Origin of the sequence: Runella defluvii (assembly GCF_014195535.1) — a bacterium.
Lineage (GTDB): Bacteria > Bacteroidota > Bacteroidia > Cytophagales > Spirosomataceae > Runella > Runella defluvii.
On sequence record NZ_JACIBY010000004.1, the window covers coordinates 401,287 to 568,250 of the forward strand.

At 45.1% G+C, this 166,964-nt stretch carries 141 protein-coding genes and 1 pseudogene (1 of these 142 running past the window's edge); 103 read left to right on the forward strand and 39 right to left on the reverse strand.

Features of this window, described 5'->3' with window-relative positions; genetic code table 11:
* Nucleotides 1-8,585 carry the 3' portion of an HYR-like domain-containing protein gene (locus tag FHS57_RS11690; RefSeq protein ID WP_183973768.1) on the forward strand. Its footprint begins 1,498 nt before the window's first position, so 8,585 of the gene's 10,083 nt are visible here — the last part of the coding sequence; the start codon falls outside the window, past its left edge; its stop codon occupies nt 8,583-8,585.
* Between the two features lie 90 nt (nt 8,586-8,675).
* Here FHS57_RS11690 and radC read toward each other — a convergent pair whose 3' ends face one another.
* Complete coding sequence (gene radC, locus FHS57_RS11695; protein ID WP_183973770.1) at nt 8,676-9,386, reverse strand: RadC family protein; 711 nt, start codon at nt 9,384-9,386, stop codon at nt 8,676-8,678.
* 64 nt (nt 9,387-9,450) lie between these two features.
* Between radC and FHS57_RS11700 the strand changes: the two genes are divergently transcribed.
* Nucleotides 9,451-10,461, forward strand: coding sequence for a glycosyltransferase family 2 protein (locus FHS57_RS11700; protein WP_183973772.1), 1,011 nt, complete (start codon nt 9,451-9,453; stop codon nt 10,459-10,461).
* Nucleotides 10,462-10,525: 64 nt separating this feature from the next.
* Here the strand turns inward: FHS57_RS11700 and porN are convergent, their stop codons facing one another.
* From porN to sucD, 8 genes are all read right to left on the reverse strand, one after another.
* Entirely contained in the window at nt 10,526-11,599 is a 1,074-nt protein-coding gene (gene porN, locus FHS57_RS11705; RefSeq protein WP_183973774.1) for a type IX secretion system ring subunit PorN/GldN, read from the reverse strand.
* A 76-nt stretch (nt 11,600-11,675) separates the two neighbouring features.
* Nucleotides 11,676-13,271, reverse strand: a complete 1,596-nt coding sequence (gene porM, locus FHS57_RS11710; protein ID WP_183973776.1) for a type IX secretion system motor protein PorM/GldM — start codon at nt 13,269-13,271, stop codon at nt 11,676-11,678.
* A 71-nt stretch (nt 13,272-13,342) separates the two neighbouring features.
* Nucleotides 13,343-14,149: a type IX secretion system motor protein PorL/GldL gene (gene porL / locus FHS57_RS11715; RefSeq protein WP_183973778.1), complete on the reverse strand. Its 807-nt coding sequence runs from the start codon at nt 14,147-14,149 to the stop codon at nt 13,343-13,345.
* A gap of 122 nt (nt 14,150-14,271) precedes the next feature.
* Nucleotides 14,272-15,387 (reverse strand): T9SS ring complex lipoprotein PorK/GldK, encoded by a 1,116-nt coding sequence (gene porK / locus FHS57_RS11720; protein WP_028525221.1) that lies wholly within the window; start codon nt 15,385-15,387, stop codon nt 14,272-14,274.
* Between the two features lie 276 nt (nt 15,388-15,663).
* Complete coding sequence (locus FHS57_RS11725) at nt 15,664-16,623, reverse strand: PorP/SprF family type IX secretion system membrane protein (protein WP_183973781.1); 960 nt, start codon at nt 16,621-16,623, stop codon at nt 15,664-15,666.
* A 162-nt stretch (nt 16,624-16,785) separates the two neighbouring features.
* Nucleotides 16,786-17,568, reverse strand: coding sequence for a uroporphyrinogen-III synthase (locus tag FHS57_RS11730; RefSeq protein WP_183973783.1), 783 nt, complete (start codon nt 17,566-17,568; stop codon nt 16,786-16,788).
* A gap of 11 nt (nt 17,569-17,579) precedes the next feature.
* Nucleotides 17,580-18,812 (reverse strand): DUF4271 domain-containing protein, encoded by a 1,233-nt coding sequence (locus FHS57_RS11735; protein WP_221225610.1) that lies wholly within the window; start codon nt 18,810-18,812, stop codon nt 17,580-17,582.
* Nucleotides 18,813-18,916: 104 nt separating this feature from the next.
* Complete coding sequence (gene sucD, locus FHS57_RS11740; RefSeq protein ID WP_028525217.1) at nt 18,917-19,792, reverse strand: succinate--CoA ligase subunit alpha; 876 nt, start codon at nt 19,790-19,792, stop codon at nt 18,917-18,919.
* Nucleotides 19,793-20,072: 280 nt separating this feature from the next.
* Here sucD and FHS57_RS11745 point away from each other — a divergent pair, with 280 nt between their 5' ends.
* Entirely contained in the window at nt 20,073-20,645 is a 573-nt protein-coding gene (locus FHS57_RS11745) for a DUF6962 family protein (RefSeq protein ID WP_028525216.1), read from the forward strand.
* Here FHS57_RS11745 and FHS57_RS11750 read toward each other — a convergent pair.
* A complete protein-coding gene (locus tag FHS57_RS11750) occupies nt 20,642-21,964 on the reverse strand; it encodes a spinster family MFS transporter (protein ID WP_183973786.1) in 1,323 nt (440 codons plus the stop codon). The two genes, FHS57_RS11745 and FHS57_RS11750, sit on opposite strands and share 4 nt — an antisense overlap.
* Nucleotides 21,965-22,054: 90 nt before the next feature.
* Here FHS57_RS11750 and FHS57_RS11755 point away from each other — a divergent pair, with 90 nt between their 5' ends.
* The 20 genes from FHS57_RS11755 to FHS57_RS11850 all read left to right on the forward strand — a co-directional run bounded on the left by FHS57_RS11755 (nt 22,055) and on the right by FHS57_RS11850 (nt 45,004).
* The gene (locus FHS57_RS11755) at nt 22,055-23,161 is read left to right on the forward strand and encodes a serine hydrolase domain-containing protein (protein ID WP_183973788.1); all 1,107 of its coding nucleotides are present in this window, start codon (nt 22,055-22,057) and stop codon (nt 23,159-23,161) included.
* 104 nt (nt 23,162-23,265) lie between these two features.
* A complete protein-coding gene (locus FHS57_RS11760; protein ID WP_183973790.1) occupies nt 23,266-23,475 on the forward strand; it encodes a hypothetical protein in 210 nt (69 codons plus the stop codon).
* 114 nt (nt 23,476-23,589) lie between these two features.
* Nucleotides 23,590-24,654, forward strand: coding sequence for a sensor histidine kinase (locus tag FHS57_RS11765; protein WP_183973792.1), 1,065 nt, complete (start codon nt 23,590-23,592; stop codon nt 24,652-24,654).
* A gap of 12 nt (nt 24,655-24,666) precedes the next feature.
* Nucleotides 24,667-25,446: a LytR/AlgR family response regulator transcription factor gene (locus FHS57_RS11770; protein WP_183973794.1), complete on the forward strand. Its 780-nt coding sequence runs from the start codon at nt 24,667-24,669 to the stop codon at nt 25,444-25,446.
* 96 nt (nt 25,447-25,542) lie between these two features.
* On the forward strand, nt 25,543-26,772 hold the full coding sequence (locus FHS57_RS11775; protein ID WP_183973796.1) for a hypothetical protein: 1,230 nt from the start codon (nt 25,543-25,545) through the stop codon (nt 26,770-26,772).
* 19 nt (nt 26,773-26,791) lie between these two features.
* Nucleotides 26,792-28,456 carry a DUF8832 domain-containing protein gene (locus FHS57_RS11780; protein ID WP_229601321.1) on the forward strand — a complete coding sequence of 555 codons (1,665 nt, stop codon included), beginning with the start codon at nt 26,792-26,794 and terminating at the stop codon, nt 28,454-28,456.
* Between the two features lie 264 nt (nt 28,457-28,720).
* Nucleotides 28,721-29,356 carry a Crp/Fnr family transcriptional regulator gene (locus FHS57_RS11785; protein WP_183973798.1) on the forward strand — a complete coding sequence of 212 codons (636 nt, stop codon included), beginning with the start codon at nt 28,721-28,723 and terminating at the stop codon, nt 29,354-29,356.
* A gap of 86 nt (nt 29,357-29,442) precedes the next feature.
* On the forward strand, nt 29,443-30,249 hold the full coding sequence (locus FHS57_RS11790; RefSeq protein WP_183973800.1) for a sulfite exporter TauE/SafE family protein: 807 nt from the start codon (nt 29,443-29,445) through the stop codon (nt 30,247-30,249).
* 87 nt (nt 30,250-30,336) lie between these two features.
* Nucleotides 30,337-31,755, forward strand: a complete 1,419-nt coding sequence (locus tag FHS57_RS11795; RefSeq protein WP_183973802.1) for an MBL fold metallo-hydrolase — start codon at nt 30,337-30,339, stop codon at nt 31,753-31,755.
* Nucleotides 31,756-31,764: 9 nt separating this feature from the next.
* Entirely contained in the window at nt 31,765-31,983 is a 219-nt protein-coding gene (locus tag FHS57_RS11800) for a hypothetical protein (RefSeq protein WP_183973804.1), read from the forward strand.
* Between the two features lie 467 nt (nt 31,984-32,450).
* Entirely contained in the window at nt 32,451-35,411 is a 2,961-nt protein-coding gene (locus tag FHS57_RS11805) for a SusC/RagA family TonB-linked outer membrane protein (protein ID WP_229601334.1), read from the forward strand.
* A gap of 4 nt (nt 35,412-35,415) precedes the next feature.
* Nucleotides 35,416-37,095 carry a RagB/SusD family nutrient uptake outer membrane protein gene (locus FHS57_RS11810; RefSeq protein ID WP_183973808.1) on the forward strand — a complete coding sequence of 560 codons (1,680 nt, stop codon included), beginning with the start codon at nt 35,416-35,418 and terminating at the stop codon, nt 37,093-37,095.
* A 141-nt stretch (nt 37,096-37,236) separates the two neighbouring features.
* Nucleotides 37,237-38,283 (forward strand): c-type cytochrome, encoded by a 1,047-nt coding sequence (locus FHS57_RS11815; protein ID WP_183973810.1) that lies wholly within the window; start codon nt 37,237-37,239, stop codon nt 38,281-38,283.
* 19 nt (nt 38,284-38,302) lie between these two features.
* Nucleotides 38,303-38,725 (forward strand): DsrE family protein, encoded by a 423-nt coding sequence (locus tag FHS57_RS11820; RefSeq protein WP_183973812.1) that lies wholly within the window; start codon nt 38,303-38,305, stop codon nt 38,723-38,725.
* Between the two features lie 85 nt (nt 38,726-38,810).
* Nucleotides 38,811-40,472 (forward strand): bifunctional metallophosphatase/5'-nucleotidase, encoded by a 1,662-nt coding sequence (locus FHS57_RS11825; protein WP_183973814.1) that lies wholly within the window; start codon nt 38,811-38,813, stop codon nt 40,470-40,472.
* Nucleotides 40,473-40,541: 69 nt separating this feature from the next.
* Nucleotides 40,542-41,957: an OprD family outer membrane porin gene (locus FHS57_RS11830; RefSeq protein WP_229601322.1), complete on the forward strand. Its 1,416-nt coding sequence runs from the start codon at nt 40,542-40,544 to the stop codon at nt 41,955-41,957.
* 38 nt (nt 41,958-41,995) lie between these two features.
* Entirely contained in the window at nt 41,996-42,568 is a 573-nt protein-coding gene (locus FHS57_RS11835; RefSeq protein WP_183973816.1) for a YeeE/YedE family protein, read from the forward strand.
* Nucleotides 42,569-42,587: 19 nt separating this feature from the next.
* Nucleotides 42,588-43,091, forward strand: coding sequence for a DUF6691 family protein (locus tag FHS57_RS11840; protein ID WP_183973818.1), 504 nt, complete (start codon nt 42,588-42,590; stop codon nt 43,089-43,091).
* Between the two features lie 24 nt (nt 43,092-43,115).
* The gene (locus tag FHS57_RS11845; protein WP_183973820.1) at nt 43,116-43,505 is read left to right on the forward strand and encodes a DUF983 domain-containing protein; all 390 of its coding nucleotides are present in this window, start codon (nt 43,116-43,118) and stop codon (nt 43,503-43,505) included.
* A 290-nt stretch (nt 43,506-43,795) separates the two neighbouring features.
* A complete protein-coding gene (locus tag FHS57_RS11850; protein WP_183973822.1) occupies nt 43,796-45,004 on the forward strand; it encodes an NAD(P)/FAD-dependent oxidoreductase in 1,209 nt (402 codons plus the stop codon).
* Between the two features lie 78 nt (nt 45,005-45,082).
* Here the strand turns inward: FHS57_RS11850 and mnmC2 are convergent, their stop codons facing one another.
* Together mnmC2 and moeB are read right to left on the reverse strand one after the other, a co-directional pair.
* The gene (mnmC2, locus tag FHS57_RS11855; RefSeq protein WP_183973824.1) at nt 45,083-45,754 is read right to left on the reverse strand and encodes a tRNA (5-methylaminomethyl-2-thiouridine)(34)-methyltransferase MnmC2; all 672 of its coding nucleotides are present in this window, start codon (nt 45,752-45,754) and stop codon (nt 45,083-45,085) included.
* A gap of 32 nt (nt 45,755-45,786) precedes the next feature.
* Nucleotides 45,787-46,866 (reverse strand): molybdopterin-synthase adenylyltransferase MoeB, encoded by a 1,080-nt coding sequence (moeB, locus tag FHS57_RS11860; protein ID WP_183973826.1) that lies wholly within the window; start codon nt 46,864-46,866, stop codon nt 45,787-45,789.
* A 130-nt stretch (nt 46,867-46,996) separates the two neighbouring features.
* Here moeB and FHS57_RS11865 point away from each other — a divergent pair, with 130 nt between their 5' ends.
* The 3 genes from FHS57_RS11865 to FHS57_RS11875 all read left to right on the forward strand — a co-directional run bounded on the left by FHS57_RS11865 (nt 46,997) and on the right by FHS57_RS11875 (nt 50,430).
* On the forward strand, nt 46,997-47,875 hold the full coding sequence (locus FHS57_RS11865; RefSeq protein WP_183973828.1) for a hypothetical protein: 879 nt from the start codon (nt 46,997-46,999) through the stop codon (nt 47,873-47,875).
* 156 nt (nt 47,876-48,031) lie between these two features.
* Nucleotides 48,032-48,481, forward strand: coding sequence for a DUF5606 family protein (locus FHS57_RS11870; RefSeq protein WP_183973830.1), 450 nt, complete (start codon nt 48,032-48,034; stop codon nt 48,479-48,481).
* A gap of 65 nt (nt 48,482-48,546) precedes the next feature.
* Nucleotides 48,547-50,430, forward strand: a complete 1,884-nt coding sequence (locus FHS57_RS11875) for a heparinase II/III family protein (protein ID WP_183973832.1) — start codon at nt 48,547-48,549, stop codon at nt 50,428-50,430.
* Between the two features lie 119 nt (nt 50,431-50,549).
* On the opposite strand, the gene porV is transcribed toward FHS57_RS11875, so the two are convergent.
* The 3 genes from porV to FHS57_RS11890 form a co-directional block, all read right to left on the reverse strand.
* A complete protein-coding gene (gene porV / locus FHS57_RS11880; RefSeq protein WP_183973834.1) occupies nt 50,550-51,761 on the reverse strand; it encodes a type IX secretion system outer membrane channel protein PorV in 1,212 nt (403 codons plus the stop codon).
* Nucleotides 51,762-51,845: 84 nt separating this feature from the next.
* A complete protein-coding gene (gene porU / locus FHS57_RS11885) occupies nt 51,846-55,220 on the reverse strand; it encodes a type IX secretion system sortase PorU (protein ID WP_183973836.1) in 3,375 nt (1,124 codons plus the stop codon).
* A 40-nt stretch (nt 55,221-55,260) separates the two neighbouring features.
* Nucleotides 55,261-55,872: a sprT domain-containing protein gene (locus tag FHS57_RS11890; RefSeq protein WP_310586990.1), complete on the reverse strand. Its 612-nt coding sequence runs from the start codon at nt 55,870-55,872 to the stop codon at nt 55,261-55,263.
* Between the two features lie 122 nt (nt 55,873-55,994).
* On the opposite strand from FHS57_RS11890, the gene FHS57_RS11895 reads away from it, so the two are divergent.
* From FHS57_RS11895 to FHS57_RS11905, 3 genes are all read left to right on the forward strand, one after another.
* The gene (locus FHS57_RS11895) at nt 55,995-56,669 is read left to right on the forward strand and encodes a ClpP family protease (RefSeq protein WP_229601323.1); all 675 of its coding nucleotides are present in this window, start codon (nt 55,995-55,997) and stop codon (nt 56,667-56,669) included.
* 111 nt (nt 56,670-56,780) lie between these two features.
* Nucleotides 56,781-57,611, forward strand: coding sequence for a DUF3800 domain-containing protein (locus tag FHS57_RS11900; RefSeq protein WP_183973838.1), 831 nt, complete (start codon nt 56,781-56,783; stop codon nt 57,609-57,611).
* Nucleotides 57,612-57,762: 151 nt separating this feature from the next.
* Nucleotides 57,763-59,340 carry an NFACT RNA binding domain-containing protein gene (locus tag FHS57_RS11905; protein WP_183973840.1) on the forward strand — a complete coding sequence of 526 codons (1,578 nt, stop codon included), beginning with the start codon at nt 57,763-57,765 and terminating at the stop codon, nt 59,338-59,340.
* Here FHS57_RS11905 and FHS57_RS11910 read toward each other — a convergent pair.
* Entirely contained in the window at nt 59,335-60,486 is a 1,152-nt protein-coding gene (locus FHS57_RS11910; RefSeq protein ID WP_183973842.1) for a LacI family DNA-binding transcriptional regulator, read from the reverse strand. The genes FHS57_RS11905 and FHS57_RS11910 overlap by 6 nt on opposite strands.
* Before the next feature lie 339 nt (nt 60,487-60,825).
* On the opposite strand from FHS57_RS11910, the gene FHS57_RS11915 reads away from it, so the two are divergent.
* From FHS57_RS11915 to FHS57_RS11960, 10 genes are all read left to right on the forward strand, one after another.
* Complete coding sequence (locus FHS57_RS11915; RefSeq protein ID WP_183973844.1) at nt 60,826-62,232, forward strand: Gfo/Idh/MocA family protein; 1,407 nt, start codon at nt 60,826-60,828, stop codon at nt 62,230-62,232.
* Nucleotides 62,233-62,383: 151 nt separating this feature from the next.
* Nucleotides 62,384-63,550, forward strand: a complete 1,167-nt coding sequence (locus FHS57_RS11920; protein ID WP_183973846.1) for a Gfo/Idh/MocA family protein — start codon at nt 62,384-62,386, stop codon at nt 63,548-63,550.
* A gap of 49 nt (nt 63,551-63,599) precedes the next feature.
* Nucleotides 63,600-64,499 carry a DUF6807 domain-containing protein gene (locus FHS57_RS11925; protein ID WP_229601324.1) on the forward strand — a complete coding sequence of 300 codons (900 nt, stop codon included), beginning with the start codon at nt 63,600-63,602 and terminating at the stop codon, nt 64,497-64,499.
* A 228-nt stretch (nt 64,500-64,727) separates the two neighbouring features.
* The gene (gene uxuA / locus FHS57_RS11930) at nt 64,728-65,954 is read left to right on the forward strand and encodes a mannonate dehydratase (protein ID WP_183973850.1); all 1,227 of its coding nucleotides are present in this window, start codon (nt 64,728-64,730) and stop codon (nt 65,952-65,954) included.
* Nucleotides 65,955-66,108: 154 nt separating this feature from the next.
* A complete protein-coding gene (locus tag FHS57_RS11935; protein WP_183973852.1) occupies nt 66,109-68,208 on the forward strand; it encodes an alpha-glucuronidase family glycosyl hydrolase in 2,100 nt (699 codons plus the stop codon).
* A 64-nt stretch (nt 68,209-68,272) separates the two neighbouring features.
* Nucleotides 68,273-69,031, forward strand: a complete 759-nt coding sequence (locus tag FHS57_RS11940) for an SDR family NAD(P)-dependent oxidoreductase (RefSeq protein ID WP_183973854.1) — start codon at nt 68,273-68,275, stop codon at nt 69,029-69,031.
* A 184-nt stretch (nt 69,032-69,215) separates the two neighbouring features.
* Nucleotides 69,216-70,493 carry a TlpA family protein disulfide reductase gene (locus tag FHS57_RS11945; RefSeq protein WP_183973856.1) on the forward strand — a complete coding sequence of 426 codons (1,278 nt, stop codon included), beginning with the start codon at nt 69,216-69,218 and terminating at the stop codon, nt 70,491-70,493.
* Between the two features lie 17 nt (nt 70,494-70,510).
* Nucleotides 70,511-71,545, forward strand: a complete 1,035-nt coding sequence (locus FHS57_RS11950; RefSeq protein WP_183973858.1) for a glycoside hydrolase family 43 protein — start codon at nt 70,511-70,513, stop codon at nt 71,543-71,545.
* Between the two features lie 82 nt (nt 71,546-71,627).
* Entirely contained in the window at nt 71,628-73,568 is a 1,941-nt protein-coding gene (locus FHS57_RS11955; protein WP_183973860.1) for a sialate O-acetylesterase, read from the forward strand.
* Between the two features lie 128 nt (nt 73,569-73,696).
* A complete protein-coding gene (locus FHS57_RS11960) occupies nt 73,697-74,479 on the forward strand; it encodes a polysaccharide deacetylase family protein (RefSeq protein ID WP_183973862.1) in 783 nt (260 codons plus the stop codon).
* Nucleotides 74,480-74,714: 235 nt separating this feature from the next.
* On the opposite strand, the gene FHS57_RS11965 is transcribed toward FHS57_RS11960, so the two are convergent.
* Complete coding sequence (locus FHS57_RS11965; RefSeq protein WP_183973864.1) at nt 74,715-75,500, reverse strand: cupin domain-containing protein; 786 nt, start codon at nt 75,498-75,500, stop codon at nt 74,715-74,717.
* 273 nt (nt 75,501-75,773) lie between these two features.
* Between FHS57_RS11965 and FHS57_RS11970 the strand changes: the two genes are divergently transcribed.
* Both FHS57_RS11970 and FHS57_RS11975 read left to right on the forward strand, forming a co-directional pair.
* A complete protein-coding gene (locus FHS57_RS11970) occupies nt 75,774-76,148 on the forward strand; it encodes a hypothetical protein (protein ID WP_183973866.1) in 375 nt (124 codons plus the stop codon).
* A gap of 452 nt (nt 76,149-76,600) precedes the next feature.
* Entirely contained in the window at nt 76,601-76,924 is a 324-nt protein-coding gene (locus FHS57_RS11975) for a helix-turn-helix domain-containing protein (RefSeq protein ID WP_183973869.1), read from the forward strand.
* A 14-nt stretch (nt 76,925-76,938) separates the two neighbouring features.
* Here FHS57_RS11975 and FHS57_RS11980 read toward each other — a convergent pair whose 3' ends face one another.
* A complete protein-coding gene (locus FHS57_RS11980; protein WP_183973871.1) occupies nt 76,939-77,283 on the reverse strand; it encodes a cupin domain-containing protein in 345 nt (114 codons plus the stop codon).
* Between the two features lie 276 nt (nt 77,284-77,559).
* Between FHS57_RS11980 and FHS57_RS11985 the strand changes: the two genes are divergently transcribed.
* The 4 genes from FHS57_RS11985 to FHS57_RS12000 all read left to right on the forward strand — a co-directional run bounded on the left by FHS57_RS11985 (nt 77,560) and on the right by FHS57_RS12000 (nt 82,983).
* On the forward strand, nt 77,560-78,192 hold the full coding sequence (locus FHS57_RS11985) for a gluconate 2-dehydrogenase subunit 3 family protein (RefSeq protein ID WP_310586991.1): 633 nt from the start codon (nt 77,560-77,562) through the stop codon (nt 78,190-78,192).
* Nucleotides 78,193-78,227: 35 nt separating this feature from the next.
* A complete protein-coding gene (locus FHS57_RS11990; RefSeq protein WP_183973873.1) occupies nt 78,228-79,943 on the forward strand; it encodes a GMC oxidoreductase in 1,716 nt (571 codons plus the stop codon).
* A 376-nt stretch (nt 79,944-80,319) separates the two neighbouring features.
* Nucleotides 80,320-81,567 carry a porin gene (locus FHS57_RS11995; RefSeq protein ID WP_229601325.1) on the forward strand — a complete coding sequence of 416 codons (1,248 nt, stop codon included), beginning with the start codon at nt 80,320-80,322 and terminating at the stop codon, nt 81,565-81,567.
* Nucleotides 81,568-81,660: 93 nt separating this feature from the next.
* A complete protein-coding gene (locus tag FHS57_RS12000; RefSeq protein WP_028522737.1) occupies nt 81,661-82,983 on the forward strand; it encodes an ammonium transporter in 1,323 nt (440 codons plus the stop codon).
* Between the two features lie 180 nt (nt 82,984-83,163).
* On the opposite strand, the gene FHS57_RS12005 is transcribed toward FHS57_RS12000, so the two are convergent.
* Genes FHS57_RS12005 through FHS57_RS12015 form a run of 3 tightly spaced genes read right to left on the reverse strand, consistent with a single transcriptional unit; the run spans nt 83,164 to nt 85,500 of the window.
* Nucleotides 83,164-84,102, reverse strand: a complete 939-nt coding sequence (locus FHS57_RS12005) for a ketopantoate reductase family protein (RefSeq protein WP_183973877.1) — start codon at nt 84,100-84,102, stop codon at nt 83,164-83,166.
* Between the two features lie 37 nt (nt 84,103-84,139).
* Nucleotides 84,140-84,838, reverse strand: coding sequence for an aspartate/glutamate racemase family protein (locus FHS57_RS12010; RefSeq protein WP_183973879.1), 699 nt, complete (start codon nt 84,836-84,838; stop codon nt 84,140-84,142).
* Nucleotides 84,839-84,897: 59 nt separating this feature from the next.
* Nucleotides 84,898-85,500, reverse strand: a complete 603-nt coding sequence (locus FHS57_RS12015) for a TetR/AcrR family transcriptional regulator (RefSeq protein ID WP_183973881.1) — start codon at nt 85,498-85,500, stop codon at nt 84,898-84,900.
* A 202-nt stretch (nt 85,501-85,702) separates the two neighbouring features.
* On the opposite strand from FHS57_RS12015, the gene FHS57_RS12020 reads away from it, so the two are divergent.
* The 10 genes from FHS57_RS12020 (at nt 85,703) to FHS57_RS12065 (ending at nt 97,122) form a co-directional block, all read left to right on the forward strand.
* Entirely contained in the window at nt 85,703-86,869 is a 1,167-nt protein-coding gene (locus FHS57_RS12020) for a serine hydrolase domain-containing protein (protein ID WP_183973883.1), read from the forward strand.
* Between the two features lie 36 nt (nt 86,870-86,905).
* Nucleotides 86,906-88,738, forward strand: coding sequence for a sensor histidine kinase (locus tag FHS57_RS12025; protein WP_183973885.1), 1,833 nt, complete (start codon nt 86,906-86,908; stop codon nt 88,736-88,738).
* Nucleotides 88,728-89,375, forward strand: a complete 648-nt coding sequence (locus FHS57_RS12030; protein ID WP_183973887.1) for a response regulator — start codon at nt 88,728-88,730, stop codon at nt 89,373-89,375. Before FHS57_RS12025 ends, FHS57_RS12030 begins: the two co-directional genes overlap by 11 nt.
* Nucleotides 89,376-89,464: 89 nt before the next feature.
* Nucleotides 89,465-90,811, forward strand: coding sequence for a hypothetical protein (locus tag FHS57_RS12035; protein ID WP_183973889.1), 1,347 nt, complete (start codon nt 89,465-89,467; stop codon nt 90,809-90,811).
* A 9-nt stretch (nt 90,812-90,820) separates the two neighbouring features.
* Nucleotides 90,821-91,831, forward strand: a complete 1,011-nt coding sequence (locus FHS57_RS12040; protein ID WP_183973891.1) for a S41 family peptidase — start codon at nt 90,821-90,823, stop codon at nt 91,829-91,831.
* A gap of 46 nt (nt 91,832-91,877) precedes the next feature.
* Nucleotides 91,878-92,708: a carboxypeptidase-like regulatory domain-containing protein gene (locus FHS57_RS12045; protein ID WP_221225611.1), complete on the forward strand. Its 831-nt coding sequence runs from the start codon at nt 91,878-91,880 to the stop codon at nt 92,706-92,708.
* Nucleotides 92,709-92,913: 205 nt separating this feature from the next.
* A complete protein-coding gene (locus tag FHS57_RS12050) occupies nt 92,914-94,002 on the forward strand; it encodes a helix-turn-helix domain-containing protein (RefSeq protein ID WP_183973895.1) in 1,089 nt (362 codons plus the stop codon).
* Nucleotides 94,003-94,121: 119 nt separating this feature from the next.
* A complete protein-coding gene (locus tag FHS57_RS12055) occupies nt 94,122-95,105 on the forward strand; it encodes a helix-turn-helix domain-containing protein (protein ID WP_183973898.1) in 984 nt (327 codons plus the stop codon).
* Nucleotides 95,106-95,174: 69 nt separating this feature from the next.
* Complete coding sequence (locus FHS57_RS12060) at nt 95,175-95,630, forward strand: transposase family protein (RefSeq protein WP_084332128.1); 456 nt, start codon at nt 95,175-95,177, stop codon at nt 95,628-95,630.
* Nucleotides 95,631-95,739: 109 nt separating this feature from the next.
* Entirely contained in the window at nt 95,740-97,122 is a 1,383-nt protein-coding gene (locus FHS57_RS12065; protein ID WP_183973900.1) for an L-serine ammonia-lyase, read from the forward strand.
* A 216-nt stretch (nt 97,123-97,338) separates the two neighbouring features.
* On the opposite strand, the gene FHS57_RS12070 is transcribed toward FHS57_RS12065, so the two are convergent.
* Nucleotides 97,339-98,769 (reverse strand): hypothetical protein, encoded by a 1,431-nt coding sequence (locus FHS57_RS12070; RefSeq protein ID WP_183973902.1) that lies wholly within the window; start codon nt 98,767-98,769, stop codon nt 97,339-97,341.
* Nucleotides 98,770-98,860: 91 nt separating this feature from the next.
* Nucleotides 98,861-100,387 carry a glutamine-hydrolyzing GMP synthase gene (gene guaA, locus FHS57_RS12075; RefSeq protein WP_183973904.1) on the reverse strand — a complete coding sequence of 509 codons (1,527 nt, stop codon included), beginning with the start codon at nt 100,385-100,387 and terminating at the stop codon, nt 98,861-98,863.
* A 156-nt stretch (nt 100,388-100,543) separates the two neighbouring features.
* Between guaA and FHS57_RS12080 the strand changes: the two genes are divergently transcribed.
* Entirely contained in the window at nt 100,544-100,750 is a 207-nt protein-coding gene (locus FHS57_RS12080) for a hypothetical protein (protein ID WP_183973906.1), read from the forward strand.
* 63 nt (nt 100,751-100,813) lie between these two features.
* On the opposite strand, the gene FHS57_RS12085 is transcribed toward FHS57_RS12080, so the two are convergent.
* The 3 genes from FHS57_RS12085 to FHS57_RS12095 form a co-directional block, all read right to left on the reverse strand.
* Complete coding sequence (locus FHS57_RS12085; protein ID WP_183973908.1) at nt 100,814-101,569, reverse strand: LytR/AlgR family response regulator transcription factor; 756 nt, start codon at nt 101,567-101,569, stop codon at nt 100,814-100,816.
* Nucleotides 101,566-102,897, reverse strand: a complete 1,332-nt coding sequence (locus FHS57_RS12090) for an ATP-binding protein (RefSeq protein WP_183973910.1) — start codon at nt 102,895-102,897, stop codon at nt 101,566-101,568. Before FHS57_RS12090 ends, FHS57_RS12085 begins: the two co-directional genes overlap by 4 nt.
* A gap of 294 nt (nt 102,898-103,191) precedes the next feature.
* Complete coding sequence (locus tag FHS57_RS12095; protein ID WP_183973912.1) at nt 103,192-105,159, reverse strand: histidine kinase; 1,968 nt, start codon at nt 105,157-105,159, stop codon at nt 103,192-103,194.
* A 253-nt stretch (nt 105,160-105,412) separates the two neighbouring features.
* Between FHS57_RS12095 and FHS57_RS12100 the strand changes: the two genes are divergently transcribed.
* The 9 genes from FHS57_RS12100 to FHS57_RS12140 all read left to right on the forward strand — a co-directional run bounded on the left by FHS57_RS12100 (nt 105,413) and on the right by FHS57_RS12140 (nt 113,943).
* A complete protein-coding gene (locus FHS57_RS12100) occupies nt 105,413-106,819 on the forward strand; it encodes an OmpA family protein (protein WP_183973914.1) in 1,407 nt (468 codons plus the stop codon).
* Between the two features lie 12 nt (nt 106,820-106,831).
* Nucleotides 106,832-107,521, forward strand: a complete 690-nt coding sequence (locus FHS57_RS12105; protein ID WP_183973916.1) for a hypothetical protein — start codon at nt 106,832-106,834, stop codon at nt 107,519-107,521.
* Nucleotides 107,522-107,535: 14 nt separating this feature from the next.
* Nucleotides 107,536-108,477, forward strand: coding sequence for a hypothetical protein (locus tag FHS57_RS12110; protein ID WP_183973918.1), 942 nt, complete (start codon nt 107,536-107,538; stop codon nt 108,475-108,477).
* A gap of 32 nt (nt 108,478-108,509) precedes the next feature.
* On the forward strand, nt 108,510-108,773 hold the full coding sequence (locus tag FHS57_RS12115; protein WP_183973920.1) for a hypothetical protein: 264 nt from the start codon (nt 108,510-108,512) through the stop codon (nt 108,771-108,773).
* A gap of 3 nt (nt 108,774-108,776) precedes the next feature.
* Complete coding sequence (locus FHS57_RS12120; RefSeq protein WP_183973922.1) at nt 108,777-109,529, forward strand: hypothetical protein; 753 nt, start codon at nt 108,777-108,779, stop codon at nt 109,527-109,529.
* Between the two features lie 31 nt (nt 109,530-109,560).
* Nucleotides 109,561-110,043, forward strand: a complete 483-nt coding sequence (locus FHS57_RS12125; RefSeq protein ID WP_183973923.1) for a hypothetical protein — start codon at nt 109,561-109,563, stop codon at nt 110,041-110,043.
* A gap of 31 nt (nt 110,044-110,074) precedes the next feature.
* The gene (locus tag FHS57_RS12130; protein WP_183973924.1) at nt 110,075-112,777 is read left to right on the forward strand and encodes a M4 family metallopeptidase; all 2,703 of its coding nucleotides are present in this window, start codon (nt 110,075-110,077) and stop codon (nt 112,775-112,777) included.
* Nucleotides 112,777-113,439: a hypothetical protein gene (locus FHS57_RS12135; RefSeq protein WP_183973925.1), complete on the forward strand. Its 663-nt coding sequence runs from the start codon at nt 112,777-112,779 to the stop codon at nt 113,437-113,439. Before FHS57_RS12130 ends, FHS57_RS12135 begins: the two co-directional genes overlap by 1 nt.
* Before the next feature lie 87 nt (nt 113,440-113,526).
* Nucleotides 113,527-113,943: a hypothetical protein gene (locus FHS57_RS12140; RefSeq protein ID WP_183973926.1), complete on the forward strand. Its 417-nt coding sequence runs from the start codon at nt 113,527-113,529 to the stop codon at nt 113,941-113,943.
* Nucleotides 113,944-113,979: 36 nt separating this feature from the next.
* Here FHS57_RS12140 and FHS57_RS12145 read toward each other — a convergent pair whose 3' ends face one another.
* Nucleotides 113,980-115,128 carry a glycosyltransferase gene (locus FHS57_RS12145; RefSeq protein WP_183973927.1) on the reverse strand — a complete coding sequence of 383 codons (1,149 nt, stop codon included), beginning with the start codon at nt 115,126-115,128 and terminating at the stop codon, nt 113,980-113,982.
* Nucleotides 115,129-115,214: 86 nt separating this feature from the next.
* Between FHS57_RS12145 and FHS57_RS12150 the strand changes: the two genes are divergently transcribed.
* The 21 genes from FHS57_RS12150 to FHS57_RS12250 all read left to right on the forward strand — a co-directional run bounded on the left by FHS57_RS12150 (nt 115,215) and on the right by FHS57_RS12250 (nt 137,397).
* The gene (locus tag FHS57_RS12150; RefSeq protein ID WP_183973928.1) at nt 115,215-115,979 is read left to right on the forward strand and encodes a DUF2490 domain-containing protein; all 765 of its coding nucleotides are present in this window, start codon (nt 115,215-115,217) and stop codon (nt 115,977-115,979) included.
* 83 nt (nt 115,980-116,062) lie between these two features.
* Entirely contained in the window at nt 116,063-116,611 is a 549-nt protein-coding gene (locus tag FHS57_RS12155) for a hypothetical protein (RefSeq protein ID WP_183973929.1), read from the forward strand.
* 95 nt (nt 116,612-116,706) lie between these two features.
* Nucleotides 116,707-116,931: a hypothetical protein gene (locus tag FHS57_RS12160; RefSeq protein ID WP_183973930.1), complete on the forward strand. Its 225-nt coding sequence runs from the start codon at nt 116,707-116,709 to the stop codon at nt 116,929-116,931.
* Between the two features lie 160 nt (nt 116,932-117,091).
* Nucleotides 117,092-118,195: a hypothetical protein gene (locus tag FHS57_RS12165; protein ID WP_183973931.1), complete on the forward strand. Its 1,104-nt coding sequence runs from the start codon at nt 117,092-117,094 to the stop codon at nt 118,193-118,195.
* Nucleotides 118,196-118,255: 60 nt separating this feature from the next.
* The gene (locus FHS57_RS12170; RefSeq protein ID WP_183973932.1) at nt 118,256-119,149 is read left to right on the forward strand and encodes a hypothetical protein; all 894 of its coding nucleotides are present in this window, start codon (nt 118,256-118,258) and stop codon (nt 119,147-119,149) included.
* 8 nt (nt 119,150-119,157) lie between these two features.
* Nucleotides 119,158-120,705, forward strand: coding sequence for a vanadium-dependent haloperoxidase (locus FHS57_RS12175; RefSeq protein ID WP_183973933.1), 1,548 nt, complete (start codon nt 119,158-119,160; stop codon nt 120,703-120,705).
* Nucleotides 120,706-120,788: 83 nt separating this feature from the next.
* Nucleotides 120,789-121,232: an SgcJ/EcaC family oxidoreductase gene (locus FHS57_RS12180; protein ID WP_183973937.1), complete on the forward strand. Its 444-nt coding sequence runs from the start codon at nt 120,789-120,791 to the stop codon at nt 121,230-121,232.
* Between the two features lie 22 nt (nt 121,233-121,254).
* Entirely contained in the window at nt 121,255-121,803 is a 549-nt protein-coding gene (locus tag FHS57_RS12185) for a hypothetical protein (RefSeq protein WP_183973939.1), read from the forward strand.
* 96 nt (nt 121,804-121,899) lie between these two features.
* Nucleotides 121,900-122,457: a carboxymuconolactone decarboxylase family protein gene (locus FHS57_RS12190; RefSeq protein WP_183973941.1), complete on the forward strand. Its 558-nt coding sequence runs from the start codon at nt 121,900-121,902 to the stop codon at nt 122,455-122,457.
* A 31-nt stretch (nt 122,458-122,488) separates the two neighbouring features.
* Nucleotides 122,489-125,263: a TonB-dependent receptor gene (locus FHS57_RS12195; RefSeq protein ID WP_183973943.1), complete on the forward strand. Its 2,775-nt coding sequence runs from the start codon at nt 122,489-122,491 to the stop codon at nt 125,261-125,263.
* Nucleotides 125,264-125,268: 5 nt separating this feature from the next.
* Nucleotides 125,269-126,492, forward strand: coding sequence for an MFS transporter (locus FHS57_RS12200; protein WP_183973945.1), 1,224 nt, complete (start codon nt 125,269-125,271; stop codon nt 126,490-126,492).
* Nucleotides 126,493-126,565: 73 nt separating this feature from the next.
* Nucleotides 126,566-127,930 (forward strand): vanadium-dependent haloperoxidase, encoded by a 1,365-nt coding sequence (locus FHS57_RS12205; RefSeq protein ID WP_183973947.1) that lies wholly within the window; start codon nt 126,566-126,568, stop codon nt 127,928-127,930.
* A 109-nt stretch (nt 127,931-128,039) separates the two neighbouring features.
* Nucleotides 128,040-129,494: a vanadium-dependent haloperoxidase gene (locus FHS57_RS12210; protein WP_183973949.1), complete on the forward strand. Its 1,455-nt coding sequence runs from the start codon at nt 128,040-128,042 to the stop codon at nt 129,492-129,494.
* Between the two features lie 49 nt (nt 129,495-129,543).
* Complete coding sequence (locus FHS57_RS12215; RefSeq protein WP_183973951.1) at nt 129,544-130,092, forward strand: carboxymuconolactone decarboxylase family protein; 549 nt, start codon at nt 129,544-129,546, stop codon at nt 130,090-130,092.
* 74 nt (nt 130,093-130,166) lie between these two features.
* Nucleotides 130,167-130,736, forward strand: a complete 570-nt coding sequence (locus FHS57_RS12220; RefSeq protein ID WP_183973953.1) for a carboxymuconolactone decarboxylase family protein — start codon at nt 130,167-130,169, stop codon at nt 130,734-130,736.
* A gap of 79 nt (nt 130,737-130,815) precedes the next feature.
* Nucleotides 130,816-131,973: a DUF3179 domain-containing (seleno)protein gene (locus FHS57_RS12225; RefSeq protein ID WP_183973955.1), complete on the forward strand. Its 1,158-nt coding sequence runs from the start codon at nt 130,816-130,818 to the stop codon at nt 131,971-131,973.
* A gap of 43 nt (nt 131,974-132,016) precedes the next feature.
* Nucleotides 132,017-132,586: a hypothetical protein gene (locus tag FHS57_RS12230; RefSeq protein ID WP_221225612.1), complete on the forward strand. Its 570-nt coding sequence runs from the start codon at nt 132,017-132,019 to the stop codon at nt 132,584-132,586.
* Nucleotides 132,587-132,734: 148 nt separating this feature from the next.
* The gene (locus tag FHS57_RS12235) at nt 132,735-134,831 is read left to right on the forward strand and encodes a TonB-dependent receptor family protein (RefSeq protein ID WP_229601326.1); all 2,097 of its coding nucleotides are present in this window, start codon (nt 132,735-132,737) and stop codon (nt 134,829-134,831) included.
* Between the two features lie 124 nt (nt 134,832-134,955).
* Entirely contained in the window at nt 134,956-136,314 is a 1,359-nt protein-coding gene (locus tag FHS57_RS12240; RefSeq protein ID WP_183973961.1) for a vanadium-dependent haloperoxidase, read from the forward strand.
* A gap of 19 nt (nt 136,315-136,333) precedes the next feature.
* Nucleotides 136,334-136,723 carry a hypothetical protein gene (locus FHS57_RS12245; RefSeq protein WP_183973963.1) on the forward strand — a complete coding sequence of 130 codons (390 nt, stop codon included), beginning with the start codon at nt 136,334-136,336 and terminating at the stop codon, nt 136,721-136,723.
* 62 nt (nt 136,724-136,785) lie between these two features.
* Nucleotides 136,786-137,397: a hypothetical protein gene (locus FHS57_RS12250; protein WP_122931589.1), complete on the forward strand. Its 612-nt coding sequence runs from the start codon at nt 136,786-136,788 to the stop codon at nt 137,395-137,397.
* 127 nt (nt 137,398-137,524) lie between these two features.
* On the opposite strand, the gene FHS57_RS12255 is transcribed toward FHS57_RS12250, so the two are convergent.
* A complete protein-coding gene (locus FHS57_RS12255; protein WP_183973965.1) occupies nt 137,525-138,517 on the reverse strand; it encodes a phosphotransferase in 993 nt (330 codons plus the stop codon).
* Between the two features lie 65 nt (nt 138,518-138,582).
* Here FHS57_RS12255 and gloA2 point away from each other — a divergent pair, with 65 nt between their 5' ends.
* Genes gloA2 through FHS57_RS12275 form a run of 4 tightly spaced genes read left to right on the forward strand, consistent with a single transcriptional unit; the run spans nt 138,583 to nt 142,310 of the window.
* Nucleotides 138,583-138,972: an SMU1112c/YaeR family gloxylase I-like metalloprotein gene (gene gloA2 / locus FHS57_RS12260; RefSeq protein ID WP_183973967.1), complete on the forward strand. Its 390-nt coding sequence runs from the start codon at nt 138,583-138,585 to the stop codon at nt 138,970-138,972.
* Between the two features lie 57 nt (nt 138,973-139,029).
* Nucleotides 139,030-139,629: a ribosome biogenesis GTP-binding protein YihA/YsxC gene (yihA, locus tag FHS57_RS12265; protein WP_028522953.1), complete on the forward strand. Its 600-nt coding sequence runs from the start codon at nt 139,030-139,032 to the stop codon at nt 139,627-139,629.
* Between the two features lie 33 nt (nt 139,630-139,662).
* Complete coding sequence (locus tag FHS57_RS12270) at nt 139,663-140,595, forward strand: 1-phosphofructokinase family hexose kinase (RefSeq protein ID WP_183973969.1); 933 nt, start codon at nt 139,663-139,665, stop codon at nt 140,593-140,595.
* 11 nt (nt 140,596-140,606) lie between these two features.
* Complete coding sequence (locus FHS57_RS12275; protein ID WP_221225613.1) at nt 140,607-142,310, forward strand: 4Fe-4S dicluster domain-containing protein; 1,704 nt, start codon at nt 140,607-140,609, stop codon at nt 142,308-142,310.
* A gap of 224 nt (nt 142,311-142,534) precedes the next feature.
* Here the strand turns inward: FHS57_RS12275 and FHS57_RS12280 are convergent, their stop codons facing one another.
* From FHS57_RS12280 to FHS57_RS12290, 3 genes are all read right to left on the reverse strand, one after another.
* Nucleotides 142,535-142,981: a hypothetical protein gene (locus FHS57_RS12280; RefSeq protein ID WP_183973971.1), complete on the reverse strand. Its 447-nt coding sequence runs from the start codon at nt 142,979-142,981 to the stop codon at nt 142,535-142,537.
* 79 nt (nt 142,982-143,060) lie between these two features.
* Complete coding sequence (locus tag FHS57_RS12285; protein WP_183973973.1) at nt 143,061-143,558, reverse strand: hypothetical protein; 498 nt, start codon at nt 143,556-143,558, stop codon at nt 143,061-143,063.
* A gap of 30 nt (nt 143,559-143,588) precedes the next feature.
* Nucleotides 143,589-144,128 carry an RNA methyltransferase gene (locus tag FHS57_RS12290; RefSeq protein WP_183973974.1) on the reverse strand — a complete coding sequence of 180 codons (540 nt, stop codon included), beginning with the start codon at nt 144,126-144,128 and terminating at the stop codon, nt 143,589-143,591.
* Nucleotides 144,129-144,306: 178 nt separating this feature from the next.
* Here FHS57_RS12290 and FHS57_RS12295 point away from each other — a divergent pair, with 178 nt between their 5' ends.
* From FHS57_RS12295 to FHS57_RS12325, 7 genes are all read left to right on the forward strand, one after another.
* Nucleotides 144,307-145,551, forward strand: a complete 1,245-nt coding sequence (locus FHS57_RS12295; RefSeq protein WP_183973976.1) for a M16 family metallopeptidase — start codon at nt 144,307-144,309, stop codon at nt 145,549-145,551.
* Between the two features lie 171 nt (nt 145,552-145,722).
* A complete protein-coding gene (locus FHS57_RS12300; protein WP_028522959.1) occupies nt 145,723-146,364 on the forward strand; it encodes an O-methyltransferase in 642 nt (213 codons plus the stop codon).
* Nucleotides 146,365-146,387: 23 nt separating this feature from the next.
* A complete protein-coding gene (locus FHS57_RS12305; protein WP_183973978.1) occupies nt 146,388-148,637 on the forward strand; it encodes a LysM peptidoglycan-binding domain-containing protein in 2,250 nt (749 codons plus the stop codon).
* Entirely contained in the window at nt 148,634-149,197 is a 564-nt protein-coding gene (locus FHS57_RS12310; RefSeq protein ID WP_183973980.1) for a DUF3109 family protein, read from the forward strand. Before FHS57_RS12305 ends, FHS57_RS12310 begins: the two co-directional genes overlap by 4 nt.
* A 77-nt stretch (nt 149,198-149,274) precedes the next feature.
* Nucleotides 149,275-149,604 carry an MGMT family protein gene (locus FHS57_RS12315; RefSeq protein WP_028522962.1) on the forward strand — a complete coding sequence of 110 codons (330 nt, stop codon included), beginning with the start codon at nt 149,275-149,277 and terminating at the stop codon, nt 149,602-149,604.
* A gap of 42 nt (nt 149,605-149,646) precedes the next feature.
* Nucleotides 149,647-151,653, forward strand: a complete 2,007-nt coding sequence (locus FHS57_RS12320; RefSeq protein WP_183973982.1) for an OmpA family protein — start codon at nt 149,647-149,649, stop codon at nt 151,651-151,653.
* Between the two features lie 389 nt (nt 151,654-152,042).
* The gene (locus tag FHS57_RS12325; protein WP_183973984.1) at nt 152,043-152,420 is read left to right on the forward strand and encodes a hypothetical protein; all 378 of its coding nucleotides are present in this window, start codon (nt 152,043-152,045) and stop codon (nt 152,418-152,420) included.
* A gap of 88 nt (nt 152,421-152,508) precedes the next feature.
* Here the strand turns inward: FHS57_RS12325 and FHS57_RS12330 are convergent, their stop codons facing one another.
* The 5 genes from FHS57_RS12330 to FHS57_RS12350 form a co-directional block, all read right to left on the reverse strand.
* Nucleotides 152,509-153,300, reverse strand: coding sequence for a PhzF family protein (locus FHS57_RS12330; protein ID WP_183973986.1), 792 nt, complete (start codon nt 153,298-153,300; stop codon nt 152,509-152,511).
* A 30-nt stretch (nt 153,301-153,330) separates the two neighbouring features.
* A complete protein-coding gene (locus tag FHS57_RS12335) occupies nt 153,331-153,855 on the reverse strand; it encodes a thioredoxin family protein (protein ID WP_122931575.1) in 525 nt (174 codons plus the stop codon).
* 84 nt (nt 153,856-153,939) lie between these two features.
* Nucleotides 153,940-155,397 (reverse strand): gluconokinase, encoded by a 1,458-nt coding sequence (locus FHS57_RS12340; RefSeq protein WP_183973988.1) that lies wholly within the window; start codon nt 155,395-155,397, stop codon nt 153,940-153,942.
* A gap of 187 nt (nt 155,398-155,584) precedes the next feature.
* Complete coding sequence (locus FHS57_RS12345; RefSeq protein ID WP_183973990.1) at nt 155,585-156,046, reverse strand: Lrp/AsnC family transcriptional regulator; 462 nt, start codon at nt 156,044-156,046, stop codon at nt 155,585-155,587.
* Between the two features lie 78 nt (nt 156,047-156,124).
* Nucleotides 156,125-158,701 (reverse strand): zinc-dependent metalloprotease, encoded by a 2,577-nt coding sequence (locus tag FHS57_RS12350; protein WP_183973992.1) that lies wholly within the window; start codon nt 158,699-158,701, stop codon nt 156,125-156,127.
* Nucleotides 158,702-158,863: 162 nt separating this feature from the next.
* On the opposite strand from FHS57_RS12350, the gene rocD reads away from it, so the two are divergent.
* Entirely contained in the window at nt 158,864-160,111 is a 1,248-nt protein-coding gene (gene rocD, locus FHS57_RS12355) for an ornithine--oxo-acid transaminase (protein WP_183973994.1), read from the forward strand.
* A gap of 236 nt (nt 160,112-160,347) precedes the next feature.
* On the opposite strand, the gene FHS57_RS12360 is transcribed toward rocD, so the two are convergent.
* Nucleotides 160,348-161,748 (reverse strand): TlpA family protein disulfide reductase, encoded by a 1,401-nt coding sequence (locus FHS57_RS12360; RefSeq protein ID WP_183973996.1) that lies wholly within the window; start codon nt 161,746-161,748, stop codon nt 160,348-160,350.
* 610 nt (nt 161,749-162,358) lie between these two features.
* On the opposite strand from FHS57_RS12360, the gene FHS57_RS12365 reads away from it, so the two are divergent.
* The 3 genes and pseudogenes from FHS57_RS12365 to FHS57_RS12375 form a co-directional block, all read left to right on the forward strand.
* Complete coding sequence (locus FHS57_RS12365) at nt 162,359-162,598, forward strand: hypothetical protein (protein WP_183973998.1); 240 nt, start codon at nt 162,359-162,361, stop codon at nt 162,596-162,598.
* Entirely contained in the window at nt 162,595-163,008 is a 414-nt protein-coding gene (locus tag FHS57_RS12370) for a PIN domain-containing protein (RefSeq protein ID WP_183974002.1), read from the forward strand. The genes FHS57_RS12365 and FHS57_RS12370 overlap by 4 nt, the downstream gene beginning before the upstream one ends.
* Before the next feature lie 116 nt (nt 163,009-163,124).
* Nucleotides 163,125-163,523, forward strand: a pseudogene (locus FHS57_RS12375) (aminotransferase class III-fold pyridoxal phosphate-dependent enzyme); the annotation flags it as partial.
* 90 nt (nt 163,524-163,613) lie between these two features.
* Here FHS57_RS12375 and FHS57_RS12380 read toward each other — a convergent pair.
* Nucleotides 163,614-164,135, reverse strand: coding sequence for a hypothetical protein (locus tag FHS57_RS12380; protein ID WP_183974004.1), 522 nt, complete (start codon nt 164,133-164,135; stop codon nt 163,614-163,616).
* Between the two features lie 89 nt (nt 164,136-164,224).
* Between FHS57_RS12380 and FHS57_RS12385 the strand changes: the two genes are divergently transcribed.
* Entirely contained in the window at nt 164,225-165,250 is a 1,026-nt protein-coding gene (locus tag FHS57_RS12385; protein ID WP_183974006.1) for a LuxE/PaaK family acyltransferase, read from the forward strand.
* 721 nt (nt 165,251-165,971) lie between these two features.
* On the opposite strand, the gene FHS57_RS12390 is transcribed toward FHS57_RS12385, so the two are convergent.
* Nucleotides 165,972-166,562: an REP-associated tyrosine transposase gene (locus FHS57_RS12390; RefSeq protein ID WP_183974014.1), complete on the reverse strand. Its 591-nt coding sequence runs from the start codon at nt 166,560-166,562 to the stop codon at nt 165,972-165,974.
* A 198-nt stretch (nt 166,563-166,760) separates the two neighbouring features.
* Between FHS57_RS12390 and FHS57_RS31665 the strand changes: the two genes are divergently transcribed.
* Nucleotides 166,761-166,964, forward strand: a 204-nt coding sequence (locus tag FHS57_RS31665) for a hypothetical protein (protein WP_221225614.1), incomplete at its 3' end; no start/stop codon positions are given.

Consider the following 166,964-nt stretch of genomic DNA (forward strand, 5'->3'; position numbering starts at 1 on the left):
GCAGTGGTAATGGCAATGGAGGAGGGATGTGCAATATCAACGTTTCTCCCAGTATCAACAATTGTAAATTCTTATCAAATGTGGCCCATTATGGTGGAGGGATGTATAATCAAAACGCATCTCCAAGCCTCTTAAATTGCAGCTTTTCAAACAATACAGGTTATGACTATGGCGGTGGTATGTATAACATTAACTCCAATCCTGCCTTGACGAATGTAACTTTCTTAAACAATCGGGGCAGTATTGTAGCAGGGGGGGGAGTGTATAATCAAAATTCGTCACCTACTTTGGCAAATTGTACTTTCTCGGGCAATTATTCCCCCAAAGGAGGTGGTATGTATAACAGAGACAATTCTAACCCTGACCTGAGAGGTGTATCTTTTAAAGGAAATCGGGCTGAATATGGTGGCGGGATGGATAATGAATCTTCTTCGTCTCCTAAGTTGACAAATTGTATATTCTCTGGTAACTATGGAGATAATTTTGGAGGTGGAATGCGTAATACGAATTCTTCTCCCATTCTAACGAATGTTACTTTTTCAGGTAACTGGGCGGTTATTAACTATGGCGGGATAGCTAATTATAGCTCCAATCCTGTCTTCAAAAACTGCATCTTGTGGGGGAATAGTAGTGGTGTTTATAACGATGCGAGTAGTACTTCTTCTTATACACATTGTTTGATACAAGGGCTAAATCCCTCGGGGACTGGTAACTTAGATGGTACTTTGACCACAAATAATCCATTGTTTGTAAGTCAGCCCGACTTTACAGCTGCCCCTACTACTACTGGTGATTTGCGTTTGTGGCAATGCTCCCCCGCCATTGATGCGGGTACTGCTACTGATGCCCCCACTACCGACCTCGACGGCAACAACCGCGTGGATGCTAACCCAGGTGGTGGAATAGTGGACCTGGGAGCATACGAATACCAATCAGTGGGCACTTCGGGAGGTATCGTGTACGTCAATGCTTCAGCTTCGGGCAGTAACAATGGTAGTTCTTGGGCAAATGCCTATACGGATTTACAATCGGCACTTAGCCTGGCTCGTGCCAATCCTTCGTGCGTTTCCCAAATCTGGGTAGCGGCGGGAACGTATAAACCTACTTCGGGTATTGACCGTGGCATTTCTTTCTCGATGGTCAATGGCGTGGCTATTTATGGAGGCTTCCCTAATGATGGTTCTGGTACGATGGCCAACCGCAACTGGACTACTAACCCTACTGTTCTTAGCGGAGATTTAGGGTCACCTGGAGTTAACGAAGATAATTCTCGCTATGTCATCCGTAACGATAATAATGGATTAACCAGCAGTGCTATCCTCGACGGATTTGTTGTTACCGAAGGAAATGCCAATACTGGATTTGGCCCAGAACAGATAGGTGCTGGGATGCACAACACTAATGCTTCTCCTACTATTTCAAATTGTATTTTTAGGGGTAATTCAGCGGGCTTTAACGGAGGCGCCATGTACAACAATTTTTCATCACCTGTAGTCATCAATTGTAGCTTTTACGGAAATGCGGCTACCTATAATGGCGGAGCCGTATCTAACGAACAAGCCACTCCCAGCTTTAAAAATTGCAGTTTTACAGGCAATGTATCCCAAAGTAACGGTGGTGTAGTAGCAAGTAACAGAGCTGGGGTGACTCTGACCAATTGTATTTTGTGGGGTAACAGCAGCGGAATTTCAAACACCAATGGCGGTTCCACCACTGTGACTTACAGTATCGTGGAGGGTGGCTATTCGGGCGTCGGTAATAAAAATATAAATCCCCTCTTTGTGAGCCAACCAGCTATTGGCTTAGGCACTACAGGTAATTTACGCTTACAGCAATGTTCGCCCGCAATAGATGCGGGTACCTCTACGGGTGCCCCTACCACCGATTTAGATGGTAAAAATCGGGTGGATGCGATTGCAGGTGGTGGCGTAGTGGATATGGGCGCGTATGAGTACCAAGCTACCTACGATGTGTGTAGTAGTTGTATTGGGAGTAATGGCATTGTTTACGTCAATGCGTCGGCCTCTGGTAACAACAGCGGTCGTTCGTGGGCGAACGCTTATACGGATTTACAATCGGCACTTAACGTGGCTCGCACGTATCCTTCGTGTGTGTCTCAAATCTGGGTAGCGGCGGGAACGTATAAACCTACATCGGGTATTGACCGTGGCATATCTTTCTCGATGGTCAATGGCGTGGCTATTTATGGAGGCTTTCCGAACTCGGGTAATCCTGTGATGTCGGATAGAAACTGGACACTTAACCCTACTATTTTGAGTGGGGATATTGGTGATTCAGGCCATGAGGATGATAACAGTTTTCGCGTGATTTTCAATGATGGGGGTGGCCTAAACAATACCGCCATTTTGGATGGGGTGATTATACAGGATGCTTATAATTCTGGTACAGGGAATGGAAGCGAAGGAGGGGGGATAAGGAATGTCAATGCTTCTCCATTGTTCCGTAATTGTATCATTCGAAACAATTTTTCTAATCAAAATGGAGGAGGTGTGTATGCTGAGTCTTCCTCGCCATCTTTTGTGAATTGTGCATTCATTCGCAACCAAGCAAGGTATATCGGCGGTGCAGCCTTTTTACAGATTGGTACTTATACATTTACAAATTGCATCATTTATGAGAACTCCGCTACTGAGCCAGAACCGTTTTTTGGGCTTATTGAAGGAGGAGGGCTTTATAGTAACGATTCTCAAACATCGGTATTTGTAACTAACTCTATTGCCTGGGGGAACTTTCAGGGTAATAAATCCTCCTCATCGTCAAAGCAAATAAGTTATTTTAATATAGCACCAGTGGTTAGTTATTCCATTGTGCAGGGCGGTTATACTGGTACGGGGAACCTGTCTGCTGATCCTCTTTTTGTCAACGCCGCGAACGGCGATTTTCGCCTTCAACAATGCTCACCCGCCATCAATGCAGGTGACCCTGCTACCACGTCAGCTACGGTAGGGAGTTTAGATTTGGGAGGAAATCCACGGTTTTACAATAGTGGCAGGGTAGATATGGGCGCGTACGAATATCAGGGTACGTTTGACGCAGTAGCACCAATAGCCCAAGTGACTAACAGCACTTGTACAACAGTAGGGGGCACACCCTCAGGTGGCGTTATCAGCGCACCAAGTGGCAGTTGTCCCGCAGGTTCGAGCTTATACTATTCGACCGATAACGGCGGTAACTGGAGCACAACGGTACCGACTTACGCTCAATCAGGCCCTGCGCAGACAATCTTGACTCGTTGTACATGTGATGCTAATCCCGCAAGTTTTGGCCCAACGAGCACGGTAACGACCGTCCCAGGCACGTGCCCAGCTTGTCCCGATTTGACAGCAGTAGCCCCATCGGTGCAAGTAACGAACAGTGTTTGTACAACGTTTAATGGAACGGCATCGGGTGGTAGTATCAGCGCGCCAAGTGGCAGCTGCCCCGCAGGTTCGATTTTACAATATTCGACCGATAACGGTGGGAATTGGAGCACGACTTTGCCCACGTATGCGCAAACAGGGCCTGCACAAACGATTTTAACGCGTTGCAACTGTGGAGCTAACTCAAGTCCAACGAGCACGGTAACGACTGTCCCAGGCACGTGTCCAGCTTGTCCCGTGTTGACGGCAGCAGCGCCAGCGGTACAAGTGACGAACAGCGTTTGTACAACTTATGGGGGAATGGCTTCGGGGGGCGTTATCAGCGCGCCAAGTGGCAGTTGTCCCGCAGGTTCTACCTTACAATATTCAACGGATAACGGTGGTAACTGGAGTGTAAACCTGCCGACGTACGCGCAAACAGGCCCCGCGCAGACGATTTTAACGCGTTGCAACTGTGGAGCTAACTCAAGCCCAATGAGCACCGTGACAACCGTACCAGGCACGTGCCCAACTTGTCCCGATTTGACGGCAGCAGCGCCAGCGGTACAAGTGACGAACAGTGTTTGTACGACTTATGGGGGAACGGCCTCGGGTGGTAGTATCATTGCACCAAGTGGCAGCTGTCCCACAGGTTCGACCTTACAATATTCGACCGACAACGGTGGAAATTGGAGTATGACTTTGCCGACTTATGCGCAAACAGGCCCTGCGCAGACGATAGTAACGCGTTGCAACTGTGGAGCTAACTCAAGCCCAACGAGCACGGTAACGACGGTTCCAGGTACGTGCCCAGTTTGTCCTGATTTGACGGCAGCAGCGCCCGCGGTACAAGTGACCAACAGTGTTTGTATGACTTATGGCGGAACGGCATCGGGAGGTGTTATCAGCGCGCCAAGTGGCAGTTGTCCCGCAGGTTCGACCTTACAATATTCGACTGACAACGGTGGAAATTGGAGCACGACTTTGCCGACGTACGCGCAAACGGGACCCGCGCAGACGATAGTAACGCGTTGCAACTGTGGAGCTAACTCAAGCCCAACGAGTACTGTGACAACCGTACCAGGCACGTGCCCGGTTTGTCCTGATTTGACGGCAGCAGCGCCCGCGGTACAAGTGACGAACAGTGTTTGCACAACTTATGGGGGAACGGCCTCGGGAGGTGTTATCAGCGTACCAAGTGGCAGTTGCCCCGTAGGTTCGACCTTACAATATTCAACCGACGGCGGTAATTGGAGTACAACTTTGCCTACTTACGCGCAAACAGGCCCTGCGCAGACGATAATAACGCGTTGCAACTGTACTGCTGACGTGACTAAATCAAGTCCAATGAGCACCGTAACAACCGTGCCAGGTACGTGCCCAGCTTGTCCCGATTTGACAGCAGCGGCCCCAGCGGTACAAGTGACGAACAGTGTTTGCACAACGTTTAATGGAACGGCATCGGGTGGTAGTATCAGCGCACCAAGTGGCAGTTGCCCCACAGGTTCGACCTTACAATATTCAACCGATAACGGTGGAAATTGGAGTACTACTTTACCTACTTACGCGCAAACAGGCCCTGCGCAGACGATAATAACGCGTTGCAACTGTACTGCTGACGTGACTAAATCAAGCCCGACGAGCACGGTAACGACCGTTCCAGGCACGTGTCCAGCTTGTCCTGATTTGACGGTAGCAGCCCCAGCGGTACAAGTGACGAACAGTGTTTGTACAACGTTTAATGGAACGGCATCGGGTGGTAGTATCAGCGCACCAAGTGGCAGCTGCCCCGCAGGTTCGACTCTACAATATTCGACCGACAACGGTGGAAATTGGAGCATGACTTTGCCTACTTACGCGCAAACAGGCCCCGCGCAGACGATAATAACGCGTTGTAATTGTACTGCCGACGTGACTAAATCAAGTCCAACGAGCACGGTAACGACCGTTCCAGGCACGTGCCCAACTTGTCCCGATTTGACAGCAGCAGCGCCCGCGGTACAAGTGACCAACAGTGTTTGTATGACTTATGGCGGAACGGCATCGGGTGGTAGTATCAGCGCACCAAGTGGTAGTTGTCCCGTAGGTTCGACCTTACAATACTCAACCGATAACGGCGGAAATTGGAGCATGACTTTGCCTACTTACGCGCAAACAGGCCCCGCGCAGACGATAGTAACGCGTTGTAACTGTACTGCCGACGCGACTAAATCAAGCCCGACGAGCACGGTAACGACCGTACCAGGCACGTGTCCAGCTTGTCCCGTGTTGACAGCAGCAGCTCCCGCGGTGCAAGTGACCAACAGTGTTTGTCAGGCAGGTTGTACGATAGGTGGTGGCAGTATTTCCGCCCCAAGTGGCAGTTGCCCCGTCGGTTCGACCTTACAATACCAGCTCAATGTCGGCGGTTGGAGTACAACGCTACCGACCTATGCACAGACGGGACCCGCCCAAACCATCAAAACGCGTTGTGTGTGCAATTCTGATGCGAATCAAATGAGTCCAGAGTCATCGGTGACGACGATTCCAGGGACGGTGCCAGCGTTGGTGGTTCCTGTCAATGGCTCGGCCGTGGTGTCTTGCCCTGCTTTGGCCATTGCTCCAAGCCTTCCTGTGGTCAATGACTGCAACGGCAATCCGATTACACCATCCGCCCCTGTAATTACCAACAACCCCGACCCATTGACGTGCGAAGGGACGCGTACTTACACGTATAGCTACGTATGTGGAAGCGCTACGGCGACGTGGAGTTTTGTCTATACCATTGAACGGGAGCCGTTTACGATTTCGACAGCGAATGGTTCGGCGACGGTGTATGACCCAGCGTTAGCGGTAGCGCCAACGCCACCGACGGTGATGAGTGCTTGCGGGGAGGTATTAACTCCGAGTGCGCCCGTGATAACCAACAGCCCAAATCCGCTGTTGTGCGAAGGGACTAGAACCTATACCTACACCTATACGGATTGTGAAGGGAATACGGCAGTCTGGAGCTTTGTCTATACGGTGCTTGACAACATAGCGCCCACGATTTCTTGTCCAGCCAACGTGGTTGGATGTGCAGGTCAGTTGATTACGTTTACCCCTCCCGTGGGAATGGATAATTGTTTGGGAGCAGTGACGACACAAATCGCGGGCTTACCCACGGGCAGTGTTTTTCCCGTTGGAATAACGACCAATACGTTCAAAGTGACGGCGGCGAATGGTCAGACAGCGGAGTGTTCGTTTACGGTAACAGTGATAAGCAAACCTACGATTACGTTGACTACTTTACAACAAACGCTTAACGAAGGCAACAGCCAAACCTTCTGCGACACGGATGCGAATCCTGTTAACGGTTTGCAGTTTAATGTTTCGGGTTCTTGCGTAGTGGGCAATCCCGTTTGGCGGGTACAAGTGGGCAGTGGTGCGTGGAGCGAGTGGATGACCAATCCACCAGTTTCCCAATTGTCCAATAACCAACCCCATCGCTACCAAGCAGCTTGCGATGCGAGTTGTGCTGTGACGTACACGAATCCGATTGAGTTGACGATTAATTATCGTTCAACTGTTCCACAAAATGTGTCTCTGCTAGTGGACGGTGTGAGTGTAGCTGTGGGCGAGACCAAAGAAGTGTGTAGTTTGGTGAATATACCTCTTAGTTTTAATGCCAATTGTGGGGCAAATGAAGTGACGATTTATTCGGTGGACGGTGGCGAATACAGCGCGGGTTTGCCCGTTGGTTTGGTGGATAATCAGTACCACAATTACCGAGTACGTTGTCGCCAATCGGGAGGAGTTGCATCTTGTGTAGAAAGTGAATCTGGAGTGATGCGGTTAAAATTGGTAGTAATTCCATCGGCACCAACGGTTTCATTGTCCTCGACGGGAAGTTGCAACAGCGGCTCAAGTTTCAGTGGCCAATCGTCCTGCGGAAGTCTGCGGACAGTTTGGTACAATGCCAGCACCAACGTTGCTTTGCCAAGTCTTCCATCGACTGTACCTAGCCAAACGACGTCGTACTACGCTCGTTGTCAGACGGAGAATGGTTGTGTAAGTGAAAAGAGCAATGTGGTGACATTCACTTTAACACCAACCCAAGTAGCGCCAATCATTACGGTGTCTCAAGAGATAGTCTGTACAGGCACGACAGTGAAAATTTCAGCCAACTGTCCCGCAGGTAGCCAAACTTTCTGGAACACGGGCGTAACTACTTCAAGTTTTGAAGTGTCGTTCAGCAACGTGACGAAGCAGAGTTACTGGGCAAAGTGCCTTTTTGAGGGCGGTTGTCAGAGCGCCGAAAGCGTTCGCAAGGAGGTGTACTGGAATGCGTTTGTGGTGACGTTGATCAACATTGGTGAATCTAAATCGGCAGTAAAGGTAAATGACCGTTCGGCGTGGAGTAGTCAATTCATCACGCGCGACGGTGGCCCTGAATTGGAACAAAGCACGCAAGTAAATCCGACTTTGTATTACGTAGAAAATGCCAATAAAATGGCACCTCGTTACTGGACCATCAACGTAGAAGCGTGTGGATTAAATACCGAAGGTTCGCTGACGTTTGACATGTTAGCGACGCCAGAAATGGGCATAATTCGTTCTTTCAACACGCACGAAAATAATGCGCCGTATTTCATGTACGCCAACCGTGAAGGCTGGACGGAATTGTACGCTCAAAACCATCCCGCCTACGGCTTTTACCAAGACAACGGCGCAGGAGGAAATTCGTACGATGCAGGTTTGCCGAAAGGGTTGTACAAGTTAGGCATTCGTTACTGGGATCAAAAAGGCTGGGGCAGCATTTACCCCTCGACCCGTAAACCTCAAGGGAACGTGTTAGCCTATCAAGAATATTGGTTCCGAATCCAGTCGAAAGACGGGGTAGGTGTGGGAGCAGCGAGAGAAGGGGTAAATGGCAAGGAGCAAGAGGCAAAAAGCAAAGGGCAAGGAGCAAATGGGCAAGGGTCGGATAACGGAAAACAGATAACTGATAACGGAGCATTCGCCAATGTAATGCCCAACCCCGTCACCAACACCCTCCGCCTTCAAATCCAAAATAGCAAGGGGCAAGTGGTGCAAGCGGCATTGAGCGATGCCGCAGGCCGTGAAGTTTTGAGCCGCCAATTTGTGCCTGAGACCAACACCCACCAAGAGGAGTTTGGGGTGAGTGCGTTACCGACGGGGATGTATTTCTTGAAGGTTGCGACGGCTGAGCAGCAAGCGACGCTGAAGGTGGTGAAAGTGGAGTAAGGTTAAGAGCACAAAATCCATAAAAACCTCCGTAGGCGTGATACGTTTTGCACCTACGGAGGTTTTTTATAGAGACAATTCGACATTTGGTTACAACAGCCCTTCATCGGCAAAACTTAGGTAGCCAAGTTCAGAGATAATCAAATGATCTAAAATCGGAATGTCAAGCAATTTGCCTGAAGTTACCAGCCGACGGGTAAGCTCTTTGTCTGCCTCACTTGGTTTTAGGTTGCCAGAAGGATGATTATGCACCAAAATCATCGAACTCGCAAGGTGTTCTAACGCTGATTTAAAAATGATTTTGGGGTCGGCAATGGTACCCGAAATGCCTCCTTGACTAATTTGAACGGGGCGTATGACTTCATTGGAACGGGTGAGGAGTAAAACCCAAAATTCTTCATGGGGCAAATCCATCAAGTACGACCTGATTTGTTCATAAGCATCTTTAGAGGAAGTTATCTTAGGGCGGCGCACTACGTCGCTGTCTTTTCTGCGCCTTCCTAATTCCAAGGCTGCGGCAATTGAAATGGCTTTTGCTTCGCCAATTCCTTTGATTTTCATCAAATCCTTCAGGCTAAGTTTGGCCAACTCATTGAGGTTGTTGCTCGCTTTTTGAAGGATAATTTTTGACAAATCAACCGCTGATAATTCTCGCGTGCCCGAGCCAATTAAAATGGCAATGAGCTCAGCATCAGATAGTGCCCCTTTCCCTTTTAACAATAGCTTTTCGCGGGGACGGTCTTCTTCTGCCCAACTTAAAATTCGCCGTGAGGTGTTGTACGCTGTTTCTTCAAAAGTCATGTTCAAAGGGAGTTGGTCAATCTTGCTGAAAATTATAGTAACTTGCCGTGGTAAATCATGCGATATGCGCAACTATAGTATTATCATTCCCGTTTATAATCGCCCCGATGAATTAGGCGAGTTATTGGAGTGCCTTGCCCAACAAACCTTCAAAAATTTTGAGGTTGTGGTGGTGGAAGATGGCTCCAAAATCAAATGTAAAGACGTTGTTGATTCCTTTAAGTCACACTTGCAAATTGCTTACTATTACAAAGAAAACGGCGGGCAAGGGTTTGCGAGAAACTATGGTTTTGAACGGGCCAAAGGCGATTATTTTATTCTTTTAGATTCGGATGCCCTCTTAGAACCCAATTACTTAGCCATCGTTGACAATCGCTTAAATACTGATTATGTGGACTTGTATGGTGGCCCTGATACCGACCATCCGAGTTTTACACCCATTCAAAAAGCGATTAGCTACTCAATGACCTCCGTTTTTACGACGGGCGGGATTCGGGGAAAGAAAAGCAATTTAGGCGGTACGTTTCACCCGCGAAGTTTTAATATGGGATTGTCGAGAAAAGTGTGGGAAAAAACGGGCGGTTTTCAAATCAGCCGAATGGGGGAGGATATTATTTTCAGTATTTCGGCATTACGATTCGGTTTCAAATCAGCGCTTATTCCCGAAGCTTTTATATACCATAAGCGAAGGACAGGCTTTGCGGCTTTTTTTCGGCAATTGCGCTTTTTTGGGCGTGCTCGCATCAATATTGGACGGTTTTATCCTACTGAGCTAAAATTGGTACACACCTTTCCGTTGTTGTTTACGTTGGGTTGCCTGAGTATTCCTTTTTTAGGATTAATTCATCCGTGGTTGTTTTATTTTGGGGCTGGCTTCTTGTGTCTTTATGTTGTGCTCCTTTTTATGGATGCTATCCGTCAATCCAAAAGTGTAAAAGTTGGTTTTTTGAGTGTCATCGCGGCTTTTGTTCAGTTGTTTGGCTACGGTTTTGGGTTTATTCAAGAAGGTTGGAAACGCTTATTTGAAAGTAAAACGCACCGCGAAACAGGTGCTCATATTGAATATCCTTCTTAGAAAATAAAAAGTTGGAAAATAAAAAAGGCGACCCTCGGGCCGCCTTTTTTGTAGTTTCGTTGGATTAGTATTCCCACAAACCGTGCTCTAGTTCCATCAATTCGTTTTCAACTTGAATTGATTTCCAAAGCGCTGATTTTTCGCTACCATAGATACTGATAAGGTCGCGATCCATTGGGTTTGAAAGTTTAGTAATACGACCGTTAAACAAACGTAAGTCGAATGCATCGGCTAAGTTTTTGTGTTGTGCGGTGTTGTATTCGTTAAACCAAATGAATTTTTTCGGGTCACTACGGAAAAGCTTGTCCAAATCTTTATACTTAATCGTAGCTACAGGCATTTCAAGACCAGCTGGGTGTACATCGGCAGGAATGTAAATCGTCACTGTCTGAATGTCATAGTATTGACGAGAACGTTTGCGGTCAAACACCCAGTCTTCTTTTATTTCTAAGACAGAAAGTTGATCAGGGAAGTACATGTTCTCAGCAAGCGCAGTAGCTTCAGCGGCGGCTTTTGCAGCAGCTTCTTCGGCCATCTTCTTCTTGATTTCTGTAGAATCCACTTTAGGAGGTTGAACTTTCGCTACAACAGCTCCTTTTTTGCCTTTAGTGGTTTTCTTTTTAGTCGGAGTACCCCAACCATCGTCAACGGGCTGCGTTTCTTTTTTAGGAGTACTACCCCAGCCATCATCAGCAGGTTTGGCAGCTGTTTTTTTGTCATCCTTTTTGGTGTCGCCCCAGCCGTCTGTACCTGTAGTAGCGTTGTCAAGCCCAAAGCCCGCTTTCCTTTCTTCGTCCGTTAGTACTTGACCTTGATTAGGGATTTGGAGTTTTTTGACAAAATCATCCATCGTCATTTTCTTGGTCATATCTTGGTCAACGTAAGCATCCAAAAGGCCCGCTTTCACGGCATCCATGATGTACTTGGTGATTTCGTTACCTTTTGAAAACATGGGCTGGTTTTGCTTTTCCTTCAAATCCAACCGACGCCACAGTGTACGTTTCATCATGATGTCTGCATCATTAAATTCACGTACTGAGAGCGGATTAACCCCACGGTTATCTTTCTCCTGCGCCAACGCTCCTAAGCTCACAGTAGCTAATGCTACGCATCCCAATAAGGTTTTGACTCTGTTCATTTTATTTTGTATTTAATTCGCTAGGGTATTAACGAACAATTTGTTGCAAACGATATGCTTGTTTCCTGCAAAAATATTAGTTCAAAGGAATGTTTCTCAACTGGGTAGGTAACCCAGCATCATTTACGCTTCCTTTAAAGTTTTTACGTTGAACGCCCGAAACCTCAATGAAAAGACGGTCACCAGCCTGCGCTTGTGATGCCAATGGGGCAATAGAACCACTAGGGCCACTAATAACCACAGGCTGACCAACAGGGCGGTTGTTACGTACAAGTCGAATGGTCATTTCTGAAACGCGGAAACTTGCGTCTTCAGGCGAGAAAGCTTTAAAGCTAGGGTCAGCAACGGCATCCACGCGGATGTTACGTGCCATACTTGCCTGAACACCTTTACGCTCATCTGCCAAAGCTCCATTGATGTAATACTCAAGACTTGGGCGAGGAACTGGTGTAACGCGGAATGGCTCATTACCCATTACATTTCCTTGGTTTGAAATGCTGAGGGTTACGTTTCTGCTGTTTGGTACGATGATTACTTTTCCTTTACCGTTGTTGATAAATTCGGCACCATCGCCACCAAATGATGGATTCCACAAGGCACCAAGTGCGGCACTTTGTACGCTCAACACGTTTTTACAACCAAGGTAAAGCGGAGGCAATGTTCCTGTTTCAATTTGGTACGTTGGACGAGCTACTTTGTACTCATATTTCATTGAAATAGAAGTGTCACGTCCGCTTGGGGTTGGGAATGAAATAACCCCTTGCAATACTTTCGTAGCCAAACCATCTTTGTCGTATGCACCACCTTGGGCCGTAAACTCAATGATTCCTTTTCCGTCTTGAACGCGTACTGGAGAACCCCCCAAGCTCATGCGTGGGGTAAGGGCACTAGAAGAAGCGGCAATAAACATTTCGCCTTTAAACTTCGTCCCAGCTACTACTACTTTAGACTCGGCGCTAATCATGGCCAAAATTTTATCAAACTTGATGTCTTTTGCCCCTACTTTTGCGGCGAGTGCATCCAACACCTCGGCTTCCAAACGGCGGATTTCCGATTGACGCTGGCTCAATACCGCCAACGCTGCTGGAACTGGCGTTTGTTCAAAGTTGATAGCTGCAAAATCTTTGTTGCGCTGATCAACATCACGTTTAGCGAGAGGATCGTCTTTGCCGTCGAGAGCCAACGGAGCAAAGTTCGTACCAGCAAGCTTGTTCATTTGGTCAACAAAACCGTTCAACTTGCTTTTAAGCTCATACGCTTTTCCATTTTTACCAGGACCAATCATGTAGATAGCCACCTTATCTTCTTCGTTGGGGTTTTTCACTTTGCCCGTTTCAGGGTCAATTCCACCGCCCGCTTCGTCGATAAGTTTTGTTTTGATGGCATCTATCTCTGATACAATCCCGCTGGCGATTTTGCGCACATCTTCGGCTTGTTTTACGATAGCGACTTCAAACGCACGATTTCCAGACTTTTCCACTTTGTCGCGGATGCTTTCAACCGTTCTTTGATTTATTTTATTGGCAGCATTTGCCGAACCTTCCATACTTGTGTTCAACAATTGGAATTTTTCCAATAACGCCGAACTCACTTGCAAGGCCAACATCGCTGTTAGTACTAGATACATCATCCCGATCATCTTCTGCCGGGGTGACTCTTTTCCTCCTGCCATTTTTGTAGATTACAGTTTTAGTTTACGGTATTACAGATACTTGCTCTTGGTACGACACCTAAGAACACGTTTTAGCCACGCATGGCAGCAAGCATGTTACCATACACATTGTTAAGCGACGTGATGTTGGTAGTCAACTTAGACATTTCGGCTTTGAACTGCTGTGATTCTTTCGTCGCATCAGCCATGTTTGACATTGCAGTCGTCAAATTACCGTAGAAAGCGTTCATTGCTTTCAAATGCTTCGTAGTATCTTGCAATTCTAGTTCGTAAACTGCATTAAGGGCGCCCATGTTTTTAGTAATGAGCTGAAACTGCTCACGGTATTGTTGTGCGTCTTTGGTCGCATCCGCCATTGATGACATGGCGTTGATAGCTACTCCGTACGATTTATTCATCTCGTTGATTGCGCCAGATGCTGTTTTTACATTTTTAGCGTAATCGTTTGTCGCCACGGTTGCGTCGGTCAAATCGCCGATTTTTGAAACATTATCCGTCAAGCTCTTAAAGCTTTTACCCAAATTTTGGAAAATCTCAGGAGTGATGTTTGCTTCAGCAAGCATTTTGTCCATGTTGGCAGTTAAGCCAGTACCTTTTTTCTCTTCTTTGCGAGGAGCGGCTACGGGAGCCGAATCATCTAATAATTCAGGATATACTTTTTCCCAAGCGTATTCGTCGGCAGTAGGGTACAGAAAACTTTGAACTGCGTACAAAATAAAAATAACGGCCTCTGTCAAAAGACCTGCGGTTAATAGGGTAGTTGCACCTTCGATGTGCGTAATTTTTGCCCAAGCACCTACAATAACGACGGCTGCTCCGAGCGCATAAGCAGTAGGAACGATTTTACTCCAGAAAACACCTTGCTTTTGTGCTGCCATGATTCAATTAAAAATTGGTTATGAGATCAGTTAGAAATTATTTGTTTTAATATAGAAGGGGACAAAAATTGGGGTGCCGCTTTATGGGCAGCACCCCAATTCAGTAAAATCATTTTGATGGATTATCTTTTACGTCCTCCGCGGGCAGTAGCTGCACGGCCTGCTAGGTTTTCAACGACGCAACGGAAACCGATGAAAGCACGTTTGTTGTCTTCATATTCCCAGCTACGTGTTCCTGTTTCGAGGAAATAAGCGACGTCTTTCCATGAACCCCCACGGATAATTTTACGTGGTTCGTCAGGGTTATCGTTCATCGGGTTCATATCCCAGTTAACAACTGTGGCATTATCAGCAAAAGCATCTAGTGTCCATTCGGCTACGTTACCTGCCATGTTATAGAGGCCATAGTCGTTGGCGTTGTAGGCATTGGCAGGAGCGGTGTAAGGATACCCGTCGGCGTCGTAGTTACCACGTTGTGGTTTGAAGTTCGCAAGGAAACAACCTTTGCCGTTGGCTACGTAAGGGTTACCCCAAGGGTATTTGGCCGAAGCACGACCACCACGCGCTGCCCATTCCCATTCTGCTTCGGTCGGAAGACGGAACTTAGGCGAGCTGTATTTTCCTTCTTTTGAACGGTAATCGTTGTAAAGATTAGAGCGCCAAGTTGAGAAATAGCGAGCGGCTTTCCAGCTAACACCTACAACAGGGTACGTGTCGAAGGCTGGGTGAGAAAAATAGTATTCGGTCATTGGGTCACCATTGTGGTAGGTGAAGTCTTTCCGCCATACTGTTGTGTCTGGGTGATACTTTGCCATGATTTCTTCTTCACCTAGCACAGAAAGTGAGTCGGTCATCAAAGCAGTGACGAATTGACGGTACTCGTGGTTGGTGATTTCAGTATCGTCCATGTAGAAAGAAGTAATTGTCACGCGGCGGTTGAAGTTCACCTGCGTTGCTGCTACGTCTTCATCAGCTTGTCCCATCATGAACGAGCCCGAAGGAATCAAGACCATACCATAGGGCGTATCTTGCTTGTAATCTTTACGACCAGCTGCAATGACTTCCCCATTCCGAACACCGACCTCTTGTTTGGCTCCTTTTTTGCCACCTTTACTTCCTCCTTTGCTGTTTTTACCGCCAAATTTATCTTTGACAAAACCGCAGCTTTGTAGCATAACTGCTACCATCACAATCCAAGCTCCTTTGGTGGCATAGCCGAAAAATCCCCTTTTGTTCATGGTTATTCCCGTTAGATTCAAAATTTCAGTATAGAAACGAAGTTCTATGAGTTTATTGTGTGCTTGTTTTTAAATTTCTGTTGTTTATTATCGCAATTGGTTCGCTACTGAGCCCTAAAAATTCTAAAAACAGCCCAAAATTACGAAAAAAGCGATAACTTTTTATCAAACGTGTACTGGTGGTCTAACAATAATTCTGCCAAATGGCTTGTCGTAGTAAAAAAGTTTCAGCAAATAGTAGAATACAGTTGATAAATAGGGTAATTATGATTGTTTCTAATATCTAAATCGTGGTGTACGAACGGGCATTGCTTTGCGCTTAACAAATGGTGGTAAGGCATACGATAACATCATTTCAAACGATGCAGGAGCTTTGGTTGCTCTACCAAAACCTGTTAAATCGAACGCACCACCCAACCGAAATGATTGCCAATTGACTCCCGCAAGCAAATTAACCGATTCTTGTAAGCGGTAGGTAATGCCTCCAAAAACCCGGTCATTCCAAGTCGCCATGGCACCTCCTTCGATAGAAAGGGTTTTGGTACTGAAATTAACGGGCGTTTTGACAAGAACCATCGGTTGAACAATCAGACCATAAATGGGTTCAAAACGATAACCGGCGGTTAGATAGGCGTTGGGTTCCAAGGCATTTTGAGCATCTCCACTCAAACTAAACTTCGGACGGTTGAGGTGATTGATACTCGCACCCACGTAAAAGGTGGTAGCATCGTAAAAAGCCCCTAAGGCAATATCGGGCTGGCTTTGTCCCAGTCGTCCAGTTGGAATCAGTGGGTCTCCTGGGTCACGCGAGATTAATTTATTAAAATCAATGTAACGGTTCTGAAAGCCAACGCGAGCGCCAAGCGCTAAGGTATTATCGTTGATGTTCATCTTGTAAGCATACGACAACTGCACTTCTTGGCTGCCCATGGCGCCAAGTCGGTCGTTTACATAATTGACCCCAATGGCGCTTTTAATAAAATTAAGTGGTACGCTTCCTGTAAACATCAGGGTATTGGGTGCACCACCTTCGCCGCTGGAGGTTTGATAACCTTGCCATTGCATACGGTTGATAAGCTGAAAACGCGTCGTGCCGTCTTCCCCTGCCGTAGCTGGGTTAAAATAAAGCTGGCTGAAAGGAAAAAGCGTAAACTGTGCGTCTTGCTGGGCGTGCGAGATGGCAGAATGTCCTAACCAACTTATAATACTCAATAGAAGTAGCCGTGGGTATTTCATATAGAAAAAGGGGGTATTTTCAATACAAACGACAATTAGGGAAAAAAATTTGATATAAAAAAAGGGTTGAATCTTCAACCCTTATCATTAACGCATAAAATGATTCTAATGTTGCAACTACCCCCAAGAGTTCATTGGATTGGTGTTTGGTTGCTTTTACTTTTAAAGGTTATTGGCCTTTTTGATGTAAATTTCGAGTGCCCCTGTCATGGAAGGAGCGTTGGGCATTGGTGCTTCAATGTCCAAAATCAAACCTGCATCCGTTACAGCTTTGGCGGTTGTTGGGCCAAAGGCAGCAATACGGGTTTTATTTTGCTCAAAATCAGGGAAGTTACGGAACAAAGACGTAATTCCTGATGGACTGAAAAAGCACAAAATGTCGTAATACACATCGGTCAAGTCGGATAAATCGGCTGACACGGTTTCGTACATGACTGCTTCCGTCAGGTGTAATTCATGGTTGCCCATAAACTCAGGAATATCATTGCGACGCTTATCAGAGCACGGGAATAAAAACTTTTCGTTTTTGTGCTTTTTGATAAGGTCAAGCAAATCGGCTGCTGTTTTTTGACCCGCAAAAATTTTGCGTTTCCGAATCTGAATATATTTCTGCAAATAGTTGGCGGTTTGCTCGGTCACGCAAAAATATTTCATTTCTGCGGGCATTTCGAGCTTGGCCTCCTTACAGATTCGGAAGAAGTGGTCAACAGCGTTACGGCTCGTAAAGATGATAGCCGTATGGTCCATAATGTTGATTTTCTGTTTACGAAAATCTTTGTATGATATCCCTTGTATTTCTATAAACGGACGGAAGTCAACCTTGAGGTTGTACCGGCGCGCTAACTCGAAGTAAGGGGATTTTTCGTCACTCGGACGAGCTTGTGAGACAAGAATACTCTCTACTTTATTCAATCGGTCTTGTTGCATCAAAATCGTTTCACTCATATCACAACTTCCTACAGGGCATACCTTACCCCGATGATGAGGGGGATTAATTCGACGATGCAAAGGTACGAAATTAAATATAAACTTTTAACAGTTGTGCTCCTGCTAATTGTAAAGAAGATGAGAATTATCCTCAAAACGTAGAAAATTACGCCTGGTATAAGCAGCATAGAACGTACCAAAACAGTCCAATCAACGATATAAAACGACGTTAAGGCCGCCAAAAGAAGCAGACTGCTGTAAAATAGTAGGGAAGATTGGAGGATTTTGAAAAAGTGGATGTTTGCTACGCCTTCTAGGTTATATAAAGTGCCAAGAATGTACAGTCCCGCGTATTTTGCAAACAGTAAGCCCAAACAAATAAAGACGACCTTGACGTAATCAACCCAAGTATCAAAAAGCGATTGGCCAGAGAGAATGAGTTCTTTGGACGAGAATAAATTATATTGCTTGTCTTGGGTAAAAATGTATAAATAGCCGAGTTCAAAACACAAGAGTAACACAAACAACAAGTTGACCCGACTAAAGGGCTTGTTGATTAAAAACGATTCGTCACGGACATCTACCTGAAACAAATCGGGGAGGCTGTAGAGCCGTTCGAAGGCGCGCGGATAACCGTTGAAAAGAAAGGCCGCAAAGGAGAGTAAAAACAACATTCCAAGAATGAAAAAATTGGAAATGCGGGCATCTTCTTTGGGAAGAAGATTTAAGAACGATTCTTCTTCGATGGTGATGAGCTTTTCGATGGCGGCTTTTTTATGGCCAATCAGTATCGTCTTGCCAACTTGCCCTGGGGTGCCGTAAAGTGTAAGCATTAGCTGCGGACGGCGATACGCTTTGTACAAACTATCAATGCTCATTACATACCACTGTCCCCCTTTCAGGTTTTGTCTCAAGGAGCTATTCAAAAACAAATAATTGTTTTTATCGACATAGATTAATAATTCATAATGCCGATTGCTTTCAATGTCAACAATGGTATTGATGGAAAGTTGGGTATTGTGCTGCTCGGCCACGTAGGGAACGTATTCTTTTTCGCGTTGGTCATACACTAGCCAATCTTGGGTCAAATCTTTGACCAAAAAGTACTGCTTGTTGGGGCCTACCTCGGCTTTGGCAGCCAATGAAAAAAGAATAAAAAACAGGAAAAAGCAGCGTTTTGGGTAAAAAACACGCGATTTGACCAAGGAAGACAACGTTCCTAAGCTAGAATAGTTGGAAGTACTATGTGTTAAAAAAATCAACGTGTTTGGGCGGCTTTTGTCGATGATATAATCAGACAATAAAAAAACAGGCAACTATCGTTTGCGATAATTGCCTGCAAAATTATACATTTTGACGGTATTTATTAGGCTTTGCCCAATGCTTTCAACATCGTTTCGCCAAGAAGTGCAGGAGATTCTACCACGTGGATACCACACTCACGCATGATACGCATTTTTGCTTCGGCAGTGTCGTCTGCGCCACCGATGATGGCACCCGCGTGACCCATACGGCGACCTTTTGGCGCTGTTTGGCCTGCGATGAAACCAACGACAGGTTTTGTTCCGTTTTCTTTGATCCAATGAGCAGCGTCAGCTTCCATGCTTCCACCGATTTCACCAATCATGACGATACCTTCTGTTTCAGGGTCATTCATTAATAATTCAACCGCTTCTTTGGTGGTTGTACCAATGATTGGGTCCCCACCGATACCGATGGCAGTAGTTTGGCCAAGACCTACACGGCTCAACTGGTCAACGGCTTCGTAGGTCAACGTACCTGACTTAGACACAATACCAATCGTTCCTTTTTTGAAGATAAAGCCAGGCATGATACCTACTTTACATTCGTCGGCAGTCATAACACCTGGGCAGTTAGGGCCGATGAGGCGGCACTCTTTGGTACTGATGTACTCTTTGGCCATCATCATGTCTTTGGTAGGAATACCTTCGGTAATACAAACAATCACCTTGATACCCGCATCAGCCGCTTCCATGATAGCGTCGCCTGCAAATGCAGGTGGAACGAAAATAATTGAGACATCAGCGCCGGTTGTTGCAACAGCATCAGCGACTGTGTTGAACACAGGACGCTCAAGGTGAGATTGTCCTCCTTTACCTGGAGTAACGCCTCCGACAACATTCGTACCGTACTCAATCATTTGTTGAGCATGGAAGGTTCCTTCCGAACCTGTAAATCCCTGTACAATTATCTTGGAATTTTTATTGACTAATACGCTCATTGGTGGTTAGTGTAAAATTGCGTGATTCAAGATGTTAACTTTATTTTATTCAAGACAGGAGTCTAAAATTTTCCAGTAAAAGTAGGTTTAAATGAAGAAAGTACAAAAGTTATTCGTCAAGAAAAATTTTAAATTCAAAAAAAAACGCCCCAATTAGCGACGAAAATGGAGAATATCCCCTACCTTGTTAAAGCCCTTGAGACAGGGATTTTGGGTAGTTTTTTTACGTCAGAGCCTTGTATTAAACGGTTTTTGAACCTAGCCTAAACTTACTTTTTTCATGCTACATCTTTCCAATGCCATTTCCGACGCCGTTTTAGCGCTTGTGTGTATTGTTGCTTTTTTTCGCTTTTTTGCTCGGCAACCTTTTTATAATCGAATTTTGTGGGGCATTTTTTTGGTCACGACGGCACTGGCAGCGGCGGCTGGTGTTTTTAGGTATTTGGGCGTCAAAGATTTGACGGCTACGCATCGTTCGCTTTCTACCTTGGCAGGAAGTGTGGGGTTGGTGGCAGTGGTGGTGGCTATTTGGGCGTTGGTGATGCGCCAAAGCATGTCGAAGTGGGTGGTGGTAAGCTCGGTAGGAGTAGGGTTGTTGATTTTTGTGACGTTGCTCGACCCCGCTTACGAAGTGTTTGGTTCGGTGATACAAGCATTTTCTATGCTTTTGGTCATGCTCATCGCTGTTTTTGGGCTAATGAAAAAATACCAAAAAGCGGTTTGGATTGTGGTAGGGGTGATGATTATTGGGTTAGCAACAAAAGTAGCTAACAATCACCTCCCCTTCAATCCCACGGATGTCTATCACTATGCGTTGGCGGCCATGGTTGTCTGTTTTGGTAAAGCCGTTTAGCTTTCGGCTTTGGCATTTTCGATACTTTGAACAAAAGGTTTTAGCCCTGTATATAAAAGGAAGCACGAAAATCCTGTTGCCATTACCAACGTGATGGCGAAAGACAAATGCACTTGATTGGGGTCGTGAAAGAGCTTATCGTTGAGAAGCCCGACCATGAGCGGACCACCGCCCAAGCCAAGTAAATTGACCACAAACAGAAACAAAGCGGAGAAAGTAGCCCGCATAGGCGCAGGTATCATTTCCTGAACCGCTGCCGTAGCTGCGCCATAGGGCATGGAGGTGGCAAAACAGCAAAGTGCCAATAACACCACAAAACCTTGAATGGGGGCAGGCGTAAGGGTGAAAAAAACAAGGACAATCAAGGCTAAAAATAGCCCAATGGACATCCCGATGAAACCTACCCGCATTTTGGCGTCGGCTTTGCCTTGTTGGGTAAGTCGGTCGCTGTAACGACCACCTACAATAACGCCTCCCGTGGAAAAGACGGTAACGATGCTGCCAAGTAACAACCCCGCTTGGGCTTCAGTGAGGCCGTAGTGGCGAACGAGCAACGTAGGTGTCCATGAGGTGGTAGCGTACGAGCCAAAAGCCATAAAGGCAATGCCGAAAAACAAACACAAAATAGCCTGACGGTTGGCCGCAAAATACCGTTTAACTTCTTGGGTTGAAACGGCGGCTTTGGAAGCGTTTTGGCGTTCGGGCTCTTTGATGGTGAAGGCAATAAGCGCAACAATGAGTAACCCTGGAATTCCGACAATAAAAAATACGCTTTGCCACGGATAAATATCCCCAAAGAAAGGGATGCTCCAAGTCCCTTCGACGCTCACGAGTTTCAGGATGAGGGCTACCAATAAAATGGACAAACCTGAGCCTAAGTAAACACCAATGTTATAGATACCGAGGGCTGTACCCAGTTTTTGGCGCGGAAATAAGTCGGTAATGAGCGAATAAGCAGCGGGCGACAGGGCAGCTTCGCCGATGCCTACACCCACACGTGCAATAAAGAGCTGATTGTAACTGCCCGTGACCCCGCAAAGGGCAGTCATGATGCTCCAGATAGTAATACCCCAAACGATAATGCGTTTGCGGTTTTTTCGGTCGGCCATGCGGCCAATGGGAATGCCGAGAAAGGTGTAAAAAATGGCAAAGCTAAAGCCAATGAGTAGGCCCACTTGGGTGTCGGTAACATTAAAATCTCGTTTGAGGGGTTTGACAAGCAAGGTGAGTACTTGGCGGTCGATAAACGACGAAATGTAGGCAAGCATGAGCACCGCTACTACGTACCATGCGTAGCGGAGGTTGGGAGTTGAATTCATGAAGTCGGAAAGGTTTAGGAGATGAGTATGCGTCGGCTTACTTTTGTACTTTCACAATATACTAATAGGAAGCTATTAAAGGCCACAGAAATGCGAAAAATCCTCTTTTTTTTATTGTTATTCGTAGATAATCTACTTTTTGCCCAAATGAACCTCGAAAAAGACCTTGACCAACTCCTGCACCAGCGGTTTGACAAGAATCAAGCGGGCATAGCCGTCATGGTGGTTAAGGAAGGAAAAGTGATTTATAAAAAAGGAGTAGGAATGGCCAATGCGGATACCAAAGAACCGCTCAGTTCACAGTCTAACTTTCGGATGGCGTCGGTGTCTAAGCAGTTTACGGCCATGTGCATCATGTTGTTGGCCAAGCAAGGGCGTCTTTCTTATGACGATAATTTGCTTCGATTTTTCCCTGATTTTGAGGCAACTGTTGGAAAAAAAATCAAAGTACGGCATTTGCTAACGCATTCGTCGGGGATATGGGATTATGAAAATAGCCTGCCCGAGGAGCGTACTACCCAAATTTTGGATGCCGAGGTAGTGGCAATGTTGAGCAAAGAAACCCGAACGTATTTTGAGCCTGGGACAACCTTTCGTTACAGCAATTCGGGTTTTTGCGTGTTGGAACAAATGGTCGAAAAAGCGTCAGGGATGCCGTATGTAGATTTTATAACAAAACACATTTTTAAACCGCTTGGTATGTCCTCCACCCGAATTTATGAAGCGGGGAAGGATATTCCGCACCGAGCCATGGGCTATGCCAAAAATAAACAAGGAGCCCTCATTGCTTCTGACCAAAGTATTACCAGCGCGACCAAAGGAGATGGCTGTGTTTATACCTCGCTCGAAGATTATTATAAATGGTATAATGGATTGATAAATAACAAGTTGATTTCTTTGGAGGTAGAATTGAAAAAAGTAGCAATTCAGCTACCAAGCCCATCGCAAGGCCAATATGGTTTGGGCTGGTTTTTTCAGAAAAATGAAACCGAACCGTTGGCGCTGTACCATACAGGAAGTACGTGTGGTTTTAGCAATGGCGTGCTAGTCGTTCCTAGTCGAAAGTATTTGTTTTTATATTTTTCTAATATTGCCGATAATCATGGTATTGAGAAAGAGTTGATTTCGCTTGTCAAAAAATACAACGTCTATGATACTTCGTTTGATTTTTTAAAGATGGTGAATTTAACCAACTAATTCATTCTGCCGAAGAATAGTGAAATAATTGCGACAATCGCGTACTTTTGTGCGTAAAGCGTACGTTCATATATAAGATTCTTACAACCCAAAACGATACGTCCATGGCTCAAAAACTACCTTGGAAAAAAAGTTGGCTATTCATCGGCGTACTTTTTATTAGTAGCTGTAGTATTAGTTCCGAATCGGTTTCGCTCAAAGAAATCTTGCATCAGTCGGCCATCAAATCGTCAACGTCTAAATGCAAAGAAGGGGACTTGGTTTGTTGTAAAAAGACGCCCGAACGTTGTCCCCGTACTCGACCCATCATCTAACCATTGGTTTAGTATTTACGACGGTTCAGTTTCTAAATTAGCACTTTCGTACGCAAATAACGAGACTTGCGAACGCACGTGTTTATTTTTGTTAATGACCGTTGATTCACACGCATGAGAACCCGCTTAAACGATAGAAAACTCTTATTTCTCGGCCCCTTGGTATTGTGGGCAGTGGCGACGGTTTTTTTTAATTTACCTACCCTTTGTAAAGACAATTGGACGGCTGCCAAGTTTTTGATGGCGAGCCTTGCTTCGGTTTATTTTTCGTGGTTTATGGGTCGCTGGCTCATTGTGGCGGTACGGCACCGAAATCCAGGGCTAGAAAAAGTCAAACAACGCCTGATTGCGCTGGGTTTTTTGTGCATTCCTGCGGTGGTAATATTGGTGATTCAGCGTTTGCTTTTCTTCGATTATTTTGTTTATAGCAATTATCCCAAATTCGATTGGTTGCATCCCGAAACCCTCTTTATGGTTGGGCTTAATCTGTTTTATTTGGCCATTATTTTTGCCGTTTATGAAAGCCGTTATTTCTTCAGTGAGTGGCTGATTAGCAAGCGAGAAACCGAAGAATTGAGCCGCGCCAACTTAGAAATGCAGCTCGATTCGCTCAAAAACCAAGTGCAGCCTCATTTTTTGTTCAATAGCCTCAATACGCTTCAAGCGTTGGTGAAGTCCAACGAAAACAAAACGGCGGTTAAGTTTATCGGAGACTTGTCGCAGGTGTATCGGTATTTGTTACAAAGCAATGAACAACAGTTGATTTCGCTCGAAAAAGAACTGGAATTTACCCACGCGTATTTTGGGCTGTTAAAAACTCGTTTTGAAGATGGTATTTCGCTTGAGGTTAATATTGACCCTGCTTTTCGCTACGCGCACATTCCACCTTTGACGTTGCAACTTTTGGTTGAAAATGCCGTAAAACACAACATTGTGTCTGTTTCTAAGCCATTGCATATCAAGATATTTACAAATAAAATAGGGGAGTTGGTGGTGCAAAATAACTTGCAGTGCAAACCCAATAATTCGATGCCATCGAGCCAAAAAGGGTTGGTAAATATTACTTCTAAATACAGTCTCCTGCGCCAACCTCAGGTTCAAATCTACAAGAAAGAAGATATGTTTGAAGTGAAACTCCCCCTCATCGACGTAGCTGTGCCAGCGGGGGCAGTGTATTGAGCGTAACCGACTATGAAAGTAATCATCATTGAAGACGAAGCCTTGGCGGCACGACAACTGAAAGCCATGGTACAAGAATGCGACGAAAGTATTGAGGTCGTGACCATGCTCGACAGCGTGGAGGCGTCGGTGGCGTGGTTGCAGGCCAACGAAAGTCCCGATTTGTTGTTGATGGACATTGAGCTGGTGGACGGGCAAAGTTTTGAGATTTTCAACCAAATAGAGGTGAAAAGTCCCGTCATTTTTACGACAGCCTACAACGAATACGCGATTCAGGCATTTCGGGTCAATAGCATTGATTATCTGCTCAAACCCATTGATGAAAAAGCCCTTCAACGCAGTTTGCAGAAATTTAAGGAACTGAAAAAACTCTACGGAACTACGTCAGATAATTCGTTGAGCATCAATGAGCTGGTGAATGCAATTAAACAAACGAAGCTTCCACAAACCGATTATCGCGAACGTTTTTTGTTGAAACAAGGCTCTCGTTTGGTTCCTATTGCGGTCGAAGATATTGCCTATTTCTACAGCCAAGAACGTCTGACATTTGTTAAAACTTGGGACGAACGTTCGTACGTGATTGATTATACTTTGGATGAATTAGAGTGTATCCTCAATCCTAGTTGTTTTTTTCGGGCCAACCGCCAGATTATTCTTTGTGCCAAAGCCGTAGATAAAGTACACCTACATTTTAATAGCCGCCTAAAACTCGACTTAAAACCCGCTACTGTCGAAGAAGTGTTTATCAGCCGAGATAAATCGGGAGAATTTCGGCTTTGGATGGGGGAATAACCGTACAGAGTTGTCGTAGGTTTTTCGTAGTTTCATGGCCTAATTCTGTTTTGAGCCAGTATTCATCAATAAAACCTAACAACAACCCTTGCAGTTATGGACAGTACTTTATCGCCTGCCGCAGGCGAATCTTCTCGCTATGAATCCGCTGTTTCGAGCCGAGATTTTTTTCTTAACATTCCACCTTATTTATACGCCGTAGTGTTTTCGTCGCTCTGTGTGATTACGGGCTTGATTTGGGACATTTGTTGGCACATGAGCATTGGTCGCGATGGACTGCTATCGCCTCCGCACGTGGTGATTTACGTGGGAGCGGTTGTGTCTGGGCTATTTTCGGGCTACCAAGTGTTATATACTACTTTCAAAGGCAGTGCGACCGAAAAAGCCAAAAGCGTTAAGATTTGGGGCTTTTTCTACAGCTCATTGGGGGCGCTGTTTTGCATTTGGGGGGCGATGATGATGCTTACATCGGCTCCTTTCGATGATTGGTGGCACAATACTTATGGGCTCGACGTGACGATTCTCTCTCCACCGCATACCGTACTGGCTTTGGGAATTATTGGGGTGCAATTTGGAGCAATTGTGAGTGTGATGTCGGTTAAAAACCAGATGAAAACCGCGCAAATAGACACGGATTTTTCACAACGTCGGCTCAAACGCCTCAACCTGATGTTTGCGCTTTCGGGTGGTTTTTTGATGACGATGTGGTACACCTTGTTGTCGGAAGAACTTGGGAGCTGGGAAATGCACAACGCGAGTTTTTATAAATTGTCGGCCATGGCGTTTCCTATCTTTTTGTTGGCAATGGGGCGAGGCAATGGCGGACGTTGGGCGATGACTTCTGTGACGGCCGTTTACACTGCTTTGATGTGTTTGACGCTCTGGATCATTCCGTTGTTTCCTGCTGAACCTAAATTAGGCCCCATTTGGAATCACTTTGACCATTACCAAGGATTTGCTTTCCCGATTTTGTTGTTACTGCCTGCATTGGCGATGGACTGGCTAATGCACCGCTTTGCGTACCTAAACGATTGGAAGTTGGCCGCCCTTATGAGCCTGGCCTTTGTACTTGTTTTGTTGTTGGTACAGTGGCCTTTTGGGAGCTTTTTACGCGAATCTCCTTATTCTCGCAACTGGATTTTTGGAACACACTATTATTATTTTGGCAACGACCCCAATTGGGAATACCGCTATAAATTTGCCCCTTGGACGTTGCAAACTACTTCACAGTTTGCGCTGGGAATGGTATATGCGTTGGGCTTCGGCTACGTGTCGTCTCGGATTGGCTTGGCGTGGGGAAAATGGATGCGAACTATTCAACGATAAAAGAGGGGAGAAGATACGTATGAAAAGGATAGAAATTAGAAAAGTTGCTGCTTTTGTCGGCTTTATCACCCTGTTTTTAGTCATGCAAGTGCAGGCGCACGTTGGTAGTTCGGGGGTGTTGTACCAAGGACAAGCAGGTGGGTATCGGGTGCTGGTAAGCTTGATGCCACCCGATGTGATTCCAGGAACGGCGAATGTGACGGTGTATGTCGAAGAAGGAAATGCCAAAAAAGTAATGGCGCGCCCGATTTATTTCCGAACGGGAGATGAAGGCGCTCCGTCGGCCGACGAACTTGCGGCGGTTGTTGGCCAAGTTGGTCAATTTCAGGGTGTTGTGTGGTTGATGGCGGGAGGGGCGTCAAGTGCCCAAATCACCATCGAAGGCGATAAAGGGAAAAGTGAGTTGGTGGTGCCGATTGCGGCTATTTCTACGGCTCAACGCGAAATGCCTGCGGGTTTGGGGGTGTTGTTGAGCGTGTTGGGATTGTTGTTGGTGGTATTGTTAGTAACCACCATCGGAGCCAGTGCGAGCGATGGGTTATTGAAAGCAGGAGAATCGTTGACGACCAAGCAAAAACGCGCTCGGTTAGTGAATATGGGCGTTGCGGTCGTGGCCTGTACGCTCATATTGTACGGAGGTAGTAGCTGGTGGAGTAGCTGGGCTGATGACTATAAACAGCATTTATACAAACCCTTAGAAGGAAAAGCAGCGGTCGTTGACCAAAGCGGGGAGCGACTTTTCCAGCTCAAAATTGATACGACGCATTTGCTCAAAACAAGGCAGCGAACTACGCTGAGTTTTTTGATACCCGATCACGGGAAATTGATGCACTTATTTTTGGTACGTCAACACACGTTAGACGCCTTCGCCCATCTTCATCCCGAGCGACGAGATACTGCTACGTTTGAGGCGTATTTGCCAAAACTTCCCGCAGGTAAGTACCTCGTCTATGCCGACATTGTGCAACGCTCGGGATTTACGGAAACCATCACCGATACAGTCGAAATTCCTGCCATACAAGGAAACATTTTTCCTAAAACTGATCCCGAAGATACCTATGTGGTGTCAGACCCGCTGAACAACCCCAAGCGGATTCCTGTGGATGAAAACGTGGTAATATGCGGCAAACCTGGCACAAGCACCAAGCTAAAAGATGGCTCTACGGTCGTTTGGGAGGGGAAATCGAACGTCGCGTTTGAAGCGGGGAAACCCTATCAACTGGCATTTGAAGTGTTTGACCCTAGCGGCAAACCTGCGATTTTGGAGCCGTATTTGGGCATGAATGGCCACGCGGCTATCGTGAAATCGGACGGGAAGGTGTATATCCATTTGCATCCTGTGGGGACGTATTCGATGGCCGCCCAACAAAGTATGCAGAGCCGAATTGCGGATACAACCAAAATTTATCGCCTTACGACTTCTCCCAAGATTTTTCGAGATAGCATCGACCGCTACGTGGCAAGCCTCAAGGCAATGACACCTTCGGAGCGTGACCAATTGTTGATGCAAACCATGACGGGCATGAACGCGCACGAAATGGGCGGCATGAAACACGAAAATCGAATTGTGTTTCCGTATGCCTTTCCCAAGGAAGGGCAATACCGTATTTTCTTGCAAATCAAGCGAAACGGACAGGTTTTGACGGGCATTTTTGATGCCATTGTGAAAGCTCCTGCGATGTAGTGAGTGGGGTGGTCTGACTATCGTCTCGGGGCGGTCTGACTATCGTCTGACCACCGTCTCGGTCAGACGACAGTCAGACCGCATGAGTAGTTTCTTGCAAATCGGGGTGGCCTGACTATCGTTTGACCCCGTCTCAGTCAGACCGCATGAGTAGTTGAGAAAGAAAATCAGCCTCAACAGGGCTATTTTTGGAACTCAAATCAAAAAAAGTTAATTATTTTGCGAACGGCGTTATTGATAAAAAACACCCCAATCGCAAACTTCATGCAACTAGACATAGAATTTCTTCACTCCCGTTTTAACGGTTTGTTTGAGCTAAACTTGCTCAAAGAATTAGGGCAAGTAGGCACCTACATGGAAATTGAAGAAGGGCACGTACTGATGCGCCCAGGGGCTTATATTCGTAGTGTACCCATTATTTTGAGCGGCTCTATCAAAATCTTGCGCTCCGATACCGACGGTCGAGAGGCATTACTATATTATTTAGGAGGGATGGATTCGTGTGCTATGTCATTGACGTGCTGCCTGAACCGCCGTAAAAGTGAAATCACCGCCGTAGCGGAAGAAAAAACAAAACTAATTTCTGTTCCCGTCGAAAAAGTCGAAGAATGGGTGTCGAAATACTCTTCGTGGAAACAATTTGTGTTTGCCACTTACCAAAAACGATTCGACGATTTGTTGGGTGCCATCGACCAAATTGCCTTCCGAAAACTTGATGAACGTCTTTTGAGCTTGTTGCAACGCAAATCAAAACAATGCGGATGCAGCGTATTTACGGTAACGCACGAAGAAATTGCGGGCGAATTGGCCACATCGCGCGAAGTAATTTCACGTTTGCTCAAACAACTCGAAAAACTCGGTCGCGTCAAGCTCTCACGAAATAAAATTGAATTAATGTAAAAAAAAGAGGCTCTGTGATAATTATCACTTACTGCCCGTAAGCGTAGCTCTACTTTTGCAGCATCATTCAATCCTTCTGCAAGCGTATGAGCACGTTAGAAATTTTCGGTTTTGGAGCCTCTATTTTGATTGGCGTTAGCCTTGGCCTCATTGGTGGCGGTGGTAGTATTCTTACCCTGCCTGTTTTAGTGTATCTTCTTCATCTTAACCCAGTTACCTCAACGGCCTATTCGCTTTTTATTGTGGGTTCTACGTCGTTGGTTGGTTCGTTTACCTACATGCGTAAGGAGTTGGTTAACTACCAAGCGGCGATTGTTTTTGCGATTCCGTCGTTTGTTGCGGTCTATCTTACGCGGAAGTATTTGGTGCCTTCGATTCCAAGCTCATTGTTTACGGTAGGCGGCTTTGAATTTACCAAAAATGTCGCCATCATGGTCTTTTTTGCGCTTGTGATGTTGGCTGCTTCTTATTCTATGATTAAAGATAAAAAAGAAGCCAAAGGAAATGATTCAGAGGAGTTGAAATTCAATTACCCCTTGATTGCCCTTGAAGGCGGTGTGGTAGGGATTTTGACGGGAATTGTCGGAGCGGGTGGTGGTTTCTTAATTATCCCTGCTTTGGTGTTATTGGCACGCTTACCGATGAAAATGGCCGTGGGGACGTCGTTGCTCATCATTGCGGCAAAATCACTTATTGGTTTTGTTGGAGATATGTCCAACATGCAAGTGGATTGGCCGTTTTTGCTCGAATTTACCGCTTTGTCGGTGGTGGGTATCTTTGTCGGGACCTACATGTCAAAATACATTCCTGGCGAGAAACTTAAAAAGTCCTTTGGTTGGTTTGTATTGGTAATGGGTGTGTATATCATTGCTAAAGAACTCATGTTCAGTTAAAAAAAAGACTTGTGTGACCAATGTCACGGTACAAGACGAATAAAAGTTGGAATTTTACATCACAAACAATAACATTCTCAAAAGCGCATGAAAATCGAACAAATTTATACGGGTTGTTTAGCCCAAGGAGCTTATTACATTGAAAGTGAAGGCGAAGTAGCCGTGATTGACCCACTTCGTGAAGTGACGCCGTACATTGAGCGTGCAGCCAAAGACGGTGCAACCATTAAATACGTTTTTGAAACGCACTTTCACGCCGATTTTGTGTCTGGCCACTTGGACTTGTCTCAAAAAACGGGAGCGCCAATCGTCTATGGCCCCAATGCCAAAACAGGTTTTGAAGCACACATTGCTACCGATGGCGAAGAGTTTCCACTAGGAAAAGTGAAGTTTAAAGTGTTGCATACGCCAGGCCACACCATGGAGTCAACGTGTTATTTGTTGATAGATGAAAACGGTCAAGAAAAAGCGTTGTTCAGCGGAGATACCCTTTTCATTGGAGATGTAGGTCGTCCTGACTTGGCACAAAAATCAGATTTGACCATTAATGACTTAGCAGGTCATTTGTACGAGTCACTTCGCAACAAAGTAATGACCTTACCCGACGACGTCGTGGTTTATCCCGCGCACGGTGCAGGCTCAGCTTGTGGTAAAAACATGAGTAAGGAAACAACCGACTTGCTAGGAAACCAGAAGAAGTTCAATTACGCACTTCGGGCAAATATGACGAAAGAGGAGTTTATTGAAGAAGTAACCAACGGTTTGGCAAAACCACCTCAATACTTCCCTCAAAACGTGAAGATGAACAAAGAAGGGTACGAAAGTATCGATGTCGTGATGGAGCGTGGTGCGCAGGCATTGAGCGCCGCGGCGTTTGAAGCTGCCGCCAACGAAACGGGCGCGGTGATTCTCGACACACGCGGTGCCCAAGTGTTCAACAAAGGGTTTATTCCAAATTCTATCAATATTGGTCTTAAAGGTGATTTTGCTCCGTGGGTAGGTGCATTGGTACCTGACGTGAAGCAAGAAATTTTGCTAGTGACCGAAATAGGCCAAGAAGAAGAAGCCATTTTGCGTTTGGCGCGCGTTGGCTACGATAACGTGATTGGTTATCTTGAAGGAGGTATCGAAACGTGGGGGGCAGCTGGACAAGAAGTGGACACGATAACGTCGATTACGCCCGATGAACTTGCGGACAAAATGGCGGAGGAAAAAGTGATGGTCATTGATGTTCGTCGCCCAAGCGAGTTTTCGGCGGAGCACATTGACGGTGCTAAAAGCTTACCCTTGGACTACATCAGTGAGTTAATGGCGGAATTTCCAAAAGATCAAACCATGTACATTCACTGTGCGGGTGGGTATCGTTCGATGATTGCCTCGTCTATTCTGAAGTCGCGCGGGTACGACAACCTTATTGACATTGCTGGCGGTTTCGCTGCGATTTCAAAATCGGGTCGCTTTACGTTGACCGACTATGTGTGTCCAAGTACGTTGAAGAAGTCGTAAAAAAATAGGATGAAAAAAACGCTCGATAATTGGCAGCTTTGGCTTATGGCAAGTCTAACCTTGGGACTAGCGCCGTTTCTTCCTGAGCCCCACATTGTGGGCAAGATTCGTTGGATTCTGGGAGGGGCTGTGGGAATGAAAGCAATAGACTGGTTTGATTTTGTATTGCATGGAACGCCTTGGCTGCTTTTTATCCGAGCATTGGTGATAAAAATAGCTAGAAAGTAAGGTTTTAGGGAACAATTAGTTTTTCCCCAGTATTACTAGCCGCATAGGCAGTAGTACTGGGGTTTTGTGTTTTGAGGGATATGCCAATTTGCCAAAGAATAAAAATTGCAAACGTTTGCATCTTGCGATAGGGCGATGTTGCTTTTCGTATAAAAAATATTATTATATCATTGTGCCTGATTTAACCAAAGACGACCCTGTGAATACCTACTTTGAACGCACTTCGCCATGCCCGTGTTGGCATGGGTTGACATTGAGCCAGTTGTCATCCATAAACCATAATTTAAAGATTTCATAACATCTCAAGGGTAGTCTCAGTGGGCAATATTACCCACTTTTGCGGCCTCAAATGGGCGAAGTTTTTATTATTATCTTATTCAACACTTCAAACAACCCTTTTTTTTATGCAACACTTTTTCGATTCTCCTCCTTTTAAGCTTCTATTCAGCATCCTTATGTTAGGATGTATGGGGCTTTTTTCTACTCATGTGCAGGCCAACATGCCCGTAGCAGCACCGCGCTCCGTGGCAGACATTACTGTCAAAGGCCGTGTGACGGATGCGGACACCAAAGAGCCGCTTGTGGGATGTAACGTGGTGGTAAAAGGTACTCAAAAAGGAACCAATACCGACGCAAACGGAAATTTTAGCATTGTGGTCTCGGACGAGAAAGCAGTGCTTGTCATTGGATTTATTGGCTATGAAAAACAAGAAATTGTCGTAGGAAGCCGCACCAACGTAGAGGTAGCCCTCAAATCGTCGGCGTCGGAACTTTCGCAAGTGGTGGTAATTGGGTACGGAACTACCACCAAAAAAGACGCAACGGGGGCGCTCAAAACCCTCAAAAGCACTGACTTCAACCGTGGTATTGTCAACTCTCCTGAGCAACTTCTCCAAGGCCGTGTGGCAGGGGTAAACGTTACTTCGGCAAGTGGAGAACCAGGTGGTCGTCAGTCGATTACCATCCGTGGGCCTGGTGGGGTTCGTACGGGAAGTACGCCGTTGTTTGTATTGGATGGTATCCCGCTCGACAACTCAAGCACGGGTGGAGCCACCAATCCCATGAACTTCCTTAACCCGCAAGACATCGAAGCCATTGACGTATTGAAAGATGCGTCAGCAACGGCCATCTATGGTGCGCGTGGTGCCAACGGGGTGGTGTTGATTACTACCAAAAAAGGAAAATCAGGAACCGCCAACATTTCGGTTTCGTCAAACATCGGTGTTTCCAACGTCGCAAGAGCTTTGCCTTTGTTTACTGCCGATGAATTCCGCAAGCAAGTAGTGGCTGTGGGTGGTACGCTCGATGACCTCAAGGCAAACACTGATTGGCAAAAAGAAATTACGCGTCAGGCCATTACCCAAGACCACAACTTGTCGTTTGGTGGAGGTACGGACAAACTCACTTACTATGGCTCTGTGGGAGCTCAAAACCAAGAAGGGGTGATGAAAAACAGCTCACTCAAGCGTTATACAGGCCGTTTTAATGCTTCACAGAAAATGATGGACGGACGCTTGGTGGTGGACATGAACTTGACCGCAAGCCAGACCATCAACAACCGTCCGCCAGTGGAAGGGGTACTTGGTTCGGCGCTTTCGGCCAATCCAACCTATCCTGTACGGGATGCTAACGGTCAATTGGCACGTTATCAGGCATTCACCAACCCTGTGTTGGCACTTGATTTGAACAAAGACATTACGACCATCAACCGTATCGTAGGAAGCATTTCACCTTCGTTCAAAATCTTGAAAAATTTGACGTACAAACTGAACCTTGGGGTGGACAACTCAAGCTCTACGCGTGACGTACAGGTGTTCCCAAGCACAGTGCCGCAGCAAGATGGTCGTTTGGAAGCAACTTACTTGGACAACCGCAACGTGTTGGTCGAGAACTATTTTACATTTACTGAAAGCTTCGGCGACCACAGCATCAATGCTTTGGCGGGTCACTCTTACCAGAAATTTTCGTTGGCGGGACGCAACTGGAGCATTAACAAATTTGCAGTTTCTCCGATTGAACCAGCCAATAACCCAAGCTTAGGTCAAGAATTGACGTTGGCGACCAACCGCCCAGGTGGTTTTGCGGTCATCAATGAGTTGCAGTCGTTTTTCTCTCGTTTGAATTATACCTTCAAAGACCGCTACTTATTTACTGCGACCGTGCGTGCCGATGGGTCAAGTAAATTTGGAGCCAATAACAAATACGGGATATTCCCGTCGTTCTCAGCAGGATGGCGCTTGTCAGAAGAGTCGTTTATGCAGTCAGGGCCTTTCACCGATTTGAAACTTCGTGCAGGTTGGGGACAAACGGGTAACCAAGAGATTCCGTCGAAAATTACTCAAGCGCTCTTTACTTCAAGTGCTTCGGCTACAACAAGTTATCCGTTGGATGCCTCGACAAGCTATCCCGCAGGAACAACTTTCGTTCGCCTAGCCAATCCAGACATTCAGTGGGAATTATCTTCTCAAATGGACTTAGGGCTTGATTTTGGTTTGTTCAAAGGTGCATTGACGGGTTCAGTTGACTATTTCCGTAAGGTATCGAGCAAAATTTTGTTGGAAGTTATCCCTGCTGACCCTATTCAGCCTGCTTCGACTTACTGGACAAACGTTCCTGACATGACCATCACCAACCAAGGAGTTGAGCTAGATATGAACTATCGCCACATTGCCCAAAGTGGTCTGCGTTTCGACATTGGTGGTAACATTACCTTTATCAAAAACGTAGTAAACAACTCTCCTTATACCGTGATTACTTCAGGCTCGGCAACAGGGCCAGGGTTGACATCTGCTACCGTGAACGGTTATGTAAATGGACAGCCGATTGGTACGTTCTACTTGCGTCAGTACATCGGAATTGATGATAAAGGCGTGAGCAAATACGCTGATATCGACGGTGATGGTACAGGTGGTACCGACAAAGACCGTATCGCAGCAGGTAGCGCACTGCCAACGCGTCAGTTTAACATCAACGCCAGTATCGCTTACAAAGGCTTTGATTTAGGCGCGAACTTTAACGGGGTGTCAGGGAATAAAATCTACGACAACACGGCAAACGCGTATTTTTACAAAGCACGTTTGGTTAAAAACTTGAACGGTATTGCAGAATCGGCAGGCGAACCCAACGAATCTATCAACAACGCCGCGCCAGTTTCGACGCGATTCTTGAAAGATGGTTCGTTTTTCCGTCTTAACAACCTGACGTTGGGCTATAACCTCGACACCAAGAAAATCGGAATCAACAACTGGATTTCGGCGGCGAGATTCTCAATTACTGGTCAGAACTTGTGGCTCATTACGAAATACAATGGCTACGATCCAGAAGTAAATACCGATCGTACGGTGAATGGTATTTCGTCGTTTGGTATTGACTATTTGAGCTATCCAAAAGCCCGTTCGTTTATTTTTAGCCTGAATTTAACTTTCTAAGAACATGAAAAAAATACTCATCATATCCTTCATTTCTTGTGCGCTTTTAACCCTCAACAGTTGTACTGATTTGGTTGAAAAAGTACTGGATGAATCATCGGCATCGGGCTTGACCGACAAGCAAGCGGCCGACGGTAGCCTTGCCCCTGTGTACGCACAATTGCCCAATATTTTCTTGCATACCAACTACTTCGCCATCCAAGAAATTTCTTCGGACGAGGCCATTTTACCTTACCGAGGTGGTACCGACTGGGGTGATAATGGAATTTATTTGGCCATGCACCAACACACATATACCAGCACCGACCCCAACATAAGAAACACTTGGTTGCTACTTACGCAGGGGATTTCGCGCGCGGTGACGGCCATGAGTGCGTTGCCAAATATCAACGACACCAACGCCAAGACCTACATCGCCGAAGCCCGTGGGATGCGTGCTTACTACAATTTGTTGTTGTTGGATTTGTTTGGATTGGTTTTCTCAAAAGAAGATCCTAATGGCCTTTCGGTGATTTTGCGCGGAGAGCAAGCGGTTGAGTACTTGAAAGCCGAATTTTTGGCCGTTGAACCGAGTTTGTTGACAACCGTTGGGCCTGGTCGCCTTACCAAAGGGGCTGTATGGGGGTTGTTGGCACGTTTGCACCTCAACGCCGCCGTCTATCGTGATCGCTATGCTAACAGCTTCCAGTTTAAACCTGAGGACATGGACAAAGTGGTGGAATACACCGATAAAATCATCAACTCAGGTCAGTATAGTTTGTCGGCCGATTATTTCTCAATGTTTAACTCCGATAACAATAGTAACAAAGAGTTGATTTTTGTTGGAGAACAACGTGCTGAACTCAACGGCCACAACCGTATGGCGTATTTCTCGTTGTCGGGTGACCAGTTCCCGTTGCCTGCTTTTCCTGCGGCAAACGGAACCGACGGCCCTGCCATCACTCCAGATTTTTATCAATCGTGGGTTCAAGCAAACGACGGAAAAGATCCTGCGGGTATTGACCCTCGTTTCTTTAAACAAAACTGGACGATGCCTGCTGACTCGTGTATTGCAGCTGATAAGTTTGAAATGAACCGTGGAATTTTGCGCGGAACGCAGTACGGTTTAATCCGTGTCAATGGTGCTTTTGTACGTTGTGGAAACAACTATAAAGTAGGAAAACTTTTCAACGTAACGCGTAACCGCCCAACCTTGGCCGTGAACTTTACGGAACAAGTAAACTTTACCGTGGTGGGTAGCGATTACAACACAGGTTATCGCGTGTTGAAGTATGAATTTAGCAAAAAATCATCATCTGGTCGTAACCTCGGCGATGCTGACCTCGTGATTTTTCGCTTGGCAGATGCGTATTTGATGCGTGCTGAAGCCAAACTTCGCAAGAGCAACGATGCCGCTGGGGCTTTGGCAGATGTGAATACGGTACGCGCTGCGCGCAAAGCAGTAGGTACGCCTGCACCAGCTTTGACCAGCATGACCCTCGACTTGCTTTTCCGTGAACGTGGGTTTGAGTTTTATTGGGAAGCCCAACGCCGTACGGACATGATTCGTTTCGGTAAATACGAAGGAACTTGGACTGAGAAGACCAACAATGATCCGAAAAAACGTATTTTCCCGATTCCTCAAACGGCCATCGACGGAGCGTCGAACCTAGTAGGTTATCTTAAACAAAACGATAGCTACTAATAAATAACAAGCAAATCACTATTTTAGAAGGTGGTCTCTCTAGCAGAGGCCACCTTTTTTTGTTGACTGTGACAAATGTTACATTTCAATGAAAAAATTATATAGAATTTAGCGTCCTCGATTACAACCTCATTCGCCCGTATGAAATTACTTAACGTTGTGCGCGTTCTTACCGTGCTAATTATCGCTGTCGCTTTGTATGCGGTAGGTCTTATTGGCTCGTACATTTTGGGCGCGTCAGATTGGCTAAAAAATTATACGGCCTCCTCCGCAACGGCAGATACCACCGCCGTTGTTCCTTATGATACCAACTTCCACGCGCTTTGGACACAGCCTGCCGATTGGCGTTTGGCAAAACTCGCACCCGAGCAGCGTCTCAAAATCGACTACGGCCGTGAGTTGATTGCGCACACCGCCGAATACCTTGGGCCTAAAGGAAAAGTAAAAGCAAACTCCAACGGAATGAATTGCCAAAACTGCCACCTCAACGCGGGTACTCAGCCTTGGGGCAATAATTACTTTGCGGTACAAGCCAATTATCCCAAATTCCGTGAACGCTCAGGGACGGTAGAAAACCAAATAAAACGAGTAAACGATTGCTTTGAACGTAGCCTTAACGGAAAAGCCCTCGATTCGACTAGCCGCGAAATGCAGGCAATTTTGGCCTATATCAAATGGATTGGAGGCGATGTCCCTAAAAAATATACCCCGCGTGGTTCGGGTATTTACAAACTCAAACTAATGAAACGTGCCGCCGACCCCGATAAAGGAAGAGTTGTTTATGAACAAAAATGCCAAAGCTGCCACCAAGCTAATGGTGAGGGGGTGATGGCCGAAGGCGGGCGTACCTACACTTACCCGCCGCTGTGGGGCGAGCGCAGCTACAACAACGGCGCAGGTTTGTTTCGCCTTTCCAATTTGGCGGGCTATGTAAAATACAATATGCCTTTTGGCGCAACCTACGAACGCCCTCAATTATCGGACGAAGAGTCGTGGGACGTGGCGGCTTTTGTCAATTCGATGCCGCGCCCTAGCAAAGATTTGAGCAAAGATTGGCCCAACATCGCTGGCAAACCTTTTGACCATCCTTTTGGTCCTTATGCTGACCCATTTTCGGAACAGCAACACAAATACGGCCCCTTCAAACCCATCAAAGAATGGAAGGAAAAACACAAGAAAAAATCGTAAACACTTAACATAGTTCTCAATGAAAAAGAACCTAATTGCCTTATTATTAGTTGTTTTTGCTTTTGTTAACCAAGGGTTTGCCCAACAAACCGATAAAGTTCACAAAATCGTATTTCACTTAGCTACCAGCGATACGTTGGCGCATAAAGCATTGGCCAAACAAGTGGCTAATGTGTTGGATTATTGGAAAAATGCCCAAATCGAAGTGGTCGTTCATAATAATGGCATTGGATTTATGAAAAAAAATGAGGCCAAAACTGCCAAAGAAATTGAGGCATTAAAAGCCCGAGGCGTGACGTTCGCAGTCTGTGAAAATACCTTGAAACAACGTAAAATCGACAAATCGGAGATTTTGCCTGAGGCTGTTTTTGTGCCCGTTGGTATTGCTGAGTTAGTCCTAAAACAAGAGGATGGCTGGGCGTATATCAAAGCGGGGTTTTAGGAGTGTAGGCGATTAATAGCAAACAAAAAATACCAAGAAATCCCATTAATCGGTGTCTAATCCATTCAATCCGTGTTCAATAATTATGCACTCAAGAAGAAAATTCATTCAAGCAAGCCTATTGGCTGGATTAGTGACAGAAAGCTCGGAGGTATTGGCCGAGGAAAAGAGCGAAATGAAACCAATTTTGACCCAAAATGGAACCATTACGTTGCTCCAGACCACCGATGTGCATTGTCAGCTTCATGCACACGATGAGCTTTTTTGGGAAAATAACCAGCTTGCTTTTCGCAAAGCAGGTGGTTACGCCCATTTAGCGACGGCCATCGACCAACTCCGAAAACAAAACCCTGACAATACCTTCGTGATGGATACGGGAGATATGTTTCAAGGAAGTATGCTGTCGGTAAAAACGTCGGGACAAGCATTTGTGCCTTTGCTCAATGCCATTGGCTATGATTTGTATTTGCCTGGCAACTGGGAAGTGGTGTATTACAAACAAAATATGCAAAAACTGATGGGAGGCTTGATGGCGCCTAAAGTTTGCGCCAACATGTACCACGATGTAGGCGAGGGGAAAAAGGGAGAACTGGTTTTTCAGCCGTATCATATTATTCATAAACTGGGCGTTAAAATTGGCTTTTTGGGCTACACCGACCACCTCGTGCCTATCCGCCAGTCGCCGTATTACAGCAAGGGCATTGTTTATACCAAACCTGAAGACAACATCAAGTACTGGGTAGAGGTATTGAAGCAGCAAGAACAGTGCGATTTTGTGATTGTTCTGGCTCACATTGGGTTGTCGCAGCAAATTGCATTGGCCAACAACCCCGATGCCAAAGGAGTGGATTATGTTTTTGGGGCCGATACCCACGAGCGGGTTAGAAAACCAATCCAGTGTGAGTACGCTAAAGTCGTAGAACCTGGGGCATTTGGGTCATTTGTGGGGCGTCTTGATTTGCAAGTCACCGATGGGAAAATTGTGGGGGAAAAGTACGAACTCATTGAAGTAAACCCCAAAAAATACCCTGCCAAACCCGAGATTAAAAAATTGGTAGAGGAAATCGAAAAGCCGTATCATGCCCAAATCAATCAAGTGATTGGCTACAGTACCGAGCCGTTGTACCGAAACATGGTGGTCGAAAATACGATTGATACCCTCATCGTGGATGCGCTCAAATGGAAAGTTAATACCGAAGTGGTGCTTTCTAATGGCTTTCGGTTTTGTCCACCGTGCGTGCCCGATGCTTCGGGGAAAGTGGCCATTACGGAAGGCTATCTTTTTGATATGTTGCCCGTCGATGCGACCGTGCGCGTGGGGAAAGCCACGGGGCAGCAGCTGGTCGATTGGCTCGAAAAAGAACTTCAAAATGTATTTGCCCAAGATGCTACCAAGCGTTTTGGTGGCTGGGTGGTGCGTTTCAAAGGCATGGAAGTAGAGTTTAAAGCCTTTGAACGCGTGGGGCAACGGGTGAAAAAAGTCATGATTGGCGACAAACCACTTGAATTAGAAAAAACCTATACGATTGCCGCCTGTGAGCGCGATGGAGACCCTGCGGATATGCTTTGCCGCATGAAAGGCGTGAAAGAAGCTTCGAATACCTCTTATACCCTTCATAGTGTGATGAAAGAATATTTAAAAGAGTTTTCGCCCGTGAGTCCTAAGATGCGACAAGCAGCGAAGGTCTTGGATGCTCCCCAAACACTCTTATCGCAGGTTCATGGGGTCGATTATCAATTTTTGTAGGAGTGTAACAATTGTCACGGACTAGGGGCTTGGGCGGCGGTACTTTTGTATAAAATTCTCGCAAATTGTATGAAAGTGCCGTTTTTACTTCCGTTGATGGGTATTTGGTGGAGTGTTAGTAGTGCAGTGGCGCAGGTACACAGCGACCAGCAGTATAAACACAAAGCAACCCCCGCCGACTCTATCCAAGACCTGAGTCATTTTTTTGCCAAAGGTCATTTTCACGGACATGCCCGTTCGTATTGGATGGGAACTGACAACGCAAGTGGCTTGAGCAATTTCTACGCTTGGGGGGTGGGAGCGGGTATTGGCTACGAAACGCCGCGTATTTTAAACCGTTTTCAAGTAGGACTAAGCGGTTTTTTTATGTTCAACTTGATGTCTTCTGATTTATCAAAACCTGATGCTAAAACGGGGCAAATCAACCGCTACGAAGTGGGATTGTTTGATATTCGCCGCCCCAACGACCACGAAGATTTAGACCGTTTGGAAGAACTATACCTTCGCTATCATTTTGGGAAAAAATCAAAAGTTACCGTTGGCCGTCAAGTACCCAAAACGCCTTTTATCAATCCTCAAGACGGACGAATGCGCCCAACACTGACAGAAGCGGCAGTTGTAGAGCTTAATGAATGGAAAAACACCAAAATTCAACTAGAATACGTGTTCCGAATTTCGCCCCGTTCGACCGTTGAATGGTTTAGGGTGGGAGAAAGTATGGGAATCTACCCCGTTGGAGTGGGGTTGGATGGAAAACCTTCTACCTATGCCAATAACGTAGAGTCAAAGGGGGTACTGATTGGTGGAATCACCCAAACCATTGGCCCCGTGACGGTTCAGGCGTGGGATACTTACGTCGAAAATGTCTTCAACACTGCTTTTGTGCAAGTTGATTGGAAGTCAAAATTTAAAAATAAACACGCTTGGGTGGCAGGCTTTCAAGCCGTTCGCCAGCAATCGGTCGGAAACGGAGGAAATCATGACGTAACCAAAGCCTATATGGCACCCGATAGCCGTTCGGCGGTTTTTTCGGGTAGGGTGGGGTATCGTTCTCCCAAATACGATGTCAACATAAACGCGACGCGCATTACAGCCGAAGGACGCTATTTGATGCCGCGAGAATGGGGAAGAGAACCGTTCTATACATTTATGCCACGCGAACGAAACGAAGGGATGGGTGACGTCAATGCGTTTTCGGTCAATGCGTTTTATAAACCTCGAACTCAGCTGAAATGGGAAGTAAGTTGGGGCTACTATAAACTTTCTGATGTAAAAAATGTGTTTTTAAATAAGTACGGAATGCCAGCTTATACGCAGCTAAATGCAGGCATGAGTTACCAATTTAAAGGCTTTTTTGAAGGACTAGATGCCCAACTTTTGGTTGTTCGGAAAGATAACATCGGAGCAACGTACGAAAACGACCGCTACGTGTTCAATAAAGTAAACATGTCTCATTTTAATTTTATCCTCAATTATCATTACTAATCATCATTTTTGCACATACGTAACTCATTCTCTGACTTATGGAATTAATCGAACTCATCAAAAAACCGTGGCCGTGGTACGTAGCAGGGCCATTGATTGGCCTGACAGTGCCAACATTGTTGCTCATTGGCAATAAATCATTCGGGATTTCGTCGTCGTTGCGCCACATCTGTGCGGCGTGTTTTCCTGCTAACATTTCCTTTTTCAAATACGATTGGAAAAAAGAAATCTGGAATTTGTTCTTCGTAGTGGGAGTATTGGTTGGGGGCTTTTTAGCAACTCAATTTCTCGAAAATCCTGATGATTTTGTGATTTCTGAAAAGACAATAGCTGCCCTCAGAGAGCTTGGAATTCAGGATTTTAAAGGCTTGATGCCTGCGGATTTGTTTGCTCTTGAAAATATTTTGTCGCTCAAAGGCTTCATTTTCTTTGTTTTTGGTGGTTTTTTGGTAGGTTTTGGTACGCGTTGGGCAGGTGGCTGTACGTCAGGGCACGCGATTATGGGGCTTTCAACCCTGCAACTCCCGTCGTTGATTGCGACTTGTTGTTTCATGATTGGCGGCTTTGTGATGGTACAAGTACTTCTTCCTTTCATTTTCAAACTTTTCTAACCTTCAATCAACGAATCTCATGGCAACGAATCAAACAAATACAAATACGGTATCTTTTCCAGAACACTTAGTATGCGATGCGCCCAACGACATGGTGAAGCGTGAAAGCACCCTTGGCAACCTCAAGTATTTGGTGGTTGGGGTGATGTTTGGCATTGTGTTCGTCAAAGCCGAAATCATTTCGTGGTTTCGTATTCAAGAAATGTTCCGTCTTCATAGCTTTCACATGTACGGTGTTATTGGCTCGGCGGTAGTAGTGGGGATGATTTCGGTTTTTCTGATTAAAAAATTCAACATCAAAACCCTAGCTGGCGAAACGGTGCAGTTTCACCCGAAGAAATTTATGCGGGGACAAATCTACGGCGGCTTACTCTTTGGCTTAGGCTGGGGAATCACAGGGGCTTGTCCAGGGCCTTTGTTTGCCCAAATTGGAAGTGGTTATGTGGCAGTGATTGTAACGCTCCTCAGTGCGATTGCAGGAACTTGGACATACGGGCTTTTAAAAGACAGATTGCCAAACTAAACGTGTAAACGTGCTGACATTGACATGCTAAAAGGAACCAAACTATACAGTATTCTCTTCAACAAGTGCCCACGCTGCCACGAAGGAGACTTTTTTGTTACAAAAACGGCTTACGACCTCAAAAATTTTGACAAAATGCACAAACGTTGCTCTCACTGCGACGAAGATTTTGAGCGGGAGCCAGGTTTTTATTTTGGAGCTATGTACACCAGCTACGGGCTTTATGTAGCGACCATCGTGACGTCATTTTTGGGCTATGTTATTTTTCTTGGAGGAGATGAGCTGCGGCTCCTGGCCTTTTTGATTCCAGGGCTTATTTTGTTGATGCCGCTGTATTTTCGGATAGGGCGGCGCATTTGGATAAATATTTTTGTGAAGTACAAATCAAAAAAAGCAGAAGAAAGTATCAATTAACCAACCTCTCGAAAGTTCAAAACTTTCGAGAGGTTTTTTGTCGTGCTGAGGGTTGCTCGCCATACCGTGTTGAGGGTTGCTATATCGTGTTGAGGGTTGCTATATCGTGTTGAGGGTTGCTCACAACCCGAATAGAGTCGATACTCAAACTTCTCGAAAGTTATAAAACTTTCGAGAAGTTCTTTTTCTTGAAAAATGAATTAAATTTCTTGCTTGTGTGATATTTGTTACAAAGTAAGGCATGGGAAAAGGTGATTTTTGAGCTCAATAACAACCTTCCTCTTTTTCCCATGACTACTACACACTTCCAAACTCTTATCGTTGGTGGCGGCAATGCAGGATTATCCGCAGCTTCTCAGTTGTTAATCAAAAACCCGTCGCTGCACATTGGTATCATTGAACCTTCCGAAAAACATTACTATCAACCCGCGTGGACACTTGTAGGGGCGGGCGAATTTGATATTAAAGATACCGAAAAAGACGAAGTCGATTTTATCCCCAAAGGAACTACCTGGCTCAAAGACGCCGTGGCAACGTTTCAACCCGAACAAAATCAGGTTACTTGCCGAAGTGGGGCAAAATATACCTACGATACCCTGATTGTAGCGCCAGGGATTCAGGTGGATTGGGGAAAAATAAAAGGGTTAAAAGACACCCTCGGGAAGAACAGCGTTTCGTGTAACTACTCGTTTGATGCGGCTCCCTATACTTGGGAGTTAATCAAAAACTTTGAGGGAGGAACGGCCGTTTTTACCAACCCTTCTAGCCCCATCAAATGTGGAGGTGCTCCTCACAAAATTATGTACTTAGCCTGTGATTATTGGCGTAAAAAAGGAATTTTGGACAAATGCGACGTCCATTATATCTCGGGCGTAGGGGCTATTTTTGCCGTAAAAGAATACGCCGCAACCCTGACGGGCATCGTAAATCGTAATAATATTAAACCTCATTTTTTGAGTAATACGGTGGAGGTTGACGGAGAAAATCAAACGCTATATTATGAAACAAAAAATGAGCAAGGCGAAACGGTTCGCAAGGAAATAAAGTTTGATTTGTGTCACACCGTACCGCCACAATCGGCCCCCGATTTTATCAAGAATAGTCCACTTGCCGACCCCAACAATCCGTTTGGCTACGTAGAGATTAATAAAAATACGATGCAGCACAGTCGCTTTCCCAACATCTTTGCGTGTGGCGACTGTACCAATGCACCTTGTAGTAAAACGGGCGCGGCGATTCGTAAGCAAGTTCCTGTGGTGGTGAGCAATTTGCTTTCGTACCTCAAACAGCAAAGCCTCAAAGAACAATACGATGGCTACAGCGCCTGTCCGATTCCGACGCAATATGGCAAACTGATGCTGGCGGAATTTGATTACAGCAACACACCCAAAATGACCTTCCCTTTTGACCAAACAGTACCGAGATGGAGTATGTGGGTGCTGAAAAAATACGTGTTACCGTGGTTGTATTGGAATCGAATCCTGACGGGTAAAGCGTAGTAGGAACCAACTTCCCGAAAGCTTTAAGCTTTCGGGAAGTTTTTTTGTTCTAAAACTTTCGGGAGGTTTTGTGTTGAGCTATTTCACAGCCCGAATCACTTCACGTTTGTATTTTGGGCCAGGGTGTTTTTCAATGACTAAACCAGCGGATTTTAGGTTGTTTTGGACGTAACTTTTTGAGCAATAGGTGGTTAAATTTCCGCCAACTTTGAGCAACCCTGCCAACTTTTGAAAAATCCCTTCTGTCCAAAGTTCGGGCTGCGCTCTGGGTGCGAACGCATCGTAATAGATGACGTCAAATTGGTGTGACGTTTCAAAATCTTGGAGGGGAATATGGTGTTTTTCTAGCCGAAAATAAGGTGAAAGCTCGGTTGTTTTGCCCCAAGGGGCATGGTGTAATTGAGAGAGTTGCTGGGTGTTTAGTAAGCCATCATAATTGAGCAGAAGAGCCTGTTCGGGTGCTATGGGAAAGGCGTCAATCGTTACATAATGCACGGGAAGTAAGTTTCTTTCGGCTTCGAGCCACGTAAGCGAAGCGTTAAGCCCAGTTCCAAACCCCATTTCAAAAAGGTAAATAGGAGCTTCTGAATTGGTTTCGCGCCGTTGGCGAATAGCTTCTTTAAGTCCTAAATTGATAAAGATATGAAGAGACTCTTGCAGCGCACCGTTGATAGAGTGGTAATAAACATGCAAGGCTTCGTTGTGGAGGGTATGCGAGCCATCGCGTGTAAGGACAAGTTGAGTCGTCATTTTCTTACAGAAATCAAATACATTAAAATCAATTACAATTTTCGATAGGCCACGATTCCTCCAACTAGGTTGGAAAGCTGCGAGAAGCCGAATTTGTCTTTTAATTGGGCGATTGCTTTTTGGCTTCGCATGCCACTTTGACAATGCACAACGACCCGCTTGTTGCGCTGAATCAATGGCACAAATTCTTCCAATCGGGAAAGTGGCATAAGCTCACCGCCGAGGTTGTCCAGTTCATATTCGTGGGGTTCACGGACATCAATCAATTGAAAATCAATGCCTTTGTTAATCAATTCCTGGAGTTCTTCGGGCGAAATATCGCTTTCTATATCGTTTGTGATACCACAAAAAGCTTCGTAATCAATCAGTTGAGTGACAGTTGGTCGTTCGGGAAGTTTAGGAATCCGAATCGTGCGACTAATCATCGTGAGGGCGTCCATGATAAATAATTTCCCCGAAAGAACGTCTCCAATTCCCGTGATTAGTTTTAGGGCTTCGTTGGCTTGGAGGCAGCCGATAATGCCAGGCAATACGCCCAAAACCCCTGCTTCGGCGCAGTTGGGGGCGAGTTCGGGTGGGGGAGGAGTCGGGAATAAATCGCGGTAATTGGGGCCATTCTGGTAATTAAAAACGGCTACTTGTCCCTCAAAACGGTAAATAGCACCGTAAATCAAGGGTTTGTGGAGGAGCAAACAGGCATCGTTGACCAGATACCGCGTAGGGAAATTATCAGAACCATCCACCACAAAATCGTACGACTCAATGATGGAAAGTGCATTTTGAGAGGTCAGATTTTCAAAGTACGGATTCACCTGCACAAACGAATTGAGCGATTGTAACCGCCTTTGGGTTTCTTCCACTTTGGGTTTTCCTACCGACTCGCTGCCGTACATAATTTGGCGCTGCAGGTTGCTATCATCCACTCGGTCGCCGTCCACAATTCCAATTGTACCTACGCCTGCCGCCGCCAAGTACAGCAAAATAGGGCTTCCTAGCCCACCGCACCCAATGACCAAAACGCGGGCCGCTTTTAGCTTTTGTTGGCCTTCTATTCCGATGTCAGGAATGAGCAAATGTCGGCTGTAACGTTTCAGTTCTTCGGGCGTAAGCATGTTTTGTTAAATTTTGTTAACGAGGCGATTAAACCTTTGGTATGATAAAAATTCTAAGTGTTTGTGAACCCTGACAAAGGTGAACACAACCAGTCAAAAAACAAATGTTAAACCCCAAAACAAAAGTTCCATGAAAACCAATTTGAATTGGCAAAAGCTTGCCACTATCTGTTTACTTATCGTTACTATGGGTGCTTGTAATCAGGATAATACATCAGTTAATCCTGATATAGACAACGTGACCGCCGAAGATAATCAGGCAATTGTGGATGAAACTGAAGCAGTTTTTACCTACAACGAGGATTTGTTTGGTGGTTTTTCGGGAGCACGCGAGGCTGCCACTACGGGAGCTGATAGCACTGGTGTAGGAATGCGCCCGCTTAAAAAAGATAACTGCGCGACGATTACTCGAACCCAAGCCAATGGGGTCATAACGGTCGTTGTAGATTATGGAGCTTCTAAAGAATGTGATGGAAGAAAGGTAGGTGGAAAAATGACCATTCAGATGCCTCTTCGACCTGCCGCCAATACTTCGGGCTTGTTGACACAAACCATTACTTACGAAAACTTTCAACGTGGCCCAAGAACGATTACGGGAAAACATTCGGTGAATTTGGTGGTAGAAAATGGCAAATTAGTAACCAAAGAGAGTTTTACTGAAACATCAATCACGACCGAAAACGGTAAAACAATCTTATTTAACAGCACTAAAACCAGAAAAACAGACACCAAAGGCACGCCTTTGAATGTAAGTGATGACGAAATTGTGATTACAGGATTTACGACTGCCACTGGCAGCGATGGCAAAACATTTTCTTCAACGATTACAAAATCAATTATCGTAAAAGTAGCATGTAAATCCACCAGTGGGGGCTTCCCTGTGGCGGGAACCATCGAAATTGTGCGCCCAGATAAACCAAAATCAATAGTAGATTATGGAGATGGTGCCTGCGACCGTACTTACACCGTGACTACCAACGGAGTAACCGAAACAAAAACACGAAAATAACCGTCTCATACAGCCATTTTTAGTGAAGTTTGGTTTCCAAAAGAAAAAGTCGTTAGTTGTTTTCAAGCAGCCGACGACTTTCGTGTTTTTCAAGAAAAAGCATTACTTTTGTGCCCTAATTCTGAAAAATAACTACGCAAAAATCATTTGTAAGATATGGAATTGTTGAAAGAGATTGCCAACTTCTCGGGTAAGTCGGGCTTGTATCGCATCCTAAAACCAGGACGCGGAGGAGTAATCGTAGAAAGTTTGGACGCAAAGCGTGAAAAATCAATGATTGGAGCTTCGGCACGCGTTTCTGTGTTGAAAGATATTTCCATCTTTATGGCAGATACAGACCAAGCGACGCCCCTTGCTACTGTTTTTGAAAATATTCACAGCAAATACCAAGGCGAAACCCTTGACGCTAAAGCCATGTCAGATTACCAATTGGTGGATTTTATGACGTCGGTATTGCCAGGGTATGACACTGAGCGCGTGTATTTGTCGGATGTTCGTAAAATTATTTCTTGGTACAACATTCTTTTGGTTCAATTACCTCAAGTGTTTGAGCAAGCAGCCGAAGAACAACCAGCCGCCGAAGCAGCCGAAGAAGAAGCTAAGTAAGCGACTTTAGAAAAAACGTAGAAGCCGTGACATCCAATCACGGCTTTTTCTTTTGAGGAATTTTTATGAAAAAAGTACTCAATATAGTAACCAACATGGGGCCGCGATACGTGGCCTTTCGCCTGTGGTACGAAGTCCGCCGCCGAACGGGCTTACTCAAAGCTGCTTTTCCTACGCAGCCCCCGTCGGAAGCCTATTCATCATTAGCTGCGTGGAAAAAATTGCACGTGCGGTTTCTTTTTGAGGCGAAAGAAAGCTTAGCGGAGGGCATGAAGCTTTCGGAGGAGGAACGACAGAAATTGGTTGATCAACTTAACGAATACCGACAAGGTCGCCTTTTGATGTTTAGTGCCACGTATTACGAAGTGACTGATTGGCTCACGAACCCTTCTAACGGCTACCGCTACGACGCCAACAAGCACTGGACAGACATTCCTGATTTGTCGCCCATAGCGGGAGATATTAAATACGTTTGGGAAAAATCACGATTTGCGTTTTTGTATCCGTTGATTCGCGGTGATTTTCATTTGGGAGAAAACAATGCTGAAACGGTTTTTCAAGAAATAGAAAACTGGATAGATGCTAATCCAATCAACTGCGGCCCTAACTGGCGTTGTAGCCAAGAGATTTCGTTGCGGGTGTTGAACTGGACTTTTGCATTACATTATTATAAAAATTCATCGGCGCTGACGGAAGCTCGTTTTGAGAAAATAATGCACGTGTTGTACTGGCAAATGCGGCACGTAGAAGAGAATATCCATTTTTCACGCATTGCCGTACGTAATAACCACGCCATTACCGAAACGTTGGCTTTGTACCTTGTGGGGCTTTTGTACCCGTTTTTTCCCGAGGCACCGCGTTGGAAACAACGTGGAAAAAAATGGTTTGAAGATGAAATAGCTTACCAAATCTACGAAGACGGTACATTCCTACAGTTTTCGATGAATTACCATCGCGTTGTGATTCAGTTGCTTACGTGGGCAATTCGTTTGAGTGAACTCAATGGCGAATTTTTTTCAGAACGGGTGTACCACCGTGCCAAAGCGTCGTTGCAGTTTCTACGAGCGTGCCAAGATACCCAAACGGGTTGGTTGCCTAATTATGGCAACAACGATGGCGCGTTGTTTTTTCCTCTCAATGCGGCGCACTACCGCGACTACCGCCCGCAATTGTCGGCGTTGGAAGCAGCATTGGGCGTTCCATCTCAAATGACGGAAGACTGCTTTTGGTTTGGAACAACTACGATTTTACCACCCACTCAAAAACCGTTTACAGGTACTTTTTCCTTTGAAAAAGGAGGTTACTACGTCGTACGCGATGTGGATGAGAGTGTGACGTTTATTCGATGTGGAGCGTACAAAGACCGCCCTTTTCAGGCAGATAACCTGCATTTAGATATGTGGGTCAACGGTCAAAATCTATTGCGTGATGCAGGCTCGTACTTGTACAATACCGACGAAAAATGGGTGCGTTATTTTGCTGGAACGGCTTCGCATAATACCGTGATGCTCGGAACCTACGACCAAATGCTAAAAGGCCCTCGCTTTGTATGGTATAACTGGGTGAAAAAAGCCGCAGCTTCATGGGAACAACGAGATGAAACATGGATTTTTGAGGGACAAATAGAAGCTTTTGCGCAGGTTGGGAAAGGCATTATCCACCGTAGAAAAGTTCAGAAAAAACAAGGGGAGTTGGTTTGGGTAATCGAAGATTGGCTAGAAAATGCACCTGCCGACCTACCCATGTATCAAATTTGGCATCCGTCGGAGGTAGCTGAAAACAGCGTTGAGTTGACGGCTTTTGATAAACAGGGAAATCCATTGGTCATTTTGCAGGAAGAGGGGTGGTACTCAGGTTTTTACGGTAAAAAAGAAGCGTGTAAACGCTGGGCAATAAGTCATTCGGAGCATTACATCAGGACAGAAGTTTTCGTCGAGAGCGGGTTGTGAGCAACCGTGCTGAGGGTTGCTCACAACCCGAATTCTATGCCGAAGGTTGCTCATAGCCTGAAAAAAAGAAGCCGCTTACGAAATCTCGCAAGCGGCTTCTTTTTGGAAAACGAGGACGATTAATTCTCGCTTTCGTTGTTATCAATCACCATGTCGGCGGCTTTTTTAAACATATCTACGATGAGCGACACGCGGAAGGTATTGGCCAATGGGCTACCTTGTGTTTGTGGCATCAAGTAAGCGAAGTCGATACCATAGCGTTGTTGAATACGTGCGCCAAAACCAACAGTGAAATACTTGCGATTTCCTTTGGTTCTAGCTTCATTGAAATAACCCGCCCGTACGGCAAAAACTTCATTGTACCAGTACTCAGCTCCTGCCGAAATCATGAACTCACGAAGTTCTTCGCTTGCACCACCTGGAGCATCCGAAAACGAGCTGAACATAGCGGCAATACTACTACGGTTGGGGTCTTTGCCACTCGTGATTTTACCCGACGCATCACGAATTGGAGGCGTTGGAATCATCAACTTGTTCAAATCCATCGTAAACGTAACCTTGTTGTATGGGTCGATGTGGCGAGTTGCTGCTCCACCAAACTTAAATGTGGTAGGAATAAAGCCACTGTCAGTACCGCCATAGTTTACTTTACCCCCAATGTTCTGAAGCATCAAGCCAAACGAATATCCCCAGCCAGCACCAGTACCTTCGTCGATATTTTCAGTTTGGTAAAAGGCGCTCAAGTCACCCGCAGCAGTTGTACCAGGCTTGAGGGCAGAGTTACCCATTACCTGAACTCCTCCTCCGAGGTTGGAGTTGATATATTTAAGGTTCAACCCCATCGAAAACTTATCAGTAAGCTTGCGTGAGTAAGCTACCGAAGCAAAAAATTCGTTGGAATAATAATTGCCAAGCAAGGTGCCAAAGCTGTTACGCGCTTGAAACATGCCATGGTCAAAATACATAAGGCTGACACCCACAGCCTGATTTTTGCCAATTTTTTTGAAGCCAGACAGATACGCAAAATACATATCTTCAGTTACGTTGCGAAGCCATGGCGTATATGAAAAAGAGACTCCGTAGTTTTTGGTTGCTTGAGCCAATTTAGCCGCACCCCAGTACATAGCATTTGCATCTGGACTAAGTGCCGCACCTGCATCTCCCAACGCGGCGCTACGAGCATCAGGGGTAAAAGCAGCGAAGGGAACCGACGAAATTACTGGATTGATACCAGAACTGTCTTGGCCTGCGGTTGTTGTACCTTGAGCTGATGAAATGAAAGAAATACAGAGACCCACCAAAGTGACGACGGGAGAGGTTTTTCTTAGCATAAGGAAATGGAAGAAATGTGACTGTGTCAAGAGACGTACATTTATTTTAAAACACGCAAAGATAGTAATTCCTATTTTCAAAATCTATTTTGGTTTTATTAACTTACCACCCACGGTTTGAGTCTGTTGGCGAGTAAGAGATTTCACAACGATTCGATACACATATACGCCAGCAGGTACAGGTTGGCGGTGTTGCGTAGCGGCGTTCCAAGTCATGGTGGTTAGGATAGCATCCGAATTGTAAATGGTCTGTGTTTCGCTCCGTACCAAATTCCCACTGACGTCGAAAATCGTTGTTGTTACTTCGACATCTTCTCCTTCATTGACCAACTCTATTTGTAGGGTGGCTTGTTCTACAAATGGATTTGGGTAGGCGATGACACTTTTTACAATGGCCGATTCTTTGCCTACCTTAAACCTTAACGTACCCTCACTCCAATTATTATATATATCCGCAACTTTTAAGCGAAGTACATAGTCGCCCGCAGGGAGTTTTTTGAGTAAATAATTAATCCTGCCACTTTGATAACTGTCTTGATTTGCCGTAAAATAGTCGTTTACGAGTAGGATTAATGTATCATTGAGGGTCAAACTGATGGGTTGAAGTAGATTAATGCCGCTGTCGTCCGTCAGCTGGGCAATGAGCAATGGACTATCATCTAGTTGGCTGCCTTCCACAAAATTTTGGTCGTTGAGGTAAAGCTGAACCACGGGCGGCTTGGTATCGGGGTTAGAAAGTGCAGTGCCGCCAACCCACACTTGGTTGGTACCTCCCATGGCATCGGCGCTCGTGTCGGCTTTGATGGCATAGACTTGTATTAGCCCATTCCCAAGTTTTGTGTCAATGTTTTTGGGTACGACAAAATCGACGACAAACAAGCCATTTTTAACACTTACTTTCCCTTCAAAAATTTTGCTTTTAAACTGCTTATAAGGCATCTTGGCGTTTTCGATACCGAGTGTCATTAGCTGATTTTCTTTGTCATAGACACTGATGCTTGCCACTCCATTGAAATCGTTCACAAGGACATTCCCCAGTTTGATTTGACCACTAATGCGCGCCTTCCCGCCCGCTTTTAGGGTATCTTGCGTTGTTATTTCTACGTCATAGTCGGGGTAATTGAGGCGTAAAGAAGGGTCGCCTAGGAGTGTAAAGTTTCGGTTAAAAACGCCGCTAAAGCTTTTATTTTTGGTCATTCGCATCAAATCTCCCAAGCGTGGCACGTCCCCGCTGGTATGTTCGAGCGCACTTTCGTAAAAAGCCTCATTGAGTAAAAAATTGGTACTGGCATACACTGGTCGTGCGGTGGTCAGCATGGCAATGGCGCCGCCTCTTGGACTCAAAACGGCCAATTCAGCGCCCGAAACTTCGCCTGGGTTGTCATACCGTCCAAATTCACAAGTGGCTGTAATCATCAACGGTAGATTGTCAAGGTTGCGCCAATTGAGGATATTTTGAAGTGTAACAATCTGTTCGTCAGCCCAAATGGAAATGCCGCCGTGACCCGTGTAATTCATAATTAAAACGCCTTCGTCAATCAATCGGTCGATGGTTTTGCTTGCTTCAGGGGCGTGAATGGGCGTGCCAATTTGGGGAAACGCATCGACATAGACTTTTTGAAGTTCGTAAGAGGCCGTCTTCGAGGCAATTTGCGTCGATAAGTTTTCGGCATCTTGTTGGTGCAAGTTGGCATCGCCGTCGTCGGCTACAAAGGCGATTTTTTGCCGCCATTTTCCACGCCCGCGTTTGGCTACATAACGGATCAATTTATCCACCGCCGTTTCGGCTTCGGCAGTAGTTTTGACGGGCAACCGACCCACGCCAATGTCGAGTAAATGATTTCCGCTAAAATCCTCAATCCATTCTCCATCGGTAGGTTTAAGAAACCCAAAATAATCGTCGGACGTAAAACTCAGCACAGGATGCCCCGACTCGCGGCTTTCGTAGGATGGTACAAAATAGGTCATCTCAAGCGGAGAAAACGCTTTGAGGTTGTTTTTATAATCATACGTTGCATCACCAAAAAGCAACAAATACTTGAGGGTATTGGGCTGGCGGTTGTTCAAAAACTTGGCATAATCACGAATGGCGGTCGGGTCAGCTTGTCCCGAAGCAAACTCGTTATAGACTTGATTAGTGGTAACGACGATGACCTCCAAACCATCGTTTTGACGGCGAAAAGTAGCAAGCCGTTGTGCTTGTTTAAGCCAGATGGGTGACGTGATGATGAGTAAGTTAGGAGTTGAAAGAGCGCGAAGATTCTGGTTGGAAACAGCTTGTGCAGAAATTGGAGTCAACAATTGTGTTTCCGAAAAAGCCACAAACCGACGAAATATTTTTCCTGAAGTACCAAAAATAGCCTCTGTTCCCGATAAGCGAAACGATTGAGCGGCAGGTCGTTGTGGGTTGGTGACATCCCAAAGTTGCATTTGAGCGCTGGCCTGACCAATCTGATAGCGAACCGAATCTTGGGTTAACGAAGCAAGAGACTGAAAAATAGTAGGTTGGGTGTATAAACGAAGGCTACGCTGAATTTGCAATCCAAAAAAATCTAAATACCCTTCGGCATTGGCTTGACCTGCTTTGTCGAAGGTCAGGGAAGTAGTGACTCGCGTGGTTGCGTTGGAAAGTTGACCGTCATAGGTTTTTTGGGTTCGCAAACCTTTGGAATCGTAGCGGTAGTTCGTAACCGTTCCCATGGTTTGTTCGCCTAAGGTTTGCCCATTGACCCCCACCACAAATTTGGTCGTGACTTGTGCGGCGGCTACGCTGGCGACCGTTACTTTAACGGGGCTGTTGGGAAGTAAACCTTCTAAATCGGCCGAAAAATCTTGGCGTGTTTGATTGCCAAAATACTCACCCCACCATTCTCTTCCCGACTGAACACGGTTGTAGATTTCACTTTCTCGAAAAACGTAATCGTCAAAAGCCGTTTGTATCGTCCCCGAATTTCCAGAAGGGTAAGTTGGAAGGCGAAGTCCCGCTTGCGTAGCGTCTAGTTGTAAGAAGTAAAAGGTCGTGTCGCTATACAGGTTGAGTTGGTGTTCAAGGCGTTTTTCGGCTGTGTTGTAGCGAATTTCGTGCGGACTTTGCCCCCAAAACCAAAGGGCGTCACCTTCGTCAAATTTGCCATCGTTTTCCCCTTTGACATAAACCGCATTTTCGGTTAATTCATTGGCCCTATTTTGGGCGTTTGATTGAGGAAGCATATAGCCGCCGTTTCCAAATAGGCGAAGGTTTTTTGGGTTAATATCGCTAGTGGCAATCCCCAGTTTTTTGAGAAACGGCGCATCAATTCGATACACGCCTGTTTGCGTTACCCCAATTTTGAACCACTTTCCAGTAGCAAGTACCGAACTCTGATTTTGCCCCCAACTTGTCGTAGTGAATAAGAGTAAGAATAGGAGGAACGCGCTTAGCACCTTTCCAATAAAGCGATATGTGAGTAAAAGTTTCACGAATAAGATGCTGCTTTTGTATATCGTTTCTCAAAGACAACTACAGCCGCTCCACCCAAGCGTGGGCTGCGACCAAGTATTTTTTTTGCGAGGTTTTCTCTATACAAACGATGCGAGTGCGGCGCTGCGTGCCTCGGATAAAGACTTTTTGCTGTAATCGAAACGCCTGCCCTTCTGACAACTCACTTACCATGACCAAATCCGAATGCGGGGCATCCACGTTTTTAATGGCCTGCATAAGGGGTAAGAATGTCCCCGTAGAGGCGGTTGGATTATGGGAATATAGCGTAAGCGGGGACAAAATCGACGTGGGAAACGTTTGTTCGTTCAGGGTAGGCAGCAATAAAGCGCGAAAATGTGTTTTCCACGCTTTTCCGTGCGGAGGTTGGCGGCGTTTGTACGAACGATACACTTCAAGGTGGGCGATTTCGTGAAGGTAAGTGATGAGGAAATTGTAAGGGTTGAGGTTGTTATTGACCGTAATTCGCTCACGTTGATTGGGTTTTGCCGTAAAATCGCCCAAACGGGTATGTCGAGGGCGAGTCACCACAAAATCAAACTGATAACGTTCCCATAGGTCGTAGCAATAAGCTACAGAAGGGGCTGGAACATGACGTTCCAGGATGTTCCACATCGCTAATCTCGCTTCCACCGATAATTTGTTGGTTAAACCGACTACAATCAAACGCTAAATTCTGCATTTTTGCCTGCCGAACCAAGCGTTTGCGTTTTATGTTCTGTAAACACAAAATAAACATATAAAGTTAAGTTACCATGAATCACGGACAAGAATTTAGAAAGTACGCAGTAAAACACCTCGGCATGAATGGCCTTACGGTAGATGGATACATGAACCATACCGTTGAAAATATGACCCGCGCTATCATCGAAGAGCGCCCCATGAACTTCCGTGAAGTAGATGTATTTTCGCGTTTGATGGCAGACCGTATCATTTTCTTTGGTATGCCTGTCGATGACCAAATTGCGAACATCGTAGTAGCGCAATTGTTGTTTTTGGAATCGGCTGATCCTAAGAAAGATATTTTGATGTATATCAACAGCCCAGGTGGTTCGGTATATGCAGGTTTGGGTATTTATGACACGATGCAGTACGTTCGTCCCGACGTAGCCACGGTATGTACAAGCCTCGCGGCGTCGATGGGAGCGGTACTGTTGGCGGGTGGTGCAGCTGGCAAGCGTGCGGCACTTCCACACGCTCGTATCATGATTCACCAGCCGTCGGGTGGTGCGCAAGGCCAATCGGTTGACATTGAAATCACAGCCCGCGAAATTGTGAAATTACGTGGTGAGTTGTACGAAATTTTGGCCAACCACACAGGACAAACAATCGAAACCATCGAAAGAGACTCTGATCGCGACAAGTGGATGCGTGCCGAAGAAGCAAAAGCGTACGGTCTTATCGACGAAGTTTTGGTAAGAGATAAATAAGCTATCGGCTTTGTAATGAGCGCCAGTGGGTTATGAACCTACTGGCGTTTTTTTGTTTTTAAGGGTTAGTATTACTTACTTTGGTTACCTTCTGGTTTTAAGAGCAAGTAAATGTCAAAGAAAAATAAAAAAATTAGGACAAATCATCGCTTTTTAGATGAGGCGGGAGATACCACTTTTTATGCAAAAGGGCGCCGTTCAATTATCGGAACAGAAGGCGTGTCCAATTGTTTTATTTTGGGAATGGTCAAATTTTACGAACCTCTTGAAAAAATTAGAGAGCAAGTTGCAGAACTTCAGAAACAAGTGTCAGATAATCCCTTTTTTGAACTACCTAGCATCATCAAAAAGAAGAACTCTGAAGGAGGCTATTATTTCCATGCAACAGATGATGTGCCAGAAGTGAGATTTGAGTTTTTTAAATTTATAAACAGCATTGGTTGTTCATTTGAAGCCGTCGTTGGCCGAAAAAATATTGAACGGTATGAAACAAAACACAAAGGCAAGGAAGAGTATTTCTACGCGGATCTACTTTCACATTTATTGAAAAATAAACTGTCGAAAGGCGAGAAAATGGTGCTTCACATTTCTGAGAGAGGAAAAAGTACGAAAAATGCCAACTTGGATTTGTCCCTAAAAAAAGCAATTCAAAGGTACCACAAGGCCAAGGGCGAAACGAAAGAAATTACTACAGAAGTATTATTTAACGTAAATTATCCCACAAAAGACCCGCTTCTCAATATTGCAGACTACTTTTGCTGGGCTATTCAGAGAGTTTTTGAGCGAGGGGAAATGCGTTATTATAACTTTTTAAAGGAAAAAATATCCCTAGTGATTGATGTGTACGACAGTAGTGCTTATAACTCAGGGAAATGGGAGAATTACTATACGCCAAAAAATCCTTTAACAATCAAAAATAAAATAAGCCCACCTTTGCACTAATCTTGAAAAGTTTCAAGAAACGACATGGAGTCGGCGTTCATGCAAGGCAGACCTACAGTACAAAGGTAAATAAAAATAGTTTTTTGTCAAAAGTTTCACGTTTTTATTGTGTTTGAAATCAATGAATTAACACCGTGAAACACAAATTGAGATGTATCAGAATTATCATTTTTTACGGCAGTTGAGCCAAGCGTTGCGGCCGTTGGTGGTTGGGTTGAAGTTCATGGAATGTTTCAGCCAAGAGAAAGACGAGTTAGTGATTGTCTTGGCGCACGCCCGAGGCAAAAACAACTATTATCGCCCGTTTTTTCTTCGTGCTACCCTGCGTCCCGACTTTGCCTGCCTGCATTTTCCCGAAGATTTTAGCCGCGCTCGCCACAACAGCGTCGATTTGTTTGAGACATTGTATGATTTGGAAGTAGTTGATGTTCGGCAGTTTAAAAACGAACGAGCCTTTGGGTTGGTGCTGGAAAATAATTACACCTTGGTGTTTAAACTTTTCGGAAATCGTTCCAATGCGGTGTTGTTTCAAGAAGAGGCCGTGATTGATGTGTTTCATAACAAACTCGTGTCAGATAATAACTTGCAACTAGCAAAACTCGACCGCGAACTCGACCAATCTTGGGAGGCATTTGAAGCGGCAGGGCACGACCATCGGAAGCTATTTCCGACTTTTGGAAAGGAAGTAAATGCGTATTTAGAGCAGCAGTCAGCACTCAGTAGCCAGCCGTCAGTTGGCTTAGAAAAGTGGACATTGATTCAAGGCGTGCTTCAGAAGCTAGAGCAGCCAACGTATTACATTTCTACGTGGCAGTACCAAATTACGTTTTCGTTGGTGCCGCTGGGCGAGGTCATTCGCAGTCATACCGACCCGATTGAGGCCCTCAACGATTTTTATACTACTTACAATCGGATTGGGGTTATTTCCAAAGAAAAATCGGAAGCGGTTCGGGTGCTTCAAAAGCGCATTCAACGCACCGAAAATTATTTGGAAGAAGCCTTTCAAAAACTGGTAACGGTGGATGGTGATGTGAAAAATGAGGAAATTGGGCATATTTTGATGGCCAATCTTCACCAAATTCCCGAGCGTGCCGAACGAGTTACCTTATTTGATTTTTACCGAGATAGAGACATTGACATCAAACTCAAGTCTGACCTTTCGCCCCAACGCAATGCCGAAACGTATTACCGAAAGGCAAAAAACGAACGGATTGAAATTGATAAACTGCAAGAAAACATTGCGTTGCGTGAGGGTGAATTGGAAGACTTAAAGAGTCATTTACAAGAAATAGAGGCATTTGAATCGTTGAAGTTGCTGCGTAAGTATTTGAAAAACAATAGTCTGCTGACCGACGCTCCCATCCTTTCGCCCACCCAGTTATTCAAACATACTGAGTTTGAAGGCTACGTGATTTTGATTGGAAAAAATGCCAAGAACAACGATTTGTTGACCAAAAAATACGCTTACAAAGAAGATTTGTGGTTGCACGCCCGCGACGTATCGGGCTCGCACGTGGTCATCAAGTACAAGGCGGGGCGAAAAATCCCGAACAGTGTCATCGAACGCGCGGCGCAGTTGGCGGCTTGGTATTCAAAGCGGCGAACGGAAACGCTCTGTCCTGTGATAGTTACTCCCAAAAAGTTTGTGCGTAAGCCCAAGGGATTGCCAGAAGGCGAAGTCGTGCTGGACAAAGAAGAAGTCGTGATGGTGGAGCCGCGTGGGTTATAACCGCATCGACGATTTTCTAATCCGTAATTCCCCTCGCATTTTTTTGATGATTAGGCTAAAGGTATCGCGGTGAATGATGTTGTCAATCAACAATGACGCCGCTGTTTCGCCCATTTCAAACGGAAAAAGGTGAAAGACCGTCAATGAAGGCTCAATCAGTTCGGCAATGAGTTCATCCCCAAAACCTACCACGGCGATTTCGGTGGGAATTTGAATTTTACGACGTTTGAGTTCGACCAAAAGTTCAATGGCATTGCCGTAATGAATGGCAAAAATCCCGTCGGGAGGTTCTGGAAGTGAAAGCCAATGGTTAAGCGCTGTCAACGACTCGCTTTGCTTAAATTCAGTGTGATAAATCAGGGTGTCATCCAGAGGAAGCCCGTAGTGGCACAGTGCGGCTTTGTAGCCTTCCAAACGCGTTTGGCTGATTAATAATTGGGGTGGTCCTGCACAAACGGCAATTCTCCGACAACCCTGCTGGATGAGGTGCTCGACCAGCGCAAAACTTCCTTCAAAGTCTTCTTGAACCACTTTGGCCGTTTCCACTTCGTTGCAAACGCGGTCGAAGTGGACAATCGGAAGTCCTTTTTTGAGCTGCAAACGAATGTGTTCAAACGACGTTGTTTCTTTGGAATGACTGATTAATAGACCATCCACCCGACTGGCAATTAACGCCTGAACGTTGAGGGTTTCGGTCGAATGCGATTCGTTTGATTGACAAATCATGACGCGATAGCCAGCTTCCGTCGCCACGTTTTGAATCCCTGCCAACACCCCCGCAAAAAAAGGTCGTTCGATGTTGGGAATCACCACCCCAATCGTGTGTGTTTCGCCACGGTGAAGGCTCTGAGCCAGTAGATTAGGTCGGTAATCCATTTCATTGGCAACCCGCAAAATCTCTTGTCGCGTCAACGAATTGATGTCGGTGCTGCCATTTAAGGCCCGCGATACGGTAGAAGGAGCTACGCCGAGCGACTTTGCAATGTCGATAATGGTGGTTTGGCGAGCGGCTTTCTGAGGGGAAGCTGCGGGTAATTCTACCGTAAAATGCACTTGGCACGTTTTACAATAAAACCGTTGACGTCCTCTTAAAAAACCAGCTTTCACTACTTCCGATACCGATTGGCATTGTCTGCACTCCACCATATAATTGTCTTTTTTTTAGTTAGCCGCAAAATGGGTCTAGCGATTACGTTATAGCTGACGTTGTGGTTAAATACTTTAATTGCACAAAAATATATAAATTTAGTAATAAAAAATACCTATCGGTGGCGTTTTCGGAAACGTTTTCGATAGGTATTTTATGCTTTTTTTCAAAACAAGACAGTAAATAAGTTGGTGAAATGGGCTTGTTGTAGTAACATTAGCTTAGAATCAAACGAGCGCAATTTGCAACAAGCGTTTCTTTCTCAGTGCTTTTCTGTATGGAATTGTACTTTTTTAGGAAATAGATTTAGAAAATACCTTTATATCCCAAGCCTTTTTATGTCAACCACATCTCAATCCTCTGTTTCGAGAAGAAAATTTCTTGAACTGACTGCCAAAGGAGCGGCAGCATCAACGGTCATTGGCGTGCCAACGATTGTACCCGCTTCGGTTTTTGGTAAAAATGCCCCGAGTAACAAAATCAACATTGGCCAAATTGGTTGTGGGCGTATCGGCCGTGACCACGACATGGTCGGCACGATGCAGCACGATGCAGCACGGATGATTGCGGTGTGCGATTTGGATAAAAACCGTTTGGTGGATGGTAAAAAATTGGTTGAAAGCTACTATGCCAAAAAAACGGGCAATGCCAACTATGTGGACGCCAAAATGTACGACGATTACCGTGAAATGTTGCTCAATAAAGACATTGATGCGGTGATTATCAGTACGCCCGACCACTGGCACTCGCAACCTGCGATTGAGGCGGCTTTGGCAGGAAAAGATGTGTATTTGCAAAAACCAACCTCGTTGACCATTGCGGAAGGACGAATGTTGAGCGATATTATTCAGAAGAAAGGTACGGTGCTTCAGGTGGGTACGCAACAACGTTCGTCACCACAGTTTCGGATTGCGGCGGAGTTGGTTCGGAATGGTCGTATCGGAAAACTTCACACCGTAAAAGTGGGACTTCCAGGCGATCCATCAGGACCCGCAGCACCTGCGATGCCTGTGCCTGCAGGCTTCAATTATGATATGTGGCTAGGCTCAACTCCTGAAGTTCCTTATACTGAGATAGGGGTGCATCCTCAAAAAGGCTACGGACGCCCAGGATGGTTGCGCCTTGAGCAGTATGGCGCGGGGATGATTACGGGTTGGGGACAACACCACTTCGATTCGGCAGCGTGGGGAATGGATACCGAACTGACAGGCCCCATTTCGGTACAGGCCGTGGCGGAGTTTCCAAAATCAGGTTTGTGGAACGTTCACGGTGACTTTATGGTGAAGGCCGAATACGCGAACGGTATCACGATGTACACCAGCGGAGGCTTCCCGAACGGCATTCGTTACGAAGGAACCGAAGGCTGGATTTGGGTGTCACGCGGTGACTATGTGGCTTCGGCGAGCGACCCAGTATCGAGAGAAAAAAGTAGCAAAGCCCTTGATGCCAGCGATCCTAAGATTCTTACTTCGGTGATTAGCGAAAACGAAATTCACCTTTATAAAAGCGATGAGCAACACGGCAACTGGCTCGAATGTATCAAAACGCGCAAAGCACCGATTTCGCCCGTAGAAATTGGACACCGCGCTTGTTCGGTGTGTCTCATTAGCCACATTGCGATGAAATTGCCACGCAAATTGCAGTGGGATCCTAAAACCGAACGTTTTGTGAACGATAAAGAAGCCAACGCGATGTTGAGCCGTTCTCAGCGTAAGCCTTACGGAACTACAAACATCAAAATGTAACGTGCGTTGGGTTTCTCAAAACCCAATGTTTAAGCACCCAAAACATTGTAATGTGTGTCAGGTTTCTCAAAACCTGACTTTTTAAGCATAAAAAACATCATGTAATGTGCGTTGGGTTTCTCAAAACCCAACTGTTCAATCATAAAAAAATATGAAAAAGAAAACGAATCAACGCCGTACCTTTTTGAAAGAATCCATTGCTTCGGCCGCAGGAATGATGGCTTTACCGATGCTTCCTTCCATGGCTTACGGAAATATAATCACCGAGACGGTTGCCCCCATCGTTGTTCCTCAATACGATACACCGCGTATCAAATTTTCGGTCATTGGAATGAACCACGGCCATATTTATGGTCAGGTAGAGGCGGTAGTTCGTGGAGGCGGAGAACTGGTTTCGTTTTATGCCAAAGAACCTGATTTGGTAGCGGCTTTTGCGAAACGTTTCCCAAAGGCAAAACTGGCTTCAAGCGAAAAAGAAATCCTAGACGATAAATCTATTCAGTTGGTACTGAGTTCCATCATTGCCAACGAGCGCGCTCCGTTGGGGATTCGGGTGATGAAAAGCGGAAAGGATTATATGTCGGATAAACCTGGGATAACGACGCTTGAGCAACTGGCCGAAGTGCGCAAAGTGCAGAAACAAACGGGGCGTATTTATTCCATCATGTACAGCGAACGCCTCGAAAATAGAGCAACCGTAAAAGCGGGAGAACTGGTAAAAGCAGGAGCAATCGGTAAAGTCATTCAGACCATTGGAATGGGGCCACACCGCATGAATCCCAAAACGCGCCCTGAGTGGTTCTTTAACAAAGAACAGTTTGGCGGTATTATTTGCGACATTGCGTCTCACCAGTTTGACCAATTTTTATTTTTTACGGGTTCTACCCAGGGTGAAATCGTGGCTTCGCAAATTGGAAACACAAACCACCCTCAATACCCTAATTTTGAGGATTTTGGTGATGTTATGTTACGTGGAAACGGCGGGATGGGCTACATCCGCGTGGACTGGTTTACCCCCGACGGACTGAATACGTGGGGCGATGGCCGCTTGACGATTTTAGGAACGGAAGGCTTCATTGAAATTCGTAAGAATACAGACATTGGCGGTCGTTCGGGTGGGAATCACTTGTTTTTGGTGGATCAAAAAGAGACTCGCTACATTGATTGTACGCAGCAAGATTTGCCTTATGGTCGCTTATTAGTGGACGACGTTTTGAACCGTACTGAAACGGCTATGTCGCAAGCTCATTGTCTTTTGGCAATGGAGTTGGCCATCAAAGCGCAGAAAAATGCCCAAAAAATTACCTTAACAAAGTAAAACCCAAACCTGTAAGGTTTCAAAAACCTTACAGGTTTACGCGATGAAAATGAAAAGTCCCCATTTCTACCAGTTTATAGCAGCATTTGCGTTGGTGAGTAGCGTAGCGATTTCCCAAACAAAAATCACTGCGATGAAGTACAATTCGAAGATTGATATTACGATTAATAATAACTTTTTCACAAGCTACATTTTTTCTCAGGACGAAAAATACCCCTTTTTCTTCCCCGTCAATGGCCCTTCAAATGCCAGTGTGACGTCGATGCGAAATGGGAATTATCCGCACCATAGCTCCTTGTTTTTTGGGTGCGACCGAGTCAACGATGGTAATTATTGGCAAGAAGGTTTAGAAAAAGGACAGATCATCGCCCTTCGCACCGACATCGTGCAGTCGGGGGGAGAAAAAGTAGTGATTGAAAATGAATGTATTTGGCGCCGTCCCAACGCCAATGCGCCCGTAAAAGACTTTAGAACCATCACCATTACCGCTCCCTCGAAAGATTTGTACCAAATTGATTTCGACGTGACGATGGAAATGCTCATGGACGTAACAATCTTGAAAACCAATCACTCGCTTTTTAGCGGACGAATGGATCCCGATTTGGCTGTCATCAACGGCGGAACGATGGTGAATGCCGAAGGGAATACAGGAGAAAAGGGCACATTTGGCGTGAAATCATCGTGGATTGACTGTTCGGGAAAACGCGGTGACAAAGTAGAAGGCATGACCATTATGCAGCATCCTTCAAACCCTTGGTATCCGTCGCCTTGGTTTACGCGTGACTACGGTTTCTTTTCTCCAACGCCCATGTATTGGCCGCAAGACGACAAAGCTACGGTCTTGAAAAAAGGCGATAAGTTAGCGTTGCGTTACCGCGTTTTGGTACATGCTGGCGACCACAAAGCGGCCAACGTCGCTCAGTTATTTGAAAAATATAAAAGTGAATAAACTTTGGTCAGACGACAGTCAGACCACAACAAAGTAATCTTTCGGGTCTGACTATCGTCTGACCCGAGCAAAACAGGTGGTCAGACGGCAGTCAGACCACAACAAAGTAATCTTTCGGGTCTGACTATCGTCTGACCCGAGCAAAACAGGTGGTCAGACGGCAGTCAGACCACAACAAAGTAATCTTTCGGGTCTGACTGTCGTCTGACCCGAGCAAATACAATAGTTATGGCATTTATTCAAACTATGCGTTGGTTTGGCCCCAACGATCCCGTTTCGTTGATGGATATTCGTCAGGCAGGGTGTACGGGTGTGGTATCAGCGCTTCACCAAATCCCCGTCGGAGAAGTGTGGAGTGTGGAAGAAATCAAGCAACGCATTCAACTCATTGAAGCAGATAATCATCGCTATACCCGCCTTACGTGGGACGTAGTAGAAAGTTTACCTGTTCACGAAGACATCAAAAAAGGACTTCCCAGCCGAGAAAAGTACATCGAAAACTACAAAATCTCGCTGCGCAATTTGGCCGCTTGTGGCATCAAAACCGTCTGTTACAACTTCATGCCCGTGCTCGATTGGTCGCGAACCAATTTGAATTATCAAATGCCTGATGGCTCATTGGCGTTGCGTTTTGTGTGGGAAGATTTTGCCGCTTTTGATTTATGTATTCTAAAACGGCCCAACGCCGAAGCCGATTATTCAGAGGAAATTCAGGCCAAAGCCCGCGCTAAATTTGCGCAAATGAGTCCCGAGGAAGTCGCTACGTTGCAAAATACGGTGTTGCTGGGCTTGCCAGGCTCGAATGAAGCCTTTGAATTAGCCACGTTTCAAGGGTTGTTAAATAATTATAAACAAATAGGTGACAAAGAGTTACGTCAAAATCTTTACTATTTTATTCAGCAAGTTGCCCCTTTAGCGGAGGAAATAGGAGTCAATCTTTGTATTCACCCCGATGACCCACCGATGCCGCTGCTGGGCTTACCGCGTGTGGTGAGTATCGAAAGTGATTTGGAACAATTGATGGCCGCCTGCGATGTACGGGCCAATGGAATTACGTTTTGCACAGGCTCGTTGGGAGTGCGTGCCGACAATGACCTAGCAGGAATCGCCGAGCGTTTTGGAAACCGAATTCATTTTGTGCATTTGCGGGCAACAAAGCGAGAGAAATCGCCTGATAATCAATTGATTTTTCACGAAGCCGACCACCTTACGGGTGATGTGGACATGTACGCGGTAGTGAAAGCGTTTGTGTTGGAAAGTAAAAAAAGGAACAAAGCGGGCTTGGAAGATGTCCAAATCCCGATGCGCCCCGATCATGGGCATCAAATGTTGGACGATTTGAATAAAACAGGTAAAAATAAGTCTTATCCTGGGTATTCGGCGATTGGCCGACTGAAGGGATTAGCAGAATTGCGAGGCTTGGAAATGGCTATTGAAAAAGGGCTTATGCTTTAAATTACTTTCAGGTTTAGTGTATTGTTAACTACTACCCGCTGATTTCCGCCGATTGAAAGCCGCAGAGAAACGCTGATTTTGTTTTAATCTGCGCACATCAGCGTTTTTTTAATCTGCGATTTTCTGCGGGTAAAAACTAGGTAACTGTTTACTTATGAAAAAATATTTGTTTCTATATCTTCTGCTATCTTCGGTATGTGCCTTTGCCGACGATGGCTCTCGCCTCTGGCTTAAATACGATCTTTTGGCCGACGTCCAGCAGCGTGATACGTACTTAAAATCGACACAGTTTGTGGCAGCCAATTCTTCGCACCCCACCATCAAAGTAGCGGTACAGGAGTTGGAAATGGGCTTAAAAGGTTTGTTGGGAAAAGCACCTGTCCTCGTTCAAACCGCTACCAAATCGGGGGGGATTATCCTGAACGTTGCCCCCAATTCCCCTTCCACGTTGCCCCAAGATGGCTTTGAGTTGTTTTCGGAAAAAGGGAATATCGTCATTTCGTCCAAATCAGAAGCAGGTGTGTTATACGGTGCGTTTGAGCTACTTCGCTACCTTCAAACGGGGAAATCGTTGACAAATCTTTCAGTGAAAAGCAGCCCTAAAATCAAATTACGGATGCTCAATCACTGGGACAATGCCAACGGAACCGTCGAACGGGGCTACGCAGGTTCGTCGATGTGGAAGTGGACTGAACTTCCGTTTCGGATTGACCCTCGTTACATTACCTACGCTCGCGCCAATGCTTCGTTGGGGATTAATGCGACATCCATCAACAACGTCAATGCCAGTTCACGTTTTTTGACCGAAGAATACCTCGAAAAAATCAAAGCCGTGGCCGATGTACTTCGTCCCTATGGCATCAAAGTATTTATTTCGGTCAACTTCCGTTCGCCTCGTACCTTGGGAGGGCTTAAAACTTCTGACCCCCTCGACCCCGAAGTGCGCAAATGGTGGAACGAGAAAACCAAAGAAATTCACCGCTATATCCCTGATTTTGGGGGGTATTTGGTCAAAGCCAACTCCGAAGGAGAGCCTGGCCCGCAGGACTACGGGCGTACCCATGCCGACGGGGCCAATATGCTGGCCGAAGCCATGCGACCGTTTAGCGGCATCGTTATTTGGCGGGCGTTTGTTTACAATGCCGACCCCAAAGGCGACCGTTTCAAGGAAGGTTATGCCCAATTTAAGCCGTTGGATGGGATATTTGACCCCAAAGTGATTGTCCAAGTCAAAAACGGCCCGATTGACTTTATGCCGCGTGAGCCGTTTCATCCGATGTTTGGGGCTTTTCCAAAAACAACCTTGGGCATGGAGTTTCAGATTACGCAAGAATATTTGGGGCAGTCAACGCACTTGACCTACCTTGCTCCCATGTTTAAAGAGTGTTTGGATACGGATACTTACGTGAAAGGAAAAGGAACGACTGTGGCTAAAATTGTGGATGGAAGCGCTGAAAACCACCCACTTTCGCTCATGGCTGGGGTGGCTAATACGGGTTCGGACGCCAACTGGTGCGGCCATCCGTTTAACCAAAGCAACTGGTACGCTTTTGGTCGATTGGCGTGGGATTACACACTGTCGTCGGAACAAATTGCGACAGAATGGACGCGCATGACGTTGACCCAAAAGCCGCAGTCGGTGCAGAAAATTACGGACATCATGCTCAATTCACACCCGATATACGTGAGTTATACCTATCCGTTGGGGACGTCGCACATGATGGGAGAGGGGCATCACTACGGGCCTGAGCCGTGGCTTACCAAAGCCGCCCGCCCCGACTGGACGTCCATTTATTACCATCGGGCCGATTCGATTGGGTTGGGCTTTGACCGTACTGGAAAAGTGAGCAATGCGCTTCAGCTATACAGCCCTGAAGTTCAACAACTTTGGGGAAACGCTGAAAAATGTCCACTCGACTATCTGCTTTGGTTTCATCACGTACCTTGGACCCAAAAATTAAGTACGGGTCGTAGCCTTTGGGACGAACTTTGTCACCGTTATTATGATGGGGTTGGGCAAGTCGGGAAGCTGCAATCAGCTTGGGAAAGTGTGAAGTCAGATGTTGATAAAGAGACGTTTGAGGACGTGAAAGGGCGTTTGAAAATTCAAGAAAAAGAGGCGTTGTGGTGGCGAGATGCCTGCGTGTTATATTTCGGTGAATTTTCAAAACTACCGATTCCAAAGCCGCTTGTGCCCCCTACCCGAACTTTAGATGATGTCAAAAAGCTGACGGAGATTTATCATTTACGATAAAGTTTTTGTTCGTAAAATTTTTAGCGCACCGATGTAAAACCGAATCCAAAAAATTACTAAATAAATGAATCCGATTTTTTCGTTAGAGGGCAAAATCGCCCTCATTACTGGCGGTGGTAGCGGCATTGGCAACGCCATCGCAAAATGTATGATTGCCGCAGGAGGAACGGTCGTAATAACTGGTCGCCGCGAAACCCCGCTTCAAGAAGCTGTGACTGAACTGGGCGAGAAAGCGCATTATGTGGTAAACGATGTGACTGATTTGTCGCAATTAGAGGCGTTAGTAGAACAGATTGAAACCACGATTGGCCCCATTGATGTGTTGGTCAACAACGCGGGTATCAACATGAAAAAACCAGCACTGGAGGTTTCAGACGAAGATTTCCAGCGAATCATTCATACTAATTTAAGTGCCGTATTTTCCCTCACTCGGGCTTGTGCAAAACGCATGGTGGCGCGTCAAAGTGGGTCTATTTTGATGATTTCATCCATGGCGGCCTATTACGGCATCGACCGCGTGGTGGCGTATGGAGCTTCCAAATCGGGGGTGGAGGGAATGGTACAAGTGCTTACTTCTGAATTTTCGAAGTTCAACGTTCGCGTCAATGCCATTGCTCCTGGCTTTATCGAAACCGCCATGATGAAAACCGCCATGAGCAGCGATCCCGACCGCATGAACAAGGCCCTCGACCGTACCCCAATGGGTTATTTTGGCAAACCCGAAGACATTGGCTGGGCGGCAGTGTATTTGTCGTCCGAGGCAGCCAAGTACGTGACGGGCGTCTCATTGCCCGTGGATGGAGGCAATTCGATTGGTTTTTAGGCGTTTGCTCGCTGTTAACTGTTATTTGGTAATGGTGTAACTGTGATGGGCAAAGCCAGAAAAAAGTATGCTGAACACATAATGGATAACAAATAACAGTTAACGGATAACCCAAACTCCGCACTTCTGGTACGAAAAATGCGTTTAGGTGGGTAAAGTCACTTTTACAACCATTGACCATCTCATGAGAATTGGATTATTACTATCGGTTTTTCTACTATGGGCACAAACGCTTTTGGCGCAGGCCACGGTAGCCGTTGCGGCCAAAGATTCGCTGGATATTTTTAAAGAAGGAGCGCCTGCGTCGGTCTTGGAGGCGTACAACGCGCTCTGGAATGATGCCGCTCACAAGTCGTTTTGGAACGAGTTTCAACAGAAATTTGCGGCAGATTTTGATGCCAAAAAACAGGGAGAATTGCTGTTTTCTCAAAACATTGACATTCGAGAAATTGACCTTTTCAACCAGCGCCGTAAGCAGCAGGAGTTCCTAAAAAACCACCCCGATGCGGCCAAGCTTTCGGAGCCGTTCAAACGCTATGTTGAAAATACGATTCGTTGGAACTACTGGTATTGGGTGCTTAACCACGCCGTGGCACGGAGCAATGCTGATACCAAAAACTTGAAAATGTCGTCGTTGCCCGCCGTCATGACGGAAGCGCTTGACCCTAAAAAAATTGCGAACGAAGAAGCCTTTCTAACGGCTTCGTACCGTGATTTTTTGGTGGTTTTTGTGACCTATTTCAACTCTCGCGACCATGCCTTTAATAAATACGCCGACATGGGAGCGGCTATGAACGATAAAGCAGCTTTTGCCAAAAAACACCTTGCGGGTTCGCAGGCATTGCCCTATTATTTGTGCCGACTCATGCGCGAAACCTGCGTCAATACGCCCAAAGATGCCGTAGTGAGTACGTTGGATTTGTTGAAAATTACGCCCCAAGCGGAAAAATACGCCCGTTTGGCGACCGAGAAATGCAACGAAGTCCTCACGCGCAAAGAGGAAAAGAAACCCGCCGAGGTAGCTTCAAAGGCTGGTAAGGAAGACGAACTTATCCTACAAAATGCCGAGGGAAAAACGTTTCGGTTGTCGGATTTCAAAGGGAAGGTTGTTTATCTTGATTTTTGGGCGAGTTGGTGCGGGCCGTGTCGTGCCGAATTTCCTCATTCTAAAGCCATGCAAGAGAAGTTGACCGACAAGCAAAAAAAGAAAATCGTATTTCTTTATGCCTCCATTGATGAAAAAGAAGAGGCTTGGAAAAAAGCGTTGGAACAACTTCAGTTACAGGGTGAAAATGGCCACGTAAAACCCGCTGACAACGCCGCAATGTTGCGTAAACTGATGGTGACGAGCATTCCTCGCTACGTGATTATTGATAAAAATGGTAAAATCATTGCCCCCGATGCACCACGTCCAAGCTCACCTGACACGCTGAATGAATTGTTGAAACTGATTGACAACTAACCCTTTTACTATAAATAATGCAACTCAAGTACGTTGGAATTTCACTGCTTTTGGCAGCAGCTTTGACAGGACAAGCGCAGAAAAAAACGCCAATTTCGCAACCGTTGGTGTCTCATTTGTTTACGGCCGACCCATCTGCTCACGTTTTTAACGGTAAAATTTACATTTACCCGTCGCACGATATTGAATCTGACACCAAACGTGACGACGACGGTGGGCATTTTGACATGAAAGACTACCACGTTTTTTCCATGGGTGCCATCGACGGAAAAGTAACAGACCACGGCGTGGCGCTTGATATAAAAGACGTTCCGTGGGTGAGTCGTCAGCTTTGGGCGCCTGATGCAGAGTTTAAAAACGGGACGTATTACCTTTATTTTCCTGCCAAAGACAAAGAAGATATTTTTCGTATCGGTGTAGCGACGAGCAAAAAACCAGAAGGGCCTTTCGTGGCTGAAAAAGAACCAATCAAGGGCAGTTATAGTATCGACCCGTCGGTTTTTAAGGATACAAACGGCAGTTATTACCTCTATTTTGGTGGAATTTGGGGTGGACAACTGCAACGTTGGAAAGGGAATACGTATTTGGGAAAAACAGATTATCCCAAAAAAGGTGAGACGGCCTTGCTACCACGGGTAGCGAAATTGTCGGCCGACATGAAGAGTTTTGCTGAAGAAGTAAAAGAGGTGAAAATTTTGGACGAAAATGGCAAACTGCTCATGGAAGACGATAAAGATAAACGTTTTTTTGAGGCAGCATGGGTACACAAGTACAACGGTAAATACTATTTCTCGTATTCAACGGGCGACACGCACAACATAGCTTATGCCGTCGGGGATACGCCTTATGGCCCTTTTACGTACAAAGGAATTGTCTTAAAACCCGTGCAAGGCTGGACAAATCACCATTCGATTGTGGAATTTAAAGGAAAGTGGTACTTGTTTTATCACGACGTACAACTTACAGGAAAAACGCACCTGCGCAACATCAAAGTCACTGAATTAAAGCACAACTCTGACGGTTCTATTCAGACAATTGAGCCTTATAAATAACCTTGCTTTCGTTTCTTTAACCTATCGTTAACGGCCTTTGGAAAGTTATCCACTTGAGGGAGGCTATTGTACTATTCAAACCATGAGGATTCTAAAAATCGTCCTTGGAATTTTGTTGTTGAGCCATGCCCTGTGTGTGGCTCAACTTCGTTTGCCGCGCCTCATTAGCGACGGCATGGTGCTTCAGCGTGATCAATCGCTGCGGCTGTGGGGGTGGGCATCTCCCCAAGAAAAAGTGAGCCTTTTGTTTAAAAACAAACAGTACAAAACCCAAGCCGATGCCACGGGCAAATGGGAAATTAAGCTGCCAGCTCAACCCGCAGGAGGTCCTTTTGACTTGTTCTTTCGGGGAAAAAATGAAGTGAAGGTCAGCAATGTACTTTTTGGTGATGTTTGGATTTGTGCGGGGCAGTCGAACATGGTGATACCGATGGAACGCGTAAAGGAAAAATACCCCGAAGACATTGCGTCGGCCAATTACCCCGAAATTCGATTGTTTTTTGTGGCTACTTTGACTGATTTGCAACAAAAACGAGACGATTTTCCGTCGGGAAGTTGGAAAGTCGCCAATCCCAAAGATGTGCTTCAATTTTCGGCGATTGCGTATTTTTTTGCAAGAAATCTGTACGAAAAATACCACGTTCCCATTGGTTTGATAAACTCCAGCGTAGGCGGAACGCCCATCGAAGCGTGGATTGGTGAGGAGGGATTGACGAAGTTTCCAGAGTTGACAGCCACATTACAGAAAAATAAAGATAGCCTTTACGTAAAGTCGTTGCTGAAACAAATGGCAGCGGCCAATACCCCCCGAAAATCGCAAGACAAAGGCATGAGCGAAACAATTCCTTGGTATTCAGTAGACTACGTTCCGAAAGGGTGGCGGCGAATGAACGTGCCTGGCTACTGGGAAGACCAAGGCATCAAAGACCTTAATGGGGTAGTGTGGTACCGCAAAGAAATCGACGTCCCTGCCTCCATGACGGGAGTTTCGGCTAAATTGTTTTTGGGACGAATTGTGGATGCTGATATTGCCTACGTCAACGGCAAACAGGTGGGAAACATTACCTACCAATACCCGCCCCGCCGTTACGAAATTCCTGCGGGAGTACTGAAAGAAGGCAAAAATACCCTCGTCGTGCGGGTGGTCAACCAAGCGGGTAAAGGAGGATTTGTTCCTGACAAAAACTATTCATTGGTAGCCAACGGGCAAGTGGTTGACATTAAGGGAGATTGGTGGTGTAAAGTGGGCGAAGCTTTTCCTCCTGCGAAAGACAATGGAGTGAATTTTTCGGCTCAAAACCAACCTTCCGCCTTATTTAATGCCATGATTGCGCCGCTGGTATCGACCGCCGCCAAGGGTTTTTTGTGGTATCAAGGGGAGTCTAATACTGGAAATCCCGAGCCTTACCGTGCCTTACTTCCTACCTTGGTTCAGGATTGGCGCAGCCGCTGGGGGCAGGGTGATTTGCCTTTCTTTGGGGTACAATTGGCCAATTTTATGGAGGTCGATTATTTGCCGTCCGAAAGCCAATGGGCGGTGTTGCGCGAAGGGCAGTTGAACCTATTATCCGTTCCCAATACCGCTTTGGCCGTCACGATTGACCTCGGCGAGTGGAATGACATTCACCCGTTGAACAAGAAAGACATTGGGTATCGCTTATCATTAGCCGCCCAAAAACTAGCCTACGGCGACCAAAATGTAGTGCATTCTGGGCCGCTTTTGACCTCAGCCACGTCCGAAAATGGTAAAATTCGACTACGTTTTGACCAAACAGGCAGTGGCATTGTTTCCAAAGACGACGACGAACTGCGCTGGTTTGCCGTAGCGGGAGCTGATAAAAAGTTTGTGTGGGCGCAAGCACGCATTGAAGGAAAAAATGAAATTGTTGTTTGGAACGACACTGTTTCTGCACCTTTGTACGTGCGTTATGCGTGGGCAGATAACCCCGAAAATGTCAATTTTTACAACAAAGAAGGATTGCCAGCGTCGCCCTTCCGAACGGACGAACCTGCAAAGCGCTAATGTGGGCGAGATAGACTTAGTAAGTTTTGGAAACTTACTAAGTCTTCACGATGCGACGAAGCGGGTTTTGAGAAACCCTTTGCACAGTCTCCTCATCACTTAAATCTCATAACTCATCACTAACAATCATGAATTCAATCCGCTTACTTTGTCTTTTTTTAGGCGTATCACTTGCGAGTTTTGCTCAACAACCTTGGAACGGGAAAAAATGCGCCGTCGTACTTACCTACGACGATGCCCTGAATGTTCACCTCAACAATGCCATTCCCGCTTTAGATTCGGCGGGGTTTAAAGGAACGTTTTACATTTCAGGCTCTTTTCCAGGCTTTACCCAGCGCTTGCAAGATTGGCGAAAGGCGGCCCAACGCGGCCACGAGCTTGGGAATCACACCCTATTTCATCCTTGCGATGCGTCCTTGCCTGGGCGTCAGTGGGTTAATCCTGAAAATGATTTGAGTAAATACACCCTCAAACGCATCACCGAAGAAATCAAAGTGACCAATGTACTTTTAGAAGCCATTGACGGTAAAAAAAGTCGGACGTTTGCCTATACCTGCGGCGATGCCAAAGTGGGAACGCAGTTTTTTATGGATGGCCTCAAGGGGGAATTGATGGCGGCGCGTGGCGTACGGGGCGAAATGCACCCAGTAGATCAGATTGATTTATACTACACCGATGGGTATATTGTCAACAACGACTCAGGGGAGAAAATGACCTCTTTGGTAAAAAAGGCAATGCAAACCAATACGCTCTTAGTTTTTGTGTTTCACGGCGTAGGAGGGGAGCATTCGCTGGATGTTTCGTTGGCGGCGCACCGCGAATTGGTACATTTCCTCAAACAACACGAAAAAGACATTTGGGTAGCACCTTTGGTGGATGTTGCCGATTTTCTTAAACAGCAGAAGCGTTAAATCAATTTCGTTTGTAATGTTTTCCCGCAGATAAACGCAGATTAAATCCACGCAGATGTGCGCAGACAGGGAGCACAAACCGCCGATTTTCTGCGAAAGTCTGCGTTTTTTTTAAATCTGCGTGTTCTGCGGGGAGAAAATGCCATCCACGCAGACGGGAAGCGCAAAGCGCCGATTTTCTGCGAAAGTCAGCGTTTTTAAATCTGCGTGTTCTGCGGGGAAAAAATGCCATTCATTACTCAAATTGAAAAGCAAAGTAAGTGCAGCTGCCTTTACTGGTATTTCGTAGGGCGTGGGGGACGTTTGATTGTAAGAAAATAATGTCACCTACGTCCGAACTCAACCACTTCCCATCAATACTTTCTTCGGCTTGTTGGTGAGTGAGCAATAAAATCTCAGCAGCTTTGTGGGTATGGGGCGGATGACTCATCAAGCCCTCGTTGAGCGTCGTTACGTGCATTTCAAAACGCTTGGCGTGTGCGGTAGCTCGATCAAAAAAATTACGACGCCCTCCTTTATCATGTGGTTTGAATTCTACTTGGTTCCAGTGCACCACAAACGAACCTCCAGCCTTTTTGCCACGCTCCAAATCGACTCCTTCTACGGCCTCGTAGCGCATGATATAATAGGTGACAGGAGCATTGGTTTTGTTTTCAAATCCGTGCTCGTCGCCAGGCATAATGAGCGCGATGCTACCCGCTTCGAGCGTCTCGGTTTTTCCTTCAATCATCACCGTCAGTTCTCCTTCTTTTACAATGACAAGTTCTTCGTCGCTGTGTTTGTGGCTAGGGTGGGGTGCTTGGTGAGGTTTCAGGGTTGTTGCATGCACTTTGAGGTGTTTGAAAGCGGGCGTCGTTCCTTCTAAAATTTGCCGTTGTTCTACTGAAGCCTTTTTTGACACAGGCAGGTCTTTCCATACATATACCCCCGAGGCTATGGGCTGGTGCTGGGCGGAGAGGGAAAAGCTCAAAGCCAAGCCAACAATTAGTTTGAAAGCGAATGAAAAAGGTTGGAAAGCCATACAACAAAAGATAAAATGGATGAAAGAGCTTCAATAGGAGAAAACTTTGAGCATACCAACAAAAGAAAAAAGAGCATTGGTTTTAATGTTTTAGGGGGCGTATAATTAAATTAGATAAATTTCTTACACTAGAAGTGCTTATTTTTTCAATATACGCTATGAAAAATTGATTGAAGAAATTTTATACAAATTATTGTCAATTTAATTTGTATAATTAGATATATTTACGATTCATTATTCACCAAATAATCCATCAGTAAATAAAAATTATTTATGAAAGGTAAAAGACTGAAACAGCTTATTCAGGCGCTGGGCTTAAAACCCGCCAATTTTGAAAAAAAGTGTCTTGGAGAATCAAGAGCTAAAAATATATACAACTGGATTAATGATGAATTTGGAATGAAAGAGGCGGTACTAGAAAAAATTATAGAATCTGTCAAAAAGATTCGGCCTGATTTCAATGGAGATTGGTTACGTTATGGAACTGGCGAAATGTTTTTTGGAAGTGATTCTGAAGCCGTAAAATTACCAGTTGAGTATGAATTACAGATGCTAAAGCATGAGGTTGAGGCATTAAGAAGGGAAAATGGTATTCTTAAAATATTTTTAGCCGAAAAAGGGGTTGACTTGAGGAATCTAGGAGGATAAGTGCTTTTGCTCCTAAAATTTCGATTTAGAATGTATAGGTGGGTAATAAGGGGGGGACTTGGAAGTTATACTACGATGTTCCTAATCCAGTAGTGTATATTGTCTATTGATGGATAGGCATCAAAACGCGGTTAAAAAACTGAAACAATTAGGAGTTTCGGTATAAATTTTTGTATTAATCGTGGTCTATATATTTAACAAGAGAAAATAAGTATTTTGAATATAATTTGTATTTTTCATTATTGCATAGAGCCATTAAATAGAATTGTATTTATGGTGTTCTTTTAATTAATGTACTGATATACAATGGTTTTGTTTTTGGTTTTGATTTTTTTAAATAAAATTACCTTTTGTAGATAAAAATTTTTATGTTTAAAGAAGCGTTTTTATAATCTCAAATTTGAAGCTTCTAGTTTTGAAGTTACTTCTTTAGCTTTATATTACAATTTATTATGAACAAGACTTTGGACGAAAGAGTACTACGAATACTCACATTTATTGAAAGCAAGGGAGGAGCTGCTGTTGTTTCTCGTACAATTGGAAAACATCCACAGGCGATCTATAACATTGAACAAGGTAAAGGAAAGCCAAATTTTGAAACACTAAGCTTACTGAAAGAAGCCTACTATGATTTAGATTTAAACTGGGTTTTTACTGGTGAGAAATCTTTACAAGCAAAAAGTGCAACAAATGAGAGAGATATTGAATATTTGAAGCAAGAAAATAAACTTTTGAGAATTTTTTTGAGAGAAAAAGGGGTAGATTTAGATATTTAAAAGCGGGGAAAGGCTTAGTTCAATTTACAACGTGTTGGTGACTTTTTTATCTTGAATCCCTCAATCGTCACCGTCAGTTCTCCTTCTTTTACAATGACAAGTTCTTCGTCGCTGTGTTTGTGGCTAGGGTGGGGTGCTTGGTGAGGTTTCAGGGTTGTTGCATGCACTTTGAGGTGTTTGAAAGCAGGCGTCGTTCCTTCTAAAATTTGTCGTTGTTCTACTGAAGCCTTTTTTGATACAGGCAGGCCTTTCCATACATATACCCCCGAGGCTATGGGCTGGTGCTGGGCGGAGAGGGAAAAGCTCAAAGCCAAGCCAACAAGTAGTTTGAAAGCGAAAGAAAAAGGTTGGAAAGCCATACAACAAAAGATAAAATGGATGAAAGGAAAATCGCCCGAAGGATTAGAGGGTGCATGTCGCGTATTACCAAAAGAAAAAAAAGGATTTTTTTAACTGCATTAAAAAGCCGTAGATAGCAGCAAATCAAGCAAATGCGCTCAAATTCAAAACTTTAATACCGTAGATGTATATGGGTTTGGAGAAAAAACCGTTTGTTATGCGTAAAAATTGTACATTTCATATGTAATTTTACACCTGCCCAATAATTAAACGTGTAACAACTAACCTTAAAAACTATGATGAATCGCAGAGACGCAATCGCGCGGGTGGCCCTTCTCATGGGAGGAACTCTTTCGGCGCCTTCGTTGATGGCTTTTGGCGAAGGAACCCCCGCAAAACAGGCGGTAGGCGCTGCTTTTAGCCTAACGAGTGCGCAGAAAACCCTCGTTGCTGAGATCGCAGAGCACATTATTCCTAAAACCAGTACTCCAGGTGCCAAGGAAGCGGGCGTAGGGCCGTTTATTGAAATGATGTTGGCGGATTGTTACAAACCGCAAGAGCAACAAAACTTTTTGGACGGCTTGGCAGACCTCGACGAAAGAGCAACCACAGCCCACAGCAAGAAATTTTTGGAAACCTCGTCGGCTGAGCAAGTCGCTATTTTGAAGCAAGTCGAAAAAGATACGATTGAATTGATGAAGAGCGCCAATGTACAGCAAGTAAAAGTAGGCGACAACGTGGACAAAGAAGTGGTAAGTTCTAAAAAGCTCAAAGGAACACCGTTCTGGCGTTTGTTGAAAGAATTGACGCTATTTGGCTACTTTACATCCGAACAAGGTGCGACTCAAGCCCTTGAATATGTGCCTATTCCTGGGCGTTATGATGCGTGTATTCCGCTCAAACCAGGCCAAAAAGCCTACGCGCTTTAATTTTCACATTCTCCAAATTTCAATTCAAGAGTCCAATGTATTTGAATATAGATGCACAAAAAGAAATGACGTACGATGCTATCGTCGTAGGGTCAGGAATAAGTGGCGGCTGGGCTGCCAAAGAATTAACTGAGCGTGGCTTGCGCGTGCTTTGTATTGAGCGTGGTCGCGACATCAAGCACGTTGAAGGGTACGAAACAGCCATGAAAGCGCCGTGGGAGTTTGCTCACCGTGGTCGCCCCGACAACATGGCTGCCGAAGAATATTGGGCAGGGATGCGCACGGGCTATACAGCCAATGAAGAACACCGCTACTTGTTTGAAAACGATAGCAAAAACCCGTACCTCGAAACCCGTCCGTTTGACTGGATTCGTGCCTACCACACGGGAGGCCGTTCGTTGTTGTGGGGACGTCAAAGCTACCGTTTCAACGAAGAAGATTTCATGGCTAACGGCAAAGAAGGTGTTGGGGTGGATTGGCCAGTACGTTACAACGAAATTGCGCCTTGGTATGACTACGCCGAGCGTTTTGCAGGAATCAGTGGGTCGAAAGATGGTTTGTCGGTACTTCCTGATGGGCAATTTTTGCCAGCCATGGAGCTAAACTGCCTCGAAAAACACGTGAAGTCGGAAGTAATGAAAAAGATGGGCCGTACGATTACCATCGGTCGGGTTGCTCACCTTTCAAAACCACAAAGCTGGCATACTGCCCTCGGACGCGCTGCTTGCCAGTACCGCAACATGTGTATGCGTGGCTGTCCGTTTGGAGCTTATTTCAGTACGCAGTCGGCGACGTTGCCAGCGGCGATGAAAACCAAGCGCTTGACATTGGTCAATAATAAGATTGTATCGGAAGTAATTTATGACGAGAAAAAAGGCCGTGCTACGGGCGTTCGGACCATCGACCAAAATACCCTCGAAGTAAAAGAATACTACGCAAAAATTATCTTCTTGAACGCTTCGGCGATTCCGTCGGCGTCTATTTTACTTAATTCAAAATCGAGCCGTTTCCCCAACGGATTGGGCAACGACAGCGATCAAGTAGGCCGCAACATCATGGATCACCACCTTGGGGTAGGTGCTTCGGGCGAGTTTGATGGTTTCCAAGACCAATACTACTTCGGACGTCGTCCAAACGGAGTTTATATCCCTCGCTACCGCAACTGGGGCAACGACAAGCGCGATTACTTGCGCGGGTTCGGTTACCAAGGTGGTGCAAGCCGCAGCGGTTGGGGACGTGGTGTAGGTATGGAAGGCTTCGGTGCTTCGTTCAAAGACGATTTGAGCAAAGTCGGTGGCTGGTCGATGGGTATTGGTGGTTTTGGTGAAGTATTGCCAAACGAAAACAACCGCTTTACGTTACACCCAACCAAAAAAGACAAATGGGGAATGCCAATTGTGGTATTTGATGCTGCTTACGGCGAAAACGAACGCAAGATGCGTAAAGACATGGCCAACGACGCCGCCGAAATGCTCGAAGCGGCAGGTCTTAAAAACGTTCGTTCGTACGATGATACCAGCAAAAACCTCGGTATCGGTATCCACGAAATGGGAACGGCACGTATGGGTAAAGATCCTAAGACGTCGGTGTTGAATAAAAATAACCAGTTGCACGATTGCAAAAACGTCTTCATGACCGACGGTGCCTTTATGACTTCTGCGTCTTGTGTGAACCCTTCGTTGACCTACATGGCATTTACGGCACGCGCTTCTAAGTTTGCGGTAGATGAGTTGAAGAAGAAAAACCTCTAGTTTTCGAGCGTTTTATCGCCTTTGGAGGCCCAGTTACTTCGGTAGCTGGGCTTTTTTGTGTTTTGGTATATCTATCTCTTATGTGTTTAGTATGGTTAAAATATAACTATTTGAATGTTTTGTTGATTTTATGGTTGTGGTATTGAGAAAGAAAATTTTGATAAAGTGATTAAAAACAGAATAAAATAAAAAATATAATAATTTTGATATATTCTTAAATATTTCAACGTAAATAAACTTAAAAATCGAAAATTTGCAGTTTTTTACTAATAAATACTCAAAAATTATACTAAAAATTTGGATGTTTACAAAAATAGCTCCATGTTTGTATCGGAAAACAAAACCACGTATTGCCCACCTTAAACAAAATAATATTATGCAAAAGCTACAATTACTTGTTTTATGTTTGTTTTCGACGTTTTTGGCTTTTCCTAAGGGGATTGAGGAGAAAAAGTCAGACGCCAAAACAGAAACTAAGACCGAAGCTAAAGTAGAAGCTAAGACCGAAGCTAAAACGGAAGGAGAAGAAGAGAAGAAAGGGTCGTTTACATTTTCGGGATATATCGATTCTTACTATAGTGCCAATTTCAACAAACCAGCTTCACGTTCTAACTTGGGTGCATATTATGCTCGCGTATTTGACCAGAGATCAGGACAAATTTCGTTGGGTTTGGTACAAACTAAAATGCAATACAGCAACGAAAAGTCAGATGTAGTGATTGATTTGGCTTTCGGTCCAAACGCTGACCTTGGTAACTACGGAAACTTGCTCGGGCCACTTGGTTCAGGAGGTACATCATTGGCTATCAAACAAGCGTACTTTAACTGGAAAGCATCTAGCAAATTGACGTTCACGGCGGGTCAGTTTGGTACCCACATCGGTTATGAAGTAATTGATGCTCCAGTAAACTTCAACTATTCATTGTCAAACCTTTTCAACAACGGTCCATTCTATCACGTTGGGGTGAAAGGTACGTACGCTTTCTCTGACAAAGTGTCTTTGATGCTTGGTTTGGTCAACAACGTAGATAACTTGAACGATAACAACCGCAAAAAAGGCTTTGTATCTCAGTTGTTTGTGAATCCTGCTAAAGGCTGGAATGTATATCTTAACTTTATCAACAGCAACGAAGCAAGCACTGACGACCAAGGAAATACCCCAGATGCACACTACCGCGTTCTTGATTTTGTAACAACGCTTCAAGCGACTGACAAGCTTTTGATTGGCGCAAACGCAGCATTTGGTTCACAAAAAGGCTCTTACCAAGGCGGCGCTGTTTTGACAGAGTCAACACCTTGGGGTGGTGCAGCAGGTTATTTGAGCTACGCAGCTTCTGATTTGTTCAGCATTGGTGCGCGTTACGAATACTTCGACAACACGGCAGGTGCTCGTGCGCTTCTTAACCGTCTTGGAAATGGAACATCGGTAAATTCATTGACCCTTACTGGAAACTTTACCGTAGCAGATGGTCACTTGTTGATCAAGCCTGAGTTCCGCATGGATTCATACAAAAAATTGACAGGCGCTGGCGAAAGCGGACAACAACAATTTGAAGATTCAAAAGGTGCTTTCACTAAAAACGCACAGTCAACGCTTGGTCTAGCACTCATTTACAAGTTCTAATAATTGATTCCTATTTTAAGTGGAGCCTTCAACGCCTCCACTTAAAATCCTTGATAACTATTAAAGTACAACCAAAACCAGTCAAGTAAATCTATGAAAAATTTAATCCCACTCGTGATTTTGCTGGTAGTTAGCCTCTTAGGAGTCTTAATGCCAGCTATCCCAACCCAAATTGTAACCGAAGGGTTAAATTCAGGCGATATGGCCTGGATGCTTGTTGCTACGGCGTTCGTATTGTTGATGACACCTGGCTTGGCCTACTTCTACGGAGGAATGGTAAACCACAAAAACGTTATCTCAACAATGCTTCAGAGCTTTATTGCAATGGGCGTAATCAGTATCGTTTGGGTTGTCGTTGGTTTTAGTTTGGCTTTCGGTGATTCAATCGGTGGCTGGGTAGGAAATCCTATGACATTCTTCATGTTCAATGGTGTATTAGACGGAAAGCCTTGGTCATTGGCTCCTACTATTCCATTGGCATTGTTTGCATTCTTCCAATTGAAATTTGCGGTAATCACGCCTGCGCTTGTGACAGGTTCGTTGGCAGAGCGTATCAAATTCCGTTCGTATATTTTGTTCATGGTGTTGTTCAGCATTTTCGTATATGCTCCTTTGGCACACTGGACATGGCACCCAGAAGGTTTCTTATTTAAGCTTGGTGTACTTGACTTTGCTGGTGGTACTGTAGTACACATGTCGGCAGGTTGGGCAGCGTTGGCGGGTGCGTTGTACTTGAAGCGTCGTCGTTCACACGAAGAAGCAAACTTTTTGCCACCAGCCAATATCCCCTACGTATTGTTAGGAACAGGTTTGTTGTGGTTCGGATGGTTTGGATTTAACGCAGGTTCGGCCGTAGGTGCAGGTCCATTGGCAGTTTCAGCATTGGCTGCTACCAACACCGCAGCTGCCGCAGCAGGTTTGGCGTGGGTATTGTTCGATACAGCAAAAGGCAAAAAGCCATCAGCCCTTGGGTTCTCAATCGGAGCCGTTGTAGGTTTGGTTGCGATTACACCAGCCTGCGGATTCGTTACGATTCCTCAGTCGATTTTCATCGGTACTATCTCATCAATGGTATCAAATTACTTGGCACACCTTCGTACCAAAACTACGTTGGACGATACGCTTGACGTATTCCCTTGCCACGGTGTAGGTGGTATGATGGGTATGATCATGACGGGTATCTTTGCTTCAAAAGGCGTAAACGGAGCGGTGGTTGACGAAGGGTTGGCTTACGGTACATTTACCCTTTTCAAAAACCACATGATTGCTCTTGTGTTGGTGTCAGTATTCGCTTTTGTAATGTCGTACGTTATTTTAATGATTACAGACTTCATCGAGCCACTTCGTGTATCAGAAGAAGACGAAAAAGTTGGGTTGGATATTAGCCAACACGATGAATTCTTGGTAGAAGCTTAAAAACCAAATAGAAAAGTTACAACGAGACCACAGAGGGCATGCCCTATTGACTGTGGTTTTGTTGTACTCGTTGAAGCTACTGGCATTGCTGGTAGCTTCATTTTTTTTGTAGCATCGAATACGGTGAAGCCAACAAGATAGTCTGCCGTTTAGAGGGCTATATTGTTTTTTGCGTGCAGTTTAAGAAGACAGAGAAGACAACGCTATTTGAGACTTAATTTGTATCAATTCGCCCAAAAGGCTTGTTTCCTTGGCCAGTCTCTTTTCTTGTAAGTTATCGGCAATAGTAGCAATGGCGACGTTTAATGTGTCAATCTCCGTTTTCCGTTTGTTAATGATGTCTTGGTAAGTAGAAATCAACTGGCCGTCAGAATGTTGACTGATTAGCAAGAGGCTATTTATGACCTCTTCGGAACTCAATAAGATGCCTTGGGTGGCTGCCACCGCAATACACTCGTTTATTACTGTCTTAGCGATACTTAATGCCTCTGAGTTACGATAGAAAATCCCATTGTCAATTTCCAATAGTGGGCAAACGGAATTAAAGACACAATTAACAATGGTTTTTGACCATATCTTAGCGTATATATTCGGCTCCGTTTTAAACTTGAAATGCTGCGTATTTATTTCATTAACTATGCTAAGTAACCCCTCGTTGGTTCCAGAAATAATGCCCACCGAAGAATCTGAAACTGGCATGAACTGTAATTTATTTTCTGACAGAAGCTGGGATGTTGCAAAAAGAACACAGCGGTAGATTTGTGGAAATTTATGTTCGATAAATGGTTTTTCCACATTTAGCCCATTCTGTAAAATTATGATTGGAGTAGCATTGATTTTTGCCTTCAGCCTTTGAGCAATAGCCGCATTTCCGTACGACTTATTGGTTAAAACCACAAGGCCATTCAGTTCTGAGTAATTGCTTATCGTGCTTATGGGGACTTCTGCTTTTATCACTTCGCTGTTTTTTAATACAACTTCAATTTGCTCAGTGTAAGCCGAATGGTCGTCGAGATGTCCGCGCAGTAAAACAACTTCTTTGCCCTCACTTTTTAAAAAAGCGGCCAGTGCTTTCCCAATGGCGCCAGCTCCAACGATGAAAATAGCCTTGCTGTTCATAGATTACTTAGGCTTTGTTTTTAGAAGATAAACCAAGCTAGGTGGTTGTTAAAGCAAACTCAACGGCTGCCTGTGCATGAATCAGGGTAGAGTTGAAAACAGGGACAGAAATGTCTTCTTGAGAAATGAGTAAGGGAATTTCGGTACAACCTAATATGATACCTTCTGCGCCTTGTTCAATAAGCCTGTTTATGATGGAGATGTATTCTTGTTTTGTACGTTGAAGAAGAATACCCTTGCCCAATTCGTGCAGAAGGGTTTCTTCAATGAAATCTATTTCTGCTTTGGTAGCAGGTATGATTATTTCCAATCCTTCCTCGGAAAGTTTCTTTTTGTAGAAATCCAATTCCATGGTGTAAACCGTACCCAGCAAACCGACTTTCTTTAACTGTCTTTTATGAATGGCATTGGCAGTGGCTACTCGGATGTCGATAAGAGGTAAGCCCACTTTTTGGGCAACTCGTTCGGCAACAATATGGGCAGTATTTGCACCCAGTACGATCACTTCAGCACCCGCGTCTTTTAATCTTGATGCAGCGTTTGACAATAACTGGAATGTACCCTCCCAGTTATAATCAGCATTGTATGTGCTGAAATTTTCGAAATTGACCGAGTAAATAATACATTCAGCAAAATTTAGATGGCCTAATCTTTTATTGGTTTCTTCATTGATAAATCGGTAATAATCCAGCGTTGAAGTCCAACTGATACCGCCTACAAGTCCTATTTTTTTCATCTTTTTGGTCAGAAAGTGTTATGATAAATCCAGTGAGGCTACTCGTTTGGCTAAAAAAATTAATCTTTCAAACTCACTATTATTTTTTCTAAAAAATTCATCGCAATCTTAAGTTCTGTTAAACTATCAGTTACTTTCGCTTGCATAAATGCCCCTTCAATCAATGATATAAGAATAACCGCAATTTCTGTAGGGTCGGTGTCTGGTTTTATTTCACCTCGGTTTATTCCTCGCTTAACCTGATTTTCTACCGATACTTTCCAAAAAGAAAGGGCATTGGTAACTTTTTCTTTCAAAAGGGGATGAGTGTCGTCTGCTTCAGTGGCGGTATTCAAAATAGGACAACCAGCCCGTAAAAAAGGTATTTTTAAATAATTACGGTATATAGCTGGATAAACAAGTAATCGTTCAATGGAATTTTCGGTTGCCATCAATTTTTCTTTGATGTAGTCATTGACTTTCGTATGGTTATAATCAAAAACAGCCAGTGCAACCTCATCTTTATTTTCAAAATTTCCATAAATGCTACCCTTCGTTAGTCCTGTCGCTTGGATAAGGTCATTGATGGATGTCCCAGCGTACCCTTTTTCATTGAAAATAGGGGCCGTTTTTTCAATAATAAATTGTCTAGTCCTTTCTGCTTTGGATAGTGTCTCATTCATGATGATGCAAATATAATGGACAAAAAATACCGAACGGTATTTTTTGTGTAAAAATTTATTTTGAGCACAGATTTAAAGTAAAACCAGTAGCGGCAGTCAGCTATTTGGGCAATATTACCTATGAAATTGACTATTTCTGCCTATGTTTTAGGGTTTTGCCATCAAGTAATTTTGCGTTCATAATTTTTACAGCAATACAAATATGAAACGCTATTTGATGATTATCCTACCAGTTTTGATTTTTACTGGTTGCAAAAACAACAATGTAGATCCTAATCCGACTACGACATGTCTGGCGGAAAATGCGATTAATGAGGGAATCATTCCTGCTTCGGAGGTGAAAGCCATTATTGATTCTTATACGTCTGACAAACTCCCAGGGATTACATTTCTGGCACGCAAGGGAGATAACTATTGGCAGTACAACAGTGGAGTACTCAACAAAGATTCAAAGAAGTCAATGAGACCGTGTCTAGTATGGCCTGGCTACAGCATCACTAAAATGTACACCGCCACCGCTATTTTAAAGCTCGCTGAACTTGGGAAAATCTCGCTTGATCAAAAAATCAATACTTGCTTACCAGCCAATTTGCTCTCCAAAATTCCTGATGCTAACAAAATAACCATCCGAATGCTGCTGAATCACAGCTCTGGTATTGAAGACTATTGGCATAATTCTGAGTATGTTGAGGGGTACGTCGAAAACCCCGCCCGTACCTACGAGGTGAGCGATTACTTGGAGGCAGCTAAGAGACGATTTTTTGAGCCAGGGACAGATGTCTATTATTCCAACACCAATTACCTTATTTTGTCGCTCATTATCGACCACATTACCAATCAGAGGCACGAAATATCTTTTCTTAAATACATTTATAATCCACTCGAACTTTCGGATACTTTCTATAAAGAATTGCCTACTAACCTGCTCATAGATACACCACGTTTGTATGCCGATGTCGAAGGGGCGGGTAGGCTAATTGACTTTACGGATTTGTCATACGTACAATTTCGCAACGAATCAGGTAGCAATAGCATCTTTGCAAAACCAAAAGATTTTGTGGATTTTATTCATGGTCTTTCGCATGGTAAGTTACTCAACGCCCACTATTTTTCAGAGATGAGAAAGGAATATACTGGAAACGCCAGTCCAGATGTATATGGCTTAGGATTAGAGTTTTATGAAAAAAATGGCGCCAAAATGTACGGTTATGCTGGTAGCAGTTTTGGGGGAAGAACGCTCTTACTCTATAATCCTAAAACCGACGTAAGCTTTTTTATAGGTGTCAATGCGGGTGCGGAACTCGGAGGGCCTGTGTTGGAAAACATTGCGGAGATGATGGAAGAAATTGCGACTAAGCTGGCAAATTAATCGCTCTCAGGTACAATACTTGTTATATTTGAAACCATGAGAGTATCCGCTTTATTTATATTGTTTCTGGTAAGTAGCCTGCGCCTTGTTGCGCAGGTGATTACGTTATCGGATACCATTCAAAAATATGCCATCTCGTATCCTTCTTACCTCGAAGATACTCATGCTTCTTTTACGCTTGGACAGGTTGAAAAAGAAGCATTTGTGAAGTCCAATGACAAAGTCCCCGATTTTCTCGGGAATTTTTCAAAAGCCATTTGGTACCGATTTGATGTAATAAATAAAAGCAAGACCGACGATTGGTACCTTGAAATCAAGGGAGGGTTTATGCACCATCTGACCGTCTATCAGCAACATGAAACGGGTGCTTTTCAGGCACTAAAGCTAAGCGGGGATGGCGATTTTCGGTCGAGGCCCGTGTTTTCAAATAACCTCGTTTTCCCGATTCCCGTGGCTTCTGGCGAAAAATTGAAAATCTACGTTCGGGCCACCAGTAAAACGCTGATTCGGACCTCCATGAGTTTGAATACAATGCAGAAGTTGTACGAAGACAATATCCGCATTTCTTACGGAGATGGCTTTTTTACGGCGGTAGCAGTTGCCTTGTTGTTGTACAATTTGTTTGTTTATTTTTCTTTGCGAGAAAAAGTCTATCTCTACTACATTGGGTATATATCCACGGCTATTTTACATACCAACTTAGTGGCGGGCCATGTACAATTGTTTTTACCTTGGCTCGATGTGTTGAATACCACGACGATACTTCCCATTGTTTCCTTTTTTAGCATTTTGTTTACCAACTCATTTTTACAAACCCAAACGTACGCCCCTTTCATTTACAAAATCCGATGGCCGATGATTGCTATCTGCCTGCTACCGCTGGTATTTTATGCCGTTGGGAGCTACAAAGTGGCAATCCTGTTGGTTGCTATTTTTGTTTTTACCCTCTTTATCTACTGGCTTGTTGCGGGTATTTGGGTGTATAGAAAGGGCTTTGCGCCCGCCATTTTCTACATCATTGGATTTGGCGCGTTGGCACTGATGAGTGTGGTTTTTGAATTAAAAATGAAAGGTTGGCTGGAGGAAAGCTACTGGACGGACTCTTCCCTCTTTATAGGCGCAGCCATAGAGGCGGTTATTCTTTCTTTTGCGCTTGCCGACAAATTCAATTTTTACAAAAAAGAAAAGGAGCGCTTGCAGGAAGATGCCTATCGCCAAACGACCCGTTTTGCTCGGGAACTGATAAGTATGCAGGAAGCTGAACGCAAACGAATCGCTTCTGAACTGCACGATGGACTGGGGCAAAAACTGATTCTGATTAAGAATAAAATACTACGAGCAGCGCAGCCTGGGGCAGCAGCTTCTATTCACCTGTCGGGCGAGGCATTGTCGCAGAATGTCGCGGAGGCAATACAGGAAGTGAGGGATATTTCATACGGATTGCGACCTTACCAGCTTGATTTGCTGGGGCTTAGTAGTTCTATAAAAAGCCTGGTTGAAGAGACGCTTGACGCTGCGCAAATAGACTATGAAATTTATTTAGACAATGTGGATCAGCTTTTTGATAACAATGCGCAGATTAACATCTACAGAATTATTCAGGAATGTGTCAACAACATTGTGAAACATGCGGCTGCCTCTCAGGTAAGTATTCACATAAAACACCAAAGCGACCAAGTAAAAATCACGATTAGTGATGATGGGGTTGGTTTTAATCATCATCTCAATCACGCAGGTTTTGGATTAAAAGGGATGAAAGAACGCTTACAAATTTTAGAAGGAAAAATGACCGTGACTACCAAGCAGCCGAAAGGCACGCTGTTTGAATTTGTCATTCCACTGCTAACTGATACTTCTTATGGACAATGAAAAAATCAAAATTCTGATAGCTGACGATCACCCGATTTTTCTGAAAGGGTTGCAGGAAGTAATCGAAGACAAACCACACTTGGAGGTAGTTTGTAAAGCAGACAATGGCACAGAGGCTATTCGTTTGGCACTGATTTATGATATTGACATGGCTATTTTAGATATAGATATGCCTGGGGCTAATGGATTGCAAGTAGCTGAGCAGATTCTGGCCAAGAAACCTGGGGTAGCTATTATTTTGCTTACCATGCACAAAGCAAGGGACGGTTTTTTGAAGGCATTGGAAATAGGAGTGTCGGGCTATGTGTTGAAAGAAAACGCAGTGGTGGACATCATCAATGCCATTGCTGCCGTCAACCGTTATCAGTCGTACATCAGTCCAGAAATGTCGTCTTTTTTGTTGAAACACAAAAACCGAAACCGAAACGATGTTTCTTTCCGACTCGAATCACTCACGCCTTCCGAAATGAATATCTTGGAAAAAGTGGCTCAGTATAAGTCCACCAAAGAAATAGCCGAAGAGTTGTTTATCAGTGAAAAGACAGTTTCCAACCACCGAATGAATATTGCCAAAAAATTGGATCTCAGCGGCAAAAATAGCCTACTTCGCTTTGCCATTGAGCACATAAGTGCCTAATTATAAGCATTACTACCTATGAATTTGAGGGGATATGCCCATTGCTGCTGAGTGGCAATGGGCATAATTTTGTACAAAAAAAAATAGGTATGAAATCCAAGAAAACAACCCCCCGAAAGCCCAGTTTATGGCGCGCTTTCTCCCTTTCGTTCAGTGCATTATGTGTACTGTTGATTTGTTTTTCGTGCGAGAGAAACAATATCAATTCCCAAAACCCAGACACGCCTAGCCCTCCTTTGAGGTTGCCACATGGTCAACCTATCGGTGAAATTGCCACGGCACAGATAGGTAAAGAGGGTGGCATACTGACCAGCAAAGATGGAACCATAACGATGGAGATCCCCGCTGGTGCTGTCGATGCCGCCACGACTTTTAGCGTACAAGAAGTTGAAAATGTCCTAAAATCGAGAAGCAAGTCTTTTAGGCTGCTGCCCGAGAATGTGGACTTCAAAAAACCTGTTACCCTCATCTATCATTACGATAAAATCTCGATGGAGGGCACCAATCCTGATATGTTATTTTTGGCTTACCAAGATAAGGGTGGGAATTTTTATTGGGCCAATAAAACCAAAGGCAACCGCCAAAATAAAACGTTGACGGTACAAACGTCTCACTTCAGCGATTGGACTTTTTATTCGCAATATGATTTGTACTCAGAAAACAAACTCCTGAACGGCGAAATAAGCCTTGTGCAGGGAGAGGAAATCGCCATCGAATTGAAAGCAACTCCTCAAGATAACTTTGAAGGGGAATACAGTCAGATACAGCTTCCAGAGGTAAATTATGGCAACGTAATCAAGAAAACAGTCTGGGATTATAGTCCCAAAATAGGCAAATTGATTGTTAATGCAGGGGAGGGCTCTATTGTTTATGAGGCTCCCGCAAAAGTAGATAAGGTGGAACGGGTTTATATCAACGTCACTATCAATGGCAATCTTGGGAAAGATAACCTCGGAAATGTCGTGCAGCAAATGCAGATAAGACAGCCCGTGGTTATTAATCCAGAGGGGTATTTTATAATAAGTGAAAACGGGAGTGAAATGTCAGCGCTTGATTTTTCGGGCGAATTTATACAGCTAGTTGGCTCTCAGCTTGTCGCTCACTTTCCTAATGGTTATATTCTTTCTTTATATACCTATGACGGAAGCGTGGGAGGGTTTAAATACAATCTTCACGGTACGCCAGGGGCTGCGGTCATTGAGTTGACACAAAGTGAGGGAAAAGGTGGCATGATAGTAATGCGCCCCAAAGACTGTAGCGGTAAAGACCCAGAACTCTATTTTTCACCTGGAGCTCTAAACATGAAAGCGGTTCCGAACAGAAAAGGAGAGTATTTTGAGGGGGAGTTTACGGTCACACTGTTTAGTTTTGGGTATTGCCAAAAACCTTCAAGTAAAAATCTTTCTGGCAAATTTAGATTTAAAAATACCATTTAATCAGCTGGTATGCGAAGCAAATATAACTGCTTGACGACGGTAGTATTGCTGATTGTCCTTGCCTACCAAGGAAAAGCCCAGATGCCTGACTCAGTCCAAACGTACCTTGATACCTGCCTGATTGTATTGAAAAACAACGCCTTGTATGCCAATCGTGTCAATTGGAAGGAAAAAGAAGCAGAAGTACGAGAAAAAGCCAAAACAAAGGCAGAAACCTTTGAAGCGCTGAAAGTAGTTTTTACATCACTCGGTGACATGCACGCGGCTTTCTACCATGAGGATAACTCGTTTAGGCTAGATAATACAGCACTGGTTGAAAGGTATTCGGATTCGCTCAAAGCAGCATGGAAGCGCGGCCCGCAGATTGCCCCCCGAATGATTGATGGGTTTGCCTATTTTGTAGTACCCTATATGGGGGCAAAAGGACAAAAACAGATTGACTGGTACGCCAACTGGCTGTATAATGAAGTGGTCAAACTTCACAAACAACACCCCAAAGGATGGATAATAGACCTACGTCTGAATAGCGGCGGGAATATTCGACCTATGTTGGCAGGCTTGGCTCCGTTTTTTAGCGAGGGGGGCGTCAGTTATTATATCGGCCAAAATGGGGAAGCGAGTGACGAAGCATCATTTAAAAATGGTGATTTTGTGATAGATGGTCAAGTGCAGGCGACTATAAACGACAAAATTGCCCAATTTCCAGCTGCCAAAGTAGCCGTGTTGATAGGGCCAGGCACTGCCAGTTCTGGTGAGATAACTGCTGCCGTTTTCAGCAAACGCAGCAACACCGTACTCATTGGAGCACCTACAGCGGGCTTAGCGAATGCCACCAATGGATTTGTTTTTAATGATAACAAGACCTATTTCCTTTTTTCTACCGCCCGTATTGCAGATGCGTCGAAGGTTTGTTTCCCAGAGACCATCCAACCCAATATACCCATCCATGGTCAAGAGTCTTTTCAGGAATTGATGCAGGATGAAATAGTTAAAGCAGCCATCAATTGGTTGAGACACTGAATAATCGCTCAACCGTATTTACAAAATTTTAAAACATTAATGTACGATGACAACGTCAAGATTAACAGCATTCTTTTTTTTATTAGCAGGTTTATTGGTAATGTCCTGCGAGGTTACCCCCATGAATCCCAACAATGCACAACCTTACACCATTAGCGGTACGGTGAAGGATGCCGCTGGCAACCCACTAAGAGGAGCGAGGATTAGAGTCGAAAACCCAAACGGAAACAATATACATTATACAGCCACTACCAACGAGGCGGGCAAGTATAGTGTGACAGTGAGCGCTATTGGAGGGTACAAGATATACGCTTGGAAAGAATCAGTGTTTGAAGACCAACTCTACCAAATCAGGTTAGGGATGGAAAAAGAAAGCGATTACGACGCGTTTAATGTGCCAGCAAGCGGTACAACGAAAGATTTTGTTTGGAAATTGAGCGGACGAATTCCTGACAGGGTCGCAAGCAAAGAAAACGGTACAGGATATTTTGGTGGTACCATAAAATTCATCAATTACAATGCCTTTACCGACGAGATGCCCGCAGGAACTGAAGTTTCGGTCTTATTTACCCCCGTCGCAGAAGCTAAATACCTTGACGGAACATCGGCTGTTGGTAAAACGATTGAACGCAAATTTACGATTGCTTCAGGGGTTGGTCAGGCGTATTATCTAAATGATATTCCCGCCACAAAATATAAAATCACGGTTTCAAGCCTTAAAAACGGGGTAAAAAAAGCAGTACACGTCGCGAGTGGTAGTTCGGATGAGTTTTTGGCCAATGCAGAGTATTACTTTAAGCCTGAAGGTGGGTCGGGTTCTTATGAAAACGGCTTAATCTCCCCCAATGAATATTATTATTACCTGATGAGTAAATAATGCTTCTTGAAGATAGGGAAAGTAGGAATAGAACCTTCTGAAAAGGGGGTTCTATTTTTATTGAAAAGATATGAAGATGAATAGTCTAAGAGGGTAAAAAATGAAATTAAAACATGAAAATTTAATTAAAATGTGTTTATTTTGGAATACAAATGTCGAAAAACTGAGTTATTTTTATATCCAAAATAGCTGATGCTACACAGAAATGGAAGCAAACATCATCAATATCGGACTGTGCTTGTGGGCGAGCGTGCTTTGCTTTCGCTTTAAAAAAGAAAGCTACCCTTACTATTTAGGGGCTATTTTTGTGATTTTAGGCATTCACCAAGCGTTTTCGTTGCTCCCAATCGGTATGATGAAAGGCTTCATGCGCTGGATTCCCGAAACGTTGTTATTATTGATTCCCGTAGCCCTTGTACAGTCGGTTCGGACTGCTTTGGGGCACACAGAGGCGTTTTCGGCCAAGTGGCTGCTGGTGCCAGCGGGTTTGTATGTGAAGGCATTTTCTTACATGTATGCTGCTGGAATGGTTCAACATGATAATTTTTACCAAAGCACGTTTTTCTTTACGGCACTCGGAGGCGCTTTCCTGTTTAATGTCGGTACGGCCATATACCTTGAAACTTTGGTATTTAAACATTACGAAATAGCTACCAAAGATAAACTTTTCTATAGTATTCAGGGATTGATAGGTGGTATATTGACATGTATTTTAATGATGGGAGTTGAGGTATTTTTCGTTGTACCCCAATATGTCTCTTTAACGGTAGTAGGTTTGATCAGCGCACTGACTATTTTGGCCGTGACAATGGAATGGTTTCAAGCGGGTGTTCCTGCCGTTTCGCTTCCTATTAAAGTCAAAGACGAGCGTTTACAAGCCGTTCGCATCGCAAGTGCGACCAATACCCTTAGTCCGAAAAAAGAATTAGCGCCAGAGTTGCGAGAAGAATACGTACAACGCGTAAAAGAAGCCCTTGAAACCAAAGAATTATATCTAAATGTTAAGTTGTCCCTTAGCGAGTTTGCCAAAGAAATTGGCATGAATCCGCACCACTTATCCTACATCATTAACCGCGAATGGGAGCTTAATTTTAATGAACTTCTCAATGTATATCGCATCAACCGTGCCAAGCAGTTGTTGCTGGAACCTGGCAACGAAACAGCCACTATGTTTGCCATTGCGATTGACTCAGGCTTTAATTCGGAGTCGTCGTTCTACACAGTTTTCAAAAGAAACACGGGTCTTTCTCCCAAAAAATTCAAAGATTCCATAAAATCTACTTCAGAATTATAATTTTAGAGTGTTTGTTGCGCATTTGTATGTTCATTTGTACTACATGCTTTACCCGAACTTTGGTCGAAAATTTATGCCCTAAAGCACATTTGTTTCACACGCCATAAGTATGTACTAAAATGAAAATCAATTTTAATATCCAACCATCTGAAAAATGGCTGGATGATCTTGCGAGGCAGTTAGGTACAACTCCCGAAACTGCGACAACATTTACAATGCGTTATGAAGACTCTTTTTTGAGGGTCAACACGGTGCCTTATAACAAAAACTTCATTCCATTTGTTGGAAAATTGGTGACTCAGCAACCATTGGGTTTTTGTAAGGAGAATTTTGGGACAAATGAGTATTGGACGCTCCAATTAATCAAGTCGTCTCGAAAACACAAGTTGGAATTAAGAAACGACTCAGGAGATGTAAGATTATTTGAATCATATACCTCTGGCGTGTTTTTTAGTTCAAGTATGATAGTCGATTTGGAGTTAGAAGCTAACCAAGAAACTACTGTACTGTCGGTAAACTTACACAGAGATTGGCTGTGCGAGCAACTAGGCATTAACGAGTCGGGTGACCCTGATGAAGTTAAGTTACGGGAGTTATTGATGTCAGAATCGGCGAGTTTTTTGTGCATCAGTACTTACCCCGACTGGATTGACGATTTGGTTGAACACGTAGAGGCATTCAACTGGAAATTGATGTTGCAGGCAAAGTGTTTGCAGTTAATTGCGGATTTAAGCTCGCAGTTGAAAGGAAAAAAGTCGGTTGCCTGCCAGTTGAATGGGCAGGATTTACAGAAAATTGAGGCTATTGAAGCCCAATTTTTTGGAATAAACATGATTTTGCCGTCCATTGATTTCTTGGCAAAAGAGGCGGGTATGAGTGTCTCAAAATTCAAGAAATGTTTCAAAGTTCGTTTTGGTACTTCCCCGTATGAGTACTACTTGAACCTGAAACTAGACGAAGCAAAAAATCAATTGTTGGAAAAAAAGTGGACAATTTCAGAAATAGCGTCGCAGTTGGGCTATACCAGTACGGCCAATTTTGACAAGGCTTTCAAAAAAAGGTTTATGGTCAACCCGTCAACGATGTTACGAAACGCAAGCTAACCTATATTTCATAATCAACCCATTTTCAAAAGTTAATTAAACACACCCATTCTCAATTTTTATATCATCATGACAATGAACTTTATGCCAGTAAGGCGCTACAACGAGCTTGAGGCCGACGAACAAGGTCTTAGGAGACTAACAGGGCTTAAAAACGAAGAGTTTTTGGCTTTGTACTATGCTTTTCGCGAAGAATGGCAATTGTATTTCTACTTTTTCACATTTACGGGGCAGCAGCGCCAAAGAAAGCAAATTTCTGTCCGTAAAAACAGTATTTTCAGTGATTCGAGAGATGCACTTTTGTTCGTGTTGACGTACCTCAAAGGAGGTGTTTTGCAAGAGGAATTGGCCGAAACCTTTGGGATGGACCAACCAAAAGTGAGCCGATATTTGACAATTACGCAAAAATTATTGTTGCAAGTGATTTTCAAAAACCCGAACATTATTCCTAAATGGAAGCAAAAGAAACTAAGAGATGCTATATTTTCACGCACAAGTACCTACGAAGAAGGAATGGAAGAGTAGAAAAATAGGGCATCTAATACTTTAAAACGCGAACGAATCTAGCTGATTTGTTCGCGTTTTTTCTTGTATTTTTGGCAACAATCTCGCACTTCATTTTACAAACTACTATATGTCTTCCAAAAATACCATCACCACCTCGCTGTTCGATTTATTTAAAGTGGGCCCTGGGCCATCGAGCTCACACACCATTGGCCCAATGAAAGCGGCGTATCGTTTTTTACAAGACCTCGCCTCGCTGCCCACTGAAATAGCGATGCGTGCTACCACGCTCGAAATCCATTTGTACGGCTCCCTAAGCGCCACGGGTAAAGGCCACGGCACCGACCGAGCCATTGTAGGCGGGCTTTTGGGCTGGCAACCGCATACCTGCGACCCAAAGAACCTGAGCGGTCTGATGAAAAATGAAGCCGAACAGTACTACGTCACTTTTCAGGGAGTGGAAGTGCCCATTTCGGGACAGAGCATCATTTATCATAAAGGTAAAGCCAACTTTCCGCACCCAAATACGATGATTTTGCGGTTGTGTAACGCCCAAGGAGAGGTGTTGCTGGAAGGAGAGTATTACTCGGTAGGAGGGGGATTTATCCAACAAAAAGGGCAATTGCCCGAAGGAACCTCACAAGGCGAACCCAAGTACCCCTACAGTACGATGGACGAATTAAAAAAACATTTGAAAACACACCAACTGACGCTGGCGCAGTTGATGATTCAAAACGAGCAAGCCATTACGGGAGTACCAGAAAAAGAAATAGTACGAAAAATTGACCAGATTTTAGAGTTTATGCACAAGGCTGTCAAGCGGGGAATTCGGGCCAAAGGGCTGTTGCCTGGCAGTATTCGCTTGCAGCGGAAAGCAGCTTTATTGTACGAAAAAGCCAAACTCCATGCCGCTACAACCGATAGCTTTTTGATGTTTTTAAACGCCTATTGTTTGGCAGCTTCGGAAGAAAACGCCGCTGGAAGTATTGTCGTGACGGCGCCGACTTCGGGGGCGTCTGGGGTATTTCCAGGGTTGACGTATTTGATGAAGAACCATTTTCATTACTCGCCTCAAAAAATGCGAGAAGGAATGCTGGCGGCGGCGGCTATTGGTTTTTTGGTTAAACACAATGCCAGTATTTCGGGAGCAGAAATGGGGTGTATGGGAGAAATCGGGACGGCATCGGCCATGGGAGCGGCGATGTTGATGTATGCGTATGGCGGAACGATGGGCCAAGTAGAAGCAGCGGCGGAGATTGGCATCGAGCACCACCTCGGAATGACTTGTGACCCCATTGGTGGTTATGTCCAAATCCCGTGTATTGAGCGCAACGCCATGGGGGCTGCCAAAGCCTACAATGCCTATTTATTGGCCATGACGATTGACCCCGAAATGCAGAAAATTTCGTTTGATAGTGTCATTAAAGTCATGCGTGCCACGGGGCGTGATATGTCCAAAAAATACAAAGAGACTTCAGAAGCGGGCTTGGCCCTGAGTATGACGGAGTGTTAATGTGAGTCAGGTTCTTACGCCGTGAGTCAGGTTGCTTACGCCGTGAGTCAGGTTGCTCACAACCTGACGTTTCTGCGAAAGAGGACTAGTACTGAGGTTGTGAGCAACCTTAGGCACATGGTGGTCAGGTTGCTTACAACCTGACGCTGCTGCGAATGAGGACGAGTACTGAGATGATGAGCAACCTCAGGCACGTGGTGAGGCACGCCGTGCGTTTTATTTCGAGAGATTAGAAGATTTGCGCTGATAAATTCCCTTCCATTGGGTGGGTTGGTACAACTCGCCCAACTCAGGAAGGCGTTTGAATAAAACGGGCAATAGTTTTTCTTTGTCGATGACGTAGGTGGGTGGGTCGGCTTGGAAATTATCAAAAATGCTAATAACGCTTTCGTAACTGTCTAAGTTATCAAAATCGTAGCGGGCAAGCTCCCAGTTGAGGTACGCCGTTGCGGGAAAATTGTCTTTGTATTCACCTTCATCTTCACCAATCACCAAAATCTTTTGCTGACGAATTTGTTCAGGCAACAATGACGGCTGAATTTTTAGATTTTCCAAACGCGTAGATTCGTTGATACTGAATGCGTTATCAAGGAATGTTGACTGATAGCGAAAGAAAAATAGGATGACAAAAAGACTAAAAAAAAGAACCTCTGCCATCCAGCGACGTTTCATCAGCATAAAAAAGTTGACCGAAAACATGACCAACGGCGGTATAAACACACAAAACTGCATCGGAGCGATAAACGGCATCAAGCCAATCGAAATCACGGCAGTGATGGTCCACAACATCATGATTTGGTGAATACGCGTCTGATAGTTGATGAACCGAGGATAGCTTAATGTTTGAAAAAAGCCCAAGCCAGCTATCAAAAACACGCCTCCCAACACGCCAAGTACACCAATAAAATCGTTGAAATTATAACGCCGTGTCCGAAAAGCTGAGGTAAGCAGATTCTGACTTAAATCATCCAGTGCATTACGGAAAAAGTAGAAGAGCAATAGGAGTGCTAAAGGAAAAATATACCCAAAAAATGCCAACGTATGCCGACGAAAAGTAGCGCCCGTGTACAAAAGCATGGAAGCAAATGTCCAAAGGGCAAAAAGCCCCATAGGCAAATAAAATAGGGTAGCGACACTCAGGTAAAAGCCCATTTCAAAAACCTCGTCGGTTACCCCTTCGCGCTGCATTTGACGAATGAGTGTGCCGAAAGCCAGCAAAATGAAGGTCGTACCCATCAGGGCAGGCGACAATGTACTACAATCGAAAGAGACGTTTAAAAATAAAATGTAAAGAACGCCTGGGACGTAGTTGCGTTCGGTAAAAAGCTGCCGTTCGCTGGAAATGTAATTGAAGTAGATGGCCTGAAAAAGAATGAGGATATTGGCAACCGTTCGATGTGCCAAAGGAGAGCGGCCAAAGAGCTCATCCATTCCCCAATAAACGGCTGCCGACAACGGACTCAAATTGTCCCACACATCGCGATAAAGCATAAATCCTTGTGACATTTTTTCGCCGACAAGCATCCATTGGAGTTCTGGAATCAGCAAATCGGGCGAACTGATGTACAAAGGCACTTGTAGTATCATCAACACAACGATGAAACTCAAGATTTGATAAGGAGCATTAACGCGGAAGAAACTTAACATTGGAGTCGATGGTCGATAGTCCACAGTCTATAGTCAATCCTCTACGGTTTAAAACCATGGACTATCGACCATCGACCGTGGACTTCATACTTTATTCCCACTCAATCGTTGCGGGTGGTTTTGACGAAATATCGTAAACAACGCGGTTAACGCCTTTGACACGATTGATGATTTCGTTGGAAATATCGGCCAAGAAATCGTACGGCAAATGTGCCCAGTCGGCGGTCATGCCATCGACTGACGTAACGGCCCGCAGCGCTACCACGCGCTCGTAGGTACGTTCGTCGCCCATAACACCCACGCTTTGTACGGGTAGGAGCATGGCGCCTGCTTGCCAAACTTGGTCATAAAGGCCGCGCGTTTTGAGACCATTGATAAAGATGGCATCGACTTCTTGCAAAATGGCTACTTTTTCGGGAGTAATATCCCCCAAAATACGAATCGCAAGCCCTGGGCCAGGGAATGGGTGGCGCTTGAGAATATTGTCGGAAATTCCAAGGGCACGCCCAACGTTACGAACTTCGTCTTTGAAGAGCGTATTGAGCGGTTCCACGATTTTAAGTTTCATAAAATCGGGCAAACCACCCACGTTGTGGTGCGACTTGATGGTCGCCGAAGGGCCTTTGACCGAAACCGACTCAATGACGTCGGGATAAATCGTTCCTTGACCAAGCCATTTTACATCTTCGATGAGGTGGGCTTCTTGGTCAAAAATATCAATGAATGCTTTTCCAATCGCTTTACGCTTGGCTTCTGGGTCGGTCAAACCTTCTAATAGGCCGTAAAAATGGTCTTTCGAGTTAACCCCCTTGATGTTGAGGCCCATGTCTTGGTACGAGTGCAATACACTTTCAAACTCGTCTTTACGCAAAAGTCCGTTGTCAACAAAAATACAGTAGAGGTTTTTGCCAATGGCATGGTGAACCAACGACGCTGCCACCGTAGAGTCAACCCCGCCCGACAAAGCCATCACCACTTTATCGTCGCCAAGTTTTTCTTTTAGGTCACGGATGGTGCTTTCCACAAACGACTCCGACGTCCAGTTTTGCGTACATCCGCAGATGTCCACCACGAAGTTTTTCAAAATCGTTTTGCCTTCCGTAGAGTGCGTTACTTCTGGGTGAAACTGAATGCCGTAGGTTTGTTCGCCCGTCAATTTGAACGCGGCTACTTTTACCGAATCGGTGGAGCCAATCAATTCAAAATTATCAGGGATTTTGGTGATGGTGTCCCCGTGCGACATCCAAACTTGGGTAGTCGGTGATACCGAATCCAACAAAAGCGAGTGTTCGGGATGGTTGAGAATGGCACGGCCGTATTCGCGGTGCTTAGAGGCATTTACTTCACCTCCAAGGGTATGCGCCATGAGCTGGGCACCGTAGCAAACGCCCAACAACGGGAGTTTATTCCGAAATAAATCCAAGTCAACGCGTGGCGAATCGACGTCGCGCACGGAGCAAGGACTACCAGAAAGAATGACTCCCTTGATAGCAGGCGTAATTTCGGGAATTTTGTTGAAGGGGTGAATTTCACAGTAAATGTTTAGTTCGCGGACGCGTCGAGCGATGAGTTGGGTATATTGCGAACCAAAATCAAGAATTAGGATTTGTTCGGTCATAGACGTATTTCTAAGGTGCAAAGGTACAAAACCCTTCTGAAATACCGTATTCGTTGCGAAAAAACGTTTGAGTTGAAAAATAAAATATAAAAAGTACTTTGAAAAACAAAGTTAATTAATTTACCTTTGTTCATCAACCACAAAACAACAACAGCCATGAAAAAGAACATAGTCAAAATCATCGGATTTGCCCTTGGATTAGTAGGTTTCCTTTTGGCATTCAAAGTATTTGTACTTCCCACCATCCCACCCAACGACGAAATAGCGCCAGGGATGGTGTTAATTGCTGCCATTTTAAACGGGTTTTTGTTTGCATTTATCGGGTCGCTTATCCAGAAGTATTTAAGGCATAAAAATGTTTAATACATTATCAGTCAATCAATACGGTTAACTGATAACGATTAACAGATAACAAAGCCAAAGTGCTTAACTTCGACTTAGGCCGTGAAATTGCTCTATCAACCAATCCCGCTTTTGTTTGGTAACAGGCACTTGCGCCCCATCGGACATCAGCAAGTAGCCGCCCTCTTGTTTGACAATTTTCTTTAAAAACTGAGGGTTAATCAGGTGCGACTGGTGTACCCGCACAAAGCCATTGGGGTCGAGGGCCTGTTCTACTTCTTTGAGCGTGCGGCAAATCATTACTTTTTGGCCATCGTTCATGTAAAAATGCGTGTAACTGGCGTCGGCCATGCAGCGAACGATGTTGACAATCTCAATGATTTCGTGCCCTTCGTTGGTTGGTAGGGCTATTTTTTGCGGTGCTTGTTTGGGCGATGAATGTTCGTGAAAAAGTTGAATTTGAGGGGTTTGTAGTTGCTTGATGCGTTTCTGTTGCCACCGTCCAAGGGCTTCGCGGAGGTCATGTTCTTCAATGGGTTTTAGCAAATAACTCAAAGCACTCACGCGAAAAGCCCGAATGGCGTATTGGTCATAGGCCGTCGTAAAAATGACATCAAAGTGAAAATCAGCAAATTGTGCGAGCAAGTCGAAGCCGTTGAGGCGGGGCATTTCAATGTCTAAAAAAAGCACATCAAACGGCGTCATTCGGATAAATTCCACGGCCGCTTCGGGCTGGTTAAATTTGGCAACGACTTGCACACCCATGTTGAGTCGTTTGAGCTTGAGCTCCAACAACTCCGTGGCGGGTTTTTCGTCGTCAATGAGAATAGCGCGTATCATGTTTGAGGGACTTGAGTGTGCATTGCATTTTTGACCGCATAGAGCGGAAAAACCATGATAGAAGGGAGGCTGGAAAAGTTTTCGAGCGAAAACCGAATACCATAGCGACTTTGTTTTTCTTTCAGGAAAATATACATGCTTTGCATACTTCCTCGTGAGCCAGCCTTCACTTCGACAGGAATGATGTCGCTGTGTTTTTGTACTACAAAATCTATCTCGGCTTGGCTACTTTTGGCATCTCTGTGCCAATAATAGAGCTGTACTTGCTGGTAAGGTGATTGGCTTTTAATGAGTTCGAGTGCGACGTGTTGTTCGGCAATGGCCCCTTTATTAATGACTTCCAACGTATCTTCAAGCAACAAATCCCCGATGGATAGGCCCAAAATACGTTGCATTATACCTGTATCGAAAAGCATCCATTTGCGTTTTTTGGAGTTGATTTCAGCACCGATGGGAAGTCCGTTTGCGGCGGAGTGGGTAACAGAGTGCGCCAATCCTGCCCTTTGAAGTAGGTCGAGCGCCTCTTTAATTTGAACATTCGTGAGGGTGGCTTGTGGATATGAATAGGTAAATTGTGCACCTGTTTGTCGAACAACGGCGTTGAAAACTTCTCGAATTCGTGCAACAGGGACGCGATTTTTGTATTTGGCAAAATCACTTTCAAACGATACTATCAAGTCATCTATTACCCGTTGTGTTTCAAGAATATCGTTGTTTTGGGCGTAATTTCGTACAACTTCGGGCATTCCGCCTACCACCAAAAAGCGCTTAAAATAGTATTTAAGCTTGTCGTGTAAAAGGTCGGGGAGTGGCTTTTCAGGCGATGCGTTGCGGAGTGTTTTTAGTAAAATTTGTTCATTAAATGCACCCAAAAATTCTTCAAAATCAAGTGGGTACATAAAAAGTGAACGGATGCGCCCTACCCCAAATGAGGGAATTTCAGATAGCACAAACTCCAATAATGACCCTGCGGCGATTACATGTAAGTCAGGCGCTTTTTCGTAAAAATACCGTAATGACGAAATAGCAGGAATACAGGTTTGAATTTCGTCTAAGAACAACAGTGTTTTACCTGGTACAAGTGGCGTATTTGTCGCTGCTTGTATTAATTCAATAATTTCATCAATGCCAAGGTTTTGTTCAAAAATACCCTTGTAACGCGGGTTTTCATCAAAATTAAGTTCAATAAAAAAGTCAAATTTTTGCGCACATTGTCGTACTGCCGCCGATTTTCCAACCTGTCGCGCGCCGCGTAAAAGTAATGGCTTTCGTAGTTTCGCTACTCGCCAATTTTCAAGTTCAGAATCTATGTTACGGGGAATGTACATTTGTTATTTGATAAAATTACAAATCAAATATTGGTAGTTTTTGGTAAAATTGCAAATCGAACAAGTGGCTTATTTGATAAAATTACAAACCAAATGATTGTGGGTTATGATAAAATCGGGCTCTATGTGAAATTTGTGGGACTCTAACCCACCCCGTCGCTACGCGACACCCCTCCCAGGAGGGGATTTGAGTATTATTCTCCTCTTGGGAGGGGTGCGGCTTCAGCCGCGGGGTGGGTTAGTCCCAGACAAATCATACAGAACCCAAAATCTGCTGTTGTGCCTCGGATTTGATTACAAATTATACCCAATTTTTACCAACGTTCCTGTGTGGTTACTTTTTTTCAAATCGAATACTTCGATGGCGAGTTGGTTGGGATAATTTCGGTTAAATAACTCAATGCGTCGTTGGGTAATTTCCATCCCGTGTGACTTCCGACGCATCGTAGAACGGTTTCGGATTTCGGTCGCTTTTTTTAAGCCAATGCCGTTGTCTTCAATTTCAAACTCAAGCAGTTGCTCGCTTTTTTGGGTAATCCGAATCGCTAATTTTTTCTCGGGTTCGTCGCTGGGCATGAGTCCGTGCCAAATGGCATTTTCGACAAATGGCTGCAACAACAACGGGGGAATCATCACCGAAGCCGTGTCGATGCTGGAGGCAACTTCTAAGCGGTAAGCAAAATCCTCGCCCAGTCGAGTGGCTTCAATCTCTAAATAATAATTGAGTGCGTTTAATTCCTCTTCGAGCGAAATGGCTTCTTCCCGCGAGTGCGATAAAATCATTCGAAGCAGTTTGGAGAATTTAGAAAGGTACTGGGTCGCTTTTTGTTCGTCGTTGGCAACAATCAGGTATTCTAAGGAATTGAGGCTATTGAACAAAAAATGCGGGTTCATTTGCGACCGCAAGGCCAGCATTTCGGTTTCGGCAATGCGTTTTTCGTTGGCGACTTTGTTTTGAAGTTCTTGAAAGTAAGCGCGTTGACTTTCGGTTTTTTCTTTTTCGTTTAACCTGAAACGATGCGCAATGGCCAACGATAATACCAAGATTTCCATCACTACGGCAAACGAAAGTGTCAACAAATCATCGACGTTGGCGGGAAGTTTGACCCCTTCCAAAATAACCCGCCCCGCCCGCAACCACGCCAATAATCCAAAAAATCCCAAGACGACATTGGCCCAAATGACATACGGCACCATCGGAGAACGAACGCTGCGACGAATCCAAAAAAGGGTAAGGATGTAAATCGGGAAAGCCACAAAACGCCCGCCCCAAAACGAAAATTGCTGAAAACCAAGGTCGTTGGTAAGCAACATCACCGTCAAATATAACCCTCCGTAGCCCATCAAGACAAAAGCCAGTCGTAAAAACCACTTTTTCATGTTGGGGTGGTTTTTGGACAAGTCGAGCAACTCCGTCATGAAAAAAAGGTACGCCCCAATTCCCCACCACAGCAATGATTCCATTAAGTGGGTTTTCAGCAATGGCCACTCGCCAAGTGTCTGACCCAGTGGGGTATAAGCGCGTGTTTTGAGCAAAGAAAATACGAAACTACACAAGACATAGGCCCCGTAGTATGCATAAATTCGGTGGCGGTATTGATAGTAAAGCAAGGCTAAAAAAAGCGTAACCAACGCCAAAGCCCCTTGAATCCAGCTTCGGTACTGAAACTCAGGCATATTGCGGCGATACTCATCGAGGATGCGCTCGGCATGGTATTCTGGTTTTTGGAATTGTAGCCCCCACGAGGGTTTGGGATTGGTAAAATGCGTCCAAAAAGGCAGTGCACCTTTTTCGTGGGCGATTCGGCTCACTATTGTAAAGGTAGCGCGAGCAGGAATGTTGAACGAGACATAGTTGTCCGAATAAGGCACCGCCCAAGCCGAAGTGGGAACCATAGTACCATTGGTCGTAGAATGCCACTGGCCGTGGTGGGCGTAAAAGAGCGTTACCCGTTGGTTGGCGTTGGTGAGATAAACGTAAAACGTCTGCGTCGTGTCGGTATCGTTGGTCAAGAAAAAGCGAAGCCAGTGCGAACGCTGGGCGAAACTGGGAGTTTTAGCCGTAAGCCGTTGCCAACGTTGAGGCTGTTGGAGCAAATGCTGAAGAGAATCTTTGTCGCTGTTGAGCAAACTGGTTGTGCAGTAGGCGATGTCATACAGCATCGTACGGCCATTGATGTGGCTGACATAGAGGGTGTCGGATTTGCCCCAAAGTGGCAAGCCCACAACAAACAACACCCAAAACACAAACCGACGATACATAGTGGCAGAGCGAATCAAATTATACCCTCAAAGAAAGACAAATTTTTTCCAATCTCCTTTTATCACTCTATGTAGGTAGGTTTTGAATTGATTAAGCCTCGGTCTGAATCAATGGGCGTTGAAAATTGAAATTATTGATTGAAATGGCGGTTTGATGGAGCGAAAATCGTGATGTATGAAATGAAGCCAAATGGTATAAAAGAGATTGCCCAACTTTGGTCTCATCAGATTTTTATTCAAACACATACACACTATGGTAATCAACGTAGCTTTCAAGGTTCGAGGAATTGGCCTAAGTAGTTTTTTTGGAGCCATGTTGGCGGTTTCGGCCACGGCGCAAATTCGGGTAGAAGATCCCAAAAAAACAGCTGAACGAAGCGTAGAAGGACGGGTAAATAGCCGTATTGACCAAGGTATTAACAAAGGTCTTGATAAAGTTGAAGAGGGAATTGGGAATATCTTCAAAAAGAAAAATAAAGGAGAAAAAGACCAAAAAACGAATGGAAAGACCACAAAAGGCAACGACGAGCAGCCGCAGGAAGACACCAACGATGCGCAAGTAAACGAAACGTCGTCGAGTAGTAAATCAAGTTCTACAAAAGCCAATTCGCAAGGGGGAGCGGCGGCGGCTAAAGACGAACCCAAGAGCTTGAAGTCCTACTCCAAATTTGATTTTGTAGCGGGCGAAAAGATACTGGCCGTTGAGGATTTCTCCCAAGATGCCGTGGGCGATTTTCCTGCCAAATGGAACACCAATGCAGGAGGAGAAGTAGTAAATATTGATGGACAAGCAAACAAATGGCTGAAAGCCAGCGATAAAGGTCTATTCTTTCCTGAGTTTGTCAAAGAACTCCCTGAAAACTTCACGGTGGAGTTTGACATGATGATTAGCGAAGATGTGTCTAATAATATGTCGGGTTTGATGATTTTTTTCCCCGAAATCAGTAAAAGGAAACCTACTTTCGATACGTATTTGAGTACAGACCCCCAAGTAGCATTTGATATTCATCCAGTGGCCAACGATGGAGGTAGTACGAGCCACGCATGGGTTTTTGATAAAAACAATGAGAAAGTTTTAGAAAATAATCTGCCTATTTCTTGGAAGCAAGGTGTAGCAAATAGAATCTCTATTTGGCGACAGAAAAATCGCATTAGATTGTATATCAATGAAGCCAAAGTCTGGGACTTACCCCGTGCTTTTGACCCCAGTTTGAAGTATTCGATGTTATTTGCCAACAACCTATTCGCAGGAGCTAACTTCATTACCAACCTCCGCGTAGCCGTGGGCGCTCCTGATACCCGCTCCAAGCTCATCACCGAAGGAAAATTTAGCACGACGGGCATTTTGTTTGACGTCAATTCGGATAAAATCAAGCCCGAATCGTACGGTGTTTTAAAAGAACTTGGAACGGTATTGAAAGAAAATGCCACGGTCAAAGTCCGCATCATTGGTCATACTGATTCTGATGGCGAAGATGCCAAAAACTTAGACCTGTCGAAACGCCGAGCCGCATCGGTAAAAAATGCCCTTCAAACGGAGTTTGGAATTGAAGCCGCTCGCATGGAAACGGATGGCAAAGGCGAGTCGCAGCCCGTTGCGCCGAATACGACTTCCGAAGGAAAAGCGAATAACCGCCGCGTGGAGTTTGTCAAACTATAACCATTCAGCGCCATGAAAACACGCAACAAAATAGCTCTACTACTTACCGTTACTTTAGCGTTAGGGATGCAGCTTCGTGCCCAAGTGACGATTGCGTACTGTAAGTTGGGGGGAGGTTGTAAGTTTTACCAAACCCAATACACCTACGCCCAGCTCGATGGAATGTTTAATTACTTGGGAACTTTTGAGAAGGACAAAGGCACGTTGGTTTTTTTCAAAAATAAGCAAAATCAGGATGTACATTATCCCGATACAAAACGTAATTTGAAGGAGTTGCACGCGTATTTTGGAGGAAAAGGAGAGCCTCCTGTGGCCAAGGGTGGAACCGTTCCGTTTGAGGCTGTGATTCAGCCCGAAGATGGGAATTGGGTGGCCATTACCGAACCCGCTGTTACTAAGAACTGCTCCCCTCAACTCGCGACCCAGCTAAAAAGTACCGTAGGACTAAAAAGTGGGAATAAAACATTTAAAAAACCTTTTACGCCCGAGGACTTATTGCCACCCAAAACACCTTGGGTTACTAATGCCCCTAATAGCTACAAGGCAATTATTTTGCCCGAAACGAAGCCAACGATTAAAAGTGTTTATGATTTTGAGGTAGTCACTACCAAAGAAATCAAAGGAGCACTCCACGTATCGTTTCAGATACCGACCCAAGCTGCCTGCGAAGTAACAACGAACTTTACGTTTAAGCGTAAGTAAACGGCTTATAGTCAATGAAAAATAGAAACAAAAGTGTTGGCATTTTTGCGGTAGTTCGTTGTTTTTGGGTGGGGTGTTTTTTCTTTTTTTTAGGAGAAATTGGCTACGCCCAAAGCGTCGTCATTAGCCCCTCTAAAAGCACATTTCTTCACAATAGCACGTCGGATTCCGTTGTCATTCGCGGAAAAAGCTCCGTGCCTTTGACCCTACAAAGTGATCAGAGTTTCATCATGTTACCACTATATACCAAAAACAACACGTTTGTCGGCGGGATGTATGGGTTAGATAAGCAATTGAAAATTTGGGGGTATGAAGGGTTGGAGTTTCAGATTGACGATATTCCAGCGGCTCACTTTGAATTTGGGAGCTTCTTTGTGGGAGAATCTGGGAAGTCGAAAGCGGCATTGGACGTAGAAGGAACCAATGGAATAGGAACCATCCGCTCCAGAGAGCTTGATTTTAACCAAGTGTCTGATAGCGAACGGCGTCCTGTGTTTGCCGACAAAGATGGGATTCTGCGCGTCTCCAATACGTCAAACTACTACCAGAGTTACAATTTTAGCAGCGTACAAGCACAGGACTGGGACGACCAACTCCGCAAAGGAAGTGGCTACGCGTGGTTTAATTCGACAAACGCTGGAAAAACCATGTATTTGCCTGTAAACCTGCCTGATGGCGTCGTGATTACCAACGTAAGAATGTACGTGCTGGACAATTCAGCCTCCAATATCTCTTTTGTGTTTAGTAAAAACACGCACACGACCAATGCGTTTACAACCATCGCAACGGCACAGACTTCTACGAACGTAGCCGCGATAGGAAGTGTGGCCGCGTCGGTGACAGAAACGGTGGACAATCAGAACAACTCGTATTATGTCAATATCTCGTCGGTTGGAAACTGGACGGGAGACACACTCAGATTTCACAGCCTTGTCATTACGTATCAGCACCGATAATCCATTTCTATACTAACATAATTCAAAATGCTATGAAAAAACTCATTGTTTTCTTCTGTTTGTTGGCAGTGTTGTCCTGTAAAAAAGGGGCTTTAGACCCAACGGGTACTAGCTGCGAAAAAGCCTCTGCCGAGTATGAAAAGGTACTCACCGCCTGGTCGCAAGACATTAACAACAAAACAAAATGCGAAGCTGTCAAAAAATCGTTGAGCGACATTATTCGGTCGTGTAGCGTTTACACAGCCGCCCAACGAAAAGTGTATGAAGACCAAATCAAAGACATTGACTGCGAATAAACCATGAAATCATTCATTCTTCTGCCTGCTATTGCAGCTTTTGCCATCACAGCGTGCAACAACACCACGGCCAACAGCACCGAAAAAAGTACCACTGAAGTAGAAAAAACGGAAGCTGTTTCAACTTCAGGAAATGCCGACTGCCTCAAATCACACGCTGATAAAGGGACGCTCGACCAACTGCTGCCGCTTGATGTTATTAAAAAACATTACGATGTTCCTGCGCAGGCCAAGAAAAATTATAGCTACCGCTCAGAGGCCAAAAAGCACGACAAAGACACCTACGAATACACGTGGGATAGCGATAGGGTGCGGAAAATGACGATTTCGGGCCGTGAAATTGAATATCCTTCGTCCAATCGAATAGGACTCAGATGGGTAGGAAGTGACTTGTTTACAATCATGGGAAAACCGACTCCTTTGGAAAATTTCAAGGCTTTTTATCGAAACACCACTGCCGCCGAAAAAGAGGCCGCTTTCAAAAAAGCGGGAGAGTCGATGAAAGAAAAAGGCTACGATGCCAAAACCACCGAAACCGCCACGAAGATGGCCAAAGACTTATCGGGTGATGACATCACGTTTAAAGAAATTGCTGGGATAGGAGATGCGGCCTCGTGGCGCATCAAAGAAAAAGAACTGACGGTTTTGGTGGGTAAAATTACCTTTCAAGTGAGCGTGGAAATCAGTAATAATGACAACGAAAACATCGAATTGGCAAAAAAACTGGCCGCCGAAGTGCTGGCTAAGTGTAAATGATTTTTTTAACATTCTCCAAAAACCACACAAAATGAAAACAAATCTTAAATCTATTGTCTCACTGGTAGCCTTAGTGGTGCTGGTAAGTGCTTGTAAATTAGGGACGTCGAAAGAAGATGACCCAACGCCATCGGGCGGCTCCAACTCTTTTGCTGCGACAGTGGATGGCAAAAGCTGGAAAGCCAACGCTGCGAGTGGAGGCATTGCAGTCGTCGGAGGGTTGCTAACCATCGCTGGAAAAATAGACGATGCCAACGAAATTTCCATTCAGATGGTGGGGAAAGACATCCAAACGGGAGTAGATTATTTGTTTGAAATTCCTGCCAATGAAACCAACAAAAACGCCAATCTGATTTACAAAAGACAGAATAGTCCGCTGTTTGCTAAAAGTGGGAAAGTACGCTTCTCGACGTTTACCAACAAAAAAATTGAAGGAACATTTGACGCCCAAGTGACGGATTATATCAATGCAAATGCAGAAATACAGTCGGGCACGTTTGTAATCAATTTATAAATAAAGGCTGCGAAAAACTCCGATAAAAGTCATGAAATCAAAACAGCTCGCTTGGTTATTAATCGTGTTTTTGGGGCTTTCTGTTGAGGTTTTGGCGCAGCAAAAACCGTCGAAGCAACAACAGGCCGAACTTGATAAAGCGGTCAAAGAAGCCGAAGCCGAAATGGCTAAGCTCAAAGATCCTGCGTACATCAATAAAATGTTCGATGAGCAAATCAAAGAACTCAAAGCCAAGGGACATGCCACGCCTGAGTTGTTGAGGGAATTGGAAAAAGCGCGGGCTGAAATGCTTAAAATGGCCAAGGGGGGCGGAGCACCTGCACCCGCCCAACCCGAAGAACTAAGCGAACCAACCGAAACAGTTGCCCCCGCACCTAAGTCAGTAGAACAGCCCGTGCCAACCAATTTTGATGAAGTGGAAAGCCCGTATTCTAAAGTTCCTTCGTCGTTTCAGTTTTATCGGGAAAGCGAAGTGACGATTGAAACCTTTGCGGCTTTTATGCAGAAAAAATACGGAGTTCAAGTACGAAAACAAAAGACGGTTGTACTCCCAACGGGTTCAAAAATCACCACATTTCAGCAGTTTATCGAAGATTACCCCGTTTTTGGTGCTTATTTTAAAGTAAGACACGAATCAAACGGCAAAGCCCTTTTTGCTTCGGGCGATGCTTTTGATAAAACGCGTTGGCCTGAGCTTACGGGAAAAATGATTAATGAAAATCAAATTTTTCAAAAGCTACCCAAAGAGTCCAAAATTACGGCTCCTATTTACGAAAGTTTAATCATTGTCCCTGAGCGTCTGAACGTAGCTACCCAAAAGTTGCGCCTTGCGCACCAAATTATTGCAGGTAAAACGAGGTACTATTTGGATGCATATCGAGGGGATGTCGTACGGAGTGAGTCGCTCATTTTAGAATGCCTTGATTCACACATTCCCGTTCGTAAAGAGGATAAAAAACCGACGATTACGACGATGCAAACGTTCCATTATGGGCCTCAAAACATCGAAATTCACGTCAATAACGATTCTGCTAAATATATATTGGTATCACACAAGGAACCTTTTGTGTCAGTGTATGATACGGCCAAATGGGTTGTCAACTATCCTACTACCCAATGGACTGATCCGCGCCTCACCAAAGAAGGGCTTGCTGATGCGGCTTTTGCGGGGAAAAAAACAATAGATTACTACAAAACGCAACTAGGACGTAACAGTTTTGATGACCAAGGCTCTATGCTTGTATTACGTCGGGCTTACGATGAGGATGGCAATTTAAGGGAAGGTGCTTTTTGGGAAGTTGAGAAAAATCGTATCGGTTTTGGAAATTATGTAGATAAACCCTTGGTAACGTTGGAGGTGATTGGACATGAGTTTACCCATGGGGTTATACGCTCGGGAGTGGCCGATTTTATCAGTGAAGGAGAGTCTGGATCGCTCAATGAAGCCGTTGCTGATATGCTGGGGATTGCCATCAAACATTGGGGATATCCCGCTACGCCTGATTGGGTGATTGCGCCGTATGTCTTGCCCAATGGTATCCGAAACCTAAAATGGCCTAAAACAACCTTTCAAAGCAGAACATCTCTCCCGCACCCTGATACCTACGAAGGGAAGTATTGGCAAGATACGAATGGCTGTATAGCAGACAAAAAAAATGGTAATTGCTGGGTTCATAACAACAGCACGGTTGCGTCGCATTGGTTTTATCTGTTGTCGGAAGGGGGAAAAGGGACCAACGACCACAATCAAATGTATAACATTGAAAAAGGGATTGGTATCCAAAAAGCAGCCAAATTGGTGTATCAAACGCTTTTTAGCCTGACGCCCTACACCAACTTTGAACGTTTTGCAGAAGCCACCGTCAAAACGGCCGAACAGATGTTTGGGAAGTGCGCTACCGAAACCCACCGCGTCAAACACGCTTGGTATGCCGTGGGCGTATTTGAGGATGCCCCCGCCCGTTGCATGGATTTGACCTTTGACTGGACCTACGACCCCGAGCCCGACAAAGCCATTCGGTTTTATGTCAAAGGCGATAGCATCGTGTCGGTAGTGCGAACGGAAGACGGCTGGGTGAAAACGTATGCGGAGCGAAATAGCGCGTTTATGCACGTTGTGTCGAAAGATGAGGAAGGGGTGAAAAACCTGACACTTCCTAAAAACTGGGCGGGAACGATTTATAACAAAATGGAAGAAATTGAGCCAGTGATGGATCAAATGAATGAAGAGGCACTTGAAAAAGCAAAGGCCGAACTTCGTAATCCAGCCACACCGCCCGAACGGAAAGCGGAGTTAAAAGAAGTGATTCCCCAAGTGGAAAAATACCTAGCAGAAGGTCGCAAAGCAGCCAACGAAACCAAGAAAAACCTCAAAGAATTGAGCGATGGTACTCACCTGACTAGCGAAGCGGCATTTTGGGGAGGGCGAAAAGGAAAGCGAGAATTTGACAAAGAAAATATCAAAGGTTCTTACCTCTACCAAGGCAAGTATGTAGCAAAACGCTACGTGCTCAAAGGAGGAATCAGTTGGGAATCCACCACCGAGATTCCCTTACGGTATTCTGATTTAGGGCTGTTTGTGCCGCTCAACACGGGCCAATTGCGCATGGGCGTGGACCATTTTATGAGGGGTTTTCCGCTCAAAATGTTTGGAGGAATAAGTGTCCGAAATATCAAAGAAACCATCCCCGCCAATTTTAACGCTTTGTTCTCCCCAAGCCCTGTATTTAACTGATGAAAACTATTCATGCTCCTTTTTTAATAGTGCTGCTTTTTGGCATTACTTGCGCTAGTTTTGCCCAAAAAACCTTGAAATTTACCGAACAGCTTACTTTTTCGTACCAAAAAGATGGGCAAAAGAAGGAGTTTAGTGTGTACCTCGACCGTCGTAGTTCGATTTGGCTATTTACCAATGCCGATAGTTTTGAGGGTACAGCCGATGGTTTGGAGTTTGTGGTGGCCTATCCCAATGGGAAGTACTTGGTTGGTGGAATAGATGACGGTGACCACAAAATCTGTCAAACTTTTGACATGCCATTAGCGAGAAAAAATACGCCAAAAGTGAGTGGGAAAGCGTTGGGGAAAACCCAAGTTTTTGGCAAAAACAACTACGGCTGGCCTACGCTCAAAGCCCAATTGTTTGAAATAAACGCAGGTCGGATGACCCAAGAAGTATTTTTGTCAACCGTAGCGTTTGATTGTCGTCCGTTGTATGCTTACAATTTTTTGTTGGGAATTGAGCATTATTTGCCCATTTTCAATCAGATTGATTATTCAAGTTATTTGCCTAAAAACCAGTTGGTTGTCTCTGATGGTACTTTTAAATTGGAAAGTCTTTCTCCCACAGAATACTTTATTGATTTGAGACCGTATAGAATGCTTCCCCCAAAAAAATAGAAGCACTCATCGTTCATCACTCCTCTCTCATCACTTGGAATGTAGTACCAAAAAGGGTTAATTTTGGGGCTTTATTTATCCAAGAATATGAAAAAAGACATTGATTTTACCCCTGTTGAGGGTGTTGTGGTGACCATTGCCCGCCGTTTCAACGAACTAAACGAAGCCGAGTGGGGCGTGTATTTGATAAATCAGAATGAAACGACCATCACCAACGTTTTTGTGACTTCCAGAGGGTATTCGGGCGATGATGCTAAATCGAAAGCCGATCAAGAACGCACCTCTACTTTACGCCACTTTTTTACTGAAATCGGGGCGGGGCAGTGGGTTCAAGTAGAAACCATCATGCCCGACGTTTTTCACCTCAACAACGAATATTGGGTGAGTTTTTACGTCGGCAGTAAGATTTTTGATAAGAAATTTATCTTCGTTCCCGATAGCATCGTCGAGGAAAACCTCCAGCCAATTGCTGAATTGGGACTCGACGGGGTGTTGCACGTATAAAACTTTCGGGAAGCTTCAAGCTTCCCGAAAGTTGGCTTATTTTCGACGAATTTTCTCAAATTCCTTGGCCAAATTCCCCGCCACAATGTTGATGTCGTAAAGCTCCCAGACCATCTTTTTGGCGTTTTGGGCTAGTATTTGGCCATATTTAGGGTTTTGGAGCATTGTTCTTAATCCATCATAAACATCTTCGACGGTAAGTGGGGCTTCATGGGCGGCATTGTATTTTGCCACTGTTCCGTCAAATCCAATGCGGTCTGAAACGAGGGATGGCACGCCCGCCGTCATGGCTTCGAGGGCGGCAATGGAAAAGCCTTCGGAGTAGGAGGGAAGCGTAAAAATATCGGCATCGGCCAAAGCTGCTTTTTTGGCTTCACCCGTCAGCATCCCTACCATAATCATTTTATCCTGCAATTGATGTTCGGCAATAAAACGCTCCGTTTCGGCTTGGTAGCCGTCGTCGGGACCCGCCAAAATCAGCAAGGCATCATTATGCTTTTCGGTATATTTTTTAAACGCAGGTAACAACAAATCCAAGCCTTTTTTGATGTTCAAGCGTCCCATAAACAAAACCAGTTTTTTATCAGTGGGCAAGTTAAATTGGCTTCGGAATGTCCCTTTTGGAGGTAAGTGTGCCAATTCATCCAACTGCATACCGTTGGGGATAATGGCCACATTGGGATGCTGAAAACCTAAAAATTGGCGCAAGTCGTTGAGTTCGTCGTGGTTATTGATTTGAATCAATTGCGCTTTTTTCAAAAAACGTTTTTGGAACAAGATTCCAAACAACTTCTTTTTCCAATAACCGTGATTTATCGCCCATTTGTCGAGCAAGCCGTGGATGGTGATGGCCTTTGGGGTGTTATTTTTAAACAAAAACGGCGCGACACTTCCAAAATGCCAAATTCCGTGGCAATGCACCACGTCGTATTCGTGAATGTGTTGTCGAAGGTAATCCCACGCTTCGAGCGAGAATTCGGGAAAAAAGCGGCTTATGGGCGTCGTGCGCTTGCACACGATGACGCGAGCACCTTCGGGGGCAGGATACACCTTGTCGCCTGGTGTAATCGGGCTCAAAATATCAACTTCGTGCCCTAGCTTGAGCACCACCGTGGTATGGTCGTAAATGATTCGGGCGGGGCCACCAATGGCCCAGGTATAAGCGCAAATATTCAAGATTCTCATGGGGGCAAAGATACAAACGAATCGCGGAGTTTTTTGGCACGCTCTTTGTGAAGGGTTTTCTATACCATATTAAGACCCATTATTTGATGAAAAAGCTACTTCTAGTGTTAGGGTGTGCATTGAGCATTGCTACTCAAGCCCAAGATTTAATGCTATACGGAATTTCACCCAGTTATTCCCAAGCAGGGAAATTCACCAAAAAGCTAGGGTACAATGTAAACGTCTCTTCGGTGATGAATGCCTTTAGCCAGACCGTCGATGGAAAACGTTTTCCAAGTGGGCACACGCACCTTGTTTTACACGGCTTGGCGACTTATCAGGTGTCAAAACCGCTAACGATTGCCGCTGGGTACGCGTTTGGGAGACACAGTATTTTTGGACTCCGCGAAAACGAACATCGCCTGATAGCGCAAGCGACATACCAACACAAACTTGGGAATTTTATCATAACCCACCGTGGCCGCTTCGAGTGGCGGCAACCCACTAACTTACAGACCCGTATCACTTCTCAGGCGTCCATTGGACGTTATCAAGTATGGGCAACTTTGCCTTTGTACGATCCCAAAAAAGAAAAACAAGGCTTTTTCTTGTCGGCCTCTAACGAAGCATTTTTATACTTTAAAGGAGCAACAAACGGTCCAGTGAGCTCACGCAATGGATCCTTGGTTTCGGAAAACTGGATGCACCTCGGCGGAGGATATAATTTTGGACTTACTCGGGCCGAATTGGGATATTGTTTTCAGGCTTTGGTACGTAATAAAGCCCAAGACTATCGTTTCTTTAACCTGCTCCAACTTAATATTTATCACACAATTAATTGGAATGATATTCAATATTGGTGGTATTTGTGAGAAGTTAGGCACGAAAATTGTTATTGTTTGTATGATAGTATTTTAAAGTTTTCAATACCTTTGGGGTAAAATTTCATTATTCCTTGAAAAAATTAACTGCAATCGGTCTCCTACTACTGCTGCTCTACAATATGTTTGGGCTGACAGTAACCGTTTTGCTTTTTGACAAGGATTTTAGAACAGCATCGCCGACCGCCGCAAACGACGAGTGGCAAACCCTCAAAATGCACCTCCCTACGCTTCCTTATAATACAACCTGGGAAAATGCGCAAGGGCAGGAAGGATTAATCAGACATGGGGATGAGTTTTATAACGTGACCGAACAACGTCACGAAAATGATACTTTGTACGTAACCATGAAAACCAACCAAACAGCGCGTGATCGCTTTTTTGAGTTGGCCGACCAAATTCAAGAGATGACTGACCAAACGGCGCAGTCGCCCGATAGCCCAATGGGGAAAGCGGTGAAACTCTTGTCCGATTTATTGAAAGTTTATCTTCCCACTTCTATCATGGAATGGCCTACTGCTCAGGTGATTAAAACTTTGAGCCAAGAGAACTATGCCACACCAACACATTCATTGCTTCAAGCTGTTTTATTGCTTCATTGTCCGCCTCCAGAGCACGTTTAATGAAAACTATGGGTGAAGACTGCCTCAAGGGTAGCTCATTCAAATAGGCTATTTATCGCCTATTGACAACCATTTTTCATTAACCCAAGCTCATAATGAAGACACTTATAGGGGTACTATTACTATTGGCTACGGCTCTGCTTACCTGTAGAGATACGCAAGCAGCTAAAAAGTGGTCTAGTAAAAGCGCGCAATTATGTACTCGTCCGAACGAAGTTCGTACGTTTGACCTTTCAACAACTAGTGAAACATCGGTAAAAGACATACCGCCAGTGGGGTGTGCTTTGCCAATGGCGCAGCTAGAAAAGGTAGTACAATAACGCTCCTGTAACAAATTCATCTATGTTAATGCTGGGTTGAAAACAAATCATTTTCAACAACCCTCTTTCGTAAGCTGACGAAAGGCCGTCGTTATTGAGCAAATTGCTTACTGACGTAGCTCCTCGTTTGTACACGGAAGCCTAAGATTATCATAACCAGATGAAAAAAATTATATACTCTCTAATCGGTTTATTTTTAGCCAATGAAAGCTTTTCGCAAGGTTGCGTAGCGGTTCGTCACATGAGTTGTGCAGCTACTAATTCGCTTACATCTTCCGAATATTTTAAACAAAAAAATGCCCAGTGGCAGGTCAACATGGGCTACCGCTATTTTCGTTCGTACAAACACTTTGTGGGCGATGAAGAGCAAAAACACCGCGTAGAACAGGGAACAGAAGTAATCAACTTGTCGCACGCACTAGATTTGGGGATTAGCTACCAACCCAACGCCCGCTTGTCTTTGGGGGTTAATTTGCCCATTCAATACAACGACCGTTCTTCGCTTTACGAACATTATGGCAATGCCGTCAGTGGCAATCCTGATCAAAAACGTTTTCACACAAAATCGCAGGGTATTGGCGACGTACGTATCTCGGCAACGTATTGGATGATAAATCCTTACAAACTACCAAAGTTTAATTTTGCCATCGGTGGTGGTCTTAAATTGCCAACGGGCAACTACCACGTTACCGACGCGTTTCACAAACTCAATAAAGAAAAACAAGATTATACCATCGTCAAACCCGTTGACCAGTCGATTCAGTTGGGGGATGGTGGCGTAGGTTTTAGCTTAGAAACCCAAGGTTACTGGCAAATTGCTAAAACAACAACGGCTTATTTAAACGGATTTTATTTGTTTAACCCCAAAGAAACCAACGGTGTCGTACGTAGCCCAGAAGCTACTACCATTGATTTAGTCACGGGGACATTTTCAGTGGCTGACCAATTTGCAGCGCGTGCGGGCGTGAGCCAAACGTTTGCCAACTATTTCTCGGTGATGTTGGGTGGTCGTGCCGAAGGAGTTCCTGCCATTGATGCCATCGGTGGAAGCAGCGGTTTCCGCCGCCCAGGCTACATTATTTCGGTAGAACCTGGTGTTGCTTTTATGAAGGGTAAATTTTCGGCAACCGCTACGGTGCCTTATGCACTTTACCGCAACCGTACTAGAAGCTATTCTGACCGCCTTGATCCGCTTGGCGTACGTCACGGAGATGCAGCATTTGCCGACTACTTGGTTTCGGTAAACATTAGTCGCTGGTTCTAACGTATAGGTGCAGCGTTATATTTTTTGATGAATTATAATTACGTATTAATAGATTATTGAATGAAAAAGTTACCTCTTTTATCGACGATAGCAGCAATTTGCTTCTCATTGTCGGCCATGGCCCAGATGCCCAACGACGCGATTTATATGTCGAAAGGGCAGGTGTGTGTAGCTACCATGTACACCAATAGTTCTTGGAAAGAATACTGGGAAAATACCCTCAAGCGTGAAAACCTCAACATTGGGACACATACCACGCAGAGCGTGATGGTGATGCCTGCCATTGGGGTGAGCAATCGCCTAAACTTGATGTTGGCTTTGCCTTATGTTTGGACACAAACATCGGCAGGTAACTTGATGGGACAGAAAGGTTTACAAGATTTGTCGGGATGGCTCAAGTGGAAAGCTGTTGATGTGAAAGGATTCTCCTTAAATGGTTTAATTGGAGCTTCTATCCCAGTGAGTAAGTACGTGCCCGACTTTTTACCGATGTCGATTGGGCTTCAGTGCCGTACGGTATCAGCACGTATTTTGCCTAGTTATCAGCACAAATCAGGTGCGTATGTGACGGGGCATTGGACGTACTCATGGCGCAGCAACATTCACGTGGATCGTGATGCGTATCAGGCCGATGACCGTGTCTATAATACTAACGAAGTCAATGTCCCTAATGCCACCGATTGGGGCGCAAGGGTAGGGATTTTGAAAAGAAAATGGCAAACAGAAGTGTTTGTGGAGAACTTCTCTTGTGTAAACGGGGATAATATTCGCCGCAATGACATGCCTTTCCCAACCAACAACATGGAAGCCACTACCGTGGGCTGGTACGGAAAACTTCAGCCCAAAGCCTTGGGGATGAACGCCCGCGTAAGCTACGTAACCAACGGCCTTAACATGGGACAAAGTACGAGCATAATGGTAGGGGTATTGTATTTGTTTAATTTCAAAAAGTAATAATGGCCATGAAAAAATATTTTCCATATTTGAAATATAGCGGCATTACGCTGGCAATTTTAGTGGGCGTGTTTGCCTGTGATAAAACCATTGAAGAACCACAACGAGTAGGCTATACCCCTGCCAGTGTCGATGAAAAAGCAGGGGCGTGGAAAACCTATTTGTTGGCTTCTGCTGAGGAAATCAGTGTACCTGCACCTACGGCCGTAACGTCGTCGGATTATGTGGCCGAATTAAGCGCTTTGAAAGGTTTGGCCAGTAATCTGAGCCAAGAGCAAAAAGAAGCCGTGGTGTATTGGGGCGCTGGAGCGGTGTATCGTTGGAACGAAATCGCCCGTGAGTTAGCGGCGCGTTATAACATTCCTCCCGCATCTAATGCCGACGGAAAATATCCTGTACCCGATGCGGCAAATCCATTGGCTGACCCTAAGTTTCCGTTTGCTAACCCGCCTTATACGTCGCGTGCGTTGGCGTATTTGTCAGTAGCTCAGTACGATGCGTTGGTGTCGGCGTGGAATTTTAAGTACAAATTTAAGCGTTCTGCTCCCTCAAAAGTGGATGCAAGTATTCCCGCAGCGTTGCCTGTATCGGCTTTGCCAAGTTACCCTTCAGAAGATGCGGTGGTGGCGGCAGCTTCGGTGACGATTTTAAAGGCGATGTTTCCTGGTGAAGTACCCTATTTGGATGCAAAATTAAAGGAACATTTGGCGAGTCGTCAGTGGGCAGGGATGAACGTTACCTCTGATTTGACAGCGGGTACCAACCTTGGCAATGCGGTAGCGGCCAAAGTAATGGGACGTGCTAGAACCGACGGAATGGGAGTTGCTAACAACCAAGCGTTGACCGCAGGTATGATTGAGGCCGCCAAAAGCCGTGGCATCAAAGAGCCGTGGGTAAGCCAAGAAGCGCCTGCGCGTCCGCCGATGTTGCCTAACTTCGGAGCGGTACAAACGTGGAATTTTGACCGTAAAACGTTGGAGCAAATTCGTCCCGTGATGCCGTACGTGGTAGGTTCGGCAGAATGGCAGAAAGAGTTGGATGAGTTGAAAAGCATCCAAAATAAACAAACGCGCGAACAAGCGCGCATCGCCAACTACTGGGCCGACGGAGCTGGTAGCTACACGCCTCCAGGCCACTGGCACCGTGCCGCTGCCAATGCAGCGCACGAGGCTAAGTTCAGCGAAATCAAAATGGCTCGTACGTTGGCCTTGCTCGGAACAGCCGAAATGGATGCGGGTATTGCGTGTTGGGAAACCAAATACTATTACTATACGCCTCGCCCTCAGCAGTTTGGGGCAAAGACGTCGGTGGGTTTGCCTAACTTCCCGTCTTACACATCAGGCCACTCTACGTTCTCGGCCGCAGGAGCAACGGTATTGGGTTATATTTTTCCAGACCAAGCAGAGAAATTTAACGCTCAAGCACAGGAAGCCTCGGTTTCACGTATTTACGGCTTGATTCACTACCGTATCGACTGCGACTTAGGTTTAAAGCACGGCAAAGTGATTGGAGAATACGCCATTGCTCGCGGAAAAGCCGACGGTTCTGGCTTGTAAAGACTTGCTTAACTTTAAATGAAAAACTCACCTTAATACTCATTTAAACAATCGCTTTATTGAGCGATGTCATATTAAAAACAATGAAACTAATCGTTACTTTACTTTTGACAGTGGCTAGTTACACGTTTGTAGCAGCCCAAACCACACCCTCTGAAATTTCACAATTATTGACCAATTGGCACAATGGCTTGGTAAAAGGAGACTTAGAAGGAGTAAACGCAATGTATGCGAGCGACGCAGTCTTTTTTCCGACGTTTATCAATAGTGCCAATACCCCCGAAGCGCGTAAAGCATTCTTGACAACCTTGATTGCCAAAAAGCCCGTCGCGACTGTTAATAATGACCAACGGATTCGCATTTTTGGGGATGTAGCCACAAGTTCAGGGACGTGGATGTTTGACGTAAATGCCGCCGATGGTAGCCGCGAAAAAAAGCCCGTCCGTTATTTATTTGTGTATGAAAAAAGAGGAGGAAAATGGCTCATTATCGAACAACACGTTTCGGCCTTTCCTGAGAAAAAATAAGTAAAAACAAGGTACTGACAACGTGAAAAGGTTCGTCTCTATACTACTTTTTGGGCTCTTGCTCTACAACATGGTAGGCTACTCGGTAGTCTATTGGTTGGGGGGCAATGTGGCGCTTGAAGTACAAAAGGACGAACCTCTTTCTGCTGTACAGGAAGGCGATTTTGTTACCGTAAAAGTGCCCGTTTCGCTGCCGTACCAAACCGATTGGACAGCACCCGAACCTGTCCAAGGCACCATCCAAGCAGGGAGTGAATTTTACGAAATGGTGGAGCAAATCATGCTCAATGATACACTTTTTATCAAATGTAAACCCAACCGCGACGCCCGCGCCAATTTTGAGGCGTTGTCAGAACACATTGATCAACACATTAAAAATCAGACTACTGAATTTCCGAAGCCGTCAAAGTCTTGGGCAGGGCAGTGGCTAAAAGAATACGTTTCGTTTCAACGTTTACACGTATTTTACGTAGTAGAATGGCTGACCGACTCCACACCGTTAACAACTTCTTTGTCTTCTTTCTTGTCTCGCACCACGCGAGTCGTTTCTCCGCCACCTGAGTTAGCGTGATTTTTAGCTTTTATTGGTTTTGCTCGTTTCCTTTTGCCCTTTGTAGGGTATTGGGTGGAGTGTTGACTATTTCCTGAAAATCAATGACATTAACTCATGCCACATATTCCTCTTCCTGAGCATCTGCCTGGTATTACAGGGCTGCTCGAATACCGTTTGGACACAGCGCTGCCGATTCGTGACCTTACGCAGATTTTACTGCGGGGAGAATCTTCCCTGACGCAAGGCGAACGCGAGCTGATTGCGACGCTGGTTTCTTCCCGAAACTGCACCAACTTTTGCGAAGCTGCACACACCAAAGCTGCTGATTTGCTGTTGGGCGAATCGGAAACGGCGCGTTTGGTAAAGCAAAATTTTGAAACCGCTCCCGTGAGCGACAAAATGAAAGCTTTACTGAACATCGCCGCCTTGGCTCAAATCAATGGGAAATCGGTAACAACCGAAGCGGTAGAGCGCGCTCGCTTGGCGGGTGCTACCGACCTTGAAATTCACGACACGGTGTTGATTACGGCGTTGTTTTGCCTTTACAACAAGTACGTGGATGGACTGGCAACGGTCGCGCCATCTGACCCAGCGTTTTACCAGACGTTGGGCGAACGCATCGTGGGACGCGGTTATACCCGCCCACCAGGTGGTTTTGTGGCTCCTAAATAATGCACCCTCTTTGTCAAAATCGTTAAATTCAATGAAAAAATATATATCATTTTTAGTCTTTCTGAGCTGTCTCGGATTGACTACCAATTTATTATTAGCCCAGCAAACGCGCCTGACAGGCACTGTCACTGACCCCGAAAATCAGCAGCCGTTGGTGGGAGTTTCGGTGGCGGTGAAAGGCAAAGTAATCGGGACAGTAACCGACGCCAAAGGGCATTTTGAATTGGCTACGGCCACGCCAGCTACCTTGGTGATTTCGATGGTAGGCTACGAACGTCAAGAAGTGGTGGTGAAAGAAAATCAGCCTTTGGCGATTGCCCTAAAATCGGACGTGGCCGAGCTGAATCAGGTGATTGTATCAGCGTCACGGGTGGAAGAAAGCAGTTTGAGGACGCCTGTAACCATCGAAAAAATGGAAGCTCGTGCTATCCAACAAGCACCCGCTGCCACGGCTTTTGAAGCCTTAAACAGCTTGAAAGGTGTGGACATGGTAACGAGCGGGTTGACCTTGCGCCAAATCAACACCCGTGGGTTTAACAACATCGGAAATAGCCGTTTTTTGCAGCTTACCGACGGCGTCGATAACCAGTCGGCGGGTTTGGGTTTTGCAGCGGGGAGCTTTTTCGGGGTTTCGGACCTAGATGTGGAGTCGATTGAGCTAATTCCTGGAGCAGCATCGGCACTGTACGGCCCAACGGCGTTTAATGGTTTGTTGATGACAAAAACCAAGAGCCCGTTTGATTTTCAGGGACTTACGGTGCAGCAAAAAGTGGGTATCAATCACGTCAATGATCCAAATGGAGGCGGAGCGAAGCCATTTTCTGAAACGGCAATTCGTTATGCCAAAGCCTTTAACAACCGTTTGGCGTTTAAATTGAATGCTTCGTACATCAAAGGAACTGACTGGTACGCAACGGATTATAGCGATATTGACCCCAATACACCCGTTGAAAATAGAGGAAACAACAACCCAGGGAAGAACGGACTGAACATTTACGGAGACGAAGTAGCTTCGACTTTGCCAGGCATCGGACGGGTGTCTCGTACGGGTTACTTGGAAAAAGACGTAACCACTTACGATGTATATAGCCTGAAAGCCAATGCCGCGCTTCACTACCGCATTTCGGATAAAATTGAGGCCATTTACCAAATCAACGTCAACCAAGGAACGGCCAATTATACCAGTAGTAGCCGTAACATGTTGCGCGATTTTCGTTTTACGCAACAGCGTTTGGAGTTGAAAGGAGCCAACTTTTTTATCCGCGCGTATTCGGTGGCCGAAAACTCTCAAAATGCGTACAATACCCGCTCGTTGGGGCAATTTATCAACCGTACTTGGGTAAAAGATTTGAGCGGAAACGTAGTGCCCATCGGGAAAGCAGATGCCACTTGGTTTGAGCGTTATGGCGCGGCTTACAACGGAAAAGTCAACGGAATTACTTCCCAAAACCACACGGCAGCACGGGCATTTGCCGACGAAGGGCGGATTTTGCCAGGAACACCTGCTTTTGACGCAGCCAAAGACAAGTACAGTCACTTGTACGGTTTGGAAGGCGCAGGCGTATTGAGTTTATGCAAAATGTACCACGTCGAAGGTTTGTACGATTTTACGCCGCACTTTGAGTGGGTGAGCATCCAAGCGGGAGGAAACTTGCGCTATTATGACATGAATACCAACGGTACATTGTTTGACGACAAAACCAATAAAGTGCGGGTCAAAGAATACGGGGCGTTTGTACAAGCGTCGAAAACGCTTTTTGAAGACAAGTTAAAGTTGACCGTTTCAGGTCGTTACGATAAAAACCAAAGTTTTGCGGGTAATTTCACCCCCCGAGCTTCGGCCGTTTTTTCACCCAATACCAACCACAATTTTCGGGTAAGTTACCAAACGGGTTTTCGTAACCCAACGGTCGTTGATCAATACATCAAACTGAACGTTGGTCCGTTGATTTTGTTGGGCGGTGCGCCTTCCAACTCGGCAGGGCTTAATGCCTACGAAAACTCCTTCACGGCAGCTTCGGTGGGTGCTTTTGGGGCGGCTTTCGGACAAGAAACAGCCGCAGGAACGCCGTTTGCGCAGGCCGTTGCGAAGCACAAAGACAAATTGGTCAAATCGGCTGTTCCCTACATTCGTCCTGAGCAAATGCAGGCGTTTGAAATTGGCTACAAAGGTGTGATTAACAATCGTTTGTTGTTTGATGTGAGTTATTACCACGGAAAATACACCAACTTCCTGATTAATCAAGTGGTGATTCGCCCCAACTCGGCGGCGGTGTTGGCGGCTGATGGAAGCATCAATCCTGCCGCAGCCCAAGAAATTTTGAGCACCACCACGCGTCAGACCTTCCAATTATATACCAATGCCGCCGATAAAGTATCGACCGACGGTGCCAGCGGAGGAGTGACGGTGTTGTTGGACAAAGGCTACCGCTTGGCCGCCAACGCCACGTGGGCGCAGTTCAATATTTTGGATGCCAACCCCAACAACGTTCCCGCTTTTAATACTCCCAAGTGGAAAACCAACGTCACGTTTAGCAACGCTCGCCTGACGGAAAAAGTCGGTTTTAGCGTGTCCTGGCACTGGCAAGACGCCTTTTTGTGGTACGGTACGTTCACCGAAAACCGCCCAGGCCCCGTTCCTGCTTACAATTTGATTGACGCGCAGGTTTCGTACAAATTGACGAAGCTAAAAACGATGCTCAAGTTGGGTGCTTCTAATTTGGGGAACAACTACGTGGTGCAGGCGTTTGGCTCGCCAGCAGTAGGGGGCTTGTATTACGTGAGTTTGACGTTTGATACCCACTAAGCCACATGTATAAAGCGATTCATACAAGGGAGGTATCGTCAAAAATCCCCCTTTGGGCGTTTGGGTGCTGTTTTATTAGCTATTTATTTGGCGGAACGGCGGCTACGCTCATGTCGGTCTATTTGCCCGTGGCCATTCCAGAACTATTGGGAGAAACCCGTATTTCGGAAGCTCGTTTGGGCGAAATTGGCGCATTCGTGGGCGCGGCCTTTTTATACGGATGGGGGCTTGGAGGGCTACTTTTTGGCTGGGTAAGCGACCGCATCGGCCGCGCAAAATCATTGACCTTGGTGACGGGGCTTTATGGCACGGCTACATTGCTAACGGCCTTTGTTCCAGACTGGTACTCACTGATGGTGTGTCGTTTTTTTGCGGGAATGGGCATTGGAGGAGTGTTGTTGATTTCAACGGTTTATATCTCAGAAATATGGCCCGTATCATCTCGCCCCATCGCATTGGGCATATTGGCGGTGGCTTTCCCGATTGGCATTGTAGCTACGGGTGGCCTAAACGTACTTTTTGAAGAATGGCGTCAAGCGTTTTGGCTAGGACTGATTCCCATCGGGACGGCGCTTGCCATGTCGCTGTGGCTTCCCGAATCATGGGCTTGGGGAGCGTCGAAAATGGCTTCAACAGCCTCGAAATCCCCCCTGTGGAGTACCTCAAATCGTTATAATCTGCTGATGGGTATGGTCATTTTTGGGTCGGTATTGATTGGACTTTGGGGCATCTTTTCGTGGATTCCCACTTGGATTCAGTCATTGTTGCCCGAGGGGCAAAGCGGTCAGCAAGAACGCGGTTTTACCATGATGTTGCTCGGTTCGGGAGGCATTGTTGGCGGAATTCTGTCGGGCTTTTTAATCAAAAAACTGGGCGTTCGTTCTACCTTGATTTTAACGTTTTTGGGATGCGCTATTCTGTCTTTGATATTGTTTTTGACCAATCAGCATTTTAGTCAATTGGTATATATCGAAATGGCCTGTTTGTCGCTCTTCTTTGGGATAAGTCAAGGCACGCTTTCGAGCTATATTCCCTTGCTTTTTCCCATTGCAGTACGCGCCACAGCCACGGGCTTTTGTTTCAACATTGGCCGATTTTTCACGGCAACCTCCGTCTTTTTTGTAGGGGCGATGGTCTCCTTTTTGGGAGGTTTAGGCAATGCCCTACTGACATTCTCAGCGGCGTTTGTGGTCGCTTTGGTGGGGGCTATTCTCAATAAAAATAGATGACGAATAGGGGTTGCTTTATAACCCATAAATAATTGATACAGAATTTGATGACTCAAATCTAAAAGAATCAATTATGAACTCGTTGATAAAAAAATGGATCCCTTGGATGATGCTAATGGCGGTCGTGGCCGCCTGTAATCGCTCCCAAGACGTTACTCCCCAAAAACAACTAAATGAATACGACGCGAAAGTCGTGCTGAAATGGGGGGAATTGTTTTTAGAACTTGATCGCTATGCACCAGGCTACCGTCCGCCCGTGGCGGCGAGGGCTTTTGCCTACATTGGTTTAGCGGCTTACGAAACGGTGGTGTCGGGTACAAAAGAATACCAATCGCTTGCACCTTATTACGCTGGAATAAGCATACCAAAAGCCGAAGCGGGAAAAGCGTACCATTGGCCAACGGCAGTGAATGCCTCGTACCTGTCGATGATGTTGAAGTTTTTTCCGCACGTGAGTACCGACCAAAAGGCAAAAATAAACCAGTTGGGCGAATCGCTCTTCAAGGAGTTTCAGGCAGAAACCGATGCGGAGACTTTTGCGCGTTCGCGGGCGTTGGGCGAAAGCGTGGCTTCGGTCATGTTTGAGTATTCAAAAACGGATAAAAATGGACACGAGGCGTATTTGAATCCGCATCCTATGGATTATGTACCGCCGACGGGGGTAGGAAAGTGGCAACCTACAAAACCTGATTTTACGAGGGCTTTGTTGCCTTACTGGGGGCGCACGCGCACTTTCGCCATTACGGTAGAAGACAAAGTGGCCAAGCCACCCATCGAATACAGTTCGCAAATCACGTCGCAGTTTTTTGCGCAAGCGCTGGAAGTGTGCTCGTTTCCAGATAATTACGAAAATAGGTGGATTGGCGAGTTTTGGAGCGACGATATTTTTGAACAGACGTTTGAGCCCGCCGCACGTTGGATTGCGATTGCTAACCAAGTAATGATACAAGAAAAAGCCCACCTCGAAACGGCCGTTTATACGTATGCCAAACTAGGAATGGGGCTGAGTGATGCGGGTGTGGCTTGTTGGAATTCTAAATACCTCTACAACGTAGAACGCCCGATTTCTTACATCAATCGCTCCATCAATCCGAAATGGATAACGTTGCTTGACAATACGGTAAGAAAAATGAAGGGAATTACGCCGCCCTTTCCCGCCTATCCGTCGGGGCATTCGACGTTTGGGGCCGTTGCCGCCGAGATATTGTCAAACATCTTTGGCTATAAGTACGAAATGACCGATAAAAGCCATGAGTTTCGGGTGGAGTTTATTGGGAAACCTCGAAGCTTCCACAACTTCAACGAGATGGCCTATGAAAATGCTATCTCACGGATTTTGCTCGGGGTGCATTACCGCATGGATTGCGACGAGGGGCTGAGAATGGGGTACAATGTAGGCCGAAAAGTGAATGCAATGAAGTGGAAACCAGTGAATTAGTGTAAAAGACAATACAAAATAATTGATAGGTAATTGATGACTTAAACAGGCTTATCGCCTGGTAAGCCTGTTTTTTATCAAAACCTAACAAGTAGAAGATATGGTGAAAATGGATAAAAAACGGAAGACAATAGCGAAAGTAAGCAGTTGGTTGGGACTGGGAATCATCTTTTTAGTGACGCCATTGCTTCAGGCTCAAAACAGAGATAAAGGCAACCTAAAAGATGCCTCGCTGCCTACGGCTTGGGCTAAAATGACCGTGCAAGTAATGGCGCAAGCGCAAAACAACACCCCTACGTATGGCTCCAGGGCATTGGGGTACATTGGGCTTACGATGTACGAAACGTTGGTGCCTGCGTCTTCAACGCATCGTTCCATCGCGAAATCGCTTTGTGATACATTGTCGCTCGCGAAACCCAATAAGAACTATTCGTGGGAATTGGCCATGAATGCAGGTCAAGCGCACATTGTGAAGGCGTTTTATGGTTATGCCCAAAAAACGAGCGGCATCGACTCGTTGGAAAATGCCATTTACCAACAGTATTCTTCCCACGTTTCGCCTGCGGTCGCCGCAGCCTCGGTTGCTTACGGTCGGGCGCTGGCGAATCGTATCTACGAATGGGCCAAATTAGACGGTGGGCATGAGGGGCATTTGAGAAATTTCCCCAAAGACTATAAGCGACCAGAGGGACAAGGGAAGTGGGTGCCGCCTACTGTTGGTCAATCAAATTCTAAAATTCCGATGCACCCAACGTGGGGGCAGAACCGTACTTTTTCGTCAAAAAATGCCCAATTGCCTTTGCCCGAGCCTTTGGTTTACTCAACAGACACTACCAGTGAGTACTATAAACAATATACTGAAGTTGCAGAGCAAAAAAGAAAACTAACAGAAGAAGATCGAGCGATAGTCATGTGGTGGGGTGATGACCCTACCGAAACGTGCTCGCCCCCAGGGCATTCGTACCATTTGGCAACCATCGCCATTCTGAATAGCAATGCCGATGCCATCAAAGCGGCCGAAACTTACGCCCGCGTCGGGATGGCCGTGGCAGATGCGTTCATTTGTTGTTGGAAAGCAAAGTTTGCCCACATGGTTCAGCGCCCGTCGTCGTTTATCAGGCAAACTCATCGGAAAAAAGAGCGGTATCCAGGAGAAATGATTAATTGGTTGCCGTTCTTCTTAGAGCCGCCTTTCCCTGCATTTTATTCGGGTCATGCTGTGCAGTCGGCAGCTACGGCTACTGTGTTGACCGAAATGTACGGCGAAAACTTTTCATTCACCGACGCTACTCATGCGGGGCGCAGTCCCAAACGTTACTACGTAGTCAAACCGCTTCCTGCCAAATATGAAGAACTGTTAGCAATGGGAGACTACATCCCCGAGTACCTTGAAAAAGAAGTGAAATTTCAGCCACGTCACTATGGCTCATTTTGGGAGGCGGCCAAAGAATGTGCGGAGTCGCGTTTGAAAGGGGGGATTCATACACGGCACGATAATGACGTTGGACTCGCAGAAGGGACTAAAATTGGCCAGAATATCAACGCATTACGCTGGCGGAAATAAGCGTAAAAAGTTATTCAAAAAACAACCCTTGTTAACTTAAAATACATCTATGCCACATATTTCATTACCCGAAGGTTTTCCTGGAATCCGTAGTTTGGCGGCTTATCGTCCTGATACGGGGGCGGCTTTGTATGCGCTGGCGGAAGCACTTTTGAGAGGCGATTCGTCTTTTTCGCAAGCTGACGCGGAGTTGATTGCCACCTTTACCTCGTCGCTCAATCAATGTACTTTTTGTACGTGTAGCCACGCCGCCGCTGCCCGTTTTCTGTTTGAAAGCAACCAAGACGTCGTCGATGCAGTCATGGCGGATTACCACACGGCACCGATTTCGGATAAAATGAAAGCGTTGTTGACCATTGCCAAATGTGTTCAAGAAGACGCCCGCACTGTTTCGGAAGACATAGTGGCCAATGCTCGCTTACTCGGAGCCACCGACCGCGAAATCCATGACACAGTGCTGATTGCGGCCACGTTTTGTATGTTCAATCGCTACGTGGACGGCTTGGCCACCGTGACCCCTACCGATGTTGCTGATTATATCCCAATGGGTGAACGTATGGGTACGCTGGGATATGTGCCGCCGAAGCCACAAGCCTAGACCTTATAGGTTTTTGAAACCTATAAGGTCTAGAAAAATTCGACATTCTACACTCTAAAATTCGACATTTTACCATGCCACATATACAATTTCAAAACGACTTACCAGGGATTTTGGGTCCGATGAATTTTAGCCCACATACGGCCGAACCAATGAATGCACTGGCCAATGCGCTTTTGCAAACCGACGAAGGACTGAGCCGTGGCGAACGTGAACTGATAGCCACCTACGTTTCATCCCAAAACGACTGCTTTTTCTGCCAAACCATTCACGGAGCGGTGGCAAGTGAGTATTTGGGAGACGACGACTGGTCGTTGGTCAAAGCCGTAAAATGTGATTACGAACAAACCGCGCTTTCGGACAAAATGAAGGCATTGTTGGCGATTGCGGGTAGCGTGCAAAAAGGTGGAAAGCACGTTACGACCGAACAAGTAGAGGCTGCAAAAGTACAAGGTGCTACCGACCGTGAAATTCACGACACGGTACTCATTGCAGCGGCTTTTTGCATGTTCAATCGGTACGTGGATGGGTTAGCGACGATTGCGCCTCAAAACCCTGAGGTATATCGCGCTAGAGCTGCTAGGGTTGTTGAAAAAGGATATTCATCGGAAGGGAAATATACTTCTGAAAAGATTATATCATAGGTTGGAGTGATTGAAAACTCCCAGCAGTTTTGTTGGGAGTTTTTACCAAAATTAACCCTATCAAAATGGATAGTTTTCTATGAAAAAACTTTTTTACATCGGTATTATTGGCCTGATTCTTTTTGAAATCGCCAACGTGTATTTCATCATGCCCATGCCAGGCAGCCAACGCATGAACAGCATTGACGCGGCCTATTTTTTACACACGTGGCGGTGGGTGTTTCGCGCGGTGTTCGGGGCAATGGCTTTGGTTGGGGCTTTTGTAGCTTTCCGAGGAAAAAAATGGGAGCCGTACGTCGCTGGTATTTGCATCCTTGCGGTCGCAGCAGTTACCTACGCTGCCAATTTCAAAATGGCGGCCGATTCGATGTTTTACCAGCCTTCAGTACTGACGCTGAAAAATAGAATAGATAATAAAGTAGCCAAAGAACGTCTTGTGATTGGGGTGGAAGTCAATGGACAAACGCGGGCGTATCCGATTAAATACATTGGGTATCACCACCAAGTGCAAGATACGTTGGGAGGAAAACCGATTATTGTGACGTACTGTACCGTTTGCCGCACGGGTAGGGTGTTTGAGCCGCTGGTGGACGGGAAAAAGGAAATGTTCCGATTGGTCGGGATGGATCATTTCAACGCCATGTTTGAAGATAAAACCACAGGTAGCTGGTGGCGGCAGGCCAACGGGGAGGCGATAGCGGGCGAGCTAAAAGGGAAATTTTTACCTGAAGTTCCTGTGATGCAACTTACTTTGGCGAAATGGATGGAGCTGCACCCAACGACGTTGGTGATGCAACCCGATGCAAAATTTCAAGAAAAATATGATTCATTAAGTAAATACGAAACAGGAAAACGGACGGGAGAGCTGACCAAACGTGACTTCGGCTCGTGGAATGATAAATCGTGGGTGGTGGGTGTAGAGGTCAACGGAGGGGTCAAAGCGTATGATTGGAATCAATTGCAAAAAGAAAAAATCATCAATGACATGATTGGTTATTTGCCAGTAACGGTGGTGCTGACATCTGATAAACAGAGTTTTGTGGCACTACAACGGGCCACGCCTGGGCAAAAACTCAGTATGAAAAACGATTCGCTGTATGATGAGGGAGGCTGCGTGTATGATTTGCTGGGCAAGTCGCACCGAAAAGGTATCCCTGATTTGGAAAGAGCCAATGCGTATCAAGAGTATTGGCACAGTTGGAAAACGTTTCATCCCAATACAAAAAGGTATAAATAATTTTTGGCATGATAATTGGTAGCTTAAATTTGTACCCGTTATTGTGCCAATTTCATTGAAAAAACTACTCTCCACCGGTCTATTAATCGTACTGCTCTACCACATGTTTGGGCTGTCGGTGGCATTGTTGTGTTTTGAAGATGAATACCAAAGCGCTTCTCCCGTTGCCAAAAATGACCAATGGGATATAATTAAGATACCTCTTCAAGAATTGCCTTACGTTTCTTACCAAGAAATCCCTGCCGAACAGGAAGGGCTGATTCGAAAAGACGGCGATTTTTATAATATTGTGAAGCAGTATCACAAAGACGATACACTTTACATTGTCCTGAAAACCAACCACGACGCCCGCGAGCGTTTTACCGAACTTTCCAATCAAATTCAGGAGTCGTTGGATGCTACGTCCAAAGCGCCACTGAATCCTGTGAAAAAAACGATTGCGCTATTTTTAGGGTTATCCAAGTCGTACGTATCCAATGCAGAGTTGGTTTGGCCTCCGTTGCTATTTGCAGGTTATTTGCCTAAATCCGTCTATTACCTTTCTTCTCAGATTCCTTCAGATTCCTTTTTTCATCTTTTGTCGCCCCCTCCCGAGTTCGGTAAACTTGCGTAATTTCTTGGCTTTGTGCCAGCTAAAAAAGTTTACTAACCAATTATTAGGGAGCTATTGAATGATAAAAAATACATCATTCCTGTTGCTAGGGTTATGCCTTGGCCTACAGGGTTATTCTCAAAAAACGAAGCCAGACACCACTCGAAACTTGAAAGAAGTAGAGGTTGTTGGGCTGCGTGAACGAATCCAAATCGAACGCTTACCTGACGTGCATCAAATGCTGATTGCCGCAGGAAAAAAGAGCGAAGTGATTCATTTGTTGGGACTAAATGCGAACATCGCCGAACGCAATCCTCGTCAACTTTTTGCCAAAATTCCTGGCATATTCGTGTATGACATGGACGGTTCGGGCAACCAAATAAACATTGCCACGAGGGGGCTTGACCCGCACCGTAGCTGGGAGTTTAATGTCCGTTACAATGGCGTCATTGGCAATACCGATATGTATGGTTACCCTGCCAGCCACTATAATCCGCCCGCCGAATCGTTTGAGCGGATTGAGGTGGTGCGCGGCACGGGCTCGCTCCAGTACGGCGCGCAGTTTGGCGGAATGGTCAATTACGTGAGCAAACAAGCGGACACTACCCGCAAATTTGGGTTTGAAAACATCAGTTCGTTGGGCTCTTTTGGCTTGCTAAGTTCCTACAACGCCATTGGCGGGAAAGTCGGAAAGCTGACGTATTATGCGTATTACCACCGCCGTAAGTCAGACGGATATCGTCAGAATAGCCGCTCGGAATCGGAGTCGCAGTACGTTGGTTTACAATACGATTTTACGCCAAAATTGTCGTTAAAAGCGGAGGTAGGACATACCGATTATGTGTATCAAATTCCTGGGCCGCTGACCGACAGTATGTTTTTGGCCAATCCACGAATGTCCACCCGTTCGCGCAATTATTACGAACCAGACATCTACCTGCCTTCGCTCACGCTGCGTTGGGAAATAACGCCTCGGACGCGTTTGCAATGGGTAAACTCAATGGTCCTTGGAGCGCGCAACAGCGTGATGATTGATGCTTTTGCCACGGTCAAAGACGCCATCGAAGCCAGTACGTTGCAGTACAAAAATCGCCAAGTGGATGTTGACAAATTCAACAGTTTTACGTCTGAACTTAAACTTTCGCATGATTACCAAATTGGGCAGATGAGCTCGGTATTGGTGGCAGGAGTGCAGGTGATGAACAACGATTTGAACCGCAGACAACTAGGCAAAGGCACCACAGGCAGTGATTACGACCTGACGCTCGTAGGAACCGACGGCTGGGGACGTGACATGCACTTTAAAACCAAGAACGTGGCAGTATTTGCCGAAAACTTATTGTATTTGACCCGCCGCTGGACAGTCTCCCCAAGTTTCCGTTTGGAGAGTGGTCAAACCGATTTTTCGGGATACATCCGTTACCTCAAACCTGAGGTAGTTCCCAACAGTATTCCGCATCGCTTTCCGTTGTTTGGAGTCAGTACGCAGTACCGTCTGAACGAACAAAACCGAATCTATGCGGGCTGGTCGCAAGCGTATCGCCCCGTGATTTTGAAGGATATTATTCCTGCCTCAGTGTTGGAGCGGGCAGATAAAAACCTGAAAGATGCGCATGGGTACAATCTTGAGGTAGGAATGAGCGGTCGTACTGGCAAGCTACATTACGACATCACTGGTTTTGTTCTAAGCTACAAAAATCGCCTTGGTAGCCTGATTCTTGCGGACCCCGATGGCACGTCGTACATCTTCCGTACCAACATCGGCGACAACCTCAACAAAGGCGTTGAGATGTACTTAGAATACGAGTTTTTGCGTAGCCGTCGTACTCGCTTGTCGGTATTTACCTCAACGGCCTACATTGATGCCCGTTACGTAAAAGGCAAAGTGAGCAACGGAAAAGACAACCAAGACATTGTAGGCAACCGCGTGGAGTCAGTACCTGAGTGGACAAGCCGCAATGGGATTGAGTTTAACCACCGCTGGTTGAGCACAACATTGTTGGGTAGTTATGTGTCAAAAACGTTTGCCGACGCCCTCAATACGGTGCAACCTTCGGCTAACGGAGCGAAAGGGGTGGTTCCAAGTTACACCATCATCGACTGGAACTCCACGGTTCGTATCAGCGAACGATACACCGTGCGTTTGAGCATCAACAACTTATTGAATGCGTCTTATTTTACCAAACGTCCTACGTTTTACCCAGGACCAGGTATTTGGTCGTCGGATGGGCGGAGTGTAGCGCTGTCGGTGGGAGTGAAATTGTAAAGAGAAAATAAAACAGAAAAGACCTGCCAAGTTTCTAAAACTTGGTAGGTCTAACAAAGGTCAGATAAGAACTTTAACTTAAAACAGATTTGCGAACTACACCAAATCCTTCTTTGTAATGATTATGAAACGTTTACTGTGCTTTGTGCTTTTTGTGGCTTTGTTGGCAGGATGTACAACAACGCCTGAGGTGGTAGAACCCACCAAAACAAACAATGTATCGGACTATTCGGCTGATTTTCTGCGTGAGTGGATGAAGCTTGAGTGTCGAATTGTGAAAGAGACCGCAGGCTTTTTGCCTCCGCAAGCGTCTCGGGCGTTTGGGTATGTGGGCATTACGGCCTACGAAGCTGTTTATAGTGGAATCCCCAATGGAAAACCTCTGGCGGGTCAAATCAATCGCTTGATGCCCGCAACGATGCCCGTGCCGCTTCCGCTCAATGTACGTTATCATTGGGGTGCGGTAGTCAATGCCGCCGTAGCTGACATGATGCGTAAGATGTTTGACAAAAAATTGAGCGCCGACAACCTAGCAAAAATTAACCAGATGGAAGCCGATAACCTATCGGCGTTTTTGAAAACAACCTCAAAGTTGTTGATTGATGAGTCGGTAAAGCATGGGCGGGCCGTTTCGCAGGGTATTTACGAATACTCGCTCACCGACGGTGGGCATGATTCGTACTTAAATCCGTTTTCGCGGCCTTTTACTCCTGTAACTGGTGTTGACAAATGGGTACCTACTGATGCCAATAATGCTACCCCGTTGAGTCCTTATTGGGCCAAGTGCCGCCCCATTTTAGCTTCTGATATGACGTATGCCAATCCTGTGAAACCTCTTGCGTTCTCAACCGATAAAAGCTCTGCGTTTTACAAAGAGGCGTTGGATGTGTATAATCAAGTGAAAAATAACACACCTGAGCAGGTTGAAATTACGAAGTTTTGGGCCGACGATCCGTTTGCCACTTGTACGCCTACAGGACACACATTTAACATTCTTACCCAACTGTTGGAAGAAACAAATGCGACGCTTGAGAAGGCAGTGGTGGGCTATGCCATGTTGGGTATTGCCGAAATTGATGCTTTTATTGCTTGTTGGAAAGCGAAATACGATTATTCGTTGATTCGCCCAGTTTCTTACATCCAAAAATACATCGACCCAGCTTTTAAAACGGTGATTGGAACTCCTGCTTTCCCTGCTTATACATCGGGGCACGCCACAGAAATTGGCGTTGGAGAGCGGATTTTTATCAAATTATTTACCAACGGTGACGGCAATTATACCTTTACTGACCGTTCGCAAGTGCAGCATGGTTTCCAACCACGCAAGTTTACCAACTTTTCGGCCATGTCTCAAGAATGTGCCAATTCGCGTTTGTACGGGGGTATTCACTACGTTATGGATAACGAAAATGGCTTGTTGATGGGGCGCGGTATTGGCAATAATGTACTTAGTGCGATTCAATGGCCACAGAATGTTAAATAGTATTTTACGCCTAATGAAGATGAAGAGACTGATAGGAGTGGGGGTAATGTTGGGTAGCTTGTTGATGCTAGGTTGTCAAAAAAATAACCAAGCCCAACTGGAAAACGACGCTCAACTTATGGCCCAATTGGAGTGCCAAGCCCGTCAATTGAAAGAAGAACGTTTTAAAGTAGCCAACGACATTCGGTTTATGGAAGATTCGTTGACCAAAAATAAACTTCGATTGTCACCAAAGAAAATAGCTGAAATTGATTCGGTGAAAGAAAGCTATACTATTCGGACGGGAGAGTTGGCCGATAAAATCACGAAAACAATGGACAGCCTTTTTGCAACTACATACCGTAGTCAAGAAGAACGTGGGCAACTTGATGAGGCAACGGAAAAAGTGTTGCAAAAGATTTGCCAGTAACTATTCTAGGTCGCAATTTTACGGGCTAATAAACGTTGGGTACATCAAACATCCGTACTAGAATGAAAAGAATTAGCCTTTTGGTAGTGATTTTGGCCTTGATTGGCCTGTTTCAGCGCTGCGCTGTTACGAAACAAATTTCAGAAGTAAAAACCCTTGGCGACTGCAGATACACTGTTGCGTCGGCCGATAATATTACGTTAGCAGGCGTAGATGTTAGAAGCCTACAAAATCTTGATTTGTCACAGTCGCCAAGAATAGGGTTAGCGATATTGACCAAAGACGTCCCGCTTAACCTCCGCCTTAACCTTGATATTACCAACCCAACCAAAAATTTGGCAGGTATCAACCAGTTTGAGTACAAGGTGTTTTTGTCAGAAAATGAGTTGTTTACGGGGCTATACGACCAACGTATTGAAGTTCAACCCAAAGGCGGAACGACCCGCGTTCCGATGCAACTGACCACCAACGCGTATCGGTTTATTACCGACAGCAAAGCCCGAGAAGCCATCGTCAATATGATGCAAAACTTATCGGGAAAAGCCAACACGACGCCCTCGAAGTTGACCATCAAACTACGACCTACTTTGGGGATTGGTAATTCACAAATCAATTACCCAGGCTATATCACCATCGAAAAAGAAGTAAATGCCAAAATGCTTTCAGTAGAGTAGGTTTGGCTGTTTGCTATTTTGTCCACTTAGACTTTCCAAGCCTTAAACTTGGAAAGTCTTCACGCAGTAAAAAAAAAGCCAATTTGCCTCTTGCCCTTCGCCTATTGTCTCTTGCCCCTTGTGCCTTTTACTCTTCTCCAAACAAACCATGCTTATCACTCCAACGCTGCGCCATGCCGATAAAGCGTTTTAGGTAATCTTCGCTGATAAAAAGGTTGCACCAGTCGTCGTGGCGTTGACATTGAGTGCCTAAGTAAAACAACCAAATGCACACGGCAAGCGGAGGAATCAGCGCTTTTTCTTCGTCAGATACAGGTTGTATCGCTTCATAACCCGCCCAAAAACGAGCTAATTTTTCTTCGTAGCGATGGGTGTCAGGTTCGGTATTAAACAGTTGAATGTTGAAATAGGCTAAGTCGAGGCATTGCCAGCCATTTCCCGAAAAATCAAAATCAAAGAACGTCGCTTTCCCGTCGGGAGCAATGTTCAAGTTGTCAAACCAAATGTCGAGGTGAACGACCCCCGCACGAATCGAAGCTGTGTCGGTTGAATCCAATACACCCGTTAGTAAAGGAACAATTCGCTCAATGTACTTCATGGTTTCCGAATCGGGAGAAAAATAGGTGCGGATTCGTCCCAATGACTGTTTGAGCAAAATCTCAGAATTGTATGTAATGCGTTGTAAATCAAAGTTCTGAGTTGCTTTGTGAAAACGTGCCATCGCTTGCCCGATGGTGTAGCTGTGTTCGGAGCTAAAAAAACGAACCTTCTCACCTGCCGCAAACGAAAAAAGGACGCCGAAACGTAAGCCTTCATGTGCTTCTATTTCTTGGATATATACCCCATTTTTGTCGGCAATTGGGTACGAAACAGGAACTTCTGATGCGTTTAAATGAAGCAACAAGCGAACTTCTTCCTCAATTTCCAACCGACTGCGCCACTGATAAAAGTACAACCGAAAAATGTACGAATCGGTCGCTGTGCGAAGTAAGTACGTATGATTAATACCCGTTTTGAGAATGCGTGCTTCGACTATGTCTAAAAATGGGTAAAAGGTTTGAAGGTACTCGGCCAATGGTGCGGCTTGCAGACGAGTGTCGTAAACGGGTAAATGGGGCATGGCTAAATTTTTTTAAATTTGAGCAAAAGACAACCAACGAGGTTTTAAACAAGGAAAATAACAACATGCTTTCACTTCAAAACATTCACCACGTAGCCATTATTTGTTCAAATTACGAGCGTTCAAAGCATTTTTATACACAATTGTTGGGTTTAAGGGTCGTCGCGGAAGTGTATCGTGCCGAACGCGATTCGTACAAACTTGATTTGGCCATCAATGACCATTATCAAATCGAATTGTTTTCGTTTCCGAATCCTCCTGCGCGGGTTTCTCGCCCCGAAGCCGCTGGGCTGCGGCATTTGGCTTTTAGTGTGGCAGATGTTTCGCAAGCGCACGGCTATTTGACTGAAAAAGGTGTTGAATGTGAAGCGATTCGGGTGGATGAATTTACCCACAAGCGTTTTTTCTTTATTGCTGATCCCGACGACCTTCCGATTGAGTTTTACGAAAACTAATTTGGTCAAAACAAACAAATCCCGACGTCATTGGTGAGTTATTTGTAATTTTGCACTATGAAAATCAAAACTGCCGTTTTTGTCAAAAGCTCTTCGCAGCACGAACAGTGCCCTAAGCCCGACCGTCCCGAGTACGCATTTATCGGCCGCTCGAACGTAGGTAAATCGTCGCTTATCAACGCGCTTACCAACCACGGAAACCTTGCTAAAATCTCAGGTAAGCCAGGTAAGACGCAGGTAATCAATCACTTTATGATAAACGATGCTTGGTATTTGGTCGATTTGCCTGGCTACGGATACGCCCAAGTATCGCAAACCGAACGCCAAAAGTGGTCGATCATGATAGACGATTATCTTTTCAACCGTGAAAGCCTTACCTGTACTTTTGTGCTTATTGACTCCCGCATTGAGCCCCAAAAAATAGACCTTGAGTTTATGCAAAAGCTGGGAGAAAAAGGAGTGCCGTTCTGTTTGGTGTTTACAAAAGCAGACAAACTAACTGCGAACCAGTTGCAAACCCGACTTGAAAACTACAAAAAGACCCTGTTAGAAACGTGGGTAGAATTGCCGCTTATTTTTGTTACTTCGTCGGAAAAACGAGTGGGGCAACAAGATATTTTGGCTCAAATTGAGGAGTGGAATAAGGCGTCTAAATAAGTCTAATATCCTAAAATAACGACAAGACACACGATGAAAATAGTGACCCTAACCGTTAACCCTGCGGTAGATAAAAGCACCCACATCGACCGACTGATTCCAGAACAAAAACTGCGTTGTGATGCGCCACGTTTTGATGCGGGAGGGGGAGGTATCAATGTTTCCAAAGCCATCAAGCGATTGGGAGGAAAAAGTACCGCTATTTTTACGATGGGTGGTCCTTCGGGACAAGTTCTTCGTGATTTGGTGTCTCAAGAAGGGATTGACTGTGAGGTGATTCAGACCGAACAATGGACGCGGGAGAATTTTATTGTTGCCGAAACTTCCACCAACGCCCAATACCGTTTCGGGATGCCAGGAGCCGCTTTGAGCGAAGCCGAAACCGAGGCTGTTTTGGAAACATTACGGCAGTCAAAAGCCGAGTACGTCGTAGCAAGTGGAAGTTTACCGCCTCAAATGGACGTCAATTTTTACGAAAAAGTAGCATCTATCAGCAAAGAAATAGGAACAAGGCTGGTGTTGGATACTTCGGGAGAACCCCTTCGGGCTGCTTGTGATGAAGGCGTGTTTTTGTTGAAACCCAACATCGGAGAACTGGAAGCGTTGGTTGGTGCGAAAGATTTACAAATCGACGACGTGGATGACGCCGCTCGAATGCTCATTGGAGACGGAAAATGTGAAGTGGTGATTGTGTCGATGGGGCCTAAGGGAGCTATTTTGGTGACGAAAGACCTGTGTGAGCACGTACCCGCTCCACCCGTTCAGAAACGAAGTACAGTAGGAGCGGGCGATAGCATGGTAGCAGGAATGACGTGGGCACTGACGCAAGGACTGACGTACTCCGAAATGATTCGCTGGGGTGTGGCTTGCGGTTCGGCTGCAACCATGAACGAAGGAACGCAACTTTTTCTCCGCGCTGATGTTGAAAGATTAATGGATTGGTTGAAACGATTTGGGAAGAGTTAAAAATAAATTCTTTGAAAACATATTTTGAACATATCAACGACGGTATTCGTACCACGTTAGGAGGATTAAAACTCACCTTTAGGCACCTGTGGCAAGCGCGAAATCGTCGAAGCAACCACAATGTCGGGACAAGTGGTTATTTCAATGAACAAGAAGGAATGGTGACGTTGCAGTACCCACTCGAAGTCATGCCCATTCCCGATAATGGCCGTTATCGTTTGCACAATGAAATGGATGATTGCATTGTGTGTGATAAATGTGCCAAGGTTTGCCCAGTCGATTGTATTGATATTGAGCCAATTAAAGCAACGGGTGAAGTCGGAAAAGCGTCTGACGGTTCACCCATTCGCTTGTATGCGGCCAAGTTTGACATCGACATGGCTAAATGTTGCTATTGTGGCCTGTGTACGACAGTGTGCCCCACGGAGTGTTTGACGATGACCAAAACCTTCGATTACAGTGAGTTTGAGGTGCGTGATATGAACTATCACTACGCTAACCTCTCGCCCGAAGAAGCTGATGAAAAGAAAGCTTTGTATGAGCAATTCATGAGGGAGAAGGAAGAGCTGAAAAAGCAAAAGGTGAATCCTGCGTCCACAGTCGATAGTCCACCGACGACGGAAGAAAAATCCGCTGCTCGTCCCAAACCTGCTTTTGCGCCTAAAAAGCCAATTTCAAGTCCACAGTCCACGGTCGATAGCCCACCGACGACGGAGGAAAAATCTAATTCACAGTCCATAGTCGATAGTCAACAGACGACGGAAGAAAAGGCTACTGCTCGACCTAAGCCAGTTTTTGCGCCGAAGAAGCCAATTTTAAGTCCAGAGTCCACGGTCGATAGTCCACCGACGACGGAAGATAAATCTAATTCACAGTCCACAGTCGATAGTCCACAGACGACGGAAGAAAAGCCCGCTGCTCGTCCCAAACCTGTTTTTGTGCCGAAGAAGCCAATTTCAAGTCCAGAGTCCACGGTCGAAAGTCCGCAGACGACGGAAGATAAATCTAATTCACAGTCCACAGTCGATAGTCCACAGCCGACGGAAGAAAAGCCTGCTGCTCGAGCTAAGCTTGTTTTTGTGCCTAAAAAGCCAATTTTAAGTCCAGAGTCCACGGTCGATAGTCCGCAGACGACAGAAGAAAAATCTAATTCACAGTCCACGGTCGATAGTCCACAGACGACGGAGGAAAAGCCCGCTGCTCGACCTAAACCTGTTTTTGTGCCGAAGAAGCCAATTTTAAGTCCAGAGTCCACGGTCGATAGTCCGCAGCCGACGGAAGAAAAGCCTGCTGCTCGACCTAAGCCTGTTTTTGTGCCTAAAAAGCCAATTTTAAGTCCAGAGTCCACGGTCGATAGTCCGCAGCCGACGGAAGATAAATCTAATTCACAGTCCATCGTCGATAGTCCACAGCCGACGGAAGAAAAGCCTGCTGCTCGCCCGAAACCTGTTTTTGTGCCGAAGAAGCCAATTTTAAGTCCAGAGTCCACGGTCGATAGTCCGCAGACGACGGAAGATAAATCTAATTCACAGTCCACGGTCGATAGTCCACAGACGACGGAGGAAAAGCCCGCTGCTCGACCTAAACCTGTTTTTGTGCCTAAAAAGCCAATTTCAAGTCCAGAGTCCACGGTCGATAGTCCACCGATGACGGAAGAAAAGCCTGCTGCTCGCCCGAAACCAGTTTTTGTGCCTAAGAAACCAAAACAAGAATAAAAAGGGTAACAATAAACGAAAGCCTCCCAAAGAGTTTTATGCGATGCATTGTCTTTGGGAGGCTTTCGTTGTTTTACGGTCCGACCTTTGTCGCGGTTTTACGGTCTGACCTTTGTCGCGGTTTTACGGTCTGACCTTTGCCGCGGTTTTACGGTCTGACTATCGTCTGACCTGTGTCGCGGTCAGACGATAGTCAGACCGCCTTCAAGAAATCAATGAGATACCTAGCTTTCGGCTAATGTATCCGATTCTTTTGGCTTCGATGCGGCAGGGGCTTTTTTAGGAGCGGGGCGTTTGGCAGGAGCCGCGGGTTTAGCCGCCGCAGGTTTTGGGGCTGCTTTGGGCGGTGCGGGTGTTACCTCAGAAGTGACTGTTTTTACAGACTCCTCCACTTTGGGCGTAATTACTTTTGGCTCTTTTTTCTTCTTAGGCTCTTTTTTAGCCTTTTTAGCTTCCTTTTCGGCAGCTTTCTTCGCCTTTTTAGCCGCTTCTTTTTCGGCCGCTTCTTGGGCTTTTTTCGCCTCTTTGCTGATTTTTAGGAGCTTTTTAGCCAATTTCTCAGAGGCTTTTTCAATCGCCTTGGCTATTTTTTTAGAAACATTTTCGGTGGTAAGGGCAGCTGATATTTTCTGTGCAATATCGGTCGCTGCTTTTTTCTTGTCTGATTTCATTGGGATAACAGAGGATATAGTTTGAAAGAAAAGATTTTACAAATAGATACAACAAATGTCGTTAAAACAAAAACTTTGGTCAGGGATTTTTATTTAAAATTTCTTTTTTACTCCAATTCAGTCCCTCTCGCAGCTTTTCTTCGCTAATTAGCCACCTAGACGAAGAGTTTTTGCCTGTTTGAAGCAATGTTAGAGGAAGAACGGAGTCAAGTGTAGATTTATTGACAGCGTAGCCGGTTGTTTGTTCAGAAAAGACCTCTTCAAACTGATACCCATATTTTACTTTCGTAACTCGAAATCCTCCGACGTACTGATCCGATAAATCAAACAATAAGAATAAAGTTTGCCCTTTCGTCATTGCCCAAATACGACTTTCCCAATAGTCGATTAGCCGTAAGGTACCATAGGCTATCGGTGTCATTTTTTGTTGTGTTATCACTTTTATTTCTTCTTGGCCAATTTCCAAAAAGTCAAAAAGATAATAACTGTCAGCAATTTTGAGTTGACTTGGCATCACGTCAATTTTTAAGAAAAGGTCATGATGGCCGTCACCTAACGGGTCAATGATAAGGCGCATAATTAGTCTGAAAACGTAGCTGCGGAGCAGTTAAATATTGATAGATTTAGACACATAATCCCACGCCACAATTCCAGCCGTTACCGATACGTTGAGCGAGTGCTTAGTTCCAAATTGAGGAATTTCTAAACAAATATCGCTTTGATTCACAACGTCTTCGTTGACTCCAAAAACCTCATTTCCCAAAATAAACGCGTACGACTGGTTAGCGACGGGTTTAAACTCGTGTAAAAACGTACTGCCTTCGGCTTGTTCAATAGCGACAATCACGTAGCCTTCCGATTTGAGGCGGGCGATGAGTGAAAGCACCTCTTCCACGTGCTGCCATTCCACCGATTCGTCGGCACCGAGGGCAGTTTTGGTAATGTCGCGGTGAGGAGGAGTGCCCGTCAGGCCACACAAATAGACTTTCGAGGCTTTGAAGGCATCGGCAGTGCGAAAAACCGAACCCACATTGTTGAGGCTACGAATATCGTCGAGGATAAATACAAAGGAATGTTTGGCGGCGGACTTGAATTCTTCGACCGACAAGCGGTTGAGTTCGTCCATGGAAAGTTTTTGGAATGCCATACGGTTTATTAAATTGTAACCTTTCCTGAAGGTTTAAAACTTTCGGAAAGGGGCTGATTAAACCTCAAAACAACGCAGAAAACTGCAAAATCTCAAGGAACAGCAGGCTTTAAGCTGCGTTGACGAAACCCACATCCACCAAAAACTGTTACCTTTGTAGAAGTGATAATCGCAAAGAATGGAAGAATACCGCTTACACACCTTGCCTAATGGCATCCGTGTTGTACACAAACAAGTACCACATACCCAAATCGCTCACTGGGGGATTATGCTCGACATTGGTAGTCGGGACGAGCAACCACACCAGCAGGGCCTCGCGCACTTTTGGGAGCACATGGCTTTCAAAGGAACTCAAAAACGCAAATCGTACCACATCATCAATCGCCTCGAAACGGTCGGAGGGGAGTTGAATGCCTACACGACGAAAGAAAAAGTGTGTTTTCATGCGTCATTGTTGGCATCGCACAGCGATAAAGCGATTGAATTGTTGTCTGACATCACGTTTCACTCCATTTTTCCCGAAAAACAAATCGAAAAAGAACGAGGCGTGATTTTGGAAGAAATGGCCATGTACCACGACTCTCCCGAAGATGCCATCCAAGATGATTTTGACGAACTGGTTTTTCAAAATCACCAATTGGGAAAAAATATCCTTGGCACAGCCGAAAGCGTTCGCTCGTTTGGCCGTAACGATTTACAAACTTTTATTGCCGATAACCTGGATACCGAACGCATCGTGGTGTCGTTGGTGAGCAATTTGCCTTTCAACAAGGCGGTGAAGCAAGCCGAAAAATACCTGTATGACCTTCCTCATTCAACCAGCCAACGGATTCGTACATCGCCGAGTATTTATGTACCTCAAACGCTGCGGGTAGCTCGTGGTATGACCCAGACCCAAGTGGCGATGGGGCGGCCAGCGTATGCAATGATGGATGAAAAACGTTTGCCGTTTTTTATGCTGATTAACCTGCTCGGTGGCCCTGGTATGAATTCCCGTTTTAACATGACGCTTCGGGAAAAATACGGCCTAGTTTATTCAATCGAAGCCACGTATGCCCCCTTTTTGGATACAGGCTTTTTGGGTGTCTTTTTTGGAACAGAACCCAAAAACCTTGATCGTGCTATGCAATTGATACATCGCGAACTGCGCCAAGTCCGAGAAAAACCGTTGACGACGATTCAGCTTCGTAATTTGAAAGTGCAGCTTATGGGGCAATTGGCTATGTCGGAAGAAGGTAATCAAAGCTTTATGCTGATGATGGCTAAAAGCATTTTAGATACGGGAAAAATAGATTCGTTGGAAGAAATTTTTCGGGAGATTGAAGCCGTAACTGCCTCACAACTCCAAGATATTGCCCAAGAAATGCTCGACGAAAGCCAATGGAGTAGCTTGTGCTTTGTACCTGAAGACGATTCTAAGTAGTCGGGTAAAAGTCGGGTTGTAAGCAACCCTTCCCACGAAAGTAGTCGGGTTGTGAGCAACCCTCCTCACGTGTTGCTCACAACCCGAACAAACGGCTGTCTTGTGAAAAAAGGCCATTTTATATACTTTTAGGCGTTTTTCCGTTTATATTTGTTAAACAACCTACACTAAATGGAGTTTTTGTCAGAGGCCATAGAGGGATATTCGCAGGCGCATACCTCGCCCGAAAGTACGCTGTTGGCTCTTCTCAATCGAGAAACGCACGCAAAGGTTTTGCAGCCTCGTATGTTGTCGGGGCACGTGCAAGGCCGTTTGCTGGCACTTTTTTCTACCATGATGCGCCCGCGCAGGGTTCTCGAAATAGGTACCTACACAGGGTATTCAGCCTTATGTTTGGCGGAAGGATTAACCGAAGATGGGCTTCTGATAACCATTGATGTCAATGAAGAGTTAGAGGATTTTACGAGGTCGTTTTTTGATAAATCTCCGTATAAAAACAAGATTGATTACCGAATCGCCAATGCCGTAGAATTGATTCCTACCTTGCCCGATACGTTTGATTTGGTGTTTATTGATGCCGACAAACTTAACTACGCGCTCTATTACGATTTGGTCATTGACAAAGTGCGCCCAGGCGGCGTTATTATTGCCGATAATGTGCTTTGGAGCGGAAAAGTTGTACAAACAGACAAAAAAATAGATAAGGATACGCAGAACCTTTTAGACTTTAATCAAAAAGTACACAACGACCCACGGGTAAGCAACCTACTTTTGCCTATCCGCGACGGCTTGATGATTGCATATAAAAATTAGTTATGAAGCGAACCGAAACCACAATGAAACGTATTGTAGCCCTAACCACTCTTTTTTCATTCTTTTTGGTAGGATTTGTCGTTGCGCAAGCCCCTGCCGTGCCTACTGTACCGCGTAGCGTTGGCTTTGCTGGGATGAACGTGCAGCTTGATGAAGATGCGCGGGCCGTAGTTCAAACAGATGTAAAGGCTCTGATGGGCAACAAAAAATTTTGGGAAGCGAAATTGGATCGGTGCCTGCTGTTTTTTCCTATCGTTGAAGGAATTTTGATTGATGAAGATGTACCAGTTGATTTTAAATATTTAGCAGTGCAAGAAAGCAACCTACAGCCCGATGCCGTCTCGGCGTCAAATGCGGTAGGATTTTGGCAGTTCAAGAAAGAAACGGCTTTGGATTATGGTCTGCGTGTAGATGACCAGATAGACGAGCGTAAAAACATTACTTCGTCAACGCGGGCTGCGGCAAAGTACCTTAAAAAAAGCAATACGCAGTTTAATAACTGGGTCGCGTCGTTGTATTCGTATTATTTGGGAGCGGGTGGAATTAGTAAAACAATACCCGCAGAATGGGGCTATGCCCGCGAAATTAAATTAGATGGTAAATCTGACCGTTATATTTTGCGCTTTTTGGCTCATAAAATTGCCATTGAGTCGGCCATTGAGCGCTATCAGTCGCCTAACCAGTTTGTGTTGTTGGAGTATCCACAAGCAGGCGGTCGCTCATTGGAAGGAATTGCCAAAGAATTTGCCGTTGATGAAACAAATCTTCGCGCCCAAAACCGCTGGGTAACGACCAACGATATTCCTAGCGACAAAGATTATTCCTTGTTGTTACCAGTAACCAACGACCAGTACGAAACGGTGCGTTCGCGTTTGTCGGTTTTCAAAAAACCAAATCAACGTGATAATTTTACCCAAAAAGACATTGGTTTTCCAGTGCTTGTGCGGGCAGAAGGATATAGCAATGACCTGCTTTTGTACGAAATCAACGGTTTACCTGGAATTATGGCAGGTGGTAATGATAATGTGGAGTCGTTGGCCAGAAAAGCCCGCGTGAGTTTTAGTAGTTTCTTACGTTATAATGATATGTCGGAACGCGGGCCAGTGGTGCCAGGGGAAGTGTATTATTTGGCCAAGAAAAACAAACGTGCCGTGGTGCCTTTTCATACCGTGCGTGAAGGAGAATCGCTGTGGAAAGTTTCGCAGATTTACGGCGTTCGTTTGAAATTTTTGGTTCGTTACAACCGCATTGATAACCGCAACACGCGCCTTCAAACGGGACGTGTGCTTTGGTTGACCAAAAAACGCCCAAGAAGCAAACCCGTAGAAATCATTGAAACCCCGCAAGATGAATGGAAGCCAGGAATGGATAAGTCGCAACCTCGTCCAGCGGTTCAAGAGCCTGTACGCACTGAGCAAACGGCGGGAGCGAATACAACAAATAATAAAGTGCCACAAAATGCGTCGGAGCGTAAGGTTTATACCCCAAAAATGGCGGATACTCCTGCGACAACAACCTCTACACCCGCCCAAACTCAGCCCCAAACAACAACTGATTCCAAAGGTGGAGGGGTGGAGTTTACGGACTCGGGTACATCGGCAGAGCCTAAACCAAGCAAACAAGCAAGTTCGTCGAATTCAACGACTAAGCCGAACCGTCGCGCGCCATCGTTTAACCCAGGGGATGATGATCGTGTAGTCATTATCAATGATGAATCGACGACTTCTAGTTCAAAGCCTAAATCGTCAACTACTAAAAATACGAACCCAGCTTCGTCGTCAACAACGCCAACTACGAAGCCTACGACCAACGATACCCCTCAGAAACCTACGACGGCTACTACTACTCCGCCAAAACAGGACAAAGTTGCTACTAAGCCTGCAACCGAAGAACCCGCTCCCTCAACGCCTAAAAACACGACACCAGCAACTTCGACTGGCAAGGCAATTGTACACGTAGTAGGAGCAGGGCAAACGTTTTACAGCATTTCGAAAATGTACGATGTAACGGTCAACGACATTTTGTATTGGAATAACCTACCGCAAGATGCGAAGTTGTTGAGCGGACAAAAGTTGAACATTCGCCCCGTAGGGAATACCCTTGACCAGCAACCTAAGGCCACTGAGTTTGTCACGCACACCGTAGCACAAGGCGAAACGATGTTTAGCATTTCGCAGAAATACGGCGTAAAAGTGGATCAAATCAAGGAATGGAACGAATTGCCTGATACGGGAGTAAAGATTGGTCAACAAATTAAGATTAAGAAACAATGATAGTCATTGATAATACCGTCATCAGCGATGACATTGCTGACCAGTATTTTGTTTGTGAATTGACAAAATGTAAAGGAGCTTGCTGTATTGAAGGCGACATGGGTGCGCCGCTCAACGAAGACGAATTGGAGAAATTAGAAGAAGTTTTCCCCAAAGTTAAGCCTTATTTGAATAAAAAAGGGCTTGATGCTATTGAGAAAACGGGCTTGTACGAACAAGATGCTGATGGGGATTACGTCACCCCAACCGTCAATGGACGAGAGTGTGCTTACGCGATTTACGACCAAAAAGGAATTTTGAAATGTGGGATTGAGCAAGCGTTTTTGGACAAAAAAATTACGTTCCGCAAACCGATTTCTTGTTATTTATACCCCATTCGCATCACTAAATACGACCATTTTGATGCGCTCAATTACGACCGCTGGCACATTTGTCGCCCTGCTTGTGAAAATGGGCGGGAGCTAGGCGTGCCTTTGTATAAGTTCTTGAAAGACCCGCTGATTACCAAATATGGAGAAAAGTGGTATGGCGAGCTGGTCAATAAAATCGAAAAGCCTTAGTACGACTTGTAACCATATAAGACATTATAAGAAAAACTTATTTGCCTTTATATGTCTTATATGGTTCAAAAAGAGCCATGGAATCAAAAAACTTCTTTGATGACGTCTATGACGTTGTTCGGCAAATACCCGAAGGGCGCGCTACTTCTTACGGGTCAATCGCTACTTTTTTAGGAACAAAATTGACGGCTCGCATGGTTGGCTGGGCCATGAATGCCTGCCACGGAATGCCCGACGTCCCTGCACATCGCGTGGTCAACCGTGACGGAATGCTCACGGGCAAACACTTTTTTGGAACGCCTACGGCCATGCAAGAACTTCTGGAGCAGGAAGGTGTGAAAGTGAAAAATGACAAAATCGTGGATTTTAAGAAAGTCTTTTGGAATCCTTCGGACGAATTATTGTAATTGGCACGATAAATGTGCGGCTACCTAAAAAAACTTGTAATCATGCGTTTTTTTTCGTTTTTTGTACTGTTTCTTGCTAGTTATGTACTTCATTCACAGGAAGTTCAGTGGGCTTCAAAAGTCATTGGTGTATCCTCCGAATATGCTCAAGGAAACGGTGCGCAGTACCGCCCGTCTCAACTTTTGGGTAAACCCAACAAACTTCCTCAGGGAGAAAGTGGCGCATCTGCTTGGCGGCCAGCGCAACCTGACGCGGGCGAAGAATGGATAAAAGTGGGCTTTGAAACTCCCGCACAGATTCGTCAGATTGTCATTGCCGAAAACTACGGCGCTGGCTGTGTGACGAGCGTTGTGGGGTACGATACCGACAACAAAGAATATACTTTTTACAAAGCCAAGCCCGAAGCCAGTAAACGCGGCGCAGGAATGCACCGTATTTGGCTACCGCAACTCACGGCATTTAAGGTAACTTCTCTGAAAGTAACCCTTAATACGCAATTGGTAGAAGGTTGGAACGAAATAGATGCCATTGGAATATCGGCGTCCGAAAAGCCCGTGGAGGCCATGATTAACCTCGCCAAGAATGTTCCCAAAGAATTGAAGAAAGAAAATCTTGGTCCGAATGTCAACTCCAAAGCCAATGAAGTAGCACCTGTGATTTCTCCCGATGGGCGCACCATCTATTTCACCCGCTACGATCACCCCGAAAATATTCGCACTTCCGAAGATTACGATGTTTGGTATGCCGAGGAAAAAAATGGGGTGTGGCAAAAAGCGCAGAACATGGGTAAGCCCATCAACAACGCCCAAGAAAATTCTATTTGTTATATCTCTCCCGACGACCGTACAGCGCTCTTAATGAACATTTATCACCCCGACGGAAGCTTGTCGAAGGGGGTATCGGTGAGCCGTAAAAACCGTACAGGCTGGACGGCACCGCAGGAGCTACGTCTTCAGAGCTATGTCAACGAGCACTCATTTTCGGGGTTTTACATTGGCCCCAACGGAAAAGTAATGGTGTTGTCGTTGCAAGATGGAAATACCAAAGGGGGAGCAGATTTGTACGTGTCTTTCCAACAAGCTGACGGTACTTGGTCGCCCGCTAAAAACATGGGGGCTGATTTGAACACGGCCGATGACGAGTTTACGCCTTTTTTGGCTACCGATAACCAGACGATTTACTTTACCTCCAGTGGTCGTAGCGGATACGGTGAAATGGACATTTACGTAAGTCGTCGTTTGGACGAAACCTGGACGCGTTGGTCAGAGCCAGAAAACCTTGGCCCAGCCTTCAATACCTCCGATTTTGAAGCTCATTTTACCATTCCTGCCTCGGGGGCATACGCGTACTTTTGTTCGTCCGAAAACTCATTGGGCGAATTTGATATTTTCAGAATGAAGCTTCCAGAGCAGATTCGCCCCGTTCCGACGGTGATGTTGAAAGGTGTGGTGCTTGACCAAACTACGAAACAACCAGTAGCAGCGGAGGTAATTGTGGAGGATTTGGACCAAAAACAAACCCCTCAACGCATCGACTACGATCCTGCCGTGGGTGATTTCAAAGTGGTCTTGGATACCCAAAAACAATACGGCCTAACGGCCCAACGAAAAGGGTATCAGTCGGGGGGCATGGTGATTGATTTGACCAAAGAAACGCAGTACCGCGAACTTCGCCGCGAAATCGTTTTATCACCCATTGAAATTGGTCAAAAAGTGACGCTAAACACGATTGGCTTTGCCCAAAGTAAGTTTGATTTGTTGCCTGCTTCATTGCCAGAATTGGACCGAATCGCGCAAATGATGACCGAAAACGGGACGATGGAAGTGCTCATCGAAGGGCACACGGACAACGTCGGGGATTTTGACGCCAACTTACAATTATCAAAAGATAGGGTAGAGGAGGTGAAGCGTTATTTGGGCACCAAAGGAGTTGCGGGCGACCGAATTCAGACCAAAGGTTATGGCCCTACACGGCCAGTTTCCCCCAATACGACGGAGGAAAACCGCAAGAAAAACCGCCGCGTAGAGTTTACGATTTTGAAGAAGTAAATTTTTTGAAGCATATAAGAAATGTAAGAGCACATAAGTTTTTCTTATAATTCCTTATATGTCTTATATGGTTCAAAACTAGAAAAAATCATATTTTGATAAAATTGAACCGAAGGAAATGTAAAAATATTTTCTTCGGTTCTTTTGTTTAATGCTATATTTTCTTGATATTTGTTTAAGTAAATATCTCGCTTCAAAGAGACCTTGTTCTTTCTTTTGTCTATTTCAGAGCCTAACGTAGCTTACCCTACAATGCTACAGCTCATCAATCAACCTACAAATTAAAACCACTCTAACGAGGAAGCCCTACCGAAAATCATTCGGTACAAGAATCCATTGTTTTATTCGTTTTTGCTTTTCAATAAAGCCCTACTTCAATCACTACTGCTATGAACCGTTTTTCAATTTTATATTTGTTCAAAGGAAGTTTTTATCACCTAACGTACAGCACGCGTCCCGAGGCGGAAGATGCGATTAAAAACTTTCCCCAAATCTCAAAAGGATTGCCCTTAGGGATTTATGATGCTAAAACAGAGCTGTTTATCTGGGAAGCCGCGCGCGAAAAAGAATACAATCAGCTTGCGATTGAGGAGCAAGGTCGGCGTGGAAACGAGATTATTTCCATTATCGAAAAACTGAGGGCTTCGGGCCTCGAAATTGCCCCCGTAGAAGAAGAACCTGAGCGCCCATTGACGTTGCCTGAGGATGAATCCAAGGAAATTCCTTCAAAAGGAAGGCGTTTGGCGAAAGCGGTAACGGAAAAATAGAGAAAAGAAAAGCGTCGGTGGGAAATTTCCCTGCCGACGCTTTGCCATTGATTTCTCAAAACCAATTTCTATTTGTGAACCAATGGGGTTACCCAATTTCAATCGTGCCTCGTAAATAGAGTTTTACTTGGCCTGCTATTTCTACGCGGTCACCGATAAGTTTTGTTTTTAAAACACCACCACGGGCAGAAACTTGCAGGGCTTCCATCTCGGTTTTGCCCAATTTATCGGCCCAATAAGGTGTGAGCGTGGTGTGTGCTGAACCCGTGACGGGGTCTTCGGCAATGCCTGATTGTGGGGCAAAAAAGCGTGACACAAAATCGACCGAATCGCCAGGAGCAGTGATAATGACACCTCGTGCTGGTAAAGTCGATAAAACGATAATGTCGGGCTGAAGCGTGCGTACTTGTTCTTCAGATTCTAGTACCGCCATAAAGTCGGTTTTGCCGCGTAAAATTTCAACGGGACTGATTTCCCCCAACGCTTCCAATAAAGCAGGAGGCGAAAGCAACTGCTTGTGAATGCTGTCAGCGGGGAAGTTAAGAACAAGCCAATCGCCTTCTTTGCGAACGTTTAAAACACCGCTTCGAGAGTCGAAGTTTATTTCGTCGTGGGCATAATTTTCGAGGGAAAACAATACGTAGGCGCTGGCCAATGTGGCGTGGCCGCACAGATCGACTTCGACCGTAGGAGTGAACCAACGAATGTGAAAACCTGCTTCCGTTGGGACGTAAAAGGCCGTTTCGGCCAAGTTGTTTTCAGCGGCTATGGCCTGCATGGTTTCGTCAGAAAGCCATGAGGTAAGTGGTACGACAGCGGCAGGATTACCGCCAAAAACTTTGTCGGTAAACGCGTCGAGTTGATAAAGTGATAATTGCATAAGAGTAATTAGAAGAACTAAAATACCCCGTTATTGTGCTTTAGCGGTGTATTTAGTAGGGTAAGTCTTTTGTTGAAACTGGTCAAAAGGCTCTTTTTGGTGATTGTTGTCGCCAAAATAAGCGAGCACTTGGTGGAACATACGCGGTTCCAAATAACCAGCAATCGGTTGGATGAGGTTCATTTTTTCGTCCATGAAAACCGTGGTTGGATAGCCCGTCACTTTGCCATTGATTAGGCTACGGAACGACACTTTTCCAAACATTACGTCGGCATCTTTTTCAGGATTGTATTTTACGGCGTAGAATTTCTTGTTCGTAAATTGAACCACTTCCGCATTTTTGAAGGTATTTTTATCCATTACTTTGCACCATCCGCACCACTCTGTGTATAAATCAATCCAAATTTTGCGTGGTTGTTTTTGGTTAAGTTTGTAGGCTTCTTCCAACGTCACCCACTGAATTTTGGCTTCTTCGGTTTTGGGTTCAACGGATTTAAAAGCCATAAGGCTTACCATTACAGTAGTGATGACGGCGGCGATTCCAATCTTTTTCATGGTTTGGCGTATTATTTTAAGATGATTGTTTAACGTTTAAAGTTTTCAATTTGTTCCAATACAAATACCAAGCCATTTTTGTAGTTACCTCACAGCCATCGCTTTTACAAATTCACGCTGGGCTTTTTGATAGACTTTGGTCTGCGAAGGGTCGGGGTGATAAGTATCGGCAAATCGAACGTATTGATGGACTCCTGCTTCCAAACTTTCAAGTTTACCCAGTGATTTCATGGCCAACAAAGTCGCCCCGAGGCAGCCGCTTTCGTTGCTTTCATTGACCCGAACGGGCGTATTGAAAATATCGGTCAACAATTGAACCCAGAATTTTGAGCGTGTAAAGCCACCGTTGGCGTGCAAGATGCGGGTTTTGTTGAGTTGAGAGTCGATAATTTGGCGAATTTGGTTAAGGTTCATCAGTACTCCTTCCAAGGTCGCGCGGGCCATGTGGGCTTGGGTGTGCTGCCATTGTAAGCGTTGGTAGCTCCCGTAAGCGTGGGCATCCCAAACGGGCGCGCGCTCACCCAAAAGGTAAGGCACAAACAACAAACCTTCGGCACCTGCGCCAATACTTTCGGCCATGGCAAGCAGTTCGCTGGTATCTTTTAAAAGCAAGTGTTTGGAAAGCCATTCTAGCACATTTCCGCCGTTGTTGGTGGGGCCACCCGATACGTAATGGGTTTCGTCCAAAACGTAGGTGAACAAACGCTGCTGAGGGTCGCGAGCGGGAGTAGCGGCGGTTTGACGCACCGCTCCGCTGGTGCCAATGGTGAGGGTAGTGACGCCCGTTTCCAATGCTCCTGAACCCAAATTGGCCAAACAGGCATCGCCCGCGCCAATCACAAACGGGGTACCAACAGGAATGCCTAGTTGCTTGGCAAGGCTTCGTTGGGTAAGTTTTTCTTGGTGATAAGTTGGAACTAGATCGGAGAGTTGGGAAGCGTTTATGCCCGCATAGTCCATGGCCAACGCACTCCACCGAAACCGTCGATTGTCGAGCAGGGCAGTGCCCGAAGCCATCGAATAGTCGATTTGAAATTTTCCAAAAAGTCGGTACCAGATGTATTCTTTTTGGGAAACAAAACGGCTGATTTTACTAAAAACGGCGGGTTTTTGTTCGCGAAACCACACCATTTTGGTCAATGGTGCGTAAGGATGGGCAGGTATGCCTACTTGTGGGTATAGTTTTGCGAGGATAGGGTGCGTTTTAAGGGCATCGGCTTGGGCTTCGCTGCGGTTGTCGGCCCAAAGGAGTGAACGCGTAAGCCGACGATTTCGGGCGTCGATGGGAATGACGCTGTGCATGGCCGAACACAAGCCAATTGCTTCGATGCTGGCGTTTTTGTGGCGCAATTGCTCCGAAACTTGCTGGATGACAGCGACGAACAAACCATAAATTTCGTCAGGGTTTTGCTCAACGTAGCGCTGCTTTGGGTGGTAAGTAACGCAGGCTGCCGAGGCGTGTGCGACGGTTTCTCCCGTTTCATCAATGGCTGTTGCTTTGACATTGGTAGTACCAATATCCACCCCAATCCAAGTTTTCATTCTTTAAAATTGTTTTTGGTTACTGATAGGTCTTCATTGTACGGGGTTATAAGTAACCCCTGTTTCGGTTTTGAGAAACCGAAAACACACTTGGTGAGCAAGCGAAAGCACACTTTGTAAGCAACCGAAAGCACACTTGGTCGTTTGCCCTTTGCCTTTTTTGCCCCTTTTCAAACGGGTTTATGATTTATTCTTCGATGGGTACATTTCGTTTGAAGGCCGCCCCAAAATCAATCAGCGATTCGGTTTTGAGAACGCCAGGGATATGGTCTATTTTTTCGTATAAAACTTTGCGCATGTGCTCATTGCTGCGAGCCACGATGCGAATATAAAGCGTATATTTTCCTGTAATATAATAACACTCAGTGACTTCGGGGATTTGCTTGAGTGCGTCAATAATTTTCTCAGAATCAGAGTCTTCTTTGAGTGTAATGCCCGTAAAAGCGCCCCATTCGTAGCCTAATTTTCGTTCGTTTAAGACAATCGTGCTTCCTTTTAGGATACCAATCCGTTTCAATTTTCCTACCCGTTGATGCACCATTGTGTTGGAAATCTGTAAATCATCGGCGATGGCCGAATAAGCTTTGCGGGCGTCTCGTTCGAGTTGCTGCAAAATGAGTCGGTCAAATTCGTCAAGTGGTTCTTCCATAAGTTTTGATACAAAGAGGATAGTGAATGTAGTAAAAGTGCGTCGGGTTTTGACCCGACGCACAAGGTCTTCGTCAGACTATTTAGGGTCTAACGCCTTCTTAATGCGGAAAACGCAATCTTGAAGGTGGTATTTCGTCATTTTGTCGGTAATGGTTGGAAGTGCCGCTTGAATTTCGCCTTGCAACGAAGTCAAGTGCGCCCGTACCATCGACTGCACGTCGTTTTTGCGGATGTCCACCGAAGGAGCAACCACCGCGCCAAACATCTTCATCGGAGTGGTAGAAGGAAAACCAACTGCCGCAGGTGCGTTTAGCGTTGCAATCATGCGCTCTACATAGATTTTTTGGAGGTTACGACGGTGAGCATCGGCTGCTTTGCGCGTTTTCAATTCTCCCCAAACTCCTCCTTTTACATCGGCAAATAACTCATCCATTGAGTAGGCATCGGCCGTTTTTTCGGTCATCTCAATCATGCGTTGGAGGCGGTCGCTGGCAAAAAGGCTACTAAGGGTAGTTTCCTGAATTTTGGAAATAAAATCAACCCCCATGTCAGGACGAATACGGCGCAAGATGTTTTCGTCTAGTATCCACTTAGGCGTGTTGAACAGTTGCTGATTTAAGAACGCAACCGCATCTTTTTGCATTTTTTTAGGCGTTGGCTCATACACTGGTCCATCTTGGTCAGCCGATTTTGGGGTTTCGTAAATACCGCCCACGTTTTTGGTTACGTGACCCATATAGCGACGGAACTGCGTCACCACTTCGTTGTAACCTTCTTCCAACATGTCATAATCTTCGCCTTCTTGTTTGGTCCATTCGACGAGGTTTGGCACAATGCGTTGGAGGTTTTTGATACCGTAACCGCTGGCAAGCATGGCGTTGTCACCGATGTCTTCGTTTTGTGAACGAGGGTCGTAGGGGTTGGTTTCGGTCAAGAACCACAAACGGCGGTTGGGAAGGGCTTTCTCTTTGTACCATTTGTTCAAAATAAGCTTGTCTTCTTCGGCGGTTTTGGTGTCATAAATGGGTTTGTACGCCCACTCAATCGCCCAAATGTCGTAGTCGCCAATGCGAGGGAAAAAGTCAGTCACACCGTCTTCGGGTTGGGCTACGTAGTTGAAACGAGCGTAGTCCATGATAGACGAAGTGTGTCCATTTTTGGTAATAAATTCTTTGTCGCGGAGTTTCTCAACGGGCGTTGCCGTCGAGGCACCATAGTTGTGACGAAGACCAAGCGTGTGTCCCACTTCGTGCGACGACACAAAGCGAATCAGTTGTCCCATCAATTCATCGTCAAACTTATTCTTACGAGCGCGCGGGTCAGCGGCAGCGGCTTGGGTCATGTACCATTTTTTGAGGAGTTTCATCACGTTGTGGTACCAACCAATGTGGCTTTCCAAAATCTCTCCCGTACGTGGGTCGTGGACGTTGGGGCCGTACGCATTTTCAATGTCGGAAGCAAAATAGCGAATCGCCGAGTAGCGTGCGTCTTCCATGCTGATGGTCGTGTCGTTGTCGGCCAAAATTTCGCCGCGAATGGCATTTTTCCACCCTGCTTTTTCAAAGGCTACGTTCCAGTCGTCAACCCCCATTTTAAGAAACTTCCGCCATTGTTTTGGCGTAGCAGGGTCGATGTAGAAAACGATGGGTTTTTTAGGCTCAATCAACTCACCACGGCGCTGACGCTCTTCGTCGGCTTTGTTTTTAGGTTCCAAACGCCAACGAACCACAAACGTTTTGTCTTCGGTACGTTGTGAGTTTTCACCATAAACGGTATAACCATTGGCAAAATACCCGACCCGTAAGTCAAACAAACGCTGTTTCATTGGCACGGCTGGTAAGGCGATAAACGAGGTGTTCAGCTCCATTGTCACGGCGCCTGCAATCGAAGCAGCGGGTAGATTTACCGAAGGAATAGGGCTCGTAGAAGGGCCAAAGCTTGGCATTGGCGGCGTAACACCGTAGGTTTTTACCACCTTTATCTCCGTGTTGATTGGGAACGACTTGATGCTCTGAATGTAGGTACGGTCGTTTTGAAGCATCGTCAGTTTGTATGCCTGACGAACGATGGGAGACATCGAAATCACGGTGTTGTCGCTTTTGAAGAAGTCGGTCACTTCAATCACTACCGAGGTGTCTTTGCGCACAGCTTTCACGTCAAAGGCCATGGCGATTGGGTCAAGGTTAGAGTTGCGAACGGCCTTGTAAATCGGAGCATTGGCATCGTCACTCACGTTGATAAAGGCGACCGAACGCATAAAAATCTTGTTGTCAGGGCCTTTTTCAAAACGAACTACTTGGCGGTTAAGCAATTCTCCACCGTAAGCAGGCAAACCTACCGACCCAGGCGTGGTACTTGACTGTGAAAGACGAGTGATGGCCATCATTTCGCGACCGAGTAGCGAATCGGGGAGTTCAAAGAAGTATTTTTCATCTAGTTTGTGAACGATGAATAAGCCCTTGGTCGTCTTACTTTTGTCGGTAATGACTTCTTTGTAGGACTTAGGACCCGCCTTAGGGGCAGCAGCGGCTGGTGCGGCGGGTGCCGTTGCCGCTGGGGTGCCACTGGCTGCAGGTGGCGTGGTGGGGCGACGGTCTTGCGCGATGGCCGAAAAGCTAAGTGCTGTGGCCAAAAAAAGGAGTTGTTTAAACATGTTAACGAAAGTTAGATTTGGTTTTATAGCGTGTTTGAAATTAAAAAACTGTTTGAAATTTAAGTGTTTGAAAGAAATTTGACTTGTTAAAAATTGAAAATAAGTTAAAATGTAACTTTACAAAAGTAATAAAAATTGTTGGCTCAAACTTCTAAAACCACCATGACAACCGAACTTACTCAAACCGACTACCTCATTGGCCTTGAAAAGCGCTACGGAGCGCATAATTATAAGCCCGTGCCAGTGGTTATTGAGCGGGGCGAAGGGGTTTTTGTGTGGGACCTGGAAGGCAAACGCTATTACGATTTTTTGTCGGCGTATAGTGCCGTGAATCAGGGACATTGCCACCCACGAATTGTGAGTGCCTTGACAACACAAGCGCAAAAACTGACGCTGACATCGCGGGCGTTTCATAATTCTGTTTTGGGCAAATGCGAGAAATTCTTGTGCGATTACTTTGGCTACGACAAGGTTTTGATGATGAATTCGGGGGTAGAGGGCGGAGAAACGGCGCTCAAACTGACCCGTAAATGGGGCTATTTGGTGAAAGGGATTCCCCAAAACCAAGCCAAAACGGTGTATGCGGTAGGAAACTTTTGGGGGCGTACGCTCGCGGCTATCTCGGCTTCTACAGATCCCGAAAGCATCGATGATTATGGCCCTTTTTTGCCAGGTTACATTATTGTACCTTACAATGATTTAGAAACACTCGAACAAACCTTCCAAGCCGACCCCAACATCGCGGGCTTTATGGTGGAACCCATTCAGGGCGAAGCGGGGGTTGTGGTGCCCGATGAAGGGTATTTGCGCGGGGTGCGCGAGCTGTGTACCAAGTACAACGTGTTGTTTATTGCCGACGAAGTTCAAACAGGGCTTGGGCGTACGGGCAAGCGTCTTGCTTGCGACCACGAAGGTGTGAAACCCGATATTTTGGTATTAGGAAAAGCCCTTTCGGGCGGCGTTTATCCTGTGTCTTGCGTCTTGGCTAGTGATGAAATCATGCTCACCATTAAACCTGGCCAGCACGGGTCAACCTACGGTGGAAATCCGTTGGCGGCGGCAGTGACGGTAGCGGCGTTATCGGTGTTGGAAGATGAAAAATTAGCCGAAAATGCGGAGCGTCTTGGGGAAATATTCCGTGAACGAATGCGGGCAATCCAGCAAAAAACGACCCTGATTGAAACGGTACGCGGAAAAGGGCTGTTAAACGCCATCGTCATTGCGACCGACGAAGAAAGCCCATTGGCGTGGCAAATTTGCCTCCAACTCAAAGAAAAAGGACTACTTTGCAAACAAACTCACGGCAATAAAATTCGCTTTGCTCCGCCGTTGGTGATTACAGAAACGCAAATCCACGAAGCGTGTGATTTGATTGAGGAGGTGATTTTGGGGGTGGTTACTGCTGTTTAGCCTGCTTTGTTTGTTTGGATTGCGTTGAACGGCCGCCTTAGGAACTACTGTTTCTGAGGCTTTTTATTTATGTCTCTTTAACCCAACTAAATTGGCTACGTTGATTAGTGAGACGACAATAAAAGATACTTTTTTACTATTTCAGGGGAATTTTTCTGTAACAAATTCTGTCTTACAAAACGCCCGTTTTTTGAGACGGATAGATTTTAGAACAAGATATTTTCAATACTACTGGTTTACTTCAACAACGCTCTTATTTCATCTTCTACCTTGCCCGAGGAGGGGTATGGAGCATCAGCGCTGACAATTTTTCCTTCTTGGTCAATGAGGATATACCGAGGAATCCCGCCGATTTTGTACGATTTGTAAATTGATTCCGGAAGGTCAGGGTTGGATTGATTAATATGGTAGCCTTTAGGTGTTCTTTTGTCGGTAAGGAGTTTCTTCCATTGTTGCCTGTTCTTATCAACTGATACATTAAGAAAGACTACCTTTTCATTTCCTTCAAATTGCTTTTGTAACTCTAAAGCCTTGGGAAATTCAGCTCGGCATGGGCCGCACCAAGTCGCCCACACATCTACATAAATTACCTTCCCCTTAAACGCATTTGTTGACAGCATTTTGTCGTCAGAAGTCAAACCTGCAATTTCCGGTGCAGGTTTTCCTTTAGCCAATGGAGACCATTGATTGTATCGTTCTTCAAGTGTTGTCAGATAAGGCGAAGTACTGTATTCCTGTTTGAATTCCTGATAAAGTGCCTCTGTGATGGGTGTGATTCCCAAAATTCGTAAACCATCATTAATTGTCTTTGCAATCAAAAGCTCTTTAAACTCTTTTGGATAACTCTCAGATTTAATTTTGGAGACAGTCAATTTCGGATAAATAGTTGAGAAGTTATTCAGGTCTTTATTTTCCTTATAAACAATGCTTAATTTGTTTAACCAATAAAAAGCCAAGACAGCGGAGTATGCTTCATCCCGCGCACTTAAAAGAGCTGCATCAAACGGAACAGAATCGCTGATGTTTTGTAAAACAAGAGGTATTTCTTTCTTTTTGGCTTGGAGATTATGTTCTTTGATTTGTTTGGAATAAAGGTCAAACATTCTGTAACTATTTATCAATAAAACATTTACATTATTGGGTAACGTGTTTTTGTGTAAGTTGTGAACTTTTGCCAGTTCAGTTTGAAGCGTATCTAATTTATTTAGATACGCTTGAGTATCTAACTCGTCGGTTGATACCCCCATTATTTTTACAAGAGTCCGTCCGGCATCGTATAAATGCCGGGCAATTGGCGCTCCATCACCTTGAAATTCAAGCGGTGCAGTCGGATTTTTAAAATCAACCCCTATGGTCAAATTGTCATTCGGAGTCAGATAAAGTTTACAATATTTATCTCCTATCATAACTGCCACAAATTGGGAATTAGCGAGGTTGAAATTCAGGTAGGCGCCCCCTGAAGAATCAAACTTTGATTCCAAAAGCAGTACTGGTACATCTCTAACCATGTCGGTAGCAGTCATCTGAATTTTTTCTGGTTTGCTGCCGTTGGCTTTAATCGTGATTTTAACGTTTTTGACTTGAGCAAGGCTCTTAATAACGAAGAATACAAGTAGAAAAGAGAAAAGATTTTTCATCAGGAAGGCGTTCAGGTGTTTGAACTTAAACGCAGATACTAATTTTCGTGGTATAAAAGCTTTTCGATTTTCCTGAAAATTAGACTTTAACTATCATCTACTATACATAAATCCTATTATAAAACGGCTCACCCCCTACAATCCTCAAAACAAAATAGGAACCAAAAGCGTATCTGTTTCCACTACATTTCTCACGTTGAAGGCGCGGTCGCGTACTCGTATTTGAAATTTTACGGTGGTTAGTTTTTCATTTCGAGAGTAGGAAAAATAAACGACGTAATACAGTTTTTCTTCGATAGGTCCCTTTTTGCCATCCGGTTTTAATACAGGGAAAAATGACGGCCAAAATTACTTTCTTATACTGATTCCCAGTCACTTTTCTAGACGCAAGAAGCGATAAACGCAGCACTTAAAGGCTAATCTTTCAGACAAAATGGCTGAAAATCAATATATTTGAGTTTGTGCAAGCGCCACTTACATAACTGCATAGTGATTAAGCACTATATTTGAAGACTCACGAAGCTTTACAACACGTGTAGAACTATGTATAATACAAGAATGTTATAGAGAAGCTAAAATTGCTCTTACACGTATAAAATAAGGTAGGATAATGCAACATACATATCAATTAAATACCGAAAACCTCAATTTGAGCTTCATTGAGGCTGTAAAAGCAATGTTTGGCAAAAAGGAAGTTAAGATTGTTATTGAAGATGTCCAATCGGAAGATGAGAAGGAAAAACTCTTTTATAGTCTGTTTGGAAGTTGGCAAGGTGAAGAAACTGGCGACGAGCTGGTAAAACAAATTTATTCTGCCCGTGTCAGTAGCTCCCGAGATATAGAATTATGAGTAAATTTTTATTAGACACAAATATTTGTGTTCATTTCATCAAGGGTGAATTTAATTTAAGAAACAAAATACTTCAAGTTGGTTTCCGCTTCTGCTACATATCAGAAATTACGATTGCGGAGCTTTTATATGGCGTTGAAAATAGCTCACCAGAAAGACGATTAATAAACCTTCAACGGGTTCAGGATTTAAGAACTTCATTTTCAGGGCGGATAATACCTATTAGTGAGTGTCTGGAAGAATACGCCAAACAGAAAGCGCAATTGCGGAAAATAGGCCGTAGAGTTGAAGATTTAGATATTTTTATTGGGGCTACAGCAATCACCAAAGGTTTAATATTGGCTACTCGCAACACCAAAGATTTTGTTAATATGGAAAATATTCAGCTTGAAAACTATGTAGATAGTTAGCGAAAATTATAACTGAGACTTTTTGGAAGTTCCTGAATATTCATAACTGATAGAAGCCCCCTCAAAGTTAATTTTTACCCTTTTTTCAAGATTACTTACTAAACAAAATCGCTTGAATCGTCTTAAAAATAAGACCAAACACAACCTACGGTGGAAATCCGTTGGCGGCGGCGGTGACGGTAGCGGCGTTGTCGGTGTTGGAAGATGAAAAATTAGCCGAAAATGCGGAGCGTCTTGGTGAAATATTCCGAGAAAGAATGCGGGCAATCCAGCAAAAAACGACCCTGATTGAAACGGTACGCGGAAAAGGGCTGTTAAACGCCATCGTGATTGCGACCGACGAAGAAAGCCCATTGGCGTGGCAGATTTGCCTCAAACTCAAGGAAAGAGGACTACTTTGTAAACAAACCCACGGCAATAAAATTCGCTTTGCCCCGCCGTTGGTGATTACCGAATCGCAAATCCACGAAGCGTGTGATTTGATTGAAGAGGTGATTTTGGGAATAAAATCATAACGCAAACATAGACTCTAAATAAAAATCCCTGTGATAGACTCATTTCGAGTGTTTTCACAGGGATTTTGTATAAATGTTAAAGCGTATTTTCTACAAAAGTAACGGCACTGAAAGCGTATCGGTTTCAATCACGTTGCTTACATTGAGTGCGCGGTCGCGGATTTTAATTTGGAACTTAACGGTTGTTAACTTAGAGTTTCGGGAATAGGGAAAATACACGGCATAATCCAATAAACCTTCGATGGGGCCTTTTTTGCCGTCGGGTTTAAGCACAGGGAAAAATAGTTTGGAGTTAGCTGCCAAATTTACTTCTTGGTACTGATTTCCGCTCACTCGACGGAAGGTTTTGAGTTCATAATTTCCCCAAGTGTCATACTTCGCATTGGTTCGGTTGTCGGTGCTTTCTCCCAAATCACCATCGCCATCTTTGAAATTGATGGTGATGACAACCGAGTCTTGTTTGGCTTGTGAAAAAGGCTCAATCACCTCAAACTTATCAATGCTATTGAAGCCAATTTCGGGAACGGGGCTGTAGTTGGGAGGAGTAAAACAACCAGTTGTCGAAATGGCAAATAGTAAAAGAGTAGCAATAAAACGAACGAAGCCCTTCATCTTTCTTGTTAAGTTTGTTCCAAATATTGGATAAATTTAGTAGTTATTAATGCTTTGTCAATCGGAAATTGAAATTCGACCCTAGTAAAATGTCAACTTTGCCCAATTTACGAAATGCTGTACGAACCTTAACGGCTGATACGTTTGAGGAAGTTGCCTTGCAGGTGTTTCATTATCAGGCGGTTCATGCGCCCATTTACCGTCAGTATCTTTCTCATTTGCGAATTCGCCCCGCTCAAGTTAACCGTTTGTCGTTGGTGCCGTTTTTGCCAATTGGCTTCTTTAAACACCATCAAGTGGTGACGGGTAACCCCAACATACAAACTGTTTTTGAAAGTAGCGGTACAACTGGAACCCAAACAAGCCGTCATTTGGTGGCGGACTTGGGCTGGTATGACGAAATCAGTACCGAGATTTTTGAAAAAAGCTACGGCTCACTTTCTGACTTTCACCTGCTGGCATTGTTACCTTCGTATCTTGAACGAAATAACTCCTCGTTGGTGTATATGGTTCAACAATTTATTGCAAAAACGCAGTCGCCCGTTTCTGGTTTCTTTTTGCATAATGTAGATGAGCTATTAGCAACACTCAAAAAATTGGTACAGCAACCCGACGGTCGGAAAGTAATTTTGTGGGGGGTGACGTTTGCGTTGTTGGATTTGGCGGAATCAAAAAATGACCTTTCGTTTTTGAAGGAATTACCAGAATTAATGGTGATGGAAACGGGTGGAATGAAGGGACGCCGCCGTGAAATGCTGCGTGAAGAGGTACATGCAGAACTAACGGCCGCTTTTGGGGTAAAAAACATTCACTCCGAATACGGAATGACGGAGCTTTTGTCGCAGTCGTATTCTAATGGTGACGGGATTTTTGAGACCTCTCGCACAATGAGAATCCTACTTAGAGATATAAATGACCCTTTTTCCGTAACCGACTCCCCACAGCGTGGAATGAGGTATGGTGGTATCAATGTGGTTGATTTGGGGAACTTAGATTCTTGCTCATTTATCGAAACCCAAGATTTGGGTCGATTTGTTGGTGATACCTCTTACCAATTTGAAGTGATTGGTCGGTTTGATAATTCGGATGTTCGTGGGTGCAATCTGCTGATTTAGTGTGCCTTTGGTTGATAAAACCCTCGTGCAGGATTGCAGCAGTCGTTTCGGTTTTGAGAAACCGAAAGCACGTACGCTGAGAAACTGAAAGCATGGCGCGAGTGCCTTTGGTTTCTCAAAACCAAAGCGAGAGGTTGCTTACAACCTCGTTAAGATTGAGTCGAGGTTCTGAGAAACCTCTCGCAGGGATTGTAGCAGTCGTTTCGGTTTTGAGAAACCAAAATCACGTACGTTGAGAAACTGAAAGCATGGCGAGAGTGCCTTTGGTTTCTCAAAACCAAAGCGAGAGGTTGCTCACAACCTCGTTAAAATTGAGTCGAGGTTTTGAGAAACCTCGTGCAAGATTACAGCAGTCGCTTCGGTTTTGAGAAACCGAAATCACGTACGTTGAGAAACTGAAAGCATGGCGCGAGTGCCTTTGGTTTCTCAAAACCAAAGCGAGAGGTTGCTCACAACCTCGTTAAAATTGAGTCGAGGTTTTGAGAAACCTCGTGCAAGATTACAGCAGTCGTTTCGGTTTTGAGAAACCGAAAGTACGGTGTGCGAGTGCCTTTGGTTTCTCAAAACCAAAGCAGAGGTTGCTCACAACCTCGTTAAAATTGAGTCGAGGTTTTGAGAAACCTCATTGCAGCAGTCGTTTCGGTTTTGAGAAACCGAAAGTACGGTGTGCGAGTGCCTTTGGTTTCTCAAAACCAAAGCGGTAGGTTGCTCACAACCTCGTTTAAAAAACATCTCTGTAATGTAAAAGCTCAGATTGGATGTTAACCTTCCAGTTTTCATAAAATTTAGCACTGGAAAACAGATAATCGCTTGGCTCTGTCACAAGACCCGCTTTTACGGGATTGTTGTGCATATAATCAAGCTTTATTTCGCACATTTTCCTGCTATAAATTACTACATCATCAAACTCATCGTCCCAAATTTTGTAATGCTGACTTCGATATTCATACAGGATTTCAGGTAAAATATGAGGATAAAATTGTGAGAGATGCTCGCGTAGTTGCAGAGAACTATATTTTTTAAAATCTCGAAGGTACTTTGATAAATAGTTTTGGTCTTCGAAAAAGAGCATGAAATGAATATGATTACTCATTAGCACATATCCCAAGAGTCGTGCGGAGTAACGCTTATTGTAGAAACGAAAGTTGTCAAGTACAATATCAAATGCCTGTATATCTAGTAATAAGAACTTATGTTGATAACAGGAGGTAGTGATGAAGAAACAGCGTTCATCCTCTGAGCCAGAAATTCGTTTTGTTCCCATAAAACAAGCTTTTATTTTTTGTAATACTTGCTTTGCTGAAAAAGTCACTTTGGTTTTGAGAAACCGAAAGCACGGGGCGCGGGTGTCTTTGGTTTCTCAAAACCAAAGCGAGAGGTTGCTCACAACCTCGTTAAAGTTGAGTGGATGTTTTGAGAAACCTCGTGAAGGATTACAGCAGTCGTTTCGGTTTTGAGAAGCCGAAAGCACGGGGTGTGGGTGTCTTTGGTTTCTCAAAACCAAAGTAAGATGTTGCTTACAAGCTCGTTAAGATTGAGTCGAGGTTTTGAGAAACCTCGTGCAGGGATTGCAGTAGTCGTTTCGGTTTTGAGAAACCGAAATCACGGGGTGTGGGTGTCTTTGGTTTCTCAAAACCAAAGCGAGAGGTTGCTCACAACCTCGTTAAAGTTGAGTGGATGTTTTGAGCAACCTCGTGCAGGATTGCAGCAGTCG

Excerpts from the sequence above, each read along its gene's own strand:
- FHS57_RS12210 (WP_183973949.1), top strand. The coding sequence starts at position 128,040 with ATGGATAAAAAACGGAAGACAATAGCGAAAGTAAGCAGTTGGTTGGGA.
- FHS57_RS11925 (WP_229601324.1), top strand. The coding sequence starts at position 63,600 with ATGAAAAGTCCCCATTTCTACCAGTTTATAGCAGCATTTGCGTTGGTG.
- FHS57_RS12330 (WP_183973986.1), bottom strand. The coding sequence starts at position 153,300 with ATGCAATTATCACTTTATCAACTCGACGCGTTTACCGACAAAGTTTTT.
- FHS57_RS11835 (WP_183973816.1), top strand. The coding sequence starts at position 41,996 with ATGGAATTAATCGAACTCATCAAAAAACCGTGGCCGTGGTACGTAGCA.
- sucD (WP_028525217.1), bottom strand. The coding sequence starts at position 19,792 with ATGAGCGTATTAGTCAATAAAAATTCCAAGATAATTGTACAGGGATTT.
- FHS57_RS12205 (WP_183973947.1), top strand. The coding sequence starts at position 126,566 with ATGAACTCGTTGATAAAAAAATGGATCCCTTGGATGATGCTAATGGCG.
- FHS57_RS12290 (WP_183973974.1), bottom strand. The coding sequence starts at position 144,128 with ATGGCATTCCAAAAACTTTCCATGGACGAACTCAACCGCTTGTCGGTC.
- FHS57_RS12000 (WP_028522737.1), top strand. The coding sequence starts at position 81,661 with ATGAAAAATTTAATCCCACTCGTGATTTTGCTGGTAGTTAGCCTCTTA.
- FHS57_RS12240 (WP_183973961.1), top strand. The coding sequence starts at position 134,956 with ATGAAACGTTTACTGTGCTTTGTGCTTTTTGTGGCTTTGTTGGCAGGA.
- FHS57_RS12100 (WP_183973914.1), top strand. The coding sequence starts at position 105,413 with ATGGTAATCAACGTAGCTTTCAAGGTTCGAGGAATTGGCCTAAGTAGT.
- mnmC2 (WP_183973824.1), bottom strand. The coding sequence starts at position 45,754 with ATGACGACTCAACTTGTCCTTACACGCGATGGCTCGCATACCCTCCAC.
- FHS57_RS12145 (WP_183973927.1), bottom strand. The coding sequence starts at position 115,128 with ATGAGAATCTTGAATATTTGCGCTTATACCTGGGCCATTGGTGGCCCC.
- FHS57_RS11990 (WP_183973873.1), top strand. The coding sequence starts at position 78,228 with ATGTATTTGAATATAGATGCACAAAAAGAAATGACGTACGATGCTATC.
- FHS57_RS12360 (WP_183973996.1), bottom strand. The coding sequence starts at position 161,748 with ATGAAAAATCTTTTCTCTTTTCTACTTGTATTCTTCGTTATTAAGAGC.
- FHS57_RS11770 (WP_183973794.1), top strand. The coding sequence starts at position 24,667 with ATGAAAGTAATCATCATTGAAGACGAAGCCTTGGCGGCACGACAACTG.
- FHS57_RS12310 (WP_183973980.1), top strand. The coding sequence starts at position 148,634 with ATGATAGTCATTGATAATACCGTCATCAGCGATGACATTGCTGACCAG.
- FHS57_RS11940 (WP_183973854.1), top strand. The coding sequence starts at position 68,273 with ATGAATCCGATTTTTTCGTTAGAGGGCAAAATCGCCCTCATTACTGGC.
- FHS57_RS12175 (WP_183973933.1), top strand. The coding sequence starts at position 119,158 with ATGAAAAAATATTTTCCATATTTGAAATATAGCGGCATTACGCTGGCA.
- FHS57_RS11965 (WP_183973864.1), bottom strand. The coding sequence starts at position 75,500 with ATGGCTTTCCAACCTTTTTCATTCGCTTTCAAACTAATTGTTGGCTTG.
- FHS57_RS12340 (WP_183973988.1), bottom strand. The coding sequence starts at position 155,397 with ATGAAAACTTGGATTGGGGTGGATATTGGTACTACCAATGTCAAAGCA.
- FHS57_RS11910 (WP_183973842.1), bottom strand. The coding sequence starts at position 60,486 with ATGGTGGAGTGCAGACAATGCCAATCGGTATCGGAAGTAGTGAAAGCT.
- FHS57_RS12070 (WP_183973902.1), bottom strand. The coding sequence starts at position 98,769 with ATGTTAAGTTTCTTCCGCGTTAATGCTCCTTATCAAATCTTGAGTTTC.
- FHS57_RS12190 (WP_183973941.1), top strand. The coding sequence starts at position 121,900 with ATGCCACATATTCCTCTTCCTGAGCATCTGCCTGGTATTACAGGGCTG.
- FHS57_RS11845 (WP_183973820.1), top strand. The coding sequence starts at position 43,116 with ATGCTAAAAGGAACCAAACTATACAGTATTCTCTTCAACAAGTGCCCA.
- FHS57_RS12130 (WP_183973924.1), top strand. The coding sequence starts at position 110,075 with ATGAAATCAAAACAGCTCGCTTGGTTATTAATCGTGTTTTTGGGGCTT.
- FHS57_RS12150 (WP_183973928.1), top strand. The coding sequence starts at position 115,215 with ATGAAAAAGCTACTTCTAGTGTTAGGGTGTGCATTGAGCATTGCTACT.
- porN (WP_183973774.1), bottom strand. The coding sequence starts at position 11,599 with ATGAACAGAGTCAAAACCTTATTGGGATGCGTAGCATTAGCTACTGTG.
- FHS57_RS11920 (WP_183973846.1), top strand. The coding sequence starts at position 62,384 with ATGAAAAAGAAAACGAATCAACGCCGTACCTTTTTGAAAGAATCCATT.
- FHS57_RS12050 (WP_183973895.1), top strand. The coding sequence starts at position 92,914 with ATGGAAGCAAACATCATCAATATCGGACTGTGCTTGTGGGCGAGCGTG.
- FHS57_RS12125 (WP_183973923.1), top strand. The coding sequence starts at position 109,561 with ATGAAAACAAATCTTAAATCTATTGTCTCACTGGTAGCCTTAGTGGTG.
- yihA (WP_028522953.1), top strand. The coding sequence starts at position 139,030 with ATGAAAATCAAAACTGCCGTTTTTGTCAAAAGCTCTTCGCAGCACGAA.
- moeB (WP_183973826.1), bottom strand. The coding sequence starts at position 46,866 with ATGCTTACGCCCGAAGAACTGAAACGTTACAGCCGACATTTGCTCATT.
- FHS57_RS11980 (WP_183973871.1), bottom strand. The coding sequence starts at position 77,283 with ATGGCTTTCCAACCTTTTTCTTTCGCTTTCAAACTACTTGTTGGCTTG.
- FHS57_RS12020 (WP_183973883.1), top strand. The coding sequence starts at position 85,703 with ATGAAACGCTATTTGATGATTATCCTACCAGTTTTGATTTTTACTGGT.
- FHS57_RS12045 (WP_221225611.1), top strand. The coding sequence starts at position 91,878 with ATGACAACGTCAAGATTAACAGCATTCTTTTTTTTATTAGCAGGTTTA.
- FHS57_RS12060 (WP_084332128.1), top strand. The coding sequence starts at position 95,175 with ATGACAATGAACTTTATGCCAGTAAGGCGCTACAACGAGCTTGAGGCC.
- FHS57_RS12030 (WP_183973887.1), top strand. The coding sequence starts at position 88,728 with ATGGACAATGAAAAAATCAAAATTCTGATAGCTGACGATCACCCGATT.
- FHS57_RS11850 (WP_183973822.1), top strand. The coding sequence starts at position 43,796 with ATGACTACTACACACTTCCAAACTCTTATCGTTGGTGGCGGCAATGCA.
- FHS57_RS12295 (WP_183973976.1), top strand. The coding sequence starts at position 144,307 with ATGGAAGAATACCGCTTACACACCTTGCCTAATGGCATCCGTGTTGTA.
- FHS57_RS12370 (WP_183974002.1), top strand. The coding sequence starts at position 162,595 with ATGAGTAAATTTTTATTAGACACAAATATTTGTGTTCATTTCATCAAG.
- FHS57_RS11975 (WP_183973869.1), top strand. The coding sequence starts at position 76,601 with ATGAACAAGACTTTGGACGAAAGAGTACTACGAATACTCACATTTATT.
- FHS57_RS11760 (WP_183973790.1), top strand. The coding sequence starts at position 23,266 with ATGGCTCAAAAACTACCTTGGAAAAAAAGTTGGCTATTCATCGGCGTA.
- FHS57_RS12085 (WP_183973908.1), bottom strand. The coding sequence starts at position 101,569 with ATGATACGCGCTATTCTCATTGACGACGAAAAACCCGCCACGGAGTTG.
- FHS57_RS12215 (WP_183973951.1), top strand. The coding sequence starts at position 129,544 with ATGCCACATATTTCATTACCCGAAGGTTTTCCTGGAATCCGTAGTTTG.
- FHS57_RS12015 (WP_183973881.1), bottom strand. The coding sequence starts at position 85,500 with ATGAATGAGACACTATCCAAAGCAGAAAGGACTAGACAATTTATTATT.
- FHS57_RS11730 (WP_183973783.1), bottom strand. The coding sequence starts at position 17,568 with ATGAGTGAAACGATTTTGATGCAACAAGACCGATTGAATAAAGTAGAG.
- FHS57_RS11945 (WP_183973856.1), top strand. The coding sequence starts at position 69,216 with ATGAGAATTGGATTATTACTATCGGTTTTTCTACTATGGGCACAAACG.
- FHS57_RS11985 (WP_310586991.1), top strand. The coding sequence starts at position 77,560 with ATGATGAATCGCAGAGACGCAATCGCGCGGGTGGCCCTTCTCATGGGA.
- porL (WP_183973778.1), bottom strand. The coding sequence starts at position 14,149 with ATGGCAGCACAAAAGCAAGGTGTTTTCTGGAGTAAAATCGTTCCTACT.
- FHS57_RS11825 (WP_183973814.1), top strand. The coding sequence starts at position 38,811 with ATGCACTCAAGAAGAAAATTCATTCAAGCAAGCCTATTGGCTGGATTA.
- FHS57_RS12135 (WP_183973925.1), top strand. The coding sequence starts at position 112,777 with ATGAAAACTATTCATGCTCCTTTTTTAATAGTGCTGCTTTTTGGCATT.
- FHS57_RS11900 (WP_183973838.1), top strand. The coding sequence starts at position 56,781 with ATGTCAAAGAAAAATAAAAAAATTAGGACAAATCATCGCTTTTTAGAT.
- FHS57_RS12065 (WP_183973900.1), top strand. The coding sequence starts at position 95,740 with ATGTCTTCCAAAAATACCATCACCACCTCGCTGTTCGATTTATTTAAA.
- FHS57_RS12320 (WP_183973982.1), top strand. The coding sequence starts at position 149,647 with ATGCGTTTTTTTTCGTTTTTTGTACTGTTTCTTGCTAGTTATGTACTT.
- rocD (WP_183973994.1), top strand. The coding sequence starts at position 158,864 with ATGACAACCGAACTTACTCAAACCGACTACCTCATTGGCCTTGAAAAG.
- FHS57_RS11820 (WP_183973812.1), top strand. The coding sequence starts at position 38,303 with ATGAAAAAGAACCTAATTGCCTTATTATTAGTTGTTTTTGCTTTTGTT.
- FHS57_RS12270 (WP_183973969.1), top strand. The coding sequence starts at position 139,663 with ATGAAAATAGTGACCCTAACCGTTAACCCTGCGGTAGATAAAAGCACC.
- FHS57_RS11935 (WP_183973852.1), top strand. The coding sequence starts at position 66,109 with ATGAAAAAATATTTGTTTCTATATCTTCTGCTATCTTCGGTATGTGCC.
- FHS57_RS11775 (WP_183973796.1), top strand. The coding sequence starts at position 25,543 with ATGGACAGTACTTTATCGCCTGCCGCAGGCGAATCTTCTCGCTATGAA.
- FHS57_RS12380 (WP_183974004.1), bottom strand. The coding sequence starts at position 164,135 with ATGAAGGGCTTCGTTCGTTTTATTGCTACTCTTTTACTATTTGCCATT.
- radC (WP_183973770.1), bottom strand. The coding sequence starts at position 9,386 with ATGACTTTTGAAGAAACAGCGTACAACACCTCACGGCGAATTTTAAGT.
- FHS57_RS12115 (WP_183973920.1), top strand. The coding sequence starts at position 108,510 with ATGAAAAAACTCATTGTTTTCTTCTGTTTGTTGGCAGTGTTGTCCTGT.
- FHS57_RS12165 (WP_183973931.1), top strand. The coding sequence starts at position 117,092 with ATGAAAAAAATTATATACTCTCTAATCGGTTTATTTTTAGCCAATGAA.
- uxuA (WP_183973850.1), top strand. The coding sequence starts at position 64,728 with ATGGCATTTATTCAAACTATGCGTTGGTTTGGCCCCAACGATCCCGTT.
- FHS57_RS12245 (WP_183973963.1), top strand. The coding sequence starts at position 136,334 with ATGAAGAGACTGATAGGAGTGGGGGTAATGTTGGGTAGCTTGTTGATG.
- porK (WP_028525221.1), bottom strand. The coding sequence starts at position 15,387 with ATGAACAAAAGGGGATTTTTCGGCTATGCCACCAAAGGAGCTTGGATT.
- FHS57_RS11995 (WP_229601325.1), top strand. The coding sequence starts at position 80,320 with ATGCAAAAGCTACAATTACTTGTTTTATGTTTGTTTTCGACGTTTTTG.
- FHS57_RS11725 (WP_183973781.1), bottom strand. The coding sequence starts at position 16,623 with ATGAAATACCCACGGCTACTTCTATTGAGTATTATAAGTTGGTTAGGA.
- FHS57_RS11895 (WP_229601323.1), top strand. The coding sequence starts at position 55,995 with ATGAATCACGGACAAGAATTTAGAAAGTACGCAGTAAAACACCTCGGC.
- FHS57_RS12350 (WP_183973992.1), bottom strand. The coding sequence starts at position 158,701 with ATGTTTAAACAACTCCTTTTTTTGGCCACAGCACTTAGCTTTTCGGCC.
- FHS57_RS12365 (WP_183973998.1), top strand. The coding sequence starts at position 162,359 with ATGCAACATACATATCAATTAAATACCGAAAACCTCAATTTGAGCTTC.
- FHS57_RS11745 (WP_028525216.1), top strand. The coding sequence starts at position 20,073 with ATGCTACATCTTTCCAATGCCATTTCCGACGCCGTTTTAGCGCTTGTG.
- FHS57_RS12040 (WP_183973891.1), top strand. The coding sequence starts at position 90,821 with ATGCGAAGCAAATATAACTGCTTGACGACGGTAGTATTGCTGATTGTC.
- FHS57_RS11830 (WP_229601322.1), top strand. The coding sequence starts at position 40,542 with ATGAAAGTGCCGTTTTTACTTCCGTTGATGGGTATTTGGTGGAGTGTT.
- FHS57_RS11790 (WP_183973800.1), top strand. The coding sequence starts at position 29,443 with ATGAGCACGTTAGAAATTTTCGGTTTTGGAGCCTCTATTTTGATTGGC.
- FHS57_RS11815 (WP_183973810.1), top strand. The coding sequence starts at position 37,237 with ATGAAATTACTTAACGTTGTGCGCGTTCTTACCGTGCTAATTATCGCT.
- FHS57_RS11750 (WP_183973786.1), bottom strand. The coding sequence starts at position 21,964 with ATGAATTCAACTCCCAACCTCCGCTACGCATGGTACGTAGTAGCGGTG.
- FHS57_RS12305 (WP_183973978.1), top strand. The coding sequence starts at position 146,388 with ATGAAACGTATTGTAGCCCTAACCACTCTTTTTTCATTCTTTTTGGTA.
- FHS57_RS11805 (WP_229601334.1), top strand. The coding sequence starts at position 32,451 with ATGGGGCTTTTTTCTACTCATGTGCAGGCCAACATGCCCGTAGCAGCA.
- FHS57_RS12345 (WP_183973990.1), bottom strand. The coding sequence starts at position 156,046 with ATGGAAGAACCACTTGACGAATTTGACCGACTCATTTTGCAGCAACTC.
- FHS57_RS12200 (WP_183973945.1), top strand. The coding sequence starts at position 125,269 with ATGTATAAAGCGATTCATACAAGGGAGGTATCGTCAAAAATCCCCCTT.
- FHS57_RS12195 (WP_183973943.1), top strand. The coding sequence starts at position 122,489 with ATGAAAAAATATATATCATTTTTAGTCTTTCTGAGCTGTCTCGGATTG.
- FHS57_RS11700 (WP_183973772.1), top strand. The coding sequence starts at position 9,451 with ATGCGCAACTATAGTATTATCATTCCCGTTTATAATCGCCCCGATGAA.
- FHS57_RS12080 (WP_183973906.1), top strand. The coding sequence starts at position 100,544 with ATGAAAAAGAACATAGTCAAAATCATCGGATTTGCCCTTGGATTAGTA.
- FHS57_RS11905 (WP_183973840.1), top strand. The coding sequence starts at position 57,763 with ATGTATCAGAATTATCATTTTTTACGGCAGTTGAGCCAAGCGTTGCGG.
- FHS57_RS12315 (WP_028522962.1), top strand. The coding sequence starts at position 149,275 with ATGGAATCAAAAAACTTCTTTGATGACGTCTATGACGTTGTTCGGCAA.
- FHS57_RS11800 (WP_183973804.1), top strand. The coding sequence starts at position 31,765 with ATGAAAAAAACGCTCGATAATTGGCAGCTTTGGCTTATGGCAAGTCTA.
- FHS57_RS11865 (WP_183973828.1), top strand. The coding sequence starts at position 46,997 with ATGAAAACCAATTTGAATTGGCAAAAGCTTGCCACTATCTGTTTACTT.
- FHS57_RS12225 (WP_183973955.1), top strand. The coding sequence starts at position 130,816 with ATGAAAAAACTTTTTTACATCGGTATTATTGGCCTGATTCTTTTTGAA.
- FHS57_RS11810 (WP_183973808.1), top strand. The coding sequence starts at position 35,416 with ATGAAAAAAATACTCATCATATCCTTCATTTCTTGTGCGCTTTTAACC.
- FHS57_RS12255 (WP_183973965.1), bottom strand. The coding sequence starts at position 138,517 with ATGCCCCATTTACCCGTTTACGACACTCGTCTGCAAGCCGCACCATTG.
- FHS57_RS11915 (WP_183973844.1), top strand. The coding sequence starts at position 60,826 with ATGTCAACCACATCTCAATCCTCTGTTTCGAGAAGAAAATTTCTTGAA.
- FHS57_RS11780 (WP_229601321.1), top strand. The coding sequence starts at position 26,792 with ATGAAAAGGATAGAAATTAGAAAAGTTGCTGCTTTTGTCGGCTTTATC.
- FHS57_RS11960 (WP_183973862.1), top strand. The coding sequence starts at position 73,697 with ATGAATTCAATCCGCTTACTTTGTCTTTTTTTAGGCGTATCACTTGCG.
- FHS57_RS11950 (WP_183973858.1), top strand. The coding sequence starts at position 70,511 with ATGCAACTCAAGTACGTTGGAATTTCACTGCTTTTGGCAGCAGCTTTG.
- FHS57_RS12180 (WP_183973937.1), top strand. The coding sequence starts at position 120,789 with ATGAAACTAATCGTTACTTTACTTTTGACAGTGGCTAGTTACACGTTT.
- FHS57_RS12005 (WP_183973877.1), bottom strand. The coding sequence starts at position 84,102 with ATGAACAGCAAGGCTATTTTCATCGTTGGAGCTGGCGCCATTGGGAAA.
- FHS57_RS12170 (WP_183973932.1), top strand. The coding sequence starts at position 118,256 with ATGAAAAAGTTACCTCTTTTATCGACGATAGCAGCAATTTGCTTCTCA.
- FHS57_RS12025 (WP_183973885.1), top strand. The coding sequence starts at position 86,906 with ATGAGAGTATCCGCTTTATTTATATTGTTTCTGGTAAGTAGCCTGCGC.
- FHS57_RS11870 (WP_183973830.1), top strand. The coding sequence starts at position 48,032 with ATGGAATTGTTGAAAGAGATTGCCAACTTCTCGGGTAAGTCGGGCTTG.
- FHS57_RS12090 (WP_183973910.1), bottom strand. The coding sequence starts at position 102,897 with ATGTACATTCCCCGTAACATAGATTCTGAACTTGAAAATTGGCGAGTA.
- FHS57_RS11955 (WP_183973860.1), top strand. The coding sequence starts at position 71,628 with ATGAGGATTCTAAAAATCGTCCTTGGAATTTTGTTGTTGAGCCATGCC.
- FHS57_RS12335 (WP_122931575.1), bottom strand. The coding sequence starts at position 153,855 with ATGAAAAAGATTGGAATCGCCGCCGTCATCACTACTGTAATGGTAAGC.
- FHS57_RS12280 (WP_183973971.1), bottom strand. The coding sequence starts at position 142,981 with ATGAAATCAGACAAGAAAAAAGCAGCGACCGATATTGCACAGAAAATA.
- FHS57_RS12385 (WP_183974006.1), top strand. The coding sequence starts at position 164,225 with ATGTCAACTTTGCCCAATTTACGAAATGCTGTACGAACCTTAACGGCT.
- FHS57_RS12300 (WP_028522959.1), top strand. The coding sequence starts at position 145,723 with ATGGAGTTTTTGTCAGAGGCCATAGAGGGATATTCGCAGGCGCATACC.
- porV (WP_183973834.1), bottom strand. The coding sequence starts at position 51,761 with ATGCTAAGAAAAACCTCTCCCGTCGTCACTTTGGTGGGTCTCTGTATT.
- FHS57_RS12035 (WP_183973889.1), top strand. The coding sequence starts at position 89,465 with ATGAAATCCAAGAAAACAACCCCCCGAAAGCCCAGTTTATGGCGCGCT.
- FHS57_RS11970 (WP_183973866.1), top strand. The coding sequence starts at position 75,774 with ATGAAAGGTAAAAGACTGAAACAGCTTATTCAGGCGCTGGGCTTAAAA.
- FHS57_RS11785 (WP_183973798.1), top strand. The coding sequence starts at position 28,721 with ATGCAACTAGACATAGAATTTCTTCACTCCCGTTTTAACGGTTTGTTT.
- FHS57_RS11765 (WP_183973792.1), top strand. The coding sequence starts at position 23,590 with ATGAGAACCCGCTTAAACGATAGAAAACTCTTATTTCTCGGCCCCTTG.
- porM (WP_183973776.1), bottom strand. The coding sequence starts at position 13,271 with ATGGCAGGAGGAAAAGAGTCACCCCGGCAGAAGATGATCGGGATGATG.
- FHS57_RS12285 (WP_183973973.1), bottom strand. The coding sequence starts at position 143,558 with ATGCGCCTTATCATTGACCCGTTAGGTGACGGCCATCATGACCTTTTC.
- FHS57_RS12055 (WP_183973898.1), top strand. The coding sequence starts at position 94,122 with ATGAAAATCAATTTTAATATCCAACCATCTGAAAAATGGCTGGATGAT.
- FHS57_RS12220 (WP_183973953.1), top strand. The coding sequence starts at position 130,167 with ATGCCACATATACAATTTCAAAACGACTTACCAGGGATTTTGGGTCCG.
- FHS57_RS11755 (WP_183973788.1), top strand. The coding sequence starts at position 22,055 with ATGCGAAAAATCCTCTTTTTTTTATTGTTATTCGTAGATAATCTACTT.
- FHS57_RS12160 (WP_183973930.1), top strand. The coding sequence starts at position 116,707 with ATGAAGACACTTATAGGGGTACTATTACTATTGGCTACGGCTCTGCTT.
- FHS57_RS12010 (WP_183973879.1), bottom strand. The coding sequence starts at position 84,838 with ATGAAAAAAATAGGACTTGTAGGCGGTATCAGTTGGACTTCAACGCTG.
- guaA (WP_183973904.1), bottom strand. The coding sequence starts at position 100,387 with ATGACCGAACAAATCCTAATTCTTGATTTTGGTTCGCAATATACCCAA.
- FHS57_RS11795 (WP_183973802.1), top strand. The coding sequence starts at position 30,337 with ATGAAAATCGAACAAATTTATACGGGTTGTTTAGCCCAAGGAGCTTAT.
- FHS57_RS12325 (WP_183973984.1), top strand. The coding sequence starts at position 152,043 with ATGAACCGTTTTTCAATTTTATATTTGTTCAAAGGAAGTTTTTATCAC.
- FHS57_RS11875 (WP_183973832.1), top strand. The coding sequence starts at position 48,547 with ATGAAAAAAGTACTCAATATAGTAACCAACATGGGGCCGCGATACGTG.
- FHS57_RS12110 (WP_183973918.1), top strand. The coding sequence starts at position 107,536 with ATGAAAAATAGAAACAAAAGTGTTGGCATTTTTGCGGTAGTTCGTTGT.
- FHS57_RS12120 (WP_183973922.1), top strand. The coding sequence starts at position 108,777 with ATGAAATCATTCATTCTTCTGCCTGCTATTGCAGCTTTTGCCATCACA.
- FHS57_RS12140 (WP_183973926.1), top strand. The coding sequence starts at position 113,527 with ATGAAAAAAGACATTGATTTTACCCCTGTTGAGGGTGTTGTGGTGACC.
- FHS57_RS12095 (WP_183973912.1), bottom strand. The coding sequence starts at position 105,159 with ATGTATCGTCGGTTTGTGTTTTGGGTGTTGTTTGTTGTGGGCTTGCCA.
- FHS57_RS12250 (WP_122931589.1), top strand. The coding sequence starts at position 136,786 with ATGAAAAGAATTAGCCTTTTGGTAGTGATTTTGGCCTTGATTGGCCTG.
- FHS57_RS11840 (WP_183973818.1), top strand. The coding sequence starts at position 42,588 with ATGGCAACGAATCAAACAAATACAAATACGGTATCTTTTCCAGAACAC.
- gloA2 (WP_183973967.1), top strand. The coding sequence starts at position 138,583 with ATGCTTTCACTTCAAAACATTCACCACGTAGCCATTATTTGTTCAAAT.
- FHS57_RS12105 (WP_183973916.1), top strand. The coding sequence starts at position 106,832 with ATGAAAACACGCAACAAAATAGCTCTACTACTTACCGTTACTTTAGCG.